The organism is Falcatimonas sp. MSJ-15 (assembly GCF_018918265.1).
In the GTDB taxonomy this organism is placed as follows: domain Bacteria; phylum Bacillota; class Clostridia; order Lachnospirales; family Lachnospiraceae; genus Falcatimonas.
Genome location: NZ_JAHLQC010000001.1, coordinates 1 through 230686 on the forward strand (window position 1 = coordinate 1; position 230686 = coordinate 230686).

Here is a 230686-nt window from a genome sequence, read left to right on the forward strand (position 1 = left end):
TGAGATATCCCAAGCGCAAGCTGTAAGACCCCTTGAAGACGACAAGGTAGATAGGACAAAGGTGGAAGCGTGGTAACACGTGCAGCTGATTGTTACTAATAGGTCGAGGACTTAACCAAGAAAAGAGGTTAACCTCAGAAAAAGGATTCTAAAAGATATAATTTCAGCGTGTAGTTTTGAGTTTACAATATATAAACTCCATAGGGGTGTAGTTCAGTTGGTAGAGCGTTGGTCTCCAAAACCAAATGTCGTGGGTTCGAGTCCTACCGCCCCTGTTATAAAGATTCAGTTGTTAGCTGAGTCTTTTTTTTATGCTTTTGATTAATGTATGTTTTTAGTAAGAATATAGTAATATTAATAGATGCATGTTATGCGCTTTATAAGTTGCAAAATTTGGAAAAATAAGTTAGAGATTACATATCTAGAGTATGATATAATAAATGAAAAAGGTTGATAATATTAATAATACAGTTAAAGATACTAATGATTATATATAAAAGATATAGCGGTATTATTAAAAAACGAAAAAGTTATAAATTGGTGTTGAAAACTCATAGGTCCATCTATGGCTTTCAACAGATAGATGAGCCTATGAGTTGAAAGCCATAAATGAGCTATGAGTTGAAAGCCATATAGATTTTTTATATATTAATATAAGAGAAAAAAGTAAATGTAACTTGAAAAAATGAAGTTTAAAGTGCTAGATAAGAGATATAAAAAAATAAGGGGGTTATAATATGGATATAAAAATACAGTTAAAAACAGTTGATTGGATCGGTAAATTAATGATAGGGAATATAGATAGGTTGAACGTGAATAAATATTTGCCACAAAAACCTATATTTGAAAAAAGTGAAAATGAATCAAATTTAGATAGTAATGCATTTGACGTTGTTGTGCCAGAAAAGGTTGGTATTCGTTCTGAATATATTGAACAATTTTTAGTAGAGTTATCTAAAAATAGAGATATTGATGTGCATGAAGTAATGATATTAAAAGATGGAAAAATAATTGTTAATACAGCATTTGCACCATATAGAACTTCTATAAAACATATATCCCATTCTATGTGTAAGAGTATTGTATCATTGGCATTAGGATGCTTGATTGATGATGGAAAGATTGATTTGCAAGAAAAAATTGTTGATATATTAAAGCAGAGTACGAATGTTTTTAATAGTGCCAGAATGCGTAGTATAACAGTTGAAAATTTATTGACGATGTCAACAGGAGTTAATTTTAATGAGGCGGGTTCAATTGTTGAGAATGATTGGCTTGCTGCATATTTTGATTCAGCTGTTACATTTGAACCTGGAACTAAGTTTGCATACAACAGTATGAATACTTATGTGTTAGGACGTATAATAGAGGTGAAGACAGGTAAAGATTTATTTGATTATATACAGGAACGTTTGCTAAATCCATTAGAAATATATGATTGGTATTGGGAAAGATGTCCACAACAGCATTTGAAAGCTGGATGGGGATTGTCATTTAAGATTGAAGATATGGCAAAAATTGGTCAGATGTGTCTTGATAAGGGTGTATGGAAAGGGAAAAGAATTATTAGTGAAGCTTGGATAGAAGAGTTAGCTAAAAAGAAAATAGATACATTAAAAGAACAAAATGAATATGGTTATTCTTATTATACATGGATAGGAAAAAGTGAAGGATCATATATATTTAATGGAATGTTAGGACAGAATATGGTCATTATTCCTAAGAATAATATGGTTGTTATAACAACAGCAGGAAGTCCACGACTTTTTCCTAATAGTGAAATTATGTGTTGTATAGAAAAGTATTTTATGGATAGTCAGAAGTTTGTAGAAAGTGGTTTAACTGACAATCCTATGCAATATAGAAGATTATGTAATGTAATGGATAATCTGGAATTTAACTGTGATTATAATGAGATTAGAACAAGACAGATATATCATGGAGGGTGGAAAAGAAAAGGGCATGAACGTATAAGAAAATCCGGGATTGACAGAAAAAAAGAGTTTGAGTTTATTAGCAATAGGTATTCATTAAAAAGCAATAATGTTGGTATTATGCCATTATTTATACAGTGTCTTCATAATAATTATGAAAATGGGATAAACGAGATGGCATTTGAAATGCAAGAGGATATTTTGATTATGAAGGTATCAACAAGTAAAGAAGTGCATGAGATACCATTAGGAATTAACAGATATGTATATAGCCAATATGCTCTAAATGAGGAAATATATGAGATTGCTTCTAAATGTAACATAGTAGATGCATATATGGGAATAATTGTTATGGATATAAAAATTGTATTTGTTGAAACAACAAATACAAGAACTATAAGATGTATATTTAGAAATGATTCAGTTAAGTTGGAATTTAATGAATTGCCGGAGATTGGAAAGATTATAGATGGTGTCTCTGATATGATGAATATTCCAATAAGGGACATTAATGTCAACCCATTAACAGCATTAAATGAGATAGAATTTACAAAATATAAAATAGAGAACGTATTGAATCCAAAAATCCAGGCAAGTGTTGTGGAATAGAAAGTTAAGTTGAAGGTAATAAAATGTTTGTAATAAAGAATAATAAGATTAGGATATCGGTTAGGAGTCTTGTAGAATTTTTATGCCGTAAAGGTGACATTGATACAAGATATTCATATTCTGCACAGGATAAGGATGCTATGTTAAAAGGTACCAAAATGCATAAAAAGATACAAAGATCTATGGGTGCTGAATATGATAGTGAGGTTTTATTGCGTTTAAGTATTTTTATTAATGTTGGCGATAGTATCGTTAGTAATGATATTATTAATGATGTTATTGATGTTAGAAACATTAGTAGCGACAGTATTAATGGTAGAGATATTAGTAGTGATAGTATTACTGATAGAGGTATTAGTAGAGATATTAATAGTGATGGTATTAATGGTAGAGATATTAGTAATGATAGTATTAATGGTAGTGTCACTAATAGTGGTGATATAAAACAGGAAAATACTAGTATTATGAATGATAATGCTACAACAGTATATACAAAAGTATATTGTGATGAGATAGACTCTATTTCTAATGAAGAGGACGAAGATAATGTCTATGAGATTATAATCGAAGGCAGAGCTGATGGAATAATGCGTGAGGGAGAGATTGATGTCGTTGATGAGATAAAGAGTACTTATAAAGATTTGAGATATATTATAGAACCTGATGAGGTTCATCTGGCACAGGCAAAATGTTATGCTTATATGCTCGCAATAAAAAATGATGCAAGGCAGACTGCAGTAACTATGACGTATTGTAACCTGGATGATGAATCTATAAAACGTTTTAGATATGATTATGATATGGCTGATCTGACGCAATGGTTTAATAAGTTGATGTTAGATTTAAAACAGTGGATTAGTTTACAGATAATATCTGAAAAAATAAGAGATATGAGTTTGGAAAAACTAGAGTTTCCTTTTGAGTATCGTGAGGGACAACGTAAATTAGTAGTGAGCGTATATAGGAGTATAAGTGATAAGAAAAAAATATTTTTACAGGCTCCTACAGGAGTTGGGAAGACTATGTCAACTATTTTTCCGGCTTTGAAAAGTATGGGGGAAGGAAAATTTAAGAAGTTATTTTATCTAACAGCCAAAACGATAACAAGAACAGTTGCTATTGAGGCTTTTAGAATCTTAAGGGATAATGGCTCTAAAGTTAGAAGTATTATTCTTACAGCTAAGGATAAGATATGCTTTTGTGAGAAGAAAAATTGTAATCCGGTTGATTGTGAGTATGCCAAGGGGCATTATGACAGAGTTAATTCGGCTGTATATGATATGATAATGCATGAATATATAATTACAAGAGAAGTTATTGAAAAATATTCGAGAAGTTATTGTGTATGTCCATTTGAGATGAGTTTAGATGCTTCTTATTGGTGCGATGCTATAGTATGTGATTATAATTATGTTTTTGATCCTAATGCTCATTTAAAACGTTTTTTTGATGATGCTTCTCATAATGTAGAAAATTATGTATATCTAATTGATGAAGCACATAATCTGGTTGAACGTGGTAGAGATATGTTCAGTGCAAGAATTGTCAAGGAAGATATTATGCAGGCAGCAAAGATGATAAAAAATATTGATAGGCGATTATCAAATGCACTTGCAAAATGTAATAAAAACTTGCTTGAATTAAAAAGAGAATGTAGTGATTTTGAAGTTATACAAAGCTGTAGTGCGTTATCTATATCTTTGTTAAGATTGCAAAGCGAGTTCGAGAGATTTGTTGAGGAGTATAGAGATTTTTCTGAAAGTGATTTTTTACAAGAACTATACTTTAATATAAGACATTTTAATAATATGTCAGAGAATGTTGATGAGAATTATGTAATATATACAGCATATGATATTGATGGACAATTTTACATAAAATTATTTTGTATAAATCCATCTGTGAATTTATCTAATGTGATTGAAGGAAGTGCCGGAACAGTATTTTTTTCAGCGACATTATTACCTGTGAATTATTATAAAAGTCTGTTAAGTGTTACTTCGGACGAGGATTATGCAATATATACAGAATCGCCATTTTTGCAAAGTAATAGAATGATAGTGGCATCAAGAGATGTGACGTCTAGGTATGTAAGGAGAAATACAGCTGAATATAGAAAGATAATAGAATATATATGCAGAATAACTCTTGCAAAAGAAGGAAATTATATGGTATTTTTTCCATCTTACAAATATCTTAGGGATGTATATTGTGTTATAGAAGATATTATTCAGAATGAAAGCACAATGGAGATTGCTAACATGCTGTTAAATATTGAGTTTATATTACAGGATATAGATATGAGCGAGAGTGAAAGAGAGAATTTTTTAAATAAGTTTTTAAATGTAAGAGAGACTGAAGGAATAGAGAATAGTGATAAAAAGTCATTTGTAGGAATGTGTGTGCTTGGCGGAGTTTTTTCAGAAGGAATAGATCTTACAGAGGATGCACTTATTGGTGCTATTATTGTTGGAACTGGTCTTCCAATGGTATGTGATGAAAGAGAGATAGTAAAGAATTATTATAATAAAAGAAATAATCAAGGTTATGAATATGCATATATATATCCTGGGATTAATAAAGTGCTTCAAGCTGCGGGGCGAGTTATAAGAACAGACAAAGATAGAGGTATTATTGCATTGTTGGATAATAGAATATTAGAACATACATACGATTACTTGATACCACGTGAATGGAATGATATGTATATGGTTAATGTGAATAATATAGAAGGACTTGTGAAAGAATTTTGGGATACTCAAAAATAAGATTTAATACAATGTAAAGTTTGTATTGTAGAGTAAGAGCCATACAAACTTTACATTGTTAATATATGTTAGTATAAAACGTATTATAGCGAATCAATGAATTTTTTAGTAGATTGAGATACTGGAAGATTCTCATTGAAGGCAACTACGAGTTGTCTTTGAGGTAAGACTTCGTCTGTATTTACAATGAATAGATCATCTGGCATCTCAGGAATACAAAAATCGGGAAGAAATGCAACACCAAGTCCAATTCGTGCGAGATCTATTAATAAGTCGTTGCTTGAAAGTTCTATTTCGGGAACGAGATCAAGCTGGCGCTGTTGAAATATGTTATGAAGAAACTCGCTTGTTGTACTTCTTCTGTCAAGCATAAGAATTGGGTAACTGCAGAGACTTTTTAAAGTCATTGTCTTGTTCTCAAGTTCAGGATAATAGTTCTTGCTGGCAAGAAAAAGATCGTGGAATTCTTTAATAACTCTTATGTTATTAACGTTGCTAAGTCCGGAATTAGGATAGTTAGTAATTATAAGATCTACTTGTCCACCTTCAAGAAGTTTAGCACAGTTAATTGAACTTTGATTAGTTACTTTGATGTGGACGTTTGGATATTGTTTGTGAAAGTTATTAAGATATGGCACAAGAAAATATCTGCATATTGTGTCACTTGCACCGATTCTTAATTGACCTCCGTTGAGAGAATTAGATTCTATAATCTGTGTTTCTCCACGTTTAATCAAATTGATCGCAGGTTCTATATGTTTTAATAAAATTTCACCTTCAGGTGTGAGAGAAACTTTTTTAGTGCTTCTTATAAAAAGATGCTGGTTTAATTTTTTTTCTAATACTTTTACTGACTGGCTGACTGCTGATTGTGAGATGTATAATTGCTTGGAAGCTTCAGAGAAACTCAGTGTTGTAGCAACGTAGTAAAAAACTTTGTACAATTCATAATTAATATCCATGATATTAGTCCTCCTTATAATTATATAAGTATAATAACATAATAAAAAACTTATTGCAAGGTGATGGTTGTTTATCTTAAAAAACACTGTAAATAGTAGTAGATTTTTTTAAGATGTTATGATATATATGAAGAGAAATAGCATAAATTCACTTTGAATAAGTAAGAATTGTATTGCATAAAAGGCATATAGCTTTAATGTGTCAGATGCGAAAGTTAGAGTGATATGCATATTTGATAATGTATAATTTAGATATTAATGTTTTTATAATAAGGAGTGTTTACTGTGCTTGAAGATATAGTTACAGTTGATCTGCCGGTTGATGAGCAGGTCGCTATAAAACGACAGAGAATTGAAAATGGTAATAGAGATAAGAGAATTGCAATAGTGACAGGTATACAGGGAGATGAGCTTGATGGACAATATATCTGTTACAAACTTATAAAAAAACTTAAAGAAAATATAAAAGATGTGAATGGAATTGTTGATGTATATCCTGCAATTAATCCACTTGGTATTGATTCTATAACAAGAGGAATTCCTATGTTTGACCTTGATATGAACAGAGTATTTCCAGGATATAGTGATGGTGCAATGGCGGAATATGTAGCAGCTTCGATTGTTAAAGATATTTCAGGAAGTGATATATGTATTGATTTACATTCTTCTAATGAATTTATAAAAGAGTTTCCTCAGGTTAGAATAGCTGAGAATAATAAGAGCCTTATTCCATATGCTAAATTGTTGAATACAGATTTTATATGGATATATGAATCAGCGACAGTTCTTAAAGCTACACTTGCATATAGTCTTAATCAGATTGGTGTTCCAACGCTTGCACTTGAGATGGGAATTGGTAATAGAATTAATAGAGAATATTGTGATCAGATTTTGAGTGGAATATTCAATCTTATGAATGAGATGGGAATATGGAATTGTGAGACAAGAATACCTAAAGAACCTATGCTTTCCACAGAGGGTGAAGTTGAGGTTATACATTCTAAGCATTCAGGAATATTTATACATGGTGAAGCTAAGATGGGACTAGTGCGAAAAGGTGATCATATTGGTGATATAGTTAATCCTGCAATGGGTGAGATATTAGAGTCAGTATATGCTCCTTTTGATGGAACAATGTTCTCATTAAGGGAACATCCTGTTGTATATCAGGGAGCTGTGATTGCACGAATAATGGGAGATAAAAAATGATAAAAGAGGAATTATTTAATCTAAAAGCAGTATATAGAGATGATTTTAAAATTAATGGTTATAAATTTGGTAAAGGTGAAAAGTCATGTTGTATAGTTGGTGCAAGTAGAGGTAATGAACATCAACAGCTTTTTATTTGTTCGCAGCTTATAAAAGAACTTAAAGAACTTGAAGAGAGAGGACAGATTAACAGTAATCAGGAGATAATGGTTATTCCATCAGTTAATCATTATTCGATGAATGTTGGAAAGAGATTCTGGGCTGTTGATGATACAGATATTAATAGAAAGTTTCCAGGAGATTTTCATGGAGAGACTACAGATATCATAGCATCATCTATATTTGAAAAGATGAAAGGATACAGTTATGGCATACAATTTACATCATTTTATATGCCTGGTGATTTTATACCACATGTAAGGATGATGGAAACTGGTAAGCAGAGTACAAGTCTTGCGAATCTGTTTGGTCTGCCTTATGTTGTAGTTAGAAAACCAAAGCCACTTGATACAGGAACGCTTAATTATAATTGGCAGCTTAATAATACTAATGCTTTTTCAATATATACTAATTCGACAGATCAGGTTGATGAAAAATCAGCTAAACAGGCAGTTGCATCAGTTCTTAGATTTCTTACAAGAATGGGGATAATTAAGTATAATAGTCATTCTGGATATATAGCAACAGTTATAGCTGAAGATGAGTTAATGCCTGTTAAGACGAGGGTATCAGGTTTTTATAGAAGACATAAAGAGCCTGGGGATTTTGTTGCCAGAGGTGATGTGATTGCAGATATAATAGATCCGTATGAAGGAGAAGTTATAACTCAGATTCTTGCACCGACTGAAGGAATAATATTTTTTGCACATACAGCACCTATGGTTATGGAGAATGCAGTTATATATAAGATTATAAGAAGGCTTCATGAGTAGTCTATGCGTTGATTCGTAAGAGATTTATGAATATAAAAACGTTAAAATATGGAAATATAAGCGTTAAAATATGGAAATATAAACGTTAAAATGTTGATGTGAAAACGCTAAAATATGTATATAAGAACGTTAAAATGTTGATAAAAAAACATTAAAAGGGTTATGAGCACAGTAGATAAAATATATTTATCAACTGTGCTTATTAATTATATTAAATATATTAATTGTACTAATGATAAACTTTGTGATATTATAGACTCAGTAAAAAAGTGAGATTGGCTATAATCAGGAGGTTAGCAATGAGTAAGGTTAAGAGAGTTTTTGTAGAGAAAAAACCCGCTTTTGCAGTTAAAGCAAAAGAATTACATGAAGAGATAGAAGGATATCTTGGGATAAAGACAGTAACTAATGTCAGAGTGCTAATAAGATATGACATTGAGAATATAAGTGAAGAGACATATAAAGAATCATTAACAACAATTTTTAGTGAAGCACCTGTTGATTATTTATATGAAGAAGATTTTGTAAAGAATAAAGAAGATTTTGTATTTGCAGTTGAATATCTTCCAGGACAGTTTGATCAGAGAGCAGATTCAGCAGTTCAGTGTGTGAGATTCTTGAATGAAGATGAGAATCCTGTAATCAAGACAGCTACAGTGTATGTAATAGAAGGAAGCGTAACAGAGGAAGAAGCAGCAAGTATTAAGAGTTTTTGTATTAACCCTGTTGATTCAAGAGAGGCAGCTACAGATAAGCCTGAGACTCTTGTAACAGAATTTGAAGAGCCTGCAGATGTTATTATTTTTGATGGATTTAAAGACATGGCAGAAGATAAACTTAAAGAATTATATTCATCACTTAATCTTGCTATGACTTTTAAAGATTTCTTACATATTCAGAATTATTTTAAGAATGATGAGAAGAGAGATCCATCAATGACAGAGATTAGAGTTCTTGATACTTATTGGTCTGATCATTGTCGTCATACAACATTCTCAACAGAACTTAAGGATGTTAAGTTTAAAGATGGTTTCTATAAAGAAGTAATGGAAAGCACATATGATAAGTATCTTGCAGACAGAAAAGCAATCTTTGGAGATAGAGAAGATAAATTCGTATGTCTTATGGATCTTGCATTAATGGCAATGAGAAAACTTAAAAAAGAAGGAAAACTTGCAGACCAGGAAGAATCTGATGAGATTAATGCATGTTCAATCGTAGTTCCAGTTGAAATTGATGGAAAGACAGAAGAATGGCTTGTTAACTTTAAGAATGAGACACATAACCATCCTACAGAGATTGAACCATTTGGTGGTGCAGCAACATGTCTTGGTGGTGCAATAAGAGATCCATTGTCAGGTCGTACTTATGTATATCAGGCTATGCGTATAACAGGTGCAGCAGATCCTACAGGTCCTATCTCTGAGACATTACATGGTAAGCTTCCACAGAAAAAACTTGTAACAGGTGCAGCAGCAGGATATAGTTCATACGGTAACCAGATTGGTCTTGCAACAGGTTATGTTAAGGAGATATATCATCCAGATTATGTAGCAAAGAGAATGGAAATCGGTGCAGTTATGGGTGCAGCTCCAAGACGTGCAGTAATAAGAGAAACTTCTGATCCAGGTGATATCATTATCTTATTAGGTGGAAGAACAGGACGTGACGGCTGTGGCGGTGCTACAGGTTCATCAAAAGTACATACAGAGACTTCAATTGAGACATGTGGTGCTGAAGTTCAAAAAGGTAATGCCCCTACAGAGAGAAAGATCCAGAGACTTTTCAGAAGAGAAGAAGTTAGTAAGTTAATTAAAAAATGTAATGATTTTGGTGCCGGTGGTGTATCAGTTGCTATTGGTGAACTTGCAGATGGATTGAGAGTATCACTTGATAAAGTACCTAAGAAATATGCAGGTCTTGACGGAACTGAGATTGCAATCTCAGAATCACAGGAGAGAATGGCAGTAGTTATCGATCCTAAAGATGTAGCAGAATTCATGAAATATGCAAGAGAAGAGAATCTTGAAGCTGTAGAAGTTGCAGTTGTAACTGAAGATCCAAGACTTGTTCTTGAATGGAGAGGTAAAGAAATTGTTAACATAAAGAGAGCTTTCCTTGATACTAACGGAGCTCATCAGGAGACATCAGTACTTGTTGATATACCTGAAGAAAAAGAAAACGTATTCAAAAAAGAAGCTGTTAATGATGTGAAAGCAAAATGGTTAGAAACTTTATCTGATCTTAATGTGTGTTCACAGAAAGGTCTTGTTGAGAGATTTGATGGTTCAATTGGAGCTGGTTCAGTGTATATGCCATATGGTGGTAAATATCAGCTTACAGAAGTACAGACAATGGTTGCAAAACTTCCAGTACTTAAAGGTAAGTGTGATACTGTAACAATGATGAGTTACGGATTTGATCCATATCTTTCAAAATGGAGTCCATATCATGGAGCAATGTATGCTGTAACAGATTCAGTAGCTAAGATTGTAGCAGCAGGTGGAGATTATTCAAAGATTAGATTTACTTTCCAGGAATACTTTAGAAGAATGACAGAAGATCCTTCAAGATGGAGTCAGCCATTTGCAGCATTACTTGGTGCTTATGAAGCACAGCTTGGATTTGGTCTTCCATCAATTGGTGGTAAAGATAGTATGTCAGGAACATTCAATGATATTGATGTACCACCTACACTTGTATCTTTTGCTGTTGATGTTGCGAAAGAAGGAGATATAATTACTCCTGAACTTAAAAAAGCCGGTAACAAACTTGTTAAATTTGCAATAGAGAAAGATAAGTATGATCTTCCTGTATTTGAGAGTATTAAGAAGTTATATGCATATATTCATGAGCTTATTCAGAATAAGACAATCGTGTCTGCGTATGTACTTGATGGAAAGGGATTAGTTCCTGCATTATCAAAGATGGCTTTTGGTAATAAGATGGGATTTGTAATCGATACAGAGAATGTTAAGAGTGATGATTTATTTGCTCCAGAATATGGTTGTATTGTATGTGAAGTTACAGATACTGCTAATATTAATGTAGATTATACATATATTGGTGAAGTTACAGAAAAGCCTGAATTTGTATATGGTGATGTTGTTATAACTGTTGATGATGCATTAAAAGTATGGAAAGAAAAACTTGAAAAGGTATTCCCTACAAAAGCAGTTAAAGAAGTAACTCCTATTGAAACAAAATTATACAATACAGATAATGTATATGTATGTAAACATAAAGTTGCAAGACCTACAGTATTTATTCCTGTATTCCCAGGAACAAACTGTGAATATGATAGCTCAAAAGCTTTTGAAAGAGCTGGTGCTGATGTAATAGTAAAAGTATTTAATAACCTTGATGCAAATGGAATCAGAGAATCTGTTGACGAATTTGAAAAAGCAATTAATAAAGCACAGATTATTATGTTCCCAGGTGGATTCTCAGCTGGTGATGAACCAGATGGTTCAGCAAAATTCTTTGCAACAGCATTTAGAAATGAGAAGATGAAAGAAGCTGTTCATAGATTATTAAATGAGCGTGATGGACTTGCACTTGGTATCTGTAATGGTTTCCAGGCACTTATTAAACTTGGACTTGTACCAAATGGTGAGATTGTAGGTCAGACAGCAGATGCACCAACACTTACATTTAATACTATTAACCGTCATATATCAAAGATGGTATATACAAAAGTTGTTACTAATAAGTCTCCATGGTTACAGGAAGCTGAACTTGGTAAAGTATATTGTAATCCTGCTTCACATGGTGAAGGACGTTTTGTAGCACCAAAAGAATGGTTAGATAGATTATTTGAAAATGGACAGGTTGCTACACAGTATTGTGATCCAGAAGGTAATATCTCAATGGATGAAGAATGGAATGTTAATGGTTCATATATGGCTATTGAAGGTATTACAAGTCCAGATGGAAGATGTCTTGGTAAGATGGCGCATTCAGAGAGACGTGGCGAGAGTGTTGCAATTAATATCTATGGAGAACAGGATCTTAAGATCTTTGAGTCTGGTGTTAAATATTTTAAATAATTAATATGTTTTAAGATATATTGTGATACAGGATGTTGTCTTGTAAGAATGATAGATTTGGCTAGTGAAATGAATATATGAATTAAGTTAAAATAACTTATATATAAGATTGCTAATAAACCGATTCCTAAAAGTTAGAATTAAACTCTAATGATTAGGAGTCGGTTTTTGGTATTATTATATTAATCAAAATGTATGTTGTTATATAATTGTAATATATACTTGACAATAAATGGAAAATATAATTAAATAATATTTAAATCCGGTGAAGTGATAGAATATTAAAGAATAAATATCAGAGAATAGATGCCGGAATGGGAGGAATTAGGATGCAGAATAAAAAAGAATTTACAGTAAAAAAACTTGTATTTTCAGCAGTGGCAATAGCACTTGCAACAGCACTTTCTTTTGTTAAGTTTGCTGACTTACCATACGGTGGTTCAATAACACTATTTAGTATGTTTTTTGTAGCAGTAGTAGGATACTGGTATGGCGCAAAGATTGGAATTGCTGCAGGTATAGCTTATGGTTTGTTACAATTATTATTTGGAGCATACGTTGTACATCCGGTACAGTTATTACTTGATTATCCTCTTGCGTTTGGAGCTTTAGGATTATCAGGATTGTTTACAAATAAGAAAAATGGGCTTGTTGCAGGATATGCAGTGGGTGTAGCAGGAAGATTTGTAATGCATTCAATATCAGGTTTTATATTTTTTACTGAATATACAAGTGTTATGAGTGAGAATCTTGCAGCTATATGGGCATCATTCTTATATAATCTGTCTTATATATTGCCAGAGATGTTAGTTACAATTGTATTATTGCTTATACCAGCTGTTAAGAATGCAATGAATCAGGTTAAGAAGATGGCTGTTGAATAACATATGAGTTCTAGAAATATATCATTATCAAATAATTAGAATTATAGTGATAACTTGGATACAATAAGTGTATCAGTAAGATTGAAGACATAAATAAAGCATATATTCTCATAAAATAAAGTATGAGAATATATGCTTTTATTAGTATATTATTTAGTGGGTTATTTAGTATGTTATCTTTTTTCACCAAGGAAGAAAAGAGCAATGATTGACGAACCGGTATGTGCACCTACAGTAGGGCAGATAATATTATTAATTACTTTGCATCCAAAACGTTCTTTGATAAGTTTTTCGACATAAGCTGCATCTTCTTCGCAGTCACCACGACCAAGAAATACAACATCATTTTCATCTTTGAACTTTCCCATACGTTCAGCCATATTATCAACAAGTGTTTCAAGTGATTTTTTTCTTCCTCGAACTTTAGCAATAGGAATAAGGCGGCCTTCATTATCACAGTGAAGAACAGGCTTTATGTTAGCAAGTGTACCAAGAAATGCTGCTGTCTTAGATACACGACCACCACGATATAAATCATTTAAATTAGAAACAGTGAATTGATGACATGAATAAGGAATATAATCATATACAGCTTTCTCGATCTCATCCATTGTCTTTCCTTGTTTTTTTAATTCGCATGCACGGTATACAAGCTGGCCTTCACCCATTGATGCAGAGAGTGAATCAATTACAACAATTTTGTGTTCAGGATATTCTTCCATTAAGTTAGATGCTGCAATAGAAGCATTGTTATAGCTGCTACTGAGTGCTGAGGAGAAAGCAATATGAAGAATATCATAACCTTCATCTAAGAATTTTTTGAACTGATTATAATCTTCTTCGGGATTACTTGCCATAGTTGTAGGTTTGGCACCTTCGTCCATCTTATGATAGAAATCAATAGAATCCATTGTCTGTTCTTTACCATAGATAACATTGTCAAGACTGTAATAAAGAACATGGATATCTACATTGTTGTCAATGAGGTATTCTGAAGGAAGGTCACAAGTTGTGTCTGATGAAATTATAAATTTATTCATATTAAGGAACTCCTTTTTGTATTAGTGTTAAGTATAACGTTATATCGGCTTTGAATATAATATATCAAATCAAAGTTAATATGAACGATAGAATCAAAGATATATGCGTATCACAAAAAGTAATAATCATATAATTGACTGAATTCATAATAACAATGAATTGATAATAATACAACTTAAAAAATGTTAATTTAAGAAAAATTAAGATATAGAAGTGAGTGAGACATGAATTATGTTTTAGCTAGGATGGGAAAGATATAGTATGATACAGATAAGTAATTGTGAAGTAGAATATGAATTATGTTTTAGTTAAGTTAAGGAAGATATAGTGTGATACAGATAAGTGGTTGTGAAGTAAAACATAAAAAATGTTTCAAATTGTATAATATGTATAAAAAAATATTGACAGATAAGTGTTTTGTGGTAAAATGGAACTAACATAAAAAATGTATAGAAACATAAAAAATGTTTTTATGCCATATACAGTTTGGAGGTGGCTGGTTGGATAAAGACAGATATACACTTGATGATGAACAGAAGCTGATTCTTATCGGCAAGGCATTATCTTCAGAGATGAAGATAGAGATAATACGATTACTTAAAAAACAGAATATGAGTATTAATGACATAGCGAAGAAGACAGGTGCACCAGCGTCAAGTACAGCTCTTAATATTAAGGCATTAGAAGAAGCAGGTATTGTAAAGACAGAGCTTGTAAAAGCAAATCGAGGTACAGTTAAGATATGTAGTCTTAATATGGATGAGATTAATATTACATTTGATATGCCAGAAGAAGCGAATGAGACAGATGTTATAGATATGCCAATTGGTAATTTTGTAGATTATAAAGCGATTCCTACATGTGGAATTGTTAATGAAAAAGGCAATATTGATGAAGAAGATGAACCAAGATGTTTTTATAGTCCATTAAGAGCAACGGCAAAGCTTATATGGACAGCAGATGGCTATTTTGAATATAGATTTCCAAATCATTATATTCAGAATAAAGAAGTAAAAGCAATAGAGATATCAGCAGAGCTTTGTTCAGAGGCAAAAGATTACAATATGGATTATCCGTCAGATATAACACTGTGGGTGAATGGAATTGATGCAGGAACATGGGAATGTCCATCTGATTATGGTGGCAGGAGAGGAAAGCTTAATCCAGAATGGTGGCCTGATAAGAATACACAATATGGTAAGCTTAAGACGTGGTCAATTAGTGAAGATGGAACATATCTGGATTATAAACGTGTTAACGAATATCCCATAGGAAGATATGGCATTAAAGATAATGATTATATATCTGTGAGGATTGGAATAAAGGACGATGCGAAACATCATGGAGGAATCAATCTGTTTGGCGATGCATTTGGAGATTATAAGCAGAATATCAGCATGAAGTTTATATACAAGAGTAAGAGCAGTAAAGACGCAGATAAAAAAAGGAGAAATAGAATGAAAGAAAGATTAGTAGAAAAATTTTATGAAGTATTTGGCAGAGATGGTGAAGCAAAATCATATTTTGCACCAGGCCGTGTTAATCTTATTGGTGAACATACGGATTATAATGGTGGACATGTATTTCCATGTGCTTTAACAATTGGAACATATCTTATTGCAAGAAAGAGAAATGATAATAAGTTAAGATTTTTCTCAGAGAATTTTGAAAGTCTTGGAGTTATAGAGAGCAGCCTTTCAGAGCTTGTATATTCAAAAGAGGCTAATTGGACTAATTATCCAAAGGGCGTAATGTGGGCATTTGGAAAAAAAGGATATGCTGTTAATGAAGGTTTTGATATTCTTCTTTTTGGTAATATTCCTAATGGTTCAGGACTCTCATCATCAGCATCAGTTGAAGTTGCGACAGCAGTAATGTTAAAAGATATGTTAGGTTATGATATTGATATGGTTAATGTATCTTTGATATGTCAGTTCGCAGAGAACAAATTCAATGGTGTTAACTGTGGAATTATGGATCAGTTTGCGATTGCAATGGGTAAAAAAGATAATGCAATATTCCTTGATACAAGTGATCTGTCATATGAATATGCACCAATAGTTCTTGATGGAATGAAAGTGGTAATTGCATGTTCTAACAAAAAAAGAGGACTTGGTGATTCAAAGTATAATGAGAGAAGAAGTGAATGTGAGACAGCTCTTGAAGAGATTAGAAAAGTTAAAGATATAAAGTCACTTGGAGAACTTACTAATGAAGAGTTTGAATCAGTAAAAGATGCAATTAAAGATCCTGTAAGAATTAAAAGAGCAAGACATGCAGTATATGAGAACCAGAGAACAATAGAAGCAGTTAAAGCATTAAAAGCTAATGATATAGAAAGATTTGGTAAACTTATGATAGCTTCACATGAGTCATTAAGAGATGACTATGAAGTTACAGGCAAAGAATTAGATACGCTTGTAGATGCAGCATTAAAAATTTATGGTGTAATTGGTTCTAGAATGACAGGAGCTGGATTTGGTGGCTGTACTGTAAGTATTGTAAAAGAAGAAGCAGTTGATGATTTTATAGAAAAAGTTGGTAAAGAGTATCTTAATACAATTGGATATGCAGCAGATTTTTATGTAGTTGACATAGGTGATGGTGCAGGACTACTATAATGTAGGAAACTTCAAAAAATTTGACAGCTATAAACAGTGAGAGTATCATATATATGGTGATACAGAATATTTTATTAACAAGGAGGATATAAATATGACAGTATTAGTATTAGGAGGAGCCGGATATATCGGTTCACACACAGTATATGCTTTAATTGAAAAAGGTGAAGATGTAGTAATTGTAGATAATCTTGAAACAGGACATATTGAGGCAGTGCATCCAAAAGCAAGATTTTACAAAGGTGATATAAGAGACAGAGCTTTTATAGACAGTGTATTTGAAAAAGAAAAAATAGATGCAGTAATTCATTTTGCAGCTAATTCACTTGTTGGTGAAAGTATGGTTAATCCATTAAAATATTATGATAATAACTTATGTGGAACAAAAGTACTTCTTGAGAGTATGATAGCACATGATATTAAGAAGATTGTATTCTCATCAACAGCTGCAACTTATGGAGAACCAGAGAGAGTGCCAATTGTTGAAACAGATCGTACAGAACCAACTAATACATATGGTGAGACAAAGCTTTCAATGGAAAAGATGTTTAAATGGACAGACAGAGCACATGGATTAAAATATGTTTCATTAAGATACTTCAACGCATGTGGTGCACATGAAAGTGGTGAGATTGGTGAAGCTCATACAACTGAGACACATCTTATTCCTCTTATCTTACAGGTACCACTTCATCAGAGAGAAGCTATCAATATCTTTGGTACAGATTATAATACTAAAGATGGTACATGTATAAGAGATTATATTCATGTAACAGACCTTGCACAGGCACATATTCTTGCAGTAAAATATCTTATGGAAGGCAATGACAGTAATATCTTCAACCTTGGTAATGGAGTTGGATTCACTGTAAAAGAAGTTATTGAAACAGCAAGAAAAGTAACTGGAGATCCTATTAAAGCAGTTGAATGTGAGAGAAGAGCAGGAGATCCTGCACAGCTTATCGCATCAAGTGAAAAAGCAAGAAAAGTACTTGGATGGAATCCTGAACATGCAGATCTTGAAGAGATAATAGCATCAGCATGGAAATGGCATAAGACACATCCACATGGCTATGCAAAATAAGATGCCGGAGGTCTTAAAAAGAATATGGTATATGACAGTATAAAAAAACTCGTTACTTATGGGCTTGAAAGTGGGCTCATAAGTAAGGATGATGTAATATATACAACAAATATGCTTCTTGATCTGCTAGATCTTGATGAGTATGAAGAACCAATAGAAGAATATAGTAATGTAGATCTTGAGAGTACGTTAAAAGAACTTTTAGATTATGCAGTTGCAGAAAATATAATAGAAGACAGTGTTGTATACAGAGATTTGTTTGATACAAAACTTATGAATACAATGGTAAAAAGACCATCAGAAGTAATAAGAGAATTCAAAGAATTATATGAAGTATCACCTAAGATGGCAACTGATTTTTACTACAAATTCAGTCAGGATACAGATTATATAAGAAGATATAGAGTAAAAAAAGATTTGAAATGGGTTACTAAGACACCTTATGGTGATATAGATATCACGATTAATCTGTCAAAACCTGAAAAAGATCCAAAAGCAATAGCTGCAGCAAGAAATGCCAAACAGGCAGGATATCCAAAGTGTCTGCTTTGTAAACAGAATGAAGGATATAGAGGAAGAGTTAATCATCCGGCGAGAGAAAATCATAGAATAATTCCAATAAGAATTAATGATTCAGACTGGGGATTTCAATATTCGCCTTATGTATATTACAATGAACATTGCATAGTATTTAATGGTGAGCATACACCAATGAAGATAGAGAAGAATACATTTGTAAAACTTTTTGATTTTATCAAATTATTCCCACATTATTTTCTTGGATCTAATGCAGATTTACCAATTGTTGGTGGTTCAATACTTACACATGACCATTTTCAGGGTGGTAATTATGAATTTGCAATGGCAAAAGCACCAGTGCTTAAAGAATTTGTAATAAAAGGATATGAAGATGTTAAAGTTGGCATTGTAAAATGGCCATTATCTGTTATAAGAACAAGCTGTAGAGATGAAAAACGCCTTATAGAACTTGGAGCGTATATTCTTGAAAAGTGGCGGGAATATACAGATGAAGATGCATATATATATGCATATACAGATAATGAACCACATAATACAATAACACCAATTGCAAGAAAACGTGGAGATATGTATGAACTTGATTTGGCACTTCGTAATAATATAACAACTAAAGAGTGTCCGATGGGATTATATCATCCACATAATGAACTTCATCATATAAAAAAGGAAAATATTGGACTTATAGAAGTTATGGGTCTTGCAGTTCTTCCAAGTCGATTAAAAGAAGAAATGGAGATATTAAAAGACTATATTGTTAACAAAAAAGATATAGAATCCAATGAAAAAATTGCAAAACATGCTGAATGGGTATATGAATTTTCTAAGAAGTATGATAGTATAAATTCAGAAAATGTGGAATCAATTTTACGTGAGGAGATTGGATTGGTATTCCTTAAAGTATTAGAGGATGCAGGCGTATTCAAACAGACAGAGGAAGGAATTAGAGCTTTTACAAGATTTATAGAATCTTTGAATAACTAATTATAGAATGTCAGTAGAGTATCTGCTGCGAAATATTAAGTATTCCGCAGCAGGTACTTTTTTAGTGCATAAATTTCAATAATTCAAAATATATTAAAAGAGAATATTAAAATATGAGGAAAATAAAGAGGAGAAGTAGGAATGAACAAAGAATTACTAGACATTACGTCATCGCAAAAAGTTAATCTGTATGCACAGATATTTTCAATAAAAAAATGCGTGACTAATGTTGCAACATCTGTGGTGCTTGACAGACATTTTGATTATGAGATGTTAAAAAAAGCAATAGTTATGGCTGTTAACAGGTGTGAAGCAATGCGACTTAGATTTGTTAGAAAAAAAGGAAAGATAAAGCAGTATTTCATTGAACATGACGAACCAGAGATTGGAATATGGGATTTTTATGGAATGACAGAAGAAAAGAGAGATAGAATAATATTTAAAGATGCTTCTAAAAAGCATAAATTGTTTGGAAAAAGACAGTTTAGAATCTATATTTATAGAGATATAGATGGCTTTGAAGGAATATATATGAATGTAAATCATATGATACAGGATTCATCAGGCATTATGATATTTTTTAAAGACATACTTGATATATATGATGCACTTGCGACAGGAAATGATATGCCAAAGCCTATGTCATCATATAAAAGCATAATTATAAAAGAGTTACAGTATGAGAATTCAAAACAGCAGGAAAAAGATTATGAATTCTGGAAGGAATATTGGGAAAAAGGAGAACCGATATTCACTGGAATTGATGGAAAGAAAAGACTTTTATTAGAACAAAAAAAGAAAAAGAATAATAATTACAGAGCAGCGTCAATATTGTCTTTGCTACATCCGGATACAGCAAGATGGATGCAGTATGCAGATGAAGATAAAACAGCAAAGTGGATGCAATTTTGCATAGATAATAATATATCATTTCAGTGCCTGGTGCTACTTGCAGTAAGATGTCATCTTAGTGCAGCTAATGATAGAGAAGAAGATGTAACTGTTAATCTTACAGCAGCAAGAAGAGCCACACTTACAGAGAAAAAATGTGGTGGTTCAAGAGTGCATTTTTTTCCATTTCGAACTATCTTTTCAGAAGAGAAGGCAGCGATAGATGTGCTTAAGAACATAAAAGATGAACAGGCTGTATGCTTTAGACATTGTGAGCTTAATCCACTTGAGATAAGAAATATACGAGTGCCAATGTACAATATAACATCATCAGTTGCGTATGAAGATATATCTGTAACATATCAGCCATTACATATTGAACTTAATGGAACGAAAGCAAGGACGAGATGGCATCATAATGGAGCATCCTCTAATCCTATGTACCTTACAATTATGAATAATGAAGAAAAAGGTCTTGATTTTTATTATGAATATCTTAAGTACAGATTTGATGAACAGACGGTTAGAAGATTAGCATTAAATATTGAAAATACAATGGATATGGTAGTAGATAATAAACAACTGACAATAGGAGAGATACTTGATATATTACAAGGGGAGAGCTGATAATGGAAAAAAATAGATTTAACGATCTTACGATGCGAAAAGAGATACTCAGTTATGGACCGGTTGGTAATCTTAGAGATATAGTTGATAGCTGTGCCAATATGTATGGCAATAATATACTTTTTAGTGAGAAAAAGGATGGTATTATTATGTCATACGGAGCATTAAAACTTAAAGAAGATGTAGAAGCACTTGGAACAAAACTTATTGAGATGGGGATGAAAGATAGTCATATAGCAATTATTGGAGAAAACTCATATAACTGGGTAGTGTCTTTTTTTGCTGTAGCAGCCGGTTGTGGTGTTGCTGTACCAATAGATAAAGAACTTCCGGATGAAGAGATAATAAGGATGTTAAATAAAGGAGATGTAGATGCGGTATTGTGTTCGAATACATACATACCTGTTATGATAAAACACTTTAAAGAGGTCAATAAGCTAAAGTGGGTTATAGGATTTGACAAAATTCCTGAAAAGGAAGGGTTCTACAATATAAAAACATTGATTAAAGATGGAAGAAAACTTGTGCGAAAAAAGAACCGGGATTATATTGATGCAGTTATAGATAATGATGCATTGGCTGTTCTTATATTCACATCAGGAACAACAGGAGCGAACAAAGGTGTTATGCTGTCACATAAGAATCTTGCAACAACAGTTAATATAGTTGTACATGATATTGTAATTGGTGAGACTGCAATGTCAATTTTGCCACTTCATCATACATATGAGTTAGGGTGCACGTTGCTTGGTGGAATGTATCTTGGAACAAGAATATATTTTAATGATAGTCTTAAATATCTTATGAGTAATATGGAATTATATAGACCACAGGTTATGTGTATGGTACCACTCTTTCTTGAGACTATATATAAAGGAATATGGCAGGAGAGTGAGAGACTTGAACTAAAACGTTATCTAAAACAAGGATTATTAGTAAGCAGATGTCTTAGCAAAGTTGGAATTGATGTAAGGCGTAAATTCTTCAAGCCAGTCCTTGCAAAGTTTGGTGGAAGAGTAGAACGAATAATATGTGGAGGAGCACCGATAAGAGAAGACATAGCAAGAGGACTTAGTGAATTTGGAATAAATATTACTAATGGATTTGGAATTACTGAATGTGCACCACTTATTGCAATTAATCAAAATGTAGCAAAAGATCCAAAAACAGTTGGAAAAGCTGTATATGGTGTAGACGTAAGAATAGATGAAGCTGATAGCACAGGATGTGGCGAGATTGTAGTAAAAGGCGATAATGTAATGATTGGATATTATAAAGACGAAGAATCTACAAAGATGTCTTTTACTAAGGATGGATATTTTAAAACTGGTGATTATGGAATGATTGATAGAAACGGAAGAATAACTATTACCGGAAGAAAGAAGAATCTTATAATTCTTGAAAATGGTAAAAATGTATATCCTGAAGAGATTGAAAATGAGATACTTACATCAGTTCCATATGTTAAAGAGGTAATTGTATATGCAGAGAATGCCGGTGCAGATGAAAGAGGTATAATAGCTGCAAAAATGGTATTTGATCAGGAATACATAAGTCAGAATGATATTAATGATGCTGATATGCTTATACATGAAGATATTAAGAGAGTTAATAAAAAGTTACCATCATATAAGCATATACATCATATAGATATAAGCCAGAATGAATTTGTAAAGACAACAACAAGAAAAATAAAACGAAAAGCATCGCTTGAAGCTGATAGAAAGGAAGAAGTAAAGAATGTTGGATAGAATTAAACAGGTAATACTTGAATATGTGGAGATTGAAGAATCAAAGATCAATGAAGATACTAATCTTATTGAAGATTTGGGACTTAATTCCTATGATCTTATGAGTCTTGCAGGGGCTATGGAAGAAGAATTTGACATAGAGATCTCAGATAGAGATGTTACTAATATTGTAACTGTAGGTGATCTGATGGAGTATATTGAAGAACATGATTATTAAATCTAAAATATGTGTTGTAAAACATGCAAGAAGAGCTAATGTCACAAGAAGTGAATATCATGAGATGCAAAGAAAAATTGCAAGAGATATATTACAGAGGGAACTTTTAGAATATGGTATTGATTACAGTAACGAAGAAATACTTACAAACAGCTATGGAAAACCATATTTTGCAGTGCATAAAGATGTTCATTATAATGTCAGTAATTGTAACGGAGCAGTTGCAGTATGCATATCTAGAAGTGAAATAGGAATTGATATAGAAGATATCAAATTATTCAGGTTAGGTGTGGCAGATAGAATATGTACTGTTGACGAGAAAAAATATATAGTTAGTAAGGATTGCTCTAATGAAAGTTTTTTTAGAATATGGACATTAAAAGAAGCATATATGAAAGCTATAGGAATGGGTTTTGCTTATTCACCACAGAAAGTATCTTTTGAAATTGATAATAATAATATAAAAATGGTCTCTGAAAATGAGCAAAATGCGACTATAAGACAGATTAAGTTAACAGGAGGATATATACTTAGTTATTGCAGCCTTAATAATAGTGACGAAGAACTTATGATAGAAGTGATAGGAGGAAACTATGGAGAGTTTTATAAGTTTTAATGAAGTCTATAAGAGATATAAGATGGGAGAAGTTATAATAACAGCAGCTAATGGAGTGACTTTTAATGTTGAAAAAGGAGAATTTGCAATAGTAGTAGGAAGCAGTGGTGCAGGTAAGACAACTGTACTTAATATACTAGGCGGCATAGATAAGAGTGATGGTGGCAGTTTTTATGTAGACGGAAAAGAGATTAGTTCATTGTCAGAGAAAGAACTTATTGCATATAGAAGACATGATATAGGATTTGTATTTCAATTCTATAACCTTGTTCCTAATCTTACAGCAAGAGAGAATGTAGAATTGTCATCACAGATATGTGATAATCCTATGCCGGTGGAAGAAGCACTAAAGGCAGTTGGACTTGAAGATAGAATGGATAATTTCCCATCGCAGTTATCTGGAGGAGAGCAGCAAAGAGTATCTATAGCAAGAGCACTTGCAAAGAGACCGAAGTTATTATTGTGTGATGAGCCAACAGGTGCGCTTGATTACAATACAGGTAAGAAAGTATTAAAACTTTTGCAGGATACATGTAAGAAGGAAGGAATGACAGTTGTACTTATTACGCATAACTCAATGATAACACCAATGGCAGACAGAGTAATAAGGATGCGTAATAGTAAAGTTGAAAGTATAGAGATAAATGATAATCCATTGCCTGTTGACGAGATTGAATGGTAATTAAATAGGAAGGGCAGAATAAGTAGAATGAAAAGTGCATTAAAAAAAGATCTGTTTAGAGAAATACGACGTACAAAAAACAGATTCATTTCCATTATGATTATAATTGCCATGGGTGCCGGATTTTTTGCAGGAGTAAAAGCAACAGCACCCGGGATGGAAAAAACAGCTGAAGAATATTTTGAAAAAACAAAGCTTATGGACTTTAAAATACTCTCCACATTTGGTTTTGATGATGATGATATAAAAGAGATAAAGGCTATAGAAGGTGTAGCAGAAGTTATGCCTGGATATTCAATAGATCTTTTGGTTGATGATGGTAAAAAAGTTAAAGTAGTTAAAGCATTGTCACTTGGAAAAGAAGATAATGAGGAATATGCTGACATGAATGATGTTGTGCTAAAAGAAGGAAGAATGCCACGGTCAGCTAATGAATGTCTGGCAGAAGAAAGTTCATCATATAATATTGGTGATATTATAAAAGCTAATGACATGAGTGGAGATACAGTTGTATCAGATGTTCTTACAGACAAAGAATTCACAATAGTTGGTAAGATAACATCACCAATGTATGTATATTATGATCATGGAACGAGTTCAGTTGGCGATGGTTCGATTGATACATATATATATATTCCATATACTGATTTTACATATAGCAGATATACAGAAGTATATGTAAGAATAGATAATAGTGACTTATATGGAGCTTATACAAAAGAATATGAAGAGGCACTTACACCGGTAGCAGATGATATAGTAGCACTTGGAGAAGATAGATATAATATCTTTTATAATAATACAATGGCTCAGATAGAAGAAGCACAGAAAAAACTTGATACAGAGAGTGAAGCTGCAGATGTAAAGCTTGACGGAGCAAAAGAAGAATTAGAAAATGCAAGAACAGATATAACAGCAGCAGTTGAAAAACTGGCTAAAGGACAGGCGGAATATGATTCTAAATATGCTATGACAAAAGAACAATTTGAAGAAGCTGACAAACAGATAGCAGATACCAAAAAAATGCTTAAAGATAGTGAAGAAAAATTGCAATCAGCAAATAGAGAATATGAAGCAGGAAAAAAAGCGTATGAAGATGAGATAGCAGCAGCCAGACAAAAACTAGATGAAGGATGGCAGGAGTATAATGCAGGTATACTGAATCTTAGCACTTCGATCGAACAGATAAGTAGTGGACAGGCACAATATGATGAAGGACAGGCACAATATAATCAGGGCGAAGCGGACTATGCTTCAGGTGTTACACAGCTTGAGGTAGCTAAAGTGACAGCAGATGAAGCACAAAGACAGATTGATATAGCACTAGCAGCAAGAGATGCACTTTTAAAATATATACCTTATGACAGTATGCCTGATTATATGAAACAGCAGGTGGATGAATTCAATAGGCAGATTGAACAAGGACAAAAGCAGTTAGAAGATGGCAGAAATAAGATTGCTTCAAAGGAAGCTGAACTTGCTGCGGCGAGACAAACTCTTGACAATGCAAAGGCAGAACTTGAACAGTCGAAGAGTCAGCTTGATGATGCAAGAGCACAGATTGATAGTGCAAGAGTAACGTTAGAGAATGCAAAGACAGAACTTGATAGTGGTGAAGCAGAGTTTGCAGCAAAATCTGAGGAAGGAAAACAAAAGCTTGATGCAGCATATAGTGAGATACAGAATGGACAAAATGAACTGAATAATGGATATGCGCAGTTAGAAGCAGCAGAAAAGACACTTGCAGATAAGAAAAAAGAAGCGAATATTGAATTTGACGCAGCTAAGGAAGAGATAGAAGAAGGACAAAAACAGATTGACGATGCTAAAAAAGAATTGTCCGAAGGCGAAAAAGAATATAATAAAGCAGTAACAGATGCTGAAAGTCAGATAAAAGATGGTGCTGAGAGAATACAGAATGCTAGAAATCAGGTTGGAGATCTTTCATCAGGTGTATGGTATGCATTTACAAGAGAAGATAACCCTGGATATAGTAATCTTGTGTCAGATACTAATAGAATTGATGCTATAGCAGCAGTATTTCCTGTATTTTTCTTCGTTGTAGCAGCACTTGTATGTCTTACTACAATGAGCAGAATGGTAGAAGAACAAAGAGGACAGATGGGAACTCTAAAAGCACTTGGCTATTCACAGAAACAGATTGCGTTCAAATATTTTGCTTATGCAACAATAGCAGGAGCAATAGGATGTATAATAGGAATCGCTATAGGACTTGTGTCACTTCCCAAAATCATATTTAGTGCATATTCAATGATGTACAGACTACCGGCACTTAAGATGGTAATACCATGGAAGAGCGTAGTAGTAGCGATAATATTATCGCTTGTAAGTACATCAGTAGTGACACTTGTAACTTGTCATAGAGAACTTAAAGAAGAAGCAGCAGTGCTTATGAGACCTAAATCACCTAAAGCAGGAAAGAGAATTCTGTTAGAGAGAATAAGACCAATATGGAGCAGAATGAAGTTCTCACATAAAGTTACAGCACGTAACCTATTCAGATATAAAGCCAGAATGCTTATGACAGTATTTGGAATAGCAGGCTGTAGTGCACTTATTGTTGCAGGTTTTGGACTTCAGGACTCCATTGAAGTTATAATAACTAAACAGTTTAAAGAGATATCTACCTATGATGCAATAGTATCATTAAAAATAACAGGTGATATGAATGATTTTGATGATCTTAATAAATCAATGTTAGCTAATGATGAGATAGAATCAGTTATGTTTACAAGGCAGGAAGAGATACAGGCATATAGTGATGCTATAGATAATGGAATAGCAACATATTTAGTTGTTCCACAGACAAAAGAACTTTTCAAAGATTATCTGCACCTTCATAAACGTGGCGAGACAAGAGAATATGAACTTTCTGATGATGGAGTTATAATTACAGAAAAACTTGCAGCAGAATTAGGACTTGAAGTTGGAGATAATATAGAATTTGAGTATGGTGATATGACTTGTGCAGCAAAGATTGAATATATAGCAGAGAATTATGTATATCACTATATATACATATCACCTTCATATTATGAAAGACTGGCAGGAAAAGCACTAAAATTCAATTCAATGGTATTTAAAGAGAAAGATATATCAACAAGCGAAGAGAAAGAATTATCGTCTAGACTATTAGAAGATGACAGATTAATTGCTGTGCAGTTTGTATCAGGAATAATAGCTGAATTCAATGAGACAATAGCAAGTATTAATGCAGTTGTTATTGTAATGATTCTTGCAGCAGGAGCATTAGCATTTGTTGTACTTTATAATCTTACTAATATTAATATATCAGAGAGAGTAAGAGAGATTGCAACAATCAAAGTGCTTGGATTTTATAATAATGAAGTCAATATGTATATAATAAGAGAGAATATAGTTCTTACAATAATTGGTATAGTATGTGGAATAATAGCAGGAACATTTCTTGCGAAGTTTATGATACTTACAATTGAAGTTGATGAAGTAATGTTTGGAAGAGATATTGAGATTAGCAGTTATATAATAGCAGCTATTCTTACTGCAGTATTCTCATTACTTGTTAATATTGTCATGTCACGCAAGATGAAGAAGATAAGTATGGTTGAATCGTTAAAATCAATAGAATAGTAAATATATGCCTGGTATAGTAATGGATACTTACCAGGCATTAGTATTTACTGTGAAGATACTAACGTGACACAGACAGAAAACTTCCAACACAGGCAGACATAATACTGATAAACAGAGTTGATATGAGCATAGAAGGTGTCTTTACCGAGCCATTATTCAGTATAAATGATACTATAAGAAGTATTACAAAATAAATTGAACCAGATATAGCACTCCATATAATCTTACGTGTAGTTACAAGATGACTGCATATAAGACCGCATATAAGGCATGACACAATATTGATCAGAGGGATAATAAAACTGACAAAAGAGTTACCTGGATCTGTTTTAAATATAATAAAAGAGAATATTACTATAAGAAGTGCAGTAAGTAATATGGCAGCAGTCAGAGATTTTATAACAGCAATCAGGTTATTAAAGTTCATATTGTACCTGCATAATTATATTATTTAATATAGTTTATTAAGAAAAAAATTTTTTAGTACAGATTTTAGATTAATATTTAAAAGATGTTGACAAAATAATAGTTGGTGTTATACAATTTTACTTACAGTTATTAACAAATAGACTGAATAAAATATTTAGGAGATGATTATTTTTGGATTCGACGGACGTCATGCAGTTGGTTATAGTTGTGATTCTAATAGGTCTATCAGCATTTTTCTCATCAGCTGAGACAGCATTTACAACAGTTAGTAAAATCAGAATCAGAAGTTTGTGCGAAGAAGGTAACAAAAGAGCAATGAAGGTTAATAAGGTTATTGAAGATTCCGGTAAGATGTTAAGTGCAATACTTATCGGTAATAATATTGTTAACATAGGAGCTTCATCGCTTGCGACAACACTTGCCATTAATATATGGGGCAGTTATGCAACAGGTATAGTGACAGGAGTACTTACACTTATAATACTTATTTTTGGTGAGATAACGCCAAAAACACTTGCTACAATACATGCAGAGAAGATTGCACTTACATATAGCAATATTATATATGGACTTATGTGGGTACTTACACCAGTTATATTTGTTGTTAATAAGTTATCGCTTGGAGTACTTACAATATTTAGAGTAGATCCAAGTAAGAAGACTAGTACAATAACTGAAACTGAACTTAGAACTATCGTAGATGTGGGACATGAAGAAGGCGTAATTGAGAGTGATGAGAGAAAGATGATTAATAACGTGTTCGATTTTGGTGACTCACTTGCCAAAGATATTATGGTACCACGAATAGATATGGTTTGCATCAGTAAAGATGATTCTTATGAAGAGATATTGTCAGTGTTTAAAAAAGAGAAATATACAAGAATTCCTGTATATGAAGATTCACAGGACAATGTAATTGGTATTCTTAATGTAAAGGATCTTTTACTATCAGATAATACCAGTGAATTTAATGTTGCTGATATAATGAGAGAACCTTATTTTACATACGAATACAAGAAGACATCAGAACTTCTTGATGAGATGAAGAAGACATCGAATAACATATCAATAGTGCTTGATGAATATGGAGCAACAGCCGGACTTATAACACTAGAAGATATTCTGGAAGAGATAGTCGGAGAGATAAGAGATGAATATGATTCAGATGAAGAAGATTCCATACGTAGAATAAAAGATAATGAGTATCTTATTGATGGAATAATGAAACTTGATGATATAAATGAAGCTTTGGATACAGAACTTGAATCAGAAGATTATGATTCACTTGGAGGTCTTGTAATAGAGATGCTTGATCATCTTCCGGTAAAAGGAGAGAGCGTTGAGTATAAGAATTACAGATTTGTAGTTGAAAAGCTTGATAAGAATAGAATAGATAAAGTTCATATGTATATACTTGAAAAAAAGGAAGAAGATGGCGATGAAGATTAGCCATCTTCTTCCTTTTTATATAATGATTAAGAAGTTAAAAACGTTATTAAATTTTAAGACAAAATCATAAGGCTAGGAGTATTAATTATATAGTCTTAATTAGTGCTTTTTTGAATCTATATGGCAGGAACTTCATCAGAAGATTCGATATCAGAATACTCAATTTTAACAGAAATATCCTGATTGTAATTACCAAAATGTTTGCCATATATAGTGATTCCACCAGCTTTATGTTCCTGATCAAGAACAGCAAGTTTAAAATGGATATCGCTCTTATAATCAAGATTAAGATCTGACATATTCACATCAGATACTTTTTTTCCGTCAACAAAAGTTCCATTATAATTAATTGTTATATTCTTGAGAAGACCATATTGATTAAGTGTAAATGGCCACCATGAAGGAGTGAAGATACCCTTAACATCACCGAAGTCACCAGGACTTGTCCATTGACCTATGAATTTGTCATTGATATAAAACCCGATATCAGAAGGCCATTCATTGTTAGTTGATGGAGCTTCTGAGCCTAATTCAAGCATAAAAGACAGAGAATCGACTTTTTGATTAAAAGGCAGAAGATTTGGAATAGGATATTCAATATAACCGTTGGTAAACCATAAGATCTCACTATCGAAACGTTCAGGATGTGAAAAATATCGTGGATCGTCAAATTCACCAATAATGTGAGATTCAGTTGCAAGACCACATGTAGGTGAGACATCGTATGTTGAATATTGACCTACACGAACTGAAGTCTCATAAGCCTTAGATTCTACCTGTGGAATTTCAATATCGATAAGAATTTTATCAAGATTCATACTGCACATTTTTTGATTGCCATGTCCATCTGAATCACTATCGATTTTAATTAGACCACATTCCTCCATTTTTTTGATATGACTTGTAACAGCACCATTTGTAAGATTAAGACTTGTGGCAATTTCATTCATATTCATTTCCTTATTAATTAACAGGAGCTTAACGATTTCAATACGAATCTCAGAGCCAAGAGCCTTAAAAAGATTAAGACCTTCATCAATATTTTTTATATGCAGCATAATAAAATCCTCCGTTGTAATTAGTGTGATATAAGAATAATTTAAACGTGATGGCAATAAAAGTCAAGTTTTAATAAAAATATCTTTAAAAAAAATTATTTTCATGTTATAATATTATGAGTTAATAGTATAAGGAGGAATCACACCATGAAACATGTAAAAACAATCAATAATAAGACTTTAAAAGATACAATGAAAAAAGGTGGATGTGGCGAATGTCAGACATCTTGCCAGTCAGCTTGTAAGACATCATGTACAGTTGGTAATCAGTCTTGCGAAAATAACTAATTAAAGTAATATTAACTGTCAAGGCAGTGGCCAAAAGCCACTGCCTATTAAGTGGCAGAAGTTTGAAAGGGGAACTAAAGTGGTTCATTTGTATAAAAATAATGGTTTCAATATAGCAATGGATGTCAACAGCGGTGCTATCCATGTTGTTGATGATATTGTATATGATATGATACCTTTATTTGAAAAAGGAAAAACTGTAGACGAAATTACAGAATTATTAAAGGATAGCTATACTATAGAAGATGTAAAGGAAGCATATAGTGAGATAGAGGAACTTAAAAATGAAGGACTTTTATTCACAGAAGATATATATGAGCCTTATATAGAAGACGTAACAAAGAAGAGACAGACAGTAGTTAAAGCATTATGCTTACATATAGCACATGATTGTAATCTTGCATGTAAATATTGTTTTGCAGAAGAAGGTGAATATCATGGAAGAAGAGCACTTATGTCATTTGAAGTTGGTAAGAAAGCATTAGACTTTTTAGTAGCTAATTCAGGAAGCAGAAGAAATCTTGAAGTCGATTTCTTTGGTGGAGAACCTCTTATGAATTTTGAAGTTGTTAAGCAGCTTGTTGAATATGGAAGAAGTATAGAAGAAGCTAATAATAAAAAGTTCCGTTTTACACTTACAACTAATGGTGTACTCCTTGATGATGATATAATTGAATTTGCTAATAAAGAGATGAGTAATGTAGTTCTCAGTGTTGATGGACGTAAAGAGATTCATGATATGATGAGACCTACACGTAATCATAAAGGAAGCAGTTATGATATAATAATGCCTAAGTTTAAGAAAGTAGCAGAAAGCCGTAATCAGATGAATTATTATGTAAGAGGAACATTTACACATAATAATCTTGATTTCTCTAAGGATGTTCTTCATCTTGCAGATCTTGGATACAAACAGATATCAGTAGAGCCTGTAGTTGCAGAGAATTCAGAAAGCTATGCTATAAAAGAAGAAGATATACCACAGATACTTGAGCAGTATGATATCATAGCAAAAGAGCTTATAAAACGTAAAAAAGAAGGAAAAGGATTTAATTTCTTCCACTTTATGATAGATCTTGAAGGTGGTCCATGTGTAGCTAAGAGACTTTCAGGATGTGGTTCAGGAACAGAATATCTGGCTGTTACACCTTGGGGTGATTTTTATCCATGTCACCAGTTCGTTGGACAGGAAGAATTTCTTTTAGGTAATGTTGACGAAGGTATAAAGAGAACAGATCTTACAGACAAGTTCAAATGCTGTAATGTATATTCTAAAAAAGAATGTAAAGATTGTTTTGCAAAATTCTACTGTAGTGGAGGTTGTGCAGCTAATGCATATAACTTTACAGGCGATATTAATGGTTCATATAGTATTGGATGTGAACTACAAAGAAAGAGAGTAGAATGTGCAATAATGATAAAAGCTGCATTGGCAGAATAAAAACATACGAAAGGGAGACAGGAATATAATGAGCAAAAAAGGCAAGAAAATTCTAGAACTAGTTTTGTTTGCAGCCGTATTGATATTCTTTGGTTTTACGGCTCTTATAGGACTTGGTCCTACAAAGACAGGTAGTGCATCAAACATTAAACTCGGTTTGGATCTTGAAGGCGGGGTAAGTATCTCATACGAAGCTGTTGGTGATGTAACATCAAGCGAGATGGCAGATACAGTATACAAACTTCAAAAAAGAGTTGATAATTACAGCACTGAAGCTGTAGTCTACAAGGAAGGCGATAGTAGAATTAACGTAGAGATTCCTGGTATTCAGGATGCTAACGCAATCCTTGAAGAACTTGGTAAACCAGGTTCAATTGCATTCTATGATCCGGATAATAATCTAGTAGTTGATGGTAATTCAATTAAATCAGCAGACGCACAGCAGTACAAAGACCAGTCAACAGGTGCTACTAAATATGCAGTAAGTCTTGTACTTACAGATGAAGGTGCAGAAAAGTTTGCAGAGGTAACATCAAAGCTTGCTGAGTCATATTCATCAACAGGAACAGTACAGAGAATATCTATTGTATATGATGATCAGGTAATCAGTTCACCACAGTGTACAAAAGCAATTACAGGTGGAGATGTAATGATTGATAATATGGAATCATATGATTCAGCTAAAAATCTTGCATCAACAATCAGAATAGGTTGTCTTCCTGTAGAACTTGAAGAAGTTTCTTCAAAAGTTGTAGGCGCAACATTAGGACAGGATGCTGTTAATACAAGTATTAAAGCCGGTATAATCGGTTTTGCACTTGTAGTAGCATTTATGTGTGCAGTATATCTTGTACCAGGTGTAGTAGCATCAATAGCTTTATTATTTTATACAATATTAACAGTATTAATACTTAATGCATTTGATATAACACTAACACTTCCGGGTATAGCAGGTATTGTACTTACAATTGGTATGGCAGTAGATGCCAATGTAATTATATTTGCACGTATCAGAGAAGAGATTGCATCTGGAAAGACAGTAAGAACATCAATTACTAATGGATTTGGTAAAGCATTCTGGGCAATATTCGATGGTAATATAACAACACTTATTGCAGCAGTTGTATTATATTTAAAAGGTTCAGGAACAGTAAAAGGTTTTGCACAGACACTTGCAATTGGTATCGTATTATCAATGTTTACAGCGCTTGTTATATCAAAATTCGTTTTAAATGCATTCTATGAATTAGGATTTAAGGATGCTAAGTTCTATGGAAAAGCAAAAGAAGCAAAGAGCATTGATTTCTTAAGCAAGAAGAACATATTTTTTGGAGTATCACTTGCAGTTATTATCATAGGATTCGTTGTAATGGGAATCAATGGTTCAAAAGACAAAGGTATATTAAATTATGGTCTTGATTTTAAAGGTGGTACATCACTTACAGTAACATTTAATGAAGAATATACACAGGAACAGATAGGTACAGAGCTTATACCTGTTATTCAGGAAGTAATTGGAACTAGTGAACCGGTTCAACAGCAGAAAGTTGACGAATCTAATGGCGTAGTATTTAAGACAAGAACATTGACACTTGAAGAAAGAGAAAAAGTATATAGTGCATTTGAAGAAAAATATGGTGTAGATGAGACAGCAATAACATCTGAGAATATTAGTGCAACAGTAAGTAATGAGATGAAATCAGATGCGATAGTTGCAGTTATTATAGCTACAATTTGTATGCTTCTGTATATCTGGTTCAGATTTAAAGATATCAAATTTGCTACAAGTGCAGTAGTTGCTTTACTTCATGATGTATTTGTAGTACTTGCTTTCTATGCAATTGCCAGAGTATCAGTAGGTAACACATTTATTGCATGTATGCTTACAATTGTAGGTTATTCAATTAATGCTACAATTGTTATATTTGATAGAATCAGAGAGAATCTCAAAGGTAATACAAAGCCTGAACAGAGAAAAGATTTGGTTAATACAAGTATATCACAGACATTATCAAGAAGTATTAATACATCACTTACAACATTCATAATGGTAGCAGTATTATATATCTTAGGAGTAACATCAATAAGAGAATTTGCACTTCCATTAATGGTAGGTATTGTATGTGGTGCATATTCATCAGTATGTATTACTGGTGCATTATGGTATACAATGTCAGCAATATCAGACAAAAGAAAAGCAAAGGCAGCAAAATAATATTAATATCTAACTGCATAATGAGGGATGCCAGATATAAGTGGCATCCCTTTTTGTGCGATAAAATATCACGCATAGGCAGAACGAAATGAGGTTATAAATAATGAAAGCTAAGTGGATGGTACAAGCTAAGAAAGCAGATTTTAATGGCATAGGTGAAAAATATAATATTGATCCTGTTTTAGCAAGAATAATAAGAAACAGAGATGTAATAAGAGACGAACAGATTAATATATATCTTAATGGTACAATCGATGATATGTATGATCCATTACTTATGAAAGATATGGATAAAGCAACAGACATAGTTGTGGATAAGATAAATACAGGAAAGAAGATTAGAGTAATTGGTGACTATGATATAGATGGAGTTAATTCTATATATATACTAACGAATGGACTTAGAGAAGTTAATGCAGATGTATCAGGAAAGATACCAGATAGAATTAAAGATGGATATGGGATTAATGAAAGACTTATTGATGAAGCCTATGAAGACGGAATAGATACAATAATAACATGTGATAATGGAATAGCGGCTATTGAACAGATAAAACATGCCAAGGAGCTTGGGATGACAGTTATAGTAACAGATCATCATGATATTCCTTTTGTTGAAGATGAAGATGGAAAAAAATATATATATTCAGAAGCAGATGCAATAGTAGATCCTAAGAGAGAAGATTGTGAATATCCATATCCATTATTATGTGGAGCTGGAATTGCGATGAAATTCATACAGGTTGTTTTTGAAAAAAAAGGACTTAACAAAGATGCATGGCAGAAATATCTTGAATTTGCAGCGGTCGCAACAGTTGGTGATATAGTAGATCTTCAGGACGAAAATAGAATAATAGTAAAAGAAGGACTTAAGAGATTACATATAAGCAAAAATTATGGCCTTAATGCACTTATAGAACTTAACAAACTTGAAAAATCAACAATTAACGCATATCATATTGGTTTTGTGTTAGGACCATGTCTTAATGCCAGTGGAAGACTTGATACAGCAATGCAGGCACTTGCAATGTTAAATGCGTCAGATCCTGAGAATGCGGGAATTCTTGCAAATAATCTTAAGGAACTTAATGATACTAGAAAAGATATGACACAAGAGCAGTGTGAAAAAGCATATGAGATCATTGATAATTCAGAATTAAAAGATGATAAAGTGCTTGTAGTCTATATTCCGGGATGCCATGAGAGTTTATGTGGAATAATAGCAGGAAGAATAAGAGAGAGATATTACAAACCAACAATCGTACTTACTGACGCAGAAGATGGACTAAAAGGTTCAGCAAGATCAATAGAGGAATATAATATGTTTGATGAGCTTAATAAAGTCAGAGAACTTATGACGAAGTTTGGAGGACATCCAATGGCTGCAGGTCTGTCATTAAAAAAAGAGAATCTTGAGAATTTAAGAAGAGAACTTAATGCGAGAACAAAACTTACAAAAGATGATCTTACTGAAAAGATATGGATAGACGTTCCAATGCCGATAGACTATGTTAATGAGCAGATAATAGAACAGTTGTCATTGCTTGAACCATTTGGTAAAGCTAATGAAAAACCAGTTTTTGCAGATAAAAATATAGGAATAAGAAGTGCAAGTATAATAGGTAAGAATAAAAATGTATTAAAACTAAAATTAATTGCAGGAAATGGTAAGATTATTGATGGAATATGTTTTAGTGAGATAGAAGAATTTGAACAGATAGTTATAGAAAAATTTGGTAAAAGTGAACTTGATGCGGCATACAAAGGAATGAATAATTCTATAAAACTAAGTATCATATATTATCCATCAATTAATGAATACAATGGCAATGTTACGGTGCAGATGGTAATTAAAAAATTTGCATAAATATTGTATATTTTTAAAACATTGACATCAAATATAATACAGTGATATAGTAAAATTGTATAAAAAGTGATTATGAAAAGTGATTATTTAAAGTGATTATTTAAAGAGAGGAGAGCCTGTTTTGATGATATAATGACAGGCGTAGAAAACAATGAGTTATATAACACAGTCAAAAGAATATCTTACGGGATATGATTTTAACGCAAATGCTGATAAGAAACATGCAGGATTCGTTATGCTAGGCGGCATAGCACTGTATGAGCTGACAAAAGATGATGAAGTAAAAAAAATACTTGTAGATTATGCAGATGAATGCCTAAATCCAGACGGAAGCATTAAAGACTATGATGCAAATGAGTATGGAATTGCAGGTTTTATACCTGGTAGAGTTTACTTGTTTGCCTATGAGATAACAGGTGATGAAAAGTATAAAAAAGCAGCAGAACTACTTATAGAACAGCTTAAGTCACAGCCTCGTAATGAGATGGGACTTTTTGTAAAAAAATCAAAAGATGGAAACGAAGGTACAATGCCATGTTATAATGGATGTGACGCATTGTATCCATTCTATGCAGTATATGGAACTAAATATGACAAAAAAGAAAATTATAATGATCTTGTAGCACTTATGAAAGCTTTATATAAGTATAGTGACATTAATAATCTTTCAACTAAGAAACTTGCAATGTATGCATGTGTGCTTGCAGATGTTACAAAAGAAGTCTCAGAAGAGATATATGAACATAAAAGAGCTATTGCGGATATGTTAAAATCAGTATGTAAGGAGCTTGTAAAAAGAGAAGATCTTGACAATGCCGATAAGATTATGGCAGCAAAGGCACTTCTTAAAGCTGGTAAAGAGAATGCAATACTTAGTGAAAAATATGTAGGCACAGCAATAAAATATTACAATGAAGCATGTAATGAGGCTGCAACACCTATGCATATTGGTGCACTGATAGAAGCAGCAGCGTTATGTTCAGTTTCTGAAAATTAGTTATAAGGGAGATAAAAATAATGCAATTTAAAATAGCAGATAAGTCAGCAAGAATGGTTATTATAGAGATAACAGATAATGGCAGATATTATACAGACAGAGAATATAAGATCGCAGTCAATGGAAAGATTGTAACAACATCTAAAAAAGTAGTTACATCAATTTATAATCTTACTCCAGATACAGAATATGTAATAGAAGTAATAGATGGAGATGTTACAACTAAGGAAACTATAAAGACAGATTATGAATTTGTGACACTTAATGTAAAAGATTTTGGTGCAAAAGGTGATGGAGTTAATAATGATACAACATATATTCAGACAGCAATCCTTGCATGCCCTAAGAATAGTAGAGTATTAATTCCAGCAGGAAAATATAATATAACAAGTATTTTCTTAAAAGACGATGTTAATATTGAGTTGGCAAAAGGTGCAGAATTAAAAGCACTTACAGACAGAAAATTATTCCCTATTCTTCCGGGAATAATCCAGAGTTATGATGAGACAGATGAATATAATCTTGGAACATGGGAAGGCAATCCTATTGATATGTTTGCAGGAATAATAACAGGTATTAATGTAAAGAATGTAAGAATATATGGTGAAGGAACAGTTGACGGATGTGCATCAAAAGAGAACTGGTGGAATAATCCAAAAGTTAAAAATATTGCATTCCGTCCAAGACAGATATACCTTAATCATTGTGAAAATATTACTGTAAGTGGTATTACAGTGAAGAACTCACCATCATGGAATCTGCATCCATATTTTTCAAAGAATCTTAAATTCATAGATTTACAGATTCTTAATCCGGCAGATTCACCTAATACAGATGGACTTGATCCGGAATCATGTGATAATGTACTTATTCTTGGCGTATACTTTTCACTTGGAGATGACTGTATAGCTGTAAAATCCGGCAAAATATACATGGGGGCGAAATACAAAACACCTTGCAGCAATATTACAATAAGACAGTCATGCATGAGAGATGGTCATGGAGCGATAACAATAGGAAGTGAGATGGCAGGTGGAGTTAATAATCTTGTTGTTAAAGATTGCCTGTTTATGAATACAGACAGGGGACTTAGAATTAAGACAAGACGAGGAAGAGGTAAAGATGCTATAATAGATAGAATAGTATTTGAGAACCTTACAATGGATAATGTAATGACACCATTTGTAATCAATAGTTTTTATTATTGCGATCCTGATGGACATACAGAATATGTAAGAACTAAAGAAGAACTGCCTGTAGATGAGAGAACACCTGAGATTAAAACACTTGAATTTAGAAATATAAAAGCAGCTAATTGTCACGTAGCAGCAGCGTTTATGTATGGACTTCCAGAACAGAAGATAGAAAAAGTAGTATTTGATAATGTAGATATATCATTTACAGAGACACCTGTTAGTGGAGTTCCGGCAATGATGGAAGGCGTTGATGAGATGACAAAAGCAGGACTTTTTGCTAATAATATCAAGACATTAGAGATTAATAATCTTACAATTGAAGGTAACGAAGGTGAAAAAGAGATGATAGCTAATGTAGATCATCTTATTCGTAAATAATAATATTTAGGAGGATATAGAGATGAGAATAGGTATCAGAGCACATGATATGGAGAAACTTCCATTAGAGCAGGTAATTCCAAAGATTCATGAGAAAGGATTTCACTGCATGCACATTGCACTTAAAAAATCAATAAGAGAGTTTCAGGTTACAGATGCAACATTAACACCCGGACTTGCAATGTATATGAAAGAATTATGTGCTGACAATAAAATAGATGTAGCAGTTTTAGGATGTTATCTTAATCTTGCAAATCCTAACAAAGAAGCACTTGCAAAGACATATAAGACATACGAAGCTAATATAAGATTTGCAAGTATCTTAGGTTGTGGAGTTGTAGGTACAGAAACAGGAGCAGTTAATGAGGAATATAAGTATGAACCGGCTAATCATACAGAAGAAGCACTTAATATATTCATTAATAATCTAAGACCGGTAGTTGAATATGCTGAGAAGATGGGAGTAATAGTTGCAATAGAACCAGTATACAAGCATATTGTATGTGATGTTAAGAGAGCAAGAAAAGTGCTTGATGCGATTAATTCACCTAACTTAAGAATTATATTTGATCCTGTTAATGTACTGTCACCTGACAACTATATGAGACAGGATGAGATAATAACAGAAGCATTCGAATTATTAAGAGATGAGATAGCAGTAGTCCATGCTAAAGATTTTGTTATTGAGAATGGCGAGATAAAATCAGTAAGAGCTGGTGCAGGACAGTTTAATTATGATCTTCTTATGCAGAATGTCAAAAAATATAAGCCATACATACATGTAACACTTGAGGATACTAAACCAGAAGATGTATTTGAAGCCAAAGCACATGTAGAAGCAGCTTATGAGAGAGCAGTGCTGTAGATTAGCCTGATATTTTTCGCTTGACATTTCAGACCGATTGCTACATAATATTTAGGCGTTTGTTTTGATATCAGCAAAGCTGTGAAAAATAAAAAATTAACTATATGAATGAAGAAGTTTTGTATGATATCATATGTTAAGGAGGATATAAAATGAAGAAAATAGAAGAATACGTAAGAAGTATACCTGATTTCCCAGAAAAGGGAATTGTATTCAGAGATGTAACAAGTGTATTACAGGATGCAGATGGACTTCATCTTGCAATCAGCAGTATGCAGGATTATCTAAAAGATACAGATTTTGATGTTGTTGTTGGACCTGAATCAAGAGGATTTATATTTGGTGTTCCTATTGCGTATAATCTTCATAAGGCATTTGTTCCTGTTAGAAAAAAAGGAAAATTACCTTGTGAGACAGTTGAGATGTCATATGACCTTGAATATGGTAGTGCAACAATAGAGATGCACAAAGATTCAATCAAACCTGGTCAGAAAGTTGTAATTATTGATGATTTAATTGCAACAGGAGGAACAATTGAAGCAATTATCAAGTTAGTAGAAGGACTTGGCGGCGAAGTTGTTAAGATTGTATTCCTTATGGAATTACAGGGATTAAATGGTCGTGATAAACTAAAAGGATATGATGTAGAATCAGTAATTTGTTACGAAGGCAAATAATAATATAATAAATAGAAACCGGTTATATTCATAATTGAGAATATAGCCGGTTTTTTTGGCTTATTTTTTCTTTTCTTTTTTTAATAAATGCATTATAATAGGAAGAAAAGTAAGAAAATGAAAGGGTGATAGTATGGCTTTAGATGAAAAAATATTGAAAAAGAATACAGATGTAGATGAAAGCCCGGTAAAAACACCTGAAGATTTTACAAAACCAGAAGTTTTGTATGATGAATTAATTAAGTCAATAAGAAGGTACAGACCTTCAACAGACCTTTCTCTTATTGAGAAAGCATATAAAGTTGCATATAAATTTCACGAAGGACAGTTTCGTAAATCAGGTGAGCCATATATAATACATCCTATCTGTGTAGCAATTATTCTAGCTGAGCTTGAACTTGATAAGGAGACTATAGCGGCAGGACTTTTACATGATGTTGTAGAAGATACACCTATGACAACTGAAGATGTAGCACGTGAATTTAATCCAGAGATTGCACTTTTAGTTGATGGTGTTACAAAACTTACACAACTTAATTACTCTTCAGATAAAGTTGAGTTACAGGCAGAAAATCTTAGAAAGATGTTTCTTGCTATGGCAAAAGATATAAGAGTAATACTTATAAAACTTGCAGACAGACTTCATAATATGAGAACGTTAAAATATATGAAGCCTGAAAAGCAAAAAGAAAAAGCAAGAGAAACAATGGACATCTATGCACCTATTGCACATAGACTTGGTATATCCAAAGTAAAAATAGAACTAGATGATCTTTCACTAAAATATTTACAGCCAGACGTATATTATGACCTTGTAGAAAAAGTAAACTTAAGAAAACCTGAACGAGAAGCATTCGTTAACCAAATAGTAAAAGAAGTAAAAGAACAGATGGATGAAGCTGATATAGAAGCTGAAGTTAATGGCAGAGTTAAGCATTTCTTCAGCATATACAGAAAGATGGTTAATCAGAATAAGACAATTGAGCAGATATATGATCTTTTTGCAGTAAGAATACTTGTAAATAGTGTGAAAGACTGCTATGCAGCACTTGGAATAATACATGAGATGTACAAACCTATTCCAGGAAGATTTAAAGATTATATAGCAATGCCAAAACCTAATATGTATCAGTCACTTCATACAACGTTAATAGGACCTAATGGGCAACCTTTTGAGATACAGATTAGAACCTATGAGATGCACAGAACAGCAGAATATGGTATTGCAGCACATTGGAAATACAAAGAAAATGCAGATGGAATGAAAGCAACAACAGCAAGTGAAGAAGAAAAGCTTAGCTGGCTTAGACAGATACTTGAGTGGCAGAAAGATATGTCAGATAATAAAGAATTCTTAAGTCTGTTAAAGAGTGACCTTGATCTTTTTTCCGAGAATGTATATTGTTTTACACCATCTGGTGATGTTAAGAATCTGCCTAATGGTTCAACACCTATAGATTTTGCATATAGTATTCATAGTGCAGTTGGTAATAAGATGGTTGGAGCAAGAGTTAATGGAAAGCTTGTGCCTATAGATTATAAGATACAAAATGGTGATAGAATTGAGATTGTAACATCGCAGAATTCACGTGGACCAAGTAGAGACTGGCTTAACTTTGTAAAGAGTACTCAGGCTAAGAATAAGATTAATAACTGGTTCAAGCAGGAGTTAAAAGAAGATAATATAGTAAAAGGTAAAGAACTTATATACAATTATTGTAAAGCAAAGAGTATAGTACTTAGCGATCTTACAAAAAATGAATATATGAGCAAAGTCATGACTAAGTATGGTTTTAGAGATTGGGATTCAGTGCTTGCAGCCGTAGGTCATGGTGGTTTAAAAGAGGGACAGGTTGTTAATAAACTTCTTGAAGAATATGAGAAAAAACATAAAAAAGAAGTTACAGATGCAGAAGTTCTTGAAAATATAGCAGAAGGTAAGGAGAAAATACCAGTTCAAAAGAAATCAAAAGGTGGAATTGTAGTCAAAGGAATTCACGATGTTGCAGTAAGATTCTCAAGATGCTGTAATCCGGTGCCGGGTGATGAGATCGTTGGATTTGTGACACGAGGACGAGGTGTTTCAATTCATAGGACAGATTGTGTTAATATTATAGATCTGTCAGAGATAGACAGAGTACGCCTTATTGATGCTGAATGGCAGAGTGATGCTGTTAATTCAAAAGACGAAAAATATTGTACTGAGATAAGAATTATTGCCAATAATAGAACAGGCATACTTGTAGATATATCAAAAGTATTCACAGAGCGAAAGATAGATGTTATATCAATGAATAGTAGAACAAGTAAGCAGGGATTGGCAACTATTACGATGACTTTTGATATAGCTGGCAGAGAAGAACTTATAAGTCTTACAGATAAGTTAAGAAATATAGAAAGCGTTATAGAGATAGAGAGAACGACAGGCTGATAGGAGGAAGATAATGACAGAATTAGAGATAATGTGTGAACCACTTGGTGCGCTTGGGACTAATTGTTATTTTGTCTATGATAAATATACAAAAGATACAATTATATTCGATCCGGCAGATAAATTTGAAAGAATAAGAAAAAAAATTACAGATAATGGGTTGAATGTAAAGGCAGTGTTCCTTACACATGGTCATTATGATCATTTTCTTGCAGCGGATGAAGTGAGAAGACATTATAATGTTAAAGTATATATAGGTGAGAATGATTATGACTTAAGTCAATCACCAACACAGAATGTATCGGAACTGTTTGCAAATAAAGTGGTATTCAAGGCGGACATAAAAGTTGCAGACAAAGAATCTTTTGATATTGCAAATATAAAATTTAAAGCATTTAATACACCTGGTCATACAAAAGGTGGAATGTGTTATTATTTTTATGAAAATGGATTTGTTATAAGTGGAGACACTTTGTTTTGCGGTTCGTATGGAAGATATGATATGCCAACAGGAAGTATTAATGAGCTGATAGACTCACTTAAAAATATAGTATTAAAACTTCCAGAAGATACAATAGTACTTCCGGGACATGGAGAAGATACGACAATTAGAGAAGAAAGAGCACATTATCCACAGTGGTAGATATATTTTGTTAAGCCCATTGCCTTATGGTGGTGGGCAGTTTTTTGGAAAGGGAATATTTTAAGAATGATATTAATAGATGTAAATAGGCAGGAATATGATAATGATACAAGGAATCTTATAAAGGCATTTTATCCAAAAGAGGATATCAGTAATAAGAATGAAGAAGATTATCTTATGAAAGTAAAAGTTAATCAAGAAGGAAATGTCTGTAAAATAGATATTGAAGACGCAGAAGGTAAAGATATATATAATACTGCAATTACAATTACAACATCAGATAGAAAGATAATAAGAACAGATTTTAAATTAGCATTATATGATGGATTGTCAGATATAACTGGAAAAACACTGCCATGGGGAACACTTACCGGAGTAAGACCGACAAAGATTCCACTTACAATGATAGAAGAAGGAAAAAAAGACGATGACATTATAAAACATATGAAAGATGCTTATAAATGTAGTGATGAGAAGACAAAACTAAGCCTTGAAGTCGCAAAAAGAGAGCGTTCACTTCTAAATAGACTTGATTATGAGAATGGATACAGCCTGTATATAGGAATTCCATTCTGTCCAACAACATGTCTATATTGTTCATTTACTTCATATCCACTTGGAATGTGGAAAAAAGAAGTTGATTCATATCTTGATGCAATGATAAAAGAACTTGAATTCGTGGCAGACAGATTTAGTGACAAAGTGCTTGATACAATATATGTCGGAGGTGGAACACCAACAACACTTGATGAGTTTCAGTTAGACAGGCTGCTTGGTAAAGTTGAGGAATTATTTGATTTATCACATCTTAAAGAGATAACTGTTGAGGCTGGAAGACCTGACAGTATAACCAAAGAAAAGCTTGAAGTTATAAAAAAACATAATATTTCAAGGATCTCAATTAATCCGCAGACCATGAAACAGGAAACACTTAATCTTATAGGAAGACATCATACAGTAGAACAGGTTATAAGTGCATATCACCTTGCAAGAGATACTGGATTTGATAATATTAATATGGATCTTATAGTTGGACTTCCGGGAGAGAGAATCGATGATGTAAGAATGACTATGGAGAAGTTAAAAGAACTTGATCCTGATAGTATAACAGTACATTCACTTGCGATAAAAAGAGCATCAAGACTTAATATATTAAAAGAACAATATAAAGATTATGAGATTAATAATACAGATGAGATTATTAATCTTACAAGGGATTATGCTTATGGTATGGGAATGACACCTTACTATCTCTACAGACAAAAGAATATGGCTGGTAATTTTGAAAATGTTGGCTATGCAAAACCACATAAGGCTGGAATATATAACATACTTATAATGGAAGAAAAACAGACTATAATAGCTGTTGGTGCAGGTGCATCAACTAAAGTCGTGTTCAAAGAAGAGAATAGAATAGAGAGAATAGAGAATGTAAAAGACGTGAGAAATTATATAGATAGAATAGATGAGATGATAGATAGAAAGAGAACGTTTTTTAGTGAGAAATATTAAATTTCTTGACATCGTCTATTTCGAAAACTATAATAGAATAGTCTAAAGGTAAGGGGGCGTTTTTGTGGATTATTGGCATGAAACAGATTTGCCGGAAGCGCTTAATTATACATTTAAAGAGTGTCTTGATCATGGTATAGCAGTAAGTAATATGGCATTTTATATTGCGAAAGAGATGAAACTTGATGAAGATATGTGTTATGAACTTGCAATAGCCGGTCTTATACATGATATAGGTAAGATACTATTATCAGCATACTTATATGGTGATGATACTGATATATTTAGAATTGAAGAGATTAAGTATGTAAGAATGCACTCAAAACTTAGTTATGATATACTTCAATACTATGATTTTTCATATTTTGTATTAGAGTCGGTTTTGTATCACCATGAGAATTATGATGGATCTGGTTATCCAGAGAATCTAAGAGGAGAAGATATTCCAATTGGAGCAAGGATATTAAGGGTTGCTGATGTTTTTTCAGCATTAGTATCAGATAGAACGTACAGGAGTGCTTTTGATGCTGATATTGCTGTTGAATTAATGATAGATGAAGTCAAGAATTTTGACATGGAAGTATTTTTAGCATTTCAGAGAGTTGTTCATGATATAGATATGGATGAATTTTTGAATAATAAGATTTTTTAAAATGAAACAGGAGGAAACAATCATGGCTGAAGCAATGAGAGGTTTAAAGAGAACTCACAGATGTACAGAAGTCTCTAATAAGAATATTGGCGAGACAGTTACAGTTATGGGATGGGTTCAGAAAAAAAGAAATTTAGGAAGTTTGGTATTTGCAGATTTAAGAGATCGTTCAGGTCTTTTACAGATAGTATTTGATACAAATGATATAGGTGAAGAAGGATTTGAAAAAGCCGGTACATTAAGAAGTGAGTTTGTTATTGCTGTAGTTGGTAAAGTAGAAGCTCGTTCAGGTGCAGTTAATGATAATCTTGCAACAGGTGATATTGAGATTAGAGCAACAGAACTTCGTATACTTTCAGAAGCAGAAGTTCCACCTTTCCATATCGAAGAGAATTCACAGACTAAAGAGGATCTTAGACTTAAATATAGATATCTTGATCTTAGACGTCCTGATCTTCAGAGAAACTTAATGGTAAGAAGTAAAGTTGCAACACTTGCAAGAGCATTTATGGCTAATGAAGGATTTCTTGAGATAGAGACACCAATGTTAACAAAGAGTACACCGGAAGGAGCAAGAGATTATCTTGTACCAAGCCGTGTACATCCAGGTACATTCTATGCACTTCCACAGTCACCACAGTTATTTAAACAGTTACTTATGTGCTCAGGATATGATAGATATTTTCAGATAGCAAGATGTTTTAGAGATGAAGATTTAAGAGCTGACAGACAGCCGGAATTCACACAGATGGATATGGAATTATCATTCGTTGATGTTGATGATGTAATTGATGTTAATGAGAGATTGTTAGCACACTTATTCAAAGAAGTACTTGATGTTGATGTAAAACTTCCTATTCAGAGAATGACATGGCAGGAAGCTATGGACAGATTTGGTTCAGATAAGCCTGACCTTAGATTTGGAATGGAATTAAAAGATATATCAGAAGTTGTTAAAAACTGTGGTTTTTCAGTATTTACAAGTGCGCTTGAAAATGGTGGTTCAGTAAGAGGTATTAATGCTAATGGACAGGGACATATGCCTCGTAAGAAGATTGATGCATTAGTTGATTTTGCAAAAGGATATGGAGCAAAAGGACTTGCATATATAGCAATTAATGAAGATGGTACATACAAATCATCATTTGCAAAATTCATGACAGATGAAGAGATGAATGCTATTGTAGATAAGATGGAAGGTAAGCCAGGTGATTTACTTCTTTTTGCAGCAGATAAGAATAAGATTGTATATGAAGTATTAGGTGCATTAAGACTTGAGATTGCTAATAATCTTGGAATACTTGATAAGAATGAATATAGATTTGTATGGATTACTGAGTTCCCATTACTTGAATGGTCAGATGAACAGAACAGATATGTTGCAATGCATCATCCATTTACAATGCCAATGGATGAAGATCTTGATAAGCTTGATACAGATCCAGGTGCAGTAAGAGCAAAAGCATACGATATTGTACTTAATGGTACTGAAATCGGTGGTGGTAGTGTAAGAATCTATCAGAATGAAGTTCAGGAGAAGATGTTTGAAGTATTAGGATTCACAAAAGAAGCTGCTTATGACAGATTTGGTTTCTTACTTAATGCATTCAAATATGGAGTACCACCACATGCAGGACTTGCATATGGTCTTGATAGACTTGTAATGCTTATGGTAAAAGCTGACAGTATTAGAGAGGTTATAGCATTCCCTAAGGTTAAAGATGCATCATGTCTTATGACTAATGCTCCTGATGTAGTTGATGATAAACAGCTAGAAGAGTTATACCTTAATGTTGTACCTGTAGAGAATGAGGAAGCAGGTAAAGAAGAATAATACTGACATTACTTTATTTTTAAGCAAAAGTAGCAAAGTTTTATTTTGATATATAGTTTGGTTAATATATAACTTAATAAGTTCGCAAAATGTGTTTTACATAATTTGTGAAAGATGATGATAATAATAAGAACAGCAGTAATATCTTTTTCGTAATGAGAATAATTAATATCAGAATAAAGGTCATTACTGCTGTTTTATAAGCTAGAGCGTAAAAACTCATTACCTTTAGGGATGGGTAGTTCACGTAAAAGGTAAAAAGATTATATATACTAAAATCTTAAATTTAAAATTGTTTAATGGACGATGAGGATAATATAAGAACATAGTATATACAGTCTCTATATATACATATACAATTAAGAGGAGGAATATAAATAAGATGAGATGTCCGAAATGTGGAAATGAGAGTGATGGAAAGTTTTGCGGAATATGTGGAGCAAAACTTGAAGACAACACAGTTCAGAGTAATAATAATGAGGTATATGAATTCAATTTTAATGCTAATCAGCCACAGGTTGACACTAATCAAGGAGCAGAACAACAGCCACAGTTTAATGTCAATCAGAGAGCAGAACAACAGTCACAGTTTAATGTTAATCAGCCACAGCAGGTAGAACAACAAGCACAGTTTAATGCTAATCAAGGAGCAGAACAACAGCCACAGTTTGATAGTAATAACATTGCCTTTACAAGTGGGGAGCATTTTGAAGGCAAAGGCTTTAATATCAATGAGAAGATTAACAAGATAAATCAGAGTACAACACAACTTAATAGTGAAGATATTAAGTTCACAAGTGGAGATTTTATAAATCAGAATAACAATGTGAATAATGGAGCACCAGTATTTGGAAATCAGAATAACAATGTAAATAATGGAGCACCAGTATTTGGAAGCCAGAATAACAATGTAAATAATGGAGCACCAGTATTTGGAAATCAGAATAGCAATGTAAATAATGGGGCACCAATGTTTGGAAACCAGAATAACAATGTGAATAATGGAGCACCGGTATTTGGAGGCCAGAATAATTATAATAACAATGCTAACGTACAAAGCAACAATGTAACTCCTAATAGCATTACTAAGAGAATTAACAAAGATAATCTGAAAAAACCGGCATTTTTACTTGGAACAATAGGAAGTATCGTATTGATTATATCAGTATTCTTAACTTATGTAAGTATATCAGTGCCAATGTTTGGAGGTACTGAAGGTGTAAAACTTATTGATTGTGAAGATGGTAAGTTTTTCCTTATTCTTGCGATTGTATCATTAGTATTCTCTATATTATATTTTGGAATTCCAACACTTGTTACAGCAGGAATTGAGTTTATACTAGGAATATATGAGGTTGCTAATTCGTCAAAACTTCTTGGAGCTGGTGATTATCTTAGCGATTATATTGATGTAAAATTTGGTCCTGGTGCAATATTACTTATAATTGGTTCAATTGCAGTACTTGTAGGCGGTATCATGATGTATCGTGAGACTAAGCGAAAATTTGCATTCAATATTAATAATATTGGACAGCAGTTTGCAGATACTATGCAAGATCGAGCTAATAACCTTGGTAATGATTATACAAATAGCTTTGGTAATACATCTCAAAATGGTAATGTTCAGAACAATAATATGCAAAGAAACACTATGAATATACCAAATGGTAATGTAGCAAATAGCAATATGAATATACCAAATGGTAGTATGCCAAATAATAATATTAATATACCAAATAGCAATATTAATATGCCAAACAACAATGTAAATATGTCTATACCAAATGGCGGATTTGATGTAAATCATTCAGTAAATCTTAATAAAGATAATGATAGTCAGATTCCACCACAATAGAATATTATAAAAAGTGAAAAATTAAATTCATAGAATATAAGTGGCGAAACAAAATAAGTGAATAAGCAGTAGTATACTTTTTTAAGTAGTACTACTGCTTTTTAACAATGATAATTTAAAAGAATTTTGAAAGTTTGGCAATATAACCTGCAATACCAATATGTATAATTATAATGGATGGCATACCATATATGAAAACAATGTGTTTTGTCTTATGTCTGAATATAATCATACCTGCATAAGAACCAATGCCACCACCAATTATAGCAATAAGAAAAAGAGTCTTTTCAGGAATTCTCCATCTGTGATGTATTGCCTTATATTTGTCAATTCCCATGGCAGCGAATCCGGCAATATTAATAATTACAAGGTATATAATTAGTAAATCCATGATATTGTATATCTCCAATCGTATTATTTTGACGCAGATATTCTATAAATATCAATTCTGCATCTAAAAATAATAAAGCAAATATAGAATAAAAGTCAAGAATATAATGAAAAATCCATAAAAAACAAAAAAAAACAAAAAAAATCATTTGCCTATTTAAATTTGTAAAGTATGTGTTATAATTGAGAAAAAGCAATTGAGAAAATGGAGGGAAACAAATATGTATTCATTCGATGAAATTAAAAATTATGATCCAGAAATAGCAGATGCTATGAGTAAAGAATTAAACAGACAGAGAGAGAACATTGAGTTAATAGCATCAGAGAACATTGTAAGTAAAGCTGTAATGGCAGCAATGGGAAGTTACCTGACTAACAAGTATGCTGAAGGATATCCAGGAAAGAGATATTATGGTGGTTGTGAATATGTTGATATAGTAGAGAATCTTGCAATTGAGAGAGCAAAAAAACTATTTGGATGTGAATATGCCAATGTTCAGCCACATTCAGGAGCACAGGCTAACATGGCAGTATGGTTTGCAATGGTAAAGCCAGGTGATACAGTAATGGGTATGAACCTTGCACATGGTGGACATCTTACACACGGAAGCCCAGTTAACTTCTCAGGTACATATTTTAATATTGTTCCTTATGGAGTTAATGATGAAGGATATATCGATTATGATGAAGTATTAAGAATAGCCAAAGAATGCAGACCAAAACTTATTGTTGCAGGTGCAAGTGCATACGCAAGAGAGATTGATTTCAAACGTTTTAGAGAGATAGCAGACGAAGTTGGTGCATATCTTATGGTAGATATGGCACATATAGCAGGTCTTGTAGCAGCAGGACTTCATATGAGTCCAATTCCATATGCACATGTTACAACAACTACAACACATAAGACATTAAGAGGACCAAGAGGTGGTATGATTCTTTGTTCAGAAGAAAATGCTAAAAAATTCAACTTCAACAAAGCTATTTTCCCAGGAATTCAGGGTGGACCTTTAATGCATGTTATAGCAGGTAAGGCAATATGTTTTAAAGAAGCATTAGATGACAGTTTTAAAGTATACCAGAAGAATGTTATTGACAATGCACAGGCACTTGCAAAAGGACTTTTAAATAGAGGATTTAAACTTGTATCTGGTGGTACAGATAATCATCTTATGTTAGTTGATCTTACAAGTGTTAATGTAACAGGTAAGGAATGTGAAAAACTTCTTGATTCAGTTCATATCACATGTAATAAGAATACAATACCTAATGATCCAGCATCACCATTTGTAACAAGTGGTATAAGACTTGGAACTCCAGCAGTAACAACAAGAGGATTTAATACAGAAGATATGGATGTTGTTGCAGAGGCAATATCACTTGCAGTTAAGAATCCGGAAGCTAATGCAGAAGAAGCAAAGAGACTTGTAAAGAGTTTAACAGATAAGTATCCATTATATGAATAGAATATAGCAGGATGCTAATTATGTTCTAGGATAAAGATTAAGTAAATTTAAGAAAATATATAAGTTTTTCAACGAAGAAAAGTAAAAAGTGCAGGTTTTTAATAATAGAAAGCCTGTGCTTTTTTTAGTTATGTTAGTAGAAAAGGATATGAAAATTCAAAACTTACAAAAAAAGTAAAAAATTGTAAGAAAAAAGTAAGAAATCTTAATAAAACCTAAAAGTCTTTTGAAAAGTTGTATGATAATATGGTATTAATAAAAAATATGCGGAGGTCGTCTATGAGAAAAAAAATTATTATTACAGTTGCAGCAGTTGTAGCTGTGGCAGTAGTTGGAACAGGAATATGGTTTGCAGTACAAAAAAGTGCAGGTGGTTCGGACAATGGTGAAAAAGCTTATGTAGAATCAGTTGCAGATATAACAGGTTCAGTTGGGGAAGAAGGAATTGCGAATAACTTTTCTGGTGTTGTAGAGCCACAAAAGACAGAGAATATAAAAGTAGATTCAACAAAAAAAGTAAAAGAAATACTTGTATCTGTAGGGGATTCAGTTGATATAAATACACCCTTGTTTTCATATGATACAGAAGATATAGCACTTAATATATCACAGGCTAATCTTGAACTTGAGAGAATTAACAATAATATAAGTTCATATACATCACAGATTGCACAACTTGAAAAGGATAAACAGACAGCTCCAGAAAGTGAAAAGCTGTCATATACAACTCAGATTCAGGCAGCACAGATAGATCAGAAAAAAGAAGAATACAATAAAACAGTTAAAGAATTAGAAATACAAAAACTTAATGATTCATTAAATAATACAGCTGTATTGAGTACAATGTCTGGAATTATAAAGTCAATTAATCAAAATGGTGGAGTAGATAATCAGACAGGAGAAGAACTTCCATTTATGACAATTCTGGCAACAGGAGATTTTCGTGTAAAAGGAACTATTAATGAACAGAATGTATATGAGATTAATACAGGTGATAAAGTTATAGTTCAGTCAAGAGCAGATGCAACTAAGACATGGACTGGAACAATAGAATCAATAGATAAAGAGAATCCGGTATCCTCTAATGATAATATGTATGGTTCTGATGATTCATCAGTGAAGTCAACTAAATACAACTTCTATGTAACACTTGATGGAGCAGATGGACTTATGTTAGGACAACATGTATATGTAAGAGAAGATCTTGCAGGACAGGGAATTACAGCAAAGACAGGTATATGGATATATGATTGGTATGTAGTAAAAGAAAGTGAAGATAATGCTTATGTATGGGCAGAAACTTCAAAAGGAACACTTGAGAAGAGAAAAGTAACACTTGGCGATTATGATGAGACAATGGGACAGTATGAGATAAAAGACGGATTGTCAACAGATGATTACATAGCATTTCCAGAAGATTGGTTTGAAGAGGGAACAAAGACTAAGAAGATGGAAGACGATGCCGGAAACAATGATATGTCTTTAAAACCGGAGGTGAATGTATATGATATTAGAGCTTAGGAACATATATAAAAATTATCAGCAGGGCAAGATGGAAGTTCCAGTTCTAAAAGACATATCACTTCAGGTAGAGGAAGGCGAATATGTAGCGATAATGGGACCTTCAGGTTCAGGTAAGACAACACTTATGAATATAATAGGATGTCTTGACAAACCGTCAAGTGGAATATACAAGTTAGCAGGAGAGAATATCCTTGATTATAAAGATAAACAGATGTCAGAAGTAAGACTTAATAGCATAGGATTTGTATTCCAAAGTTTTAATCTTATGCAGAGACAGTCAGCAGTAGAGAATGTTGCACTTCCGTTATTATATGCAGGTGTACCAAAAAAAGAAAGAAGACGTATTGCCACAGCTGCTCTTGAGAGAGTTGGACTTGGAGAAAGAATAGATTTTAAACCGACACAGATGTCTGGTGGACAGAATCAGAGAGTTGCTATAGCAAGAGCAATAGTTAATAATCCTAAAATAATACTTGCAGATGAGCCGACAGGTGCACTTGATTCTAAATCCGGCGAACAGGTAATGGAACTCTTTCATAAACTTAACGAAGAGGGAGCAACAATTGTTATGATAACACATGAAAGAGATATAGCGGAACATGCAGGCAGAATTCTTCACATTAAAGATGGTGAATTATATGATGAAGATGAGAAGGGCAATAAGATAATTCACAGGGAAGAGGTGGATGCGTAATGAAAAAAGTAATAGCTGTCCTGCTAAGTATAGTATTAGTAACAGGACTTATAGGTGGGGGAATATTTTTATATAAAAAGAACAAAGATGGAAATAAAACAGTTGGAGTATATAGTGTAAGTGATATAAAAGAATCAGTCTGGGATGAAGGGCAGTCGTCTTATGGAAGTATAAGAAGTGATCTCAGCCAGGAGATATATGCTGATAAAGAGAAGCTTGTAAAAGAAGTATGTGTAAATGCAGGAGATCAAGTTACAGTTGGGGATGTACTTTTGAAATATGATACAACATTATTAGAACTTGAATTGTCAGAGAGCCAGAATAATCTTGAGATGTATAAACAGGATCTTGTCAAGAAAAATAATGAACTTACAGAACTAAAAAAGATTACACCGGTGACAGCTGACAATGGTACAAAAAGTGAGATATATGCTGATAATGCTGTAAAAACAGCTAACGATATTCCGGTTACAGGAAAAGCGGTAACAAACAATAGTGAGGATCAGTCAGACATAAAAGTTAATACTGAAAAAGCAGTGACTGGTCCGGTATCTATTGTAGATACGACAACAGAAGCATTTGCAGGAAGTGGAACGAATGCAGATCCATACAGATATATGTGTGAAGATGGAGCAGTTGTAAAAGCAGAACTTTTAAAAAAACTTGGGGATTTAGGAAAGTATGCATCATTTGAAGTATATGAAGGTGGAACAGTACTTGGAACATTATCATACTCATGGCGATTAACAGGATTAGCAACACAGGATGCAGGGGATTTTAATATAGATGTTACTACTAAGAGTAATGAACCAGGTCAGGTTACAGTTAATATTGCACAGCAGGTACTTCCTGTAAAAGCAATATTAAAACTTAATCTGTCAGGTGAGTTTGATAATGGAATTACGATAAGTGGTTCAGATAGTATAGAAGTATCAGGAAGTTACTATATAACAGCCGAATTCACAAAAGGTGGAGAGTATGTTGTTAGCAAAAAAGGTGTTACACCAACACCTGATAACAATAATGAACCGGTAATACCTGATAACGGAGATGAACCATCAAATGATGATCCATCTAATGGAGATGATATAACTATTCCTGATAATGGAGATAATACAGATGATATAATTACTCCAGATACACCATCATATACAAAAGATGAGCTTAATAAGAAGATCACAGAAAAAAATCAAGAGATAAGTAAATTACAGCTTGATATAAAAGATCAGGAACTTACTATACAGAAAAAGCAAAAAGAAATTGAGTCTTATACTGTAAAGAGTACAGTAAGTGGTGTTGTTAAGACGTTAAAGGATAGTAATACAACAGATGCGACAGAACCATTTCTTGTTGTGAATAGTGCAGATGGTTATTATATTACAGGATATATAAGTGAACTTGCACTTGATACAATAAGTGTAGGCGAAGAAGTATCAGGAATGTGCTGGTCAGGCAGTGGTACATCTTTTACAGCTAAGATTGTTGAGATATCAGAATATCCAGAGAGTAATGCTAATGCATATAATGGTGATGGTAATCCTAATGTTTCATATTATCCATTTGTAGCATTCATTGCAGATACTAAAGGGCTAAAGGCAGGAGATTATGCTGAATTAAGTTTCAATAGCAGTGATGATACATCACAAAGTGATAAGTTATATCTGCCAAAATATATGATAAAAGATGAAGCAGGTAAATATTATGTATATGCTGCAGATGAATCAGGAGTACTTGAAAAAAGATATATAACAACAGGTAAGACATTCTATGGATCTTCAGTAGAGATCATTGATGGCGTAACAGTAGATGATAAACTTGCATTTCCTTATGGCAAAGATGTAAAAGCCGGTGTAAAGACAAAAGATGCAGACATTGAAGATTTATATAAATAGCAGGAGGATGGAAATATGATAGAAAACATTAGACTGTCCTTTCAGGGCATCTGGTCACACAAGATGAGATCATTTCTCACAATGCTTGGTATTATTATAGGAATTGCAGCAATTATTGCAATAGTATCAACAATAAAAGGAACTAATGAACAGATAAAGCAGAATCTTGTAGGTTCCGGTGGAAATACAGTTGAAGTACAATTATATCAGGGAACATGGACGTATGAGATAGAATATAATGGAATACCGGCTGGAGTCGGTGTTATTACACAAGACATTCTTGATAAGATAAAAGCAGATGAAAGTGTAAGCAATGCAGCGCTTTATAACGTAAGAAATGGTTCTGTATATTATAATGATGTAGTGCTGTCTTATGGAAAGATAATCGGAACAGACAGTGCATATTTTGCAACATGTGGCTATGTGCTTCAGGATGGAAGACTTTTTGCAGACAGAGATAATAATTCTTCAAAAGTGGCAATAGTAGATTCAGTTGCAGCGAAAACACTTTTTGCAAGTGATGATCCAGTTGGAAAGATAGTAGAGATTGGTAATGAAGCTTTTACAATAGTAGGCGTTGTTGATAAATCAGATGATTTTGAACCAACGATAGAATCTCTTAACGATTATTATACTTATGTTAATGATGATGCAGCAGGAACAGTATTCATTCCATCAGGAACATGGCCAGTTGTATATAACTTTGATGAACCACAGAATATGGTAGTAAAGGCTGTTTCAACAGAGGATATGACAGCGGCAGGTAAGATTGCGGAAGATACTTTGAATGATAGTATTAATCCTGTTGATTCAACAATAAAATATAAGGCACAGGATTTGCTTGAGCAGGCAAAAGAACTTCAAAGACTTAGTGCATCAACTAATCAGCAGCTTATATGGATAGCGAGTATATCACTTTTGGTAGGTGGTATTGGTGTAATGAATATTATGCTTGTATCTGTAACAGAGAGAACAAAAGAAATTGGTCTAAAAAAAGCAATTGGTGCTAAAAAATCAAGGATTCTTGGACAGTTTCTTACAGAAGCAGCAGTACTTACAAGCTTTGGAGGACTTATAGGTGTGCTTGCAGGAATTATACTTGCCAATATAGTATCAAAGATATCAGATATGCCAGTTGGAATAAGTGTTCCGGCAATTGTGATATCAGTAGTATTCTCAATGGTAATTGGTGTAGTATTTGGACTTCTTCCATCAATCAAAGCAGCTAATCTTAATCCAATTGAAGCATTAAGACATGAATAGATATAATTAATATGTTAGCATAGAAATATCAAGATGATATGATATCTCCTAAGTAGATAAGATGAATAATCACAATCTGCTTAGGAGTTTTTGATATATGTAGAAAATATGTGATATATGTATTATGATTAATAATTTCATATATAAAATCCTCGTTTGTCATAGGCATAGACCAACTATCTTTAGGTGGTGGGTAGTTGACAATGGTTTATGACATTTATGAACAGGAGGTTTATGAACAGGATACTATTTTTTATTAATTTGTAAATTGTTAGAAGCAGGTACATGTGTTATAATGTAACGCAGGCAAAATGTTGTTTTTTAAAAGGAGAATTTGAGAATGGAAGCAGCTGTAATATTAAAAAAAGGTGAAGGCCGAACAATTAAGTCTGGTGGAATGTGGGTCTATGATAATGAGATAGATAAGATTGAAGGAGAATTTGAGAATGGAGACATTGTTACAGTACTTGATTTTGACGGATATTTTATGGGAAGAGGATTCATTAATACAAGATCAAAGATAACAGTAAGATTAATGTCAAGAGTAAAAGAACAGAAGATAGATGATGAATTTATTGATCTTAGAGTACGTAATTGTCTTGAATATAGAAGCAAAGTAGTTGATATGTCATCATGCAGACTTATATTCGGAGAAGCAGATTTCTTACCGGGAATAGTAGTAGACAAATTTGCAGATGTACTTGTAGTGCAATCACTTGCACTTGGAATTGACAGATTTAAGACTACAATAGTAGATAGTCTGAAAAAACATCTTAAAGAGATGGGAATGCCAATTCGTGGAGTATATGAACGTAGTGATGCTAAAGTTAGAACTCAGGAAGGCATGGAGAGAATAAAAGGATTCATTGGTGATGAATTTGATACAAAAGTTGAGATTGTGGAGAATGGAGTAAAATTCATCGTAGATGTAGAAGAAGGACAAAAGACAGGATTTTTCTTAGATCAGAAATATAACAGAGCAGCAATAAGACCATTGTGTAAAGATGCAAGAGTATTAGACTGTTTTACACATACAGGTTCATTTGCACTTAATGCAGCAGCAGCCGGAGCAAGAGAAGTAATAGGCGTTGATGCATCTGAATTAGGTGTTAATCAGGCAACAGAGAATGCAAAGCTTAATGGACTTGAGAATATCGTAAGATTTGAATGTGCAGATGTGTTTGATCTTCTTCCATCTTATGAAGAAAAAGGAGAAAAATTCGATGTTGTAATTCTTGATCCACCTGCGTTTACAAAATCAAGAAATTCAGTTAAGAATGCTATAAAAGGATATCGTGAGATCAACATGAGAGGGCTTAAGTTAGTTAAGAATAATGGTTATCTTGCAACTTGTTCATGTTCACATTTTATGACACCTGAATTATTTACATCAACAATTGCACAGGCTGCAAAGAGTTGCCATAAGAGATTAAGACAGATAGAATACAGAACACAGGCAGCAGATCATCCAATATTATGGGCAGCAGATGAATCATTATATCTAAAATTCTATATATTCCAGGTATGTGATGAACTATAATTGGCAAAGACACATTTAACAAACTAAGAATAGCATAGAGAAAGCGTGTGATGAATTATGATTTGCGATGAAGTAAGAGGATATATTGATAATATTAAAGTGAGAGGAAGTATATTAGGATTAACATCAATTAAGATGTTGCTTGATGAACTTGGTAATCCTCAGGATAAAATAAAAATTGTTCATGTGGCAGGAACTAATGCTAAAGGTTCAGTATCTGCATATATTGAATCAATATGCCAAACATCAGGATATAAGGTAGGATTGTTTGCATCACCGGCAGTATTTGACTATTATGAAGCATATAGAATCAATGGACAGAATATAAGCAAAGAAGAATATGCATCAGTTGGAAGCAAAGTTATAGAAGCTGTTAAACAAGTTAATGATAAGGATATATGGCCAACAAGTTTTGAGATAGAGACAGCAATTGCATATCAGTATTTTTATGATAAGAATGTTGATATAGCTATTATAGAGACTGGAATGGGTGGAAGCCTTGATGCTACTAATGTGACAAAAAGTACACTTGTAAGTGTGATTACACCAATAAGTATTGATCATAGTGCATTTCTTGGAGATACAATTGATGCAATAGCACATGCAAAAGCCGGAATAATCAAAAAGGACAGCGTTGTAACATGTGCATTAGATCAGAAAGAAGAAGCTGTTAATGTAATTAAAAAGACAGCTTATGATAATAATGCGAATGTTATTATTCCAGATATAAAAGATATAGTACATAATGAGGATGGTACCTTTGATTATAAAGATATATCAGGAATAAGACTTAAGATGTATGGAAAAAAACAGATAGAAAATGCAGTACTTGCTATTGAGACTGTTAGAGTACTAAAAGAAAAATATTATTATAAACAGATAGATGAAGAATTAATAAAAACAGGGCTTTTTAATATGATCCTTCCTGGAAGAATAGAGAAGATAGGAACAGAACCGGATATAATAATAGATGGTGCACATAATCCGGCAGCTGCACAGGCATTAAGAGATTATGTAAAAGAAGAATATAAGGATAGGGATGTTATACTTCTTACAGGGATGTTTAAAGACAAGGATTATACAAAAGTTGCGAATATTATGAGTGAAGTTTCAAACAAAGTAATCACAGTGACTCCACCGACAGAAAGAGGGCTTGATTCAGAAGAATTACAAAAAGTTTATAGAAAGATATTTAGTGCTTTAAAAGCAGATGACGGTACAAAGAGATTTATTGACAATAATAGTAATGAAGATATGACAGTAACATTGTCATATGGATATGATTATGATAAAGCATTTGCAATGGCTAAGAGATTGGCGGGAACAAATGGAGCTGTAATAGTATTTGGTTCATTTTCTTTTTTAGCACAGATAAAGAGGAAATAGTTAATGAAAGATATAAGAATACGTGCAGTTCGTCCTTATGAAGATGTAGATGAACTTTTGGCAATATATGCACCTTATGTAACAGAGACAGCAGTATCATTTGAATATATACCACCGACAAGAGAAGAATTTTTGCAGAGAATACTTAATACAGTTAAGTCATATCCATATCTTGTAGCAGAAGTTGATGGCAGAATAGCCGGATATGTATATATATCAAAGTTCCATGAGAGACCGGCTTACGATTGGTCTGTTGAGACTTCTATATATATAGATATGAAACTTAGAAAAAGTGGAATAGGAACGAAACTATATGAAGAAGTTGAGAAGATACTAAAAGAACGTAATTATAAGAATATGTATGCATGTATAGCATATCCTAATCCTGCAAGCATAGCATTCCATGAAAAGATGGGATATAAGACGATAGGACATTTTACTAACTGTGCATACAAACTTGATAAGTGGTATGATATGGTATGGATGGAAAAATTCATCGGAGAACATAAAGATATACCTGATAAAATTGTACGAGTTAATATGATAGAATAATGCCTGTTTACTAAGTGATTTAGAAAAAATAGAATTAAGAAAAGCCTCAAACTGATAAATTCTTTTATAATAGATTTTATCAGTTGAGGCTTTTTGATTCTATATCTAAATTCTAAATAGTGAAGACAAATATAATTATTTGATTGTCACAAGTTCAACATTAACAGCTTCGTTAGTTGGAGTGCGATATAAGTCAATTTTATTATTGTATTTCATAAAGTAAGTATACTTAGATGTACAATTAATATTTTTATAATGACCATAAGCTACGAGTTCAATATTAAGTCCATCGCTGGTCATTCTATATATGCCTGATTCATCACCTTTTTCAAGTTGGAAATATATAGTATCATTGTAAAGGTTATAAGTTGTAACTTTGCCACCACTTGTAAGGATATTAGTCATGTTATTAGTTGTATCATATTTTTCAAGAGTATATCCACCTGACAGATTGATATAGTAGTAACAAGAACCTGTATAGATTGGCATATAATAATTGCCATTGTATACAGAACTAAAATAATCTGTTTGGGTATTAAGCTCATATATACTATGATCGTATGATATACCAGAAAAATAGATGTTGCCATTGTATACACATGATGGATCTATATTGTCATCACTTATAATGTGGTTATCACTTCCATCTCTCTTCATCTTATATAAAGTCAAAGTAGTCTCATCATCGTAATGTTTGTAATATATGTAATTACCACATAGACTTACTGTACCGGTAATCTCAGGATGAAGTACTGATAAGTGGTCACCCTTTAGATCGGAGACACATATACCATAGAGCATATTCTTAAAGACACTGTCAGATGATTTAGAATTATTCCTAAGATAGAATATCTTATCATCATAGATGTTGATATAACTTGTGGTATCTTTAGATATAAGCTTGGCACCTGTTCCATCAGGATTCATTCTGTATAGACGACCTTTGTCGGAAGGATTAGAAAAATATATTTTATCCTTATATTCACAAAACAGACCACTGTTATACAAGTTGCCGGCAGTGTTACCAGTGGCTGTATCTGGGAAAGGCGTGTTTTTAATTTTATTATAAAAAAATATGGCTGTACCAATAGCAGCAGTTATAAGAACTAGAATAATTATTGTAATAACTATTTTCTTTTTATTCATTTAAGCATCAACCTCCGTTTTATTTGCAGTTAATTCTGCTAAGTTTTTTATCGGAGATTTAAACAGTATACTTGACTTGTTACATTAAGATTACTGTGGTATAATGAGTTAATGTATCAAAGCAAAAGGAGGATATAATGATAGATTTATTAGAATTAAGAGATGAAATAGACGTAATAGACAAGCAGATTACTGAACTGTTCTTAAAGAGAATGGATATCTGTTCAAAAGTAGCAGAATATAAGATAAATACAGGTAAGCAAGTGCTTGACACTAAAAGAGAAAAAGACAAGATTGAAAAAGTAAAAAGCTATGTGGAAGATGACTTTATGAAGCATGGAGTAGCTGAACTGTTTATGCAGATAATGGCAATGAGTAGAAAACTTCAATACAGACTTTTAGAGGAGAATAATATACATGATGAAGTTCCATTAGAAAAGATTGAAGACATAAACAGACAGGATATAACAGTTGTATATCCGGGTGTTCCGGGTGCTTATAGTGAGCAGGCAATGATTAACTACTTTGGAGAGAATGTTAATCATTTTAATGTGGTTACATTCAGAGAAGCGATGGATGCACTAAGAGATAAAAAAGCAGATTATGCAGTTTTTCCAATCGAGAATTCAAGTGCAGGAATTGTCAATGATACTTATGATCTGTTAAAAGAATATGATAATTATATTGTTGCAGAGACTTTTGTCAAGATTGAACATGCATTGCTTGGAACTGCAGATTCAGATATATCAGACATAAGAACTGTATATTCACATCCACAGGGACTTATGCAATGTCAGGAATTTTTAGAGGAACATAAAGAGTGGAATCAGATAAGTCTGGCTAATACAGCCATTGCTGCAAGAAAAGTAAAAGATGATGGTGATAAGACTCAGGCGGCAATAGCAAGTAAGATTGCTGCAAGAAACTATGGATTGAAGATATTAAAAGAAGCAATCAATACAAATAGTAATAATACAACAAGATTTGTTATAGTAAGTAATAAACCACAGTTTACTAAAGATGCTGATAAGATAAGTATATGCTTTGAGACACCAAACGAAGCAGGAAGTCTTTATAACATGTTAAGCCATATAATATATAATGGTCTTAATATGACAAGAATAGAATCAAGACCACTTATGGATGGTAATTTTGGCTCAAGATTCTATGTAGACTTTGAAGGATGTCTGACAGATGCAAGTGTTAAGAATGCACTTAGGGGAATAAGCTCTGAGGCTATAACATACAGATTGCTTGGTAATTACAGATAAAAAACAGTAGATTTTATTTACTGTTTGCGTTAATATTAATAATGAAAGAAGGAAATATTCATGAAGGCACATGAGAGAATATTATACAGAGATTTTAAAGATGAGGAACTATTCGATAATATAGCATGGATTATCGATAATTACAAAGATGACTATTATAACATGGAAGACATAGCAGGACTGTGTTTTGAATGTATGAATAAGCTTGCTGAACTTGGAGACAGATTAGGTTTTAAAGGTAATCTAAAGAACTGTTTTGTAGCTTATATTCTTGCTAATTCAGAGAATGCTTTTTCAAAATCAGCAGAATGTAATGGCAATGCTACAGGAAGTGCAAGACTTATGGCATTACATGATATGGAAATCTTTAAAAAGATGGTTGCATTTGATCTCAATGAAGTCGATGAATACCTCGGAATAGAATGTTTTAGATTTGTATATCAATATGAGAATTCCAACGAAAAAAATAAATATTTCAATAAAAGAGTCCGTGACAGAATAATAAAGCTTGCTGAAGATATAGAACAAGCACAAGATGCTAATGCAATACTTGAGATAGTGACAGAATTCTATAAGAACTATGGTGTTGGCAAAATTGGTCTTCACAAAGCATTTCGTGTTGTGACAGATAATAATGAAGTAACAATAAAACCAATAACTAATATTGAACATATATATCTGTCTGACCTTGTAGGATACGAACTTCAGAAGAAGAAACTTACTGATAATACGGAAGCTTTTATTGAAGGAAGAAGAGCTAATAATGTATTGTTGTTTGGAGATAGTGGAACAGGAAAGTCTTCAAGTATAAAAGCGATACTTAATGAATATTATGACAGAGGACTTCGAATGATTGAGATACAAAAACATCAGTTTGGAGATTTGTTTAATGTAATAGAACAGATAAAGGATAGAAATTACAAATTCATAATATACATGGATGATTTGTCTTTTGAAGAGTATGAGATAGAATACAAATATCTTAAAGCAATAATAGAAGGCGGACTTGAAAAACGTCCTGACAACGTACTAATATATGCAACATCTAACAGAAGACATCTGGTTAGAGAAAAATTTAGTGATAAAGAAGAAAGACGTGATGATCTGCATGCATCAGATACAGTTCAGGAAAAATTATCATTATCTGCCAGATTTGGGGTTTCAATATTCTATGTAGCACCTAATAAAAAGGAATATATGAATATAATTAAAGTCCTTGCTGAAAAATATAATGTAAAAATGGATAAAGATGAACTTTTTGCAGAAGCTAATAAATGGGAGCTGAGCCATGGAGGACTATCAGGAAGAACAGCACAGCAGTTTATTAATTACTTACTTGGTAAACAGGATGACTAATATGGCATAGGCATATAAAGCTTCTCTAGAAGTTGATTCTTAAGGAGAGATGTGTATGGCGATTAATTTTTTTGCAGCAATTGATGTAGGCTCGTATGAGTTAGAGATGAAGATCTATGAGATATCAAAAAGACATGGCATAGAAGAGATTGATAGTGTGCGTCATATTATTGAACTTGGCAAAGATACATATGCGTACAGAAAGATTAACTTTGAGAAGATTGATGAATTATGTGATGTACTTGCTGATTTTAAAAAGATAATGGAAGAATATCGTGTTGACAATTACAGAGCATGTGCAACAAGTGCATTAAGAGAAGCACAGAACTGTCAGAGTATAGTAGATAGAATACGAATGAGGACAGGAATTAATGTTGAGATACTTAGTAATTCAGAGCAGAGATTTCTCACATACAAAGCAGTTGCATTAAAGGAAAATGAATTCAATAAGATAATTGAAAAACCGGCAACAATTGTTGAAGTTGGTGCAGGTAGTATGCAGATGTCAATATTTGATAAATCAACACTTATAACAACACAGAATGTTAGAATTGGTTCACTAAGAGTTCGTGAAATATTCAACAGACTTGATTATAGTAATGCCAATTTTAATAATATTCTTGAAGAATATGTTGATAATGACATGGAGACTCTTAAGAAGATGTTTATAAAAGATAAAGAGATGACTAATATGATTGCAACAGGTGATTATGTAGGTTATATAGTAAAAAAAGCCAATAAAGAGCCTGGTAATGATTATATTGAAAGTGAAGAATTCATGGATAAATATAGAAACCTTTCAAGAATGAGTAATGAAGAGATAAGTGAGAAGCTTGATATACCAGTTGAATATTCAAGTCTTATTCTGCCATGTGCAATGATATATAAGAAGATAATTGAACTTACAGGAGTAAAAAAAATCTGGCTTCCGGGAGTTAGCTTGTGTGAAGGAATAGCGGCAGAATATGCACAACAGCAGAAGATAGTTACATTTTCACATGATTTTAATGAAGATATTATCGCAGCAGCACGTAATATTGCAAAAAGATATATGTGTAATAAGTCACACACATATTCACTTGAGAATAATGTAATTGCGATATTTGACAGTATGAAGAAATATCATGGACTTGGAAGAAGAGAGAGACTTCTTCTTGAGATTGCAGCAATACTTCATGATTGTGGCAAATTTATAAGTATTACTGCACCGGCACAAAGTTCTTATGACATAATAATGTCTACAGAGATTATTGGGCTGTCGCATGCAGAACGAAAGCTAATAGCTTATATAGCAAAATATAATACAGTTGAATTTGGATTTGATGATGCCTATGATATGGGAATCAGTACGGATGCATATCTTACACTTGTGAAGCTGACAGCAATATTAAGAGTAGCTAATGCGTTAGACAGAAGTCACAAGCAGAAGTTTAAGGATATAAGACCATATCTAAGTGGAAAAGAACTTGTAATAACTACAAAAGTAATGGATGATATTACTCTTGAACAGGGATTATTCAAAGATAAAGCAGATTTTTTTGAAGAAGTATATGGTATAAGACCAGTATTGAAGAAAAAGAGAGGACTGTAATTATGGAAGAATTGAATTTAGAAAAACCTGAGTATTATATAAATAGAGAATTAAGCTGGATGGAATTTAACTACCGAGTTCTTTTTGAAGCCAGAGATAAGAATATTCCACTACTTGAGAGAGCAAAATTCCTAAGTATTACAGCATCGAATCTTGATGAATTTGTAATGGTAAGAGTAGCATCATTAAAAGATATGGTTCATGCAGGATATACTAAGAAAGATATTGCAGGAATGCGTCCAACAGACCAGCTTTGTCATATAAGCAAAAAAGAACATGAACTTGTATCATTGCAATATAGCACATACAAAAGATCTCTAGAACCACAGCTTTTAGAAGATGGGATCAAAATAATTGATTCGCATGAAGAACTTAATAAGAAACAGGCAGAGTATGTTGACAGAATATTTATGGAAGATATATATCCTGTTCTTACGCCTATGGCAGTAGACTCATCAAGACCATTTCCACTTATAAGAAATAAAACGCTTAATATAGCAGCACTTATAGAACATAAAAAGGGTGGAGATGATCTTGAATTTGCAACTGTTCAGGTTCCATCAGTATTACCAAGAATGATAGAGATACCAGAAGAATTATCAGATGGCAGAGAAAAAGTTACAATTATACTTCTTGAAGAGATTATAGAGAGAAATATAGACAAACTTTTCCTTAATTATAATGTAATATGTGCACATCCATTTAGAATAATGAGAAATGCGGATCTGTCAATTGATGAAGATGAAGCATCAGATCTGTTAAAAGAGATACAAAAACAGCTTAAGAAGAGACAGTGGGGTCAGGCAATCAAGCTTGAATATGAAGAGAATATGGATAAGAGATTACTAAAGATTCTTAAAAAAGAGCTTGATATTGATGAAAGTGATATGTATGGAATTAATGGACCACTTGATCTTACTTTTCTAATGAAGCTGTCAGGACTTGATGGTTTTGATAACTTAAGATATAAGAAATATACACCACAGCCGGTTGTAGAACTTAATCATGAAGAAGATATATTTACGCAGATAAGAAGAAATGATATTCTTCTTCATCATCCTTATCAGACATTTGATCCTGTAGTAGATTTTATCAGACAGGCATCAGTTGATCCTAAAGTTCTTGCCATAAAACAGACACTATACCGAGTAAGTGGTAATTCACCTATTATTGCATCACTTGAGCAGGCAGCAGAGAATGGCAAACAGGTAACAGTTCTTGTAGAATTAAAAGCGAGATTTGATGAAGAGAATAATATTATATGGGCAAAAAAACTTGAAAAAGCGGGATGTCATGTAATATATGGACTTGTAGGTTTAAAGACTCATAGTAAGATAACTCTTGTTGTAAGAAAAGAAGAAGAAGGAATTAGAAGATATGTGCATCTTGGAACTGGTAATTACAATGATGCAACAGCTAAATTGTATACGGATCTTGGTCTTTTAACATGCAGAAAGCCAATAGGCGAAGATGCAACAGCTGTATTCAATATGCTGTCTGGTTATTCAGAACCTCTTACATGGAACAAGTTAGCACTTGCACCAATATGGTTAAGAGATAAATTCATAACTCTTATTAATAGAGAGATAAGGAATGTAAGAGAAGGAAAGCCGGGACGAATTGTTGCGAAGATGAATTCACTTTGTGATAAGAAGATCATAATGGAGCTTTATAAAGCTTCAATGGCAGGTGTAAAAATAGAACTTATTGTGCGAGGAATATGTTGTCTTAGACCAGGAATACAAGGGATAAGCGATAATATAACTGTACATTCAATAGTAGGAGTATTCCTTGAACATAGCAGAATATTCTATTGCTATAATGGCGGTAATGAAGAAGTATATATGGGCAGTGCAGACTGGATGCCTCGTAATCTTGATAAAAGAGTTGAGATTATGTTCCCGGTTGAAGATGAAGAACTAAAAGAGAAGGTAATACATATTCTTGAAGTTCAGCTTGCTGATAATATGAAAGCACATGTATTAAGACCGGATGGAACTTATGATAAAGTAGACAGACGAGGCAAATCACCTGTAAATTCACAAGAAACATTTGAAGCAGAAGCGATAGAAGCTACAAAAAGAACAGAAAATTATTCTGAACGTACATTTACACCAATGTACAGCGAAAAAGAAGAATAAGTATTAAAAATTTATAATAGAAATGATTATAAAGGCTTTGTTAGATTAATATATATCAGCAACTTTTGTGTTGTATTAATTGATATGTACTAATTCGTACGAAGCCTTTATACATTATAAGAAAAGGAATACTAAAATAGAGAATACTAAAGTAGAAATATTAAAAGCCAAACTTTAAGAGTAGTTAATATGAGAATAAAATTGTATGAAAAAATTAAGGACTTTAGTGCCAAAATTATGTTAATATTATATATGGAAATTATATATTGTAATACATTGATAAAGAAGAATCTGAAAATGCATAAAAAACAGATTAGATAGGAGAGCAAAGTGAGTAAAGAAAATATACTTGTAATAGATGATGAAGTTGAAATAGCAGAATTAATAGAGATATATCTTGTAGGAGAAGGATATGGAGTATTTAAAGCAACAAGTGCAGAAGAAGGACTTGATATACTTAAAGTTAACGATATATCGCTTGTACTGTTAGATATAATGCTTCCCGGAATGGATGGAATTAAGATGTGTGCGACAATAAGAGAGAGTAATAATATTCCGGTAATTATGGTAAGTGCAAAATCAACAGAGATAGATAAAGTTATAGGACTTAATATAGGAGCAGATGATTATATAACTAAGCCATTTAATCCATTAGAATTGTTAGCAAGAGTGAAATCGCAGATTAGAAGATATACAAAACTTAATCCGGGAAAAGCAGATGATAATGTTAATGAGATATCAATAAGAGGACTTGTTATATATAAGAATATAAGAAGGGTAAGTTTTCTTGGAGAAGATCTAAAGCTGACACCACTTGAATTTGATATACTTAAACTTTTAGCTTCAAATCCGGGACGTGTATTCTCAACAGATGAGATATTTGAAGCTGTATGGAATGAGAAGACTTATGAAGCAAATAATACAGTTATGGTACATATAAGAAGATTAAGAACCAAGTTAAAAGATGATGAACGTCAGAATAAGATTATATCTACAGTATGGGGGGTTGGCTACAAAATTGAAAAGTAGATTTCAAAGTGGATTAAAAGGTAAGATACTAATATATGTAGTACAGAGTTTTATAATAACAGTTATGGTAGAATTCTTTCTTATACTGAATATATATTTTATAACAAGCTCAGATAGAAACAGCCAGATATCATTATATAGCAAAAGTTATGGAGAAAAGTTACCATTTGAAGTCTTTATATATGTAATACTTGGAATAATAATATTCACAGTAAGTCTGGTACTTCAGATGAATTCTATGATTAATTATATTGGTATGATAAAAGAAGGCGTAGACCGAATTGCACAAGGAGATTTTCAGACAGAGATCCTCGTAAAAGGTAATGATGAGTTTGCGATAATAGCAGAAAATCTTAATAAGATGATGGGCGAGATAAGCGAACTTATGGATAATGAAAGAGAAGTTGAACGTTCAAAAAATCAGCTTATAACCAATGTTGCACATGATCTTAGAACACCACTTACATCAATAATTGGTTATATGGAACTTCTTGTTAATGGTAATAATATTCCGGAGGAGACAAGAGACAAATATCTTAAAGTTGCTTATAATAAATCGCTTAGGCTTCAAAAACTTATAGAAGATTTATTTGGTTTTACAAAACTTAACTATGGCAAAATAGCAATGAATATTGCCAAAGTTGATATTGTAAAACTGATGGCACAGTTGCTTGAAGAATTCTATCCGAATTTTATGGAGAACAGCCTTGAGTATTCACTTGAGTCAACAGAGAATCAGGTAATGATTGAAGCAGATGGTGACTTGCTTGCCAGACTTTTTGATAATCTTATTAATAATGCAATAAAATATGGAAAAGATGGCAAAAAAGTATCAGTTGTAATAAGAAAGATAGATGATATAGTTCATGTTGCAGTAATTAATTATGGGAAAGTAATTCCAAAAGAAGATATAGATAAAGTATTTAACAAATTCTACAGAGTAGAACAGTCGAGATCTGCTAATACAGGAGGAACAGGACTTGGACTTGCAATTGCAAAAAATATAGCAATGATGCATGGAGGAGATATTGTAGTTCAAAGTGATCTGTATGGAACAATATTTGATGTAACTTTAAGTGTTAATTATAATAAGGAAAAATATGTATATGAGAATAGGGATTTAATATGAGAAAAAAAATAACAATTATTATAATAGCAAGTTTTTTAATGTGTTTAATAATGACATTTAATGCCTATGCAGAGAGCCAATATGATTATGAAACTGTTGGACAGTCATACAATAATACAATAAACATTGAAGGAGAACTTGGAATTCAGGGACAGTATAAGACAGATAGAAATGTACCTGTTAAGATTACTGTTACTAATTCAGGTAGTGCTACATTTACCGGCAAAGTAAGAGTAGTAGAAGTTATGGATTCAAAAGATACTCTTTCTTACGAATATGATATTGAAGTAGAGAAAGACTCAAACATTATAATTAATGAAGTAATATTTATAAAAAGTGATATAGATTTGTTGCTTGAAGTCGTAAATAGCAATAATGTTACAATAAGTACAGCAACAATAGATAATGAACCGGATAATATATTGTCAGAAACACTTACAATAGGTGTTATAAGTAGAAATGTCAATATGTATAATTGCCTTGAACAGGATAATGTAGCATATTTTTCAGAGACAGATTCAAAAGTAATAGGGATAACAGGAATGATTCCTATTAAGAATTATCAGATACTTGATATGTTTGATATTATAATCATAAATAACTACGACACATCAGCATTTACAACACAGACAGTACAAGCGATTAAAAAATGGGTATATGACGGAGGAATTCTTATAGTAGGAACTGGCAGATATGTTAATTCAACCATACCTATGTTTGAGAATTGGTTTGATGTGGAATATACAGGTAATAATTATTATGACACATTCATTGGTGATTATGATGGTGAGGGACAGATGTTAATTCCAATGTATGAACTTAATATAGAAGGTGCAACATTGCAGAATATTTATAGTAGCAATGAAAACAGAAGTGCGATACAGACCAAATACTTTGGAGCAGGAAGAGTAACATTTCTTGAGTTTAATTTTGAAGATGATAATATTGTGTCGTTGCTAGAATATTCACCATCTAACGCAGGCGAGTTTATAAATCTTACAGCAGGATATGAAGTAGTTAATAATGTATCAAATGAATATTATAACAGATTCAATAACCTTTGGAGTATAACAAATATGTTAAGCTCAATAATAATTGAGAATGTACCTAATATAGAGCTATATGCAGGTATAATAGCATTGTATCTGTTCATTATAGGACCAGGAATATATTATTTGTATAAAAAGAAAAAGAATTTTTATTTTTCAGTGATAATAGTTACTTCATGCATATTTACAGTTGTTATATATATAATTGGTAAAAAGACGAGATTTGAAGATGCTTTTATTAATTATGCTACAATTATTAAGATTAATAATGACACAGAGATAGAGACATCATTTTTCAATATACGAAACTCATTATCAAGGCCATTCTCATTTGGAATCGATAGTGAATATGATATTGAACCTCAATTTGTTAATTCAGATGAAGATGGAACTGAAGCCGGATATGAAAAACCAAGCATAACAAGACGAAGGACAGCAGATTGCTATGCAATAGATATTAATAATGTTAAATCATTTGATGAGAAGAATTTCAAGATAATGAGAAGCAGCGAAGAAACTGATATGCACTTTGGAGAGATAAAATACTATAATGGACGGATAAGTGGTACTATATATAACAGTTTTGATCATAAACTTGAATGTGGAATGCTTATTATTAATAATGTAATGGTATATATTGGTGATATTGAAGCACATGAAGAGATAGATCTTGAAAAATGCGAAGTCTATTCAATTGATACGACACTTTATAGTACAGTTATGCAGCATATGGATAAAGATAACCATATGTCAAAGACGGTAACTGAACAAAGAAGAAGTATACTTGAATATTTCCTTGATTATAATAGTAAAGATGCAGAAAAGAATCCTCAATTTATAGCATTTGATGCAGAAAAGAAGAAATTTAATGCACAGAGTATAAGCGATTATGATACTAATGGAATTACTATGTATTCAATTGACATGGCAATTGATACCTATGAAGATAATACAAAATATATGTATGATATAGATGATTATGTATCATGTGTTGAAGGTACAATAGATGCTGATGGTCATAAGGCATATACACAGGCAATAGAGCTTAATATTGATATAGGAGCTAGAGTGACAATAGATAATATACATATTAACTGGAATGTATGTAATGAAGATACCTGGGAGAGCGAGAGATTTAAAGGAAAGATATATATTCTTAATACATATACAGGAGAGTATGAACAGATAACAGGTGATGATATTAACACATATAACAGTTATACATATACAACAGGTGGTATGTTTTCAGTTAGAATTATAGCAGATGATGACTCACAGGCAACATATAGAGGATACTATTATCCTGCAATAGGAGTAACGGTTGAGAAGGATGGTGAGTATAGTGATTGATATAGATGGAGTATGCAAGTCATATAAGAATGTTAAAGCACTTGATAATTTTTCGCTGCATATAGATAAGGGTGAATTATTTGGACTGATAGGTCCAAATGGTGCAGGTAAGACGACTTTTCTAAAGATATTGGCAGGACTTCTTAATATTGATGAAGGTAAGATTACGATAGATGGTAATGATATGCAGAAAAATCGTAGGAAGATAAGTGAGATAGTTGGATATATGCCGGATTTTTTCGGAGTATATGATAATCTTAAAGTTATGGAATATATGGAATTCTATTGTGCTGCTTATTATATATACGATGGAGATACAGTTAAGAAGATAAATAATCTGTTAGAACGTGTAGGATTATTAGAAAAAGCAGATATGTATGTCGATCAGTTGTCAAGAGGTATGAAACAGAGGCTTTGCCTTGCAAGAACATTACTTCAAGATCCACCGATTCTTGTACTTGATGAGCCATATTCAGGACTTGATGTATATAATAGAAATGAGATGAAGAGATTACTTAGAGAACTTAGTGATACAGGAAAGACAATAATAGTCAGTTCTCATATATTAAACGAGATGACAGATATGTGTACTTCGCTCGGAGTCATAAAAGCAGGCAGGCTTGTGCTTACCGGTAATATTGATAATATTCTTGAGAAAGTAAATAATCTTAATCCACTTTTGATAGAAGTTGTAGATAGAGAAGAAGAAGTTATATCACTTTTAAAGAAGACAAAAGAAGTCAAGTCGATATCAATAAATGGCAGGAAGATACAAGTGGAATTTGATGGCAATAATGAAGCAGAGAGTATTTTACTTAAGAATATAATTGATACAGGTGCAATGATTAATTTCTTTGGAAGAGAGCAGAGAAATCTTGAAGGACTATTTATGGATATAACTAAAAAAGAGAAGGAGAAAAGGATACTATGATAAGACTTAATCCTGTTTTTCAAAAAGAATATATGTTGATGACACGTTCGATAAAGATGATAGTTACAGTCCTTATATTCAATGCGATATTGTCAATATTTGGTTTTGCAGTATTCTATTCAATTATAAATACAGCAAAATATACAGGAGTTGTAGATTATTCATCAATGCTTAATCTGTATTATGTTATGGCATTTATAGAATTTGTTATGGTTGCACTTATAGTGCCGGCAATAAGTTCAGGTGCAATATCTGGAGAGAGAGAAAAACAGACTCTAGATATACTTCTTACTACAAGAATGACACCACTTAAGATAGTTACCGGTAAGCTTATGTCTTCAATAATAACAATTATGCTTCTTATAATATCAAGTTTTCCAATACTTGCACTTATATTTGCTTTTGGTGGCGTATCATTATCGCAGCTTATGCTTATGGCACTTATAATGATTGTATCTGCCGGATATATAGGAAGTATATCAATAATGTATTCAGCAGTGTTAAAGAGAACATCAAGTGCCGGTGTGGCATCTTATGGAACGGTTATGGGAATATATGTAGGAATACTAGTTATAGTTGTGGGAATATATCTGATTAAGACCAATATACTTGCTAATTCAGAGACAATTAAGAATTACAATCTGTCGGGACTTGCCTTCTTATTATTGATTGATCCGGCATTCACATTTTTCTCATGGCTGACAGAATTGTCACAAGTTGATTATAATACAACAACAGCTCTTAATGCACTAGGCATACATAGTGAGTTAGTTATTAATAACTGGATAACTATAAGTATGTTTGTCCAGTTATTAATATCATTGTTAGCAATAAAAAAAGCAGAATCAGCATTAAAGCCTGCAAAAAAGCAAAAAATAAGAAAAAATAGAAGATAACTTATAAAGCTTTTTTGAGTTCAGCAAGTATCTCATAAGGAATTGCAAGGTGACCATAACCTGTGCCAATATTGAGCCCCGGTTTGTTAGCACCATGAAAATCAGAGCCACCGGATATAAGGAGTGAATTTGCTTTTGCGACAGCACGGACTTTACTCTCATCAAGGCCTTTGTTTTTTGAATATATAGCTTCAATTCCAACAAGACCGGTATGGGTTAGTGTCGCCACACATTCTTTGAGTTCACGCTCGTTAAATCCATATAATAAAGGATGCGCAAGTATAGGAATTCCTCCGGCATTTTTAATTAGATCGATAACTTCTTTTGCTGATATTTTTTCACGTCTTACATAGCATGGTCTTCCGTCACCGATATATTTGTCAAAAGCAAGACGGATATCTTTTATGTATCCTTTTTCATACATGTATCGTGCAAAATGTGCTCTTGTAATAATGGCATCAGGGAACATTTCGGTAAGTGCTGGTATTGTAATGTCAATACCGGCATTTCTGAGATTGGCAGCCATCTGTTCATTACGGTTGTTTCTTGTTGCAACAAGCTCATTTAATTTTTCATTAAGAGCATAATTATCCGGATCTATGAACAGACCAAGCATATGCACTTCACGCTTTTCGTATGCCGTTGAGAATTCAATACCTGGAATAAGTTCAATTCCATATTCACCAGCGGCGGACATAGCTTCTTTAATTCCATCTATTGTGTCATGATCAGTAAGAGCTATTGCACTAAGTCCTTCGCTTGCAGCAAGTTTAACGACTTCTGTTGGAGTGAGAGTTCCGTCAGAAGCAGTAGAATGTACATGTAGATCGATATATTTTTTATCCATAAAAATAACCTCCATAAGCATATTTAAATATATTTAGTCACCAATATCAATGATTGTGTCTGCTTAACAATTGATTCTAAGCATGATAATGTGAACAAAGTCAGATTATATACAAGTTAAGCTGACAGTTAATCTTGAATAATTACAGAACAATTATTGCAAAATATAAATATAGGATAACACAAAATTAATAAAGTATTAAGAAAAAAATGATTGAAGATAAGTAAAAAAAGATGTAAAATACAATCGGTTGCGTGAAATAGGGTTTTTATCATTAAAAAGGAGAAGAAATGAGAAAAAAATCACATATATGCCTTGCATACTATTTAATTAATACTGTTGATAATCAGATGCTTGATGAGCATAAGAAAGCATTTGCAGTAGGAAGTATACTTCCAGATTGTAAACCATCATTTGTTACTAAGAGACATACTTTTGATGAGACGTTTGATATGGTAAAAGGATATATTGATAGATGTTCTAAAGAGGCATTTTCATTTGAAGATATAAAGACAACATATTATACACGACTTGGTGAGATTACACACTATATTGCAGATTATTTTACATTTCCACATAATACACATTTTGGTGGAAGTCTTTCAGAGCATTGTATTTATGAGAAGTATTTAAAACATGGTCTTAAGAGCTATGTTAAGAGCAATGAATGTGAGATGTTCTATCCTTCTAAGAAGATAGAAAGTGTAAGAGAACTTTGTGAATTCATAGAAGAGAAGCATAAAGAGTATATGCAGGAGAAGAGTACAGTTGAGAGAGACTGTCGATATATTGTTGCTATGTGCACAGTTGTTGTAAAGACTATACTTGAACTTATTGTTAAAGCAGTATCAGATTTTACATCAATGGCAGCAGTTGCATAATATAGATAAGGGCGAATTGCAAACAGTATAAGAGTATTAGTTTGGCATATAGTTTAATTAAATAACTGATAAAATGACTTGACTTTTTTAAAAAAAATTTGATAGAATATGTGAGAATCGAGTAGCGAAAGGCGTAAATCCAGATAATGGGTTTACGCCTTTTTTGTACGCCTGATGTTATTGGCTGATTACAAAATTATATTTTCACATAATGTGAAATTATACAATTTTGTGTTACATCTCTGTGATGACATATGCACTTAATATAATTCTGATTAAAGTAAGTGAGAATGCAATTACAGCATATGGTTTATATTATAAGATCCAACAATTTGTATTATTTGCAGCATTTGGATTAAGAGATGCTATAACACCGGTAGTATCATTTAATCATGGAATGAGAAGTAAAAAGCGTGTAAAAGAAGGTATAAAATATGGCATGATTTATACGATAATTATTATGACAGTTTTTGTTAGTTGTGCCGGTGGCATACGGATTTGCACTTATAGCGGTTAAGAATATAGAATATATATGGTTTGTATGGAATACATTTCCAATAGCAGAGGTAGTGTCATCTATAGTAGCAATACTATTTATGAAAAAAATAAATGCAAAGAAGATTAATACTCTGGAGGTGTAAGTTATGAGTAAGAATATAATAACAGTTAGTAGAGAGTTCGGAAGTGGTGGACGTGCGATAGGAGAAGCAGTTGCAAAACGTCTTAATTATCAGTACTATGACAAAGATATTATTGCAAAAGTTGCAAAAGAAACAGGATTTTCAGAGGAATATGTTGCTAAAAGTGGCGAATATGCTAATTCTAAGAATATATTTGCCTATGCTTTTACAGGACGTGATATGAATGGAATGTCAATTGATGATTATGTATTTAATGCACAGAGAAAGATTATTCTTGATATTGCAGAAAAAGGAAACTGTGTAATTGTAGGAAGATGTGCAGATTATATATTAAGAGAGAGAGATGATGTTCTTAATGTATTTATAATAGGTGAGCCTGAGAAGAAGATAGAGAGAATTAAAAGTATGTATTCAGTGAGTGAATCAGAAGCTAAAAAACTTATAAAAGATACAGATAAGAAGAGAAGCATTAATTATAATTACTACACAGATCAGATATGGGGCAGGAATCATAACTATGCAATTACATTAAATAGTTCAATTCTTGGAATGGATAAGTGTATAGATATTATAGAAGAACTTGCAAAATAGTTAAAGATGCAATCTGTTTTATAGTATGAGATAATAAAGCAAGGTTATAAAGTAAGATTACAAAGTAAGATAATAAAGTAAGATTACAAAGTAAGATAATAAAGTAAGATTACAAAGCAAGATAATAAAGCAAGATAATAAAGCAAGATAATAAAGTAAGATTACAAAGCAAGATAATAAAGTAAGATTACAAAGTAAGATAATAAAGTAAGATTACAAAGTAAGATAATAAAGTAAGATAATAAAGCGAGATTATAGTGCGAAATAAAAGAACTTCCATATATGATAATTATATTAATTATTCATAATGGAAGTTCTTTTTATGATTATGCAATTGATAGAATCAAGTACATAAATATATGATTAGTTATCAGATGCTTCTTCGTCATCAAGACTGTAAGCTGCCTGACGCTTTCTTGCAAGTTCATCGTTCTCAAGATATTCATCATAAGTTGTAATCTTATCGATAAGTCCGCCTGGAACAAGTTCGATAATACGGTTAGCAGTTGTCTGAACAATCTGGTGATCTCGTGATGAGAAGAGAATTACACCAGGGAATTTAATAAGTCCATTATTCAAAGCTGTAATTGATTCCATATCAAGGTGGTCAGTTGGTTCATCAAGAATAAGTACATTAGAACCAGAGATCATCATCTTTGAAAGCATACAACGTACTTTTTCACCACCAGATAATACTTTAACTTTTTTAACACCGTCATCTCCGGCAAATAACATTCTGCCAAGGAAACCACGAACATAAGTAGCATCTTTTTCAGGTGAATATTGTGTAAGCCAATCAACGATAGTATCATCATTATCGAATTCTTTTGAATTATCTTTAGGGAAATAAGATGTAGAAGTTGTTATTCCCCATTTGTAAGAACCTTCATCAGGTTCCATCTCACCAGCAAGAATCTTGAATAATGTAGTCTTTGCTATCTCATTAGATCCGACAAAAGCAATTTTGTCATCATGGTTAACGATGAATGAGATATTATCAAGAACTTTAACACCATCAATAGTTTTTGACAGATTAGTTACAGTTAATACTTCATTACCAATGCTTCTTTCAGGTCTGAAATCAATATATGGATATTTTCTGCTTGATGGTTTGATATCATCAAGTTCAATTTTTTCAAGAGCTCTTTTTCTTGAAGTAGCCTGTTTGGATTTTGATGCATTAGCACTGAATCGCTGGATGAATTCCTGTAATTCTTTGATTTTTTCTTCTTTTTTCTTATTAGCTTCCTTCATCTGCTTAATCATTAACTGACTTGATTCATACCAGAAGTCATAGTTACCAGCATAGAGCTGAATCTTGGCATAATCGATATCAGCGATATGAGTACATACTTTATTAAGGAAGTAACGGTCATGAGATACAACGATTACAGTATTCTCAAAGTTGATTAAGAATTCTTCAAGCCATTCAATAGCAACCAGATCAAGGTGGTTGGTAGGCTCATCGAGAAGAAGAATATCAGGGTTACCGAATAAAGCCTGAGCTAAGAGAACTTTAACTTTTTCGCTACCTTTTAATTCTTTCATAAGTTTATAATGAAGTTCTGTTTCAATACCAAGTCCATTAAGAAGAGTAGCTGCGTCTGATTCAGCTTCCCATCCGTTCATAGTTGCGAATTCTCCTTCAAGTTCAGATGCTTTAATACCGTCTTCTTCTGTGAAGTCTTCTTTGGCATAGATAGCATCTTTTTCTTTCATAATCTCATAAAGTCTTTTATTACCCATGATAACAGTATCTAAAACTGTATATTCATCATACTTAAAGTGATCCTGCTGTAAAAATGAAAGACGTTCGCCCGGAGTAATTACAATATCACCTTTTGTAGGTTCAAGCTGTCCGGATAAAATTTTTAAAAATGTTGATTTACCGGCACCATTAGCACCAATAAGACCGTAGCAGTTACCCTGCGTAAATTTGATATTTACATCTTCAAAAAGGGCTTTTTTGCCGATTCTAAGAGTTACGTTATTTGCACTTATCATATTCTACATAACCATCCTGTTCTTTATTTAAACATATTTATAAGCAATCAATATCCATTCTATATGATTTTACAAAATTTGCAAGAGATATTTTCAAAAATTTACAGTTATGTTATAATTAATTCTTTAAATAGACTTATATAGGCAATTGCTTAACCGGAATTTTACAAATGCCTATTAATATTAAGGAGTGTTTTGTGTGCTATGTAACATGTGTCCAAGAGAATGTAATATTGATAGAGAGAGAAGTAAAGGCTTTTGCCAGATGTCGGATATATTAAAAGTGTCAAGAGCAGCACTTCATATGTGGGAAGAACCTTGTATATCTGGAAAAGAGGGATCTGGAACTGTTTTTTTCTCAGGATGTACATTAAGATGTGTATTTTGTCAAAATAGAGATATTGCAGCAGGAAGAAGTGGGAAAGAGATAAGTATAGAGAGACTTAGTGAGATATTTTTAGAACTTATGGAAAAAGGTGCTAATAATATTAATCTCGTGACGCCAACGCATTATACAAGACAGATTATAAAAGCCCTTGATATTGCAAAAAATCAGGGAATGAATCTTCCTATAGTATATAATACAAGCGGATATGAAAAAACTGATACTATTAAGATGCTTGAAGGATATGTTGATGTATATCTTCCGGATTTTAAATATGTATCTTCAGATATATCAGGAAAATATAGTGGTGCTAAAGATTATTATATATATGCTAAAGATGCACTTAGTGAGATGGTAAAACAGACAGGAAAACCAAAGTTTGATGAACGCAGAATAATGACCAAAGGTGTAATTGTAAGACATCTTATTCTTCCGGGATGTAGCGAAGATTCGAAAGCTGTTATCGAGTATCTGTATAATACGTATGGCGATGATATATATATAAGCATAATGAATCAATATACGCCATTTGGGATGGAAAATTACCCTGAACTTAATAGAAAAGTGACAACTTATGAATATAATAAAGTTGTTAATTATGCGATAGAACTTGGGATTACTAATGGATTTGTTCAGGAAGGAAGTGCGGCATCGGAGAGTTTTATTCCTGATTTTGATACATATGAAGGAGTCTGATATATCAGGAGTTGATTGTATATATAATAGCCCTGGCATATTCTTACAGGGCTATTATGTTGGCTAATCGATATATCAACTATATATTAATATATAGTATATTTGTGTCTTATAAGAACTTCTTTTGCAAGAAGCACAGAGTCTGAATCATAGAATTCAATTCTAAGAACAGCTTCTTCGAATTCACGATTATGAACAATTCCAATGTTCTTGATGCTTATGTGGTTGGTTGCAAGAATTGTTGCAATAGTCGCAATAGCACCTTCTTCATCAATGATATCACAATACAAAAAGTAAGTCTTATCAATAGGTCCACGTTTGTTATCATTAATAGAATTACGATAATCTCTTGATTCTTCAAAACGCTCATATATAGACTGTTCTTCTCTGTTAGCAATGATATTCTTAAAAGAATTAAGATTATTGCTAAAATTATCAAGGACTTTAACTATATTGTCTGTATTAGTAAGGCATATCTGCTGCCACATCTCAGGTGATGATGATGCAATTCTTGTGATGTCTTTAAAGCCACCGGCAGCAAGGAGTTTCATAGTCTCCTGCTTATTGTCACTATGTTTGATTGTGGCGACAAGACATGAAGCAATTACATGTGGAAGATGACTTATTGAAGCAACAACATAATCATGTTCTTTATAATCAATGACGATTGGAAGAGCACCCATATCACTTACAAGTTGTCTATATTCCTCCACTTTATCCGGAGTACTTTTAGCAGTTGGAGTGATTGCATAATAAGCATTCTCAAGAAGATGATCGCTGCTGTTAATATATCCTGTTTTTTCAGAACCGGCCATTGGATGTCCACCGATAAAGTTGGATTCAAGACCTAGTCGTATAACTTCATTGTGTATGTGAGTCTTAACACTTCCAACGTCAGTGATAAGGCAGGTATCTTTGATAATTGGTTTTAACTTCGCAAGGTATATTGCATTGTATTCGACAGGAGTACATAAAAATATGTAATCACATTTGCTAAATTCATCATTAATCTCAGTACAAATTATGTCAATGATACCATCTTTTTTAGCTTCATTAAGAGAATTGATGCTTCTATTATATGCTATGAGAGTATATCCTCTGTCTAATTTTTTTAAATGTCTGGCGACTGAGCCACCAATAAGTCCAAGGCCAATAAAGCCAAATGTTAAGTTGTTCATATGTTTACCCGCTTCCCTAAAAAATATAAATACTTATATATTCTACAATGTAGGGGGGTATATGTCAACACTACAAAACGTTAAAGTGTAATACAATTATATATTATTGTTTATTATCAGAAGATATATGTGTCTCCATATTTTTTGGTAATACGAGATTAAGAATAATTGATACAATAAATACAACGGCAACACAGTTCTCAGCGAAGACATTGACAACAATCTTAGGGAATATTGCGAATATATCAGGAACTTGTGTAAATCCGATACCAATACTTAGTGAGAGCGCAGCGATAGTAATATTTCGCTGTGTATATCCACAATTACTTATCATCTGAAGACCACTTATTACAATATTGCCAAACATCATAAGTGTACATCCACCAAGAACAGCTTCAGGCAAAGTCGCAAGTAGTGAACCAAATACAGGAAAGATACCTGCGAGTATCATAATAATAGCACCTGCAGCGATTGCAAAACGATTGACAACTTTAGTCATTGCAATAAGTCCTACATTCTGACTAAAAGATGTAATAGGTAGACATCCAAGTAAAGATGATATTGAACTTATAAAGCCATCACATGCGATAGAACCCGATAGCTCTTTATCTGATACTTTACGGTTTAGTCCTGTTGATGCAAGTGCAGAAGTATCTCCGATAGTCTCAGTTGCAGATACTAGGAAGATTAATGTTACTGACACGATTGCATTAAGGTTGAATTCTGGTTTGAATGGCACAATAGCAGGGAATGTGATGATTGAATTACCAGATAAAGCAGAAAAATCAACAACACCCATGCAAAGAGATACAATATATCCAACAATAAGTCCAAAAAGAACAGATAGCTGTTTCCAAAATGATTTTGCAAATATATTAAAGAGAATACAACTTAATAATGTTATAGTTCCAATAATCCAGTTAGTTGCAGAACCGAAGTTCTCACTGCCACTTCCACCACCAAAAGAGGATGCACCGACAGACAGAAGCGAAAATCCAATAGAAGTAACAACACTTGCAGATACTATAGGTGTTATAAGTTTTATCCAGTATTTGGCAAACAATCCAAGAAGTCCTTCAATTATTCCACCTATAAGAACAGCACCAACAATTGCATTATAACCATAAGTTGGACCTATGTAACAGAATACAGATACAAATGTAAAACTTATTCCCATTACAATAGGAAGTCCGGAACCAATCTTCCAGATAGGAAATAGCTGTATAAGAGTGCCGATTCCTGCTATAATCATGGCACTTTGTATAAGAGAAGCACTTTGTTTTGAAGAAAGTCCGCTTGCTGCTGCTACAATAAGAATTGGAGATATGTTGGCAACAAACATTGCAAGTATATGCTGAAGACCAAAAGGTATCGCCTGTTTAACAGGTATCTTTTGGTCAAGAGTATAGAGTGCAGATGAATCAGTAGTAGTTGATGTATTTTTCATTATATAAATCCTTTCAATTAATAGTTATCATAAGTATTATTGTTCACGAAATGTGATTTCGCCGGTTGTAGCATCCATGCTGTCTACAATTGCGAGTGATTCGAGCTGAAAACCAAAGTTTCTGATTATACGACCACCTGGCTGGAATCCTTTTTCAATAGCGATACCAATTCCTTCAACAGTAGCACCTGCTTCGTGGACTATTGATATAAGTCCCTGAAGGGCACAGCCATTAGCAAGAAAATCATCTATAATTAATACATGATCATCAGGAGAAAGAAATTTTTTGGATACAATAACCTGATTTTTGCACTTATGTGTAAAAGATTCAACTTCAGCAACATACATCTCGCCTTCAATGTTGATACTTTTGGATTTTTTAGCGAATACAACAGAAGCATCAAAATATTTGGCAACTATACATGCGATACCAATACCTGAAGCTTCGATAGTAAGGATTTTGTTAATGTTCTTACCTGCAAAACGACGTTTGAATTCTTCTCCCATCTGTTCAAATAGATGAATATCCATCTGATGATTAAGAAAACTGTCAACTTTGAGAACGTTTCCTTCCTTAACTATGCCATCTTTAACAATGCGTTCTTCTAAAAAATTCATTACAAATTCCTCCAATAAATATAATTTAATATAAGGTTAGCAGATTGAGAGAATAATTACAACTTAATTTTAAAAAGAAAAATGATTGGAATAGTTAAAGTGTTATAAGAAATTGGTAAAAGTTATTTTTTTACTTGATTATATGTTAAAAATGACGATATAAAAAGTAATAAGCAATAAATAAAAAGAAAAGTTTAGTTAAAATTTCTAAATTTATTGCAAAATACATAAACAAATAGTAAAATATGTATATAGAATAAATGTATTGGAGGAATTTGTATGAACGTTTTTGACACAGATAAAATTCGTAACGTGGTTCTATTGGGACATGGTGGATGTGGTAAGACAACACTTGCAGAAGCTATGGTATATGCATCAGGTATTACAAAACGTCAGGGAAAGATTTCTGAGGGCAATACAATTAGTGATTATGACAAAGAAGAGATAAAAAGGTCATTCTCAATTAGTACGTCAGTAATTCCTGTAACATGGGAAGATACTAAGATTAATATTCTTGATACACCAGGATATTTTGATTTCGTTGGTGAAGTAGAAGAAGCAGTAAGTGCAGCAGATGCAGCAGTTATTGTAGTTAATGGTAAGACCGGTGTAGAAGTAGGAACAAGGAAAGCCTGGGAGTTGTGTGAAAAATATAATCTTCCACGAATAATATTTGTAACAGGCATGGACGATGATAATGCGAGTTACAGACAGGTTGTAGAAGATCTTACAGAGATATATGGTAAGAGAATAGCACCATTCCATCAGCCAATCAGAGAAAATGAGAAGTTTGTTGGTTATGTTAATATTATAAAAATGAACGGTAGAAGATTTACAGATATAGCAAAATATGAGGAGATAGATATACCTGAATATTCTAAGGAAAATCTTGCAATATTCAGAGAGAAACTTATGGAAGCTGTAGCTGAGACGAGTGAAGAACTTATGGATAAATATTTTAACGGAGAGGAATTCACTTATGAAGAGATTTCAAAAGCCATGCGAGCTAATGTAATAGAAGGAACGGTAGTGCCTGTAACGATGGGATCAGGTGTTAATGTTCATGGAGTATTTATGCTTATGCAGGATATTGTAAAATATCTTCCTAGTCCACAGAGAAAAGAAGTTATGGGTACTAATACTAAGACAGGTGATGAATTTGACGGAGATTATGATGTGTCAAAACCATTTTCAGCAAGAGTATTTAAGACAATCGTAGATCCATTCATTGGTAAATATTCGCTTATAAAAGTATGTTCAGGCAGTGTCAAATCAGATTCATTAGTATATAATGTTACTCGTGATTCTGAAGAAAAACTTTCAAGACTCTATATATTAAGAGGAAAAGAACCAATAGAAGTACCTGAATTAAGAGCAGGAGATATTGGTGCGATTGCAAAACTTACTAATACAAAGACAGGCGATACACTGTCAACTAAAGGATGTCCTGTTGAATATGAGAGAGAAGAATATTCAGTTCCATATACATATATGAGATATAAGACTGTTACAAAAGGTGATGATGATAAAGTCGCAGGTGCACTTGCAAAACTTATGGATGAAGATGTTACATTAAAATGTGTAAATGATGTAGAGAACAGACAGTCACTTATATATGGAATTGGTGAGCAGCAGTTAGAGATAGTTGTAAGCAAACTGCTTAACAGATATAAAGTAGAGATTGAACTTTCAAAACCAAAATTTGCTTTTAGAGAGACTATAAGAAAGAAAGCAACAGCACAAGGAAAATATAAGAAACAGTCAGGAGGACATGGACAATATGGAGATGTCAAGATGGAATTTGAACCATCAGGAGATCTCACAAAGCCTTATGTTTTTGAAGAAAAAGTATTTGGTGGAGCAGTTCCTAAGAACTTCTTTCCAGCTGTTGAAAAAGGTATAGCTGAAAGTGTATTAAAAGGACCTCTTGCAGCATATCCGGTTGTAGGAATTAAAGCAACACTTGTAGATGGTTCATATCATCCTGTTGATTCATCAGAGATGGCATTTAAGATGGCAGCTACAATGGCATTTAAGGAAGGTATAATGGCAGCATCACCGGTACTCCTTGAACCTATAGCAACACTTAAGGTCGTAGTTCCTGATACTTATACAGGTGATATTATGGGAGATCTTAACAAGAGACGAGGAAGAGTAATGGGCATGAATCCATTAGATGGTAAGAAACAGGAGATAGTTGCAGATATACCAATGTCAGAACTGTATGGTTATTCTACAGAACTGCGTTCAATGACAGGAGGATTTGGTGAGTTTTCTTACGAATTTTCAAGGTATGAGCAGGCTCCAACAGATGTATGTGAGCGTGAAATAGCAGCAAGAGCTAAAAAACTTGAACAATAAAAATAGTTTCTGGAGTGCTATTATAGTTGAAAATAATGGCACTCCTCTTCTTTTTTATATAAAATTTCGACAAAAATGAGAAAATAGTACCGAAAATCTACTAAAAATGGTAAAAAGGTACTCTTGAAATTGTATAGAATTATGTATATAATAATCAACGATATAGATGAACATTTTGATATCGATCATTATATATGTAATTATATAAGATCATATAAAAGAGGAGATTAAAGATGGAAATATTCAATAATGTACCTATTAACGCTGACACAGTGGATTATACAAAGTGGCAGACAATCAATGGTGAATCACTTGATATTGCCAATATGAGAATAGAGTATATTGACAGATGCATCGACTTGTTAGATAACCAGATTGCCTGCAAACCATACCATGTTAATGTAGAAGTTTGGAAGAGGTATTTGGAAGTATTTGAGAGCAAACTTAATACAATCTATGCTGAAGCCGTTTAATATTACGTCTACGCAATAGAAGCTGAGATATTCAGACTTTGAGAAGCCTGGTAAGACCGAGAATTGTATCGATTTTACCGGCTTCTTTTTCATTCATGCCACTTTTTATAATATCGATTAGAATTGTAATCTCATCATTAGTGAAAGATATGCCAAGATCTCTTGCAGTTTTGGTTGTAGCAAGAAAGAGTGGAAGCATATCTTCTCCTGTAAGACCTTGACTTTTTTTATAGAATTCATTAATGATGGCCATTTTTTTAGGTTCGATATTGCGTATGCGTGGATCGTTCATGAAGAAATATCTGTTGTTGGTATTATTACTGTTGGTATTATTGTTAGAGTTATTGCTGTTATTATTGTTAATATTCATAGATAACCTCCATATAATTGTGCTTATTTAGATTATAATAGTATGCTTTGTTATAATTAATACTATTAAAACATTGATTTATAAGTTTCAAACATTTCTTTTTGTTCTTTGCTCATCATATTAAAGAGCATATTGTAGAGATTGTTATCATTAGTTTGATTCGAATTTGATTTTTTGTCAGAAGTACTTTGTGTATTGAATAGATTGTTAAGAATATCAGGATTTATAATGTCTTTATATTTTTCATAGTTTTTAAAAGTATTAAGAATCTGCTTTAACTGTTGTATATTTTTACGATTGTCACTATTGCAGTGCTTTTCCATAGTATTTATTAAATCGTTTACAGAACCATTTTTACAAAATTTTTTGATTTTGTCGGTATCATGTTCATATACGTTTATCATATTTTCCATCTCCATAAACATAATGATTATGGCAAATGATTTTTGTGTTGCGATGTCTATGTATGGAAGTGATTCTTTTAACATACAGACAGAATCGTTGTAGATTAACTTATCAAATTCTGTTATTTCAGGTGGCATTGCAATACTCCTTATATGGTTACATTAATATATGCACCAGCTATGTGGACTATGCATATAGATGTAGTATATAAATCTGATTTTGCAAAGAGCTGTTTTACAATTGGTTTTATTGCTTGATCAATATGATAAGCAGCTGATTATAAAAGGAGGGAGCATTTTGAAAAATAATTATGAAAAATCGGAAAAGCCAGGAAGAATTATAATTGAGAATAGTCTGTTCTGCGAGATTGATGAAGAGTGTATATATAGGAAAAACCAAGGTATGGATAGACATAGGACAGATGAATATACTATAAATGAAAATGCTATGAAGGAAGATGTTATAAATGAAGATATTATGAAGAAAGATGCTATGAAGGAAGATGTTATAAATGAAGATATTACAGATGGGCATAATTCAGACAAAAGTAATATAGATTGATTGATAATTGTATTGAAACTGATATATATAATTGTTGCAAGATGTAGATATCGGGATGAATAATCAATATTCACGTAAGATTATAGTTCGGTTCATGGTATATTTCTTTCATTTTTGAAGATGAATAATCATCATTCATGTAAGATTATGTATCGCATTAGCATAGAAAAAAGGGGCATCGCACTAATTCGCTTAGTACGACAGCCCCGATTACTATGATTACTAAGAAAGCATATAGAACATGCTTTACATAGTCTATTCTAGGTGTAATTTAATATTCTTATGAGTGTATATAAGATTAGCTTAGAAGCCGCATCCGTTACCGCATCCACATCCAAAGCTGCCTCCACAACAGAAGCATATAAGGAGAACAAGAACTAATAGGCAATTGTCATTGTTATTGCCACATCCACAGCCATTATTACTTCCACAGCCTCCACATAATAAGAGAATGAGAATAAGCCAGATTATAGAATTACATCCATTATCCTGGCATCCACATCCAAGTCCGTTACAGCCGCCGTTGCAGCCACCTCCACAATTTGTTGCAGCTAAATCACTCATGTTAATTCCTCCAAAAAGATGTTTACACTGAATTATATGAACGGGGCATGTATATGTTTACAAAAAGTTTTTTGGGACAAAAACAAATTATACAGGACGGTGCATATAATAATTATTATAGAGAGAATATTAGATAATTGTAAGGAGTAGAGAGCGATGGATGAGAAGATTTCAATAGCAATTCTTGATTCAGGCATTAATGCTAATCATATAGATTTTGACAGACGTGTAATAGCATTTAAAGATTTTGTTAACAATAAGTCTTATGCATATGATGATAATGGTCATGGAACTCATGTTGCCGGTATTGCAGCAGGCAGCGGGAGGGCATCAAGAGGTAAATATAAAGGCATTGCACCTAATGTTAATCTTGTAATTCTCAAAGTTCTTGATAAGCAGGGAAGAGGAAAGAGCGATAATGTCATAAAAGCCCTTGAATGGATTATTGAGAATAAAAGAAGATATAATATAAGGGTTGTAAATATATCATTTGGCACTTTACCAAAAGACAATGAGACAGATACTCGTCTTATAGCAAATATAGAAAAAGTATGGGATGAAGGTATTGTTGTAGTTGCGGCGGCGGGTAATTCGGGACCGGAATCAGGAAGTGTGACAATCCCCGGAACAAGTAAGAAGATAATAACAGTTGGTTGCGTAGATGACGCAGACATAGATGGAAAGAATCCTAATTATTCAGGAAGAGGTCCTACATCTGAATGTGTAGTAAAACCAGAGATACTTGCGTATGGAAACCGGATAATGTCATGTGGTGTATATAAGAATGGTTATGTAAGGAAAAGTGGAACTTCAATGGCAGCTCCGTATGTAGCAGGTGCAGTTGCACTTTGTCTTAATAAATATCCATCACTTCTTCCGGTAGAAGTTAAGATGAAACTCAGAGATACTGCAATTAATATTCATCAGCCAAGAGAAAAACAAGGTTGGGGAATGATATCGATTAAGGATTTTTTAAGTTAAAATATCTGAATTGAAATTGAAAAGTGATAGTAGATAATAAATCATAGTAAATAGATAATCATTAAAGTGATAGTGTCATTCTCATAAAAAAAGTATTAATGCATACAATATATACAAAAAGCAATGGAGAAAATATATGTGTGGAATAGCTGGTATTGGTGATTATACATGTGATTTTACATTAGAAGAAGGAGTATATAGGAAAAAGGGCAATGATATGATAAGAGCGATAAAACATAGAGGACCTGATGATGATGGCGTATATATATCACAGAATATTATGTTTGCACATGCAAGACTTGCAGTTATAGATGTTGAAAAAGGAAAACAGCCAATGACAGTGAAGATGGGAGAATATTCTTATACGATATGTTATAATGGTGAGATATACAATTATGAAGATATAAGAAAAGATTTGGAACAAAGAGGAATAAAGTTTGTAACACAATCAGATACCGAGGTTGTACTTAGAGCATATATTTTTTATGGAGTACAGTTTGTTAATAGACTTAATGGGATATTTGCAATAGCTATATATGATGAACGTGAAGGAAGACTTATGTTGTTTCGTGACAGAATGGGTGTAAAACCATTATATTATACTAAAAAAGAACAGAGAGTTGTATTTGCATCAGAGATAAAAGCTCTATTTGCATCCGGAGAAATAATGCCGGAAGCTGATTGTAATACCTTCATTGAGATATTCTCAACAGGACCTGCAACAACACCGGGAAGTGGTGTGTTTAAGAATGTAAGTGAAGTCTTGCCTGGATATATGCTTATATTCTCAAGAGCAGGTATAAGGCATGAACCTTATTGGCAGTTAAAAGCGTATGGACATCATGAGAATTATGAAGAGACATTGTCACATACGAGAGAACTGCTTGTAGATTCAATAAAGAGGCAGATGATGAGCGATGTTCCTTTGTGTACTCTTTTATCAGGTGGAGTGGATTCTAGTCTTGTATCATTTGTGGCAGCACATATGTGCAAAAAGAAAAATACAAGGCTTACAACATATTCATTTGATTATATAGATAATAATAAGTATTTCAAACCGTCTAATTTTCAGCCGGGTGAGGATGCACCTTATGTTAAGACAATGGCAGATTATCTTGATACAGAACACAAGTATCTTTTCTGCGATAGCAAAACACTGTATGAGTGTCTATATAAAGCTGTAGATGCAAGGGATCTTCCTGGAATGGCGGATGTTGATTCTTCTCTTTTATATTTTGCAAGTCAAATCAAGAAGAATCATACTGTATGTCTGTCTGGTGAATGTGCAGATGAGATATTTGGAGGATATCCTTGGTTTTTGGATGAAGAATGTATGAAGAATAGAAGATTTCCATGGTCAAAAGATATTGAACTTCGAAAAAACCTTGTAAACAGTGATATTGTAACTAATGATGACATAGATACATATACGAGATGCGTTTATGAGAGTACGATTGCCGATACACCGGTTTTGTTTGACGAGGATGAGATGGCAAAGAAAGAGAGAATGATGACATATCTTAATATAAAATGGTTTATGCAGACTTTATTAAAACGTAAAGATATGATGACGATGGCATCCGGACTTGAAGTCAGAGTTCCATTTGCAGACCATAGGCTTGTAGAATATGTCTATAATGTACCATGGTCAATGAAATATAATAATAATGTAGTAAAATCACTATTAAGAGATGCATTCAGAGGTGCAATACCTGATGAAGTGTTATATAGACGAAAAAGTCCATATCCAAAGACATACAATCCTGAATATGAACAGATATTAAAGGATGCACTATTAGAGCGAATAACAGATGTAGCATCACCTCTTAGACGTATTCTCAATGTGAAGAATGTTATGGAACTGATTAATGGCGAGAGTAATTATACAAGACCATGGTTTGGTCAATTAATGGCAGGACCACAGACATTGGCATATCTTATACAGATAGATTACTGGCTTGTAAAGCATGGCATAAGAGTATAATACAACTAGCAACATAGACATATCATATACATTGTAAAAGAGTATTACAAACATTATAAAAATGTACCATAAGCATTATAAAAGCATATCATATACATTATTAACAGAATATCAATAAAGCAGATATTCTGTTAATAATGTATATGATATGCTTTTTGTATATAAGTAATAAGCAAAAATTTGTTGATATAAAATATGATTAAAAATAGTGACAATACAATGTGATTGCTATAGACACATTGTATTGTCTGATTATCGTGAGTATTGATAAAAACTATGATAACTTAAAAGCTGTGATAAATTAAAAATTGTCTAGTGGTAGTTAAGCATGTGATGATATAACAGGTGATAATTGTGTTCCATTAAGAGCTGCAATTATTGTATCTTCAATGAGCGAAAAATCAGAGATCATTGAATTGGGTTTGTCAACAGGATTATCTTGTGAAAAAGGTACGAAATATATATTTTTTCTGTTAAGAAGAGTGCCAATGTTACTTAGATTGGCAGCTAAAGCATCATTGGTTGATAGAAATATTACAACAGGTCTGTTGTTGCGAAGATGAGATTTTGCAGCCATTAGAACAGGAGTATCTGTTATTGAGGATGCAAGTTTGGCGAGAGTATTGCCTGTGCATGGAGCAATTAAAAAAACATCAAACATCTTTGCGGGACCAACTCTTTCGGCTTGTGTAATAGTACAGATGATGTCTTTTTGCGTAAGTTGTTCAGCTTTGGTTATAAAATGTGATGCAGAACCAAAACGGGTATTTTGGGTATAAGCATTGTAAGAAAAAACAGTGGTCAGGTCATAACCTTTATGATGGAGAGATTCAAGTTCTTCAAAAATTTTTTTAAATGTGCAAAAAGAACCAGTTATTCCTATACCGAGTTTTGTATTAGTTAATGCATCAGATGGCATTAATATCACCTCTTTTATTAATTATGGAACATATAATATCGACAATGCAAAGTGCAATTGAGTATGGTGCTGTTACAGGAGGAATACTACCTGTTTTCATAATGTTAATACCGGCTTTGTTAGCATAATCTATATCAAATCCACCGGAATGTGTTATATCTATAACACAGGTGTGAGAAGATATAGTCTGAAGAGTATCACATGGCGTTAGACGTTCAGGAATAGTATTGAATATATAATCATAATCTGTAAGACTATGACCACACAGATTGTCAATCGATTTACAACCGCTAAGCTCACTACATCTAACAGCAACAGGATCTTTTTCAAATACAGATACATTACTGCCAAGAAGGATAAGTCTTTTAGCAATCTCTTTTCCACATTTTCCATAACCCATTACAAGCGAATTAGAAGTTGAGATAGTGCAATAAGGATTGCCAAGTGCATACATTATAGCACCTTCAGCAGTAGTTATACTATTTTGCATAAGGAAGTAAGGGTTGTTAGAAAAATCATAATTAGAGATACCACGTTCTTTAAAAAAATTTCTGATATCGGGTGGAATATAGCCGGATATGATTGTCTGACGGGATGATATATATTCATACAAATCAGCCGGTGCCTTAAATGGAATAGGCAGGATTATAAAATCAGCACTTGTGATTGTATCTTCAAGTGTGATATTTGAATCCTGCCCGTCTAGAAGGCCGAAAGTTAGAACATCATATCCTTTTTGACACAATAATTCGTATAGATAAACATATCTTTTGTCACCGCCTATAATTGCAATGGTCACATCAGAATCTCCTTTACAGCCATTTATGGATTATTATATGAAAAATAAAAGGTGAGTGTTACGCATATTGCATATTTCGATTTTCAAAATATACAGGACGTAAATTATATCGCTGTGCAATATTAGATGCTTTTTTAAAATTCATTCCTATGTTCGAAGCTATATGTGCATCAGAACCAAAAGTGATATATTTGCCGCCCATCTTAGAATATACAGACATAATCTCATCAATCGTATTAACAGCTTTTTCGTCATCGAAAAGTCTTGTATTAATCTCAAGAGCTTTGTCATTGCTGATGATATAATTAAGAATCTCATCAATATATCTGTGGTAATCACTATAATGGATATATGGATCGTCATAATGACTATAACGACTAATATAATCAAGATGTGCAAGTGTATCAAAATCACCAAGTTTGTTGATGCCATTAAGCATTGCGTCAAAATATTCAGAGTAAGAAGTTTCTTTACTCTTATCATAATAGAATTCAGGATAATATATATCAGCTCCAAGAACCATATGTGTTGCAGCTATAACCATATCGAATGGATTGTTTTGTATAAGAACTTTATTTTTAGCAAGTGCCAAATCCTGCATACCGACTTCAACACCGAGTTTAAGCGAATCAGAACGGTATTTTATAAATTCGGAAAAATATTCATTAGGATCAAATACAAATTGTGCAGGATCAGGATAATCATAATCGATGTGTTCGGTTATAATACCTGATATATTGTTACATTTTAGAGCGTTAAGACATTCATCTATTGTCATCTTAGCATCGGTTGAAAAATGCTTTGTATGTATATGGCAGTCAAATATCATATGAATAACTCCTCCTTTTAAGCATGAAAAACAGATACTAATGAATAACATTAATATCTGTTAAAAAAATAAGTTATTAGTTAATCTTAGCTACAGATTCTCTTACAATAAGTTCTGAGTGTAAGAGCATTGTACTTACAGGGATACCTGATATAAGTTGATCAAGAAGTGTGAAAGCAGTCTTACCAAGTGTAAAACGTTCCTGTCTGATTGTTGTAAGTGGTGGTGCGAGATATTTGGCAACAGGAATATCATCGAATCCTGTGACACTAATATCTTCAGGAACACGAAGTCCAAGTCGATGAAGCTCATTGATTGCACCTGCAGCAATTAAGTCACTGGCACATACAATAGCTGTTGCGCCATTATTAACAAACTGTTCAACGTATTCTTTGGCAGCATCAGGTGAAAAATATTTACCATGACCTATAAGATTCTTATTATGTTCAAGTCCAAGTGATTTCATAGCCTGTTTGAAACCTTCATAACGAAGAATTGATACATAACTATATTCAGAACCATTAAGAAGTGCAATTTTCTTATGTCCGTTCTGATAGAGATAATCAACAAGTGATTTTATACCAATTCTGTTATCTGTACCTATATATGCAACATTTTTGTTAGAAACATAATTATCAAATAGTACAGTTGGTATGCTTGTGTTAAGAAGCTGTTTGATATAAGTATCTTCAAGCTCAAATCCTAAGAAAAATGCACCACTGTAACCGTTTTGCTTCATCATATCATCATAAGAATGTTTAGATTGAAAATAAGTATCAACCGGAATTATGTCTACTATATATTGATGTTCTGTAGCCATAAGACGAAAACCTGTTATAAGTTCATAACCGAATTGGTTGATATTTTCGTAATCCATATTTTCGACCATAATACATACCTTGTGTTTTTCAGCATTTTTTTTATCTTTAATGACATATCCCATAGACACAGCTGCATCAAGAACCATCTGTCTTGTCTCTTCGCTTATATCGCTTGCACCATGCAGCCCTTTTGATACAGTACTCATGGAAATGCCTAATTTTTTTGAAATGTCTTTGATTGTAACCATGTATAATCTCCCTTCAAAATCTAGTGACTTAATAAATATACTCTACTTTTGACTGATTGTAAAGTTTCGAAAATAGTAATATTTAACGAAAAACACTTGAGTACAATATAGCATTGTTGTGTAGAGAAGTAAAGTGATATGTAATGTTTGCATAAAAAAAATAAAACCATTTGCATGAAAAATGTAAAAAAGGTCAAAAAACTTTTTCGAAAGCTATTGACAAAGTAGTGAAAAATGATTAATATGTTCATATAAGGTTTTCGAAACTTTTTCGAAAAACACTTTGTGCAAACAATAAAAAAAGAGAGGTAGATGTATTTATGAGAAAGGCGAAAAAATTATTAGCATTAGCTATGGTTTCAACTATGGCTGCAACAAGCATTCTTGCATGTGGTTCAAAAGACACAGGAAGCAAGGACAATTCAGCAGAAAGCAAGAGCGATTCAACAGACAGCAAGAAAGACAGTTCTGATGCAGCAGCAAAAGATGTTGATTTACTTGTATGGTCACCAGCTGAAGATCAGGCAAATGGTCTTTTAGAAAAATGGTGTAAAGATTTTGATGAAGCTCATCCAGAATGGAATATCAACTTTACATATGGCGTATGTTCAGAAGGTGATGCTAAGTCAACAATTCTTAATGACCCAACAAAAGCAGCAGATGTATTCATGTTTGCTAATGATCAGATTCCAGAACTTGTTGAAGCGGGTGCAGTAGCAGAACTTGGTGGTTCAACAGCAGAAGCTGTTAAAGAAGCAAACAGTGAGTCAATGTATAACTCAGTTGTATACAATGATGGAGTTTATGGTGTTCCTTATGCTCCTAATACATGTTTCTTATATTATGATAAGAGTATCTTCACAGAAGATGATGTTAAATCATTAAATACAATGTTAGATAAAGACCTTCCAGACGGAACAGCAGCTTTCTCTTGTGAGATTACAAACAGCTGGCATATTGAGACATTCTACTATGCAGGTGGAATGGAATTATTCGGAAAAGATGGTACAGATGGCGAAGCTGGTACAAACGTTGGTGAATTATCATTCGTTACAGATTACCTTGTAGATTTAATGAGCAATCCTAAGTTCCATGCAGAAGCAAGTGATGATTCAATCTCAATGTTCAAAGAAGGCAAACTTGGTGCTTTCATCTCAGGTGACTGGAAAGCAAAAGACATCAAAGCCGCTCTTGGTGATAACTTTGCAACAGCAGCACTTCCATCAATCACATTTGATAATGGAACAACTGGTGATATGAAGTTCTTCGCAGGAAGTAAAGCAATAGGTGTTAACCCTAACAGTGAAAACATGGATGTAGCAGTTGCATTAGCAGCTTACCTTGGAAGCGCAGACGTTCAGATGGATCGTTTTGAAGCAAGAGGTGTAGTTCCAATTGATCAGTCATTAGTAGATAATGAAAAAGTAAAAGCAGATCCAATTGCTTCAGCTATCTCACAGGTAGTTGCAAAGACATCAAAGACACAGCCAATGGTTAAAGAGATGAATAACTGGTGGAAACCAGCTGAATCAATGGGTAACGAGATTAAGAACGGTACAGTTACTAAAGATAATTCAGAACAGAAGACAAAAGAAATGGGCGATGCAATCAATACAGGTTCAGGTCTTTAATTAGAAGTTCTTTAATAGCATTATTATATAGAAGAAACACGGTGGTGGTATCCACTGCCGTGTTCCTTTATAGCTACCAGGTTTAAGGAGGAGTTAACATGGCGAAAGAAGGAGCAAAGAAGAAAAGAGCTAAAGATTTCGTTACAGAGTATACAGTTAAGAATGCATTTACAAAAGGTGATGTATTTACAAAACTTTCAGCTATTGTAATGGGACTTGGCAACTTTAAGAATGCTCAGATTGGAAAAGGAATACTTTTTTTGCTAGGTGAAATAGCATATATTTATTATATGGCAGCATATGGAATTAATGCACTTGCAAAACTTCCATCATTAGGAACACATTTACAGGAAAAAGTATGGAATGACTCAAAGGGAGTATTTGAGTATGTCCCAGGAGACAACTCATTATTGATTTTATTATACGGTGTTGTAACAGTATTTGTAACAGTATTTTTCATTTTATTATGGAGAGCTGCATTAAAGTCAGCTTATAAAGCTCAATATTGCAAAGAAAATAACAAACATATAATGACATTTAAAGAAGATGTCGCTACACTGTTTGATAAAAATTTACATAAGACATTATTAACACTGCCAATGGCAGGTATCGTAACATTCACAGTAATGCCACTTGTATTTATGATTAGTATGGCGTTTACTAATTTCGATAGAGATCATCAGGTTCCAGGTAATCTGTTTGATTGGGTAGGTCTTGCTAATTTTGGTAAGGTATTAAATATTCATGGTGAATTTGGTAAGACATTCTGGCCAATACTTGGTTGGACAGTAGTATGGGCAGTATTTGCTACATTTTTAAACTATATCTTTGGTATGGTAGTAGCAATTATTATTAATAATAAGAAAGTAAAAGGAAAAGCATTTTGGAGATTTTGCTTTATCTTATCAGTAGCTGTTCCACAGTTCGTATCATTACTTGTTGTAAGAACAATGCTTCAGGACAATGGTGCAGTTAATACACTTTTACATGAACTTGGTATTCTTGCTTCAGGAACAACACTTCCATTCTTCAAGAGTACAATATGGGCAAGAGTAACAGTTATAGTAGTTAACTTATGGGTAGGTATTCCATATACAATATTAACTACAACAGGTATCTTACAGAATATACCTGCAGATCTTTATGAATCAGCAAAAGTTGATGGTGCTAATGCATTTGTAACATTCTTCAAGATAACACTTCCATATATGTTATTCGTAACAGCACCAACACTTATTACTAACTTTATTGGTAATATCAATAACTTTAATGTTATTTACCTTCTTACAGGAGGAACACCTGCAACACTTAGTTACTACAAAGGTACAGCAGGTAAGACAGACCTTCTTGTAACATGGTTATACAAACTTACAATTGATAATAAAGATTACTGCTATGGTGCAGTTATCGGTATTATTACATTCATATTGTCACTTGTATTCTCATTAGTGGCATATAGAAGAACTTCAGCATATAAGAACGAGGAGGGATTCCAGTAATGAATAATGAAATAATGAAAAGAAGAACAAAATATCGTTTTATTGTTCCTGTAATTGCAGCTGTAGCCCTTTTATGTATGTTCTTACCATTTGCTAATGTTAACGCAGACAGTGGAAAAGTAACATTATCAATGTTTGATTTAGCAAAGGCATATTTAAGTAAAGATGACAGTTTTGCCGGTACATTAATGACTAGCTATGGTGGACTTGGTGTAATATATGTTATACCATTTGTAACACTTATACTAGCAATTGTGTTACCACTTGCATTCCATAAGAAATGGGCATATCAGTGTGACATTATCTTAGGAGCAGCAACAGTAGTTGATGTACTTACAATATTCGGTTCAATCGCAAGAATGATTAATAAGACAGGACTTGTTAAAAACGAATATCTTGTTAAGAATTTAAGTGTTGGATTTTGGCTTATGTTAGTTGTACTTGTTGCATTACTTGCAGTAACATTAAAAGCAATTAAAGCAACATGGTTATACATATTATTAACAGTATTATCAGTAGTATGGGTAATGCCTATATTATGGGTTGTTCTCATATCATTCAGAGAAGAACCAGGTTCATATACAACAACATTCTGGCCACAGGGATTTACAGTAGCTAACTATGTAAAATTATTTACAGACAGATCTATAAGAGATTTCCCAAGATGGTTTGGAAATACATTTATTGTAGCAATATTCTCATGTATCCTTTCAACATTCTATGTATTATCAGTATCATATGTAATGTCAAGAATGAGATTCAAGATGAGAAAGCCATTTATGAATGTGGCACTTATCCTTGGTATGTTCCCTGGATTCATGTCAATGATAGCTATTTATTATATTCTTAAAGCTATCGGATTTACAGAAGGAGCATTAAAGCTTGTAGCACTTGTACTTGTATATTCAGGTGGTTCAGGTCTTGGATTCTATGTAGCAAAAGGATTTTTTGATACAATTCCAAAGACAATTGATGAAGCAGCAGCAATTGATGGAGCAACAAAGTGGAATATATTTACCAAAATAACTCTTCCATTATCAAAACCTATTTTGGTATATACAATTATGACAGCTTTTATAGCACCATGGGTTGACTTCATTTTTGCAAAAGTTATCTGCGGTGCTGAGAACAAGTATTATACAGTTGCTATTGGTTTATGGAGTATGCTTGAAAAAGAATACATTTATAATTACTATACAAGATTCTGCGCAGGTGCGGTATGTATCTCAATTCCAATTGCGATATTATTCCTCTGCACACAGAAATACTATGCAGAAGGCTTATCAGGTGCAGTTAAAGGCTAATGTGACAACATATAAACTGGCTTTTTGATATGTTTATACAGTGCAATAGATAGTCTTTGAAAAGGCAGTTTCATAGGGATGAATGTGAAACTGCTTTTTTCAAACTGTTTACCGAAAATAATTAACGAAAATTAACGAAAAGTTTCGAAAAAATATTGACATAAAGAGCTAAATATTATAAAGTAGGTGTAGAAAATGAAATATGCAAAAAGTATGTTTTGTATTCTGTTGTCCATGATGCTGATATTCGAGGGTTGTCAGGGGAAGCAGGAAGATAAGAGAGAACTTAATATAATTGATGACAATTACAGAACTTATTATGAAGTATTTTTATATTCATATTATGACAGTAATGGTGATGGAATCGGTGATATTAATGGTCTTATTAGTAAACTTGACTATATAAACAGTGATTCGGATAAAAGCCTTGGATGTACCGGAATATGGTTAATGCCAATAATGAAATCAACAACATATCATAAATATGATGTCGTTGATTATTACACAATTGATGAGCAATATGGTACAATGGATGATTTTCAACGTCTTATTGAGGAATGCCATAAGAGGGGAATTAATATAGTAATAGATATGGTGTTTAATCATACATCAGATGAACATGAATGGTTTGTCAGTGCAACAGATTATTTGAAGAGTCTTAAGCCTGGCGAGATTCCAAGTGAGGCAGATAATAAATATTTCGGTTATTATAATTTTACACAGACAGTTGAAAACAGTGCAGTTTATTATGAAGTAGGTAATACAGGCTGGTACTATGAAGCACAGTTCTGGGATAAGATGCCGGATCTTAATCTTGATAATGAAGATGTTAGACATGAAATTGAAGGTATTGCTAAATATTACATAGATATGGGTGTTGACGGATTCAGACTTGATGCAGCTAAAGAGTTTTTTACAGGTTCTTCAGATAAGAACATTGAAGTGCTTAACTGGTTTACGAATTATGTTAAGAGCGTCAAAGAGGACACTTATGTTGTAGCTGAAGTATGGGATTCATTTCAGACAATTGCAGCATATTACAAGAGTGGAATAGACAGTATATTCAATTATGCTTATGGTAATGGCGAAGGACTTATACCTGCAATAGCCAAGATGCCTGATAATACTAAAAAAGGTGAGCGTCTAAGAGATGCAATGTTAAAAGTACAGGATACATTTAGCAAGAATAATCCAGATTATATAGATGCTTCATTCATTAGTAACCATGATAATAATCGTTCATCATGTTATGTAGGTAATAATGAAGAGCTTATAAAACTGATGGCTGGAATTAACTTGATGATGAGTGGTTCATCTTACATCTATTACGGTGAAGAGATTGGAATGAATGGAAGTGGTGCTGATGAGAACAAGAGACTTCCAATGTATTTCTCAAAGGATGATGAGAACATTCCTAATGGACCAGAAGGAGCGACACAGACAATATCAGAAAGTGCATTTGCACCTGTAGATGAACAGCTTAAGGATAAAGACTCAATTCTTAATTATTATATAAGAGCAATAAGACTTAGAAATGAGAATCCAGAGATACTAAGAGGAGAAGTCGCAGCGTGTGATGGTGAATATGATGATAATGTATGTGTTATAACAAAGACATATAATGACAGTACTATAGTAGTTATTTATAACTTAAGTGGAGAATCAAAGCAGGTGACAGTAAGCAAAGATTCCTGTGACTATTCGAAGATACAAGGATATGTCTGCAATAAAGCAGATGAGAAACCATCTCTTAAAGGCGAAGAGATAACAGTACCTGCATACGGAATAGTGATTCTTAAGTAAAGGAGTGAAAATATGAATTTTGGAGCAGTATATCACAGAACATCAGATAATTACTGTTACCCTATTAATGAATATGATTTGATAATCAACATTAAAACAGGGTATGATGTAGAAAAAGTTTATATATGTCATGGAGATCCGTTCAGCGCAGGAATACTTGGAGGTAACGAAGCGTGGAGCGGTGACAAAGAAGAGATAATATTCAAGAAGAGGCTTAAGAACCAGGTATGGTGGACAACGACATTAAAGCCAGAATTTAAACGTTGCAGATACTATTTTGAACTTATAGTAAAAGATGAAAAATGGTACTACTTTGAGGATGGTTTTTTAAGCGAAGCACAGATGCATATAGAAGGAAGAAGTATGCAGTGTTTCACATTCCCATGGATGAATTCATCAGATATTAATAGAGTACCTGAATGGGTTAATAAGACTGTATGGTATCAGATATTCCCAGACAGATTTAACAATGGGGATCACTCAATAGATCCTCCAAATGTATGCAAATGGCAGACTGGACCTGTTAAAAATAGTGAATTCTATGGAGGAGATCTTAAAGGAATAATTGATAAGCTTGATTATCTTAAAGATCTTGGAATTAATGGAATATATCTTACACCAATTAATGAATCACCATCAACTCATAAATATGATACGACAGATTATGAGAAGATAGATGAATATTTTGGTGATGAAGAGACTATGAAGCAGCTTGTAAGAGATGCTCATAGCAGAGGCATAAGAATAATGCTTGATGGAGTTTTTAATCATTGTGGTCAGAACTTTAAGATATGGCGTGATGTGGTAGAAAAAGGCCAAAATTCAGAATATGCAGACTGGTTTATGATAAATGAGTGGCCTGTTACAGAAAGATATGAAGATGTAAAAAAAGGAAAATATTATACATTTGCATTTCATGAAAAGATGCCAAAACTTAATACAAATAATCAAAAAGTGAGAGATTATTTGATATCAGTCTGTAAAAAATGGGTTTTAGAATACGATGTTGATGGAATACGACTTGATGTTGCTAACGAAGTTTCACATACATTCTGTAAGGAACTAAGAAGAGAACTAAAAAGTGTAAAACCTGATATATATATACTTGGTGAGATATGGCATGATTCAATTAACTGGCTTCGTGGGGACGAATTCGATGCAGTTATGAATTATCCATTAGCTGGAAGTATCAAAGATTTCTGGCTTGATGAATCGCTTACTAAAGAAGATTTTGAATATACAATTAACAGATGTTATACAATGTATATGCAACAGAATAACGATGTATTGTTTAATCTTCTCGATTCACATGATACAATTCGACTTAGAAATTGCGTAAAGAATATAGATGAGTTCTATCAGGAACTTGCAATATTATTTACAATGCCTGGAAGTACATGTATATTCTATGGAACTGAGATAGCGATGGAAGGTAGTTATGATCCGGATTGTCGAAGATGTATGCCATGGACAGACATAAACGAAGGCAAATATGATGAATACATACAGACGATAAAGCAACTTATATCATTAAGACATAATGAGCCTCTTACATATGGAAGAAACTTCCATTTCCCTAACACAATTGCAAATAAAAGGGTAATAGAGTATATTAAAGTTGACGGATATGGTCATGAAATAAGAGTAGTAATTAATTGTTCACATGAGGAAGTAACAGTTGAAACTGATAAGAGAATTCTTTTTGAACGATTATATAATAATAAAACACTAATGCCAGGTGGTATTCTGATATACGAGAGTAATAAGTAGAATCAGAACCTGGTCAGAGTACCTGGTGATTACTATGATAAACAGAGTAGCTTACAGAGTAAGGTACTAATAGTTTGGAAATCGCCTAAATTGAAAGGAGTATTTAAAATGTTAAACGAAAAAATTGCATCAATCGCAAAATTAAATTCAAATGAGGAAATCTACTTAGCATTACTTAATCTTACAAAAGAATTAGTTGATGAAAAAGGAACTAACGAAGGAAAGAAAAAATTATACTATATATCAGCAGAATTCTTAATTGGTAAACTTTTATCAAATAATCTTATCAATCTTGGAATATATGATCAGGTTGAAGAAGAACTTAAGAAAAACGGTAAGACAATGGCTGCAATTGAAGAAGTAGAATTAGAACCATCACTTGGTAATGGTGGACTTGGAAGACTTGCAGCATGTTTCCTTGATTCAATAGCAACACTTGGACTTAATGGTGATGGTGTTGGTATTAATTATCATTTAGGTCTTTTCAAACAGGTATTTGAAGATAATCTTCAGAAAGAGACACCTAATCCATGGATTACAGAGAATAGCTGGTTAAGAAAAACAGATGTATCATATGAAGTAAAATTCAGAGATCTCTCAGTAAAATCAACAATGTATGAAATAGATGTTACAGGTTATGACAATAAATCAAACAAACTTAAATTATTCGATGTAGACACAGTTCGTGAATCAATTGTTGAAGATGGAATTAATTTTGATAAAGATGACATTAAAGAAAACCTTACATTATTCTTATATCCAGATGACAGCGATGAAAAGGGAAGATTATTAAGAATATATCAGCAGTACTTCATGGTAAGTAATGGTGCACAGATTATCATTGATGAAGCACTTGCAAAAGGAAGCAATCTTCATGACTTATATGAATATGCAACAGTTCAGATTAATGATACACATCCAACAATGGTAATTCCTGAATTAATCAGATTACTTATGGAAAGAGGAATTGATGAAGACGAAGCAATCGAGATCGTAACTAAGATGTGTGCATATACTAACCATACAATTTTAGCAGAAGCTCTTGAGACATGGCCAATGGATTACCTTGAAAAAGTTGTACCACAGTTAATTCCAATCATCAAAGTATTAGATGAAAAAGTAAGAGCTAAATATGATGATGAAAAAGTATACATTATAGATGCTGAGAATAGAGTACATATGGCTCATATCGATATTCACTATGGATATAGCGTAAATGGTGTTGCAGCTCTTCATACAGAGATTCTTGAAAAAGTAGAATTAAAACCATTTATGGATATTTATCCAGAAAAATTCAACAATAAGACTAATGGTATTACTTTCAGAAGATGGTTATTACACTGTAATAAAGCACTTGCAAAATACATTGAGACACTTATTGGTGCTGGATTTAAGAAAGATGCTGATGAATTAGAAAAATTAGGTCAGTTTGTTAATGATAAAGAAGTATTAAATAATCTTCTTGAAATTAAGAAACAGAATAAAGTTAACCTTAAGAATTATATCAAAGAAGCAGAAGGCGTTGAAATTGATGAGAACTCAATCTTTGATATTCAGATTAAGAGACTTCACGAGTACAAACGTCAGCAGATGAATGTATTATACATTATAAGAAAATATCTTGATATTAAGAAAGGAATTAAGCCAGCAACACCAATTACAATGATCTTTGGTGCAAAGGCAGCTCCAGCTTATGTAATAGCAAAAGATATCATTCATGTAATCTTATGCTTACAGGAGATTATCAATAACGATCCAGAAGTAAGCCCATACTTAAAAGTTGTTATGGTAGAGAACTACAATGTATCATATGCTGAGAGATTAATTCCAGCTTGTGATGTATCAGAACAGATATCACTTGCATCAAAAGAAGCATCAGGAACAGGTAATATGAAATTCATGTTAAATGGTGCAGTTACATTAGGAACAGATGATGGTGCTAACGTAGAGATTCATGAACTTGTAGGTGATGATAATATCTACATCTTTGGTGCATCAAGTGAAGAAGTAATTGAACATTATGAAAAAGCTGATTATAATGCAGCTAAGATATATGAAGAAAATGACAATATTAAGGAAATGGTAGATTTCTTATTAAGCAGAGAGATGCTTCTTGCTGGTAATAAAGTAAACTTATTAAGACTTCACCATGAACTTACTACAAAAGACTGGTTCATGACACTTCTTGATATTGAAGATTATATCAAAGTAAAAGAGCAGGTATTCAAAGATTACGAAGACAGAGAAAACTGGGCAAGAAAGACACTTGTTAATATCAGCAAGGCAGGATTCTTCTCATCAGATCGTACAATCAGACAGTATAATGAGGATATCTGGAAATTAAACTAGGAGGGATACTATTATGCGAAAAGCGGGAATGCTGATGCCTGTTGGCTCACTTCCTTCAAAGTATGGAGTAGGCGATTTTGGCAGTAATGCGTATGAATTTATAGACTTATTAGAGCAGGCACATTTTACTATATGGCAGATATTACCACTTAATCCGTTAGGATATGGTAATTCACCATATCAACCTTACTCATCTTATGCAGGTGATGAGATATATATAAGTCTTGATGAACTTAAGAAAGAGGGACTCTTAAAGAAAACAGAGTCCTTCAATCCAAAGGCAAAGACAATAGATTATGAAGGTGTAAGAAAATTCAAAGAAAAATATCTTCATGAAGCTTTTAATAATTTCAAAAAAGACAGCGATTATGAGAAGTTTATAAAAGAAAATGAATGGGTATATAAATACGCAGTATTTCTTACACTTAAGAAGAAAAACGATCTCATATGTTGGAATGAATGGCCAAAAGAACAAAGAGAATGGATAAAAGATCAAAAGTTTGATATATCAGCTTATGAAGAAGATATAGAATATGAGATGTTTGTTCAATATAAGTTCTACAGCCAGTGGATGAGCTTAAAAGAATATGCTAATGCTAAGAACATAAAGATAATGGGTGATATACCATTCTATGTTGGAATTGACTCATTAGATGTATGGGATAATCAGGAATGTTTCCTTCTTGGAGCAGATTCAAAACCTACTTTTATAGCAGGTGTACCACCTGATTACTTTAGTGCGACAGGACAAAGATGGGGTAATCCTATATATGATTGGGACTATCTTAAAAAGACAAAATATGACTTTTGGGTAAAAAGACTTTCATATTGTGCAAAGATGTTTGATATAATAAGAATTGATCACTTCAGAGCTTTTGATACATATTGGAAGATTCCATCAACTTGTCCTACAGCAGTAGATGGTGAATGGATAGAAGCACCTGGATATGATCTGTTTGATACTGTATTACCAAAACTTAAAGGAACTGAGATTGTTGTAGAAGATCTTGGTGATCTAAGACCTGAAGTTCTTGAACTTAGAGATCATTATGAGTTCAAAGGAATGAAAGTAGTTCAGTTTACATTCGATCCAAAAGAAAACAACAATAATTTTGATGATCGTGAGAATATGGTAATCTATACAGGAACTCATGATAATGATACAATTAGAGGTTGGTATGCAAGTCAGAAAGAAAGTGTAAGAAAGAATACAAGAAAAACACTTGCAAAACTTGGATATGAAGATAAGGATATATCTTGGAGATTTATAAGATATACTCTTGACAGCATTGCAAATCTTGCAGTAATACCAATGCAGGATATACTTAATCTCTCTACAGTAGGAAGAATTAATGTTCCTGGAACACTTGGTTCACCTAACTGGGAATGGAAACTTGACAGCTTTAAAAAATTCAAAGAGAAAGTTCCTGCTTTAGCAGAATTAATTAAATAGCAAAAACCTACCTTGTAATAAAAGATACATTAATATAGAAGATGGTATATATAGGTATATGATTTAAGAATATTTAGATCAGAACCTGTATATGCCATTTTTTTATTAAAAAAATATATACAACTAATAAATATAGCTTATTACTCCGATTTATCAATATAGAGTATTGTGTTTACGAAAAAAAGTAAAAGGTATTTCATATTATATATCTGGAAGCGGGGTAAAATAATGAGTATTGAAAATGGTGAAAATAAAGCACAAGTTAATAACTGGGAAAGAATATTATCCATTTTTGAAAATATAGGTTATAGTGCGATATATGCAGATACAGAGCTGAATATATTGAAGATTACACATAATGCTAATAGTGATGCAGATGTAGTATTTGATGAAGTATATATAGGTAAAAAAGTCTATGATATACCAGGATTTGAAATGTTTGGCAAATATGTGTCGGCGCTTGGTATACATGGTAACAGTGATATGATTGTAGATAAGAAGATATCATTGAAAGATAAAATATATGATGTAAAGATTGTTCAGAACATTATAGACGGCATTGTTAATGGTGTCTTTGTATTCTGTATAGATATAACTAAATATGAAAGTGCATTGAAACAGATTGAGCAGGATAAGCAGAGTCTTGGTATGCTGGCTGAATTTACTAATAGTATTGTATGGGAGATAAATAATGGCAGTGAAGATGTTACTATAATAAAGGGAATGGGGATATTCCCGGATGGATATGTAATTAAACACTATTATGAGGCAATGACTGAGAGAAAGATTGTATTTGATGAGGATCTTTTTATGTTCGAGAACTTATATCAGTGTATACAAAATGCTGAAAAAAAGTTTTTATATGAGATGCGTATGATACTATACAGTAATGATTATCAGTGGGTAAGAGTTGAGGCTAAGTCAATATTTGCCGAAGATGGGAAACCTCTTAAGATAATAGGTAAACTTGATGATATTAATGACGAAAAGAGAAACTCATTAAAGCTTCTTGAAAAATCACAAAAAGATCCATTAACAGCTTTGTATAACAAAGAAGTAACAGGAAATCTTATAACATACAATATAATAACTCATAGTGGAGTCGGAACACTTTATGTAATTGATATAGATAAATTTAAAAATATTAATGATAAACTAGGGCATCTGTTTGGAGATTCTGTAATAAGAGAAGTATCAGGAAGAATACGAAAAGTATTTAATGAAAATGATATAGTTGGACGTATCGGCGGAGATGAATTTGTTGTATTTACACCAGGTATTAATGATACAAGCGAAGTGAAGCAAAAAGCAGAGATGCTTAATGAATATATGCGAAAAAGCTATGAAGGAAATAGTGGTATATATAGTATATCCGGAAGTATAGGGATTGCTATTGCACCAAGAGACGGCGAAAGCTATGAAGACCTATTCTTAAGAGCTGATGCAGCATTGTATAATACTAAGAATAATGGACGTGATGGATATACAATATTTGATGATACGATTGAGATTATATCATCAGATAAAGCAGGCCGAGAGACAAAAGAGATATTAGAGACATCATTAAAAGATAATATAGAACCGGTAATTGGCGAGATTGTAGATGTATTTACGAATACTCCTGACGTAGAAGCATCAATGAAACATGTGTTATATCTCATAGGAGAATATTATAACCTGTCAAGAATATATGTATATATATATGAGAAAGATACATACAGAAGAGCCTATGAATGGTTAGCCGGAGATAACTTTAGTGATAATGGAGCTATGCAAAGCTATAGATATAAGAATAACGATGAGTATAAAGAACGATTCAATGCACAGGGGCAGTTTTATAATAAGGCAGATGAAGAACGAAGATATGAAACATTCATAAATGGTGCAAAATCATATTTTCAGCATGCAATGATAATAGAAGGCAAATACATAGGATATATAGCTTTCGATGATATGTTAAAAGAACGTGAGTGGAGTGTACTTGAGAGAGATACATTAAGCGTTGCAAGTAACCTTATAGCAATGATAATTAATAATATGAAGAGTAAACTTATGATAGAGAAGGAGACTCTTACATTAAAAGCAATCTCAGGTAATCAGAATCTGTATGCATATATGTTAAAACCGGGAACATACGAACTTGTATATCTATCAGAAAGACTATATTCACTTATCGGTGAAGAAGCAAGGGATAAGACTATCTGTTATGAAAAATTCAAGAACAGAAAAGAGCCTTGTGAGTATTGTCCACTTAATACAGATAACTTTGTAGGAGATAAAAAGACGATAGAGTATTACAATGAGAAGACTAAGACATGGTTTCGTGCAACAAGCAATAATACCAAAATAGCTTCAACAGATGTAAGCCTTGTATGCTTTACAGATGTAACAGAATTCGTTGACATTGTAATGCAGACAGATAAACTTACCGGCTTATTAAGTTTTCATGGATTTAAATCACTTATTGCTCAGAGAAGAAAAGAGATTACTGGCAAATATATGCTATTGTATATTAACATAAGCAAATTTAAGAATATAAATAGTACATACGGCTATGAGTGTGGAGATATGATATTAAAAGTAATGTCAGGCTGTGTAACAGAATTGCTAAAAGAAGGTGAGAGTATATGCAGAGTGGCAGAAGATAAGTTTGTTGTACTTATTAATAAAGCGGAAGAAACTGTAATAAATGATAGACTAGGACGTATGGAAGATTTTATTAATATGAGAATTCAACAGCGTATAGGTAAGATGTCAGTAAAACTGTTATATGGAGTATATGAGATAGTTGATGATACTACAGAGATATCTGCGATGGTTGACTATGCTAATATGGCATTGAAGACCATAAAAAGTGATGCGATAAAGAGAATTGTATGGTATGACAAAGAGATGCAGGAAGAGAATTATAGAATCAAGAAGATAGAAGATATAATGGATCAGGCATTAGAAGATAAAGAGTTTGTCGTATATTACCAAGGCAAGGTATCACTTGATAATGAGAAGATATCAGGAGCAGAAGCACTTATAAGGTGGAAAGGTAAGGATGGAAAACTGATACCACCTAATAGTTTTATTCCATTATTCGAAAAGAATGGTTTTATAATAAAGCTGGATTTCTATGTATATGAGACAGTAATAAGACAGATTAGAGAATGGATGGATCGTGGAATCGATGTGAAACCTGTTAGTGTCAATGTATCAAGAGTGCATATAAAAGATGATAAATTCGTAACTAAACTTATGGAGATTATAGACAGATATAATGTTCCAACTAAACTTATAGAACTTGAACTTACAGAGAATATATTTATGGAAGATTTTGATGAGATACTTGAGATGATAAAAGTGATAAAACAAAAAGGATTTATCTTTTCAATAGACGATTTTGGAGCAGGATTTTCTTCACTTAATCTTATTAAGAATCTGCCAGTAGATGTTATTAAAATTGATAAGAATTTCTTTGAAGACGGAGAAAATGTTGAAAGAGAACGTGTAATTTTAAAACATATTATTGACATGGCAAAGGAACTTGGGGTAAAAATAATAGCAGAAGGAATTGAGACGTCAGAACAGGTTGAATTCTTAAGAAAGCAGGGATGTCAGATGGTACAGGGATATTACTATTTCAAACCATTGCCGGTTGAAGAATTCGAAAAATACTTAGTATAGTTTGCAATTTCTTAAGAGTGAATTATTGAAAGGAATCCTAACATATGATACGACTGATTGTAAGCGACATAGATAAGACATTGTTAAAAGATGGAGAGAAATCATTAGAAAAACGTGTTATAGAATGTGTAAGACAATTATATGATAACAAAATCATATTTATGGTTGCAAGTGGCAGACCTTATACAGATATCTATACGATGTTTGAAGAAGTAACTGATAAGATGGTAATTGTAAGCTGCGATGGAGCAATGATGGCAGATGGTGATAAAATAATAGTTAATCCGATGAACCAGAGTAAAAGTCTTAGTATTATAAAGGCAGCGAATGAACTTGATATGCCAGTGTGTGTAACTTCGCAGACTACTACATACTTAAAAAGAGATAATCCGGAGTTTTATCACATGATAGATAAAAACAGGAATGAAAAGATCACAGTTATCGATGATTTTTCTGATATAAGAGAAAAGTTCCTTAAGATAAATATATACAATGCAAAAAAGGATATTAATAAGCAGAATAAAGTTGTAACGAGAGCAAAAGATGATTTTAATGTAGTATATAGATCAAATGAGTGGATAGAACTAGTAGCAAAAGGTATTGATAAAGGATATGCATTAAGACAATATATGATGATGAATAATATAGATGCATCAGAGGTTATGGCATTTGGAGATAATTGTAATGACATATCAATGTTAAAAATAGCAAAAGAATCCTATGGTGTTTTAAATGCTACAGAAGATGTAAAGAGCATAGTAAACTATCTTACGGATGATGTTATTGATACGATTAAAGCCAGAGTATTATAACATATTATATATTACTATTATACACTGGCAAAATGACAAAGAATAAATACTCTGATATAGTAAATATTAACAAATAAAATGAAAAAGCAAGGAAAGATGGTCGAAATTGATAACTTTTTTTGCTTTTTTAAGTTGACAAAATGAAAGATTAGTGAATATGTAAAATATACATAAAACAACACAAAAACTAGCAAGAATTGTTGACTTTGCTAACATAAAGTGGTAAAATTCAAACATAAACAAATAAAACAAAAATAAAACAACAAGATTTATTCAAAATATTTTAACATTTTATACAATTTTGTTGATGAAAAATAAGGGGTGTAGTAATATGCTTGCAATAGAGAGAAGAAATGCGATATTAGCAAAGCTTCAGGATGAACGCAAAGTCGTGGTTAGTGAACTTGCAACTGTGTTCAATGTTACAGAAGAGACGATAAGGCGTGATCTTGATAAACTTGAAAAAGAAGGAATGGCTAAGAAGACATACGGTGGAGCTATACTGAATGAGAATCTTAATATAGATCTTCCATATACTGTAAGAAAAAAAGCTAATGTAGAAGGAAAGATGCATATAGCACAGGTTGTCAGTGAACTTGTTGAAGATGGAGCACATATAATACTGGATGCTAGTACAACTGCGCTTGCTGTTGCACAGAAGATAAAAGAAAAAAATGATATAACAGTAATAACCAATTCTATAGAAATAATTCTTGAATTATCAGATAAGCCGGGCTTTAAAGTATTATCAACAGGTGGTATGTTAAAAGAAGGATCTTTGGCACTTGTAGGATATCAGACAGAACGAATGATAGGGACATTTCATGTTGATGTGGCAATAGTATCATGTAAAGGCATAGATATAGAGCATGGGCTTACAGATTCCAATGAAGCAGATGCAGAAGTTAAAAAATCAATAATAAAATCATCAAACAGAACAATACTTGCTGTAGACAGTACGAAATTTGATAAAATATCATTTACAACAATATGTGATTTTGATGATATAGATATTATTGTTACAGAAAAGAAACCTGATGATCGTTGGATAAAATTCGCAGAACAAAAAAATATAGATATTATCTATTGATAGAAAAACTGCAGATTAATAATTAATGCTAGTGGTAATTAAAATAATTACCCTCACTCACCACAAAGAGCAAAAAACCTGATGCTTATGCACCAGGTTTTTAAACTGCTAAATACTATTATTATATATTAAATAATAATAAAAACTAAGATTATTTACGGTATGCATATACAGGAAGTCCATTTTTAACTGGTGGACGTAACTCACCTTGTATAAGTGGTAATGCATAAGATATGAAGTTATCATTAACATCAGTACCATCGCTATTGATCCAGCCGTCAGGAACTTTCTGTTCAAAGTTACATACTTTGCTGCAATCAACAGTTATACAGTCAACAGAATAATCAGTTCCTTCATTACGTTTGAAAGCAATCATAACACCTGTGATACCTTTTAATGCACTTTGTACACCGAATTCACCGGCAGAGATAGCTTCAAGCACATCAGTTTCAGATATAAAAGAAGAAACACATCTTTGAGTAACATTAAGCTCAATAGAACGTACTTTAATACCAAGTCTGTCTTTTACAAGACCTTCAAGGTATTTACCACAGCCTGTTAACATCTTATGTCCAAAGTTATCAGTTTTTACATTGGATTCATATTCACATATAAAACGACCTGAACTATCCTTGATGCCTTCAGATACACATATAACAACATTATTAGTATATGAAAGTGCATTCTTAATACTTTTAATGAATTCTTCAACATCAAAAGCTCGTTCAGGAAGATATATAAGAATAGGATTATCGCCTTTAAATTTACGTGCAAGTGCAGATGCTGCAGTGAGCCATCCTGCATGACGTCCCATAATCTCAATGATTGTAACGGAATCCTGCTTGTATACACCGGAATCAAGAGCGATATCTCTTACAACAGATGCTACGAATTTGGCAGCACTTCCATATCCAGGTGAGTGATCTGTATGAACAAGATCATTATCAATAGTCTTTGGAACACCAATGATTCTTACCGGACTATTAATTTTGGCAGCATAAGCTGATAACTTAGCAACAGTATCCATAGAATCATTGCCACCGATATATAGAAAATACATAATATTATATTTCTCAAATAAAGAAAATATTGTATTATAAATATTATTATTCAAATCAGCAGGGAGTTTAAATCTGCATGAGCCAAGATATGAAGCTGGTGTAGTCTTTAATAATTCAATATCTTCATCTGACATATCTTTTGATATATTTAACATATCTTCATTGATAAAACCCTCAATTCCATTAATCATACCATAGATAGTGTCGATTAGATCAGTATGGTTAAGACTTTCCTTAATCACGCCATAGAGACTTCCATTAATAACAGATGTAGGACCACCACTTTGACCTACAAGAACATTGTATTTTTTGTTCATTTTCAAACTCCTTCCGTTTGCATATATGCAAATAAGATATAACTAAAATTCAAGATAAATAATAACGTGCAAAATAGCTTTTTTCAAGGGGATAGCATTAATTTAGAACCTAAACAAATAAATATTGTTAAATAGGTATAAAATGAAAAGGAGAATTATTCATTGCCTAAACTATAATTCAGTAGTAGAATAAAAGTGTTACTTAAATTAAGATGAGGAAAAAGGAGTATAGGAGTGAAAAAATGAGTGATTTAATAGCTATGCAGTATCACGGACTTAGTATGGCACAGACAATTGTATGGTTTTTTATATATGCATTCATTGGCTGGGTAATGGAGTGCATTGTGATACGAAGGGAAAAAGGAATATGGGAGAATAGAGGATTTGCAAAACTTCCATTCTGTATTATCTATCCGTTTGGAGCAATAGCAGTATATGAACTGCTTAGTCCTATTGCGGATAATATAGTTGCGTTGTATATATCAGGCGCAATTATAGCAACAACAATCGAATATATAACAGCAAAAGTAATGCTTATGCTGTTTGGTGAATTCTGGTGGGATTATAAGAATAAGTTTATGAATTATCAAGGAATAATATGCCTTGAGAGCACTGTAGGATGGGGACTTTTGACAGTATTCTTTTTTAAATTCATGAACAGATATGTTACAATAGGTGTAAGCAGAATACCAGGGAGAATTGCGAATACAATAGCAATAACACTGCTTGTAGCATATATACTAGATTTTACAACACAGTTTTTACATTCGCTTTCAAAAGAAAAGGAGTGTAATTAATATTAAAAAATAAAAGAACAGAGGCATGTAGATGGGAAAATTATTAAAAAAAGGAAAAGAACTGCTTAATAAAAATATTGGTACATTCATATTGTTTGAGATATTATATAAGGGTATTTTTGTTGCAGTAGCATATCCGATGTTAATTGGAATTTTCCGTCTGGTTCTTAAAAGAGCCGGTTTGAAATATCTTACTAACGGTTACATATACCGTTTTTTAAGAAATCCATTTACAATAGCTGCTGTTCTTTTTGTTATTATTGCGATTATATTATATTGTATATTCGAGGCATCGGCACTAAGCTTTATATATTATGAGTCGTACAGGCGTAATAAAGTTACAGTAGCGGAGACAATAAGGCATGGATTTGGAAGTTTTAAACATGCAATGAAACATGGTAATTATCTTATAATGATAAGGATATTTATCGAAGTTATAACTTGTAATATATCTGTACTCATAATAGTAATATCAGGACTTACGTTACCATCAGCAGTTAAAAAAGTAATGTTTGGTAATATCTGGCTTAAAGCTGTATATGTAATAGTATTCTTAATAGCGTTATATTACACTGTATCGGGGATATTTACATTGAACTATATGGCAGTTGATAAGATGGAATACAAGAGAGCAAAGAGAAATAGTAAAAATGTAGTAAAAAATAATATTATTATGATAATTAAAGATCTGTTCATATATAATATATGCGTACTTGCATTATATTGGCTTTCAATTCTGATGCTTACAATTATAGTTGTAATATTTGTAAAGATATTCAATATGTCATCGTATGGTATGGTAATATTCCTTACAATATTTAGAATATTCAACTCAGGAGTTACATTCATGCTGTTTGCTTTTGCAGTACCAGGGTGCATACTTGTTATATCAAGATTATTTGAAAAATGTGTTGTAAGTCATGAGACACATAAAGAAGTTGATATAAAATATTATAAATATGATGAGAAAAAAGCATTATTTTTAAGAAAGATAATGGTTGCACTTACGATAGTAAGTATTATTATAGATGGAATATATGTATATATAAGTTCAGTGAATAATCCATTCGATAATGTTGAGCTTATGACGCTTCCAGAAGTTACATCACACAGAGGTAATTCTGTAAAAGCACCTGAGAATACAATATCGGCATTTGAATATGCGATAAAAGATATGTCTGATTATATTGAACTTGATGTACAGGAGACAGCAGATGGAGAACTTGTAGTAATGCATGATCCAAGTCTTAAGAGAACAACAGGAATCAATAAGAAAGTAGCATCAGTTACTCTTGCATATATAAAATCATTAGATGCAGGCTCATACTTTAGTGATGAATTTAAAGATGAGAGAGTACCAACATTAAAAGAGACTCTTGAATATGTTGATAAGCAGGTAAAACTTAATATAGAGATAAAAGCAACAGATACTAATATATCGAGAATATCTAAAAAAGTAGCAGATCTGATAGAAGAATATGAACTTCAGGATGATTGTATTGTAACATCGATGAAGTATGATGTGCTAAAAGCAATAAAAAAATGTAATGAAGATATAAAAACAGGATATATAATATCAATTGCGTATGGTAACTTCTATAATATGGCATATGTTGATGCGTTCAGTATGAATTATGCGTTTGTTAATAAGAATACAGTTGATGCAGTTCATGCCAGAGGTAAAAAAGTCCTTGTATGGACAGTTAATAGTGCAGAGAAGATAGAGAATCTTACAGCACTTGGGGTTGATAATATAATAACTGATGATCCAGTTATGGCAAGAGAAGTTATATATTCAAAATATTCATATAAAGAGCTTGTTGATATACTTAATTATGTATTTAATAAGTAACAGATAATTAGATTAATTAAGGCTTAATTAGGAAGTATTAAGTTTTAGAATCTTATAACACAAAGAAATATTTTATAATCTTGTAATAAAGGTTAGTGACTCTTATGATGGCAAAATATTAGTTCACAATATAAAATTTATATCGTAGGTATTGGTAATTATTTAGAAGATGTTAAAACAAATATAAAATATTTCAAAACATATTAAAATAAAAACAAAAAAATGAGCGTTTTTCGGTAGTTTTTAAACGAAAACGCTCTTTTTTGTTCAGCAAAATCTTGTCGGCTAAAAATCTTTAGTTATTATTAACAAAATTAACAAAAACTAAAGAAAATATAAAGAAAATATATACAAGTTATCCAAAAGTGTGCTATAATCTAAAATAGTTTATATGATATTGCTTGTAAAAACTGACGAATCGAAACTAAAAAATAGCAGTATTATAACAAAAGTAACAAAGGGAGGAATTAGGTACATGAGGAAATTTGGAACTAAAAAAAGTATTTCTTTATTAATGGCTATGACAATGATCACAGGTAACATTGGTACGGGAATGCCAGTCATGGCTAGTGAAACAGAAACTGACACAGCAATCACTAGTGCAAAATTCAGTTTTGGAACAGAGAAGCTTGACGGGTATACCAATGTTGATGCACAGACTGTGTATAGTGATGAGTCAGGATATGGATTCTCAACATCAGAATATCCTGCACAGGCAGAAGGCTGGGTTGGAGGAGTATATTATCCAAGAACAGTAGTATTTACAGATTCTAACTCATCTTACATAACTGACAGTAGTAATTATGTAACTGTAGCAAGTAAGGTATGGAAAGAAACAGAGAGTACAGGCTATGGAGTATATACATACGAGAATACATCAACATTTGATGTAAAACTTGATTCTGCTGATTATACAGTAAAAGTAGAACTTACTAACCCAACAGATACAGATGTCACAGTTAATCTTGAAGCAGAAGACATAACAAAGGCAACAGGCGTGGTAGTTAAGGCACATGAGACTAAGACATCAACATTTACAGCATGCCTTGTGGATGGAAGACTTAATCTTAAATTCCTTGCAGATTCATCAGCGACAGATGAGAGCAGCGCAGCACTTTCTAATGTATATCTTAGTAAAGTAGAAGTAGAGAAGCAGACACGTGAACAAGGAAGCAAGCCGACAGTATTCATAGCATCAGACTCAACAGTTCAGACATATGATGCCAACTACTATCCACAGACCGGATGGGGACAGGTATTATATAATTTCTTTAAAGGTGCAGAGAATGTTAATGAATATGAATGTGATGACTGTAATTATAGTCAGGCACAGACTTATGAGACAGACAGCGTAATAGTAGAGAATAGAGCGATAGGAGGAAGAAGCTCTAAATCATTTATCGAAGAAGGCAAATTAGATGACCTTCTTGAAGATGTAAAACCAGGTGATTATGTTCTTGTTCAGTGGGGACATAATGATGCAACAGCAGCAAGACCTAATAGATATGTATCATCAGATGACTTTGAAAAGTGGCTTCAGTACTATGTAGATGGTGTTGAACAAAGAGGCGGTACATGTATTCTTGTAACACCGGTAGCAAGAAGAAGTTATACAACAGATGCAGAAGGTAATGCATCATTTAAGAGTGATTTTGAAAAATACAGACAGGTAATGTTAAAAATGGGCGAAGAGAAGAATGTACCTGTTCTTGATTTGACAAAAGCATCAATAGAAGTATGTAATAAGTTTGGCGAAGAAGGAAGTAAATCATTATTCTTATGGCTAAATGCAGGTGATTATACAGGTGCATATGCAGGTGGCGTATCAGACTCAACACACCTTCAGTACTATGGAGCATATAAGTTTGCACAGTGTGTTGCAAAACTTATAAAAGAGTATGATAAAGATGACAGATTAGATGCATTAAAAGCAGTAACAGAAGATATTAAGACTCCTGATAAAGCACCAGAAGAGATTCCATCAGGACTTGAGACAACAACAGTAGGAGCATCAAGTGTTACATTTAAATGGAATTCAACATCAGATTCAGAATTATACTATATCTACAAAGCAGAATTAGCAGAAGGACAGAGCGTAGATGATGTTGATTTTACTAATGCAGAGAAGTTCTCAGTGTCATCAGTTAATAAATATACAGATGGTAAATGTGAAGGCGGTAAGACCTATGTATATGCTGTAGCAGGATTCAATGAAGCAGGTGTTGGTGAAAAATCAGAGAAACTTGTAGTTACAACCAAGTCAGCATTATACAAATATGATTTTTGTCAGGACTCATCTAATCCAACAATGGACGGATTCTTACCTGTAACATCAACACAGATGTACAGTGAAGAGAATGGATATGGATGGATAACAGCTCCGGGCAATGGACGTTACAGAGCTAACAATGGTAATGCAACATCTAATGCAATGACAGATGATTTCTGTATTGGAGCAGGTGAATTTGCAGTAGACCTTCCAAATGGTAAATATGAGATAAAAGTAACAGCATGCGATCTTATGTCAGGTACAAGCACAATCAAGACATCATATACAGCAGAAGGTGTTGCAATAGGTGGAGTATCAACTAAACAGGCAGCAGCATCGGTAAGTGCAACAGTAGTTGTAGAAGATGGACAGTTAAATCTTGTGGTAGGTGGAACTAACCCATATATTAATGGACTTGAGATAACACCGGTATCAATAGCACCATCAGGATTATTAATGCAGGAACTTACATTTGACGGTGACAATGCTAACTTCTTATTACAGTGGAATGATACAGAAGATGCAGTTTCATACAATGTATATAAGAAAGCTGAATCAGATTCAGAATATACACTTGTTAAGAACATAACAGCAGAAGAGAAAAAAGAATCAACAACACTTCCATTCACAGTAGTTGCAGGCGAACAGTACAAATACTATGTAACAGCAATACTTAAAGATGGAACAGAGACACCAAAGAGCAATGTGGTCGATGTTGACGGAAGAAATCCAGACGATGTTATTCCGGCTGCACCACAGAATGTTGTATGTAATGTATCAGAATCAGCTAATATGCAGATAAGCTGGGATGCAACAGATAATGCAGTCAAATATATTGTATATCGTTCAGACAGAGCAGAAGGAACAAAAGGATACAAAGAATATACAAAAGTAGCAGAAGTAAATGGTAAAGCAAATACAACATTTACAGATACAGATGAAGATGTAACAGCTAACATAAAATGGTACTATAAAGTACAGGCATTTAGTACAAAAGGTGGAAGTGAACTCTCAGATGCATGTGAGACAGAGATTACTACGACGCTTACAAGAACAAAAGCAGAGACACTTACAGACAGAGCACTTGTAGCAATTAACCTTGCAGGAGATGATGGAACAGGTATCGATGAGAATGGTAAAGAAGGCGTCAATGTATCAAGTACAGACAGTGGAGTATACTTAAGCTGGAGAACATTTGAAGCAGATCCTGAAGATGTAACATATACACTTTATAAGAATGATAAAAAACTTGTAAGTGGACTTACAGTCGGTAACTATATTGACAGCGAAGGAACAGCAGAAGATGTATACAAAGTAGTAGGAAGTTCAGATAAAGAACTCGGCCTTAAGTCAGAATCAGTAGCAACATGGCAGAATAAATATATCGAATTCGAACTTAATAAACCAGAAGATCAGACAATGCCGGATGGAACAGTATGTACATATACAGCCAATGATATGTCAGTTGGAGATCTCGATGGAGATGGCAAGTATGAGCTTATAGTAAAATGGTATCCATCTAATGCAAAAGATAATTCAGGAGCAGGATATACAGGAACAACAATTCTTGATGCATACGATATTGATGCCAACACAGGAAAAGCCACACAGATGTGGAGAATAGACCTTGGTATTAATATTCGTTCAGGTGCACATTATACACAGTTCCAGGTATGGGATTTTGATAATGATGGAAAAGCAGAGATAGTATGTAAGACAGCAGATGGAACAGTTGACGGTGCAGGTAATGTAATAGGAGATAAATCAAAAGATTACAGAAATACATCAGGCTATGTACTTGATGGACCGGAATATCTTACAATATTTGATGGAGAAACAGGTAAAGCTCTAGATACAACAGATTATATTCCAGAAAGAGGAAGTGTATCAGCATGGGGCGATGCTTATGGTAACAGAGTTGACAGATTCTTATCAGGTGTTGCATATCTTGACGGTGAACATCCAAGTATGATATTCACAAGAGGATATTATACAAGAATATGTATTACAGCTTATGATTTTGTAGATGGCAAACTTGTTAAGAGATGGGCATTTGATACAGATGAAGCAGGTTCACAGTATGAGTCACAGGGTAATCATCAGTTATCAATCAATGATGTTGATAATGATGGAAAAGATGAGATTATATTTGGAGGACTTACACTTGACCATAATGGTAAAGTAAAATATTCAACAGGTCTTGGACATGGTGATGCACAGCATATATCAGATTGGGATCCAACTAATCCTGGACTTGAGATATTCGCAGTACATGAACATTCAGATGCAGAGTATCAGGTCGAAGTACATGATGCTGAGACAGGTGAGATATTATATGGTTACTTCACAGGTATAGATACAGGACGTGGTGTTGCAGCAGATGTTGATCCAACTAATCTTGGTGGAGAATTCTGGTCAAGCGTTGAATGGAATGGAACAGACGGAGGAATGTATGCAGCAACATCAAGATTTGATAATATTAAAAAATTATCACAGCTTACACCATCAGTTAATAATACATTATTCTGGGATGGAGACTTGTTAAGTGAATTACAGGATCATACATTCAATAATGCGGGTGGTAACTATTATCCTGTAAGTACTAACATTACAAAATGGAACTCAGAGACAGGAACATCAGATACATTATTTGAAAGTGCACAACTTCTTACTAATAATGGTACAAAAGGTAACATGGGACTTACAGCAGACATTCTTGGTGACTGGAGAGAAGAGATAATCTCAAGAACCAACGATGCATCTAACTCAAAGATAAGAATCTACTCAACAACAATTGAGACAGATTACAAAGTCCCATGTCTTATGGAGAATTCTACATACAGACTTGGTGTTGCATGGGAAAACGTTGGATATAACCAGCCAGCTAATCTTGATTATCTTCTTTCAGAAGGACTTGTAACAGCAACAGTTAATGGTGAGAAGACAGATTATAATAGTGCGACAATTAACTTCTATGGTGCAAGTGATGGTGTCAACGGTCATGAGATAGAAGGCTATAAAGTATATAGACTTAATGAAGAGACAGGCGAATATGAAGCAGTTGGAGATGTTGATGTTAATGATTATGTAACAAAAGATCTTGCAACAGGCGATGTTGTTGAGGACGAAGAACCTTATGAAGCATACTTTGATTTTGGCGGTGTAGATGGTAAAAATGGTGGAGTAGGTCCTGTACAGGACGGATATACAGCTATTACATCTGATACACCGGCATATTCAGAAGAACAGGGCTATGGACTTACAGCAGATTCATTAAGTGGAATCACATTCAGATATTATCCAAAAGCATTTGATGATAATATGGCTAATCTCTATAATGACTGTGCAATGGGATGGAATTCAGATGTAGATTTCATTGCAGATGTTCCAAATGGTGAATATGAAGTAACAGTATATACAGCACATAATGCAGGAACAGCTAAGAACTTAATCTATATTAATGATATGGAGAATAGCGTAGCAAGATTTGCTAACAAATATGAACAGAATACAATAACACAGAAAGTTACAGTAACAGATGGTAAGATTGAAGTAAAAGCAACACTTGCTGATGGATATTCAGGTGCAGTATATCTTAATGGACTTACAATTAAACAGATTGTAGAAGAAAAAGATACAACTGAAACAAAAGCAAATGTACAGAATGTATATTCATATACAGACAAGAATCTTGAACAGAATAAGGAATATACATACAAAGTATCAGCAGTAGTTGATGGAAAGCCATCATTTAAATCAAAAGCGGTAACATTAAAAACATTACTTAACATAAGAGAAGTACTTCCATTAGAAGACCTTACAATTGTTGCGGATACACCAGATTACGAAGCTCTTATTCCAGATACAGTAACAGTTATTGATGCAAATGGCAATAAAGTAGATGGAATTGAAGTAAAATGGGATATGACTTCATTTGACATAACAAAGACAGGTGAATATACATTAACAGGAACAATAGAAGGATATGACAAAGAAGTAACATTAAAGATTACAGTAGAAGCTAATACAGTTACAGGATATGAAGCACTTGATGATGTATATGTAGTTGCAGGAACAAAAGCAGTACTTCCAACTACAGTAAAACATAATATGAAGAATGGAACAGTAAAAGAACTTCCGGTAACATGGAATACAGAATCACTTGATACAGATACAACAGGTGAATATGTAATTACTGGTACAACAGAACTTCTTGATAATGTAACAGTAAAAGTAATCGTAAAAGATAATTATATTGTATCAGTTGCGAGTGCAAAATCAGTTGAAGTGAATAAAGGCGAGATAGCAAAACTTCCAGATACACTTACAGCAACATATGCAGATGGTCAGGTAAAAGAAGTTGAAGTCATCTGGGATGATGTAGATACATCTAAGATTGGAACATATGTAGTAAATGGAACAGTAAAAGATTATGCACAGAAAGTAACAGTAACAGTATATGTAGTAAAAGCAGCCTATAAGAAATTCGACTTTGGTATCAGTACATCAAAAGTAGCAGAAGGATGGACGGGTGTTACAGTTAATAAAAAAGGTGGAACAGCTTATGGTGATTATGTATATAGCAAAGAGCAGGGATATGGATTCACAGATATAGGCAAAGATACATTATCATCACCAATACAGGGACGTACAGAAGAATTTACATATACAGGAGAAGGAACACTTCCATATGATGTATATACAGATTTCGTACTTCCGGCTAATACAGAATTCAAAGTAGACCTTCCAAATGGTAACTACTCAGTACAGGTTATCGCAAACTCAATATATGCAAGTAAAGTACAAGTAAGCATTGAAGGCGGTAATAATGTTACAGTTTCAAATGCAGCAGGTTCATATACAATCTATACAGAAGAAAGCGTAGAGATAACAGATGGTCAGTTAAATCTCGCATTCCCAAGTGGCACATGGAGACTTGGCGGAATTATCATTACTAAGAATGATAGTGAAGAAGAATCAACAGAAGAGACAACAGAAGAGACAACAGAAGTTACAACAGAAGAGACAACAGAAGTTACAACAGAGGAGACAACAGAAGAAACAACAGAAGAGACAACAGAAGTTACAACAGAAGAGACAACAGAAGTTACAACAGAGGAGACAACAGAAGAGACAACAGAGGAGACAACAGAAGAGACAACAGAAGACGACAAACAGGATAACATAGTTAATACAATTGTTAAAGTTATCGTAAAAGTTGTTAAGAAAATAGTTGATTTTATCAAAGGTTTTGGAAGACATTAATATTAAATAACGATGTAACTCAACGAATATATCGTTGATAGCATAAAAACCCATGCCATAAAACAAAAAGCCACCAGACAGATTAAATAGCTGTTTGGTGGTTTTTGTTTTATTATTCAATTTACGTTGCAAAAATATTATGATATAATCTCCTGCTAAGTTTAAATAATATTCTTAAAAATTAAATTCTACTTAGTTAGTGCTGTTAAAACCTGGACAAATATTGCAAAAAATATCCATGGATAAAATATGCAAAATGCCCGGTATAAATAGCCTATTTTGTCGCTACTGCCACTCCAAAAAGCTTTGTTTGGAGTATTTAGCCAATATATATCAATTTTTTCACGAAGAGGTGAGCCAGAGTGCTCTGTAGGATCAGATGAAAATTTTTTGCAATATGTTTTTCCATTTACAACATAGGTATACTTGGCTGAATAATATTCGCTTAAGTGATTATGAACACTTCTTGATCTGTTTCTGGATAATTTGTATGCTTCATCACGAAGAATAGTAGCCTGTGCTGTATTTCCCTTCTTCACAGCTTTATCAATCTTTCTTTTCAAACCAACCTTCTTGTTAGATAGAACTTTAATCACAAAAATATAGGATGGTATTATCGTCAGGAAACCAACGTTAAGCTGCCATGGATGTGACTTTACCTCTTCAATAAACATGTTAAAATCATTCATAATTATTACTCCCATCATTTGTTATAACACTAAAGACATTAATTCTATAGTGTGAAATTTCATTAGTATTGTTATAATACAATCTAATTGTACTGTCAAGTGCTTAAAAATATGTTTTGTTTAGAAGAGTAAAAATATGTTGATTCGTTTTGAAAAAATATTTATAATAAAAAAGAAGGTTAATAATTAGACATTATAAGAATAAAATAAAGACAAAAAGTATGTAATTGCAGCATATTATAAGTATTAAAAAATAGGAGAAATAAGAAAATGTCAGATAGAACAATTCATATAGAACAATATTATACAGCTCTTCCACATATAGAGAAGAGATTTGATAAGTATGCAAGGCAAAAAGCACTAAGAGCTGACAGCTATGAAGAATATATAGAATGGAGAACTAGTGCAAGAGAAGAACTTAGTAATATACTTGGAATGGATAAGATGGAGACATCTCCACTAGATCCTAACGTAAGTGAGAGAGTTGTATTAGATGATGGAATTATAAGAGAAAAAGTAATAATACAGGTAGAACCTGATGTATATATGCCGGTGTATATATTGATACCTAAGTCAGATAGTACTGACAGGTTAAAGTGTATTATATGTCCACATGGACATTCTGGTGCAGGTAAATATTCTGTTGCAGGAAGAAGAGATATTCCGGCAGTAAGAGATAAGATAGAATTCTTTAATTATGATTATGGAATGCAGCTTGCAAAAAAAGGATATGTTACATTGTGTCCTGATTGTAGAGGATTTGGAGAGAGAAGAGAACTTGCATTACAGTCGGATGAAGAAAAAGATTTTATCAATTCAACATGTTTTCAACTTGCACACATGGCAGAGCCACTTGGAATGTCTGTAATTGGAATGTGTGTGTGGGATCTTATGAGATTAACAGATTATATTATTATGCGTGATGAATGGGCAACAGATAATATAGCATGTGTTGGATTCTCAGGCGGTGGAATGCAGACTTTGTATTTCGCAGCGTTAGATGAGCGAGTAAAAGCAGCAGTTATAAGTGGTTATATGTATGGCGTTAAAGAATCGCTTCTTGAACGTAATGGTAATTGCAGCTGTAATTATGTAAGAGGATTGTGGGAAGCATTTGACATGGGCGATATTGGGGCGATGATAGCTCCAAGACCTGTTCTTATACAGTCGGCAAGAGATGATCATCTGAATGGCAGATGTGGAATAATTAATGCGATAGAACAAGTCGATATTATGCGAAAAGCATATACAGTGACACATAGTGATGATAAACTTATACACAAGATAATTGAAGGCGGACACCACTATGACAGTGATATTGACGAACTTCTTAGATTAATTTAAGAAGTTACTAAACCAATATATTAGTATAAAAATACGAGGAATCAATATGAGAGAAATATTTGAAAAAATAATAAAAAATGAAGATACAAGAAAAAATTTAATAGAGCTTAAATCAATTTTAAAAGATGAAAAAAATAGAAAATCATTTTTATTTAATTTTGCGGATAAAAAAGATGTATTTATTGAACTTTTAAATTCAGAAGATGCAAAAATAAGAAAAAATACGGCTGTAATAATGGGTGAATTAAGAGATAAAGCATTTTTAAAGCCACTTATGAATGCATATAGGGCTGAGAAAACTTTATTTGTAAGATCAGAATATCTTAATGCACTTGGTCAATTCAATTATTCAGAATATGTTGATGAGTTAAGAGAGCGACTTGAAGAGTTAAGAAGAACGGAAGTCACAGACAGTGATAGAAAGCATGTAGATGAAGAGATTAGATCACTTAATTCACTTGTTAGTATGTATGAAGGAAGTAAGAAGCATATTTTTACAGGAATTAATAAAAAACCTGCAATGATTCTACTAACTAACAGGAATTATAGTGATATAACAGCAGATAAGATATCAGGTGCTAAGACATTTAATGCCGGTGTTATGGTAGATGAAGGCAGTATAACAATTAAGGAAGTATTAGATATTAGAACCTATAGTGAACTTTTATTTATAATTAATAAGATGAAAACTGTAGATACTGATATTAAAAGTGCAGCAGAGAAGATAGTAAAATCAGATATTTTTAAATTTCTTAAGGAATTATATGATACATCAGATACTTTTAATTTTAGAATTGAATTAAAAGATAAGATGGATTTGCAAAAAAAGAGTAAATTTACTAAAAAACTTGCATCAGAGATAGAAAGAATGTCTAATTACAGACTTGTAAATAATCCTTCTGATTATGAGATAGAGATAAGGCTTATTAGAAACAAAGAGGATAGATATAATTGCCTTGTAAAATTATATTCAATAGATGATAAACGATTTGAATATAGACAAAATGTTGTTGCTGAGAGTATAAAGCCAGAGATAGCTGCACTTATTATGGAGATAGCTAAAGATTATCTTAAAGATAATGCCAGAGTACTTGATCCATTCTGTGGAGTTGGAACAATGCTCATCGAGAGATATATGTATAAAAAGACTGATACTCTATATGGAGTAGATAAGAGTGCAGAAGCTGTTGAGATGGCTAGACTTAATACAGACTATGCACATAAAGTAGTACATTATATTAATCGTAACTGTGCAGATTTTAGGCATGAATATAAATTTGATGAGATTATTACTAATATGCCTATGGAACTAAATAACAATCTAGATAAGAATGTGGAAGAAGCATATAAGACTCTTGCAGGCAAGGCACATGAATGGCTTAATGATGAAGGTATAATAGTACTCTATTCACATAATCCAGAATATGTGAACAGATATTTTTCAAAAGAGTATAAAATTGTATTAAAAGCCGAGATTAATAAAAAACAGGATGCGTATGCGTTTGTAATTAAAAATTCATAATTAGCATTTGAATTGCTATTAAAAATTGTAAATGAGTAAGAAGAATTGCTAATTATTAAGAATCATATAAAAGAGTAAACAGAATTGCTGATTATTAAGAATCATATAAAAGAGTAAACAGAATTGCTGATTATTAAGAATCATATAAAAGAGTAAACAGAATTGCTGATTATTAAGAATCATATAAAAGAGTAAACCAAATTGCTGATTATTAAGAATTTATATAAATGTATATGAATTGTTTGGTAATAAAAAAATAGTATAGAATATAAATTAGATAAGCAAATATTAAGAATAGTACTAACGTAAGTGAAATATAATACGATAGTACTATTTTTTTTAAGGCAGTTTTATGATAAAATTACTAATAATAGTGTTGTACACCATAAATAATTAAAATAGATATATTTAAGGTGTGCCAGTTGATATTAAGAAGGAGCTTGAGATGTTTGACATATTTTTACTGGTGCAGATAATGGGGATAATAATTCTTGCGGGTGCAATAGTATTTGTGATTACAAGAAAGAAGACAATGGAACAGTCATTGTTGCTTGCAATAGGAGTCGCTGTGTTAGTTAACCTGCTTGGGTATCTTGCAGAGATGACGTCAAAGAGCGAAGAAGCAGCACTTATGGCAGTTAAGATGTCTTATCTTGGCAAATGCTTTATATGCTGGCTTATGTTATATTTTATACTTATATATTATAAGTGCAGATATCCTAAGAGATTAATGTTTTTTATGCTGGGTGTGCATATGTTTATATATATCTGTATATACACATGTCAATGTCATTCACTGTATTATATAGATGTAAGATTTATAGAAGAGAGCAATGGATTTGCTCATCTTGAATTAAAACATGGATTTATATATTATTTGCACATGTTTATAGCATATATTTATGAATGTTTTATATTGTTTTTATCAATGAGACATTTCATTAGAAATAAAGGAACAGTTGAAGGAAAGATTGCTCTTATAGCATTTATAGTAGCTTTGTTGCCTTTATTTGCAAGTATAAGTGAGATAACTAATATATTTCAGCCGTATGATATTATGGATCTTGCTATACTTTTGGGAACATTTACATTTGCATATTATGTGTTAAAATACAGATTATATGAGACTGTTGATATTGGTAAGGATACTATTGTAGACAGATTAAGTGAGATGATGTTCATTACAAATAGTAATTTTGAGATTTTATATAGTAATAATATTGTTAAAGAGAAGATTGCTGATAATATCTTTAATACTAATAAGATACAGCGAGAATTTATAAAAAAATTGATAAGTCTTGATGGCAGACAATATGAGCTTGATGGCAGATTTTATGATGTTAATGTTGAAGAGATGAAGCGTTTTAAGAATGTTAATGGATATATTATAATGCTTAATGATATAACAGATCATATAAAACATTCTAATAATCTTGAAGTTATGGTAAGTCAGAAGACGAACCAGATTGAGAGAATGAAGCAGAATACAATCACTAACTTTGCTAATATAATTGAGCTTAGGGATGATATAACAGGAATGCATGTTAAGAGAACAAGTGAGTATGTAAGAATGCTTGCAACTGCACTTAAAGAGAGAGGTATATATTCAGATATTATAACAGATGAATATATTGAGAAACTTGCGAATGCAGCACCACTTCATGATGTAGGCAAGATTACTATATCAGATGTGATTCTTAAAAAAGATGGTGCTCTTGATGCAGCAGAATTTGAGAATATTAAGCAACATACTGTAGAAGGGCGCAAACTTATAGAGCAGGTTCTTCGTGATGAGACAGATGAAGAATACCTTGAGATGGCTAAGAATATGGCATATTGCCATCATGAAAAGTGGGATGGAACAGGTTATCCTGAAGGAAGACATGGTGAAGAGATTCCACTTTGTGCGAGAATTATGGCTGTTGCAGATGTATTCGATGCATTGACATCAAAGAGAAGTTATAAGGATGCACTTTCGGTAGAGGAAGCATTTGATATAATGCTAGATTCAAGAGGAAGTCATTTTGAAGCTATTCTTGTAGATGTGTTTGTTGATATTGAAAAAGACGTAAGAAAGATATGTGCATAAGTCATAAGAATTGATATAAAGCTGTTCACAGATTAATCTGATTAATATAAATCAATACAAGTCAGATTATAGATGATTGAAACAGTAAATTGATAATTAAAAGTAATGCTTAAAATTAATACCTAAAAGCAATAATTAAAATTACAATTTAAAATTAATAATTAAAAGTAAAACAGCCTGACAATTTATTACATTGTGAATAACATACTCAGCATTATTTAAGATAAGTGAGAAAAAGTATGTTACTTAGCAATATAATAAGATTGTCAGGCTGTTTTATTGTGGATTTGTAATTCACAATTATTTATTTTGCAAAAATAAAAGAATCTACATAAAGTTTACCGTCAGAGTTTGTATTAACTGTGTTATAGCAGAACAGACCGCATTTTACACCAACCCAGCGACCGGCAACAGCTTCCATCTCATCTTCAGCTTTAGTATAATTAATGCCATCAAAACTATATTCAAAAGTAATTGTCTCAGATGGCTTTGAATCAATTAATGAGATTTGTTTTACTGTATATCTTATATAAAGTTCAGTTAGTTTATTTACTGTTTCAAGAGTTGTAATTGTCTCTGTTGAGGTTGCTTTTTCATTATGGAATGTCTGTGAACCTCTGATACTTATGATGTTGTATGCAGTATCAGTTTTTTTAACACCGAGTCCTCCAAATATTACACCAAGAGATACAAATCCTGCACAGTCATCAGTTGCAAGGTCTGATACATTAAGTCTGGCTACTGTAGAGAATTCAGGTGCAGTCCATTTTTGAAGAAGCAGATTCTTGGTATCTGCAAGTGCACAAGTTGTCTCTTTATGAACAGGATAGAGAATCAGTCGGCTATTCTTGCTGTCAGTATCATACCATTCATTGCTATAATTGGCATTCCACTGCCATTGAAGTCCTAATGTATCACTATTAAAATCGTCACTGTCATCAGGACAGTAAGGGTTAGTTACAAGATTGTTAGGCTTTTTATAGGTCTTAACCGGTTCACCATAATCATTACCGTCTTTGGCAATTCCAATTATTGGCCAGTCATTCTCCCAATGCATAGGTTGAAGATGGATGATTCGTCCGGCTGCGTATACATCCTGGAAGTGTAAAAACCAGTCATCGCCATTAGTATCAGTTACATAAGCACCCTGATGAGGACCATTTACATCTGAATCGCCTTGTCTCATAACTATTTTTTCTTCATAAGGTCCCCAGATATTCTTAGAACGAAGAACTGTCTGCCATCCTGTTTTGACACCTCCTGCCGGTGCAAAGATATAATAATAACCATTTCTTTTATATAACTTAGGCCCTTCGATAGTAGGCTGTGTCTCATTACCGTCAAATATGTGAACGCCTTCTCCAATTACGCTCATTCCATCAGGTGCCATCTCGGTAAGATGGAGAATACTCTTGAATCCGATACGGCTTCTTGCAAAAGCTGTTACAAGATATGCTTTACCATCTTCATCCCAGAATGGACATGGATCTATATAACCTTTTCCTTCTTTTATACATACAGGTTCTGAAAATCTGCCATAAGGATCTTTTGATGTGCACATGAATATACCTTCATCAGGCATTGGAAAACATACATAAAAAGTATCATTATGATAGCGGATTGCCGGTGCCCATACACCACATCCATGTTCCGGATTGAAGAAACGTTCTCCGGGAACATGATTAAGAACATAATTAATTACTTTCCAGTTTACCATATCTTTAGAATGTAGAAGAGGGATTGCAGGTGAGTTACAAAAACTTGATGCAATCATATAGTAGTCATCACCGACACGAATCATGTCGGGATCTGAATAATCTGTATAGAGTACGGGATTAGTATAAGTGCCATCTGAATTATCACTTATCCACATTTTTTTAAATTCCATATATAAGCTCCTTTCATTAATTGCGTTTTGTCTGGTAAAATTGAGGTTTCGCAATTGTTAAATTATAAATTATGATATATGAATATAGGTATCTGTCTGATGCTTATATAATATCGGAGAATAAGTGTCAATACTAGTCATATAGGATAAAAATAAGTGACAAAAGTTGCACTATGATATAAGATAGTAAATAAGTAATGCTGAATATAAGTAGTTCATTAAAAAATTGCAATTAAGACAAGAAGATTATGGAAAGATGGTGGCAGTAATATGAGTGAGATATATCAGAATAGAAGTAGTAGTTTTAATTCTTTTATATCAATTAATAATACATATAGAGAACATCTGCATGAACATGTGGAACTTCTCAGAGTGCTTGAAGGCGAGATAGAAGTTAATATTGCAGATAAGAATTATGTTATGAAAAAAGATGACATATATATTGTATTTCCTAATGTAAGGCACAGTCTTATTACGAGAGAGAGTAGTAAAGTGCATATAATAATAGCTGATTCGGGATACTATGCAGATTATATGAACGAACTTAAGAATTACGAACCGGTTAATTCAGTGCTTGGTAAGGGAGTATATCCTGAGGAACTTAGCGGGATATTCTCAAGAATTATGGAACATAGAGAAGAAGAGAGAATAGCTAAAGGCTATATAATAGCAGCGGTTGGAATGATACTTGAGTGTATTGATATAACAAGACGAGATGTGGTTACAGATTCAGCAATTATAGTCAGATGCCTTGATTATATAGATAGTAATTATACAAGGAATATAAAACTTGATGATGTAGCAAGAGAACTTGGTGTTAATAGATATTATGTATCAAGAATTATCTCAGACAATCTTAATTGTAACATAAGAACTTATATTAATAAGAGACGTGTAGAGCTTGCAAGGCATATGCTTGCAAATTCAGATATGACAGTTATAGAGATTGGATATATGTGCGGGTTTGATACATCTAGAACTTTTTATAGAGCATTTAAGAAAGAGACATCATTAACACCAAAAGAGTATAAGCAGCAATTTTTTTTAAAATAAATAAAGGTTGATTGATGGATAAAGGTGGCATATAATAAGGACTAGTGAGTGTATACAATATCATTATATAATGTAAGCGATGATATTGATGTACTCAAATTAAAAATAAAAGGAGAACAAAGAGATGATAAAGGAAAGATTACATTCATTAAGAGAATTAATGAAGAAAAATAATGTTGATGCTTACCTCATTCTTACAGATGATTTTCATGGTTCTGAATATGTAGGCGATTATTTTAAATGTAGAGAATATATTTCAGGTTTTACAGGCTCAGCCGGAACACTTGTAGTATTGAAGAATGAAGCTGGCCTTTTTACTGATGGAAGATATTTTCTTCAGGCAGAAGAACAGTTAAAAGATACAACAATAACACTTTATAAGATGGGTGAAGAAGGTGTACCTACAGTTTCAGAATTCATTGAAGAGAAGTTAAATGATGGAGAGACACTTGGTTTTGATGGAAGAACAGTTGGTTATGAATTCGCAAAATCACTTGAAGAGAAGCTTGCAGCTAAGAATGTATCTATCAAATACGAACTTGATCTTGTAGATGAAGTATGGACTGACAGACCAGAATTAAGCAAAGAACCTGTTATGTTTCTTGGAGTAGAATATGCAGGTAAGTCAAGAGAAGATAAGATTGCTGATATAAGAAAAGCAATGGAAGAGAAAAAAGCTGATTATTTTGTATTAACAACACTTGATGATATCGCATGGGCACTTAATATAAGAGGTAATGATGTATGTTGTAATCCTGTATTATTATCGTATGCAGTATTTAAGCAGGATGAGATTCTTCTATTTGCAGCAGAGGAAGACTTTACAGCAGAGCAGGTGAAAGAACTTGAAACTGATGGAATCAGAATATATCCATACAATGATGTATATGAATATATTAAGAAGATACCAGAAGAAAAGTCTGTACTTGTTAATGGTAAGAAGACTAATTATGCAATTATGATGAATATTGCTGATGGAGTAGAAGTTATTAACGAAGAGAATGTTACATTCCTTCCAAAAGCAATCAAGAATGCGACAGAAGTTGAGAATGAGAGAATTGCTCATGTAAAAGATGGTGTTGCAATGGTCAAATTCATCCACTATCTTAAGACAAGAGTTGGTAAAGAGAAGATTACTGAATTAAGTGCAGCAGAAGAACTTGAAAAGTTCAGAGGTGAGCAGGAACATTACATGGGACCAAGTTTTGAACCTATTATCGGATTCGCAGAACATGGTGCTATTGTACATTATTCAGCAACTGAAGATTCAGATGTTACACTTGAACCAAGAAGCCTTGTATTATGTGATACAGGTGGACAGTATCTTGAAGGTACAACTGATATTACAAGAACAGTTGCACTTGGACCTGTTGATGATGATATGAAGAGACATTTTACAGCAGTATTAAGAGGTAATCTTAATCTTGGAGCATGTAAGTTCTTATATGGATGTCGTGGAATTAATTTTGATTATGTAGCAAGAAAACCATTATGGGATATGGGACTTGATTATAATCATGGAACAGGACATGGTGTCGGATACTTCCTTAATGTACATGAAGGTCCTAATGGATTTAGATGGAGAATTGTTCCAGAGAGAAATGATAGTGCAGTATTTGAAGAAGGCATGATTACATCTAATGAACCAGGTCTTTATATTACTAATAAATATGGTATCAGATGCGAGAACCTTATGGTATGTGTAAAAGATGAGAAGACAGACTATGGTCAGTTTATGAGATTTGATACACTTACTATGGTGCCATTCGATCTTGATGCAATTGCACCTGAATATATGAATGATTATGAGAAGAAGTTACTTAATGATTATCATAAAAAAGTATATGAGACAATATCACCATATCTTGATGATGAACTAAAAGAATGGTTAAAGAATGCAACAAGAGAGATCTAATGACCATATCTTAATAATACATTATGAAGATTACCACAGATATATAAGCCAATATACTATCTAACATATAATAGCACACTTGCGTTTAAGCAGTGTGCTATTATTATATATAATTGTATTTATGCGAAACTCATACATAGGTTATCTAAGATTGCCAAAGTATAGATAGCATCAACAAAAACACGCTCCCGCTAAGTGTCCATCGTAACGGTACTAAGTTTGTTGAAAGTCTTTGCCTTCCAACGCACTAAGTGCCGACGATTACCACATTGTTTTCTTTTGATGCTATTTATACTTTGGCAATCCAATTTTCATTTCGATGAGTTTCGCAGCTACATTTTCGTATAATATATACATTTACATATATATTCATGTGAAATGAACAAAAATCTACAATTTTATAAAGTTATAATATTTATAATGCAATAATAGTACTTGCATAATTTGTATATCGCAAGCCAATAATCCATTTAAAAATCTCTGAAAAACGTACATTAACAACGCCCGGATTAATATGTATCAAAAGAAAACAATGTGGTAATCGTCGGCACTTAGTGAGCTATACATCTTAGATGTATGGCGAACTTAGTACCGTTACGATGTACACTTAGCGCAAGCGTGTTTTTGTTGATACATATTAATCCGGGCGTTGCCTATAGACTGCCTTGTGAGATTTTTAAATGCATATTTAAGCGAAACTTAATCTTTATCAGTTTCTTCGTAGATGGAATAATCCCGGTTGATAAGTATGTTGCATAATTCTTTTTTTAATATGTCTTTAGTGAGATTGTCTTCTAAGAGCTTGACAAGTTTTACTTTGCTGCGCTTTGATACTCCACCAAGTTTATACTTTTTGACAAAAGGTATAAGTTCATGTCTCCATAGAAGACGAAGCTGATTGTGAAGACGGTATCGCTTCTTGCTATCTGTGGCTTCTCTTATAATGTGAATCTGTAATGATTCATTATAAGAATCTAAGTTATCAGAGTTAGAAGAAGCTGCCTGGCTTTCGATATGTATTATGCCCCAATGTGGTGGAATGATATCGGAGACTTTATCAAGTAGTTTACTTCCACATACGACATACATATAGTCACAGAATCGTTCATAATCATTAATCTGCCTTGGAAGTCTGTCAAGATTATCGCAGTCGCTTTTTAGTTCAAAACCATATATCATATCATCTTTTACAAATATAGCATCAGCACGAGTCTTGCCAATACAGAGTTCTTCAAAAAAACGACATGGAACACTATCTGATTCGAAATGTTCGAATAGTACAGGACGCATATCCGAGTCTTTCATAGACCATTTATTTGTTTTTTTATTATTAGTATTATGTATAATATTATTGTTATTCATATATAAAATCCTCGTATTCATAAGTAATGGATAATTGTAAAATCTATATTATCGGTAAATGCTTGACAACTTATAGCTTCTTTAATTCAAAATATAATTTACAGGTAGCTGTTAATATGTAAAATGAATGCTTATTAAGTGAATAATTTATTAAGCAATGCTGTCATATAACAGATTATAGAATTAATGTAATTGTAAGTCAAATGAATGATAGAAATAGAGAATAAATTTACTTTGAACAAAAAATCAGGTACACAATCCCCTTCCTCTACGAAGTAGGGATGGGTTAGTACCGTTATATTGACAATATTGTTATGTTGTGATATAAAACAGTACATACAGTCACAAGGGAGGAAGTCTGATGGCTAATAAAGCAATTATTTATGCTATATATCCAAACAACAAACAGAATGAACAATGCCAAAAGACTTTTGGCTGTTGCAGGTTTGTGTATAATCAGATGCTTACAGTTCAGCAGAACAGGCATAAATCGGGTGAGAAACATTTATCCAAAATGTCAGCCAATACATACTGTAACCAACATTTAAAGACAGATTATCCATTTCTTAAAGAAGTGGATAAATTTGCATTAACGAATGCTGTTTATCATTTGTCTGGCGGATATGACAGGTTTTTCAAACATCTTGGCAAGTTTCCAAAATACAAAAATAAACATAAAGCCAGGAAATCTTATACAACCAATTTTACAAACGGAAACATTGATATTGGAAATAACTACATTAAATTACCTAAACTAGGCAAAGTAAAAGCCAAAATACATCGTGTTCCGGATGATAACTGGAAGATAAAGTCAGCTACAGTGACTCAGAACAGAGATAATACATATCAGGTATCAGTTCTGTTTGAGTACGATAAAATTGTTTATGACGTTCCTGTAACAGATACAGTTGCTATTGGATTGGATTATAAGTCAGATGGCTTATATGTGGATAGCAACGGTAAAACCGCTGATATGCCTCATTATTATCGCAAATCAGCTGAGAAACTTGCCAAGTCACAGCGTAAACTGAAACATATGATTATCGGCAGCAACAACTATAATAAACAGCAAAAACGAATTGCCAAAATTCACAGACATATAGCAAACCAAAGAAAAGATTTCCTGCATAAAGAGTCTACTGCGATAGCCAAACAGTACTCATGCGTATGTGTGGAAGATCTTAATATGAAGGCTATGTCAAATAAAGGTTTTGGCAATGGTAAGGCTACTTTGGATAACGGATACGGTATGTTTTTAAATATGCTTTGCTATAAATTACAAGACAGAGGCGGCTATTTTATAAAAGTAGATAAGTTCTTTCCGTCAAGCCAGTTATGCCACTGCTGTGGGTTTAAGAATTCCAAGCTTAAAGATTTATCCATAAGGCGTTGGGATTGTCCTGCCTGTGGTACAAAAAATATAGACAGGGATATTAATGCCGCACAAAACATAAAATACGAAGGACTAAGACTTTTGTCAGCTTAAATAATAAAATATAGTAGGTGAGGAACTCGCCAAACTAATACGCTTGTGGAGATTTTGGGAAAACTGCCAAATAGGTGTGATAATAACCGAGGTCGGATTACAAAGGATTTTTGTATGATGCTACATATGTGGCAGGAAGCAAGAAGCTCCGACTTCTACAAGTCGGAGTAGTTCACAAACTTTTACATTCAATAAGTATTGTGTTAAAATATACAAGACTAAAATTAAGGAGATGATTTCTAAAGTGAGTTTTAATAGCAATTTTAACGTTGAATTACCAGTTTTTAAAGATAATGAGATTAATATAGCGTCTGTTGGAGCTATAAGTGGTGGAATTGTATCTAATACTAAGATTATTAATGATGCGATAGATATGCTTTTTAAGAAAGGCGGCGGTAGAGTTATTATTCCTTCTGGAATATATCTTACAGGGCCAATTAAGCTTTTGTCGGGAATTAATCTGCATATAGAAAAAGGTGCAGTTTTACTTTTTTCAAAAAATAAAGAAGAATATCCACTTATAAGAGCAGACTATGAAGGTCAGCCAAGGATAAGAACTGTATCACCAATAAGTGCTTATGATGCAGAGAATATAGCGATAACAGGTGGCGGAGTTGTTGATGGCGGTGGACACAGATGGAGACCTGTTAAGGAGTTTAAAGTAACTAAAAGACAGTGGGAGAGACTTCTTAAGGAGAATGATAGTGTTATCGAATCTAAGGAAGGTGGAATATGGTTGCCAACTAAGAGTGCTTATGATGGATATAAGGCTGGTGAACCTGATATTAATGATGATGATGCATTAGAAAAAGCAGCACCTTATTATGATTATTACAGACCTGTACTTGTGAACTTTGTAAGATGTAATAAAGTTCTTATAGATGAAGTTACTCTTATGAATTCGCCGGCATGGAATGTACATCCACTTTTTTGTACCAATGTTACAATAAGTAATGCTAAGATAAAAAATCCGGAATATGCACAAAATGGTGATGGATTGGATCTTGAATCATGCAGATATGTACATATACATGATGTGACTTTTGATGTAGGTGATGATGCGATATGTATGAAGTCAGGTAAGAATGCAATTGCAAGAAAAGTACCTGTACCAACTGAAGATGTATATATACATGACTGTACTGTATTTAAAGGACATGGTGGGTTCGTTGTAGGAAGTGAGATGTCACGAGGTATAAGAAATGTTATGTGTGAGAATCTTACTTTTGTTGGAACTGATACAGGTATAAGATTCAAAAGTGCAATAGGTCGTGGCGGAAAAGTTGAGAATATTACACTTAAGGATATTAATATGACAGATATAACAGGAGAAGCTGTTATATTCACAATGGGTTATGTGCTTAATACTATGGATAAAGATGATGAAGAAGAACTTAGTAAGATAGCACCTGAAGATATTCCTGAATTCTGTGATATAACAATTAAGAATGTAAAGTGTACCAGTGCAAAGACTTCAGTTAAGATAGAAGGACTTAAAGTTATGCCAATACATGACATAACTATTGAAGATTCAGATATTGTAGCAGATAATTCTTATGAATTTAAGTATGCTGAGAATATTAATGTAATTAACAGTCGTATATAATCGAAGTTCTACATAGGATATATGCAGGATGACATAAGATTAATGACAGCAGATGTATAAATATGGAGATGAAAAAATGGAAGACAATAAGACAAGAAAGAAACTTATAGTAGCAATAGCAGTGATATGTGTAGTTATAGTGATGGCGATAGTAACGATAGTTATGCTTGCAAGTCAGAATAAGAGAGTTAATAAAGATGTATCAGAAGATATATCACAAGAAGAGACAGAAGATGGACAAAATGGTCTGATAAGTGACATTGTTAATAGCAAGATTGCACCACTTGATGATGAAGAAGATCCATTACAGATTAGCGAGAGTGAGAATATAATAGATAATAATACTATTAATCAGGGCAATAATTCTAAAGTTACTTCTTATGGTATTGATGTGTCAAAATATCAAGGTGTAATTGACTGGAAAAGTGTTGCAAAAGATAATGTAAAGTTTGCAATGATAAGAGTAGGTTATAGAACCGGTAAGACTGGTGAATTAAGAGAAGATCCATACGCAGAATATAATCTCTATCAGGCACAGAAAGCAGGTGTTCAGATAGGTATATATTTCTTCTCAACTGCAATCAATGAAGAAGAAGCATTAGAAGAAGCTAGCTGGGTTACAGAATTTATTAAAGATTATCCTATAACATATCCTGTTGTATATAACTGTGAAGGATTTAATGAAGCAGGGAATAGAATGAATGGGCTTAGTATTGAACAGAGGACTACTAATGCAAAAGTGTTCCTTGAAGCTGTAAGAAAAGCTGGATATAATCCAATGTTCTATGCTTCAAAGAATGAACTTATCAATAATACATGTTGGAATACAGATGATCTGTCATCTAAGTATGATATATGGATCTCACAGTATATATCAACTAAGTATTCAGATTCAATAAAACCTGATTATACAGGTATATATAGTATGTGGCAGTATACTTCAACAGGACGTGTTGATGGTATAGAGGGTGATGTTGATATGAATGTAGCATATTTTGGTTATACAGATGTAGCAAAATCAAAGTCCGGTAAATCACCAAAAGCTGTTGAAGCAGATCCGGAGATTGGTATTACATTTGAAGATGTTAATGAACAGGTAACAGCCAAACAGCTTACGAATCTTAGAATATATCCAATGCAGTCAGAGTCATCATCAGTAATAGTTGCACTTAAGAATGGTGAATATGTCACAAGAACAGGTATTGGTGATAATGGCTGGTCAAGGATTGAATATAATGGTCAGACAGTATATGGATATTCAGATTATCTTATAACTAAAGAACAGGATGAAGCTGATAAAAAAGAGCAAAATAGCACAACAGAAGAACAGACAAAAGAGACTGCAACTGTTACAGAAACAGTAGATAATGTTAATATATATAAATATGAAAAAGTAAATGAGACAGTTACAGCTAAGATAGAGACTAATCTTAGAGATTTTCCAAGTACAGATAGTGATTCTAATGTAATTGCAGTGCTTAAGAATGGAGAGACAGTTACAAGAATTGGAATAGGTACTAATAATGGCTGGTCTAAAGTTGAATATAATGGAACAGTTTTGTATGCTGTGACAAGTTATCTTACAACTGTGTCAGAGTAATAATAGAAGGGATGAGGACATTATGATAATAGCACTTGATATGGGGAATACCAACATTGTTGTTGGATGTATTGATGATGAAAAGATATATTTTACAGAGAGAATATCAACAGATCTTAAGAAAACAGAACTTGAATATGCAATAGCAATTAAGACAGTTCTCGAATTGTATAATATTGATATAAGTGATATTCATGGAGCGATACTATCATCAGTAGTTCCTCCGCTTGATAATATTATCAAAGAAGCAGTATATAAGGTCGTTAATGTAAAACCTGTTGTAGTAGGTCCGGGACTTAAGAATGGACTTAATCTTCTTATGGATAATCCAAAACAGGTCGGAAGTGATCTTGTAGTAGATGCAGTTGCAACTATAAAATGTTATGGATATCCGGCTATAATAATAGATATGGGAACAGCTACAACAATATCTGTTGTTGATAAAAATGGCAATTATATAGGTGGTGCAATACTTCCTGGAATAAGAGTATCTTTAGAGTCACTTACACAAGGTACAGCAAAGCTTCCTAAGATAAGTCTTGAAGCACCTAAGCATGCAATTGGCAAGAATACTATTGATTGTATGAAGAGTGGCATAATATATGGTAATGCTGCATGTATAGATGGAATGATAGACAGAATAGAAGAAGAACTTGGATATAGTGCAACGATTGTTGCAACAGGAGGATTCTCTAAAGTTGTAGTTCCTTATTGTAAACATAAGATAATTCTTGATGACGAACTTCTGTTAAAAGGTCTTAAGTTCATATATGATAAGAATAGAGAGAATAGATAGACAGCCGGTGGTGCAGTTGTATGAATGAGATATATGAATTACTGCCAGAATCAATGCTTAATTGCGTTGTGAATGGAAGAGAGCTAAGAGTAGTAAGAATATCAGACAGTGAATTAACAATAAGAATGACAAAAGAACATTCAGATAGTATTATTAAGTATAGTGGAGACAATACGTCTCCACTATTTGTGATAATTAACATATATGATTATTATGCAGGAAGATATGATTCAATAATAGTAAAAAAAACATCATATAAGAGTATATGTCATAGAAAATATTATGATGAAGTTACTTTGGAATATCTAGATGAAGATAATATTATTGATACAAAATTAACTGCTGCTGTTAATCATTACTGGCGATATATAATGCTTAAGAGTGAAGATTATGATAATACTTTTTCAAAATATATGTGTAATTATCCGGAAGATAAAGATTATGAATATCCAGAAGATTTTGTAAGTCAGAGAGAGAAGATATGTGCAGGATATGATTTTAATAAAGTGTTTAACAATATTGAATCAGAAATAGATAAGAAAAAATATGCTATAAAAATTAGTAACTATCTATTATACGATAGCTTTCTTACAATGAATATAAAAGATTATATTGTTAAGTATTTTAAAGATGCAGGTGTGAGCTTAACAAAAGACAATTATAACAAGATTAATGGAGTATATATAGGAAATAGTTTTTGCCCTAATCTTTTTCCGGATGATGATATGCTTATTAAGATGATTAATAAAGCACATGATAATAATCTTGACATTACAGTAGAATGTTCATATATGCGTCAGGATGATATAGACAGATATATTAAGTTATTTGATAAGCTTATTACATGGTGTAATGAGAATTCTGTATATATAAGGATTGTTGTCAATGATTATGGTATGTTATATATGCTTAATGATGACAGATATAGAGAATATTTTATAATATCTCTTGGAGTTCTTATTAACAAATATAGAAAAGATCCAAGGATGAAGTATAAAAATAGGCTGACTGATAAAGATATGTATAATGTTAAGAATGCGATGTCTAATGAAGATTATCTTAATCTTATGAGAGAATATAAAGTAAGTGAGTGTGAATATGAGAGTAATCCAATAAGATATGACATGCCACTTAAGATGGCACTTACGATTCCATTTTACCAGACGAATACATCAGGCAACTGCCCATTATATGCTAAGCTTGTTAATGGAGAACGTGGACGACAAAAAGCAGTTATTAATTGTGGAAGATTATGTGAGAAAAAAGTTTTTTTATATCCATTACATCTTAATATGGTAGGAAGATATAATTCGATTTTTGCATTTAATGAGAATGTTATAGATGATGTAGAATATTATAGATATTATAATTTTTATAAAGATTATGATAGTGATAAGAATTGTATTACTAAGGATTGTATTGCTAAGAATTGTATTACTAATGATTATATTACTAAAGATTATATTACCAAAGAGTGTTCTGGCATTAATATGAGTGAAGATAAAAGAGAAGCTGATAGTAATAGAATTAGTAGGATTGTATTTGATTTTTTGTAAAAGATATATGTGAAATGATATGTTGATTGTGGATGTTAGTGACTTAGGTGTTGGAAACTAAATATTATAGATGGTGGTGAATAAGAATGATGAAGATAACAGCAGGTCTTGGAAGCATTGAGGATTATCCGTTGTATGTGCAGGCAGGAGCAGATGAAGTGTTTGCAGGATATGTGCCTTATTCATGGAACTTAAGATATGGTAATGTATATCCGCTTAACAGAAGAGAAGTTTTGTATTATAATGTCTCGATAGGGACTAAGGAAGATATAGCAATATTATATGAGATGTATAAAGAGCTTAATGTTCCGGTAACTTTTGCATTTAATGCATTATATTATACACAGGAACAGTATAAGATTATAGATGGATATATAAGCGATATAAGGAATATCGGGTTTGATGATTTTATAATAGCAGATATTGGGCTTATAGCATATATGTATGAGAAAGACAGGCAGTTGTATGATAGAATCAATGTACATCTTAGTGGCGAATGTATGGAGTATAATACTAAAGCCTTAGAATTAGTAAGTAAATATAATATAAGACGGTATATATTCCATAGAAAGAATACATTTAGTCAGATGAGAGAATGTATTGATTATGTTAAAAAATATAATAAAAATGCAGAGTTTGAAGCTTTTTTAATGAATGAAAAATGTCATTATAATGGCTCTTACTGTAATAGTCTTCATTGTGATGAACTCGCACATCTGTGTATGATACCTTATGAGACAGGCAATTATGATAATAGCAATTCTATATCTGCAGGCAGAAAAGCTAAAGAGTATATATCGTGTATAGATGAAGATAGCACAAAGCCAGAGGCAGCAGAAAGTGATGATAGAGAAGCTGGTTATATAGAAGATGAAGATGTGTCAAAAGATATAGATATGTTAGAAGATGTAGATATGTCAAAAGATGTAGATATATTAGAAGATGTAGATATGTCAGAAGATGAGTATGTTCCCGGAATGTCCGGATGTGGATTATGTGCAGCGAAGACACTTGATGAGATAGGTATAACTAATCTAAAGGTTGTTGGGAGAGGAGCACATGTAGAATGTATGCTAAAAGACATAGAGACAGTAAGAAAAACTCTCGATATATTAGATAGCATGTCGCTAGATGGCGATGAATATAATGAAGGTGACAACACAATATATAGACAGAGAATAATAGACGAGCTATTTGATGGAAGATGCAGCGGGAATTGCTATTATATAACGTGATACATGCCATTCCTTCCTAGAAGATAAGTTGTAATTGTAAAAAATTCAAAAATGGAGTTGATAAAATTTAAGTTTTGCAATTGCAGGATAGAATATTAATATTAGATGAACAGGAGTAGTGACAATATATGACAGAAGAAAAGTATTTTGAATTAATAACTGATAGTCTTAATAAATCATTAACAGATATGGATGATATGATAATTAAGTGGCAAAGGAAGATAACAAAACAGAAGGAATTTATGTGGGATAACAGTTCGGATATGGATGAAGAAGAACTGCTTGCTAATAAGGAAGATATAGAGCAGGATATGTTACTTCTTGAGTTTTATAATAAGAATAGAAATATCCTTTGCAAGACTCTTAAAAATCCTTATTTTGGAAAGATAAATTTTATATATGATGAAGATAAAAGCGAACTTCCTGTATATATAGGATTATCAGGATACAGAAGCGATGATGAAAGTCTGCCATGGATATATGATTGGAGAGCACCTATTAGTTCGATGTATTATGAATATGAAAAAGGAAAGGCTTCATACAATGCACCGGATGGAGAATTCACAGGTGAGATTACTGAGAAAAAACAGTTTAAGATAAAAGATGGCGAGATGTTGTATTATATGGATACAGATCTTAAGATTGATGATGATGTTCTTGTTAAAGAACTTAGTAATAACTCAGCTACCAAGATGAGACAGGTTGCAGCTACAATTCAAAAAGAACAAAATGCTATTATTCGTAATAATAAAGCAAAGACACTTGTTATTAATGGATGTGCAGGAAGTGGTAAGACTGTTGTTGCACTTCATAGAGTAGCATGGCTTTTATATAATTACAGAAAGCATATGAGAGCTGATAATGTACTTATTTTGTCACCTAATGCACTTTTTTCGGACTATATATCAGAAGTACTTCCGGAATTATGCGAGGATAATGTTCCGGAAAAAGAATGGGATGATCTTATGGTTGATATGATATGTATAGAAGACGATTATGAGATTAAGAATGATCAGATTAACTATATACTTCATAGTAAAGAAGATGATAATAGAATAAAAAGAATCAGATATAAATCTTCAAAAGAGTATTTTGATGAGCTTAATACATATATTAAGAGACGTGACAGGAAGATAAAAGATGCAAGTGAAGTTGTAAGAACTTATATAGAATTTCTTGAATATATTGGAGGGATAAGACCTGGCATGGAGAGATATCTTAATGAAGATGGTCTTATATGTTATGAAGATGTATTAGCAGTATTCTATATTCAGGTATATTATTATGGATGTGGACAACTTGGTTCTGTGAGATATCTTGTAGTAGATGAGATGCAAGACTATAATATATTCCAATATGCTATTATTAATAAGATGTTCGTGTGTCCTAAGACATTCTTAGGTGATGAAAATCAGGTATATCTAAGACCGGTTGATAGATTATCAGATATAATAAGTACAATATTTGATGATGCAAGTTATATATCAATGAATAAGAGTTATAGATCAACATACGAGATAACACAGTTTGTTCAGGGAATAACAAAACTTGATAATATAGAACCATTTGAAAGACATGGCAAAAAGCCTGAGATAGTAAGATATACAGATAGCTGTGACAAATTTACTAAGATGAGACAGTATATTAAAGAGATTAGTAAGAATGATTATAGAACCATAGCCATTCTGTGTGATGATGAATATTATGCAAGAGAAGTATATGAAGAACTTAAAAAAGATATGGATATATCACTTATACGAGAGAATACAACTGTACTTAAAGATGGCATAATAGTTATGTCAAAGCATGTATCAAAAGGTCTTGAATTTGACGCAGTAATTGTTAATTGCGATAATGACACAGAAGATGAGATATCAAAAAATGCTTTATATATATCATGTACACGAGCATTACATGAGCTATATCTTTTTGAACCACACAGATAGTATATTAACGTCTTATATGTGTATGAGATAATAGTATATTAGATGTTGATAATTAATAAGAAGATGTACTAGAATGTATAATAGAAAAAAGAGTGAGGCGATATGTATGGATCATGAGAAGATAATGATTGTAGATGATGACAATGAGATAAGGGAACTGCTTCATACGATGCTTGTTAATGAAGGATATGATGTGATTGAAGCAGACTGCGGAGAGAGAGCATTAGAACTTGTAGATGATAAAGTGGATCTTGTTGTTCTTGATATTATGATGCCGGGAATGTCTGGATTAAAAGTATGCAGTAAACTTAGAGAGAAATATAATATGCCTATACTGTTTTTAACAGCAAAAGGAATGGATTCAGATCTTACTATGGGATTTTCATGTGGTGGTGATGACTATGTTGTAAAACCATTTTCTTTTTCCGAACTTCTTGCAAGAATAAAGGGGCTTTTAAGAAGATATAAAGTATATAGCGGAAAGAAAAAACAGGCAGCTAATGAAGTATATGAATATAAGAACATAGTTATTAATGCACAATATAATGAAGTGAAAAAAGATGGTGAAGATGTTAATCTGTCAGAGATAGAATATCAGATACTAAAGCTGATGATTAAGTATCGTGGTAAAATATTTACAATGCAAAATTTGTATGAAAGCGTATGGAATGAACCATATCTTGCAAGCAGTGCAAATACAATAATGGCACATATAAGAAAACTCAGGGTGAAACTTGAAGATGATCCACAAAAACCACAGATAATAAAGACAGTTTGGGGGAAAGGTTATCGTGTTGAATAGGAGAAAAAATGTAGAGAAGAAGATAGCACTTCATAAGACAGTGCTTGGATTTTCACTTCTCTCACAGCTTCTTATAGCATTTGTATTCTCAATAGGAGTATATAAGGGAAGTACAATTCTTGGTGAGTATATAGTTAATTCAGTAGTATTTGAACAATATATGCCAGGATATGAGAAACAGATTAAATTTGATGACTTTATCAAAGACGACAAAAGTCCAAAAGGAAGATATGTCCTTGATATAACTGATGATATGGTTACAGTAATATCCTATGAAAAAGGAACAGGATATAATGCACTTATACAGACAGTAGCTATATTCATATCAGTTGTAGTCTTTATAATTATACTATTATCAATACTTAGAAAGACTGTAAGCGACATAAAAAAATTATCCTATGCAACTATGAAGCTTGCAGATGGTGATTTTGATTATGAAGTAAGACTTGACAGAAAAGATGAGATAGGGTGGTTGGCATCAGATATTAATGAGATGAGATTATCAATTATAGAGCGAATGGAAAAAGAGAGAAAAGCTGTAAAAGCGAATAGAGATCTTATAACAGAGTTATCACATGATCTTAGAACACCACTTACAAGGCAGATGTGTACTCTTGAACTTGCCATGAAAGGTCAATATAAGAGTGAAGAAGAGATACATGACTGTTTTGCAAGGCTTTATAATTCGTCAGAACAGATAAAGAGAATGTCAGATGAACTTTTCTCATATTTTCTTACTGAAAACAGTTTTGAAAAAGGAAAACTTAACTTTGAAGAGATAGACGGTAATACACTGTTTGCACAGATTATAAGTGAGAATGCAGATTATCTTGAAAGTGAAGGTTTTCATGTTAATCTTGATATTAATATATCAGATTCGTATAAAGTTAATGTTGACGTGGATTGTCTTGCAAGAATAGTTGACAATCTTATATCTAATATTAAGAAGTATGCAGATTCCGATGCGATGATTATAATAGCATGTAAGTTAAGAGAGAAGTATGTAGAAGTATCATTTGAGAATATGATAGGCAAGATAAGAAGTAATGAAGTAGATAGCAGTAATATTGGAATTCATTCCGCAAGACAGCTTGCTAAAGAGCTTAATGGTAATATAGAGATTATAAGAAAAGGAACACAATATAAAGCAATTTTAAAATTGCCATACTATGTAGAGATGCAATAAATAATGCCAGGGTCAAAAGGTCTAAACCCACGTGAGCTTGCTCATAGGTGGGTACAGGTTTAAGAATTTTTCAGAATTTCATGAGTCTTTTTTTCAGAAATAGATATTAACATATATCGTATATGAAAAAAACTTGTGAGGTAGTGAGTAAAATGATAAAAGAAATGTTTCTGGATTTGGCAATAGGAAAAGAGCCTTTTATAGTTAAGATGATTAACAAGGCCGGAAAAGAAAAAGTGACAAGTCCTGTTGAATTTCGTGAAAAAGAAAGAGACTGGCTGTTAAATCAAGAAACTAAGACAGTATCAGTACTTGCAGATGATGGGACTAGATTATATGGACATATGCTTAATAATCCATATGCTAAGAGAATTGTGATAATGTTTCATGGATGGAGAGGTACATGGGACAAAGATTGTGGAGCTATAGGAAAAGGTTTCTATGAACAGGATAGTTCAGTATTATTCATAGAACAAAGAGCACATGGTGAGAGCGGTGGAGAATATATTGGATTTGGAATGCTTGAGAGATATGACTGTAAGAGATGGGTTGAATATGTTAATGGGAATTATCCTGACATACCAATATATCTTGCAGGTGTATCAATGGGAGCTGCAACAGTGCTTATGGCATCAGAATTAGAACTTCCTATGGTAAAAGGTATAATTGCCGATTGCGGATATACATCAGCATACGAGATGGTAAGCAGATTCCCAAGAGTTATGATGCACATGAAAGCAACAAAGCTTGTACAGGCAGTGAATAAACTTTGCAAGAAAAAAGCAGGATATTGCTTTAATGACATTGACATAACAAAAGTAATGAAAAATTGTAAGATACCTGTATTTTTTGTTCATGGCAAAGATGATGCATTTGTTCCAATGGAGATGTCATGCAGAAATTATAAGGCATGTGGTGCAAAAAAGAAATTATTCCTTGTAAATGGTGCAGATCATCTTCAAAGTTATCTTGTATCACCTAAAAAATACATAGCAGAAGTTAAGAGCTTTTTTAATTGGAATGTTGCAAATGTAAATGCAAAAGATGCTATGCCAGCATAGTATATCAATTTCAAGTTATATATGCGAAACTCAGATGGAATATATAAGATTTTTACAGTTACATTTTCATACAATATAAAAATAAAACACCCTTGTTGAGAAAAATATATCAACAGAGGTGTTTATTTTTTTTGGCTAGAAGAGTATTATATAACTAAAGTTAGTTGTAACTATCAAAAATTAGTTAAAGACCAGAGTGTTGTTGGTTGGAAATATAAAGTTATGAACTAATTAAATATATGAAAGAGGGTATGAAATATGTTACTGGAAATTAATAATCTACATAAAAGCTATGGTAATGGTGTTAATCGTGTTGAAATATTAAAAGGCATAAGTTTTGATGTTAAAAAAGGTGAATTTGTAGTTCTGCTTGGACCATCTGGTTCAGGTAAGTCAACATTGCTCAATATTATTGGCGGAATTGACACACCTGATGAAGGATATATATCAATAGATGGACATAAGACAGGTGATATGAAAGATAAAGCACTCACAGCTTACAGAAGAGATCATCTTGGATACATATTCCAGATGTATAATCTGATTCCTAACCTGACAGTTAAAGAAAATATAGAAGTTGGAGCATATCTTAGTAAGAATCCATTAGAACTTGATGAACTTATAGATACACTTGGACTTACAGAGCATAAGAATAAACTTCCTAATCAATTATCAGGTGGACAGCAGCAAAGAACAGCTATAGGAAGAGCTATAATTAAGAATCCGGATGTCTTATTATGTGATGAACCAACAGGTGCACTTGACTATAATACATCAAAAGAGATTCTAAAACTTATTGAGGATGTTAATCAAAAATATGGTAATACAGTAATTATGGTAACCCATAATGATGCAATTAAGAATATGTCAGACAGAGTTATAAAGTTAAAAGATGGCAGTATTAGAAAGAATTATATTAATGATAATAAAATTTCGGCTGCAGAGCTTGAATGGTAGGGTGGTGAGAAAGTATGAAGAGTCCTTTGATTAAGAGAATACCAAGAGAGCTTAAGGGAGAGATTGGCAAATATCTGGTTATATTCATCTTTATGGCAGCGACAATAGGATTTATATCAGGTTTTCTTGTAGCAGATGATAGTATGATTACAGCATATAATGAAAGCTTTGAAAAATATAATATTGAAAATGGTAATTTTATACTTGAAGATAAAGCAACAGATGATTTTGTAAAGGCAGTTGAGGATGAAGGCGTTACTATATATGAGAATTATTATCAGGAATTTGATACTGATAATAATAGTGATGGCGAATATGAATCAACACTTAGAATATACAAAGTTAGAAAAGATGTTGATAAGATATGTCTTATGAAAGGGAATATGCCTGGTAATGATGATGAGATAGTAATTGATAGAATGTATGCTGATAATAACAAGTTGAAAGTAGGAGATATAATAAAAGTAAAAGACACAGAATATACAATATCAGGGCTTGTAGCATTCTCAGATTACAGTGCATTATTCTCAGATAATACAGATATGATGTTTGATGCAGTGAAATTCTCGGTTGCAGCAGTTACAGATGATGAATTTGATAGAATTACAACAGACAATATGAGATATAATTATTCATGGAAATATGATAAAGAACCAACAGATGATAAAGAAGAGAAGACAAGAGCAGAAGAACTTGTGAAAGTTATGGCTGCTAATGGAATCCTTAAAAGCTATATTCCAGGATATCAGAATCAGGCAATTAATTTTACAGGTGATGATATGGGAAGCGACAGATCAATGATGATAACTCTTCTCTATATTCTTATTGCAATTATGGCGTTCATATTTGCTGTTACAACAACTAATACAATAACAAAAGAATCATCAATAATTGGAACACTAAGAGCAACCGGATATACAAGAAGTGAACTTACAAGACATTATACAGTTCTTCCGGTTATAGTCACACTTGTAGCAGCATTAGTTGGTAATATTATGGGATATACATGGTTTAAGGATGTATGTGCCTCAATGTATTATGGAAGTTACAGTTTACCTACATATAAGACACTTTGGAATACAGATGCTTTTGTACTTACAACTGTAATACCGGTTATAATAATGATATTTATTAATGCTGTAATAGTAACACATAAGCTTAAGATATCACCACTCAAATTCCTAAGACATGATCTTAGCAGAAATAAAAATAAGAAAGCAACAAGATTACCAGATATAAAATTCATACGTCGTTTTAGAATAAGAATAATTCTTCAAAATATGTCTGGATACATTACGCTTCTGATAGGAATTATATTTGCTAATCTGTTACTTTTATTCGGATTGTTTATGAAACCACTTATTAATGAATATGGTGATGAGGTTATCGATAATATGATATGCAGATATCAATATGTTTTAAAAGCTCCTGTTGATACACAGATTGATGGAGCAGAAAGATATCTTATGACATCACTTAAGACAACTGTAGAAAAATCAAAAGCTGATGAAGTATCTGTATATGGCATACAAGATGATAGCGATTATCTTAATGCAGATTTTCCATCAGATGGAGTATATGCATCTGAAGGATATCTGGATAAGTATGAACTTAGTGTAGGCGATGTTATTACCTTAAAAGAAAAATACAGTGATAAAACGTATGATTTTAAGATAAAAGGAACTTATAAGTATCCGGCAGGGCTTGCAATATTTATGAATGATGACGAATATAGAAAAGTGTTCGATAAAGACAGTGAATATTATACCGGATATTTTTCGGATGAAGAACTGACTGATATTGATAGTAATTATATATATACTAAGATTACAGAAGACGATCTTACAAAGACAACAAGACAGTTAAAAGTATCAATGGGTGGAATGGTTGAACTTGTTGAGATATTTGCAATTATAATGTTTATAATTCTTGTATATCTGCTTACAAAGATTATAATTGAGAAGAATTCGCTTTCAATATCAATGGTTAAGATTCTTGGATATACTAATGGCGAGATAGGAAGATTATATGTTATGGCAACTACAATTGTTGTTATACTATGGATCTTAGTTAGTATTCCGGTATTAACTTTGATAATTAAAGAAATCTACAGATATATGATGGCTGATATGGGTGGCTGGATTATGCTTAAGATAAGACCAGATATCTATATTACAATGTTTATAATGAGTGTAGCTTCTTATGGAGTAATTGCTGCATTACAGATGAGAAAGATTAGTAAAATACCACTTGATGAAGCACTTAAGAATGTAGAATAAGAATAAAAACATATAAGAATAAAAACATATAAGAATAAAAACATATAAGAATAAAAACATATAAGAAAAAAATACAGGTTGGAAATATAAGTACAATGATGATGTATAATTCTTTATTAGACAAAGGAGAATCAAAATACATATCATATAATATACTGAATTTCCAACCTGTTTTTTAATTATTATTAAAATTCACATTAACAACTGTAATATCTGCAGTTGTTCCAACTCGCATATTAGGTCCCCACAGACCTACACCGGCAGTTACAACGGATGTCATATTGCCAACTGTTTTAAGACCACAGACGTTTTCACATACGATACCTGACACGACATTGCCTGGAAATAGCTGTCCATCATGTGTATGGCCACTAAGATCAAGATCGCAACCGGCATTTGCCAGTTCTTTGAGCTTCTTAGGCTGATGATCCATTACAATAACAGGTTTTGAATAATCAATACCTTCTAGAAGTTCATTAGCAGTAAGTCTCTTGTCAATATTAGCACTTCCCGGTTTTTCAATATCAAGTCTGCCGGCAAGATAAAAAGAATTATCTATTAGAATACATTCATCAAGAAGCATATGTATTCCGGTTTTTTTCATAAAATCTTCCATCTTCTCATCACGCAGATTATTATTATTAAAATCAACTGAGAATCCACCAAGAAGTCTCTCTTCGATGTCATGATTGCCATAACATCCATAAGTACCATATCTGCTATTCATAGAACCAAGAAGCTCACATAATCTGTCAGGATCATCAAGAGCATCATAGTCATTATCGAATATATCTCCGGCAAGAACTACTATATCAGCATTCTGAGCATTGACTTTACGAACCATATCTTCCATATCTTTAACACCTACGCTATATCCTAAGTGAAGGTCAGATATAAGGACAATCTTAAGAGAATCATTACCTACACATGGTTTATTGATATCAACAGTATAGTCAACAACTTTTAGTTTATGAGCATGTACAATTCCGTAGACACTTAGTGATACAATAAGAGCAAGTATAACACTTCCGGCAATAACAAAGCTTTTGTCGGAATGATATATATTATCTGGTACCATATTTAGCTTTCTTAGAACTATCTTTATAAAATCGCCAATAGCGATGAAGATTAGTGTATACATAAAAGTTCCAAGCCAATAATTGCTTATATGTTTGATTGCAAGCTGCAATCTGGATTTTGGCAGAATGAATGCAAATAGCAATGAAAAAGCCAATAATATATATATGCCCATATAACACCAGGCCCATATATTAGAATGAGTAAATGTTGTACATATTCTAAGCCATTTGCTTGTACGGAATAATATATATCCGTTAATAGCAAGATAGACAGGTACAAGTAATAAAAAAATCAAAATAATCAACTCCAAAAACTTATAGATTTATGCGTAAAACACTGGCACTATGTGGATTGAGAGTGGCAAATATACTGCCAGATGAATCAATATTACCAAGTGTTTTACTCTCCCAGCAATCAAACAGATTGAATGATTCAGAGAGTGTTATGCCTTCATCTCTAAGATATAAGGCAAGTTCATCAGGTGATACTGTTACAACCTGAATAGTATCAGACAGATTGAATAATGCAACGAAGAATGAAGCAGAATTATTGTCAAAAGTAATCCATGCACATTCATTATCATCTCTGAATATCTGACAGGCTCCATGGCATGAAGTGTTCATATACAGAATATGTTCGTTAGTAATAATATCTGTTTCTTCTTTGGTAAGTTCATTAAGTTCACCACCAAGTATAAGTGGAGAACGGAAGATACACCATAGAGACATAAGAAGTCTCTCTTCATCATAAGAGAAGTTAGATGTTCTTAAGGCATTGAATGCTTTGCCGATTTTACCTATAGGTATCATATCACAGTCAGGAAAACAACCTGCACTTACTTGTCTTTGCCATACATCACATCTTTCAAACATAGCTTTTAAAAGCTCCCAGTTATCCCAAAAGTCATCTGTTATTCGCCACATATTAGCATATTTACGCATGTGAGATGCATGTTCGATAAGAGCAGGACCCGGTGAAAGGCTAAGAACCATCGGTCTGCCACAATTCTTGATTGCATTATATATCATCTCAATCTCAGCTTTGCCGGAATATGGATCGTATGGATACATATTAGTGTTGCAGATGTCATCAACTTTTACAAGATCAACACCCCAGTCAGCGTATAGTCTGAATATTGAGTCATAATATTCCTGACCACCATATATATCACTTCTTACACCATACATATCAGGATTCCATCTGGATATTGAATATGGATTAGCAATCTTATCTGCAGTTGTATCAGTGCCTTTAATAGGCAGATGATTATGAGCAGCAATTCTTGGGATACCACGCATTATATGTATACCAAATTTAAGCCCCTTTTTGTGGATATAATCAGCAATATGTTTAAAGCCAGAATTATCTTTTGCAGATGGAAAACGGTTAACAGCCGGAAGCTGTCTGCCATATTCATCTATCTCAAAATGACTAAAAGGAATATACTGATAATGTTCTCTGTCAGTGCCGGCATTACAATCAGACCACTGGATATCTGCAACAATATATTCATATCCATATTGTAAGAGATTATCCGCCATATAGTCTGCATTGCGTTTAAGATCATCCTCTGTTACAGTTGTATCATAGTAATCATAACTGTTCCATCCCATAGGTGGGTTAATACATATATCATTCTTTGAATACATAGAAAAAGATCCCCCTCCTGTTTTTTAATGTAATTCGTAAAATACAATGATTATTATATCAGTATACTAATATTAATAGAAGAGAAAAATAAAAAAATTAAAAAAATAATTTACTTTATGGCGTTAAATCGATATACTAGTATATGAAAATATAAAATAAAGATGTTATAAATTACAAATAGCTTAATTGAAGATATGTGATATGATTGCTGATAAAATAAAAAATGAACAGGATAAATATTACAGATTAGAAAATATTAGAAAATAGAAAGAGGTAATAAGTGAGATATGATTAAGGATAAACAGATATTAATTAACAAAGTAAATGTAAGAGATAATGCAAAGTTTAGCGTTGAAGTCCCAGGATCAAAGAGTATTACTAACAGAGCCCTTTTAATAGCAGCTTTGGCAGACGGAAAGACAACAGTAAAAGGAGCTTTATTCAGTGACGATTCAAGACATTTTTTAAAGTGCCTTATTGAACTTGGATATGAAGTTGAGATTAATGAGGATATGCATCAAGTGAGTGTAAGAGGACTTTCCGGACAGATACCAAAGGATAAAGCAAAGATATATGTTGGAAGTGCAGGAACTGCAGCAAGATTTCTTACAGCAATGCTTAGTTTTAGTGGTGAATATTATATAGATGCATCAGAGCAGATGAAGAAGCGACCAATGGCACCACTTATAGAGTCACTTAGAGAACTTGGAGCAGATATATCTTATCATGAGAAAGAAGGACATTTTCCTTTCACTATAAAAGGTAATGGTCAAAAGACAGACAGGATAACTGTTAATATAGATAACAGTAGTCAGTTCTTAAGTGCACTTCTTATTGTATCTACTATGTTTGAGAGAGATATGGATATCGAGGTAATAGGAACTCATGGTATGGCATATATTGATATTACACTTAAGATGATGGAACAATTCGGAGTAAAAGTAGAGAAGAATGACAATATATATCATATTAAGGCAGGACAGACATATAGAGCATGCGAATATGATGTTGAACCGGACGTATCTGCAGCATGCTATTTTTATGCAATGTCGCCACTTCTGAATGTAAGAGCTTGTGTAAACGGTGTGAAGAAGAGTTCAATGCAGGGAGATATAAGATTTGTTGATATTCTTGAAAAAGCAGGATGCGTCATAAGTACTAATGAAAATGGTGATATAGAGGTTATGCCACCTGAACGTGGGAACTATGAATTTGGTATAGTTGATATGGGAAGCTGTTCAGATCAGACTATGACGCTTGCAGTACTTGCACCATTTGCAAAAAATATGACAAAAATTAAGGGAATTGGACATATAAGATTACAGGAGAGTGACAGAATAAAAGCGACGAAAACGGAACTTGTTAAGATGGGGATAAGATGTGAAGAAGAGAAAGACTCGCTTACAATATATCCGGGAGAAGTTACAGATTCTATTGTTGAGACTTATGAAGATCATAGAATAGCTATGTCTTTTGCACTTATAGGACTTAAAAAGGGCGGAATTACAATTGATAATCCATCATGTTGCAGAAAGACTTTTGAAGATTATTTTGAAAAACTTTATGAAGTGATTGATAAAATAAAAAAATAAAAAATAATAATTAGTCTATTTGAGAATACTGAAAAATTGACACAATTTTATAAAACTTGTTGAAAATAGTACTTTTGATTTATTTAGGTAAACTAAAAAGTATGTTATAATCTCTCTAGTTAGAAATTAAGGTTGTTAGGGGATTGAGATGAAGAAAGTGTTATTAAAACTTATAGATTTTTTGGAATGTAATGATTTGCTGAAATCAGTAAAAAGAGCATTTGAAGGTCTTATGCCAGTGATTATTCTTGGAATAATATCAGATGTGATATTATCGCTGCCAATAGATACAATCAGGCGTTTTTTTGTAGTAAATGCAGCAGGTATACAGTGCAGACGAATGCTTCTTGCAATTAACAGGTGTACATTTGGAATATTTGGAGTATATGTTGCAGTTGCTATTGCATACAATTATTCAAGAAGATTTACAAAAGGTAATGCATCATTGATGTTTGTTGCAGTTCTTAATACTATGTGCAGTTTTGTAGCATCACTTGCAACAATTGATATACATTCAACGTGGAGATATATGGATACAGATGCAGTTTTTTGGGCATCCATTGTGGCTATTGTATCTACAAAGATATTTTTTGCGATTGCAGGCAGGAGTAATGCATACAAATATAAATATGTCGGAGAAAAAGAGATTAACAGTTTTTCAGTTAATCAATATATAGTGCCATTAACATTAACAGTAATGATATTTGCTGTCTTTAATGTACTTGTGAATGTGCTTACAGGATGCGACAATATAATTGAATATGTGACAAAGAGCATACTGAGAATATATGTAAGAGGCGATAATGGCTTTATGAAGAAGATAATAGCATTCTTATCTGAAGACATACTTACTTTTATGGGTGTTGGAAGAAATGAGATTATGGGAAGAGTATATAATCTTTCGAGTGATATTATAACTTTTACAGGAAGAAGAGTAAGTGTGGTATTTTTGAATTCAATGTCTAACATTGGCGGGATTGGCAATATGATGTCACTTGCTATAGCTTTACTTATATGCACAAAGTCAGAAAATGTTAAGAATCTTGTTAAGTGTGCATTTCCGACATTGATATTTAATATTAATGACATAATGGTATATGGACTTCCGGTAGTATTTAATCCATTTCTTATGATTCCATTTCTTGTATCGCCAGCTATATCAAAGATTATGATATATCTTGCAGTATCAGCAGGTATGTTTAGTGACAGTGTGATACGAGATGGTAAAATATGGTCTAATGCACCGGTTTTTATAAGTGGTTATATTGCATCAGGACATAATATAAGTGGAATACTTTTGCAAGTAATTATGCTTATTGTTGGAGTGATTGTATATATTCCTTTTGTAAAGGCACAGGAGATGGTAAAAGTTAAACGTGAATCTGCTATAATAGATTCAATGAAGAAAGAATATATGAGAGCTTCAGAGACACAGGAAGCTATGGAATTCATAAATTATGAAGATGATAGAGGAAGAGTGTCAAGAGAGATACTTGAGAAGCTTATAATTGATATTGAAAAACAGAATATAGAACTGTTTTATCAGCCGCAAAATGGAGGAGATGGACTCTGTTATGGAGGAGAGGCACTGCTTAGATGGAAGTATAATGGAGAGTATATGTTTCCGTCACTTGTTACTGAGATAGCCAAGGAAGGATATATGTTTAAAGAATTATGCGAAGTTATAGTAGATAAGGCATGTCAGGATACCAGACTTTTTAAAGAGAAGTTTGGCTATGGAATAAAGATCTCGGTTAATATTAATTCGGATCTCTTAAATGACAGAGCATTTCTTGATTTTGTAATAGCAAAAGTTAAAGAATATGAAGTATGTGGATGTATCTGCCTTGAGATAACAGAAGAAAGCTCAATGTTTAGCTATGCTAATATTACAGAGAATATAAAATATCTTGCAAGTAATGATATCGGTGTCGCTATTGATGACTTTAGCATGGGACATACATCAATTAAATATCTTCAGAATAACAGATTTGGATATGTTAAGCTTGATGGAAGTCTTGTAAAAGAGATAATAACTAATAAGCGAAGCAGAGATATAGTGGAAGCAATAACGAAGCTTGGACATAATCTTGATTTTAGAGTGGTTGCTGAATATGTTGACAGTGAAGAGATTAAGAATGAACTTATAGCGATAGGATGCAATTTTCTTCAGGGATATTATTTTAGTCCGGCAATTAACAAGTATAAGTTCATGGATTATGTAATGAAATGTAACAGTTAGTTAACAGATGTTGAGTAGATAATTAGAGCCAGCTTATATAATAAAAATAACATAGTAAAATCAGGAATATTTGCATATAATATTTCTATAAAACAAGAGAGACAGCTAAAAAAAGCCGTCTCTTTTTTCGATATTAACAAGGAAGATTTATTTTATAGGGAATAATGGATAGTAATTGGTTTGTTTTACATAAAATGTAGGCAAAGGAGATCAAAATATGAATATTGGGGAAGCAATAAAAACACTTTTTTATAGAAAAAATAATAAAATAAAAAATAGACTTACGACATCATACGGTGAGAAGATAGATCCTGAACATGTACTTGATGAATATCCACGTCCACAGCTTAAGCGAGACAGCTTTATTAATCTTAATGGATATTGGAGATATGCGATAAGTGATTCAAAAGACAGGCCACAGAAGTTTGACGGAATAATTCTTGTGCCATATTCACCGGAGAGTATTCTGTCTGGTGTTGAGAGACAGCTAAAACCGTTACAGTATCTGTTCTATGAGAGATATATTGATTTTGATGAGATACCACAGCATAAGAAACTTATACTTCACTTTGGTGCAGTTGATCAGAAGTGTAGTGTATGGTGGAATGGCAGATGTGTGAAGAATCATACAGGAGGATATCTGCCTTTTAGTATTGATGTGACAGAGACAGTTGAAAAACATAATACTCTATTAGTGAGAGTAAGTGATGCAACAGATATGTCATATCATGCACGAGGCAAGCAAAAACTTGATTCGGGAGGAATGTTCTATACTGCACAGAGTGGAATATGGCAGACTGTATGGTGTGAATGGGTTCCGGATAATTACATTACAGATATAAAGATTACACCAAAGTTAGATGAAAAAAAGGTCATATTAAAGATATATACCAGATATCCGGTTATTAAAAAGATAACAGTATCTGTACTTGGAATTAAGATAAAAGAGGTACATTCTAATGAAAAAACAGTTGTAATTGACTTTGATGACTGTACAGATATATGTGAATGGACACCGGAAAAGCCATTTTTGTATAATCTGTATATCGAAGCTGGTGATGACAGAGTAGAATCATATTTTGCAATGAGAAAATATTCTGTAGGACCAGATAAGAATGGGCATCCATGTCTATATCTTAATAATCATCCATATTATATGCATGGAATTCTTGATCAGGGTTACTATTCAGATGGGCTTATGACACCGGCATCGTATGATATAATACGTGAGGATATAGATGCGGTAAAAAAACTTGGTTTTAATATGGTAAGAAAACATATCAAGATAGAGCCATTAGTGTATTACTATATATGCGATGTAAAAGGAATTATAGTATGGCAGGATATGGTAAATGGAGGCGGCAGATATAATATATTTTTGTTTACAATACTTCCGACAGTGATACCTGCTGTAAGGCGTTTTGTAGATGACAGAAAGTATGATATCTTTGGAAGAAACAGTTATAAAGGAAGACGTGAATGGATAACAGAATGTAGAGATACAATAAAACATCTGTATAATTGTCCATGCATTGGGATGTGGATTCTATTTAATGAAGGCTGGGGACAGTTTGATTCTGCAAAGATTACTTTAATGGTTAAGAAGATGGATAGAACAAGGCTTGTTGATTCTGCAAGTGGATGGATAGATAAAGGATGTTCAGATGTAAAAAGTGATCATGTTTATTTTGAAAAAATAAAAGTAAAGAGAGATAAAAGACCTTATGTATGTAGTGAATATGGTGGATATGCATATTATGTAAAAGGACATTCATATTCAGACAGAATATATGGATATAAAACTTGTGCTTCACCATGGGAGTTTCGAATGGCTTATAAAAGATTGCAAAGTGAGATAGAGAATCTTAAGGAAAAAGGGCTTGTGGCAGATGTATATACACAATTATCTGATGTTGAAGACGAAGTGAATGGAATACTTACTTATGACAGGAAGATTAATAAACTTGATGATTATGAGGAGATGTGAGTATGAAAAAGATAATATTATTAAAGGGGCAGACAGAGACACTTGAGTTCTTCTCAAAGCGACTCAATATATATCTTAAGAAATATGGATATGAGACATTCATATATGATATTAGTCTGGGCGATGAACAGATAGAAGCACTTGAAGAGTATACTGAGATTGGCAATACAGTTTTTATCACATACAATTTTAATGGGATAAGTGGAGAAAAGATATTTCTTGATGCTAAAGGCAGATTATTTTTTGATGAATTTTATATAGAATGTATCAATATAGTAGTTGATCATCCAATGTATTATTATAAGTATTATAATAGTCTGCCAAGAATGTACAAACAGATTAATATAGACAGGACACATAGAGAATATATGAGAGAATACTACAAAGAGTGCGATGCTGACTATTTTATTCCACTATGTGGTACAAGGTTAAAAAGAGAGATTATGCCCATGCGATATAAAAAGACAGATGTAATATTTACAGGTAATTTTACACCATGCAATACATTTGATAAGTATATAACAAGAATAGACAAAGAATATGAAGAGTTTTACAGAGGAATTATTGACGATCTTATAAGCAATAATGAAAAGACAATGGAGCAGGCTTTTAATGAACATCTTATAAGAGAAGGAATAGATGTAGATAATAATGAGCTTAAAAGATTACATTCCAATATGACATTTATTGATCTATATGTACGTTTTTATTACAGACAAAAGGTGATAGGGACAATTGCCGATAGTGGTATAAAAATTGATACTTATGGAGCCGGATATGAACTTTTAAAATGTAAAAAACATGAGAATATTATAAGACATGGTGGTGTTAATACAAAGGGCTGCATAGATGCAATATATGATGCGAAGATATCACTTAATGTAATGCCGTGGTTTAAGGATGGAGCACATGACAGAGTATATACAAGTATGCTAAACTCAGCTGTGTCACTTACAGATACAAGCAGATATTTAGCTGAAGAATATACAGATGGAGAAGATATATGTTTTTATAATCTTGCACATATAGAGCAAGCTGTGGAATGGATTAACAGACTGCTTAGTGATGAAGAACTTCTAGAGAGGATAGCAGCCTCAGGATGTGAAAAGACAGAAAAGACACATACATTTGATAATGTTACAAAAGAACTTATAAGCGTGATTAATAAAAGATAAATAAGTATAAAAAAATACTCTATAAGCGTGATTAATAGAAGATAAATAAGTATAAAAAAATACCCTATAAGCGTGATTAATAGAAGATAAATAAGTAAAAAAATACCCTATACCTGATTAATAGCTACTGAATAAGGGATTTTCAAACACTCTTTACAAAAGGTCTGAATAAGTAACTTAATAAGTAAGTGTGCATATTTGAAAATGTAGCTAAGTAATATCGGATATAGGGTATTTTTGTATATTATACAAGTGATACTATTCTAAGTTTTGGATTCTGGGCAAGATCAATGAAGTTATCTTTGGTCTTAACCATAGGTCTTGAAAGATTCTGTTTGTTGATATATACAATCTCTGCAACTTCGCCATCATTAAGTTTTACATTGTTGTGAAGATAAGATTCACTTATGTTCTCAAGGAATGTCATAAGGTATCTTGGATCATATATATCAAGTCCAAATTCGAATGTTTCAATAACGGAAAATGGGCATATAGGTTCTCTATATACTCTTGTTGCAGTCATGGCATCGTATACATCAGCAATTGATACAATCTTTGCAAAAGATGATATTTTTGAACCTGTAAGTTTTAATGGATAACCAGTACCATTACATCTCTCGTGATGCATAAAAGCTGCATTTTTAACACGAGGATCAAGATCTTTGTCAAGAAGAATGGTATATCCGTTAGTTGTATGATTCTTCATTATCTCGTACTCTTCTGAAGTAAGTTTTCCTGGCTTTAGAAGTATCTCCGGCGGAATTGTTAACTTACCAATATCATGGAGAAGACCACAAAGAGTAAGAACACGAATATCATCAATTGCGAGATCGAGCCACGATCCCATTATGGAACATATAATGCCTACATTAACACTATGAGTGAATGTAAGATCATCTAATTCTCTTATATTATGAAGAAGGTCAAACATATGATAAGATGTTGAATTAGGTGGTCTTAGTGCAAGTGTTCCATCAACAAGGTCGGAATAACTAACATCTTTGTTATCCATTATATTCTGTAAAGAAGCCTTAATCTCGTTAACTTCTTTGAAGTATTCACCACGAAATTCACGAAATTCAGGAGTTTTTCTCATTTTACTGTAATAACTCTCAGTATCTTCTACATTAAGAATTGGCTGATCAGATATTGGAATATCAAACAGTTTATGACATTCAAGTTTATAGATAGCTGAATCAGTCAATATGGAATTGGTAGCTAATATAAGCTGTCCGCTATCGGAAAACACATCATCGGCGACCATCATGCCAGGCTGAAGCTCTCCTAAAAGTACATATTTTTTTGACATTTAATCTACCTCCGTGAATTATTGTAATGTTGAAGATGATAAAAGAATAACTTCAACATTACTATATTTTTATGTTCGGTATTTTTGGCTGATTTATTTAGTTAATAAATTTGTAATTATATATACTAATGTTAATTTTAATCTTGACAAAAAAAAACTGCTGTTTTAATATATTAAATATCTCTAAAGAAAATAAGATAAATACTAGGAAGAGGAATAGTAGATGACAGAATGGCTTCAGAGAGCTGCTGTATGGTGAAAGGCAGTGCCGGACTTAATTGAACTCGCCTCGGAGTATCTGTGTTGAACGATATAGTAGGTACAGACGGCTGATTCACGTTATAGAATAATAAGAGCATCATTGTTGATAATGATGAATTAGAGTGGTACCGCGAAATGACCCCTTTCGTCTCTATTTGAGACGGAAGGGGTTTTGTTAGTTAGAAAAATAATAGAATCTGGAGGAAATAAAAAGATGAGTAAAGAATATTCACCAAAAGAAATTGAAAAAAAATGGCAGGATATATGGGATGAAGAAAAAGCATTCAAGGTATCTGATGACAGAACAAAACCTAAATATTATGCACTTGTAGAATTCCCATATCCATCAGGACAGGGACTTCATGTTGGACATCCAAGACCATATACAGCACTTGATATAATTGCAAGAAAGAGAAGATTACAAGGATACAATGTATTATATCCAATGGGTTGGGATGCATTTGGTCTTCCAACAGAGAACTTTGCGATTAAGAATAAGATTCATCCAAAGGAAGTTACTAAGAATAATGTAGCAAGATTTAAAGCACAGTTAAAGTCACTTGGATATTCATTCGACTGGGACAGAGAGATTAATACAACAGATCCTGAATATTACAAATGGACACAGTGGATCTTCTTAAAGTTATTTAAAGCAGGACTTGCATACAAGAGTGAGATGCCAATTAACTGGTGTACATCATGTAAAGTCGGACTTGCTAATGAAGAAGTAGTAAATGGTGTATGTGAGAGATGTGGAAGTCCTGTAGTACACAAAGTAAAAAGCCAGTGGATGCTTAAGATAACAGAATATGCAGACAAACTTATTGAAGGACTTGATGACGTTGATTATATAGAAAAAGTAAAAGTATCACAGAAGAACTGGATTGGACGTTCAGAAGGTGCTGAAGTTGATTTTGCACTTACAGGTGTTGAAGATAAACTTACTATATATACAACAAGACCAGATACATTATTTGGTGCAACATATATGGTAATATCACCAGAACATCCTCTTATTGATAAATACAAAGATATTATTGAGAATTATGATGAGATAGTAGCATATAGACAGGAAGCACAGAAAAAATCTGACTTTGAGAGAACAGAACTTGCTAAAGATAAGACAGGTGTTGAACTTAAAGGCATAAAAGCAATTAATCCTGTAAATGGAAAAGAAACACCAGTATGGATCTCAGATTATGTATTAATGACATATGGAACAGGTGCAATTATGGCAGTTCCTGCACATGATACAAGAGACTTTGAATTCGCTAAGAAATTTGGTCTTCCAATTATTGAAGTAGTAGCTGGTGGAGATGTTACTAATGAAGCATATACAGATACTAAGACAGGTAAGATGGTTAATTCAGGATTCCTTGACGGACTTGAAGTTGCTGATGCCAAGGTTAAGATTATTGAATTTTTAACAGAAAAAGGTATCGGACACAAAAAAGTTAATTACAAATTAAGAGACTGGGTATTCTCACGTCAGCGTTATTGGGGTGAACCAATTCCAATTGTACATTGTGACTGCTGCGGATATGTACCTGTACCAGAGAGCGAATTACCATTAAAACTTCCTGAAGTAGAGAGCTATATGCCAACAGATAATGGTGAATCACCACTTGCAGCAATGACAGACTGGGTTAATACAACATGTCCAAAATGTGGTAAACCGGCTAAGAGAGAGACAGATACAATGCCACAGTGGGCTGGATCATCATGGTATTTCTTAAGATATACAGATCCACACAATACAGAAGCATTTGCAAGCAAAGAAGCACTTGATTACTGGTTACCAGTTGATTGGTATAATGGTGGTATGGAACATACAACACTTCATTTATTATATTCAAGATTCTGGCACAAATTCTTATATGATCAGGGACTTGTAAGTACAAAAGAGCCATATATGAAGAGAACAAGCCATGGTATGATTCTTGGAAATAATGGCGAGAAGATGTCAAAATCAAGAGGTAATGTTGTAAATCCGGATGATATTGTTAATGAATTCGGTGCAGATACACTTAGAACATACGAGATGTTTATCGGAGCATTCGAACTTAGTGCATCATGGTCTAATGAAGGTGTAAGAGGTTGTAGAAGATTCCTTGAAAGAGTATGGAAATTACAGGATATGGTAGATAATAGTAATGATGGATACTCAAAAGAATTAGAGACTAAGATGCATCAGACAATCAAAAAAGTAAGTACAGATTATGAAGCAATGAAGTTCAATACAGCGATTGCAGCATTAATGTCACTTGTTAATGACTTCTATAAAGCAGGTTCATTAACAAGAGGTGAGTTTAAGACATTACTTGTATTACTTAATCCTGTAGCATCTCATATGACAGAAGAATTATGGGAGATTGAAGGATTTGAAGGAAGACTTTATAATACAACATGGCCAGAGTATGATGAAGCTAAGACAGTTGAAGATACAGTTGAGATCGCAATTCAGGTTAATGGTAAAGTAAAAGGAACTGTAAAAGTAGGTCGTGAAGAAGATGAAGCATCAGTAAAAGCTAAAGCTCATGAAGTTCAGACAGTTGCTAACTTCCTTGAAGGAAAGAACATTGTAAAAGAAATCTATGTAAAAGGAAAGATCTTTAACATTGTAGCCAAATAATAGGATTTGGAAATATATTATATAATAATTAGTACGGTATGTTGATAAACAATCTTAAGATTATCGTTAAGGCGTTAGGAAGTGTACTGTATTTCATACAAAAAGGAGTGCATAAAAATGTACTCCTTTTTGTGTTTGATGTGTTATACTGAATGTTAGGTGGCGATAATATAATGTAACTATTATTAATCAGGGAACACCTGAGAGATTAGTGCTTGGATTATATATATATGAAGTAGTATGTTAGAAACTTAAGTATATTATAATGATGCTATATGTATGTGCAAAATGATTTATAGAGAGATAATATATATGAGAGTTTATATATGTGAAAAGAGTGCTGATAATATTGATAACAATTACAGACAATTAGATACAGTGATGCTATATAATACGGTTAGATGTCGCTAACTTAACAGCCTAAGATAGCATGATGTATAGGCAATTGGAAAGGATGAAATCATGGAGATTTGGGATTTATATGATAAGAATCGAAGATTAACAGGTAACACAATGGAACGTGGAGCTAATGTTGCGGAGGGGTTTTATCACCTTGTAGTTGAGATATGGACTATATCTGAAGATGGTAAGATGTTATTAACAAAAAGACATGAAAGTAAGCCATATGGATTGTTGTGGGAATGTACCGGCGGTTCGGCAGTAGCAGGAGAAGACAGCTTAACTGGTGCATTAAGAGAATTAAGAGAAGAGACAGGTCTTGCACCAAAACCTGGAGAACTTACTTTTGTAGGGACACTTATTCGTAAACATTCAATTGTAGACACATATTTATATATTCATGAACCTAATTTATCGGAGGTTGTATTTCAGGATGGAGAAGTAATAGATGCAAAAATAGTGAATATTGATGAGTTTGAGAAGATGAACGAAGATGGACTTATTGTTCCATCTGTATGGGAACGTTTTGCTAAAAACAGATGTAAGATAGAAAAATATATTAGATTTTAATATATGGAGTTTTAATATATCAGACGTTTTTTAAAAGAATTCTGCCTTATTTATTCGAATTTCAGTGAAAATATATTATTATTTTTAATAGGTGTAGATCTTTAAAAAAACATATTTATAAGGTATAATAATAACAAGTAACAAATTTATATGCTTTATTAATAAAAGAAAAGTAAGGAGAGCAAGGATGGAAATCTTATCAATTGAAAAAGAACTTAGAGATAATTCATATCCAGGAAGAGGAATCATAATTGGAAAGTCTTTAGATGGAGTACATGCAGTAACAGCTTATTTTATAATGGGAAGAAGCGTTAATAGCAGAAACAGAGTATTTGTCGAAGATGGTGAAGGAATCCGTACACAGGCATTTGATCCATCAAAACTTACAGATCCAAGTCTTATTATATATTCACCTGTAAGAGTATTAGGTAATAAGACAATAGTAACTAATGGTGATCAGACTGATACTATCTATGAGTTAATGGATAAGCAGATGACATTTGAACAGGCATTAAGAACAAGAGAGTTTGAGCCTGATGCTCCAAATTATACACCTAGAATATCAGGAATTATGCATATAGAAGATGGCAAGTTTAATTATGCAATGTCAATCTTAAAGAGTAATAATGGCGATGGTTCATCATGTAACAGATTCACATTTGCATATAACAATCCAAAGGCCGGTGAAGGAAGATTTATTCATACATACAAATGTGATGGTAATCCACTTCCAAGTTTTGAAGGAGAACCTAAGTTAATATCATTATCAGGTGATATTGATGAATTTACAGCTTCATTATGGAATAATCTTAACGAAGATAATAAAGTATCATTATTTGTACGTTATATTAATATTGAAACAGGCAAATATGAGACAAGAATTATCAATAAGAATAAATAGAAAAGAGGATATTTTCAATGAAAGAATTAGAATTAAAGTATGGTTGTAATCCTAATCAGAAACCATCAAGAATATATATGGAAAATGGCGAACTTCCTATTGAAGTATTAAATGGAAGACCTGGATATATCAACTTTATGGATGCATTCAATGGTTGGCAGCTTGTAAGTGAATTAAAGAGAGCAACAGGACTTCCTGCAGCAACTTCTTTTAAACATGTATCACCTGCTGGTGCAGCAGTTGGTAAGCCATTATCAGATACTCTTAAAAAAATATATTGGGTAGACGATCTTGGAGAATTATCACCACTTGCATGTGCATACGCAAGAGCAAGAGGTGCTGATAGAATGTCATCTTTTGGTGATTTTATATCACTTTCAGATGTATGTGATGTATCAACAGCTCTTATGATTAAGAGAGAAGTATCAGATGGTGTTATAGCACCTGGATATGAACCAGAAGCTCTTGAGATATTAAAAGCTAAGAAAAAAGGCAATTATACAGTTATAAAGATAGATCCTGATTATGTTCCAGCTCCAATCGAGAAGAGAAGTATCTTTGGAATTACATTTGAGCAGGGAAGAAATGAACTTAAGATAGATGATGAACTTTTTGCAAATATTGTTACAGAGAATAAAGAGTTACCAGAAAGTGCCAAGATAGATCTTGCTGTTGCTATGATTACTCTTAAATATACTCAGTCTAATTCAGTATGTTATGCACTTGACGGACAGGCTATTGGTATTGGTGCAGGACAGCAGTCAAGAATTCATTGTACAAGACTTGCTGGAGGTAAAGCAGATAATTGGTTCCTTCGTCAGTCACCACAAGTACTTTCACTTCAGTTCAAAGACAAGATTTCAAGAGCTGACAGAGATAATGCAATCGATGTATATATGAGCGATGATTATATGGATGTTCTTGCTGATGGTGTATGGGAGAATACATTCAAAGTAAAACCACCAGTATTCACAAGAGAAGAAAAGAGAGCATGGCTTGATAAATTAACAGGTGTAGCACTTGGATCAGATGCTTTCTTCCCATTTGGCGATAATATTGAAAGAGCTCATAGAAGTGGTGTATCATATATTGCACAGCCAGGTGGATCAATCAGAGATGACAATGTTATTGATACATGTAACAAATATAATATGACAATGGCATTTACAGGAATAAGATTATTCCATCATTAATATTTTAATAAGTATATTAGACTCCTTACAAGGAACAAAGATAAAATATCTTTTTGTGGGAATTAGAGGCCTGGTGCATAAGCATCAGGTTTCTTTGCATTTTCTTTTCTCTTAATACAATATTTAGATAATGTCGAAATGTAATAAGTAGATTTTGATAAAACGCAATCACTATGTTACAATATAATATTATATAAACTGTATCTGCAATTACTTAGTAAATAGCAGAAAGGACAAGATTGCTTGAAAGGAAGGATTTAGTTAATGGGAGAATATACATTAATTCAATGGCTTTTATTTTTTTATATTTATTGTTTTCTAGGATGGTGTTTTGAATCAACTTATGTATCACTTAAGAAGAGAAAGTTTGTTAACAGAGGATTTATGAAAGGACCATTCCTGCCAATATATGGCTCTGGAGCAATAGTAGTACTATTTGTAACGATACCACTTAGAGGAAACAATATATTGGTATTTTTAGGTGGAGCACTTGCTGCAACAATACTTGAACTTGTAACAGGTATATGTATGGAGGCACTTTTTAAAGTGCGATATTGGGATTATAGCAATCAGAAGTTTAACTTCATGGGACATATATGTTTGTCATCAACAATAGCATGGGGATTTTTGAGTATTGCAATGGTCAATGTACTTCATAAACCAATAGATCATTTTGTAATGAGTCTTAATAATGATGTAGTTAATATTGTAACATTTGCACTTACTATATATGTAGCTGCCGACTTCTCATTATCATTCAGAACAGCTATGGATCTCAAAGTCCTGCTTGGTAAGATGGAGGGTGTTAAGAATGAACTTAAGATGTTACAGAAGAGACTTGAAGTTATCGAGGCTGTAGCAGAAAGCGAAGCTAATGAGAAGAAGATTCGTAAAGAAAAGGAAAAAGAAGCACAACGAGAAGCAAGAAACCAGAAATTTACAGATATTATCGAAGAATTATCAGCTCGTGTAGATGCACTTAAGAACAATGAAAAGATTGCAAAGACAGCTCAATTAAGAGAAGAACTTCTTGATATGAAATCAAAATTTGCAATAAATACAGAGAAGATGAATAACATATTCTCAAGAGATACACTCAAGATGATAAAACGTAACCCTGGTGCAAAATCAACAAAATATCAGGAGACATTTGAGAATATTAAAGAAAATATCCTTAGAGGTCGAAAAAATAACAGTAAATAATAATCGTATTGATAGGTTTTGTACAGATATTATATACAAAATAAAAAATATAAAACTAAAAGGTTGACATGACTTTATTAATAGATTATACTTTAGTTAGTTATTGCGTTACATCTATATATGGTGTAATGGATTAAGATTAAGATATAAACAAAAGCGATGATAAGGAGGAGTACATATCATCTTAGAATTCAGAGAGAAAGCGGTAGGTGCAAGCTTTTTTCGAGAGATATGGAAGTAGCCTTTGAGCAGTGAACTGAAAGAAAGATATAGTAGATTATAGTGATAATAAGCAATATTGGGAATATAATATTATCAATTAGAATATCTTCAAGTAGGCTTCAACGTAGGCTCCACGTTATAGGAGATGGATATCGATTATAATATATAATAATCCGTATCTTAGAGTGCAGTATTTACTGAATACAGGTGGTACCACGGATAGAATATTCGCCCTGGGTTGTAGTTCCTACAACCCGGGGCTTTTTGCGCGATACAAGCCTGATAAATTCAGCAATATTTCATGCTTGCATGAAAATATTGCTGAACTTATCAGGCGAACGGACATGAATACGGAGCAATTTACGAAGTAAATTAGCGGAGTATGAATGGCCGTAGGATTGCGAGAGTCGAAGACGAAGCAATCCGTGGTATCGCACAAAAGCTATAGATAAATTCAGCAATATTTCATGCTCGCATGAAAATATGACTGAACTTATCAGGCGAACGGACATGAATACGGAGCAATTTACGAAGTAAATTAGTGGAGTATGAATGGCCGTAGGATTGCATAAAACCGTTGTATCGAAAAATATAAGAGAGGAAGGAATGGCACATGAGTATAAAAGGAACAGAAGCATTTGTAAAGGTATTGAAAAATGAAGGTGTTGATATAGTCTTTGGTTATCCGGGCGGTAATGCAATAGACATATTTGACGCATTATATGATGAGAAAGACATAGATGTAGTCCTTCCACGACATGAACAGGGACTTATTCATGCAGCAGATGGCTATGCAAGAAGTACAGGTAAGACAGGAGTATGTCTAGTTACAAGTGGTCCGGGTGCAACTAATCTTGTAACAGGAATATCAACAGCCAACTATGACAGTGTCCCACTTGTATGTTTTACAGGTCAGGTACCAACCAAACTTATTGGTAATGATGCATTTCAGGAAGTAGATATAGTAGGAATTACAAGAACAATATGTAAACATTGTGTTACAGTAAGAAAAAGAGAAGATCTTGTAAGAATAATAAGAGAAGCATTCTATATAGCAAGAACAGGTAAACCCGGTCCGGTTCTTATAGATCTTCCAAAAGATATAATGGTAGAAGAATATGATAAAGATGATTTTACATCACAGATATCAATAAGAGGATATAAGCCTAATGAGACAGTTCACGAAGGACAGATAAAGAGAGCTATGGAGATATTGGAAAAAGCTAAAAAACCAGTATTCTTAATAGGCGGTGGTGTTAAGATATCAGGAGCAAAAAAAGAACTTACAGAACTAGCACATATAACACAAGTACCAGTAATTACAACAGTTATGGGAAGAGGCGCAATTGATACAGATGATGAGATGTATGTTGGTAATATTGGATTACATGGTTCATTTGCATCAAATAGAGCTATTCAAAGATGTGATGTTCTATTCTCAATAGGAACAAGATTCAATGATAGAATAACAGGAAAAGTAGAAGAATTCGCAAAGAATGCGACTATAATACATATTGATATCGAAGCAGCATCAATATCAAGAAATATATCTGTAGATGTTCCAATAGTTGCAGATGCAAAACTTGCAATAAAAGAGATGTTAAAACGTGCAAAAGAATGTGATACCAAGCTGTGGAGAGAAGAGATAAAGACATGGGATGAAGAACATCCTATGCATATTGATAAACCAAAAGGAATGTCACCAGAGAAGATTATTGATATAATAAGTGACAGATATCAGGGCGGAATTATCGTAACAGATGTAGGACAACATCAGATGTGGACAGCTCAGTATCTTAAGATGACAAAAGACACACAGCTAGTTATGTCAGGCGGACTTGGAACTATGGGATTTGGTCTTCCGGCAGCGATTGGTGCAAAGATAGGTAATAGAGACAGACAGGTAATCTGTATATCAGGTGATGGTGGAGCACAGATGAATATACAGGAACTTGCAACTGCTATGTCACAAGAGACACCTTTTATATTCTGTATTTTTAATAATAGTTATCTTGGAATGGTAAGACAGATGCAGACAGTATATTTTGATAAGAGATATTCATGTACATGTCTAAGATATAGAAAGAGCTGTGATAGAAATTGCATGGATGCAGGTAAGAAATGTCCTCCATATTCACCGGATTTTGTAAAACTTGCAGAAAGTTATGGCGCAAAAGGAATAAGAGTATGGAACGAAGATGAGATAGAAAAAGCATTTGACGAGGCAGATAAGAATACAGAATCTCCAACGATTATTGAATTCATAATTGATCCGGAGAACCTTGTTCTTCCTATGGGACAGGGAAGCAAACCACTTGATAATATGATTATGGACTGTTAATAGAATTGGAGGTAGATGATTATGGAAATGAGATGGCTTTCATTATATGTAGAAAATGAAGTAGGTGTACTTGCAAAGATAGCAGGTCTGTTCTCTGGAAAATGTTATAATCTTCACAGTCTTACGGTTGGAGAGACAGAAGATGTAACAATTTCAAGAATGACATTATGTGTTGAAGGTGATGATAATACATTTGAACAGATAAAAAAACAACTTAATTGTATGGTTGAAGTTATTAAAGTAATAGATCTGTCTGGCAAGTCACTTCATAAAAAAGAAGTACTATATATTAAAGTAAAATCGCTAAAAGACAGCGATAAAGCAGAGATTATGCGAATTGCACAGGTATATGATGTAAAAATTGCCGATTATGGCAAAGACAGTATATTACTTGAATGTCTGCAGACAGAGAATCAGAATAACAATCTTATTAATCTTATTACAAAGTCATATCATAATGTTGAAGTAGTAAGAGGTGGAAGTGTTGCAATTGAATCTATAAGTATGAAATAAAAAATGTGAAAAAATTATCAGAATAATGATATTTTTTTGACAAAATGATTTGAAAAAAGTACAATAAATGCAAAGAATACTGTTGAATTCAACGATTTACTATGTTAAAATACGAGGGCATGCCAAGATGGTATGCCTTTTTAAATATTAGTGAACAAGAAGATGCGTCTGACTGTAAACTATATTAAGAAAGATGGTGGTACAGTGGAAGAGATGAGAGTTGCTCTTGTTGGAATACCATACCCAAAGAGAAAAGTTTCCATTATAAGTGTAGCTGTCGATGCACCGGGTAGTGTTATAAGTGCCATATCTGGAAAACTTGGAATGCTTGACGGAGTGTCAGCTAAGACAGTATACTCAAAAATAGCGGAGAATGATGACAAAGAGATTAGAGAAAAAGTATTAAAACTTGGTCTATCACAGATTAGTGGCGGTTCAAGAACAAGCGTAGGTGGGTATGCAGAAGAAGAAAAAGAAGAAGATAATTCAGCACAGTTTGATGTATCAGATAATAGAACACTTGATGAGGTAGTTAAATGGCTTATGGAATTAGGATATATCCCAAGTTTTTGCACAGCATGTTATAGAGAAGGAAGAACAGGTGACAGATTTATGTCATTATGCAAGAGCGGACAGATTCAAAACTGTTGTTATCCTAATGCACATATGACTCTTAAAGAGTATCTTATGGATTATGCAAAAGCTGATACAAAAGAAGTCGGAGACAAACTTATAATTGATGAGCTTAAGAACATTCCTAATGAAAAAGTAAGACAGATAGTGCTTGATAATCTTAAGAAGATAGAAGAAGGCAGTAGAGATTTTCGTTTTTAGAACCGTTGCTACTAAAGTTAATAGTCAAATGAGACACAGTATAGTGCTGTGTCTCATTTTTTAACGGGATTATCAAAAAAGTTTAAGAGGAATAGAGAATGAAGAACAACTGCTAAGGTTGTTAAAAATAGTATAAAGCTTTGTTTTTGTTGGTTATATAAGATATAAATATTATATAAAATGTAACAAGCTTATAAGATTAAGAATGTTGGCAATAATCAATGTTATAAAAAGAAAATTTAAAAAGTATAATGTTAAGATATTAAAATGAGAAAATGTCAACTACCCACCACCTAAAGGTAGTGGTTTTCCGCCTATGACAAACGAAGGATTTTATATATGAAAAGAGAAATATAGTATGAGTATGAATTCAGTACCTTCAGGAGAGAGAGTACATATTGGAATATATGGTAAGCGTAATGCTGGTAAATCAACAGTTATGAATGCACTTACTAATCAGAATATAGCGATAGTATCTGATATAAAAGGAACAACAACAGATCCAGTAATTAAGTCAATGGAGATGCTTCCGATAGGACCGGTAGTGATTATTGATACTCCGGGAATTGATGATGAGGGAGAACTTGGAGAATTAAGAGTAAAAAAAGTTATCAGATGCTTAATAAGACAGATATTGCAATAGTTGTTGTTGATGGAGATAATCTGTTTTTGGAGGATGCTATGATTGTTCGGAAGATACAGGAGAAAAAACTGCCATTTGTTATTTTTTATAATAAGATAGAAGATGACAGAGCAGGTAAGACTATTATAGACAATGGAGTTACAAGTGTATATGGAAGAGCGACTGATAAAGTTGGAATTAGTGAATTAAAGGAAGCGATAATAGGTCTTAATGCGAATAAAATACCTGAGAAAAAACTTGTCTTCGATTTGATTGAATATGGTGATATTGTTGTACTTGTAGTTCCGATTGATTCGGCTGCACCAAAGGGAAGACTTATTCTGCCACAGCAGCAGGTCATAAGAGATATACTTGAAGCAGGTGCGATGCCAGTAGTCACAAGAGAGAGCGAACTTGCACTTACATTAGATAAACTAGGAGTTAAGCCATCGCTTGTAATATGTGACAGTCAGGTGTTTGAGTATGTTAATAAGACAGTGCCTGACGATATACGCCTTACATCATTTTCAATTCTTTTTGCAAGATATAAGGGAGATTTTAGACAGGCGATTGAGAGTGCAAGAACAATTGAGAGCATACAAGATGGAGATAAGATTCTTATATCAGAAGGTTGTACGCATCATAGACAGTGTGGGGATATAGGAACAGAGAAACTTCCAAGATGGATAAGACAGTATACGAAAGCCGAGCCGGAATTTACATTCACATCTGGAACAGAATTTCCTGAGAATATTGAAGAATATAAGTTAATAATACATTGTGGAGCATGTATGCTTAATGAAAAAGAAGTGAAATATCGCTATAAATCAGCAAAACAAAAAAACGTGCCTATGGTTAATTATGGGATGGCGATTGCTTATATGCATGGGATACTTAAGAGAAGTCTTGGGGCATTAAAAAATTAAACATATAAAAGCGAGAGTAACACAATATATGTATAAATAGCTCGAATTTTTTTAGGTAAATAAGATAGGGGTGACTAGCTTTGCGACATGCTTAAAAAAGATAGACTAACGTCGTTTTGACAAAATGTAGTAAAATAGCTAGCTTGAGCAGAATTATCAATGGTTGACAAATGAACAATAAAGGTTTATGATGCCTATAAGGTAAAAACATTTAGCCGCACAAATTTGTAAAGGTATATAATATTATAACACAAGATGCAAAATAATGCTATGAGAATAGTATTACTTTGTGTTAGAAAAGTGTGTCTGTATTAAGAGTATTTTTATGGATTGTGCGGCTTTTTTACTTTTTTTAGAAACACTAATTTGAAATTAACTGGAAAAATAGTATACGATGAGAGGAGTTAATTAACAATGGGAAGAGATGAGAACATAAAAGTGTTTAATGACACAGAGAGCCTTAGTAAGACTAAATATGCTAAAGATGTTGAAGCGTCAATTGAAGGTCAGGTAATAATCAAGGAAACTGATGACATTGGTAATGTGCCAAAAGATAAATATGAAGAAAAAGCTAAAGTAAATGTTAGTAGAAAACGTACCTGCGAAGCTGCCAAAGTCTATGTGGCTGATGGAGAAAACGTTGTAATACATAATTTTGCATCTGCAGTTAATCCGGGAGGTGGCGTTGTAAAGGGTGCAACGGCACAGGAAGAATCAATATGCAGAATATCAACAGCATATCTGTGTCTTGTAACAGAGAGTAATAAGAGAGAATTCTACAATCCACATAGAGCGTTACAGGACAGAATATATAATGATGATATAATATATACTCCGGATGTAGTGGTATTCAAGTCAGATACATCAAATCCGGTAAAATTGCCTGATAATGAAGTATATAAGGTTAATATGATAACATGTGCAGCACCTAATCTTAATTCTAGAAATATGCGCAATGACACTAAGTATATCAGAAAAGTTACTGATAAGGAGTTACTTGCGATTCATGTGAAGAGATTAAGAAGAATACTTGATGTAGCAATTAAGAATGGCAATGAATGTATAATTCTTGGGGCATTTGGATGTGGAGCATTCATGAATAATCCTGAAGTAGTAGCCAGAGCAGCAAGAGAAGTTGTGACAGAATATAGATATGCATTCAAGAATATAGAATTCGCAGTATATTGTAGTTCAAAGGATACAAGGAATTATGATGTATTTGCTAGAGTGATGAGAGGAATGTAATAAAAAGACGAGATTCAGAAAATGACTTAATGTAATTTTAAATAAATATAGATAAATGAAAGAAGGAAAAGAAATGAGCAAATTTTATGTAGCAAATACAGATAATAAGTGGTTAGATGCTATAATAGCTGTGTATAATAGTGGACAAGTGAATTTTTGGCAAAGCCCTAACCCAGAGTTTAGAGCACTTGAACAAGGAGAATTATTTCTCTTTAAGCTTCACAATAAACAAGGAACCAATCAACAAGGTCAAATTGTAGGTGGCGGTTATTTTGTAGAGTATAAGAAGTTAACTATTCCTAATGCATGGAATAAATATGGTAAAGGTAATGGTTTTGCGTCACAGCTAGCAATGCAAGTAGGAGTACAGGATAAGGTGCAAAATAATGAAATAGGTTGTATTATTCTTGATAAGGTATTTTTCTTTGATAATAATGCGTGTATAAATGCACCGGCAAATTGGAAACCTACTATTCAAAAAGGTAAAACATATACTACAGATGTTGATGAGGCTTTTAAGAAGAGTATGAAGAATGATAGAGAGATTAAGGAGGCTAAGAAGCATAAGACGGCTCAGGAGATTGAGAAGATGGCTAAGGCGAAGGCTGCTGCTGAGGTTAAAATTGCTGAAAATTTACTTGCTAAAGTCAAAGCCATTGCAAGGATTAAATAGTATAATCGTTTCTGGAGGAAGCCAGTGCTTTTCCACAATGGGACGTCGGAAGTCTCCAAGAACGAAATAATGACGAGTATGCTGGTCATAACGAGGATAAATAATCTTTTGTGATTTTAAGCGTACATATGGGGCTGACGCACAAAGAATTAGTGCGTCAGCCCCTTTTTCTATGCTAATGCGATACATAATCTAAAAAATAAATCCCAGACTTCGAAAAACCTGGGATTTATGGTAAAATATTAGTATGCTACTACGTAATAGATTAAAAAAAGATTATACTTTAAATCAGAGTGGGTATAAACTAAAACGTCCACTTGAATTAGAAACAATTATTCATGAGAATGATTCTGTGCGATTACTCAATCGCTTTGTAGAGAAGATGTATTTGAAATATTTGGTGGTCTTTCAAATGAGATAATTCCAGCTAACATTGTTATGGATGACTATTATATTGAAAAATCAACAAAAACTACTCAATAGTAAAGGAATACTATATCAATAGAAATACTAAAAAACTGTAATATGAAAAATGACTAGCATTAAAAAAAGTTGACTAGCATTAAAATTTTTTTAAGTAGCTTGAAAAAAATGTTTAGATGCTGTTTTCAAAATACATGCTGCTTAAAGCGAAAAACACAGAAAACTCACTCTAGATTTCTAAGAAATGTTATGTTATAACATATTCAGACATTGAATTAAACAGGTGGCCACGTTAATTCAGAAATATAGACAATATGAATTATGCAATGAATAGGCATTATATCACATAAGAGATATGATATATTTTGCTTAGGTATTAATTAAGGATTGTCTCTATTTTTATGAATTAAGGTGGCTTTTTTTGCCGATTTAAAAAAGCCAAAGCTTGTTTTATTTTAGTCAAAAAGTTTAATTAATAAAGGAGTAGAAAAAATGACAATTAAAATTGAATTAACAAAACAGGAAATTAAAGAAATGATTGAGAAATCAGAGTCAAAAGATTTGATAGTTGAAATAAAGGATGAGGATGAAAAAAGTCTTTTTGATGATTTTGATGATTTTGATGATGAATTTAGATTCGATGATGAAGAAGAGATTAAAGCAGAGGATAAGAATGAAGAAAGTCAGCCAAAAAGTCCTTTTGATTATTTTAAGGATGATTTTGGATTCGATGATGAAGAGATTGAAGTAGAGGATAAGAGTAAAAAAAGTCAGCCAAAAAGCTCTTTGGATGATTGGGCTGAAATTGCATTTGCTATGGAGAAATTTGAAGAATAATAGATTAATTATTAGAAATTGGAGGAATTAAAATGAGTTGTTATAATGAGAAAATCACAAGTAGTATAAATGCAGTCTATCAGACCAATGTAGCAAATAAACTTTTACAGTTTATGAATAAGATAAGAAATGAGTCTGATGATAATCAGGCAAGAAGATTCATAATGGAACTTATACAGAATGCAAGAGATCTTGCTTATAGTGATAAGGAAGAGAAAGCTCCAGTATCTATAAGAATAAAACTTACTGATTCAACACTTGAATTTAGTCATAGTGGTAAGGTATTTAGTGTTAAAGACATACTTTCAATTATTCACCAGGTTTCATCTAAGAATCCTGGTGATGGAATAGGACAGTTTGGAACAGGATTTATGTCTACATACCAACTCAGTGAGATTGTTAGTCTGAATTCTTATATTAAGGAGAAAGATGAACCATATAAGAGATTTTCGATTGCGTTAGATCGTACAGGTTGTAATAAGGAAGAGATACTTGATGCAATTAAAATGACACTTAAAGATTTACTGAATATAGATGAGGAAAAAGCAATATCCGAAGAAGAATTTGACAGAAGTCAATATAATACAAGTTTTTCTTATCATCTTGATAATGACAGAAGTAAAAGAATAGCTAAAATCGGTGTTGATGATATGAATAATACATTGCCATATATAATGCTATTTTCAGATATTATTGGAAAAGTTGAAATTATATGGGATACATCTGAGATAAAAGATCATATAGAGTACAATAATATGAGTGATAAGAGTATTGGAGATTGGCTTACTCAGAAGGATATTAAAAAGATATCACATAATGGACAGATGGAAGAAATTATAAGTATCATATATAAAAAAATTGTGATTAACGAACATGAGATAACAATGGCATGTTCTAGTCAGGATAAGAAGATACTTCCAATGAGTGAAAATATGCCTAAGGTATATATTGATTTTCCATTAATCGGTTCTGAACAATTTCCATTCCCTATTGTGATAAATAGCAGACAATTAAAACCAAATGAGCCAAGAAGTAATATAAGTCTTGTGGATAATGAGATTTCGCTAGATGCTATGAATAATAAAGCAATTATTATCGATGCAGTTGATATGTATCAACAATTTCTTGATAAGCTTATAGAATATGAATATGAAGATATATATAATGTATTACATATGCCAATATATGAACCTAATAAAGAATGGTCCGAGAAGTGGGTTATAGAGAATCTGTATGAAAGATGTTTTGATATTATTGCTCATAAGCAGATATTTGATTGTGGCGATGCAAGTGGAAGAAAATATTCTATTGCTGAAGATAATGTTAGGCTAATAAGAGCAAATTCAGAAGAAGAAAGAAAAAGTGTGCAAGAACTTTTATTCTATGCGAGTGGCATACATAATTCATGTGATAATATAGAGTGGCAAAAAGTGTTTGAGGGATATGATGTTCCAAATATATGGATAACCATTGAACAGTTATTAATTGAAGCAAAAGATATAGCTAATAACTGGATTGATACATCAGTCATATCAAAAACAGAATGGATTAAGTTGCTCTATAATGTCGGAATGCAAGATCCTAAAATGGCTACATTAATACGTTCTGGTGAAATTGAAATATTTGTAAATCAGAATTATAAAGAGGGTAGTGATATTGAACTTAGAAGTATAAAAGTTATTAAGAAAGATCCTGGTATTCCGGAATTCTTAAAAGATGTTTCTGAAAAATTGAATATACTTCAAGCGGCGGGTGAGGATTCATTTAATATAAGAGATATACTTCTTAGAAAAGATTTTAATGTTGAAGATGAAACGGTAATAGCAGAATATGAGGTAGATCGTTTAATCAATTATATATCACGAAGAGCTGATAGGGCATTTAGAGTAATTGACTATGCACATCATGAACAGGAATATATAAAAGCATGGCATGATGCATGGATAATAATGATTGCTAATGGAAGTAATGTTAATATAAAAAAATTAGCAACAGTATTTTATAAGGTAGATATAGATATTGAAAAAGAAGTATCAGAAAGTTCACTAGATAGTTATAATCTATGGAGAACTACATATAGAAGTGTGTTAAGAGAGATGCTAGAAGCAGTAGTGAGAGCACAGAATATCGAAACATTGTCAGAGATGCTAGAGATTGACGAGCAAGAGACTATAGAGTGGCTTAATATTCTATATGCTGCAAGTGGGGGATTTATATCGTATGATACATTGAATAATAGCTATATATTTCTTAATCAAAATGGTGATTTTGGAATGGGAAGAGAAATGAATATTGATAAGATAGATGATGAACTTAAGGGTATAATAACCATCTTTGCAGATGATTATTCAGAATGTGATATTTCTAAGAAACTTGTAGATAAGAGAATTAATATTAATGATTGGAATCTAAGAGAGTATAGAGATAAGGATGCAGCATATACTATTAATAATGTAGTTCAGAACTTGCTTTTGCATACAAGTCTATCAGAGACCAAAACAGAATATCAGGAAGCTTGTACACAATTGCTTGGCTGGATTAGTAGTAATTCAGAAGTGGCAGCTACTTTGTTTCCGGCATTTAGTAAGGAGGAAGATCAGATGAAACTTCTTACTACTAAGGCAGCAGTTAATCTTAACAATAAGGCTAGAGAATTTGATAATATGTTAAAATTGGTAGGAGTGAGTAATGTTGAAGAACTACAACAGGTACTTAAAACTGCTAAAGCAAGTAAATATGAAGAAGATTATATGGACGAAGAAGATTATATAAACGAAGAAGATGTATATTATGGTGGAGATGAATATTTATCCAGTCTTAACTATGCAGAACGCTCTAAAAGATTAAAAGAAATCGGAAAAGCAGGAGAAAATTATGTATATAATAGGCTGATTGATACCTATGTTAATCATAATTACAAATTGGTGCGTGATATACAAAATGGTTGTATTATGATGAATGATGATAATGAAAGCTTGGAGATAATAAAACCAGACACTGATAATTATAATCAACCGGGATGGGATATTAAAGTTATATATGAAGATGCAAACCAAGAATGCGTTACAAAATATTATGAGATTAAGACTAATACAGAAACTAGTATATATAGTAATATTATTCGTCTGTCTAATGAGCAGATGAAGATGGCATTAAGTAATGGGGAAAACTATCATCTTGTCAGAGTAAAATGTAATTCGAAAAATCTTGATATTGTAAGCGTAAAAGATTACATAGATCCTCTTCAATATGTTGTAGAAGGAAAACTTAGAAATATGGAAAATGGTTATATATTATGCGAAAAATAAAAAACATAATGAGATAATATTATCAATATCATATTTGATTTAAGAGAAAAATCTAAACAGATTATATATAAAAAGTAGCAATAATACGGTCCTAAAAGCCCATTTACATTGCTACTTTTTCTATGTTAATATCTATGTTGAGAAGAGTGCAGAAGTATAAAGTCTTAATAGTGCATTAATGAAGTCTTTTTTATATAACATATTGATTAAGATAGTTACATCTTAATGCAAAAGTCATAGAGGTGCATTAGAGATTCTTTGATTCTGCGAATAAATAATAAGGAGGGCATACAAATGAAGAAGTCAATTTGGCTTGAAAAGTATGAGGAACAGACAAAAGCAAAACGAGATCAAAGCATGAAAGGAAAGAACATAGTTTTTATTGTGTTACCAATTATGTTTGCAATAATCATTATTGCAGCAATTGCAGGAGGTGCAATGTCGACACCTGAAGGAAGAGGTGGTATGATAGGAATGATAGTGCTGTTTGCAGTTATAATATTATTTGTAGTATTAGTTAAGTCAAAAGCGAATAAAAAAGATGTTACAAAATTTACAAGAGATTGTGTGAATTCACTTCTTGAGACGGATGATGAAGTTGAACAGTTTGACAGACAGATGCAGTCACAGCCAATTATGCAGATTAAGACAGATATTACAGAGACAATGTTTCTTACTATGGATTATGTAGGTAAGAGCAGTACATACGGTGGAGATTTAAAGTATTTATTCATAAAGAGAACTGATATTGTAAGTCTTAATTATTGCAAGATGGCAAGTACTACTGCGAATCCACTCAAGGCATCATATGCTTATGATATATGTAATTCACAGAATAAAGTAATTATGAATGGTATTGCATCAACAATGCAAGTATTTGAAGAGATAGAAGAACTTATAAAAACTGCAAGACCATCTGTTGTAGTAAATAAAAAATAAAGGGAGATGAAGATATAATATGTATTATGTGCCAGACGATACAGAGCGTTGCGGATATTATGAATGTAAGGAATGTGGCAGCAGATTTCTTGACATTAAGATTGCGCCATCGTTAGTATGTCCATATTGTGGTGAAGAACCGGACATGGAGATAGGACCTGATGATGAGATGCCAGTTATAAAAGAGGATGCAAAGCTTATCAAGATGTTAAGTGACAAGGAAGAAGTTGAGAAGTATGATAAGTTATTAAGCCTTGCCGTTACTGGTGGTGACTTTGACTGGATCTAAGAATGTTATAAATTTGTAGTAAAACACCATAGGATTGCCTAAGGGATGAAAGTCATTTTTTTGACTTGCCTTTAAGTTAAAGTGTAGCTCATAAAGATTAAGATGTAGAAAGGAAAAATACGATGCCCATAATAGGATATGTAATTATAGTAGCATTTTGTATAATCTTACTCTTGGCTATAAAGAGTGATAAGAATGCTAATAAGAAATTTGATGAAGAATTTGAGAAGAATTATCAGGTTAATGATATGTATGGAGATATGTTTATCACAGGAAAAGGTGAACTGTTATATAAACTGCCATCAGGAACAATGACTGGTTATAAAAAATGGAACATGAGTGAAATAGGATATATTGGTACTGGTATTGGTAAACACAGAAAAGAATTCAGTCTATATGATCATAATATGAATGTTATGCCAGGAGAATATCTTACAGCAAGCAAGAAAAAAAGACTTAAAGAATATGGCTATAAACAATTTGATATAGGTGTTGGAAAAGATATTGACGGTTATGTTGATTTTGTTATTAAACATGCATCTCATGTTCAACGTATTGCACAAGGTGAAGTAGTAGAATAATACTTGCTATAATCTTAATATTGAATATTGATTGATATTTACAAAATATAATCCCCATTAAGTTTTAAGCTTTATGTAGCTTTATAACTTAATGGGGATTTATTATGCTGTGCGCCTAGTGGCGCACGTTTCTAACGGGTTAAAGTCCCGAATCCACCCGGTAGTGGGAAGGATATAGCCGAAAGCAATTTAAGAGTATAATTGCGTGGATTCTATCTAAATGGAAACAAAAAAGTTTCCATTTAAGTAGATTTACTTTTTAGTAATAAAGGTGTATATTCATCAGAAGTTAAGCGTCAGGTGGCAAAGTTCCAGAGATTTATGTGTCTTAATGAGACTGGTGATGCAGATAGGGGAACATTAATGTCATTGTTTACAACATGCGGTGATACAACAAGAAGTGCACAGGCATGTGATACAAGCACAAGACTTGACAGTGCCAAGGTAAAGACACTTAAGGACGCAGGATACAGTTATGTAGGAAGATATCTTACCAATTCAAAGAGTGGCAAGCTTGATAAGAAGATGACTACAGAAGAAGTAAAGACAATACTTGACGGTGGACTTAAGATATTCCCTATATATCAGACATACGGAGGGGAGGCTGCGTATTATACGGCAGAGCAGGGCAATGAGGATGCAATAAGTGCTGTAACAGCAACTGTGAATCTTGGAATAATACATATAATGCAAAAGACCTTGTTAAAAGTGTAACAAATGGAAGAAAACAGACAACATCATATGAATATGATGCTGCAGGAAGACTTGTAAAAACATCATCATCGCAGTACACTTATGATGATGAGAACTACAGGATAAAAAGCGGTACAGAAGAATACTGTTATGACAGACAGAGCAAAAACCTGCTTGTAAGATATGCCAAAGACGGAAGCATGGAGATATATGCGATGCAGTAAATGCAGTGCTGTATCTTACAGAAGGAGATTATATAAATGCAGGACTCAGTGCATTAAGTATAATCCCCGGAGCCGATGCCTTCACAAAGACAGGTAAGGCAAGCAAAGTACTTGGCAACGGAATAGTTGAAAGCGGACTAAAACACCTTGACAACGTGGCAGACGGAATCAAGAAGCTTGTAAAGAAAGCAGACGATGCAATAGACCTCGAAAAACACCTGCCGAAGAAACTGCTGACAGAAGAAGCGGAAGCAAAGGTGATAAGGCAACTATAATTTATGATTAGAGGTGATGAGATGATGATTTCATTAGAAGAAAGATATGAAAACTTTAAAAAAACAATTCAAGAATGTGGGAGTTATTTGCTGACAGAAAGTGATGATACAATTAAACATAATCTATTTGAAGAATTTTCGATAGATGTTATTAGCTTTCTGCATGAGGATACATTAAATCTTTTTTTTGGATGAAGTGATGATTGATGATGATATACTAGAAAAAAGCATAGAGCTAAGAAATTCATTTATGCAATTAGAAAAAAATGTAGAGTTGCTTAGTGTTGAAGCGGTAAGAACATTTGAAGACTGGAAAAGATTATTAAGAACATCTGATGAAATAAGAAAGTTGCTTTATTGGTAAGGTGATTATTTTGTTATTTGAAAAGCCAGTAGACATAAAAAACTACTGGCTTTTTCATGTTGTGCGCCTAGCGGTTAATCACCGCCTCCTACTCGATTTAACAATGTATTTTAGATGCTGTCACCAGCTGTTTCACTTGTATTAGTGCCTGAACCAGAATTATCACTATTCTTTGCTTTTTTATTATTTTTTCCTGATGAGTTAGAATTGGTATTGCCAGAAGGCATCTCACCGGAAGGAACTTCGCCAGAAGGCATCTCTCCACCAGGGCCACCTTGACCTTTGCCCATTGTACTAGTAGCTGTTCCAGCTGTATTTACTGTAGTATCAGCTGTGAAAGATTCTACTTCTGTTCCGTCTATGAGTATCTTATATGTACCACCAGTTACAATATCAGATGAAGAAAACTGTATGCAGTTGAATGATTTAGCAGGTGTAAAACTTAATAATTCATTACCTGAATCATCTGTAAGTGATACTTTTTTGCCACCATCATAGCGTTCTGATAAGTAGACAATTACAGAACCCTGAGTTGATGAATCACTTACATTCTGCGCCATTCCTGATGAACCGGCTGTCATAAGTACTCCACCTGTAATCGCATAAGTCTGGTCATAATCAAGTGCACCATCACCATCACTTGTAGGACCGTCAACGATGACATATCCGCCTGACTGATAGATGTATCCGTTAGAATCAAGACCATCACCTGATGCATTAACATATAGATTACCGCCTTTTATATTAAGTACAGCAGTTCCGTTATCCATTCCACCCATGCCCATCTGAGGTTCAGTTGAAGTTGTTGATACTGAACTGTCAGATGCATTGATTCCATCGTCATTGGCTACAATATCAATATCACCGTCATTAATTGTTATCTCATAAGCTTCAAGTCCTTCATAACATTTTGTAATATTAATAGTTCCATTATTAATAGTAAGTGTATTATCTGCATGAATACCATCATCACCAGTAGCGATTGTTGATGTTGCATTATTATATGTTACTGTCTGGTTACTGTGTATTGCATCATCAGCAGTATTAATATTAAGAGTACCACCACTTATGACAATATTACATGAAGCTTTAAGTCCTTTTTGACTTGTACTTTCATCTTCTGTTGTACTATCTGAACTATCAGTTGATGAATTTGAAGAGTTAGAAGTACCTCCATTAGTTGTATTTGATGTGTCAGATGTAACACTATCTGGTGTTTTTTGGTTAGCTGCATCAGGCATGGTTACAGATGAATCTGAACTATTTGAAGGGAGTATATTATCAGGACGTTGACCTCCGCCCATCATACCACCGCCTGGCATATCAGAGCCACTTTTTACTTCATAGTTGCCATCAGCTGATGTGAGAGTGAATGTTCCACCATTAATATATAGATCAGTCTCTGCCTGTATACAGTCGCCATCAGAATTAATTGTTATGTTACCGCCATCTATACTGATATAGCCTAGGGAAGTGTCTTTGGTATTAGTTGATTTGATACCATCGTTAGCTGAGTCAATTGTTATGTCACCATTGTTGATAAGAACGTAATCTTTGCCTTTTAGACCATTATTGCCAGCTGTTATATTAAGTGTTCCATTAGCTATAACAAGGTGATCCTTACTTGTCAGACCATTAGCATTAGTACAATTAATTGTAAGTGAACCACTTCCGTTAATTGTAATAGAATCTTTTGAATAGATAGCAGCATCTGTATTAATGGCATTTTCATCTGTGCTTTCTTCGTGAGAAGCAGTATCAGTTATCTGGTTAGTTGTACCGGCTGCAAGTGTGACAATTGTTTTTTTTGCCTGTGCAATATAGATAGGAGAGTCGCTGTCTGATGTAAGGGTTGCATTCTTCATAACAAGTCTAACAATCTCTTTATCTTCTGAATCGACAACTATCTGACCATTGCCTGTTCCGGTGATGATATATGTGCCACCGGCTGTTATTGTGACAATGTTATCTTTGACGCTTGCATTGTCACCTGATACAGTTATTGTATCTGCTAGTGTTATTATTGTTGCAGTGCTTTCATCATAGTCTTCATCAAAATCGCTGTCTTCATATTCAGCTACTTCAACTGTTGATACTTTTTCTTCTTCTTCATTGCCGTCAGCGGCAGTTACTGTCTGTGAATCAGAAGCAATAGTTGTCTGATTATTAGCAGAATCGCTGTTGCTCTTTCCACAGCCTGAAGCCATGAGTGCTGCAATAAGAGCAGCAGGTAATACTATTTTATAAAAGTTTTTTCTCATACAAATCCTTCTTTCTTTATATAGTTAGTTATATGCTATAATGAAGTGTGCCGATTTTGTTGCTATATTCCTAGAATGTTTAATAGATTAAGTGTAGCAATAATATGCAACAGGATACGGTAATAGCATCATATATGTTTGTAACTATTGTAATTTAGGTTTTGCGGCACACTACTGTCATGTATGAAGATGAAGTGTGCGTAGTTAAATATCAAGATGACAGTATATTGTGTACCACTGCTTATGTGAGTATGCGTATATGATAAAGTATAAGTGTGATTTGAAGATGGTAGTAATGTGGTAGTTATGTGAAAATATATGAAGAAAAACAATTAATTTCCTTTACAACTGTAACAAGATAAAGTATAATGTTAAAAGCTTAATACTTCTATTATTAATAATTTTTCAAAAATCAGGAGGGAAAATGATGGAAAAAATTAAAATGACAACACCACTCGTTGAGATGGATGGAGACGAGATGACAAGAGTACTCTGGAAGTACATCAAAGATGAACTTATTTTACCATTCGTGGATCTTAAGACAGAATATTATGATCTTGGACTTGAATATAGAAATGAGACTAATGATCAGGTAACAGTTGATTCAGCTAATGCAACTAAGAAGTATGGTGTAGCTGTAAAATGTGCAACTATTACACCTAATGCAGCAAGAATGACAGAGTATAATCTTAAAGAGATGTATAAGAGTCCTAATGGAACAATAAGAGCAATCCTTGATGGTACAGTATTTAGAGCACCTATCATTGTTAAAGGTATTGAGCCTTATGTTAAGAATTGGAAGAAACCTATTACTATTGCACGTCATGCTTATGGTGATGTATATAAAGCAACAGAGATGAAGATTCCAAAAGCAGGTAAAGCAGAACTTGTATATACAGATGAAGATGGTAATGAGACAAGAGAACTTATACATAACTTTACTGGAGCAGGAATCATTCAGGGTATGCATAATACAGAAAAATCAATTACAAGTTTTGCAAGAAGCTGTTTTAACTTTGCACTTGATCAGAAACAGGATCTTTGGTTTGCATCAAAAGATACAATTTCTAAAAAATATGATCATACATTCAAGGATATCTTTGCAGATATGTATGAAAAAGAGTATAAAGCAAAATTTGAAGAATTAGGAATTGAATATTTCTATACATTAATTGATGATGCTGTTGCAAGAGTTATAAAATCAGAAGGTGGATATATCTGGGCATGTAAGAATTATGATGGAGATGTTATGAGTGATATGCTTGCAACTGCATTTGGTTCACTTGCAATGATGACATCTGTGCTTGTATCACCTGAAGGATATTATGAATATGAAGCAGCACATGGTACTGTTCAGAGACATTATTACAAACATCTAAAAGGTGAAGAGACTTCAACTAACTCAATAGCTACTATATTTGCATGGAGTGGAGCATTAAGAAAACGTGGCGAATTAGATGGAATTAAGGAACTTATTGATTTTGCTGACAGATTAGAGAGAGCATCACTTAAGACTATCGAAGATGGATATATGACTAAGGATCTTGCACTTATCACAACATTTGAGAATCCAACAGTACTTAACAGCCTTGATTTTATTAAAGCAATAAGAAAGAATCTTGAAGCATAATATAATATAGTAAAAGAGTGCTAAAGAGTATATTATATAATCTGATATTTTGATATAAAAATAGTCGTGTGAATATCTGATACTATTATGTATTATGATATTCACACGATTTTTTGATTTTTGTATGTTTGTTGTGCTAAACAGTTAACTTTGTAAGATTATAATAGTGTAGTAATTATAGAATACCTGTGAAGATATATTATCTTAGGGATGAAGTAATATAACTAGTTTACGAAGCAATATACTAGTTTACAGAGAAATATGTAGACACTCATTCCATAAGTTTGTCTAGTTGACAAAGTAATATATTAGTTTGCGGAGTAATATAACTAGTTTACAGAGTAATATAACTAATATGTACTTAGCTCGTCAAGATAATTCTCTATACATACACCATAAGGAGTTGGAATATTAAGTTCATCAGATAGTGCAATGCACTTTCCTATAAAATCTGAAGCGAGTTTTACACTATCATAAAAGTCAGTGCCATTTACTGAACATGCTGCTATAATAGATGCAAATATATCACCCGTTCCGGGACGATCAGCACCGGCTAAAACTGCATTGATTAATTCAAATTGATTATTTGCATAGCAGATATTAGTGATTGTATTACCGGATTTAAAGCCTGTAACTACTATTTTTTTGGCACCTGTATGGCTAAGTTTTATAATCATATCTTTGATATCAGATATTGTAAAATTGTCATTATAAGGAGTATCAGTAAGTAGGGCACATTCTGTTATATTAGGAGTCAGAACATCAGCGTATGAGCAAAGATTTTTGATCTTATTGCACATAGAGTCAGTAAAAAATGTATATTTTTTACCATGATCTCCCATTACAGGATCTATTATAATAACAGTTTTGTCAGTTTTAAATTCTTCAATAAAGTTTCTTACAATATCAATCTGAGTTTCCGAACTTAGATAACCTGAATATATGCCATCAAAGTCTATGTTAAGTTTTTTCCAGGTATCGGTATATTCACGCATATAAGGTGTAAAGTCACGCATATAGTAGTCGGAAAATCCTGTATGGTTAGAGAATATAGAAGTTAAAACCGGACAGCATTGAACTTTAAGTGCAGATATAACAGGAAGTGATACAGTTGTTGAACAGTGTCCAAAGCCTGATATATCATTAATCATAGCTATTTTTTTAGGGATAGTGACAAGGTTTGGCATATTAAGAGTCTTAGCTATATAGTTAACAACACCATTGTCTTTATTACTGCCGATTACACCATTTGCAGCTTTTTTGACATCATCTTTGGCATTGGCAACAGCATAACATTCATCAGCTTTTTCAAACATCTTAATATCATTATAGTTATCACCAAAACATATAAGTTTATCATAATTATAATGTTCTCTTAGATATTCGATTGCATTACCTTTGCTTGCTTTGGCACTTGAGATCTCCATATACCACAGACCTTCTCCATATATGTCACGATAATATTCAACGTTTAAAGTGTCAATTTCTTTTACTTTTTCGTATGCTTCACGAAGAGTATCAGCAGTATCGCTTATTGATATATATACAATCTCTTTATCTTTAAGTTCATCAAGAGAAGCGACTTTTGTAAACGGTTTATGGAATTTGGTTACACGTTCATCATGAAAGTTCTTTCTTGCAGGTGTATCAAGATTCTCATAGTAAGTGTTAAGACCGTTTCCGTTAATGGCATAGAAAAAACCTGTGATATTATATTTTTTGAAAATATCAATCATAAGAGCCATATCTGAATTTTCTATAGCATCGTATCGTAGGATTTCTTTTTTGTTAAAGTCATAAGTCATTACACCATTCATCATAGTTACAGGAACTCTGAAGTTAATATCTTTAAGCAATTCATTGACTGTATATGGTGTTCTTGCAGTAGCAATTGAAAAATCTATACCTTTTTTGTATAGCATATTTAGCATTTTTTTGGTATACTCAGATAAGAGTGCATGTTCGTTAAACAAGGTGCCGTCTAGATCTGAAATATATAATGTTTTCATAATGGACCTCCTAATTAATGAAAAGGTATATCTAAGCGATATACACTTAAGCGATTCACTCGTAAATTTTAGCACATATGTGCCGGGTTTTAAAGGAGAAAGTAGCATGACAGAGGAAAGAAAGAAAAAAGTTTCACAAATGGTATACGAAAAGGACTATAGTATTGAAAAGTTCAAAACTATGGTATTGCAGGAGGTTATATTCGCATATAACACAGCAGTATTTTTAATGAGAAAAGCAGAGAAAGATAGTCCGGAATATGAGAACTTTAAGAAAGCAAAGGATGTATATTTTCGTCTTATAGTTGAGAGAGTTAAGAATGAAGAACCTGAATTCTATATTGCTGAGTCTGGATATACAAGATATCCATTCGTTGGTAAATCACCATCAGGCAAATATCATGTATGGATCTTTTCACAGGAGAGATATGCTTTATTTGCAAAAGAACATTTCGTAGAACAGAAAGTTGAACTTAATATAAAATGTTTAAAACACAAAGAATTTTTAGCATTCTGTGCATATCTTCATATAATAGGAGCTAATGCTATATTTATTGATAATGGAGCATATTCAATTGAGATACCACTTGAATTAATCGTTCCACAGCCTGATTTTGAGATGCTTCCGGAAGTTAACAGACCTGTTATGAATCCGGATTTTGCAATAAGAGCATTATTCTTCCTTCAGGAATTAAGACGTCCAATAAGCAATGATATTAAGAGAGAACTTGAGGAAGATATGTTAAAACAGCTTCCAAAATGTAAGTTCCTTATGCCTTCACAGGCCGACAGAGAACAGCTTGAATTAATAAGACAAGATCCATCTGTTAAGCGTGAATTAAGATTCAAATTCCCAAGACTTAATAGACCGGATGGCAAGATGTATTTCCCTGTATTTACAGATTTACATGAATATAAAAAGTTTGAAAAAGGTAAAGAATTCGGTGTTCTTGTACAGGATTATAATGGAGTTGTCAATATATTCAAAAAAGGCGATTCCGAAGGTATAACAATCAATCCTTTTGGAATGAATATTGTTATTAACCAGAAGACTATTGATGCAATAGACAGACTTTGTGGTAATGTTGTTACAGAATAGTATTCGACATATATAGTAAAGAAAATGTGTGGTGATTATGAATGAGTATGGAAATTAAGAGTTCAACTCTGCATAAGACGGAAGATTTTACAGAACCTGAAGTATTATATAAGCAACTTATAGATAAGATTATGATGTATCATCCATCAGCAGATGTAAGAATAATAGAGAAAGCTTATAATACAGCAGCTTTAGCACATAAGGAACAGAAGAGAAAATCCGGTGAACCTTATATTATTCATCCACTGTGCGTTGCGAATATTCTTGCGGAACTTGAACTTGATAAAGAAACAATAGTCGCAGGTCTTTTGCATGATGTTGTTGAAGATACCTATATGACAGGTGAAGATATTGAGAGAGAGTTTGGAAGTGAAGTAGCACTTTTAGTTGATGGTGTTACCAAACTTTCCAAGCTTTCAGGTACAATGGATAAGGTAGAGATTCAGGCGGAGAACCTTAGAAAGATGTTTCTTGCGATGGCAAAAGATATAAGAGTTATTCTTATAAAACTGGCAGACCGACTTCATAATATGCGTACACTTAAATATCAAAGTGAAAAGAAACAAAAAGAGATAGCAAAAGAAACTCTCGATATATATGCACCAATAGCACATAGACTTGGTATATCAAAAGTTAAAATAGAACTTGAAGATCTGTGCCTTAAGTATCTTCATCCTGATATATATTATGAACTTGCAAGTAAGATAGATCAGACAAAAGATTCAAGAGAAGCTTTTGTACAAAGTATTGTTGATGCAGTTAAAAACCATCTGAAAGAAGCGTCAATTGAGGCTCATGTAGAAGGAAGAGTTAAACATTTTTTCAGTATATACAGGAAGATGGAGAAACGTAATAAGACATTAGATAATATATATGATCTGTTTGCAGTAAGAATAATTGTTGAAAATGTTAAGGATTGTTATGCTGCACTTGGAGTAATTCATGAGTACTATAAGCCTATTCCGGGAAGGTTTAAGGATTATATAGCTATGCCAAAGAGCAATATGTATCAGTCAATTCATACAACACTTATAGGCCCGAATGGACAGCCTTTTGAGATACAGATTCGAACAGAAGATATGCATCGTACTGCTGAATATGGTATTGCAGCCCATTGGAAATATAAGGAAGGTATAGAAGGAACAACAAAAGGTAATGAAGAAGAAAAGTTAAGCTGGTTAAGACAGATTCTTGAATGGCAGACGGATACATCAGATAATAGAGAATTTATGGATTTCTTAAAGAGTGATCTGGATCTATTCTCTGATAGTATCTACTGCTTTACACCTAATGGAGATGTTAAGAATCTGCCAAATGGTGCAACACCTATTGACTTTGCTTATGCAATACATACTGATGTTGGTAATTATGCAGTCGGAGCAGTTGTTAATGGAAGAACTGTGGATCTTGATTATAAGATTAAGAATGGTGACAGAGTAAGAATAGTAACAGATAAGAATTCTAAAGGTCCACAATTTGAATGGCTTAATATTGCAAAGACTACTCAGGCAAAGACTAAGATTAATCAATATTTTAGGAATGAATACAAGGAAGAGAACATTGAAAAAGGCAGAAAGAAGCTTCTTGCTTATATGAAAGAGCAAGGATATGATAAAGAGAAGCTTCTTGATGAGGGTATTGTAGAACCGGTTATACATAAGATTGGATTCGGTACTATGGAGTCAGCACTTTGTGCAATTGGTGGTGGCTATATAAGAGTGTCACATGTGGCATCAAAACTTAATGATGAATATCATAAAAAAGACAGAATTGAGAAGAAGCATACAAGGACACTCAGTGATGCAGTCAGAATGAAAAGTATAACTTTTGATAATATGGATCTTCAAAAAGGTATAGTTGTCAATGGAATACATGACAGAGCAGTTCACTATTCAAGATGTTGTAATCCTGTTCCACATGATGAGATAGTAGGCTTTGTTACTAAAGGCAGAGGTGTGTCAATTCATAGAAAAGATTGTATTAATATAATTAATCTTAGTGATGAAGAAAAGACAAGACTTATTAAGGCAACATGGGAGATATCAGAAGAGAATAGCAGACTTGAAAGTTATATAACAGAGATTAATCTGTATGCGACTAACAGGCTTGGACTTCTTGCAGATGTATCAAAGGTTCTTACTAAAGAGAATATTGATCCTACAGCAATGAGCAGCAGGATAGACAGAGCTGGGATTGCGACTATCAGTATGACTTTTGAGATACATAGTATAGATGAACTTAATCATCTTGTAGATGAACTTAAGAAGATTAAGGATGTTATTGATATTGAGAGAACAGCAGGGTAATTCCTGGGAAAGAGGTAATATATGAATATTCTATTTTTTTTAAAACCAAAAAGTGAGATAGCATTTTTGTATGATGATTTTTCAGTTAGGCAGGCGTTGGAAAAAATGGAATACCACAGATATACAACAGTGCCTATAATTAACCGAAGAGGAAGATATATAGGTACAATCACAGAAGGTGATTTATTGTGGTTTATTAAGAATAAAAGCGAACTTAATCTCCACAGTGTTGAAGATGTAAGTCTTATGCAGGTGAAGAGACGTCTTGATTATAATGCGATAAGCATTAATGCGAATATGGAAGATCTTATTACAAATGCCATTGATCAGAACTTTGTTCCGGTAATTGATGATGATAAGACTTTAATTGGAATTGTAACACGAAAGGAGATAATTAATTATTTATATAAGAATCAGAAGAGTAAATAATTGATAATTGAATTGTATGAATGAAAAAGGAAAAATATTCGCAGCAAGAATGGTAATTGTTATTCTTGCTACGATTCTTATGGGATTCTGTCTGTCATGGCTTTTACTTATAGATCTTGGAACAGATCCATGTACAATGATGAATCAGGCTATATCTTCAAAGCTTGGAATATCTATAGGCAACTGGCAGGCAGGCTTTAACATAGTACTGCTTGTAATTGTCATTATATTCGGAGAGAGAAATCTTGGTGTAGGTACGCTTGCTAATATGTTTCTTGTAGGTTATTCTATTGACTTTTTCACATGGATTTGGAAAAAGACTCTGCCTCAGGAGATTTTTACATTGTGGTATACAAGAGCAATTATACTTGTAATAGCTATTGTTATATTTGTAATTGCGGCAGCTGTATACATGGACGTACATATGGGAACTGCTCCATATGATGCAATACCTGTTATAATATCAGCAAGACTTAAGAAAGTCCCATTTAAGATTATAAGAATGACATTTGATTTTGTTGTGATGATTATAGGTGCATTGTTTGGAGGAAGTATAGAGATAATAACTATACTTATGGTACTTGGACTTGGACCTGTAATATCAGCAGTTGGTGAGTTTGGTGCTAAGAGATTTCCTAAGATATTTGGGGAATAATCTGAAAATATTAATTGGCTCTTAAAAAAATACAAAATAATGTATTGACAATGCTGATAATAAGTGATATTATTTTTGGCAAGTAAAGAGTTGATGCGTTGAACAGAATAAGATTGTCATAAGTTCTTACTACAGAGAGTCACCGGTTGGTGTGAGGTGATGTATACTTTTGACAACCATCCTCTGTGAGCAGTGTACTGAATTTCATTAAGCAATTAATGATGGATAGTAGGTATCACCGGTTTTCTACCGTTATATAGAACCTTATTTCCGATAGTAGAGTAGTTAATGTATTAGGATATAGATTATGATTACATCATATAATCATGAATAGATATATAGGGCATTATATACTAATGATATTATCGATGATGAGAGTGAGAGGTCAGATAGTTGTCTGGCAAGTAAAGTGGTAACGCGTAAGCATAAGCTTTCGTCTTTACATATACAATAGTATGTGTGATGACGAAAGCTTTTTTTATACAGGTAACGCTCCAAAAGACATATTAGAATAGTCTTTGGTAACGACTACAATGCTCTTAGTATCACATCAGACTCTTTACAAATATTATGAAAGGGGTCGCCTGATAATAGGCGAGATTAGAGAGATGAATGGTTTAGTTATTGTTTTAATCGGAATTGTAGCATTAGCTGCAGGTTATTTATTGTATGGTCGTTGGCTTGCAAAAAAATGGGGAATTGATCCTAAAGCAAAGACACCGGCTTATGAATTTGAAGATGGAGAAGATTATGTTCCTTCATCAAAGTTTACTGTATTTTCACATCAGTTTTCATCAATAGCAGGTGCAGGCCCTGTAACAGGTCCTATTTTAGCATCAGTATTCGGCTGGGTTCCTGTACTTTTATGGTTAATAATTGGTGGACTTTTCTTTGGTGCAGTTCAGGATTTCGGTGCTTTATATGCATCTGTTAAGAATGAAGGCAAATCAATTGGTATGATTATTGAGAAGTACATAGGACGTACAGGCAGAAAGTTATTTATGTTATTCTGCTGGTTATTCACACTTCTTGTTATTGCAGCATTCACTGATATGGTTGCCGGTACTTTCATGGCAAAGGGCGTTGAAGGAATGTCAGATAGTACTGCTTATGCTAATGGTGCTGCTGCTTCAATATCAATGCTGTTCATTGTAGTAGCAATTATATTCGGACTTATCCAGAAAAAAGTTGGTAAGATGAAAGAGATAGTTCGTGCAGCAGTAGCAATCGTACTTCTTGTAGTTATGTTTGCAATTGGTATGAAACTTCCTATCTATGCTACAAAAAATGCATGGATATATATCGTAATGGCATATCTTTTCTTAGCTTCAGTAATGCCAATGTGGTTATTAATGCAGCCTCGTGATTATATGACAACATTTATGCTGTTAGGTATGATTATAGGAGCAGCTCTTGGTGTTGTAGTTGCACATCCTAAGATGCAGTTAAATGCGTTCAATGGATTTAATGTAGGTGGTAATTCATTATTCCCAACATTGTTTGTAACAATTGCCTGTGGTGCAGTATCAGGTTTCCACAGTCTTGTATCATCAGGTACATCATCTAAGACAATAAGTAATGAAAAAGATATGCAGCCGGTTGGTTATGGCGCTATGGTTATTGAATCATTACTTGGAATAATAGCACTTGTTGTAGTTGGTGCAGTAGCAGTAAACGGAACAAAACCAGATGGTACACCATTTGCAATCTTTTCAAGTGGTGTAGCAGGATTCCTTGAGAAGATGGGTGTATCTGTACAGCTTGCAACAGTATTTATGACTATGTGTGTATCAGCACTTGCACTTACATCACTTGATTCAGTTGCCAGAATTGGTCGTATGTCATTCCAGGAATTATTCTATGGTGATACAACTAATCCTGAGAATATGCCAACATGGCAGAAAGTACTTACTAATAAGTATTTTGCAACTGTTATAACATTATTCTTTGGATATCTGTTAACACTTGGTGGTTATAGTAATGTATGGCCATTATTTGGTTCAGCTAACCAGTTACTTGCAGCTCTTGTTCTTATAGCTCTTGCAGTATTCTTAAAGACAACAGGAAGAACAGGCTGGACATTATATATACCAATGTTTGCGATGCTTGCAGTTACATTTACAGCACTTGTTCAGAAGACAATTGCACTTGTAGGTAATGTTGCAGCAGGAAAAGCAACATTCCTTGTAGATGGATTACAGCTTATAGTAGCAATTCTTCTTATGGTACTTGGTGTACTTGTTGCTCTTAGTTGTTTTAAGAAGCTTTTTGGCAAAGAAGATAATAAGAGTACAGAGGTAAATGATAAGACAGCTAATGCATAGTTAGTTGGATACTAATAAAACCAAAAAAACACGCTTTTATTGAGCGTGTTTTTTTGGTTTTTAATTATTCATGTTTTTAATTATTCATGTTTTTAATTATTCATGTTTTTAATTATTCATGTTTTTAATTATTCATGTTTTTAATTATTCATGTTTTTAATTATTCATGTTTTTAATTATTTATGTTTTTAATTACTTATGTTTTTAATTATTTGTGTTAATAATTATTTAAGTTTTTTGGTTATAACGTATATGAATCTTGTAAAGAATGTTATACATTTAAAAAGGTTATCTGCGATCATGCACATCCATACAGTTTTAAGACCGAGTCCAAGAATGTTGATACAGATGAATGTTGATACGATTCGGATGCCCCACATAGATAAAGTTGAATCAATGAATGTAAATTTGGTATCACCAATTCCATTAGCGACACCTTCAAGTATTATGAATAGAGCAAATGCCGGTTCAGACATAGCGACAAGTTTTAATACTTCGCTGCCTTTTTCAATTACTCTGGCATCATTAGAGAATAATGACATCATAAAATCCGGAAACAGGTATAGAAAAATACTGAGTGTAGATATTATTGTAATTGCGATAGCAGCAGTTATGGCACTTGTTTTTATCAGTTTTTTCTTATTATTCTCACCGTATGCGTTGCCGGCAAGAGTTGAGGCAGCAGTCTGCATACCATATCCTGGAATATAGAAGGCTTCTTCGGCAGTAAGAGCTATGGAATGAGCAGCTATGCTTATTGTTCCAAGGTTGCTTACAAGTCCTGTGAATACTACATGTCCAAGACATGACGCACTTCGCTCAAGTGCAATTGGAAGACCTGTTTTAATACATTCATTCATTACATGGCGATCGTAGGATACTCGGGATGAAGTAGAAGATATGTATGGATTTTTACAAAATACGATATACATAAGGATTCCACCTACTATATACGAAAGTGCTGTTGATATTGCAGCACCATATATTCCTATATACCTTATAAGAATAAAGTTAAATACAATATTAATGATATTCATAAGAAGATTAATCTTCATTGGTGTCTTGGTATCATAGACTGCACGAAGAACAGAAGCCAGTATAATACTTGAAGCTCTGAATATCATAGGAAATGTTGTTATAAAAAAGTACCATGAAGTAATCTTTCTTATATTAGGTTCAGCACCAAGCCAGACAGGTAAAAATGGGCTTACAATACCGGTTATAATACCAAGCAATGCTCCGATAAAGAGAGTCATTATAACAGCCTGATTACCTGCTTTTTTTATGTTTTCATAATGTCCGGCACCCATCTGTCTTGCTATGTAGGATAAGAAGCCAACACCCATTGCAAAAAGAGGAGCATTAACAAGCCATCCTACAGTGAGGGTAAGTCCGACAGCTGCAGATGCGTCAGCACTGATCTGTCCGACCATGGCAGTATCAATATATGATACAATTGTCTGAAGTCCCTGCTCTACAACAGTAGGAAGTGATAAAGTTACAATCGTTTTAAAGATACGTCGGTTGTCAGTTTTACTTATAATCTCATTCATAAAAAAATCTCCATATAATAATTAAGTACAATATTTCTTTTTAATTTTAAGAAAAACTACGATTCCATGATTGGATATTCTTAAAAAGCTTTTTTAATTAAAAAGAAATTTTGTCAAACTAATATATTTTATACCATAATATTCGTGAAAATGATATAAAAAACTCAATTTCTAATATGTACAAAGTATTATAAAAGTGATATGCTAAATAGGATGATGCGTTGCATCATTAAATATATTTAGGAGGGAACTGTATATGTCATTAGAGATTTTAAAAAGAGCTGATGTAAAAAAAGAAAATACATGGGCAACAGAAGATTTATATGCAACAGATGCGTTATGGGAGGAAGATTTAAAAAAATTATCAGAATACGGAGATAAGATTGCTACATTTGAAGGAAAACTTATGGACAGTGCAGATAATTTATATAATTATTTTAAACTTTCAGATGAACTTGATGTTTTAACAGATAATCTATTTAATTATGCAAGTAGAAAGAGTGATGAAGATACTAAGAATAATTTTTATCAGGCAATGTTTGGAAAAGCTTATTCAGAACTTGTAAAAGTTGAGAGTAGAAGTGCATTCTTTGAACCAGAATTACTTGCAGCAGATGAAAGTGTCATTGAAGGATTCTATAAAGAAAAACCGGAACTTGAAGTATATAGAATTGCTATTAATGATGTTGTAAGAATGAAAGCACATATCTTATCACCGGAAGAAGAGAGAATTCTTGCTTTAGCAGGTGAGATATCAGAAGCACCAGGTAATATTAATTCAATGCTTAATAATGCTGATATGAAATATCCAAGTATTAAAGATGCTGATGGTAATGAACTTAGAGTAACACATGGAAGTTTTATACCACTTCTTGAAAGCAAGGATGAGAATGTAAGACGTGCTGCATTTGAATCTTTATATCATACATATGCTGATTTTAAGAATACTTCAGCATCAATATTGTCAGCACAGGTAAAACAGCTTATTTTCTTTGCAAAATCAAGACATTATAATTCAACATTAGAAGCTGCACTTGATGGAACTAATGTGCCTGTAAGTGTATATAAGAATCTTATAGAGGCTGTACATGACAATATGCATTATATGCATAAGTATGTAAGATTAAGAAAAAAATTAATGAAGAAAGATGAACTTCATATGTATGATCTTTATACATCAATAGTTCCAACTGCTGATGCAAAGATTCCATTTGAAGAAGCTAAAAAGACAGTTCTTGAAGCTGTAAAACCTTTAGGTGAAGAATATCAGTCAATCTTAAAAGAAGGTTTTGATAATAGATGGATTGATATATATGAGAATGAAGGTAAGAGAAGTGGAGCTTATTCAGCAGGTGCACTTGTACATCCATATGTATTGCTTAATTATAAAGAGACTCTAGATAGTCAGTTTACACTTGCACATGAGATGGGACATGCTCTTCATTCATATTATTCAAATCATACACAGCCTACTTGCTATAGACATTATAGAATATTCGTTGCAGAAGTTGCATCAACATGTAATGAAGCATTATTAATGGAACATCTTCTTGCAAAGACTACTGATAAGATGGAAAGAGCTTATCTTATTAATTACTTCCTTGAACAGTTCAGAACAACTCTTTATCGTCAGACAATGTTCGCTGAATTCGAGATGAAGATTAATGAGATGGTTGAAAATGGAGAGTCTTTAACAGCTGATGAACTTTGTAAGTTATATCGTGAACTTAATATTGAATATTATGGTGAAGACATTGTTGTTGATCATGAGATTGATATGGAATGGGCAAGAATTCCTCATTTCTATTACAATTTCTATGTATTCCAGTATGCAACAGGATATTCAGCAGCCATTGCTTTATCAAGAAGAATATTAAATGAGGGCGAGAGTGCTGTAAAGGATTATCTTGGATTCTTAAAAGGTGGATGTTCAAAAGATCCAGTATCACTTTTAAGAGGTGCAGGCGTTGATATGGCAACAAAAGAGCCTGTTAATGCAGCATTAAAACTCTTTGGTAAACTTATTGATGAACTCGATGAATTACTTGCAGAATAATTATAGATAACATTTACAAAATTAGATATTTATTGGAATATCTTATTCTATGCCAGGATATGATATAGATTAACTTCATATTGAATTAGAGAATGTAAAACCGGTTTGCACATTGGATGGCAAACCGGTTTTATTGATTCTATATAGTATTGCATATTAATAGGAATTATATGAAAAAATATAAGAAATAACAATAATTGACATAGGCTGATATAGGAAAAACCTATAACGAGTACAAGTTTTTTCATATTTTATTTTTGGAAAAACAAGTGTTATACTTATGAAACATTAATAAACAAATAACTTAAAAGAAAAGTGGTGTTTTTGGTGATTAGATTTGATAATGTAAGTAAAAAGTTTAATACGAAGTCAGGCGAAGTTGTAGCAGCGAATCATGTTAACTTGCAGATTGAAGATGGAGAGATCTTTGGTATTATAGGTTTTTCAGGAGCAGGAAAGTCTACACTTGTAAGACATATTAACCTTCTTGAATATCCAACAGAAGGCAGTATATATATAGATGATGTTGATATAACAAAAGTTAGCAATAAAGAGTTAAGAAGATATAGACAGAAGATAGGAATGATATTTCAGCAGTTTAATCTTCTTGAACAAAGAAATGTAACTGGCAATATTATGTATCCTCTTGAGATTGCAGGAGTTAAGAAAACTGAAGCTAAGAAGAGAGTTGAAGAATTATTACATATTGTAGGAATGGAAGATAAAGCTGCAGCTTATCCATCACAACTATCAGGAGGACAGAAACAAAGAGTTGCTATAGCACGAGCACTTGCAACTAATCCGGATGTATTATTGTGTGATGAAGCGACAAGCGCACTTGATCCTATAACAACACGTTCAATACTTGAACTTTTAAAAGATATTAATAAAAAACTTAATGTAACAATTGTTGTTATAACACACGAGATGAAGGTCGTTGAGCAGATATGTGACAGAGTTGCTGTTATGAGTGCCGGTAATATAGAAGAGATTGGAACTGTAAGAGAAGTATTTATGAATCCAAAGTCTGAAACAGCAAGGAAACTTATTATTCCGGAGGAAACTAATCTTGTAAGTCATACAGATAGAGATGTCCTTAGAATAGTATTTGACGGTCAGTCAGCATTCGAACCGATTGTATCTTCACTTACAATTGAGTGTCAGACAATGGTTAATATACTTGGAGCTAATACTGAGAATATTGGTGGTAAAGCGTATGGTCAGATGCTTATCGAACTTCCAGGTGATCCTGATAAAGTTCAAAAAATTAAGGATTATCTTGACAGACAGGGTATTCACTATGAAAGGGGGCGTTAGTTATGCCACAGGGAATGGGAGAATTACTATTAAATGGTATATTTGAGACAATGTATATGACAATAGTATCAACAGTTATATCCTACATTATAGGAATTCCACTTGGAGTAATTGTATATATTACAGATACTAATGGTATATGTAAGAATAGAGTAGTTAATTTTATAACAGGAACAATAATTAATATTGTAAGATCAATTCCATTTTTAATACTACTTGTTGCGATAATGCCTTTTACAAGACTTGTAGTCGGTACATCAATAGGTTCAACAGCAACAATAGTTCCACTTATAGTAGCAGCTGTTCCATTCATTGCGAGAATGGTAGAATCATCATTAAAAGAAATTGATGGTGGAATTATTGAAGCAGCCAAAGCTATGGGTTCATCAACATTGCAAATTGTAACTAAAGTATTGATACCTGAAGCAAAACCATCACTTATGGTTGGTGGTACGATAGCATTTGCAACGATACTTGGATATTCAGCAATGGCAGGATTCGTTGGTGGTGGTGGACTTGGAGCTATCGCTACTAATTATGGATATTATAGATATCATACAGATGTTATGTTAATTACAGTAGCACTTTTAGTTCTTATAGTGCAGATATTCCAGGAAGTTGGTTTAAAACTTGTTAATAAAGTTGATAAGAGAATTAAATAAACAATATTAAGCAGTATAAATATTGTTAGTATCCAATTCTAATGTCTATAAGAGAAGAATATAAAATAGTGTTAATTAGTATATGCAGATTAACAGATATATGATAGGCAGTCAATAGGTCTAAGATTGTATATATCATAAATGGTCAAATATATGAATCTGTATGCACATTATATAATAAAATGTAAAAAGAGGAGAATGATATTATGAGAAAATTGAATTTAAAGAGAAAAGCAGTAGCATTAGTGCTTGGAGCAAGCCTTGTAGCTTCAGTATTTACAGGATGTGGTAACAAGAAGAGTTCATCAGAAGATGATAAAGTAATAACAGTTGGTGCAACACCAACACCACATGCAGAGATTCTTAATGATGTTGTCGCTGATATATTAAAAGAACAGGGATATACATTAAAAGTTGTTGAATATAATGACTACATAATTCCTAATACAGCACTTGAAGATGGAGAATTAGATGCTAACTATTTCCAGCATCAGAAATATCTTGATAACTTCAATGAAGAGAATAATACACATCTTGTGGCAGCTGCAGGTGTTCATTTCGAGCCATTCGGTCTATATGCAGGTAAGACAAAGTCACTTGATGAGTTAAAAGAAGGTGCAACAGTAGCTGTGCCAAATGATACAACTAATGAAGCAAGAGCATTATTATTACTTGAATCAGCAGGATTAATTACACTTAAAAAAGATGCAGGTATCAATGCGACAATTCTTGATATTGAAGAAAATAAGTTAAATCTTGATATTCAGGAAGTAGAAGCTGCACAGGTAGCAAGAACACTTCAGGATGTTGATATCGCAGCAATTAATGGTAATTATGCACTTGATGCAGGATATGGTATAGATGATGCACTTGCAGTAGAAGCAGATGATTCACTTGCAGCAGAGACATATGTTAATGTTATTGCTGTAAAAGAAGGCAATGAGAATTCTGCTAAGACAAAAGCATTAGTAGATGCTGTTTTATCTGATAAAGTAAAAGAATATATTAATGAAAAATATGAAGGCGGAGTAGTTCCACTTTTCTAAAATATTATTATATTTTGTAAATGGGATGTAAAAAGTCCTTATAAAAATGAGCTGAAGTCGTGAGATTTCAGCTTATTTTTTTGGGCTATTTGTCAAGAGTTGGGATAAATTTTTTTAACATAGTTGTAGTCATTGATTACAACTATGTTCCTTTTTTTTGATTTTTGTCAAGAGTCAGGTAAAACTTTTGGTAAAATTAAGTCAGGGCAATAACCATTATATAAATTATGCTAATTATATTTTAGGTTAATTTAAATTATCATTAGAGAGTAAAACTTATAACTAAAAAGATAGTGAAAAACTACAAAAAAATATGCGAAATTTACGAAAAGACTTGATTATTATTTTCGAATAATATATTATAATTTTAGTACGGATTAGCAAAGTTGCACAACGGGTTGAAAAAGAGTGTGTTGTTTTTGCATAATCTGCACATAATAGTATGTTAGGAGGAAGTAGTATGAGGAAAGTAACTAAAAAGTGGCTTTCATTCTGCCTGGCACTTCTTATGGTGCTGTCACTTGTAGGGGGCAATGGGTTTAAACCTGTAAGTGCAAAGGCTGATGAGAGCAGTGAAGCTGTTGTAAACAGCAGTGTCTTGTTAAGTGTTGATGGTGGTGAAAAAACAGCCATGACATTATATACAGGTGGTAATTATGAGAGTAAGATAACACTTGGTGCAGGAAGTCATACATATAATGTGACTGGTGCAGGTAATAAGACATATGAAGGAAGCATAACAGTATCAGATGAAGAAACTGTATATGTAAGAGTTAATATTTTAAACGACACAGTATTTGATTCAGTAAACAATAAAGACCAGTTTAAATCAAGTGCTACTTTAGTTGGGGAACTTAACAAATTATCAGATGAATTTGAACTTTGGAATCCTTCAGTAGAAGGAACAAAGGCAGATCTTGATTATGCAGGTGGTGGAAGATTCATTAAGACATTCACTTTTCCAGCACTTAGCGAAGAGACAACTTTAGAATATAAAGTTGCTTATGAAAAACAGTGGAGTAATGGTGAAATCGGTGATAATGTAAAGGTCACAATACCGGCAGGAGCAACATCTATATCAGTATATGCAGATTATATTAATAATATATGTACTGATTCAATTAATACAGCAGATGCTTTTAAGACAATAACATTAATCGGAACTGTAAGAGAGATGGGTGATACTAATTGGGATCCATCATATTATGAAGGTTTTGATTTCTATAATGTAAAGCCTGCGAAATATGTATTTTCGAAAGTTTTCAATAAAGGCGAATATGAATATAAGTGTGTATTCGATCATACAGGCAACTGGTATGGCGGCAATAATGTATCTCTAAACGTAGAAGAAGACAATACAAATGTTGTATTTCTCTATAATGCAGAAGATGGCAAGTTATATGACAGTATCAATAATTATACATATGTGTCAAAGACACTTGGCTATCCTGTAGAAGTTGAAGACAATGGTGAGTATGTTGAGAGAGATGTATATATTCCGGGAACATTTCCAGGTAATAGCTGGGATGCAGCATCTAATAAGATGACATATCTTGGTGATAAATTATATTCATATACATTCAAGAACGTTCCAGCAGCTAATTATGAATATAAGATTGCAATAGATGGTTCATGGGACGAGAATTATGGTGCAAAAGGTATCAAAGGTGGAAGTAATATAAGTGTAACAGTAACTAAAACAATGGATGTTACAGTATATTACAATGATGATTCACATATATCAGTTACATCACTTGATTACATATTTGCTGATGTATATCTAAATGGAACAGGAATTGAAGAGGGAACAAAACTTATAGATGCATCACTTTCAGGAGTATATAGTGTAAAAGTTGCATTAGCAAGTGGTACATATAGTGACCTTTCAATTACTTATGACGCAGAGACATATAACATAGGAGAATTTACACTTGATAATGATAGAGAAGTAACATTCTATTTTGATCCTGTGACTAAGTTATATTATTCAAATGTAACAGATAAGCTTATTAATGCAGATGAAGTATATTATGATACTAAAGATACAGAATATAAGAGTATATATGGAGCAGTAAAAACAGATGAAGAAGTAACATTTAAGATTAAAACAGGTGATGATGTTACAGAAGCAGTTCTTTTTGTAAATGGCAAAGAGAATAAGAGACTTCCAATGACAAAAACTGCAGACGGTTATACAGTAACAACTTCATTTGATACAATTGGAGAATATACATATTTCTTCTCAGTATCTAATGGATCAGATGTAAAAGTATATAGTGATGATGATGGATATTATGGTGTGGGACAGTTAACAGAACTTAGTGACGTTAATCCATATGAACTTGTTATATATGATAAAGACTATAAGACACCTGATTGGATGAAGAATGCTGTAATCTATCAGATATTCCCTGATAGATTCTACAATGGAGATACTACTAATGATCAAGCAGTGCTTGCTTCAAGAGGAGCAACAATGTATGAATTCCCATCATGGGATATGCTTCCAGAGAATCCGGAACAGGAAGAACTTCTAGGAGATGAATATCCTTCATTCGCATTTAAAGGTGATGGCAACTGGAGTAATGAGATGTATGGTGGAGATCTTAAAGGTATAACTAAGAAGATTGATTACCTTGAATCACTTGGTGTTAATGTAATCTATATTAATCCTGTATTCGAATCAATATCAAGCCATAGATATGATGCAACAGATTATACAAAAATAGATCCTATACTTGGAGATCTTGGCGATTTTACTGAACTTGTGAATGCATGTGAAGAACGTGGAATGCATGTCATTCTCGATGGTGTATTTAATCATGTATCAGATGATTCAATATATTTTGACAGATATTACAAATTCATAGGTAGAGATGGATACGTTGGAGCATATCCATATTGGGCATTTGTATATGATGAGATGAATGAGAATGGAACATCACTTGAAGTAGCAAAAGCACTTGCAAAAGCACACTTTGATGAACTTGGTGTAACAGATTATACTTATGTTAATTGGTTTGATATAAAAAATGAAGTAAATGAAGAAGCAATAGATACAATTGGCGAAAGAGCAGGAAAGAATGTATATTCATACGATTGCTGGTGGGGATATGATTCAATGCCTGTAATTATTGCAACAGATGGATCAGAGTATCAGACAGAAGGATGGGCTGATAAGATTATTGATGGTGAAGATTCAGTAACTAAATACTGGTTAAGAGAAGGATCAGATGGCTGGAGACTTGACGTTGCAAATGAAGTATCAGATGAGACTTGGATTAATTTTAGAAAATCTGTAAAATCATTATCATCAGATAATGTAATTATTGGTGAGATATGGGATGATGCAACAGATTATCTTCTTGGTGATATGTATGATTCAGTTATGAATTATGTATTTAGAACTGCTGTATTAGGCTATGCAAAAGGTGATAAGACAGCAACTGAAGCAACAAAAGAACTTGAGAAGATAAGAGAAAGATATCCACAGGAAGCATTCTATGCAATGATGAACCTTGTTGGTTCACATGATACAGCAAGATTATTATCATTCCTTGATGGAGTTCCTGATGATAGAGATGATAAGAGTTTTGATGCAGCTTTCCCTACATATGATAAGACTAGTGATAATGCTAAGAAGATGCAGCAGCTTGTAGCATTAATTCAGATGACATATCCTGGTGCACCAACAATATATTATGGTGATGAACTTGGTATGACAGGTTCAGATGATCCAGATAACAGACGTGCTATGGAATGGGGCAAAGGTAATAAAGAACTTGTAGAATATTATGCACTGCTTGGTAATATGCGTCAGACTTATAAGACTTTAAGAACAGGAGATTTTAACATAATAGATACTTCTGATGCAGATAATATTATGGCATATGTAAGAAGTGATGAAGACAATACAATTCTTGTATTTGTTAATAATTCTGATAAAGCTATTCAAGTAACTACAGAACTTGGATCAAAATATTATGGAACATATACTAATGTGCTTACAGGTGAAAAAGTAGTAATTAATGCTAATACTAAGATAGATACAGAAGCATATAATGGAGTTGTACTTGCAAAAGATTATACAGCAATACAGGTTGATTATGCAGCATTAAGATCAGCATATGAAGATGTAAAAGAAGAAGAGACAACTAAAGCTACAAGCGAAGAGACAACAGAAGAAACAACAGAAGAAACAACAGAGGAAACAACAGAAGAGACAAGTGAAGAGACAACAGAGGAGACAACAGAAGAAGAAACAACTAAAGATAATAATGAACAAGGTATCATTAATAAGATTGTAAAAGTTATTAAAGAAATTGTAAAAGTAGTAATTAAGATATTAAAGCATTTTGGAAGACATTAAAAAATACATTGTATTTTCTCTTAAAGTTGAGTATAATGCTAATGCATCGTTTTTTACAATACTGATAGATTTTATGGGAGAATACTAATGGAAAAGTTAAAAAGTTTTATTATGTCTAAGAAAACAGCCATTATCCAATTTATTAAATTTGGTATGGTAGGAGCTTTAAATACTGTATTATCATATGTGATAACTAATGGTAGTTATTATGTACTTCATTTAGGAGCGCAGGCTAGTAATATCATAGCTTTTATTATTACAGTATTTATATCTTATATGCTTAATGGAAGATTTGTCTTTAAGGATGGTAATGAGAAACAGCCATTTCTTAAAGGTCTGGTAAAAGTATATATATCTTATTCAGTTACAGGATTATTCCTTATGGCGATTCTATTATATATTGAAGAGGATATATTTGGAGTACCACATTATATAGCAACTCTTATGAATATGGTAGTTACAGTGCCAATTAACTTTATTCTTAATAAGTTTTGGGCATATAAAGACAAAAAATAACATACAAAGAGGATTGACTATAAAGTTAATAATGAAAATGGCTATGGTTTGTGAACCATAGCCATTTTTTAATACCAGAAAACTTATTTTGCAACTTTAGGTTCATAGTCAACTCGTTTTGCAAGGAATGCTCCGTAGATTAGGATAAGAATATTGCTTATAACCATTGCATACCATATACCACTTCGATCAAGATTAGTGAAGTGCTTGAAACATTCAATAAGAGGAAGTCGTATAACCCATAGTCTTGCAGTTGACATTCTAAATGATAATCCCGTATTACCAGAGCCATTAAAAAGTCCAAGAAAGTTCTGGAACATTGACATAAGTGGCTGGGTTAGAAGAACCCAGAATATATATTCCATTGATATGCTAAGAGTGAGCGAATCGTTAGTTAACAGACTAAGCATCTCTTTTCTAAAAGGATATATAATAAGACATCCTGTTATTGAGATGAAAAGTCCTATGTTACGGCTTACTTTATAAGCATTTCGTGCACGCTCCTTATTGCCTGCTCCAACACTTTGTCCTATGAATGCAGCGAGAATAGAACCAAGTGCAGCTGTTGGAATAAGCAAAAGATTGGAGATTTTATTACCAATACTGAATGCTGCGGCAACATTTTTACCAAAGTCAAGTATAGTAGCCTGAAGTATAAGGAAACCTAATGAACTTAGAGCCTGACTTGCAGCTGATGGAATCGCAATATCATATAATTTGCGCATATCATCAAGTTTGAATTTCATGTCAGATAGATGAAGGCGCATCTCTTTATCTTTTACACGAAATAGTATTATTATGCAAAATGGAGCTTGTATAGCCTGACTTACCATTGTTGCAAGAGCAGCACCTGCAATTCCAAGGTTAAGGACACGAACACAGTAAGCTGTAAGAAATATGTTAACAAATACTGCGGCTGATGAGATGATTACAGGTGAAGTTGTATCTCCATTTGCTTGTCTTATCGCCTGAAATGCTGTGAAGATGAATAAAAATGTCATCTCAAAGGAGCGAATTCTAAGATATATAATAGCAAGCTCTAATATATCCTCTTTTGCTCCCATAAGACGCATTACAATTGGTGCAAATATGAATAAAGATGCATTAATAATAAGTCCTATGATAATAGCAAGTGATAATAACATTGCTGAGTTTTTTCTTGCTTTTTCTATACTCTTCATGCCGATATACTGGCTTATGATTGCAACGCCGGCAACAGCAAGTCCTGTACTTAGTGCAAGGAATATGTTGATTAGAGGCCATGCGATTGATATTGCTGCCTGGGCAGAAGTTGAATTAGGCATCTGACCAATAAAATAAGTATCCACGAGATCGTGAAGTGATTTTAGCAGGTTAGATAAGAATACAGGCCATACAAGTAACATGAAGGCTTTGTATAGATTAGATTCGTTAAGCATTAAGTCTTTTTTGTTTCTTTTCATAATAATGGTACTCTCTTTTCTTAAGTTATAGTGAAAATATGTTATATATAAAACCTAATATATATATAATCTGGCACATCTATGTCCGATGTGCCAGATTGTATAAACATTTTTAGAATCTTGTTATCTCAAATCTTGTCTGTGTCTGCAGATAATCTCTTATATGAGCGATTCTGTCATCAAGGCTTGTATCTGAACAGGCTATATCAAGTGCAACGCAGATGTCATTAGTAAGACGATCATCAAGCTTTGGTATGATAGACTGGAAGAATTCAAGCTTTTCTTTATAAGTATCAAGTTCAAGAAATTGAACAAGCAATGGATTAATAAGCCCATCATGATCATCAAGCTCATTGTTAGCGTATGAGTCATCAGGTGAATTGCCGGCGAATATATTGTTTCCACATGAGTCATCAGGTGAATTGCCGGCGAATATATTGTTTCCACATGAGTCATCAGGTGAATTACCGGTGAATATATTGTTTCCATATGAGTCATCAGGTGAATTACCGGTGAATATACTATTGTCATCGTATGAAGGATTGCTAAGTGTAGCACGATCAACACGTTCGAAACGGTATTTTTGTGTTACTGCCGGATACTTAACATGGTCGACTTCGCTTATGAACATATCAAGAGGTCTTATATAAGTTCTAAAATCACCATAAAGAGCCTGATATACAACATAAGATTCACGAGTCTCTGAATGAGTTGCAATTGCAATTATCTGATATAATTTGTTTTTAAAATGGCGATATATCTCGCCTTGTCTTGGAATTCTGTCCTTATTCATATACATCCTCCTTAAAAAATTGATTTATTATAAAATCAGAAAATATACATTTGATATCTAAATGTATATCAGTGATTGTTATATGTAAAATACTGTAAAGCGTAAAAGTGTCAGATATAAACAATAATAGCATATATTATATTTATTTTAAAGTCAAACAAATCGTAAGAATTGTTAAGAAAAAATAAATAAAAAATATCATATTTTGTATTATACTTATTTTAAGAGGGATAAAAAATGACGAAAATAACAAAAAGTGTAAAGAATTGATTTAAACGGAAAAGAGAGGACTAACTATGGAAGAGAACGAATACAAACATTTTAATCCAACACCGGAATTAGGGTTATCAACAATTCAGGTTCAGCAAAGAATTGAGGAGGGCATTACTAATGAACCTGTAGAATCGCCGTCAAAGACGATAAAAGAGATAGTTTTGACTAATGTATGTACTTACTTTAATTTTATTTTTGCAGTAATTGCAGGTTTTTTAATATTTGTAGGCTCATTTAAGAATATTTCTTTTTTACCAGTAATAATAGCTAATACAGCAATTGGTATTGTGCAGGAGATTAGAGCTAAGAAGACGCTTGATAAGTTATCTTTATTAAATGAACCAAAAGCAGTAGTTGTTAGAGATGGCAGGATATATGATGTTAATGCAAGAGATCTTGTAATGGATGACGTTGTTATATTTAGAAGTGGAAATCAGATATGTGCTGATGCTATAGTGCTTGATGGCGCAGTTAATGTTAACGAATCGCTTATTACAGGTGAAGCCGACGAGATTAGGAAGATGCCTGGCGATACACTATTATCCGGAAGTTTTATTGTGTCAGGTGAATGTAGGGCAAGGCTTGACAAAGTCGGAGCTGATTCATATGCTTCTAAGCTAACTCTTATGGCGAAAGAACAGAAGCAGGGAGAGCAGTCAGAGATGATAAAAGCTCTTAATAGAATTCTGGTATTTGTTGGAATTGCAATTATTCCAATTAGTTTAATTATGTTTATACAACAGTATAATTATTGTGATGCTTCACTTAAGGAAAGTGTAACTTCAACAGCAGCAGCCATAATAGGTATGATTCCTGAAGGATTATATCTGTTAACTAGTGTCGCACTTGCAGTAAGTGTTGTACGACTTGCGTCAAGAAAAGTACTTGTTCATGATATGAAATGTATAGAGACTTTAGCAAGAGTTGATGTTCTGTGTGTAGACAAGACAGGAACAATAACAGAGAATGAGATGCATGTTACAGAGGTTGTTAAACTGTATAATGGTAATGAATATAATATAGAAGCTATGCTTAATGATTTTACTGCCAATATGCCAAGAGATAATAAGACAATGGAGGCAATGGCTGAGTATTTTACAACACCAGGTGGTGCAAGACCTGATAGTATAACAACGTTTTCATCAGCTACTAAGTATAGCAGTGAGACTTATAATGGGGTTGCTTATGTGCTTGGAGCACCTGAATTCGTACTACGAAGTCAGTATGCACAATATAAAGATACCATAGAAGAGTATGGTAAGATGGGTGGCAGAGTTATAGTATTTGCAAGATATGATGGAATAATTGATGGAAAAGCACTTACAAAGCCGGTGCTTCCATTAGCACTTATAGTTATACAGAATCCTATAAGAAAAGAAGCAAGAGCAACTTTTGAATATTTTGAAAAACAGGGTGTGTCAATTAAAGTTATATCAGGAGATAATCCTGTTACTGTAAGTTGTGTTGCTAAAAATGCAGGAATAACAGGAGCTGAGAATTATATTGATGCACAGACACTTACTAATGAATATGAGATTATGGATGCGATGGATAGATATACAGTATTTGGAAGAGTAACGCCAGATCAGAAGAGGGCATTTGTAAGTGCACTTAAAGCGACAGGTCATACAGTTGCTATGACAGGTGACGGTGTTAATGATGTTTTAGCATTAAAGGATGCGGATTGTAGTGTAGCGATGGCATCAGGAAGTGATGTTGCAAGTCAGGCATCGGAGATAGTACTTCTCGATTCAGATTTTTCATGTCTCCCTGATGTTGTTCTTGAAGGAAGAAGAGTTGTTAATAATATTGAGAGATCTGCAAGCCTGTTTCTTGTAAAAAATATATTTTCAATATGTACAGCGATATTTGCTATGATATTTATGATAACATATCCACTTCAGCCATCACAGATATCACTTATAAGTGCTTTTACAATAGGTATACCTGGATTTTTATTGGCATTTGAGAATAATACCAACAGAATAAAAGGCTCGTTTATAAGCAATGTTTTGTTTAATGCACTGCCGGGTGGACTCACAGATGCGATAGCAGTATGTTCATTAGTTATATTTGGAAGAGTATTTAATGTATCAGCAGAAGACATAGCAACAGCAAGTACTATTCTTCTTGCTGTAGTTGGATTTATGATTGTATTTAAAGTAAGTTATCCGGTTAATAAATGGCGAGGAATGATACTTGTATCAATGGTAATTGGTCTTATTGTATCAATGAGATATGCAGGCGAATTATTTGATATAGCTTCTATATCAATTAGATGTACAATGCTTCTTGTCGTATTTGCAATAGCATCTGAAGCATTGTTTAGGTATCTTGGAATGTTATGTCACAAATTAAGGGAAATATATAGAAAGATGTTAGACAAAGCACATCATAAAGTAAAATAAGGCATAAAGTAAAATAAGGCTTATGAACAAATCTTAAGAAGATGCTCTTTGTCAAAATTGGATTAAAGTTTAGAAATTAAAAAGAGAAGAAGTTATGGAATATTGTAACTTCTTCTCTTTTATTATATATCATATGTCGTATATTACATATCGTATATCATATATTACATATCGTATATCATATATTGCATATCGTATATCGCATATTACATATCGTATATCGCATATTACATATCGTATATCTATCACATATCGTATGTCGTATGTGGCATCATCTATTCCTTGTCTAGGTATTCATGACAGGCTTTGATTGCAGCTTTCATTGCAGTCTCACTTGGTGCACCTTTAGTAAGTCTCTTTTCAACACATGTCTTGATTGCAATAGCTTCATAGATGTCATCTTCAAAAACAGGACTTATAGCTTTATATTCATCAATTGAAATGTCATCTAGAGGCTTATTCTGCTCAATACAGTAGAGTACTAACTGTCCGATTATGCCATGTGCATCTCTGAATGGAACACCTTTATTTACAAGATAATCAGCTGCATCAGTTGCATTAGTGAATCCATGTTTTGCACTTTCTTCCATATTCTTTTTGTTGAACTTAGTTGTCTTAATCATGCCTGTGAATAATGCAATACAGCCTTTTACAGTATCGATTGCATCAAATGTAAGTTCTTTATCTTCCTGCATATCTTTGTTATATGCAAGAGGAAGTCCCTTCATTGTTGTAAGAAGTGACATAAGTGCACCATATACACGACCTGTTTTGCCACGAACGAGTTCAGCAATATCAGGATTCTTCTTCTGTGGCATTATACTGCTTCCTGTTGAATAAGCATCATCAAGCTCGATAAAACGATATTCGTTAGAATTCCAGAGAATAATCTCTTCTGAAAAACGGCTTAAATGCATCATAATTGTTGACATTGCACTTAATAGTTCTATTAAGTAATCTCTATCAGCAACAGAATCCATACTATTATCAGTAGCACCATAGAAATCAAGAAGAGATGCTGTATATTCTCTGTCAAGAGGATATGTTGTTCCAGCAAGAGCACCTGAACCAAGAGGACAATAGTTCATTCTATTATAGATATCTTTTAGTCTTAGGCGGTCTCTTTTAAACATCTCAAAATATGCACCTGTATGATGGGCAAGTGTTACTGGCTGTGCTTTTTGTAAGTGTGTAAATCCAGGCATAAAAGTATCGATATTCTCTTCCATAATTTTGAGAAGAACTGTTAAAAGTTCTTTTAAGAGAGAGTCAATCTCTTTTATCTGGTTTCTTGTATACAATTTCATATCAAGTGCTACTTGATCATTACGGCTTCTTCCGGTATGAAGTCTTTTACCTGCTTCGCCAATACGTTCTATGAGTGTAGCTTCAACAAAACTGTGAATATCTTCAGCGTTGTCATCTATTGCAAGTGTTCCATTTATAATATCTTCCTTTATTCCTGTAAGACCATCAATGATAGCTTTTTTATCTGTATCAGTAAGAATTCCCTGTTTGGCAAGCATTGTAACGTGTGCTATGCTGCCTTCAATATCTTCTTTGAAGAATTTCTGATCAAAAGATATTGATGCATTGAAGTTGTTAACAAGTTCATTAGTCTCTTTTGTGAAGCGTCCGCCCCATAGTTTCATAATAGATCCCTCTTTCTTTTATTGGTTTTCTCTGGCTGATAAGCAGTTAATACTGATTATTGTCTGTGTTATCAGAGAGTTTGTCATTATCTTTGTGTATGTCTTCTTTAAGTATCTTTGTATTCATGTCTGTATTCGGTTTTGTATTTGTCTTTTGCTCTATGCCTGTATTAGGCTTTGTTGTTTTTTTTGAATCTATAACAGCTTTTTCACTAGCGGTATTAGCATTTGTACTGGCTTTGGTATCTGTGATAGCAACAGCAGATTTTTTCATGAAAGGTAATGGAGAAAGCCCCATTTTTTTTCTGCTAAATACATATAAGATAAGTAGTATTATTGCTGAGATACCAGTTATGAACCATCCGAATTCAAAGCCGCATGGAATATAATCCATAGTAATAGTATGTTCACCAGCTTCAAGATCAACTGCTATGAATGCATCTTCAAAAGAGTAGTAGTCGGCTCTCTTGCCATCAACATATACTGCCCATCCTTCATCATAAGGGATAGAAGTTATCATAGTCTGATCATTATCTGCTGTGATGGTACCTTTAATATAAGTGTCATCAAATTTGGTGATGTTAAGTCCGCCTTCATTAAGAAGCTCTATGGCATTAATGAAAGCATCAGTATCCATTGTATATGCCATAAGTGTTATATCAGCATTATCTTCAGCTGTTATAGTTATAGTATCAAGAGCATTGCATATACCAAGATCAACGATATGTTCTCTCTTAATGCTTTTATAATTAGTTGTCTTACCATTACAAGTTACAGTTATCTTATCTACATCTGAATCAGTTACATATAGATATATGTTCTCATCATGGTCTGGTGTAATAGTAACTGTAGTACCGGTAGTATCATATTCAACAGGAGTAAATACATTAGATTCACCTGCTGCAAGCTCAAGGAATGCATTCTGTACATCAAATGGGTTCGTCATATCAGTATTCCAACTGTCATTAAGATATGATGGAACCATATATCCTAGTGGGAGAGTATACATATTCTCATATACATTAACACCACCTTCTGCATCAACAAATCTTAAAAGTTCAGATTCTGTCATAATTGACTTCGCAAGAACATATTTGGTTGACAGCATAGCAGATGTTAATGGTGTAGCACCATTATATGAATATGAATTGGTTGAATGTTCGCATCCAAGCGCACCGAGGAAAGAAGTTACTCCGGCATTGGCTGTAGATGAGAAGAGAGATACACCATTAATATGATGCCATGCAGTATCGTTCTTAGAACGGTAGCCGTCATATTTGGCAAATCTGTAAAATGAGTCATCGCTCTCCATGATATTGTTAGTAAGGTTGGTTATAGCTTCGTTATCGCTAAGATAACTTGTTCTTCCTGTTGTTGAATAACCTGTATCTTCAAGATTAAGCATACATTCGCCAATAGTTGATACAAATAGTAAGAAGATGACGAAATGTATGGCGATTTTTTTCTTTCTATATATATACATAAGGAGCATGTAGAATGCTATAAATGCACCACTTAAGTAGATAATCTTAAAGTTAAAATCATCGCTTACATAAGTCTGTTCTGAATATAACAGGAACGCTATTGCAATCCAGAAAGCACATGTAAGCTGCTTATTAGTATAATTTTTAATATCCCTTAATGCTTCATAACACATTATTAATATAACAAATATATATATGAATGATTGTCTGCATGGAAGTGAATTAGGATAGTGCAGACCATGCCATATATAGTTAGGAATGTTAAAATTGAATGCTGTAAGGAATATAACAAGCATTGATGTAAAGAGAACTTTCTTTCTTGTTGTAATATTCTTATTCATTATATAGAGTGGGAAGAGAAGGAATACTGCAACACCACAATATATATTAGGAAGATGATCAAGTCCAATGCTTACAGGAACATCCATAAGATGTCTTATTAACATCTCTGTTATTGAAAAATAATTACTTAATGATGAAGGAAAACTCATATCGCTTGATGCTGTAAGACTTAGTGCATATATCTCCGGAAAGAGAAGTACACATGAAAGTCCTCCGGCAAGAAGTGAATATCCTGCAAATTTAAGTCCTTTTTGTATAAATATCTTAAAACTTCTCTCTTCAAGCATGAAATAGAGAACGAAAAAGTATATTATTAAAAAGAGACATACCATAATTGAGATATAGTAGTTAGAAAGAATACAAAAGCCTAAAGATATGCTATATAAAAAGCCATTATTTTCTTTCATAAGTCTCTCGATTCCCATCATAACAATTGGGAAGATCATAATACAGTCAAGCCACATAATATTCCAGCTGAATGCTGCAATATAAGCTGAAAGTGAATAAAATAAGCCAAAAAGTGAGATGGCGATATTCTTAGTATTATATTTTTTGGAAATATAATAACATGTTGTTACACTTGCAAGTGCCAGCTTGAGAGTAATGAATATGCTCATTATCTCAGGCAGATGATTTTGAGGCATAAGACCGAGAAACCAGTTGACAGGGCTTGAAAGGTAATATGCATATAATGCAGTGAAGTTAACACCAAGTCCGATATTCCAGGTATATGTAAGACTTTTACCATTTTTTAACTTATCCATTAATTCTGAATAAAAAGGTGCATATTGGTGATACATATCTGAACGCAGATACATCTGGTCCCCAAATGGATATATACCTCTTGTCAGATAGATTGCAAATAATACTACAACAGGTATTATAAAAGCAATTACAAATAGTGCATTGCCTGAATATATGCTATAATCAGAGTTGTCATTTTTATTCATTAGTTATCATCCTCCTTAGAAAATTTGCTACTATATGAACCATTATCTACATTAGTGGCAGATTTAATATTAGTCTCACGGGCAATAAATATAGGTCTGTTCTTAGATTCTATGAATACTCTTGATAGATATTCTCCGATTACACCAAGTGAAAGTTCAATAATTCCACCAAGGAATAGCAGTATTATTATAAGTGAGGCATAACCTGGTACATCAATACCAAGAATAAGTGTCTTAAAGAATATGATTATTCCATATATTATTGCAATTGCGGATATGCTAAATCCCATTACGGATATAAAATGTAGTGGAGCGACAGAAAATGAAGTAATTCCATCGATAGCATATTTGGTGAGTCCTTTAAAACTCCATTTAGTAGTTCCAAGTGTTCTCTCTACATTATCATAAGGCAGCCATTTGGTCTTAAAACCAACCCATGAGAATATGCCTTTTGAAAATCTTTCAACTTCGGACATTGATAATACTGCTTTAACCATAGGTCTTGACATGATTCTGTAATCAACAGCACCATAAGGAAGATTGCTATTAGTGAGTCTGTTATTGACTTTATAAAAAGATTGAGAGAAGAAACTTCTAATCTTTTTCTCACCTTTTCGATCCGTACGGCATGCTGCGACACAGTCATAACCTTCCTGTATTCCTTTTATCATATCAGGTATAAGTGCTGGTGGATGCTGAAGATCAGCGTCCATTATAATTACATAGTCGCTGTCAGAATTGCTAAGACCAGCATACATACCCGATTCTTTTCCAAAGTTCTTAGAAAAAGATATATATTTTACATGAGAATTAGCAGATGCAAGTTCATGCATGATCTCAAGAGTCCTGTCACGACTTCCATCATCTACAAGAATATATCTGAAAGAACAGCCATCTATAGATTGAACTACCTTTTCTGTTTCAATAAAAAAACTATTTAAGACTTCCTCCTCGTTATAACAAGGAACTATTATGTCGATTGTAGTATTGATAATAATCACCCCTGAATCTAATAAAATTATATTAATAGCGAAAAACACCATCTTGTTTATTCTACTATAAATAATTAGACTAGTAAATGATTAATTGGTACCTTAAACTAAAAGTCTGACAGTAAAAAAGAAAAAAACATACAATTTTCACAGATAGTTTTTTGACACTCCATATTAGGCTGTGTTATAATATCTTAATTAAATATAAAGGAGGATATAATGTTAAATTTCCTTAGTAATTCATTATTCTTTCAGGCACAAGTATTTGAAGATGTATCTGATGAAGGATTTTTCCTTTGGCCAATGCTTGCATTTGTATGTCTTATATTGACATTGGTCTTTTTATTTCTTGGCATAATTAATATACAGACAGCTAAAAAAGAGTGGTCTCTTTATTTTAATGCTTATGGAAGCACTGTAAGTGAGTCTGATAGTGAATATCAGAAGAGAAAAAAAGACTTAGATACAACAAAGAAAAAAGGAATTATACTCATCATACTTGGTATGCTTATGATAATTCTTGGAGCTCTATTTTTATATCTTGATAAATCACAGCTTGCCAAACTTAATGCATGTGCGAATACTATTATGTATATGTAGCTATTTTAGCAGTAGAAGATAATATGTACAAATCAGGATATATAAAAGGAAGGCAGATATTACACTGCCTTCCTTTTTTGCAGTAACTATTTATCGTTCTTTAATTCGTTCTGTTTCATAGCTCTTACTTTCATTGAAAGACCAAATAAGTTGATGAAACCTTCAGCATCATGGTGATCATATAATTCACCTGTTGTAAAGCTTGCAAGTGATTCACTATATAATGAATATGGTGAAGTTGTTCCGGCTTTGATGATGTTACCTTTGTAAAGTTTGAATTTAACTTCACCTGTAACATATTTTTGTGTAGATTCAACAAATGCCTGAAGTGCTTCACGAAGAGGTGTGAACCATTTTCCTTCATATACAAGGTTGGCAAATCTGTTTGATAATTCTTTTTTGCATGATAATGTATCACGATCAAGAATTAGCTCTTCAAGCTGTGTATGAGCTTCCATAAGAATTGTTCCGCCAGGTGTCTCATATACACCTCTTGATTTCATACCAACAACTCGGTTCTCAACGATATCAATAATACCAATGCCATGTTTACCACCAAGCTTGTTGAGTTCACGAAGAATATCAGAAGCTTTCATAGCTTTGCCATTTAATGTCTTTGGAACACCCTGTTCAAATGTTAATGTAACATATTCGCCTTCATCAGGAGCTTTTTCAGGAGTCTGGCTTAATACAAGAAGATGATCGTAATTAGGTTCGTTGGCAGGACTTTCAAGTTCAAGACCTTCATGGCTTATATGCCATAAGTTACGGTCACGGCTGTAGCTTGAGTCAGCTGCAAAAGGAAGGTCTATACCATGAGCTTTACAGAATTCAATCTCATCTTCTCTTGACTGCATCTTCCATGTATCATTGCATCTCCAAGGAGCAATAATCTTAATGTCAGGAGCAAGAGCTTTAATTGAAAGTTCAAATCTAACCTGATCATTACCTTTACCTGTAGCACCATGACAGATAGCAACAGCACCTTCTTTTCTTGCAATCTCAACTAACTTCTTAGCGATAAGTGGTCTTGCAAATGATGTACCAAGAAGATACTTATTCTCATATACAGCATTAGCTTTAACTGTTGGAATAATATAATCATCAACAAATTCATCAACAACATCAAGAATGTATAATTTGGCAGCACCTGAAAGCTTAGCTCTTTCGTCAAGACCTTCAAGTTCACTTTCCTGACCTACGTCTACACAACAACATATAACATCGTAGTTATATGTTTCTTTTAACCATGGAATAATAGCAGTGGTATCAAGACCACCAGAGTATGCGAGAACAACTTTTTCTTTCATATTTCAAATCCTCCTAAGTATTATATAAATGTAAAAATTTTTGTTATCTTCGTATTCGAAAAACATATCATAAATATACACCATCAAAATGGAAAAAGCAAGTGCAAAAATGAAAAAATATGCATAAATATTAATTATAAAATGCATAAAATATGTATAAATCTACATTTTATGTAAAATGATGCATATTTACTATTGCGCTTTATGCAAAACGGATGTATAATTATGAAACAAAAAAACGATTGCAAGATAACTACAATGACATTATAATATGAAGTAATAATTTAAACAATTAAAAAATTAAAGTTTTAGTATGACAAGGAGAGACGCTTATGATAAAAGCAGGTATTATTGGAGCAACAGGTTATGCAGGTGCAGAGCTTGTAAGATTGTTACTCGGACACAAAGAAGTTGAAATAAAATGGTTTGGTTCAAGAAGTTATGTAGGAGAACAGTATTCAAAGATCTATGGTAATACTTTTAAATTAGTTAATGAGGAATGTCTTGATGACAATCTTGAAGAACTGTGTGATGAAGTTGATGTTATATTTACAGCAACACCACAGGGATTTCTTGCAAGCCACATGAATGAGAAGATTTTGTCAAAAGTTAAAGTAATTGACCTTAGTGCAGATTTTAGAATAAAAGATGTTGCTACATATGAAGAATGGTATAAGATAGAACATAAATCTCCAGAATTCATTAAAGAGGCTGTATATGGGCTTTGTGAGATTAACAGAGAAGATATAAAAGGTAAGAGACTTGTTGCCAATCCGGGATGTTACACAACATGTTCAATTCTCTCAATATATCCACTTATTAAAGAAGGACTTATTGATAAGGATTCAATAATAATTGATGCCAAATCAGGAACTTCAGGAGCAGGAAGAGGTGCTAAAGTTAATAATCTCTATTGTGAAGTTAATGAGAGTATTAAAGCATACGGAGTTGGAACACACAGACATACACCTGAGATAGAAGAACAGTTAGGATATGCATGTAATGATACATTAAAGGTTATATTTACACCACATCTTGTTCCTATGAATAGAGGAATTCTTGTTACAGCGTATGCGAATCTTAAAGATAAGAATGTGTCTTATGAGACAATAAGGGCTGCATATGAGAAGTATTATAAAGATGAATATTTTATAAGAATTCTTGATAAAGATGTATGTCCTGAGACAAGATGGGTTGAAGGAAGTAATTTCTTTGATGTGAATTTCAAAATAGAACCTCGTACAGGCAGAGTAATAATGATGGGTGCGATAGATAATCTTGTAAAAGGAGCAGCAGGACAGGCAGTTCAGAATATGAATATTCTGTTTGGTTTTAAAGAAAATGAAGGATTACAGATAGTTCCAATGTTCCCATAAGATTGGTGATATTAGCTGGGATAAAATTTATAGAAACAAATATCAGGTACTAAGCGTATTAAGAGATAATGTGCCATATAAGACTAGCAAATATATATGAAACGAATGATAGATATAAAGCGAATGGCAGATATGAAAGGAAGAATTGATATGAATATTATAGATGGTGGAGTTACAGCGGCAAAAGGATTTAGTGCATATGGACTTCGTGCCGGAATTAAGAATAATGATAAAAAAGATATGGCGATAGTTATATCGGAAAAACCATGTGCAGCAGCGGGAACATTTACTACTAATGTAGTAAAAGCAGCACCTGTAAAATGGGATTATAAAGTTGTCAATGAATCTGAGTATGCTCAGGCTATTGTTGTTAATTCAGGAGTAGCTAATGCATGTACCGGTGAAGAAGGATATGGATATTGCAAGGATATGGCGAAAGCAGTAGCTGATACATTCTCACTAAAAGAAGATTCTGTACTTGTTGCTTCAACAGGTGTAATTGGAAAACAGCTTCCAATGGATATAATAACAGCCGGAATTAAAGCATTTGCAGGTAAGCCTGAGAATACGAGAGAAGCAGCAAGACTTGCAGCAGAAGCAATTATGACAACAGATACAAAGTCAAAAGAGGTAGCAGTAACATTTGATATAGATGGAGTTACAGTAACAATTGGTGGAATGTGCAAAGGTTCAGGAATGATTCATCCTAATATGGCAACAATGTTAGGATTTGTCACAACAGATATTGATATTGAAGATGGACTTTTAAAAAAGGCATTGAAAGAGATAGTTAATGATACTTTTAATATGATCTCAGTTGATGGGGATACATCAACGAATGATTCAGTTCTTCTTCTTGCCAATGGTATGAGCGGTAATGCGAAGATAACAAAAGAAGATGATAATTATCTCAAGTTCAAAGAAGCATTAATGTATGTTAATCGTGAACTTGCAAAGAAGATTGCAGGAGATGGAGAAGGTGCGACATGTCTTTTTGAAGTTCAGGTTGTAGGCGCTGAGTCAAAAGAGCAGGCAGTTACGTTGTCAAAATCTATTGTAACATCAAGTCTTACAAAAACAGCAATATTCGGACATGATGCTAATTGGGGAAGAATTCTTTGTGCAATGGGATATTCAGGTGCACAGTTTGATCCGGAAAAAGTTGATATCTATTTTGAAAGTGAGAATGGAAAGCTTAAGATAGTAGAAGATGGAACATCAACCGGATATAGTGAAGAAGAAGCAACTAAGATATTAAGTTCAGAGCATGTAAAAGCAATAGCTGATGTCAAGATGGGTAATTATGAAGCAACAGCCTATGGATGTGATCTTACATTTGATTATGTAAAGATTAATGCAGATTACAGATCATAATTATAATGTAAGTTCACAATATTGTGTAGAGATGTCAAATGATATAGCTATTTAATATAAAAGAATAAATGAAATATTGAAAAGAGGCAGAAAAATGGATATAGATAATGAATTAAAAAAAGCGGAAGTACTAATTGAGGCACTTCCATATATACAAAAATTCAATAGAAAGATAATTGTTGTAAAGTATGGCGGAAGTGCGATGGCTGATGAGAATCTTAAACTTAATGTAATTAAGGATGTTGTTCTTTTAAAACTTGTAGGATTTAAACCAATAATCGTACATGGTGGTGGAAAAGAGATTAGCAAATGGGTATCAAAAGTCGGAATGGAGACAAAGTTCGTTAATGGACTTAGAGTTACAGATTCAGCTACAATGGAAGTAGCAGAGATGGTACTTAATAAAGTTAACAAAGAACTTGTTAAGAATGTAGAGTCTCTTGGCGTAAAAGCTTGTGGAATCAGTGGTAAAGATGGTAATATGCTAAAAGTTACAAAGAAACTTTCTAATGGAGAAGATATAGGATTCGTTGGTAATATAAGTGAAGTTGATACATCAATTATAGAGACACTTCTTGAAAAGGATTTTCTTCCGGTAATATGTCCTATTGGAGTTGATGATGAGTATAATACTTATAATATTAATGCAGATGATGCAGCATGTGCGATTGCACAGGCAGTAAAAGCTGAAAAACTTGCTTTTCTTACAGATGTTGAAGGTGTATACAAAGATCCAAAAGATAAATCAACTCTTATCTCAGAGCTTACTCTTGATGAAGCGAGAGAACTTATAACAGGTGGCAATATTGGAGGAGGAATGCTTCCAAAACTTAATAATTGCATCGAAGCAATAGAAAATGGTGTTAAGAGAGTTCATATACTTGATGGTAGAATTCTTCACTGTCTATTACTTGAGATATTTACTAATAAAGGTATTGGTACTGCTATTCTTGATAATGAAGGAGAGAGATTCTACGATGGAAACTAAGACTAAAAAGATAATAGAGACAGCAGAAGAGACACTTCTGCATACATATAACAGATATCAGATAGTTCTCGATAAAGGAGATAGAGTATATCTATATGATACTGAAGGCAAAGAATATCTTGATTTTGCTGCAGGAATAGCAGTTTTTGCTTTAGGATATAATAATAAAAAATTTAATGAAGCATTAAATGATCAGATATCAAAGCTTGTACATACTTCAAATTTATTTTATAATGAACCTGCGGTAAATGCAGGTGCCAAGTTAGTTAAAGCTACCGGACTTAAAAGAGTATTCTTTACAAACAGTGGAACAGAAGCGATTGAAGGCGCTATAAAGCTTGCACGTAAGTATGCATATAACAAAGATGGAAGAACAGATCATGAGATAATAGCTATGAATCATTCATTCCATGGAAGAAGTATAGGTGCATTGTCTGTAACTGGTAATTCTAAGTATCAGGAACCATTCAAACCACTTATAGGTGGAATTAAATTCGCTGATTATAATGATATTGAGAGTGTTAAAGCGAATATAACAGATAAGACATGTGCTATAATAATGGAGACTCTTCAGGGAGAAGGCGGAATATATCCGGCTGAGGAATCTTTTATCAAAGAGATACGAAAGATCTGTGATGAGAAAGATATAGTCCTTATTCTTGATGAGATTCAGTGTGGAATGGGAAGAACAGGTTATATGTTTACTTATGAGAGATATGGTATCAAGCCTGATATTGTTACAGTAGCAAAAGCACTTGGCAATGGAATTCCGGTTGGTGCATTTGTCGCAGGAGATAAAGTATATAATGCCATGGTTCCCGGAGATCATGGAACAACATACGGCGGTAATCCTTTGGCAACAAGAGCAGCAGATACGGTATTTGACATATTCAGTGAAGATAAGATTGTAGAACATGTTAAGGAAGTAGCACCATATCTTGAAAAAACACTGGATGAAATCGCAAGTAAATATGATTGTATAAAAGAGAGACGAGGAATGGGTCTCATGCAGGGATTGGAACTTACAATTCCAGTGAATGATGTTATACTAAAAGCACAGAAAAATGGACTTATAGTTATATCTGCATCTGGTAATGTACTCAGATTTGTTCCACCACTTGTAATAACAAAGGAAGATATTGATTTGATGGCTGAAAAGCTTTGCAAATCTTTCGATGAACTTACCGCCTGAATAAGGAAAGGAATTTTATGAAAGATTTAAAATGTAAAAGATTATTAGCGATCTTTTTAGGACTTACACTTACTACTGTTACAGCATGTAGCAGTAGTAAGGATGAAGTAAATGAGAATTCATCTGATAATGCAGATGCAAGCAACAGTAAGGTTACTGTATATTATGAAGATAAAGCACTCTCACCATATTTTGAATATATTAATCAGAAGAGTGGCAGTGCAGTCTATGATTATATTCAGGCAGACAGTGATGATTATATTGCTGATATTGCCTACAATTCAACAGTTTCAGACAATCCATGTGATGTTTTTATATTAAACTGTGCAGATATGGAGAAAGCATATTATGCGGCTATATTAGAGGAAGTAGGAACTACTATTGTGAATACAGATAATTATGCAAAATCTGCAATACAGTCTGTAACATATAAAAATAAAATATATGGATATCCATTAATATTTTCAACATCAGTTATGGTATATAATAAAGCATATACAACACTTGAACCACAATATTTTACACAGATAGAAGACTTTGCCAATAATTATGAAGTGACAGAGAATAATGCACAGGTACAGTCAATTTTGTCATGGGATACAGATGATTCCTTTATTAATTATGCATTTGTGGCAGGCAGTATTAATCCTTTTGGAGTAAATGGAGATAGTGAGAACGTTAGCATTAATAATGAAGAAGTTAAGGAAGCACTGGCATATTATCAGAGCCTTAATAGTCTATTCTATATGGAACTTGATGATGACACATATGATAGATGTCTTGAACAGTTTAGAAATGGTGCATTGTGTTATACTATTTTAAGAACACAGGATCTTAAAGCTGTAGAAGATAGTGGAATCGATTATGGAATAGTTCCGGTTCCCGATATATCAGATACTATACAGACAAAATCATTGTCTAATAATTATTGTGTTGTTATTAATCCATACTCTAAGAATAAAACAGCAGCAAAAGCGGCGGCAGAACATATAGCATACTATTATGCTGATAAACTCTACGAAGTTACAGGTGATTATTCGTGCGTTAAGAAGAATTCATCTGAGTATGAACAGGTATATAGAGCATACGAGAAGTCAGTGCCTGTAGCTAAGATAATGAATATTGGTGATTATTATACAGATTGGCATATAGCATTATATAATATATGGAGTGGCGGCAATATCGAAGAGAATCTTACTATGATTGAAGACGATATGAAAGCACAATTTGAGAAAAAATAGCATTATATATAATTATAAGCTGCAACTTGTACATATATTGCTTGTATATAGTTCTGGTTAATATTACGTTAATATTATCTATTATTAATCAATATTAAAGATATTAAAGATTGCAAGGTCAATTGTAAAAGTATGTTTTGCTAAAAGGGATAGTATTAATAAAAAATATGTGCTATAATGAGTAGACACTTAGGGATCTCCGGTTATAAAAGATTGGAGAGTATATGTTAAAGAAAAAGAATTTTATTTATTTCATGGCAGCCACAGCAGTAATTATATGTGCAGGAATGTTCGCAGTTACTGGTAAGGATACAAAAGCTGAACTTGTGGATGTAACAGAGAACAACATAGTTAACAATGCAGATTATGAGACTGAACATAATTCTGAAAGTTATATGAGTAGTGATAATGCTAATAGCAGTGAGAAGACTGAGCCTGGTATTGGCATAGATGAATCTGTTAATGGACAGAGTACAGAAGCTTCTATTATATATGTGTATGTATGCGGCAAAGTTAATATGCCTGGTGTATATGAACTTCCGGAAGGAACACGTATCTATAAAGCGATTGAAGCAGCAGGTGGTGCTACAGAAGAAGCAGCACTTGAGAATCTTAACCTTGCTGCTGTTGCAACTGACAACAGCAGAATATATATTCCTGGTATTAATGAAGAATATGATAATAATATGCAGACAGGCACAGCAGCAGATGAGAATGTATATAATAATACTTCTACTGGTAGTCTTGTTAATATTAATACTGCCTCTAAGAGTGAACTTATGACACTTCCTGGAATAGGACAGGCTAAAGCAGAGGCAATAATAGCATATAGAGAGACGAATGGAGAATTTGGCAGCATCGAGGATGTTATGAAAGTGAGTGGTATTAAGAATGCCGCATATGAAAAAATAAAAGATTGTATTAGTGTAAATTAAAAAGACTGAGGTGACAGATTATGGGGAACAGAGTTCTTGTTGTAGATGATGAAAAACTCATCGTAAAAGGAATTAAGTTTAATCTTGAGCAGGATAACATGATTGTTGATTGTGCATATGATGGAGAAGAAGCACTTGAATATGCAAAAAAGACAGAATATGATGTTGTACTGCTTGATATCATGCTTCCAAAGCTCAATGGATACGAAGTGTGTCAGCAGATAAGAGAGTTTTCCAATATGCCAATCATTATGCTAACAGCCAAAAGTGATGATATGGATAAGATACTTGGACTTGAGTATGGTGCAGATGATTATATCACAAAGCCATTTAACATTCTTGAAGTAAAAGCGAGAATAAAGGCAATTATGAGAAGAAGTTCTAAGAAAAAAGCTGATGATGAGAAAAAAGCCACAACAATAGTTGTTGATACTCTTAAGCTTGATCTTGAAGGAAGAAGAGCATTTATAGAAGGGCGTGAAGTCAATCTTACAGCCAAAGAATTTGATGTACTTGAGCTTTTGATAATGAATCCAAACAAAGTATATAGTAGAGAAAATCTGCTTAATATTGTATGGGGACCTGAATATCCTGGCGATGTAAGGACAGTGGATGTTCATATAAGACGTTTGAGAGAAAAAGTTGAAAGCAACCCAAGTGAACCAAAATATGTTCATACTAAATGGGGGGTTGGTTACTATTTCCAGAATTAATTTTAAATCAAGAGTTTTAAAGAGTATGCGCTGGATACTATGTGCTGCATTTATGTGTATTGGTGTTATACCTGCAATTGCAATTGGTATCGGAGCATATAAGACATCTGTTAATTCATATATAAAGCAAAGAGAAGTTGAACTTACAACGTATGCAAGTGTACTTTCAAAGGAATTAAGTAATAGTGCATATTTTGATAATATATCATCACAGACGATTAATTCAGAGATAAAACTTGCTTCAGATATGTATAATGGAAGAATTATCGTAGTTAATAAAGAATATAAGATTGTAAAAGATACTTATTATGCCAGTGAGAATAAATATATTGTTACTGAAGAGATAATAAAGAGTCTTACAGGAAAAAGAAGCAGTATATATGATTCTGCAAATAATTTTTTTGAGATTATAGAACCGATTGAAGTATATGCAAAAGACAGTACAAAAGAGACAAGCTATAATGGGGCAGTACTTATGAGCTTTAAGATAACTGATATTGTTGATTATGAGAAAGAACAGGCAAGGAAGATACAGCTTTTAATAGTTCTTGAATGT

The 230686-nt window shown here is 32.9% G+C and carries 166 protein-coding genes, 1 tRNA gene, 1 rRNA gene, 4 pseudogenes and 2 other annotated features (1 of these 174 cut by a window edge); of the genes and pseudogenes, 138 read left to right on the top strand and 34 right to left on the bottom strand.

The window, feature by feature from the left end; all coding sequences use genetic code 11:
* The 4 genes from KQI85_RS00005 to KQI85_RS00020 all read left to right on the top strand — a co-directional run.
* Positions 1 to 119: ribosomal RNA gene (locus tag KQI85_RS00005) — 23S ribosomal RNA — on the top strand; the annotation flags it as partial.
* A gap of 83 nt (positions 120 to 202) precedes the next feature.
* A tRNA-Trp gene (locus KQI85_RS00010) sits at positions 203 to 275 on the top strand.
* A gap of 462 nt (positions 276 to 737) precedes the next feature.
* The gene (locus KQI85_RS00015) at positions 738 to 2543 is read left to right on the top strand and encodes a serine hydrolase (protein ID WP_216573993.1); all 1806 of its coding nucleotides are present in this window, start codon (positions 738 to 740) and stop codon (positions 2541 to 2543) included.
* A gap of 23 nt (positions 2544 to 2566) precedes the next feature.
* Positions 2567 to 5311, top strand: a complete 2745-nt coding sequence (locus KQI85_RS00020) for an ATP-dependent DNA helicase (RefSeq protein ID WP_216573994.1) — start codon at positions 2567 to 2569, stop codon at positions 5309 to 5311.
* Positions 5312 to 5394: 83 nt separating this feature from the next.
* On the opposite strand, the gene KQI85_RS00025 is transcribed toward KQI85_RS00020, so the two are convergent.
* Positions 5395 to 6273, bottom strand: a complete 879-nt coding sequence (locus KQI85_RS00025) for a LysR family transcriptional regulator (protein ID WP_216573995.1) — start codon at positions 6271 to 6273, stop codon at positions 5395 to 5397.
* A 285-nt stretch (positions 6274 to 6558) separates the two neighbouring features.
* Here KQI85_RS00025 and KQI85_RS00030 point away from each other — a divergent pair, with 285 nt between their 5' ends.
* From KQI85_RS00030 to KQI85_RS00045, 4 genes are all read left to right on the top strand, one after another.
* On the top strand, positions 6559 to 7482 hold the full coding sequence (locus KQI85_RS00030) for a M14 family metallopeptidase (RefSeq protein ID WP_216573996.1): 924 nt from the start codon (positions 6559 to 6561) through the stop codon (positions 7480 to 7482).
* Positions 7479 to 8414 carry a M14 family metallopeptidase gene (locus KQI85_RS00035; RefSeq protein WP_216573997.1) on the top strand — a complete coding sequence of 312 codons (936 nt, stop codon included), beginning with the start codon at positions 7479 to 7481 and terminating at the stop codon, positions 8412 to 8414. The genes KQI85_RS00030 and KQI85_RS00035 overlap by 4 nt, the downstream gene beginning before the upstream one ends.
* A gap of 299 nt (positions 8415 to 8713) precedes the next feature.
* Positions 8714 to 12463: a phosphoribosylformylglycinamidine synthase gene (locus KQI85_RS00040; protein WP_216573998.1), complete on the top strand. Its 3750-nt coding sequence runs from the start codon at positions 8714 to 8716 to the stop codon at positions 12461 to 12463.
* Positions 12464 to 12792: 329 nt separating this feature from the next.
* Positions 12793 to 13347, top strand: coding sequence for an energy-coupled thiamine transporter ThiT (locus KQI85_RS00045; protein ID WP_216573999.1), 555 nt, complete (start codon positions 12793 to 12795; stop codon positions 13345 to 13347).
* Positions 13348 to 13520: 173 nt separating this feature from the next.
* Here KQI85_RS00045 and KQI85_RS00050 read toward each other — a convergent pair whose 3' ends face one another.
* Positions 13521 to 14387, bottom strand: a complete 867-nt coding sequence (locus KQI85_RS00050) for a DegV family protein (protein WP_216574000.1) — start codon at positions 14385 to 14387, stop codon at positions 13521 to 13523.
* A gap of 573 nt (positions 14388 to 14960) precedes the next feature.
* Here KQI85_RS00050 and KQI85_RS16775 point away from each other — a divergent pair.
* From KQI85_RS16775 to KQI85_RS00095, 10 genes and pseudogenes are all read left to right on the top strand, one after another.
* Positions 14961 to 15080 (top strand): annotated as a pseudogene (locus tag KQI85_RS16775) (hypothetical protein); the annotation flags it as partial.
* 765 nt (positions 15081 to 15845) lie between these two features.
* Positions 15846 to 17009, top strand: a complete 1164-nt coding sequence (locus tag KQI85_RS16410) for a galactokinase (protein WP_253293697.1) — start codon at positions 15846 to 15848, stop codon at positions 17007 to 17009.
* A gap of 94 nt (positions 17010 to 17103) precedes the next feature.
* Positions 17104 to 18093 (top strand): UDP-glucose 4-epimerase GalE, encoded by a 990-nt coding sequence (gene galE, locus KQI85_RS00060; protein ID WP_216574002.1) that lies wholly within the window; start codon positions 17104 to 17106, stop codon positions 18091 to 18093.
* A gap of 24 nt (positions 18094 to 18117) precedes the next feature.
* Positions 18118 to 19614 (top strand): UDP-glucose--hexose-1-phosphate uridylyltransferase, encoded by a 1497-nt coding sequence (gene galT / locus KQI85_RS00065; RefSeq protein WP_216574003.1) that lies wholly within the window; start codon positions 18118 to 18120, stop codon positions 19612 to 19614.
* A gap of 141 nt (positions 19615 to 19755) precedes the next feature.
* Complete coding sequence (locus KQI85_RS00070) at positions 19756 to 21132, top strand: condensation domain-containing protein (RefSeq protein ID WP_216574004.1); 1377 nt, start codon at positions 19756 to 19758, stop codon at positions 21130 to 21132.
* A 2-nt stretch (positions 21133 to 21134) separates the two neighbouring features.
* Positions 21135 to 22883, top strand: a complete 1749-nt coding sequence (locus KQI85_RS00075; RefSeq protein ID WP_216574005.1) for a long-chain fatty acid--CoA ligase — start codon at positions 21135 to 21137, stop codon at positions 22881 to 22883.
* Entirely contained in the window at positions 22873 to 23100 is a 228-nt protein-coding gene (locus KQI85_RS00080; protein WP_216574006.1) for an acyl carrier protein, read from the top strand. The genes KQI85_RS00075 and KQI85_RS00080 overlap by 11 nt, the downstream gene beginning before the upstream one ends.
* Complete coding sequence (locus KQI85_RS00085) at positions 23090 to 23716, top strand: 4'-phosphopantetheinyl transferase superfamily protein (RefSeq protein WP_216574007.1); 627 nt, start codon at positions 23090 to 23092, stop codon at positions 23714 to 23716. Before KQI85_RS00080 ends, KQI85_RS00085 begins: the two co-directional genes overlap by 11 nt.
* Entirely contained in the window at positions 23694 to 24398 is a 705-nt protein-coding gene (locus KQI85_RS00090; protein WP_216574008.1) for an ABC transporter ATP-binding protein, read from the top strand. Before KQI85_RS00085 ends, KQI85_RS00090 begins: the two co-directional genes overlap by 23 nt.
* A gap of 27 nt (positions 24399 to 24425) precedes the next feature.
* A complete protein-coding gene (locus tag KQI85_RS00095; RefSeq protein WP_216574009.1) occupies positions 24426 to 28028 on the top strand; it encodes an FtsX-like permease family protein in 3603 nt (1200 codons plus the stop codon).
* Between the two features lie 61 nt (positions 28029 to 28089).
* On the opposite strand, the gene KQI85_RS00100 is transcribed toward KQI85_RS00095, so the two are convergent.
* Entirely contained in the window at positions 28090 to 28458 is a 369-nt protein-coding gene (locus tag KQI85_RS00100) for a TIGR04086 family membrane protein (protein ID WP_216574010.1), read from the bottom strand.
* Between the two features lie 173 nt (positions 28459 to 28631).
* Between KQI85_RS00100 and KQI85_RS00105 the strand changes: the two genes are divergently transcribed.
* A complete protein-coding gene (locus tag KQI85_RS00105) occupies positions 28632 to 29909 on the top strand; it encodes an HlyC/CorC family transporter (protein ID WP_216574011.1) in 1278 nt (425 codons plus the stop codon).
* Between the two features lie 116 nt (positions 29910 to 30025).
* On the opposite strand, the gene KQI85_RS00110 is transcribed toward KQI85_RS00105, so the two are convergent.
* Positions 30026 to 30967 carry a transcriptional regulator gene (locus tag KQI85_RS00110; RefSeq protein ID WP_216574012.1) on the bottom strand — a complete coding sequence of 314 codons (942 nt, stop codon included), beginning with the start codon at positions 30965 to 30967 and terminating at the stop codon, positions 30026 to 30028.
* Positions 30968 to 31114: 147 nt separating this feature from the next.
* On the opposite strand from KQI85_RS00110, the gene scfA reads away from it, so the two are divergent.
* The 14 genes from scfA (at position 31115) to KQI85_RS00180 (ending at position 49818) form a co-directional block, all read left to right on the top strand.
* Positions 31115 to 31255: a six-cysteine ranthipeptide SCIFF gene (gene scfA, locus KQI85_RS00115; RefSeq protein WP_216574013.1), complete on the top strand. Its 141-nt coding sequence runs from the start codon at positions 31115 to 31117 to the stop codon at positions 31253 to 31255.
* A 79-nt stretch (positions 31256 to 31334) separates the two neighbouring features.
* Complete coding sequence (gene scfB / locus KQI85_RS00120) at positions 31335 to 32696, top strand: thioether cross-link-forming SCIFF peptide maturase (RefSeq protein ID WP_216574014.1); 1362 nt, start codon at positions 31335 to 31337, stop codon at positions 32694 to 32696.
* Positions 32697 to 32724: 28 nt separating this feature from the next.
* Positions 32725 to 34911 (top strand): protein translocase subunit SecD, encoded by a 2187-nt coding sequence (gene secD / locus KQI85_RS00125; RefSeq protein ID WP_216574015.1) that lies wholly within the window; start codon positions 32725 to 32727, stop codon positions 34909 to 34911.
* 103 nt (positions 34912 to 35014) lie between these two features.
* A complete protein-coding gene (gene recJ / locus KQI85_RS00130; protein ID WP_216574016.1) occupies positions 35015 to 36778 on the top strand; it encodes a single-stranded-DNA-specific exonuclease RecJ in 1764 nt (587 codons plus the stop codon).
* A gap of 151 nt (positions 36779 to 36929) precedes the next feature.
* A complete protein-coding gene (locus KQI85_RS00135; RefSeq protein ID WP_216574017.1) occupies positions 36930 to 37775 on the top strand; it encodes a glycoside hydrolase family 88 protein in 846 nt (281 codons plus the stop codon).
* Positions 37776 to 37795: 20 nt separating this feature from the next.
* Entirely contained in the window at positions 37796 to 39349 is a 1554-nt protein-coding gene (locus tag KQI85_RS00140; RefSeq protein WP_216574018.1) for a glycoside hydrolase family 28 protein, read from the top strand.
* Between the two features lie 22 nt (positions 39350 to 39371).
* On the top strand, positions 39372 to 40214 hold the full coding sequence (locus KQI85_RS00145) for a sugar phosphate isomerase/epimerase (RefSeq protein WP_216574019.1): 843 nt from the start codon (positions 39372 to 39374) through the stop codon (positions 40212 to 40214).
* 152 nt (positions 40215 to 40366) lie between these two features.
* Positions 40367 to 40891 (top strand): adenine phosphoribosyltransferase, encoded by a 525-nt coding sequence (locus tag KQI85_RS00150; RefSeq protein ID WP_216574020.1) that lies wholly within the window; start codon positions 40367 to 40369, stop codon positions 40889 to 40891.
* A gap of 133 nt (positions 40892 to 41024) precedes the next feature.
* The gene (locus KQI85_RS00155; protein WP_216574021.1) at positions 41025 to 43322 is read left to right on the top strand and encodes a bifunctional (p)ppGpp synthetase/guanosine-3',5'-bis(diphosphate) 3'-pyrophosphohydrolase; all 2298 of its coding nucleotides are present in this window, start codon (positions 41025 to 41027) and stop codon (positions 43320 to 43322) included.
* Positions 43323 to 43335: 13 nt separating this feature from the next.
* A complete protein-coding gene (locus KQI85_RS00160) occupies positions 43336 to 43965 on the top strand; it encodes an MBL fold metallo-hydrolase (protein ID WP_216574022.1) in 630 nt (209 codons plus the stop codon).
* A gap of 66 nt (positions 43966 to 44031) precedes the next feature.
* Positions 44032 to 45477, top strand: coding sequence for a coproporphyrinogen dehydrogenase HemZ (gene hemZ, locus KQI85_RS00165; RefSeq protein WP_216574023.1), 1446 nt, complete (start codon positions 44032 to 44034; stop codon positions 45475 to 45477).
* 64 nt (positions 45478 to 45541) lie between these two features.
* Complete coding sequence (locus tag KQI85_RS00170; RefSeq protein ID WP_216574024.1) at positions 45542 to 46129, top strand: HD domain-containing phosphohydrolase; 588 nt, start codon at positions 45542 to 45544, stop codon at positions 46127 to 46129.
* Between the two features lie 22 nt (positions 46130 to 46151).
* Positions 46152 to 47963: an aspartate--tRNA ligase gene (aspS, locus tag KQI85_RS00175; protein ID WP_216574025.1), complete on the top strand. Its 1812-nt coding sequence runs from the start codon at positions 46152 to 46154 to the stop codon at positions 47961 to 47963.
* A gap of 382 nt (positions 47964 to 48345) precedes the next feature.
* Positions 48346 to 49818: a zinc ribbon domain-containing protein gene (locus KQI85_RS00180; RefSeq protein WP_216574026.1), complete on the top strand. Its 1473-nt coding sequence runs from the start codon at positions 48346 to 48348 to the stop codon at positions 49816 to 49818.
* 115 nt (positions 49819 to 49933) lie between these two features.
* Here KQI85_RS00180 and KQI85_RS00185 read toward each other — a convergent pair whose 3' ends face one another.
* Positions 49934 to 50209 carry a DUF1294 domain-containing protein gene (locus KQI85_RS00185; protein ID WP_216574027.1) on the bottom strand — a complete coding sequence of 92 codons (276 nt, stop codon included), beginning with the start codon at positions 50207 to 50209 and terminating at the stop codon, positions 49934 to 49936.
* 220 nt (positions 50210 to 50429) lie between these two features.
* Between KQI85_RS00185 and glyA the strand changes: the two genes are divergently transcribed.
* From glyA to KQI85_RS00225, 8 genes are all read left to right on the top strand, one after another.
* The gene (gene glyA / locus KQI85_RS00190; RefSeq protein WP_216574028.1) at positions 50430 to 51671 is read left to right on the top strand and encodes a serine hydroxymethyltransferase; all 1242 of its coding nucleotides are present in this window, start codon (positions 50430 to 50432) and stop codon (positions 51669 to 51671) included.
* Positions 51672 to 51950: 279 nt separating this feature from the next.
* The gene (locus KQI85_RS00195) at positions 51951 to 53192 is read left to right on the top strand and encodes an efflux RND transporter periplasmic adaptor subunit (RefSeq protein WP_216574029.1); all 1242 of its coding nucleotides are present in this window, start codon (positions 51951 to 51953) and stop codon (positions 53190 to 53192) included.
* Entirely contained in the window at positions 53176 to 53889 is a 714-nt protein-coding gene (locus KQI85_RS00200; protein ID WP_253293684.1) for an ABC transporter ATP-binding protein, read from the top strand. Before KQI85_RS00195 ends, KQI85_RS00200 begins: the two co-directional genes overlap by 17 nt.
* On the top strand, positions 53889 to 55781 hold the full coding sequence (locus KQI85_RS00205) for a biotin/lipoyl-binding protein (protein ID WP_216574030.1): 1893 nt from the start codon (positions 53889 to 53891) through the stop codon (positions 55779 to 55781). Before KQI85_RS00200 ends, KQI85_RS00205 begins: the two co-directional genes overlap by 1 nt.
* Before the next feature lie 15 nt (positions 55782 to 55796).
* Positions 55797 to 57044 (top strand): ABC transporter permease, encoded by a 1248-nt coding sequence (locus tag KQI85_RS00210; protein WP_216574031.1) that lies wholly within the window; start codon positions 55797 to 55799, stop codon positions 57042 to 57044.
* A gap of 340 nt (positions 57045 to 57384) precedes the next feature.
* A complete protein-coding gene (locus KQI85_RS00215; protein WP_216574032.1) occupies positions 57385 to 58584 on the top strand; it encodes a class I SAM-dependent rRNA methyltransferase in 1200 nt (399 codons plus the stop codon).
* A gap of 57 nt (positions 58585 to 58641) precedes the next feature.
* The gene (locus KQI85_RS00220) at positions 58642 to 59970 is read left to right on the top strand and encodes a folylpolyglutamate synthase/dihydrofolate synthase family protein (RefSeq protein ID WP_216574033.1); all 1329 of its coding nucleotides are present in this window, start codon (positions 58642 to 58644) and stop codon (positions 59968 to 59970) included.
* Positions 59971 to 59973: 3 nt separating this feature from the next.
* A complete protein-coding gene (locus tag KQI85_RS00225) occupies positions 59974 to 60522 on the top strand; it encodes a GNAT family N-acetyltransferase (protein ID WP_216574034.1) in 549 nt (182 codons plus the stop codon).
* A 135-nt stretch (positions 60523 to 60657) separates the two neighbouring features.
* On the opposite strand, the gene KQI85_RS00230 is transcribed toward KQI85_RS00225, so the two are convergent.
* Complete coding sequence (locus KQI85_RS00230) at positions 60658 to 61668, bottom strand: DUF5050 domain-containing protein (protein WP_216574035.1); 1011 nt, start codon at positions 61666 to 61668, stop codon at positions 60658 to 60660.
* Positions 61669 to 61805: 137 nt separating this feature from the next.
* Between KQI85_RS00230 and pheA the strand changes: the two genes are divergently transcribed.
* The 9 genes from pheA to KQI85_RS00275 all read left to right on the top strand — a co-directional run bounded on the left by pheA (position 61806) and on the right by KQI85_RS00275 (position 74411).
* Entirely contained in the window at positions 61806 to 62939 is a 1134-nt protein-coding gene (pheA, locus tag KQI85_RS00235; protein WP_216574036.1) for a prephenate dehydratase, read from the top strand.
* Between the two features lie 60 nt (positions 62940 to 62999).
* A complete protein-coding gene (locus tag KQI85_RS00240) occupies positions 63000 to 64295 on the top strand; it encodes an ATP-binding protein (RefSeq protein WP_216574037.1) in 1296 nt (431 codons plus the stop codon).
* 55 nt (positions 64296 to 64350) lie between these two features.
* Positions 64351 to 65886, top strand: coding sequence for an exopolyphosphatase (locus KQI85_RS00245; RefSeq protein WP_216574038.1), 1536 nt, complete (start codon positions 64351 to 64353; stop codon positions 65884 to 65886).
* A 2-nt stretch (positions 65887 to 65888) separates the two neighbouring features.
* The gene (locus KQI85_RS00250) at positions 65889 to 68027 is read left to right on the top strand and encodes an RNA degradosome polyphosphate kinase (protein WP_253293685.1); all 2139 of its coding nucleotides are present in this window, start codon (positions 65889 to 65891) and stop codon (positions 68025 to 68027) included.
* A 330-nt stretch (positions 68028 to 68357) separates the two neighbouring features.
* Entirely contained in the window at positions 68358 to 69056 is a 699-nt protein-coding gene (locus tag KQI85_RS00255) for a response regulator transcription factor (protein ID WP_216574039.1), read from the top strand.
* A complete protein-coding gene (locus KQI85_RS00260) occupies positions 69046 to 70185 on the top strand; it encodes a cell wall metabolism sensor histidine kinase WalK (protein WP_253293686.1) in 1140 nt (379 codons plus the stop codon). The genes KQI85_RS00255 and KQI85_RS00260 overlap by 11 nt, the downstream gene beginning before the upstream one ends.
* The gene (locus KQI85_RS00265) at positions 70182 to 72584 is read left to right on the top strand and encodes a hypothetical protein (protein ID WP_216574040.1); all 2403 of its coding nucleotides are present in this window, start codon (positions 70182 to 70184) and stop codon (positions 72582 to 72584) included. Before KQI85_RS00260 ends, KQI85_RS00265 begins: the two co-directional genes overlap by 4 nt.
* Entirely contained in the window at positions 72577 to 73515 is a 939-nt protein-coding gene (locus tag KQI85_RS00270) for an ABC transporter ATP-binding protein (protein ID WP_216574041.1), read from the top strand. Before KQI85_RS00265 ends, KQI85_RS00270 begins: the two co-directional genes overlap by 8 nt.
* Positions 73512 to 74411, top strand: coding sequence for an ABC transporter permease (locus tag KQI85_RS00275; protein WP_216574042.1), 900 nt, complete (start codon positions 73512 to 73514; stop codon positions 74409 to 74411). Before KQI85_RS00270 ends, KQI85_RS00275 begins: the two co-directional genes overlap by 4 nt.
* 1 nt (position 74412) lies before the next feature.
* On the opposite strand, the gene KQI85_RS00280 is transcribed toward KQI85_RS00275, so the two are convergent.
* The gene (locus KQI85_RS00280) at positions 74413 to 75258 is read right to left on the bottom strand and encodes a PHP domain-containing protein (RefSeq protein WP_216574043.1); all 846 of its coding nucleotides are present in this window, start codon (positions 75256 to 75258) and stop codon (positions 74413 to 74415) included.
* Between the two features lie 290 nt (positions 75259 to 75548).
* On the opposite strand from KQI85_RS00280, the gene KQI85_RS00285 reads away from it, so the two are divergent.
* From KQI85_RS00285 to KQI85_RS00295, 3 genes are all read left to right on the top strand, one after another.
* Positions 75549 to 76139 (top strand): zinc dependent phospholipase C family protein, encoded by a 591-nt coding sequence (locus KQI85_RS00285; RefSeq protein ID WP_216574044.1) that lies wholly within the window; start codon positions 75549 to 75551, stop codon positions 76137 to 76139.
* A gap of 244 nt (positions 76140 to 76383) precedes the next feature.
* Positions 76384 to 76656, top strand: coding sequence for an MATE family efflux transporter (locus KQI85_RS00290; RefSeq protein WP_371820494.1), 273 nt, complete (start codon positions 76384 to 76386; stop codon positions 76654 to 76656).
* 127 nt (positions 76657 to 76783) lie between these two features.
* Positions 76784 to 77371, top strand: coding sequence for an AAA family ATPase (locus KQI85_RS00295; protein WP_216574045.1), 588 nt, complete (start codon positions 76784 to 76786; stop codon positions 77369 to 77371).
* A gap of 363 nt (positions 77372 to 77734) precedes the next feature.
* Here the strand turns inward: KQI85_RS00295 and KQI85_RS00300 are convergent, their stop codons facing one another.
* Complete coding sequence (locus KQI85_RS00300) at positions 77735 to 79375, bottom strand: ABC-F family ATP-binding cassette domain-containing protein (RefSeq protein ID WP_216574046.1); 1641 nt, start codon at positions 79373 to 79375, stop codon at positions 77735 to 77737.
* 211 nt (positions 79376 to 79586) lie between these two features.
* On the opposite strand from KQI85_RS00300, the gene KQI85_RS00305 reads away from it, so the two are divergent.
* Positions 79587 to 80456, top strand: coding sequence for a radical SAM protein (locus KQI85_RS00305; protein WP_216574194.1), 870 nt, complete (start codon positions 79587 to 79589; stop codon positions 80454 to 80456).
* 86 nt (positions 80457 to 80542) lie between these two features.
* On the opposite strand, the gene KQI85_RS00310 is transcribed toward KQI85_RS00305, so the two are convergent.
* From KQI85_RS00310 to KQI85_RS00320, 3 genes are all read right to left on the bottom strand, one after another.
* A complete protein-coding gene (locus KQI85_RS00310) occupies positions 80543 to 81634 on the bottom strand; it encodes a prephenate dehydrogenase (protein ID WP_216574047.1) in 1092 nt (363 codons plus the stop codon).
* Between the two features lie 103 nt (positions 81635 to 81737).
* Entirely contained in the window at positions 81738 to 83081 is a 1344-nt protein-coding gene (locus KQI85_RS00315) for a uracil-xanthine permease family protein (RefSeq protein WP_216574048.1), read from the bottom strand.
* A gap of 36 nt (positions 83082 to 83117) precedes the next feature.
* Complete coding sequence (locus KQI85_RS00320; protein WP_216574049.1) at positions 83118 to 83699, bottom strand: xanthine phosphoribosyltransferase; 582 nt, start codon at positions 83697 to 83699, stop codon at positions 83118 to 83120.
* A gap of 279 nt (positions 83700 to 83978) precedes the next feature.
* On the opposite strand from KQI85_RS00320, the gene KQI85_RS00325 reads away from it, so the two are divergent.
* Positions 83979 to 86060, top strand: coding sequence for a translation factor GTPase family protein (locus KQI85_RS00325; protein ID WP_216574050.1), 2082 nt, complete (start codon positions 83979 to 83981; stop codon positions 86058 to 86060).
* 233 nt (positions 86061 to 86293) lie between these two features.
* Entirely contained in the window at positions 86294 to 86533 is a 240-nt protein-coding gene (locus KQI85_RS00330; RefSeq protein WP_216574051.1) for a hypothetical protein, read from the top strand.
* A gap of 31 nt (positions 86534 to 86564) precedes the next feature.
* Here the strand turns inward: KQI85_RS00330 and KQI85_RS00335 are convergent, their stop codons facing one another.
* Positions 86565 to 86903 (bottom strand): hypothetical protein, encoded by a 339-nt coding sequence (locus KQI85_RS00335; protein ID WP_216574052.1) that lies wholly within the window; start codon positions 86901 to 86903, stop codon positions 86565 to 86567.
* Between the two features lie 65 nt (positions 86904 to 86968).
* Positions 86969 to 87445, bottom strand: coding sequence for a hypothetical protein (locus tag KQI85_RS00340; protein ID WP_216574053.1), 477 nt, complete (start codon positions 87443 to 87445; stop codon positions 86969 to 86971).
* A gap of 160 nt (positions 87446 to 87605) precedes the next feature.
* Between KQI85_RS00340 and KQI85_RS00345 the strand changes: the two genes are divergently transcribed.
* A complete protein-coding gene (locus tag KQI85_RS00345; protein WP_216574054.1) occupies positions 87606 to 87869 on the top strand; it encodes a hypothetical protein in 264 nt (87 codons plus the stop codon).
* A gap of 303 nt (positions 87870 to 88172) precedes the next feature.
* On the opposite strand, the gene KQI85_RS00350 is transcribed toward KQI85_RS00345, so the two are convergent.
* Positions 88173 to 88433, bottom strand: coding sequence for a chorion class high-cysteine HCB protein 13 (locus KQI85_RS00350; RefSeq protein ID WP_216574055.1), 261 nt, complete (start codon positions 88431 to 88433; stop codon positions 88173 to 88175).
* A 156-nt stretch (positions 88434 to 88589) separates the two neighbouring features.
* Between KQI85_RS00350 and KQI85_RS00355 the strand changes: the two genes are divergently transcribed.
* Positions 88590 to 89414: a S8 family peptidase gene (locus KQI85_RS00355; RefSeq protein ID WP_216574056.1), complete on the top strand. Its 825-nt coding sequence runs from the start codon at positions 88590 to 88592 to the stop codon at positions 89412 to 89414.
* A 136-nt stretch (positions 89415 to 89550) separates the two neighbouring features.
* Entirely contained in the window at positions 89551 to 91398 is a 1848-nt protein-coding gene (gene asnB / locus KQI85_RS00360; RefSeq protein WP_216574057.1) for an asparagine synthase (glutamine-hydrolyzing), read from the top strand.
* 322 nt (positions 91399 to 91720) lie between these two features.
* On the opposite strand, the gene KQI85_RS00365 is transcribed toward asnB, so the two are convergent.
* From KQI85_RS00365 to KQI85_RS00380, 4 genes are all read right to left on the bottom strand, one after another.
* Positions 91721 to 92317, bottom strand: a complete 597-nt coding sequence (locus tag KQI85_RS00365; protein ID WP_216574058.1) for a dipicolinate synthase subunit B — start codon at positions 92315 to 92317, stop codon at positions 91721 to 91723.
* On the bottom strand, positions 92307 to 93116 hold the full coding sequence (locus KQI85_RS00370; protein ID WP_216574059.1) for a dipicolinate synthase subunit DpsA: 810 nt from the start codon (positions 93114 to 93116) through the stop codon (positions 92307 to 92309). The genes KQI85_RS00365 and KQI85_RS00370 overlap by 11 nt, the downstream gene beginning before the upstream one ends.
* A 58-nt stretch (positions 93117 to 93174) precedes the next feature.
* Entirely contained in the window at positions 93175 to 93945 is a 771-nt protein-coding gene (locus KQI85_RS00375; protein ID WP_216574060.1) for a histidinol-phosphatase HisJ family protein, read from the bottom strand.
* Positions 93946 to 94021: 76 nt separating this feature from the next.
* The gene (locus KQI85_RS00380) at positions 94022 to 95014 is read right to left on the bottom strand and encodes a LacI family DNA-binding transcriptional regulator (protein WP_216574061.1); all 993 of its coding nucleotides are present in this window, start codon (positions 95012 to 95014) and stop codon (positions 94022 to 94024) included.
* A 320-nt stretch (positions 95015 to 95334) separates the two neighbouring features.
* Between KQI85_RS00380 and KQI85_RS00385 the strand changes: the two genes are divergently transcribed.
* The 10 genes from KQI85_RS00385 (at position 95335) to KQI85_RS00430 (ending at position 112397) form a co-directional block, all read left to right on the top strand.
* The gene (locus KQI85_RS00385) at positions 95335 to 96645 is read left to right on the top strand and encodes an extracellular solute-binding protein (protein WP_216574062.1); all 1311 of its coding nucleotides are present in this window, start codon (positions 95335 to 95337) and stop codon (positions 96643 to 96645) included.
* Between the two features lie 98 nt (positions 96646 to 96743).
* The gene (locus tag KQI85_RS00390) at positions 96744 to 98144 is read left to right on the top strand and encodes a carbohydrate ABC transporter permease (protein ID WP_216574063.1); all 1401 of its coding nucleotides are present in this window, start codon (positions 96744 to 96746) and stop codon (positions 98142 to 98144) included.
* Between the two features lie 428 nt (positions 98145 to 98572).
* Positions 98573 to 99448 carry a sugar ABC transporter permease gene (locus tag KQI85_RS00395; protein WP_216574195.1) on the top strand — a complete coding sequence of 292 codons (876 nt, stop codon included), beginning with the start codon at positions 98573 to 98575 and terminating at the stop codon, positions 99446 to 99448.
* Between the two features lie 195 nt (positions 99449 to 99643).
* A complete protein-coding gene (locus KQI85_RS00400) occupies positions 99644 to 101251 on the top strand; it encodes an alpha-amylase family glycosyl hydrolase (RefSeq protein WP_216574064.1) in 1608 nt (535 codons plus the stop codon).
* Between the two features lie 12 nt (positions 101252 to 101263).
* Entirely contained in the window at positions 101264 to 103021 is a 1758-nt protein-coding gene (locus KQI85_RS00405) for a glycoside hydrolase family 13 protein (protein WP_216574065.1), read from the top strand.
* Between the two features lie 108 nt (positions 103022 to 103129).
* The gene (locus tag KQI85_RS00410; protein WP_216574066.1) at positions 103130 to 105370 is read left to right on the top strand and encodes a glycogen/starch/alpha-glucan phosphorylase; all 2241 of its coding nucleotides are present in this window, start codon (positions 103130 to 103132) and stop codon (positions 105368 to 105370) included.
* A 13-nt stretch (positions 105371 to 105383) separates the two neighbouring features.
* Positions 105384 to 106823 (top strand): 4-alpha-glucanotransferase, encoded by a 1440-nt coding sequence (malQ, locus tag KQI85_RS00415; RefSeq protein WP_216574067.1) that lies wholly within the window; start codon positions 105384 to 105386, stop codon positions 106821 to 106823.
* A gap of 228 nt (positions 106824 to 107051) precedes the next feature.
* Entirely contained in the window at positions 107052 to 110495 is a 3444-nt protein-coding gene (locus KQI85_RS00420; RefSeq protein WP_216574068.1) for a bifunctional diguanylate cyclase/phosphodiesterase, read from the top strand.
* A 44-nt stretch (positions 110496 to 110539) separates the two neighbouring features.
* A complete protein-coding gene (locus tag KQI85_RS00425; protein ID WP_216574069.1) occupies positions 110540 to 111307 on the top strand; it encodes an HAD-IIB family hydrolase in 768 nt (255 codons plus the stop codon).
* Between the two features lie 331 nt (positions 111308 to 111638).
* Positions 111639 to 112397: a DeoR/GlpR family DNA-binding transcription regulator gene (locus KQI85_RS00430; RefSeq protein WP_216574070.1), complete on the top strand. Its 759-nt coding sequence runs from the start codon at positions 111639 to 111641 to the stop codon at positions 112395 to 112397.
* Between the two features lie 151 nt (positions 112398 to 112548).
* Here the strand turns inward: KQI85_RS00430 and KQI85_RS00435 are convergent, their stop codons facing one another.
* Positions 112549 to 113775: a 6-phosphofructokinase gene (locus KQI85_RS00435; protein WP_216574071.1), complete on the bottom strand. Its 1227-nt coding sequence runs from the start codon at positions 113773 to 113775 to the stop codon at positions 112549 to 112551.
* Between the two features lie 242 nt (positions 113776 to 114017).
* On the opposite strand from KQI85_RS00435, the gene KQI85_RS00440 reads away from it, so the two are divergent.
* The 3 genes from KQI85_RS00440 (at position 114018) to KQI85_RS00450 (ending at position 123958) form a co-directional block, all read left to right on the top strand.
* Complete coding sequence (locus KQI85_RS00440; protein ID WP_253293687.1) at positions 114018 to 114572, top strand: putative ABC transporter permease; 555 nt, start codon at positions 114018 to 114020, stop codon at positions 114570 to 114572.
* Positions 114573 to 114603: 31 nt separating this feature from the next.
* Positions 114604 to 116424: a glycerophosphodiester phosphodiesterase family protein gene (locus KQI85_RS00445; RefSeq protein WP_216574072.1), complete on the top strand. Its 1821-nt coding sequence runs from the start codon at positions 114604 to 114606 to the stop codon at positions 116422 to 116424.
* 475 nt (positions 116425 to 116899) lie between these two features.
* The gene (locus tag KQI85_RS00450; protein ID WP_216574073.1) at positions 116900 to 123958 is read left to right on the top strand and encodes an Ig-like domain-containing protein; all 7059 of its coding nucleotides are present in this window, start codon (positions 116900 to 116902) and stop codon (positions 123956 to 123958) included.
* 188 nt (positions 123959 to 124146) lie between these two features.
* Here the strand turns inward: KQI85_RS00450 and KQI85_RS00455 are convergent, their stop codons facing one another.
* Positions 124147 to 124647 carry a hypothetical protein gene (locus tag KQI85_RS00455; RefSeq protein ID WP_216574074.1) on the bottom strand — a complete coding sequence of 167 codons (501 nt, stop codon included), beginning with the start codon at positions 124645 to 124647 and terminating at the stop codon, positions 124147 to 124149.
* 270 nt (positions 124648 to 124917) lie between these two features.
* Here KQI85_RS00455 and KQI85_RS00460 point away from each other — a divergent pair, with 270 nt between their 5' ends.
* The 3 genes from KQI85_RS00460 to KQI85_RS00470 all read left to right on the top strand — a co-directional run bounded on the left by KQI85_RS00460 (position 124918) and on the right by KQI85_RS00470 (position 129602).
* Positions 124918 to 125991 (top strand): dienelactone hydrolase family protein, encoded by a 1074-nt coding sequence (locus KQI85_RS00460; RefSeq protein ID WP_253293688.1) that lies wholly within the window; start codon positions 124918 to 124920, stop codon positions 125989 to 125991.
* Positions 125992 to 126037: 46 nt separating this feature from the next.
* Positions 126038 to 127513: a methyltransferase gene (locus tag KQI85_RS00465; RefSeq protein WP_216574075.1), complete on the top strand. Its 1476-nt coding sequence runs from the start codon at positions 126038 to 126040 to the stop codon at positions 127511 to 127513.
* 445 nt (positions 127514 to 127958) lie between these two features.
* Positions 127959 to 129602: an HD domain-containing phosphohydrolase gene (locus KQI85_RS00470; protein WP_216574076.1), complete on the top strand. Its 1644-nt coding sequence runs from the start codon at positions 127959 to 127961 to the stop codon at positions 129600 to 129602.
* 304 nt (positions 129603 to 129906) lie between these two features.
* Here the strand turns inward: KQI85_RS00470 and KQI85_RS00475 are convergent, their stop codons facing one another.
* The gene (locus KQI85_RS00475; RefSeq protein WP_253293689.1) at positions 129907 to 131490 is read right to left on the bottom strand and encodes a glycoside hydrolase 43 family protein; all 1584 of its coding nucleotides are present in this window, start codon (positions 131488 to 131490) and stop codon (positions 129907 to 129909) included.
* A gap of 270 nt (positions 131491 to 131760) precedes the next feature.
* Between KQI85_RS00475 and KQI85_RS00480 the strand changes: the two genes are divergently transcribed.
* From KQI85_RS00480 to KQI85_RS00485, 3 genes are read left to right on the top strand one after another with little or no spacing between them, the layout of a single operon-like run.
* A complete protein-coding gene (locus KQI85_RS00480) occupies positions 131761 to 132543 on the top strand; it encodes an AraC family transcriptional regulator (protein ID WP_216574077.1) in 783 nt (260 codons plus the stop codon).
* Positions 132544 to 132591: 48 nt separating this feature from the next.
* Positions 132592 to 132717: a hypothetical protein gene (locus KQI85_RS16780; protein WP_256448173.1), complete on the top strand. Its 126-nt coding sequence runs from the start codon at positions 132592 to 132594 to the stop codon at positions 132715 to 132717.
* Entirely contained in the window at positions 132668 to 134458 is a 1791-nt protein-coding gene (locus KQI85_RS00485; protein ID WP_216574078.1) for an aminopeptidase P family protein, read from the top strand. Before KQI85_RS16780 ends, KQI85_RS00485 begins: the two co-directional genes overlap by 50 nt.
* 699 nt (positions 134459 to 135157) lie before the next feature.
* Here the strand turns inward: KQI85_RS00485 and KQI85_RS00490 are convergent.
* A complete protein-coding gene (locus KQI85_RS00490; RefSeq protein ID WP_216574079.1) occupies positions 135158 to 135820 on the bottom strand; it encodes a sce7726 family protein in 663 nt (220 codons plus the stop codon).
* 361 nt (positions 135821 to 136181) lie between these two features.
* On the opposite strand from KQI85_RS00490, the gene KQI85_RS00495 reads away from it, so the two are divergent.
* The 12 genes from KQI85_RS00495 (at position 136182) to KQI85_RS00550 (ending at position 152330) form a co-directional block, all read left to right on the top strand.
* Positions 136182 to 137306, top strand: coding sequence for an RNA-guided endonuclease TnpB family protein (locus KQI85_RS00495; RefSeq protein WP_216574080.1), 1125 nt, complete (start codon positions 136182 to 136184; stop codon positions 137304 to 137306).
* Between the two features lie 244 nt (positions 137307 to 137550).
* Positions 137551 to 138912 carry a glycoside hydrolase family 28 protein gene (locus KQI85_RS00500; protein ID WP_371820498.1) on the top strand — a complete coding sequence of 454 codons (1362 nt, stop codon included), beginning with the start codon at positions 137551 to 137553 and terminating at the stop codon, positions 138910 to 138912.
* Between the two features lie 76 nt (positions 138913 to 138988).
* Positions 138989 to 140512 carry a glycoside hydrolase family 25 protein gene (locus tag KQI85_RS00505; protein ID WP_216574082.1) on the top strand — a complete coding sequence of 508 codons (1524 nt, stop codon included), beginning with the start codon at positions 138989 to 138991 and terminating at the stop codon, positions 140510 to 140512.
* A 22-nt stretch (positions 140513 to 140534) separates the two neighbouring features.
* Positions 140535 to 141308, top strand: coding sequence for a type III pantothenate kinase (locus KQI85_RS00510; RefSeq protein WP_216574083.1), 774 nt, complete (start codon positions 140535 to 140537; stop codon positions 141306 to 141308).
* Positions 141309 to 141328: 20 nt separating this feature from the next.
* Entirely contained in the window at positions 141329 to 142864 is a 1536-nt protein-coding gene (locus tag KQI85_RS00515; protein WP_216574084.1) for a hypothetical protein, read from the top strand.
* 86 nt (positions 142865 to 142950) lie between these two features.
* Positions 142951 to 144099, top strand: coding sequence for a U32 family peptidase (locus tag KQI85_RS00520; protein ID WP_253293690.1), 1149 nt, complete (start codon positions 142951 to 142953; stop codon positions 144097 to 144099).
* Between the two features lie 128 nt (positions 144100 to 144227).
* Positions 144228 to 146045, top strand: a complete 1818-nt coding sequence (locus KQI85_RS00525) for an ATP-binding domain-containing protein (protein ID WP_216574085.1) — start codon at positions 144228 to 144230, stop codon at positions 146043 to 146045.
* Positions 146046 to 146118: 73 nt separating this feature from the next.
* The gene (locus KQI85_RS00530) at positions 146119 to 146847 is read left to right on the top strand and encodes a response regulator transcription factor (RefSeq protein WP_305854813.1); all 729 of its coding nucleotides are present in this window, start codon (positions 146119 to 146121) and stop codon (positions 146845 to 146847) included.
* Positions 146840 to 148033, top strand: coding sequence for a sensor histidine kinase (locus KQI85_RS00535; protein WP_216574086.1), 1194 nt, complete (start codon positions 146840 to 146842; stop codon positions 148031 to 148033). The genes KQI85_RS00530 and KQI85_RS00535 overlap by 8 nt, the downstream gene beginning before the upstream one ends.
* 152 nt (positions 148034 to 148185) lie before the next feature.
* Entirely contained in the window at positions 148186 to 149094 is a 909-nt protein-coding gene (locus tag KQI85_RS00540) for an alpha/beta hydrolase (RefSeq protein ID WP_216574087.1), read from the top strand.
* Between the two features lie 258 nt (positions 149095 to 149352).
* Entirely contained in the window at positions 149353 to 150051 is a 699-nt protein-coding gene (locus tag KQI85_RS00545; protein WP_216574088.1) for an ABC transporter ATP-binding protein, read from the top strand.
* Positions 150052 to 150065: 14 nt separating this feature from the next.
* Positions 150066 to 152330 carry an ABC transporter permease gene (locus tag KQI85_RS00550; protein WP_216574089.1) on the top strand — a complete coding sequence of 755 codons (2265 nt, stop codon included), beginning with the start codon at positions 150066 to 150068 and terminating at the stop codon, positions 152328 to 152330.
* Between the two features lie 175 nt (positions 152331 to 152505).
* Here the strand turns inward: KQI85_RS00550 and KQI85_RS00555 are convergent, their stop codons facing one another.
* Together KQI85_RS00555 and KQI85_RS00560 are read right to left on the bottom strand one after the other, a co-directional pair.
* Entirely contained in the window at positions 152506 to 153705 is a 1200-nt protein-coding gene (locus KQI85_RS00555) for a metallophosphoesterase (protein ID WP_216574090.1), read from the bottom strand.
* Positions 153706 to 153724: 19 nt separating this feature from the next.
* A complete protein-coding gene (locus KQI85_RS00560; protein ID WP_216574091.1) occupies positions 153725 to 155059 on the bottom strand; it encodes a glycoside hydrolase family 27 protein in 1335 nt (444 codons plus the stop codon).
* A 288-nt stretch (positions 155060 to 155347) separates the two neighbouring features.
* On the opposite strand from KQI85_RS00560, the gene aroA reads away from it, so the two are divergent.
* The 4 genes from aroA to KQI85_RS00580 all read left to right on the top strand — a co-directional run bounded on the left by aroA (position 155348) and on the right by KQI85_RS00580 (position 162056).
* A complete protein-coding gene (aroA, locus tag KQI85_RS00565; RefSeq protein WP_216574092.1) occupies positions 155348 to 156652 on the top strand; it encodes a 3-phosphoshikimate 1-carboxyvinyltransferase in 1305 nt (434 codons plus the stop codon).
* Positions 156653 to 156800: 148 nt separating this feature from the next.
* Positions 156801 to 158894, top strand: coding sequence for an EAL domain-containing protein (locus KQI85_RS00570; RefSeq protein WP_216574093.1), 2094 nt, complete (start codon positions 156801 to 156803; stop codon positions 158892 to 158894).
* Positions 158895 to 159111: 217 nt separating this feature from the next.
* Positions 159112 to 160881 carry a glycoside hydrolase family 2 protein gene (locus tag KQI85_RS00575; RefSeq protein ID WP_216574094.1) on the top strand — a complete coding sequence of 590 codons (1770 nt, stop codon included), beginning with the start codon at positions 159112 to 159114 and terminating at the stop codon, positions 160879 to 160881.
* A 2-nt stretch (positions 160882 to 160883) separates the two neighbouring features.
* Positions 160884 to 162056, top strand: a complete 1173-nt coding sequence (locus tag KQI85_RS00580) for a glycosyltransferase (RefSeq protein WP_216574095.1) — start codon at positions 160884 to 160886, stop codon at positions 162054 to 162056.
* Between the two features lie 244 nt (positions 162057 to 162300).
* Here the strand turns inward: KQI85_RS00580 and KQI85_RS00585 are convergent, their stop codons facing one another.
* Positions 162301 to 163365 (bottom strand): HD-GYP domain-containing protein, encoded by a 1065-nt coding sequence (locus KQI85_RS00585; protein ID WP_216574096.1) that lies wholly within the window; start codon positions 163363 to 163365, stop codon positions 162301 to 162303.
* 197 nt (positions 163366 to 163562) lie between these two features.
* Positions 163563 to 163782, top strand: a binding site (T-box leader).
* A gap of 58 nt (positions 163783 to 163840) precedes the next feature.
* Between KQI85_RS00585 and leuS the strand changes: the two genes are divergently transcribed.
* From leuS to KQI85_RS00690, 22 genes and pseudogenes are all read left to right on the top strand, one after another.
* Positions 163841 to 166258: a leucine--tRNA ligase gene (gene leuS, locus KQI85_RS00590; RefSeq protein WP_216574097.1), complete on the top strand. Its 2418-nt coding sequence runs from the start codon at positions 163841 to 163843 to the stop codon at positions 166256 to 166258.
* A 462-nt stretch (positions 166259 to 166720) separates the two neighbouring features.
* Positions 166721 to 167227 carry an NUDIX domain-containing protein gene (locus KQI85_RS00595; RefSeq protein ID WP_216574098.1) on the top strand — a complete coding sequence of 169 codons (507 nt, stop codon included), beginning with the start codon at positions 166721 to 166723 and terminating at the stop codon, positions 167225 to 167227.
* Between the two features lie 187 nt (positions 167228 to 167414).
* Complete coding sequence (locus tag KQI85_RS00600) at positions 167415 to 168128, top strand: IMP cyclohydrolase (protein ID WP_216574099.1); 714 nt, start codon at positions 167415 to 167417, stop codon at positions 168126 to 168128.
* Positions 168129 to 168145: 17 nt separating this feature from the next.
* Entirely contained in the window at positions 168146 to 169321 is a 1176-nt protein-coding gene (locus KQI85_RS00605; protein ID WP_216574100.1) for a phosphoribosylaminoimidazolecarboxamide formyltransferase, read from the top strand.
* Positions 169322 to 169585: 264 nt separating this feature from the next.
* Positions 169586 to 170524, top strand: a complete 939-nt coding sequence (locus tag KQI85_RS00610) for a putative ABC transporter permease (protein ID WP_216574101.1) — start codon at positions 169586 to 169588, stop codon at positions 170522 to 170524.
* 150 nt (positions 170525 to 170674) lie between these two features.
* Positions 170675 to 170985 (top strand) — a binding site (T-box leader).
* Positions 170986 to 171359: 374 nt separating this feature from the next.
* Positions 171360 to 173087 carry a biosynthetic-type acetolactate synthase large subunit gene (ilvB, locus tag KQI85_RS00615; RefSeq protein ID WP_216574102.1) on the top strand — a complete coding sequence of 576 codons (1728 nt, stop codon included), beginning with the start codon at positions 171360 to 171362 and terminating at the stop codon, positions 173085 to 173087.
* A gap of 21 nt (positions 173088 to 173108) precedes the next feature.
* Entirely contained in the window at positions 173109 to 173600 is a 492-nt protein-coding gene (gene ilvN, locus KQI85_RS00620) for an acetolactate synthase small subunit (protein WP_216574103.1), read from the top strand.
* A gap of 162 nt (positions 173601 to 173762) precedes the next feature.
* A complete protein-coding gene (locus KQI85_RS00625) occupies positions 173763 to 174434 on the top strand; it encodes a hypothetical protein (protein ID WP_216574104.1) in 672 nt (223 codons plus the stop codon).
* Positions 174435 to 174792: 358 nt separating this feature from the next.
* Positions 174793 to 175982 (top strand): annotated as a pseudogene (gene hydF / locus KQI85_RS00630) ([FeFe] hydrogenase H-cluster maturation GTPase HydF).
* Between the two features lie 414 nt (positions 175983 to 176396).
* Entirely contained in the window at positions 176397 to 177227 is an 831-nt protein-coding gene (locus KQI85_RS00635; protein WP_216574105.1) for a TIGR02452 family protein, read from the top strand.
* 73 nt (positions 177228 to 177300) lie between these two features.
* Positions 177301 to 177900 (top strand): hypothetical protein, encoded by a 600-nt coding sequence (locus tag KQI85_RS00640; RefSeq protein WP_216574106.1) that lies wholly within the window; start codon positions 177301 to 177303, stop codon positions 177898 to 177900.
* A gap of 915 nt (positions 177901 to 178815) precedes the next feature.
* The gene (locus KQI85_RS00645; protein ID WP_216574107.1) at positions 178816 to 179160 is read left to right on the top strand and encodes a hypothetical protein; all 345 of its coding nucleotides are present in this window, start codon (positions 178816 to 178818) and stop codon (positions 179158 to 179160) included.
* 32 nt (positions 179161 to 179192) lie between these two features.
* The gene (locus KQI85_RS00650) at positions 179193 to 182468 is read left to right on the top strand and encodes a sacsin N-terminal ATP-binding-like domain-containing protein (RefSeq protein WP_216574108.1); all 3276 of its coding nucleotides are present in this window, start codon (positions 179193 to 179195) and stop codon (positions 182466 to 182468) included.
* Positions 182469 to 182762: 294 nt separating this feature from the next.
* Positions 182763 to 183407, top strand: a complete 645-nt coding sequence (locus tag KQI85_RS00655) for a hypothetical protein (protein ID WP_216574109.1) — start codon at positions 182763 to 182765, stop codon at positions 183405 to 183407.
* Positions 183408 to 183426: 19 nt separating this feature from the next.
* Positions 183427 to 183696: an FYDLN acid domain-containing protein gene (locus tag KQI85_RS00660; protein ID WP_216574110.1), complete on the top strand. Its 270-nt coding sequence runs from the start codon at positions 183427 to 183429 to the stop codon at positions 183694 to 183696.
* Positions 183697 to 183818: 122 nt separating this feature from the next.
* On the top strand, positions 183819 to 184277 hold the full coding sequence (locus KQI85_RS00665) for a hypothetical protein (protein WP_216574111.1): 459 nt from the start codon (positions 183819 to 183821) through the stop codon (positions 184275 to 184277).
* Between the two features lie 279 nt (positions 184278 to 184556).
* Positions 184557 to 184634, top strand: a pseudogene (locus KQI85_RS16785) (hypothetical protein); the annotation flags it as partial.
* Positions 184635 to 184640: 6 nt separating this feature from the next.
* Complete coding sequence (locus KQI85_RS00670) at positions 184641 to 184991, top strand: glycoside hydrolase domain-containing protein (RefSeq protein WP_253293702.1); 351 nt, start codon at positions 184641 to 184643, stop codon at positions 184989 to 184991.
* 8 nt (positions 184992 to 184999) lie between these two features.
* Positions 185000 to 185194 (top strand): annotated as a pseudogene (locus KQI85_RS16880) (hypothetical protein); the annotation flags it as partial.
* 5 nt (positions 185195 to 185199) lie between these two features.
* On the top strand, positions 185200 to 185469 hold the full coding sequence (locus KQI85_RS00680) for a hypothetical protein (protein ID WP_216574113.1): 270 nt from the start codon (positions 185200 to 185202) through the stop codon (positions 185467 to 185469).
* 21 nt (positions 185470 to 185490) lie between these two features.
* Positions 185491 to 185664 (top strand): hypothetical protein, encoded by a 174-nt coding sequence (locus KQI85_RS00685; RefSeq protein WP_216574114.1) that lies wholly within the window; start codon positions 185491 to 185493, stop codon positions 185662 to 185664.
* A gap of 4 nt (positions 185665 to 185668) precedes the next feature.
* Complete coding sequence (locus KQI85_RS00690) at positions 185669 to 185833, top strand: hypothetical protein (RefSeq protein ID WP_216574115.1); 165 nt, start codon at positions 185669 to 185671, stop codon at positions 185831 to 185833.
* A gap of 110 nt (positions 185834 to 185943) precedes the next feature.
* On the opposite strand, the gene KQI85_RS00695 is transcribed toward KQI85_RS00690, so the two are convergent.
* Entirely contained in the window at positions 185944 to 188094 is a 2151-nt protein-coding gene (locus tag KQI85_RS00695) for a carbohydrate-binding domain-containing protein (RefSeq protein ID WP_216574116.1), read from the bottom strand.
* Positions 188095 to 188521: 427 nt separating this feature from the next.
* Here KQI85_RS00695 and KQI85_RS00700 point away from each other — a divergent pair, with 427 nt between their 5' ends.
* On the top strand, positions 188522 to 189724 hold the full coding sequence (locus KQI85_RS00700; RefSeq protein ID WP_216574117.1) for an NADP-dependent isocitrate dehydrogenase: 1203 nt from the start codon (positions 188522 to 188524) through the stop codon (positions 189722 to 189724).
* Between the two features lie 350 nt (positions 189725 to 190074).
* Here the strand turns inward: KQI85_RS00700 and KQI85_RS16865 are convergent, their stop codons facing one another.
* The gene (locus tag KQI85_RS16865) at positions 190075 to 191733 is read right to left on the bottom strand and encodes a pyridoxamine kinase (protein WP_216574118.1); all 1659 of its coding nucleotides are present in this window, start codon (positions 191731 to 191733) and stop codon (positions 190075 to 190077) included.
* 106 nt (positions 191734 to 191839) lie between these two features.
* Between KQI85_RS16865 and KQI85_RS00710 the strand changes: the two genes are divergently transcribed.
* From KQI85_RS00710 to KQI85_RS00730, 5 genes are all read left to right on the top strand, one after another.
* Complete coding sequence (locus KQI85_RS00710; RefSeq protein ID WP_216574119.1) at positions 191840 to 192832, top strand: SseB family protein; 993 nt, start codon at positions 191840 to 191842, stop codon at positions 192830 to 192832.
* A 41-nt stretch (positions 192833 to 192873) separates the two neighbouring features.
* The gene (locus KQI85_RS00715; protein WP_216574120.1) at positions 192874 to 195138 is read left to right on the top strand and encodes a bifunctional (p)ppGpp synthetase/guanosine-3',5'-bis(diphosphate) 3'-pyrophosphohydrolase; all 2265 of its coding nucleotides are present in this window, start codon (positions 192874 to 192876) and stop codon (positions 195136 to 195138) included.
* Positions 195139 to 195159: 21 nt separating this feature from the next.
* The gene (locus tag KQI85_RS00720) at positions 195160 to 195567 is read left to right on the top strand and encodes a CBS domain-containing protein (protein WP_216574121.1); all 408 of its coding nucleotides are present in this window, start codon (positions 195160 to 195162) and stop codon (positions 195565 to 195567) included.
* A gap of 16 nt (positions 195568 to 195583) precedes the next feature.
* On the top strand, positions 195584 to 196222 hold the full coding sequence (locus tag KQI85_RS00725; RefSeq protein WP_216574122.1) for a YitT family protein: 639 nt from the start codon (positions 195584 to 195586) through the stop codon (positions 196220 to 196222).
* A 608-nt stretch (positions 196223 to 196830) separates the two neighbouring features.
* A complete protein-coding gene (locus KQI85_RS00730) occupies positions 196831 to 198546 on the top strand; it encodes a carbon starvation protein A (protein WP_216574123.1) in 1716 nt (571 codons plus the stop codon).
* Between the two features lie 224 nt (positions 198547 to 198770).
* Here the strand turns inward: KQI85_RS00730 and KQI85_RS00735 are convergent, their stop codons facing one another.
* Complete coding sequence (locus tag KQI85_RS00735; RefSeq protein WP_216574124.1) at positions 198771 to 200099, bottom strand: MATE family efflux transporter; 1329 nt, start codon at positions 200097 to 200099, stop codon at positions 198771 to 198773.
* Positions 200100 to 200355: 256 nt separating this feature from the next.
* Here KQI85_RS00735 and pepF point away from each other — a divergent pair, with 256 nt between their 5' ends.
* The 6 genes from pepF (at position 200356) to KQI85_RS00765 (ending at position 210065) form a co-directional block, all read left to right on the top strand.
* Positions 200356 to 202155 (top strand): oligoendopeptidase F, encoded by a 1800-nt coding sequence (gene pepF / locus KQI85_RS00740; RefSeq protein ID WP_216574125.1) that lies wholly within the window; start codon positions 200356 to 200358, stop codon positions 202153 to 202155.
* A gap of 327 nt (positions 202156 to 202482) precedes the next feature.
* Complete coding sequence (locus tag KQI85_RS00745) at positions 202483 to 203472, top strand: ATP-binding cassette domain-containing protein (protein ID WP_216574126.1); 990 nt, start codon at positions 202483 to 202485, stop codon at positions 203470 to 203472.
* Between the two features lie 2 nt (positions 203473 to 203474).
* A complete protein-coding gene (locus tag KQI85_RS00750) occupies positions 203475 to 204134 on the top strand; it encodes a methionine ABC transporter permease (RefSeq protein ID WP_371820500.1) in 660 nt (219 codons plus the stop codon).
* A gap of 206 nt (positions 204135 to 204340) precedes the next feature.
* Positions 204341 to 205180, top strand: a complete 840-nt coding sequence (locus tag KQI85_RS00755; RefSeq protein WP_216574127.1) for a MetQ/NlpA family ABC transporter substrate-binding protein — start codon at positions 204341 to 204343, stop codon at positions 205178 to 205180.
* Between the two features lie 460 nt (positions 205181 to 205640).
* Complete coding sequence (locus KQI85_RS00760) at positions 205641 to 209549, top strand: alpha-amylase family glycosyl hydrolase (RefSeq protein WP_253293692.1); 3909 nt, start codon at positions 205641 to 205643, stop codon at positions 209547 to 209549.
* Positions 209550 to 209636: 87 nt separating this feature from the next.
* Positions 209637 to 210065 (top strand): GtrA family protein, encoded by a 429-nt coding sequence (locus tag KQI85_RS00765; protein WP_216574129.1) that lies wholly within the window; start codon positions 209637 to 209639, stop codon positions 210063 to 210065.
* An 83-nt stretch (positions 210066 to 210148) separates the two neighbouring features.
* Here KQI85_RS00765 and KQI85_RS00770 read toward each other — a convergent pair whose 3' ends face one another.
* Entirely contained in the window at positions 210149 to 211507 is a 1359-nt protein-coding gene (locus KQI85_RS00770) for an MATE family efflux transporter (protein WP_216574130.1), read from the bottom strand.
* Between the two features lie 112 nt (positions 211508 to 211619).
* Complete coding sequence (locus tag KQI85_RS00775; RefSeq protein WP_216574131.1) at positions 211620 to 212300, bottom strand: DUF1653 domain-containing protein; 681 nt, start codon at positions 212298 to 212300, stop codon at positions 211620 to 211622.
* Positions 212301 to 212596: 296 nt separating this feature from the next.
* Between KQI85_RS00775 and KQI85_RS00780 the strand changes: the two genes are divergently transcribed.
* Positions 212597 to 214981 carry a cation-translocating P-type ATPase gene (locus tag KQI85_RS00780; protein ID WP_216574132.1) on the top strand — a complete coding sequence of 795 codons (2385 nt, stop codon included), beginning with the start codon at positions 212597 to 212599 and terminating at the stop codon, positions 214979 to 214981.
* A 275-nt stretch (positions 214982 to 215256) separates the two neighbouring features.
* On the opposite strand, the gene argH is transcribed toward KQI85_RS00780, so the two are convergent.
* The 3 genes from argH to KQI85_RS00795 are packed head-to-tail and all read right to left on the bottom strand — an operon-like array spanning position 215257 to position 220410.
* The gene (argH, locus tag KQI85_RS00785) at positions 215257 to 216633 is read right to left on the bottom strand and encodes an argininosuccinate lyase (RefSeq protein ID WP_253293693.1); all 1377 of its coding nucleotides are present in this window, start codon (positions 216631 to 216633) and stop codon (positions 215257 to 215259) included.
* Positions 216634 to 216679: 46 nt separating this feature from the next.
* The gene (locus KQI85_RS00790) at positions 216680 to 219409 is read right to left on the bottom strand and encodes a YfhO family protein (RefSeq protein ID WP_216574133.1); all 2730 of its coding nucleotides are present in this window, start codon (positions 219407 to 219409) and stop codon (positions 216680 to 216682) included.
* On the bottom strand, positions 219409 to 220410 hold the full coding sequence (locus tag KQI85_RS00795) for a glycosyltransferase family 2 protein (protein WP_371820501.1): 1002 nt from the start codon (positions 220408 to 220410) through the stop codon (positions 219409 to 219411). Before KQI85_RS00795 ends, KQI85_RS00790 begins: the two co-directional genes overlap by 1 nt.
* A gap of 210 nt (positions 220411 to 220620) precedes the next feature.
* On the opposite strand from KQI85_RS00795, the gene KQI85_RS00800 reads away from it, so the two are divergent.
* A complete protein-coding gene (locus KQI85_RS00800; RefSeq protein ID WP_216574135.1) occupies positions 220621 to 221001 on the top strand; it encodes a hypothetical protein in 381 nt (126 codons plus the stop codon).
* Between the two features lie 86 nt (positions 221002 to 221087).
* Here the strand turns inward: KQI85_RS00800 and KQI85_RS00805 are convergent, their stop codons facing one another.
* Entirely contained in the window at positions 221088 to 222311 is a 1224-nt protein-coding gene (locus tag KQI85_RS00805; RefSeq protein WP_216574136.1) for an argininosuccinate synthase, read from the bottom strand.
* A 332-nt stretch (positions 222312 to 222643) separates the two neighbouring features.
* Between KQI85_RS00805 and argC the strand changes: the two genes are divergently transcribed.
* The 8 genes from argC to KQI85_RS00845 all read left to right on the top strand — a co-directional run.
* A complete protein-coding gene (gene argC / locus KQI85_RS00810; RefSeq protein ID WP_216574137.1) occupies positions 222644 to 223687 on the top strand; it encodes an N-acetyl-gamma-glutamyl-phosphate reductase in 1044 nt (347 codons plus the stop codon).
* Between the two features lie 150 nt (positions 223688 to 223837).
* A complete protein-coding gene (gene argJ, locus KQI85_RS00815) occupies positions 223838 to 225061 on the top strand; it encodes a bifunctional ornithine acetyltransferase/N-acetylglutamate synthase (protein WP_216574203.1) in 1224 nt (407 codons plus the stop codon).
* Between the two features lie 94 nt (positions 225062 to 225155).
* Complete coding sequence (gene argB, locus KQI85_RS00820; RefSeq protein ID WP_216574138.1) at positions 225156 to 226049, top strand: acetylglutamate kinase; 894 nt, start codon at positions 225156 to 225158, stop codon at positions 226047 to 226049.
* Complete coding sequence (locus tag KQI85_RS00825) at positions 226039 to 227241, top strand: aspartate aminotransferase family protein (protein ID WP_216574139.1); 1203 nt, start codon at positions 226039 to 226041, stop codon at positions 227239 to 227241. The genes argB and KQI85_RS00825 overlap by 11 nt, the downstream gene beginning before the upstream one ends.
* Before the next feature lie 17 nt (positions 227242 to 227258).
* Positions 227259 to 228482 carry an extracellular solute-binding protein gene (locus KQI85_RS00830; RefSeq protein WP_216574140.1) on the top strand — a complete coding sequence of 408 codons (1224 nt, stop codon included), beginning with the start codon at positions 227259 to 227261 and terminating at the stop codon, positions 228480 to 228482.
* 224 nt (positions 228483 to 228706) lie between these two features.
* A complete protein-coding gene (locus KQI85_RS00835; RefSeq protein WP_216574141.1) occupies positions 228707 to 229417 on the top strand; it encodes a helix-hairpin-helix domain-containing protein in 711 nt (236 codons plus the stop codon).
* Between the two features lie 20 nt (positions 229418 to 229437).
* Positions 229438 to 230130 (top strand): response regulator transcription factor, encoded by a 693-nt coding sequence (locus KQI85_RS00840; protein ID WP_216574142.1) that lies wholly within the window; start codon positions 229438 to 229440, stop codon positions 230128 to 230130.
* Between the two features lie 25 nt (positions 230131 to 230155).
* Positions 230156 to 230686: the 5' end (the start) of a cell wall metabolism sensor histidine kinase WalK gene (locus tag KQI85_RS00845; protein ID WP_253293694.1), read on the top strand. The gene runs 876 nt beyond the window's last position; the window shows 531 of its 1407 coding nt (coding positions 1–531); the start codon lies at positions 230156 to 230158; the stop codon falls past the right edge of the window.

What these genes read in the sequence shown, in the direction of transcription:
- KQI85_RS00760 (WP_253293692.1), top strand. Translation starts at nt 205,641, where the DNA reads ATGAGGAAAGTAACTAAAAAGTGGCTTTCATTCTGCCTGGCACTTCTT.
- KQI85_RS00515 (WP_216574084.1), top strand. Translation starts at nt 141,329, where the DNA reads ATGAATGAGATATATGAATTACTGCCAGAATCAATGCTTAATTGCGTT.
- KQI85_RS00160 (WP_216574022.1), top strand. Translation starts at nt 43,336, where the DNA reads ATGACAGAATTAGAGATAATGTGTGAACCACTTGGTGCGCTTGGGACT.
- KQI85_RS00450 (WP_216574073.1), top strand. Translation starts at nt 116,900, where the DNA reads ATGAGGAAATTTGGAACTAAAAAAAGTATTTCTTTATTAATGGCTATG.
- KQI85_RS00440 (WP_253293687.1), top strand. Translation starts at nt 114,018, where the DNA reads ATGAGTGATTTAATAGCTATGCAGTATCACGGACTTAGTATGGCACAG.
- KQI85_RS00245 (WP_216574038.1), top strand. Translation starts at nt 64,351, where the DNA reads ATGGCGATTAATTTTTTTGCAGCAATTGATGTAGGCTCGTATGAGTTA.
- KQI85_RS00195 (WP_216574029.1), top strand. Translation starts at nt 51,951, where the DNA reads ATGAGAAAAAAAATTATTATTACAGTTGCAGCAGTTGTAGCTGTGGCA.
- KQI85_RS00475 (WP_253293689.1), bottom strand. Translation starts at nt 131,490, where the DNA reads ATGGAATTTAAAAAAATGTGGATAAGTGATAATTCAGATGGCACTTAT.
- KQI85_RS00520 (WP_253293690.1), top strand. Translation starts at nt 142,951, where the DNA reads ATGATGAAGATAACAGCAGGTCTTGGAAGCATTGAGGATTATCCGTTG.
- KQI85_RS00315 (WP_216574048.1), bottom strand. Translation starts at nt 83,081, where the DNA reads ATGAAAAATACATCAACTACTACTGATTCATCTGCACTCTATACTCTT.
- KQI85_RS00205 (WP_216574030.1), top strand. Translation starts at nt 53,889, where the DNA reads ATGAAAAAAGTAATAGCTGTCCTGCTAAGTATAGTATTAGTAACAGGA.
- KQI85_RS00830 (WP_216574140.1), top strand. Translation starts at nt 227,259, where the DNA reads ATGAAAGATTTAAAATGTAAAAGATTATTAGCGATCTTTTTAGGACTT.
- KQI85_RS00800 (WP_216574135.1), top strand. Translation starts at nt 220,621, where the DNA reads ATGTTAAATTTCCTTAGTAATTCATTATTCTTTCAGGCACAAGTATTT.
- KQI85_RS00455 (WP_216574074.1), bottom strand. Translation starts at nt 124,647, where the DNA reads ATGAATGATTTTAACATGTTTATTGAAGAGGTAAAGTCACATCCATGG.
- KQI85_RS00710 (WP_216574119.1), top strand. Translation starts at nt 191,840, where the DNA reads ATGACAGAGGAAAGAAAGAAAAAAGTTTCACAAATGGTATACGAAAAG.
- KQI85_RS00545 (WP_216574088.1), top strand. Translation starts at nt 149,353, where the DNA reads ATGTTACTGGAAATTAATAATCTACATAAAAGCTATGGTAATGGTGTT.
- KQI85_RS00045 (WP_216573999.1), top strand. Translation starts at nt 12,793, where the DNA reads ATGCAGAATAAAAAAGAATTTACAGTAAAAAAACTTGTATTTTCAGCA.
- hemZ (WP_216574023.1), top strand. Translation starts at nt 44,032, where the DNA reads ATGATATTAATAGATGTAAATAGGCAGGAATATGATAATGATACAAGG.
- aroA (WP_216574092.1), top strand. Translation starts at nt 155,348, where the DNA reads ATGATTAAGGATAAACAGATATTAATTAACAAAGTAAATGTAAGAGAT.
- KQI85_RS00250 (WP_253293685.1), top strand. Translation starts at nt 65,889, where the DNA reads ATGGAAGAATTGAATTTAGAAAAACCTGAGTATTATATAAATAGAGAA.
- KQI85_RS00755 (WP_216574127.1), top strand. Translation starts at nt 204,341, where the DNA reads ATGAGAAAATTGAATTTAAAGAGAAAAGCAGTAGCATTAGTGCTTGGA.
- galE (WP_216574002.1), top strand. Translation starts at nt 17,104, where the DNA reads ATGACAGTATTAGTATTAGGAGGAGCCGGATATATCGGTTCACACACA.
- KQI85_RS00640 (WP_216574106.1), top strand. Translation starts at nt 177,301, where the DNA reads ATGAGCAAATTTTATGTAGCAAATACAGATAATAAGTGGTTAGATGCT.
- KQI85_RS00685 (WP_216574114.1), top strand. Translation starts at nt 185,491, where the DNA reads ATGATGATTTCATTAGAAGAAAGATATGAAAACTTTAAAAAAACAATT.
- KQI85_RS00150 (WP_216574020.1), top strand. Translation starts at nt 40,367, where the DNA reads ATGAAGAAAATAGAAGAATACGTAAGAAGTATACCTGATTTCCCAGAA.
- KQI85_RS00155 (WP_216574021.1), top strand. Translation starts at nt 41,025, where the DNA reads ATGGCTTTAGATGAAAAAATATTGAAAAAGAATACAGATGTAGATGAA.
- malQ (WP_216574067.1), top strand. Translation starts at nt 105,384, where the DNA reads ATGCGAAAAGCGGGAATGCTGATGCCTGTTGGCTCACTTCCTTCAAAG.
- KQI85_RS00530 (WP_305854813.1), top strand. Translation starts at nt 146,119, where the DNA reads ATGTATAATAGAAAAAAGAGTGAGGCGATATGTATGGATCATGAGAAG.
- KQI85_RS00505 (WP_216574082.1), top strand. Translation starts at nt 138,989, where the DNA reads ATGGAAGACAATAAGACAAGAAAGAAACTTATAGTAGCAATAGCAGTG.
- leuS (WP_216574097.1), top strand. Translation starts at nt 163,841, where the DNA reads ATGAGTAAAGAATATTCACCAAAAGAAATTGAAAAAAAATGGCAGGAT.
- KQI85_RS00355 (WP_216574056.1), top strand. Translation starts at nt 88,590, where the DNA reads ATGGATGAGAAGATTTCAATAGCAATTCTTGATTCAGGCATTAATGCT.
- KQI85_RS00420 (WP_216574068.1), top strand. Translation starts at nt 107,052, where the DNA reads ATGAGTATTGAAAATGGTGAAAATAAAGCACAAGTTAATAACTGGGAA.
- KQI85_RS00075 (WP_216574005.1), top strand. Translation starts at nt 21,135, where the DNA reads ATGGAAAAAAATAGATTTAACGATCTTACGATGCGAAAAGAGATACTC.
- KQI85_RS00485 (WP_216574078.1), top strand. Translation starts at nt 132,668, where the DNA reads ATGATAAAGGAAAGATTACATTCATTAAGAGAATTAATGAAGAAAAAT.
- KQI85_RS00090 (WP_216574008.1), top strand. Translation starts at nt 23,694, where the DNA reads ATGGAGAGTTTTATAAGTTTTAATGAAGTCTATAAGAGATATAAGATG.
- KQI85_RS00490 (WP_216574079.1), bottom strand. Translation starts at nt 135,820, where the DNA reads ATGAATAACAATAATATTATACATAATACTAATAATAAAAAAACAAAT.
- KQI85_RS00495 (WP_216574080.1), top strand. Translation starts at nt 136,182, where the DNA reads ATGGCTAATAAAGCAATTATTTATGCTATATATCCAAACAACAAACAG.
- KQI85_RS00110 (WP_216574012.1), bottom strand. Translation starts at nt 30,967, where the DNA reads ATGCTGCATATAAAAAATATTGATGAAGGTCTTAATCTTTTTAAGGCT.
- KQI85_RS00775 (WP_216574131.1), bottom strand. Translation starts at nt 212,300, where the DNA reads ATGAATAAGGACAGAATTCCAAGACAAGGCGAGATATATCGCCATTTT.
- KQI85_RS00080 (WP_216574006.1), top strand. Translation starts at nt 22,873, where the DNA reads ATGTTGGATAGAATTAAACAGGTAATACTTGAATATGTGGAGATTGAA.
- KQI85_RS00180 (WP_216574026.1), top strand. Translation starts at nt 48,346, where the DNA reads ATGAGATGTCCGAAATGTGGAAATGAGAGTGATGGAAAGTTTTGCGGA.
- KQI85_RS00790 (WP_216574133.1), bottom strand. Translation starts at nt 219,409, where the DNA reads ATGAATAAAAATGACAACTCTGATTATAGCATATATTCAGGCAATGCA.
- KQI85_RS00340 (WP_216574053.1), bottom strand. Translation starts at nt 87,445, where the DNA reads ATGCCACCTGAAATAACAGAATTTGATAAGTTAATCTACAACGATTCT.
- KQI85_RS00295 (WP_216574045.1), top strand. Translation starts at nt 76,784, where the DNA reads ATGAGTAAGAATATAATAACAGTTAGTAGAGAGTTCGGAAGTGGTGGA.
- KQI85_RS00400 (WP_216574064.1), top strand. Translation starts at nt 99,644, where the DNA reads ATGAAATATGCAAAAAGTATGTTTTGTATTCTGTTGTCCATGATGCTG.
- KQI85_RS00015 (WP_216573993.1), top strand. Translation starts at nt 738, where the DNA reads ATGGATATAAAAATACAGTTAAAAACAGTTGATTGGATCGGTAAATTA.
- KQI85_RS00365 (WP_216574058.1), bottom strand. Translation starts at nt 92,317, where the DNA reads ATGCCATCTGATGCATTAACTAATACAAAACTCGGTATAGGAATAACT.
- KQI85_RS00095 (WP_216574009.1), top strand. Translation starts at nt 24,426, where the DNA reads ATGAAAAGTGCATTAAAAAAAGATCTGTTTAGAGAAATACGACGTACA.
- KQI85_RS00025 (WP_216573995.1), bottom strand. Translation starts at nt 6,273, where the DNA reads ATGGATATTAATTATGAATTGTACAAAGTTTTTTACTACGTTGCTACA.
- KQI85_RS00210 (WP_216574031.1), top strand. Translation starts at nt 55,797, where the DNA reads ATGATAGAAAACATTAGACTGTCCTTTCAGGGCATCTGGTCACACAAG.
- KQI85_RS00430 (WP_216574070.1), top strand. Translation starts at nt 111,639, where the DNA reads ATGCTTGCAATAGAGAGAAGAAATGCGATATTAGCAAAGCTTCAGGAT.
- KQI85_RS00660 (WP_216574110.1), top strand. Translation starts at nt 183,427, where the DNA reads ATGTATTATGTGCCAGACGATACAGAGCGTTGCGGATATTATGAATGT.
- KQI85_RS00035 (WP_216573997.1), top strand. Translation starts at nt 7,479, where the DNA reads ATGATAAAAGAGGAATTATTTAATCTAAAAGCAGTATATAGAGATGAT.
- KQI85_RS00040 (WP_216573998.1), top strand. Translation starts at nt 8,714, where the DNA reads ATGAGTAAGGTTAAGAGAGTTTTTGTAGAGAAAAAACCCGCTTTTGCA.
- KQI85_RS00735 (WP_216574124.1), bottom strand. Translation starts at nt 200,099, where the DNA reads ATGAATGAGATTATAAGTAAAACTGACAACCGACGTATCTTTAAAACG.
- KQI85_RS00825 (WP_216574139.1), top strand. Translation starts at nt 226,039, where the DNA reads ATGGAAACTAAGACTAAAAAGATAATAGAGACAGCAGAAGAGACACTT.
- argC (WP_216574137.1), top strand. Translation starts at nt 222,644, where the DNA reads ATGATAAAAGCAGGTATTATTGGAGCAACAGGTTATGCAGGTGCAGAG.
- KQI85_RS00280 (WP_216574043.1), bottom strand. Translation starts at nt 75,258, where the DNA reads ATGGATAAAAAATATATCGATCTACATGTACATTCTACTGCTTCTGAC.
- KQI85_RS00650 (WP_216574108.1), top strand. Translation starts at nt 179,193, where the DNA reads ATGAGTTGTTATAATGAGAAAATCACAAGTAGTATAAATGCAGTCTAT.
- KQI85_RS00730 (WP_216574123.1), top strand. Translation starts at nt 196,831, where the DNA reads ATGAATGGTTTAGTTATTGTTTTAATCGGAATTGTAGCATTAGCTGCA.
- KQI85_RS00655 (WP_216574109.1), top strand. Translation starts at nt 182,763, where the DNA reads ATGAAGAAGTCAATTTGGCTTGAAAAGTATGAGGAACAGACAAAAGCA.
- KQI85_RS00625 (WP_216574104.1), top strand. Translation starts at nt 173,763, where the DNA reads ATGCGTCTGACTGTAAACTATATTAAGAAAGATGGTGGTACAGTGGAA.
- KQI85_RS00265 (WP_216574040.1), top strand. Translation starts at nt 70,182, where the DNA reads ATGAGAAAAAAAATAACAATTATTATAATAGCAAGTTTTTTAATGTGT.
- KQI85_RS00595 (WP_216574098.1), top strand. Translation starts at nt 166,721, where the DNA reads ATGGAGATTTGGGATTTATATGATAAGAATCGAAGATTAACAGGTAAC.
- KQI85_RS00230 (WP_216574035.1), bottom strand. Translation starts at nt 61,668, where the DNA reads ATGAATAAAAAGAAAATAGTTATTACAATAATTATTCTAGTTCTTATA.
- KQI85_RS00310 (WP_216574047.1), bottom strand. Translation starts at nt 81,634, where the DNA reads ATGAACAACTTAACATTTGGCTTTATTGGCCTTGGACTTATTGGTGGC.
- KQI85_RS00780 (WP_216574132.1), top strand. Translation starts at nt 212,597, where the DNA reads ATGGAAGAGAACGAATACAAACATTTTAATCCAACACCGGAATTAGGG.
- KQI85_RS00670 (WP_253293702.1), top strand. Translation starts at nt 184,641, where the DNA reads ATGTCATTGTTTACAACATGCGGTGATACAACAAGAAGTGCACAGGCA.
- KQI85_RS00575 (WP_216574094.1), top strand. Translation starts at nt 159,112, where the DNA reads ATGAATATTGGGGAAGCAATAAAAACACTTTTTTATAGAAAAAATAAT.
- KQI85_RS00215 (WP_216574032.1), top strand. Translation starts at nt 57,385, where the DNA reads ATGGAAGCAGCTGTAATATTAAAAAAAGGTGAAGGCCGAACAATTAAG.
- KQI85_RS00140 (WP_216574018.1), top strand. Translation starts at nt 37,796, where the DNA reads ATGCAATTTAAAATAGCAGATAAGTCAGCAAGAATGGTTATTATAGAG.
- KQI85_RS00220 (WP_216574033.1), top strand. Translation starts at nt 58,642, where the DNA reads ATGATTTGCGATGAAGTAAGAGGATATATTGATAATATTAAAGTGAGA.
- KQI85_RS00335 (WP_216574052.1), bottom strand. Translation starts at nt 86,903, where the DNA reads ATGAATATTAACAATAATAACAGCAATAACTCTAACAATAATACCAAC.
- KQI85_RS00700 (WP_216574117.1), top strand. Translation starts at nt 188,522, where the DNA reads ATGGAAAAAATTAAAATGACAACACCACTCGTTGAGATGGATGGAGAC.
- KQI85_RS00435 (WP_216574071.1), bottom strand. Translation starts at nt 113,775, where the DNA reads ATGAACAAAAAATACAATGTTCTTGTAGGTCAAAGTGGTGGTCCTACA.
- asnB (WP_216574057.1), top strand. Translation starts at nt 89,551, where the DNA reads ATGTGTGGAATAGCTGGTATTGGTGATTATACATGTGATTTTACATTA.
- glyA (WP_216574028.1), top strand. Translation starts at nt 50,430, where the DNA reads ATGTATTCATTCGATGAAATTAAAAATTATGATCCAGAAATAGCAGAT.
- KQI85_RS00385 (WP_216574062.1), top strand. Translation starts at nt 95,335, where the DNA reads ATGAGAAAGGCGAAAAAATTATTAGCATTAGCTATGGTTTCAACTATG.
- KQI85_RS00770 (WP_216574130.1), bottom strand. Translation starts at nt 211,507, where the DNA reads ATGAAAAGAAACAAAAAAGACTTAATGCTTAACGAATCTAATCTATAC.
- KQI85_RS00560 (WP_216574091.1), bottom strand. Translation starts at nt 155,059, where the DNA reads ATGTATTCAAAGAATGATATATGTATTAACCCACCTATGGGATGGAAC.
- KQI85_RS00085 (WP_216574007.1), top strand. Translation starts at nt 23,090, where the DNA reads ATGATTATTAAATCTAAAATATGTGTTGTAAAACATGCAAGAAGAGCT.
- recJ (WP_216574016.1), top strand. Translation starts at nt 35,015, where the DNA reads ATGAAAGCTAAGTGGATGGTACAAGCTAAGAAAGCAGATTTTAATGGC.
- KQI85_RS00380 (WP_216574061.1), bottom strand. Translation starts at nt 95,014, where the DNA reads ATGGTTACAATCAAAGACATTTCAAAAAAATTAGGCATTTCCATGAGT.
- argB (WP_216574138.1), top strand. Translation starts at nt 225,156, where the DNA reads ATGGATATAGATAATGAATTAAAAAAAGCGGAAGTACTAATTGAGGCA.
- KQI85_RS00580 (WP_216574095.1), top strand. Translation starts at nt 160,884, where the DNA reads ATGAAAAAGATAATATTATTAAAGGGGCAGACAGAGACACTTGAGTTC.
- KQI85_RS00300 (WP_216574046.1), bottom strand. Translation starts at nt 79,375, where the DNA reads ATGATAAGTGCAAATAACGTAACTCTTAGAATCGGCAAAAAAGCCCTT.
- KQI85_RS00605 (WP_216574100.1), top strand. Translation starts at nt 168,146, where the DNA reads ATGAAAGAATTAGAATTAAAGTATGGTTGTAATCCTAATCAGAAACCA.
- KQI85_RS00200 (WP_253293684.1), top strand. Translation starts at nt 53,176, where the DNA reads ATGATATTAGAGCTTAGGAACATATATAAAAATTATCAGCAGGGCAAG.
- KQI85_RS00725 (WP_216574122.1), top strand. Translation starts at nt 195,584, where the DNA reads ATGAATGAAAAAGGAAAAATATTCGCAGCAAGAATGGTAATTGTTATT.
- KQI85_RS00020 (WP_216573994.1), top strand. Translation starts at nt 2,567, where the DNA reads ATGTTTGTAATAAAGAATAATAAGATTAGGATATCGGTTAGGAGTCTT.
- KQI85_RS00585 (WP_216574096.1), bottom strand. Translation starts at nt 163,365, where the DNA reads ATGTCAAAAAAATATGTACTTTTAGGAGAGCTTCAGCCTGGCATGATG.
- KQI85_RS00330 (WP_216574051.1), top strand. Translation starts at nt 86,294, where the DNA reads ATGGAAATATTCAATAATGTACCTATTAACGCTGACACAGTGGATTAT.
- KQI85_RS00225 (WP_216574034.1), top strand. Translation starts at nt 59,974, where the DNA reads ATGAAAGATATAAGAATACGTGCAGTTCGTCCTTATGAAGATGTAGAT.
- argJ (WP_216574203.1), top strand. Translation starts at nt 223,838, where the DNA reads ATGAATATTATAGATGGTGGAGTTACAGCGGCAAAAGGATTTAGTGCA.
- KQI85_RS00320 (WP_216574049.1), bottom strand. Translation starts at nt 83,699, where the DNA reads ATGAATTTTTTAGAAGAACGCATTGTTAAAGATGGCATAGTTAAGGAA.
- KQI85_RS00690 (WP_216574115.1), top strand. Translation starts at nt 185,669, where the DNA reads ATGATTGATGATGATATACTAGAAAAAAGCATAGAGCTAAGAAATTCA.
- KQI85_RS00600 (WP_216574099.1), top strand. Translation starts at nt 167,415, where the DNA reads ATGGAAATCTTATCAATTGAAAAAGAACTTAGAGATAATTCATATCCA.
- KQI85_RS00510 (WP_216574083.1), top strand. Translation starts at nt 140,535, where the DNA reads ATGATAATAGCACTTGATATGGGGAATACCAACATTGTTGTTGGATGT.
- KQI85_RS00805 (WP_216574136.1), bottom strand. Translation starts at nt 222,311, where the DNA reads ATGAAAGAAAAAGTTGTTCTCGCATACTCTGGTGGTCTTGATACCACT.
- KQI85_RS00395 (WP_216574195.1), top strand. Translation starts at nt 98,573, where the DNA reads ATGTTAGTTGTACTTGTTGCATTACTTGCAGTAACATTAAAAGCAATT.
- KQI85_RS00750 (WP_371820500.1), top strand. Translation starts at nt 203,475, where the DNA reads ATGCCACAGGGAATGGGAGAATTACTATTAAATGGTATATTTGAGACA.
- KQI85_RS00570 (WP_216574093.1), top strand. Translation starts at nt 156,801, where the DNA reads ATGAAGAAAGTGTTATTAAAACTTATAGATTTTTTGGAATGTAATGAT.
- KQI85_RS00325 (WP_216574050.1), top strand. Translation starts at nt 83,979, where the DNA reads ATGAACGTTTTTGACACAGATAAAATTCGTAACGTGGTTCTATTGGGA.
- KQI85_RS00840 (WP_216574142.1), top strand. Translation starts at nt 229,438, where the DNA reads ATGGGGAACAGAGTTCTTGTTGTAGATGATGAAAAACTCATCGTAAAA.
- KQI85_RS00720 (WP_216574121.1), top strand. Translation starts at nt 195,160, where the DNA reads ATGAATATTCTATTTTTTTTAAAACCAAAAAGTGAGATAGCATTTTTG.
- KQI85_RS00240 (WP_216574037.1), top strand. Translation starts at nt 63,000, where the DNA reads ATGAAGGCACATGAGAGAATATTATACAGAGATTTTAAAGATGAGGAA.
- KQI85_RS00540 (WP_216574087.1), top strand. Translation starts at nt 148,186, where the DNA reads ATGATAAAAGAAATGTTTCTGGATTTGGCAATAGGAAAAGAGCCTTTT.
- KQI85_RS00135 (WP_216574017.1), top strand. Translation starts at nt 36,930, where the DNA reads ATGAGTTATATAACACAGTCAAAAGAATATCTTACGGGATATGATTTT.
- KQI85_RS00305 (WP_216574194.1), top strand. Translation starts at nt 79,587, where the DNA reads ATGTGTCCAAGAGAATGTAATATTGATAGAGAGAGAAGTAAAGGCTTT.
- KQI85_RS00350 (WP_216574055.1), bottom strand. Translation starts at nt 88,433, where the DNA reads ATGAGTGATTTAGCTGCAACAAATTGTGGAGGTGGCTGCAACGGCGGC.
- ilvB (WP_216574102.1), top strand. Translation starts at nt 171,360, where the DNA reads ATGAGTATAAAAGGAACAGAAGCATTTGTAAAGGTATTGAAAAATGAA.
- KQI85_RS00410 (WP_216574066.1), top strand. Translation starts at nt 103,130, where the DNA reads ATGTTAAACGAAAAAATTGCATCAATCGCAAAATTAAATTCAAATGAG.
- KQI85_RS00100 (WP_216574010.1), bottom strand. Translation starts at nt 28,458, where the DNA reads ATGAACTTTAATAACCTGATTGCTGTTATAAAATCTCTGACTGCTGCC.
- argH (WP_253293693.1), bottom strand. Translation starts at nt 216,633, where the DNA reads ATGAAACTATGGGGCGGACGCTTCACAAAAGAGACTAATGAACTTGTT.
- pepF (WP_216574125.1), top strand. Translation starts at nt 200,356, where the DNA reads ATGTCATTAGAGATTTTAAAAAGAGCTGATGTAAAAAAAGAAAATACA.
- KQI85_RS00470 (WP_216574076.1), top strand. Translation starts at nt 127,959, where the DNA reads ATGTTTGACATATTTTTACTGGTGCAGATAATGGGGATAATAATTCTT.
- KQI85_RS00835 (WP_216574141.1), top strand. Translation starts at nt 228,707, where the DNA reads ATGTTAAAGAAAAAGAATTTTATTTATTTCATGGCAGCCACAGCAGTA.
- KQI85_RS00550 (WP_216574089.1), top strand. Translation starts at nt 150,066, where the DNA reads ATGAAGAGTCCTTTGATTAAGAGAATACCAAGAGAGCTTAAGGGAGAG.
- KQI85_RS00765 (WP_216574129.1), top strand. Translation starts at nt 209,637, where the DNA reads ATGGAAAAGTTAAAAAGTTTTATTATGTCTAAGAAAACAGCCATTATC.
- KQI85_RS00275 (WP_216574042.1), top strand. Translation starts at nt 73,512, where the DNA reads ATGATAAGACTTAATCCTGTTTTTCAAAAAGAATATATGTTGATGACA.
- KQI85_RS00050 (WP_216574000.1), bottom strand. Translation starts at nt 14,387, where the DNA reads ATGAATAAATTTATAATTTCATCAGACACAACTTGTGACCTTCCTTCA.
- KQI85_RS00525 (WP_216574085.1), top strand. Translation starts at nt 144,228, where the DNA reads ATGACAGAAGAAAAGTATTTTGAATTAATAACTGATAGTCTTAATAAA.
- KQI85_RS00285 (WP_216574044.1), top strand. Translation starts at nt 75,549, where the DNA reads ATGAGAAAAAAATCACATATATGCCTTGCATACTATTTAATTAATACT.
- KQI85_RS00610 (WP_216574101.1), top strand. Translation starts at nt 169,586, where the DNA reads ATGGGAGAATATACATTAATTCAATGGCTTTTATTTTTTTATATTTAT.
- KQI85_RS00145 (WP_216574019.1), top strand. Translation starts at nt 39,372, where the DNA reads ATGAGAATAGGTATCAGAGCACATGATATGGAGAAACTTCCATTAGAG.
- KQI85_RS00070 (WP_216574004.1), top strand. Translation starts at nt 19,756, where the DNA reads ATGAACAAAGAATTACTAGACATTACGTCATCGCAAAAAGTTAATCTG.
- secD (WP_216574015.1), top strand. Translation starts at nt 32,725, where the DNA reads ATGAGCAAAAAAGGCAAGAAAATTCTAGAACTAGTTTTGTTTGCAGCC.
- KQI85_RS00715 (WP_216574120.1), top strand. Translation starts at nt 192,874, where the DNA reads ATGAGTATGGAAATTAAGAGTTCAACTCTGCATAAGACGGAAGATTTT.
- KQI85_RS00390 (WP_216574063.1), top strand. Translation starts at nt 96,744, where the DNA reads ATGGCGAAAGAAGGAGCAAAGAAGAAAAGAGCTAAAGATTTCGTTACA.
- KQI85_RS00695 (WP_216574116.1), bottom strand. Translation starts at nt 188,094, where the DNA reads ATGAGAAAAAACTTTTATAAAATAGTATTACCTGCTGCTCTTATTGCA.
- scfA (WP_216574013.1), top strand. Translation starts at nt 31,115, where the DNA reads ATGAAACATGTAAAAACAATCAATAATAAGACTTTAAAAGATACAATG.
- ilvN (WP_216574103.1), top strand. Translation starts at nt 173,109, where the DNA reads ATGGAAATGAGATGGCTTTCATTATATGTAGAAAATGAAGTAGGTGTA.
- KQI85_RS00645 (WP_216574107.1), top strand. Translation starts at nt 178,816, where the DNA reads ATGACAATTAAAATTGAATTAACAAAACAGGAAATTAAAGAAATGATT.
- KQI85_RS00635 (WP_216574105.1), top strand. Translation starts at nt 176,397, where the DNA reads ATGGGAAGAGATGAGAACATAAAAGTGTTTAATGACACAGAGAGCCTT.
- aspS (WP_216574025.1), top strand. Translation starts at nt 46,152, where the DNA reads ATGGCTGAAGCAATGAGAGGTTTAAAGAGAACTCACAGATGTACAGAA.
- KQI85_RS00425 (WP_216574069.1), top strand. Translation starts at nt 110,540, where the DNA reads ATGATACGACTGATTGTAAGCGACATAGATAAGACATTGTTAAAAGAT.
- KQI85_RS00445 (WP_216574072.1), top strand. Translation starts at nt 114,604, where the DNA reads ATGGGAAAATTATTAAAAAAAGGAAAAGAACTGCTTAATAAAAATATT.
- KQI85_RS00465 (WP_216574075.1), top strand. Translation starts at nt 126,038, where the DNA reads ATGAGAGAAATATTTGAAAAAATAATAAAAAATGAAGATACAAGAAAA.
- pheA (WP_216574036.1), top strand. Translation starts at nt 61,806, where the DNA reads ATGATAGATTTATTAGAATTAAGAGATGAAATAGACGTAATAGACAAG.
- KQI85_RS00480 (WP_216574077.1), top strand. Translation starts at nt 131,761, where the DNA reads ATGAGTGAGATATATCAGAATAGAAGTAGTAGTTTTAATTCTTTTATA.
- KQI85_RS00185 (WP_216574027.1), bottom strand. Translation starts at nt 50,209, where the DNA reads ATGGATTTACTAATTATATACCTTGTAATTATTAATATTGCCGGATTC.
- KQI85_RS16410 (WP_253293697.1), top strand. Translation starts at nt 15,846, where the DNA reads ATGAAAGAAAGATTAGTAGAAAAATTTTATGAAGTATTTGGCAGAGAT.
- galT (WP_216574003.1), top strand. Translation starts at nt 18,118, where the DNA reads ATGGTATATGACAGTATAAAAAAACTCGTTACTTATGGGCTTGAAAGT.
- KQI85_RS00405 (WP_216574065.1), top strand. Translation starts at nt 101,264, where the DNA reads ATGAATTTTGGAGCAGTATATCACAGAACATCAGATAATTACTGTTAC.
- KQI85_RS00375 (WP_216574060.1), bottom strand. Translation starts at nt 93,945, where the DNA reads ATGATATTTGACTGCCATATACATACAAAGCATTTTTCAACCGATGCT.
- KQI85_RS00665 (WP_216574111.1), top strand. Translation starts at nt 183,819, where the DNA reads ATGCCCATAATAGGATATGTAATTATAGTAGCATTTTGTATAATCTTA.
- KQI85_RS00460 (WP_253293688.1), top strand. Translation starts at nt 124,918, where the DNA reads ATGTCAGATAGAACAATTCATATAGAACAATATTATACAGCTCTTCCA.
- KQI85_RS16865 (WP_216574118.1), bottom strand. Translation starts at nt 191,733, where the DNA reads ATGAAAACATTATATATTTCAGATCTAGACGGCACCTTGTTTAACGAA.